This window comes from Oceanisphaera avium (assembly GCF_002157875.1).
GTDB classification, from domain to species: domain Bacteria; phylum Pseudomonadota; class Gammaproteobacteria; order Enterobacterales; family Aeromonadaceae; genus Oceanimonas; species Oceanimonas avium.
Map to the genome: position 1 here is coordinate 115,343 of NZ_CP021376.1, position 230,686 is coordinate 346,028.

General features: G+C 45.9%; 203 protein-coding genes, 17 tRNA genes, 1 other RNA gene and 4 pseudogenes (2 of these 225 cut by a window edge). 146 read left to right on the top strand and 79 right to left on the bottom strand.

Annotated features, from left to right (window positions below; translation table 11 throughout):
* The 10 genes and pseudogenes from CBP12_RS00535 to galE form a co-directional block, all read left to right on the top strand.
* Positions 1–144, top strand: the final stretch of a protein-coding gene (locus CBP12_RS00535; RefSeq protein ID WP_086961950.1) for a glycosyltransferase. It extends 753 nt beyond the left edge of the window; only the last 144 of its 897 coding nucleotides appear in the window; its start codon lies off the left edge, out of view; its stop codon occupies positions 142–144.
* Between the two features lie 46 nt (positions 145–190).
* A complete protein-coding gene (locus CBP12_RS00540) occupies positions 191–928 on the top strand; it encodes a glycosyltransferase family 2 protein (RefSeq protein ID WP_086961952.1) in 738 nt (245 codons plus the stop codon).
* Positions 929–2,155: an O-antigen polymerase gene (locus CBP12_RS00545; protein ID WP_086961954.1), complete on the top strand. Its 1,227-nt coding sequence runs from the start codon at positions 929–931 to the stop codon at positions 2,153–2,155.
* 46 nt (positions 2,156–2,201) lie between these two features.
* Entirely contained in the window at positions 2,202–2,993 is a 792-nt protein-coding gene (locus CBP12_RS00550) for a glycosyltransferase family 2 protein (RefSeq protein ID WP_086961956.1), read from the top strand.
* 22 nt (positions 2,994–3,015) lie between these two features.
* Positions 3,016–4,215: a nucleotide sugar dehydrogenase gene (locus tag CBP12_RS00555; RefSeq protein ID WP_086961958.1), complete on the top strand. Its 1,200-nt coding sequence runs from the start codon at positions 3,016–3,018 to the stop codon at positions 4,213–4,215.
* A 56-nt stretch (positions 4,216–4,271) separates the two neighbouring features.
* Positions 4,272–5,228: a UDP-glucose 4-epimerase family protein gene (locus tag CBP12_RS00560; protein ID WP_086961960.1), complete on the top strand. Its 957-nt coding sequence runs from the start codon at positions 4,272–4,274 to the stop codon at positions 5,226–5,228.
* Between the two features lie 3 nt (positions 5,229–5,231).
* Positions 5,232–5,780: a sugar transferase gene (locus CBP12_RS00565; protein WP_086961962.1), complete on the top strand. Its 549-nt coding sequence runs from the start codon at positions 5,232–5,234 to the stop codon at positions 5,778–5,780.
* A 184-nt stretch (positions 5,781–5,964) separates the two neighbouring features.
* On the top strand, positions 5,965–6,348 hold the full coding sequence (locus tag CBP12_RS00570; protein ID WP_198341825.1) for a four helix bundle protein: 384 nt from the start codon (positions 5,965–5,967) through the stop codon (positions 6,346–6,348).
* Between the two features lie 102 nt (positions 6,349–6,450).
* A complete protein-coding gene (locus tag CBP12_RS00575; RefSeq protein ID WP_086961966.1) occupies positions 6,451–8,361 on the top strand; it encodes a polysaccharide biosynthesis protein in 1,911 nt (636 codons plus the stop codon).
* 1,111 nt (positions 8,362–9,472) lie between these two features.
* Positions 9,473–10,491 (top strand): annotated as a pseudogene (gene galE, locus CBP12_RS00580) (UDP-glucose 4-epimerase GalE).
* 184 nt (positions 10,492–10,675) lie between these two features.
* On the opposite strand, the gene CBP12_RS00585 reads toward galE, so the two are convergent.
* Entirely contained in the window at positions 10,676–11,038 is a 363-nt protein-coding gene (locus CBP12_RS00585) for a GxxExxY protein (RefSeq protein WP_086961968.1), read from the bottom strand.
* A 190-nt stretch (positions 11,039–11,228) separates the two neighbouring features.
* Here CBP12_RS00585 and pgi point away from each other — a divergent pair, with 190 nt between their 5' ends.
* Positions 11,229–12,869 (top strand): glucose-6-phosphate isomerase, encoded by a 1,641-nt coding sequence (gene pgi / locus CBP12_RS00590; protein WP_086961970.1) that lies wholly within the window; start codon positions 11,229–11,231, stop codon positions 12,867–12,869.
* 1,488 nt (positions 12,870–14,357) lie between these two features.
* On the opposite strand, the gene CBP12_RS13425 is transcribed toward pgi, so the two are convergent.
* The 3 genes from CBP12_RS13425 to map form a co-directional block, all read right to left on the bottom strand.
* Positions 14,358–15,080, bottom strand: coding sequence for an O-antigen ligase family protein (locus CBP12_RS13425; protein WP_157420017.1), 723 nt, complete (start codon positions 15,078–15,080; stop codon positions 14,358–14,360).
* Between the two features lie 515 nt (positions 15,081–15,595).
* Entirely contained in the window at positions 15,596–16,345 is a 750-nt protein-coding gene (locus CBP12_RS00600; RefSeq protein WP_198341826.1) for a glycosyltransferase family 25 protein, read from the bottom strand.
* 113 nt (positions 16,346–16,458) lie between these two features.
* Positions 16,459–17,259, bottom strand: coding sequence for a type I methionyl aminopeptidase (gene map / locus CBP12_RS00605; RefSeq protein WP_086961974.1), 801 nt, complete (start codon positions 17,257–17,259; stop codon positions 16,459–16,461).
* Positions 17,260–18,161: 902 nt separating this feature from the next.
* Between map and rpsB the strand changes: the two genes are divergently transcribed.
* The 21 genes from rpsB (at position 18,162) to tilS (ending at position 48,068) form a co-directional block, all read left to right on the top strand.
* Positions 18,162–18,890 carry a 30S ribosomal protein S2 gene (rpsB, locus tag CBP12_RS00610; protein ID WP_086961976.1) on the top strand — a complete coding sequence of 243 codons (729 nt, stop codon included), beginning with the start codon at positions 18,162–18,164 and terminating at the stop codon, positions 18,888–18,890.
* 107 nt (positions 18,891–18,997) lie between these two features.
* Positions 18,998–19,879: a translation elongation factor Ts gene (gene tsf / locus CBP12_RS00615; RefSeq protein ID WP_086961978.1), complete on the top strand. Its 882-nt coding sequence runs from the start codon at positions 18,998–19,000 to the stop codon at positions 19,877–19,879.
* 69 nt (positions 19,880–19,948) lie between these two features.
* Positions 19,949–20,680 (top strand): UMP kinase, encoded by a 732-nt coding sequence (gene pyrH / locus CBP12_RS00620; RefSeq protein WP_086961981.1) that lies wholly within the window; start codon positions 19,949–19,951, stop codon positions 20,678–20,680.
* Between the two features lie 770 nt (positions 20,681–21,450).
* Entirely contained in the window at positions 21,451–22,008 is a 558-nt protein-coding gene (gene frr / locus CBP12_RS00625; RefSeq protein ID WP_086961984.1) for a ribosome recycling factor, read from the top strand.
* A 91-nt stretch (positions 22,009–22,099) separates the two neighbouring features.
* Complete coding sequence (gene uppS / locus CBP12_RS00630) at positions 22,100–22,858, top strand: polyprenyl diphosphate synthase (protein ID WP_086965249.1); 759 nt, start codon at positions 22,100–22,102, stop codon at positions 22,856–22,858.
* 390 nt (positions 22,859–23,248) lie between these two features.
* Positions 23,249–24,124 carry a phosphatidate cytidylyltransferase gene (locus tag CBP12_RS00635; RefSeq protein WP_086961986.1) on the top strand — a complete coding sequence of 292 codons (876 nt, stop codon included), beginning with the start codon at positions 23,249–23,251 and terminating at the stop codon, positions 24,122–24,124.
* Positions 24,124–25,314 (top strand): 1-deoxy-D-xylulose-5-phosphate reductoisomerase, encoded by a 1,191-nt coding sequence (ispC, locus tag CBP12_RS00640; RefSeq protein WP_086961988.1) that lies wholly within the window; start codon positions 24,124–24,126, stop codon positions 25,312–25,314. Before CBP12_RS00635 ends, ispC begins: the two co-directional genes overlap by 1 nt.
* Positions 25,314–26,663 carry a sigma E protease regulator RseP gene (rseP, locus tag CBP12_RS00645; protein ID WP_086961990.1) on the top strand — a complete coding sequence of 450 codons (1,350 nt, stop codon included), beginning with the start codon at positions 25,314–25,316 and terminating at the stop codon, positions 26,661–26,663. Before ispC ends, rseP begins: the two co-directional genes overlap by 1 nt.
* A 906-nt stretch (positions 26,664–27,569) precedes the next feature.
* On the top strand, positions 27,570–30,023 hold the full coding sequence (gene bamA, locus CBP12_RS00650) for an outer membrane protein assembly factor BamA (protein ID WP_086961992.1): 2,454 nt from the start codon (positions 27,570–27,572) through the stop codon (positions 30,021–30,023).
* A 79-nt stretch (positions 30,024–30,102) separates the two neighbouring features.
* Positions 30,103–30,603 (top strand): OmpH family outer membrane protein, encoded by a 501-nt coding sequence (locus CBP12_RS00655; protein ID WP_086961994.1) that lies wholly within the window; start codon positions 30,103–30,105, stop codon positions 30,601–30,603.
* A gap of 13 nt (positions 30,604–30,616) precedes the next feature.
* Positions 30,617–31,639, top strand: a complete 1,023-nt coding sequence (gene lpxD / locus CBP12_RS00660) for a UDP-3-O-(3-hydroxymyristoyl)glucosamine N-acyltransferase (protein ID WP_086961996.1) — start codon at positions 30,617–30,619, stop codon at positions 31,637–31,639.
* 35 nt (positions 31,640–31,674) lie between these two features.
* Complete coding sequence (fabZ, locus tag CBP12_RS00665; protein ID WP_086965252.1) at positions 31,675–32,136, top strand: 3-hydroxyacyl-ACP dehydratase FabZ; 462 nt, start codon at positions 31,675–31,677, stop codon at positions 32,134–32,136.
* 2 nt (positions 32,137–32,138) lie between these two features.
* Positions 32,139–32,930: an acyl-ACP--UDP-N-acetylglucosamine O-acyltransferase gene (gene lpxA / locus CBP12_RS00670; RefSeq protein WP_086961998.1), complete on the top strand. Its 792-nt coding sequence runs from the start codon at positions 32,139–32,141 to the stop codon at positions 32,928–32,930.
* Positions 32,905–34,122, top strand: coding sequence for a lipid-A-disaccharide synthase (gene lpxB, locus CBP12_RS00675; RefSeq protein WP_086962001.1), 1,218 nt, complete (start codon positions 32,905–32,907; stop codon positions 34,120–34,122). Before lpxA ends, lpxB begins: the two co-directional genes overlap by 26 nt.
* Positions 34,122–34,733 carry a ribonuclease HII gene (gene rnhB / locus CBP12_RS00680; RefSeq protein WP_086962003.1) on the top strand — a complete coding sequence of 204 codons (612 nt, stop codon included), beginning with the start codon at positions 34,122–34,124 and terminating at the stop codon, positions 34,731–34,733. Before lpxB ends, rnhB begins: the two co-directional genes overlap by 1 nt.
* On the top strand, positions 34,730–38,236 hold the full coding sequence (gene dnaE, locus CBP12_RS00685) for a DNA polymerase III subunit alpha (protein WP_086962005.1): 3,507 nt from the start codon (positions 34,730–34,732) through the stop codon (positions 38,234–38,236). The genes rnhB and dnaE overlap by 4 nt, the downstream gene beginning before the upstream one ends.
* An 8-nt stretch (positions 38,237–38,244) precedes the next feature.
* Positions 38,245–39,195: an acetyl-CoA carboxylase carboxyl transferase subunit alpha gene (gene accA / locus CBP12_RS00690; RefSeq protein WP_086962007.1), complete on the top strand. Its 951-nt coding sequence runs from the start codon at positions 38,245–38,247 to the stop codon at positions 39,193–39,195.
* A gap of 442 nt (positions 39,196–39,637) precedes the next feature.
* Positions 39,638–42,571 (top strand): ligand-binding sensor domain-containing diguanylate cyclase, encoded by a 2,934-nt coding sequence (locus CBP12_RS00695; protein WP_086962009.1) that lies wholly within the window; start codon positions 39,638–39,640, stop codon positions 42,569–42,571.
* A gap of 338 nt (positions 42,572–42,909) precedes the next feature.
* The gene (locus tag CBP12_RS00700) at positions 42,910–45,807 is read left to right on the top strand and encodes a ligand-binding sensor domain-containing diguanylate cyclase (protein WP_198341827.1); all 2,898 of its coding nucleotides are present in this window, start codon (positions 42,910–42,912) and stop codon (positions 45,805–45,807) included.
* Between the two features lie 59 nt (positions 45,808–45,866).
* On the top strand, positions 45,867–46,616 hold the full coding sequence (locus tag CBP12_RS00705; RefSeq protein WP_086962013.1) for a M48 family metalloprotease: 750 nt from the start codon (positions 45,867–45,869) through the stop codon (positions 46,614–46,616).
* Positions 46,617–46,727: 111 nt separating this feature from the next.
* Entirely contained in the window at positions 46,728–48,068 is a 1,341-nt protein-coding gene (tilS, locus tag CBP12_RS00710; RefSeq protein WP_086962015.1) for a tRNA lysidine(34) synthetase TilS, read from the top strand.
* 755 nt (positions 48,069–48,823) lie between these two features.
* Here tilS and xthA read toward each other — a convergent pair.
* Positions 48,824–49,630, bottom strand: coding sequence for an exodeoxyribonuclease III (gene xthA / locus CBP12_RS00715; protein WP_086962017.1), 807 nt, complete (start codon positions 49,628–49,630; stop codon positions 48,824–48,826).
* A 279-nt stretch (positions 49,631–49,909) separates the two neighbouring features.
* Here xthA and CBP12_RS00720 point away from each other — a divergent pair, with 279 nt between their 5' ends.
* Both CBP12_RS00720 and CBP12_RS00725 read left to right on the top strand, forming a co-directional pair.
* A complete protein-coding gene (locus CBP12_RS00720) occupies positions 49,910–50,968 on the top strand; it encodes an efflux RND transporter periplasmic adaptor subunit (protein WP_086962019.1) in 1,059 nt (352 codons plus the stop codon).
* The gene (locus CBP12_RS00725) at positions 50,955–54,053 is read left to right on the top strand and encodes an efflux RND transporter permease subunit (protein ID WP_086962021.1); all 3,099 of its coding nucleotides are present in this window, start codon (positions 50,955–50,957) and stop codon (positions 54,051–54,053) included. Before CBP12_RS00720 ends, CBP12_RS00725 begins: the two co-directional genes overlap by 14 nt.
* 368 nt (positions 54,054–54,421) lie before the next feature.
* Here CBP12_RS00725 and CBP12_RS00730 read toward each other — a convergent pair whose 3' ends face one another.
* Entirely contained in the window at positions 54,422–54,901 is a 480-nt protein-coding gene (locus CBP12_RS00730; protein ID WP_086962023.1) for a VC2046/SO_2500 family protein, read from the bottom strand.
* A 123-nt stretch (positions 54,902–55,024) separates the two neighbouring features.
* Here CBP12_RS00730 and CBP12_RS00735 point away from each other — a divergent pair.
* Positions 55,025–55,109 (top strand) — tRNA-Tyr (locus CBP12_RS00735).
* Between the two features lie 121 nt (positions 55,110–55,230).
* Positions 55,231–55,315: transfer RNA gene (locus CBP12_RS00740), tRNA-Tyr, on the top strand.
* Between the two features lie 138 nt (positions 55,316–55,453).
* On the opposite strand, the gene CBP12_RS00745 is transcribed toward CBP12_RS00740, so the two are convergent.
* From CBP12_RS00745 to CBP12_RS00765, 5 genes are all read right to left on the bottom strand, one after another.
* Complete coding sequence (locus CBP12_RS00745; RefSeq protein WP_086962025.1) at positions 55,454–56,539, bottom strand: ketoacyl-ACP synthase III; 1,086 nt, start codon at positions 56,537–56,539, stop codon at positions 55,454–55,456.
* Between the two features lie 109 nt (positions 56,540–56,648).
* Positions 56,649–57,026, bottom strand: coding sequence for a thiol-disulfide oxidoreductase DCC family protein (locus tag CBP12_RS00750; RefSeq protein WP_086962027.1), 378 nt, complete (start codon positions 57,024–57,026; stop codon positions 56,649–56,651).
* A 101-nt stretch (positions 57,027–57,127) separates the two neighbouring features.
* On the bottom strand, positions 57,128–58,606 hold the full coding sequence (locus CBP12_RS00755; RefSeq protein WP_086965254.1) for a carboxypeptidase M32: 1,479 nt from the start codon (positions 58,604–58,606) through the stop codon (positions 57,128–57,130).
* Between the two features lie 372 nt (positions 58,607–58,978).
* Positions 58,979–59,128: a DUF3149 domain-containing protein gene (locus CBP12_RS00760; RefSeq protein ID WP_086962030.1), complete on the bottom strand. Its 150-nt coding sequence runs from the start codon at positions 59,126–59,128 to the stop codon at positions 58,979–58,981.
* 258 nt (positions 59,129–59,386) lie between these two features.
* On the bottom strand, positions 59,387–60,253 hold the full coding sequence (locus CBP12_RS00765) for a TraB/GumN family protein (RefSeq protein ID WP_086962032.1): 867 nt from the start codon (positions 60,251–60,253) through the stop codon (positions 59,387–59,389).
* A gap of 73 nt (positions 60,254–60,326) precedes the next feature.
* Here CBP12_RS00765 and CBP12_RS00770 point away from each other — a divergent pair, with 73 nt between their 5' ends.
* Positions 60,327–60,662 carry a DUF1904 family protein gene (locus CBP12_RS00770; RefSeq protein ID WP_086962034.1) on the top strand — a complete coding sequence of 112 codons (336 nt, stop codon included), beginning with the start codon at positions 60,327–60,329 and terminating at the stop codon, positions 60,660–60,662.
* 8 nt (positions 60,663–60,670) lie between these two features.
* On the opposite strand, the gene CBP12_RS00775 is transcribed toward CBP12_RS00770, so the two are convergent.
* Positions 60,671–61,513, bottom strand: a complete 843-nt coding sequence (locus CBP12_RS00775; RefSeq protein WP_086962036.1) for an SDR family oxidoreductase — start codon at positions 61,511–61,513, stop codon at positions 60,671–60,673.
* Between the two features lie 154 nt (positions 61,514–61,667).
* Here CBP12_RS00775 and CBP12_RS00780 point away from each other — a divergent pair, with 154 nt between their 5' ends.
* Positions 61,668–62,366, top strand: a complete 699-nt coding sequence (locus CBP12_RS00780) for a Crp/Fnr family transcriptional regulator (RefSeq protein WP_157420019.1) — start codon at positions 61,668–61,670, stop codon at positions 62,364–62,366.
* Positions 62,367–62,504: 138 nt separating this feature from the next.
* Here CBP12_RS00780 and CBP12_RS13430 read toward each other — a convergent pair whose 3' ends face one another.
* Positions 62,505–62,648 (bottom strand): hypothetical protein, encoded by a 144-nt coding sequence (locus tag CBP12_RS13430; protein WP_157420021.1) that lies wholly within the window; start codon positions 62,646–62,648, stop codon positions 62,505–62,507.
* Between the two features lie 212 nt (positions 62,649–62,860).
* Between CBP12_RS13430 and CBP12_RS00785 the strand changes: the two genes are divergently transcribed.
* Both CBP12_RS00785 and CBP12_RS00790 read left to right on the top strand, forming a co-directional pair.
* On the top strand, positions 62,861–63,127 hold the full coding sequence (locus CBP12_RS00785) for a hypothetical protein (RefSeq protein ID WP_086962040.1): 267 nt from the start codon (positions 62,861–62,863) through the stop codon (positions 63,125–63,127).
* A 48-nt stretch (positions 63,128–63,175) separates the two neighbouring features.
* Positions 63,176–63,670: an MgtC/SapB family protein gene (locus CBP12_RS00790; RefSeq protein WP_086962042.1), complete on the top strand. Its 495-nt coding sequence runs from the start codon at positions 63,176–63,178 to the stop codon at positions 63,668–63,670.
* A 240-nt stretch (positions 63,671–63,910) separates the two neighbouring features.
* Here the strand turns inward: CBP12_RS00790 and CBP12_RS00795 are convergent, their stop codons facing one another.
* The 10 genes and pseudogenes from CBP12_RS00795 to CBP12_RS00835 form a co-directional block, all read right to left on the bottom strand.
* Positions 63,911–64,348 carry a PRC-barrel domain-containing protein gene (locus CBP12_RS00795; protein ID WP_086962045.1) on the bottom strand — a complete coding sequence of 146 codons (438 nt, stop codon included), beginning with the start codon at positions 64,346–64,348 and terminating at the stop codon, positions 63,911–63,913.
* 301 nt (positions 64,349–64,649) lie between these two features.
* A complete protein-coding gene (locus CBP12_RS00800; protein WP_086962047.1) occupies positions 64,650–65,051 on the bottom strand; it encodes a YidH family protein in 402 nt (133 codons plus the stop codon).
* Positions 65,052–65,221: 170 nt separating this feature from the next.
* A complete protein-coding gene (gene leuA / locus CBP12_RS00805; protein WP_086962049.1) occupies positions 65,222–66,886 on the bottom strand; it encodes a 2-isopropylmalate synthase in 1,665 nt (554 codons plus the stop codon).
* Positions 66,887–67,306: 420 nt separating this feature from the next.
* Positions 67,307–67,381 (bottom strand) — tRNA-Arg (locus CBP12_RS00810).
* Between the two features lie 578 nt (positions 67,382–67,959).
* A complete protein-coding gene (trpA, locus tag CBP12_RS00815) occupies positions 67,960–68,766 on the bottom strand; it encodes a tryptophan synthase subunit alpha (protein WP_086962051.1) in 807 nt (268 codons plus the stop codon).
* Positions 68,766–69,956: a tryptophan synthase subunit beta gene (gene trpB / locus CBP12_RS00820; protein WP_086962052.1), complete on the bottom strand. Its 1,191-nt coding sequence runs from the start codon at positions 69,954–69,956 to the stop codon at positions 68,766–68,768. Before trpB ends, trpA begins: the two co-directional genes overlap by 1 nt.
* A complete protein-coding gene (gene trpCF / locus CBP12_RS00825) occupies positions 69,956–71,362 on the bottom strand; it encodes a bifunctional indole-3-glycerol-phosphate synthase TrpC/phosphoribosylanthranilate isomerase TrpF (RefSeq protein WP_086962054.1) in 1,407 nt (468 codons plus the stop codon). Before trpCF ends, trpB begins: the two co-directional genes overlap by 1 nt.
* Positions 71,356–72,351, bottom strand: a complete 996-nt coding sequence (gene trpD, locus CBP12_RS13620) for an anthranilate phosphoribosyltransferase (protein WP_232455207.1) — start codon at positions 72,349–72,351, stop codon at positions 71,356–71,358. Before trpD ends, trpCF begins: the two co-directional genes overlap by 7 nt.
* A 9-nt stretch (positions 72,352–72,360) precedes the next feature.
* A pseudogene (locus CBP12_RS13625) lies at positions 72,361–72,957 on the bottom strand (aminodeoxychorismate/anthranilate synthase component II); the annotation flags it as partial.
* Positions 72,950–74,506, bottom strand: a complete 1,557-nt coding sequence (locus CBP12_RS00835; RefSeq protein WP_086962058.1) for an anthranilate synthase component 1 — start codon at positions 74,504–74,506, stop codon at positions 72,950–72,952. The pseudogene CBP12_RS13625 and the gene CBP12_RS00835, both read right to left, overlap by 8 nt.
* A gap of 402 nt (positions 74,507–74,908) precedes the next feature.
* Between CBP12_RS00835 and rnm the strand changes: the two genes are divergently transcribed.
* The 3 genes from rnm to rluB are packed head-to-tail and all read left to right on the top strand — an operon-like array spanning position 74,909 to position 77,327.
* Positions 74,909–75,733 (top strand): RNase RNM, encoded by an 825-nt coding sequence (rnm, locus tag CBP12_RS00840; RefSeq protein ID WP_086962060.1) that lies wholly within the window; start codon positions 74,909–74,911, stop codon positions 75,731–75,733.
* An 18-nt stretch (positions 75,734–75,751) separates the two neighbouring features.
* A complete protein-coding gene (locus tag CBP12_RS00845) occupies positions 75,752–76,372 on the top strand; it encodes an L-threonylcarbamoyladenylate synthase (protein ID WP_086962062.1) in 621 nt (206 codons plus the stop codon).
* Positions 76,373–76,394: 22 nt separating this feature from the next.
* The gene (gene rluB / locus CBP12_RS00850) at positions 76,395–77,327 is read left to right on the top strand and encodes a 23S rRNA pseudouridine(2605) synthase RluB (RefSeq protein WP_086962064.1); all 933 of its coding nucleotides are present in this window, start codon (positions 76,395–76,397) and stop codon (positions 77,325–77,327) included.
* Between the two features lie 370 nt (positions 77,328–77,697).
* Here rluB and CBP12_RS00855 read toward each other — a convergent pair whose 3' ends face one another.
* The 6 genes from CBP12_RS00855 to CBP12_RS00880 all read right to left on the bottom strand — a co-directional run bounded on the left by CBP12_RS00855 (position 77,698) and on the right by CBP12_RS00880 (position 83,915).
* Positions 77,698–78,711 carry an alpha-L-glutamate ligase-like protein gene (locus CBP12_RS00855; protein ID WP_086962066.1) on the bottom strand — a complete coding sequence of 338 codons (1,014 nt, stop codon included), beginning with the start codon at positions 78,709–78,711 and terminating at the stop codon, positions 77,698–77,700.
* Positions 78,704–80,233, bottom strand: coding sequence for an inactive transglutaminase family protein (locus CBP12_RS00860; protein WP_086962069.1), 1,530 nt, complete (start codon positions 80,231–80,233; stop codon positions 78,704–78,706). Before CBP12_RS00860 ends, CBP12_RS00855 begins: the two co-directional genes overlap by 8 nt.
* Positions 80,234–80,240: 7 nt before the next feature.
* The gene (locus CBP12_RS00865; protein WP_086962071.1) at positions 80,241–81,014 is read right to left on the bottom strand and encodes an ATP-dependent zinc protease family protein; all 774 of its coding nucleotides are present in this window, start codon (positions 81,012–81,014) and stop codon (positions 80,241–80,243) included.
* On the bottom strand, positions 81,007–82,014 hold the full coding sequence (cmoB, locus tag CBP12_RS00870; RefSeq protein ID WP_086962073.1) for a tRNA 5-methoxyuridine(34)/uridine 5-oxyacetic acid(34) synthase CmoB: 1,008 nt from the start codon (positions 82,012–82,014) through the stop codon (positions 81,007–81,009). Before cmoB ends, CBP12_RS00865 begins: the two co-directional genes overlap by 8 nt.
* 62 nt (positions 82,015–82,076) lie before the next feature.
* Complete coding sequence (cmoA, locus tag CBP12_RS00875) at positions 82,077–82,805, bottom strand: carboxy-S-adenosyl-L-methionine synthase CmoA (protein WP_086965256.1); 729 nt, start codon at positions 82,803–82,805, stop codon at positions 82,077–82,079.
* Positions 82,806–83,069: 264 nt separating this feature from the next.
* Positions 83,070–83,915: a DUF72 domain-containing protein gene (locus CBP12_RS00880; RefSeq protein WP_086962075.1), complete on the bottom strand. Its 846-nt coding sequence runs from the start codon at positions 83,913–83,915 to the stop codon at positions 83,070–83,072.
* A 154-nt stretch (positions 83,916–84,069) separates the two neighbouring features.
* Here CBP12_RS00880 and CBP12_RS00885 point away from each other — a divergent pair, with 154 nt between their 5' ends.
* The 33 genes from CBP12_RS00885 (at position 84,070) to phoU (ending at position 108,422) form a co-directional block, all read left to right on the top strand.
* Positions 84,070–85,443, top strand: a complete 1,374-nt coding sequence (locus CBP12_RS00885; RefSeq protein ID WP_086962077.1) for an MATE family efflux transporter — start codon at positions 84,070–84,072, stop codon at positions 85,441–85,443.
* 442 nt (positions 85,444–85,885) lie between these two features.
* Positions 85,886–87,688, top strand: a complete 1,803-nt coding sequence (gene aspS, locus CBP12_RS00890; RefSeq protein ID WP_086962079.1) for an aspartate--tRNA ligase — start codon at positions 85,886–85,888, stop codon at positions 87,686–87,688.
* Between the two features lie 2 nt (positions 87,689–87,690).
* The gene (gene nudB / locus CBP12_RS00895) at positions 87,691–88,128 is read left to right on the top strand and encodes a dihydroneopterin triphosphate diphosphatase (protein ID WP_086962081.1); all 438 of its coding nucleotides are present in this window, start codon (positions 87,691–87,693) and stop codon (positions 88,126–88,128) included.
* Positions 88,129–88,193: 65 nt separating this feature from the next.
* A complete protein-coding gene (locus CBP12_RS00900) occupies positions 88,194–88,934 on the top strand; it encodes a YebC/PmpR family DNA-binding transcriptional regulator (protein WP_086962083.1) in 741 nt (246 codons plus the stop codon).
* A 124-nt stretch (positions 88,935–89,058) separates the two neighbouring features.
* On the top strand, positions 89,059–89,580 hold the full coding sequence (gene ruvC / locus CBP12_RS00905) for a crossover junction endodeoxyribonuclease RuvC (RefSeq protein WP_086962085.1): 522 nt from the start codon (positions 89,059–89,061) through the stop codon (positions 89,578–89,580).
* Between the two features lie 156 nt (positions 89,581–89,736).
* Positions 89,737–90,342 (top strand): Holliday junction branch migration protein RuvA, encoded by a 606-nt coding sequence (ruvA, locus tag CBP12_RS00910; protein ID WP_086962087.1) that lies wholly within the window; start codon positions 89,737–89,739, stop codon positions 90,340–90,342.
* A 2-nt stretch (positions 90,343–90,344) separates the two neighbouring features.
* Positions 90,345–91,379, top strand: a complete 1,035-nt coding sequence (ruvB, locus tag CBP12_RS00915) for a Holliday junction branch migration DNA helicase RuvB (protein ID WP_086962089.1) — start codon at positions 90,345–90,347, stop codon at positions 91,377–91,379.
* 179 nt (positions 91,380–91,558) lie between these two features.
* Entirely contained in the window at positions 91,559–91,969 is a 411-nt protein-coding gene (ybgC, locus tag CBP12_RS00920) for a tol-pal system-associated acyl-CoA thioesterase (RefSeq protein ID WP_086962091.1), read from the top strand.
* The gene (tolQ, locus tag CBP12_RS00925; protein WP_086962093.1) at positions 91,959–92,639 is read left to right on the top strand and encodes a protein TolQ; all 681 of its coding nucleotides are present in this window, start codon (positions 91,959–91,961) and stop codon (positions 92,637–92,639) included. The genes ybgC and tolQ overlap by 11 nt, the downstream gene beginning before the upstream one ends.
* Positions 92,639–93,064: a protein TolR gene (gene tolR, locus CBP12_RS00930; protein ID WP_086962095.1), complete on the top strand. Its 426-nt coding sequence runs from the start codon at positions 92,639–92,641 to the stop codon at positions 93,062–93,064. Before tolQ ends, tolR begins: the two co-directional genes overlap by 1 nt.
* Positions 93,065–93,071: 7 nt before the next feature.
* On the top strand, positions 93,072–94,235 hold the full coding sequence (gene tolA, locus CBP12_RS00935; protein ID WP_086962097.1) for a cell envelope integrity protein TolA: 1,164 nt from the start codon (positions 93,072–93,074) through the stop codon (positions 94,233–94,235).
* A 2-nt stretch (positions 94,236–94,237) separates the two neighbouring features.
* A complete protein-coding gene (tolB, locus tag CBP12_RS00940) occupies positions 94,238–95,536 on the top strand; it encodes a Tol-Pal system beta propeller repeat protein TolB (protein WP_198341828.1) in 1,299 nt (432 codons plus the stop codon).
* A gap of 27 nt (positions 95,537–95,563) precedes the next feature.
* Positions 95,564–96,097 (top strand): peptidoglycan-associated lipoprotein Pal, encoded by a 534-nt coding sequence (gene pal, locus CBP12_RS00945; protein WP_086962102.1) that lies wholly within the window; start codon positions 95,564–95,566, stop codon positions 96,095–96,097.
* A 15-nt stretch (positions 96,098–96,112) separates the two neighbouring features.
* Entirely contained in the window at positions 96,113–96,907 is a 795-nt protein-coding gene (gene ybgF, locus CBP12_RS00950) for a tol-pal system protein YbgF (protein ID WP_086962104.1), read from the top strand.
* A 162-nt stretch (positions 96,908–97,069) separates the two neighbouring features.
* Positions 97,070–97,145 (top strand) — tRNA-Lys (locus tag CBP12_RS00955).
* A gap of 17 nt (positions 97,146–97,162) precedes the next feature.
* Positions 97,163–97,238: transfer RNA gene (locus CBP12_RS00960), tRNA-Val, on the top strand.
* A gap of 52 nt (positions 97,239–97,290) precedes the next feature.
* Positions 97,291–97,366, top strand: a tRNA-Val gene (locus tag CBP12_RS00965).
* Between the two features lie 52 nt (positions 97,367–97,418).
* Positions 97,419–97,494 (top strand) — tRNA-Val (locus CBP12_RS00970).
* A gap of 29 nt (positions 97,495–97,523) precedes the next feature.
* Positions 97,524–97,599: transfer RNA gene (locus tag CBP12_RS00975), tRNA-Lys, on the top strand.
* A gap of 17 nt (positions 97,600–97,616) precedes the next feature.
* A tRNA-Val gene (locus CBP12_RS00980) sits at positions 97,617–97,692 on the top strand.
* A gap of 29 nt (positions 97,693–97,721) precedes the next feature.
* Positions 97,722–97,797: transfer RNA gene (locus CBP12_RS00985), tRNA-Lys, on the top strand.
* A gap of 17 nt (positions 97,798–97,814) precedes the next feature.
* Positions 97,815–97,890 (top strand) — tRNA-Val (locus CBP12_RS00990).
* Between the two features lie 29 nt (positions 97,891–97,919).
* Positions 97,920–97,995 (top strand) — tRNA-Lys (locus tag CBP12_RS00995).
* Between the two features lie 17 nt (positions 97,996–98,012).
* Positions 98,013–98,088, top strand: a tRNA-Val gene (locus CBP12_RS01000).
* Positions 98,089–98,117: 29 nt separating this feature from the next.
* Positions 98,118–98,193, top strand: a tRNA-Lys gene (locus CBP12_RS01005).
* A gap of 194 nt (positions 98,194–98,387) precedes the next feature.
* Positions 98,388–99,449 carry a quinolinate synthase NadA gene (gene nadA / locus CBP12_RS01010; protein ID WP_086962106.1) on the top strand — a complete coding sequence of 354 codons (1,062 nt, stop codon included), beginning with the start codon at positions 98,388–98,390 and terminating at the stop codon, positions 99,447–99,449.
* A gap of 202 nt (positions 99,450–99,651) precedes the next feature.
* Complete coding sequence (gene phoB, locus CBP12_RS01015; RefSeq protein WP_086962108.1) at positions 99,652–100,341, top strand: phosphate regulon transcriptional regulator PhoB; 690 nt, start codon at positions 99,652–99,654, stop codon at positions 100,339–100,341.
* A 13-nt stretch (positions 100,342–100,354) separates the two neighbouring features.
* Positions 100,355–101,668, top strand: a complete 1,314-nt coding sequence (gene phoR, locus CBP12_RS01020) for a phosphate regulon sensor histidine kinase PhoR (RefSeq protein WP_086962110.1) — start codon at positions 100,355–100,357, stop codon at positions 101,666–101,668.
* Between the two features lie 145 nt (positions 101,669–101,813).
* Complete coding sequence (locus tag CBP12_RS01025; protein WP_086962112.1) at positions 101,814–102,782, top strand: PstS family phosphate ABC transporter substrate-binding protein; 969 nt, start codon at positions 101,814–101,816, stop codon at positions 102,780–102,782.
* Positions 102,783–102,934: 152 nt separating this feature from the next.
* On the top strand, positions 102,935–105,172 hold the full coding sequence (locus tag CBP12_RS01030) for an ABC transporter permease subunit (RefSeq protein WP_086962114.1): 2,238 nt from the start codon (positions 102,935–102,937) through the stop codon (positions 105,170–105,172).
* Between the two features lie 10 nt (positions 105,173–105,182).
* Positions 105,183–106,832: a phosphate ABC transporter permease PstA gene (pstA, locus tag CBP12_RS01035; RefSeq protein WP_086962116.1), complete on the top strand. Its 1,650-nt coding sequence runs from the start codon at positions 105,183–105,185 to the stop codon at positions 106,830–106,832.
* Positions 106,833–106,887: 55 nt separating this feature from the next.
* Complete coding sequence (gene pstB, locus CBP12_RS01040; protein ID WP_086962118.1) at positions 106,888–107,706, top strand: phosphate ABC transporter ATP-binding protein PstB; 819 nt, start codon at positions 106,888–106,890, stop codon at positions 107,704–107,706.
* Between the two features lie 8 nt (positions 107,707–107,714).
* A complete protein-coding gene (gene phoU / locus CBP12_RS01045; RefSeq protein WP_086962120.1) occupies positions 107,715–108,422 on the top strand; it encodes a phosphate signaling complex protein PhoU in 708 nt (235 codons plus the stop codon).
* 116 nt (positions 108,423–108,538) lie between these two features.
* Here the strand turns inward: phoU and rdgC are convergent, their stop codons facing one another.
* Complete coding sequence (gene rdgC, locus CBP12_RS01050; RefSeq protein ID WP_086965259.1) at positions 108,539–109,447, bottom strand: recombination-associated protein RdgC; 909 nt, start codon at positions 109,445–109,447, stop codon at positions 108,539–108,541.
* Positions 109,448–109,636: 189 nt separating this feature from the next.
* Between rdgC and CBP12_RS01055 the strand changes: the two genes are divergently transcribed.
* From CBP12_RS01055 to CBP12_RS01065, 3 genes are all read left to right on the top strand, one after another.
* Positions 109,637–110,074 (top strand): GNAT family N-acetyltransferase, encoded by a 438-nt coding sequence (locus tag CBP12_RS01055; RefSeq protein ID WP_086962122.1) that lies wholly within the window; start codon positions 109,637–109,639, stop codon positions 110,072–110,074.
* A 276-nt stretch (positions 110,075–110,350) separates the two neighbouring features.
* A complete protein-coding gene (locus tag CBP12_RS01060) occupies positions 110,351–110,812 on the top strand; it encodes a GNAT family N-acetyltransferase (RefSeq protein WP_086962124.1) in 462 nt (153 codons plus the stop codon).
* Positions 110,813–111,169: 357 nt separating this feature from the next.
* Positions 111,170–112,492 carry a tyrosine-type recombinase/integrase gene (locus CBP12_RS01065; protein ID WP_086962127.1) on the top strand — a complete coding sequence of 441 codons (1,323 nt, stop codon included), beginning with the start codon at positions 111,170–111,172 and terminating at the stop codon, positions 112,490–112,492.
* A 359-nt stretch (positions 112,493–112,851) separates the two neighbouring features.
* Here the strand turns inward: CBP12_RS01065 and CBP12_RS01075 are convergent, their stop codons facing one another.
* On the bottom strand, positions 112,852–113,769 hold the full coding sequence (locus CBP12_RS01075; RefSeq protein WP_086962131.1) for a hypothetical protein: 918 nt from the start codon (positions 113,767–113,769) through the stop codon (positions 112,852–112,854).
* A 491-nt stretch (positions 113,770–114,260) separates the two neighbouring features.
* Between CBP12_RS01075 and CBP12_RS01080 the strand changes: the two genes are divergently transcribed.
* The 8 genes and pseudogenes from CBP12_RS01080 (at position 114,261) to radC (ending at position 119,323) form a co-directional block, all read left to right on the top strand.
* Positions 114,261–114,911: an inovirus Gp2 family protein gene (locus CBP12_RS01080; RefSeq protein ID WP_086962133.1), complete on the top strand. Its 651-nt coding sequence runs from the start codon at positions 114,261–114,263 to the stop codon at positions 114,909–114,911.
* Between the two features lie 39 nt (positions 114,912–114,950).
* Positions 114,951–115,139 carry a helix-turn-helix transcriptional regulator gene (locus CBP12_RS01085; RefSeq protein ID WP_086962135.1) on the top strand — a complete coding sequence of 63 codons (189 nt, stop codon included), beginning with the start codon at positions 114,951–114,953 and terminating at the stop codon, positions 115,137–115,139.
* Positions 115,140–115,290: 151 nt separating this feature from the next.
* Complete coding sequence (locus tag CBP12_RS13920) at positions 115,291–115,458, top strand: hypothetical protein (protein ID WP_332454890.1); 168 nt, start codon at positions 115,291–115,293, stop codon at positions 115,456–115,458.
* Between the two features lie 102 nt (positions 115,459–115,560).
* Positions 115,561–116,244: pseudogene (locus CBP12_RS01090) on the top strand (DUF932 domain-containing protein).
* Positions 116,245–116,319: 75 nt separating this feature from the next.
* Entirely contained in the window at positions 116,320–117,282 is a 963-nt protein-coding gene (locus tag CBP12_RS01095) for a YqaJ viral recombinase family nuclease (RefSeq protein ID WP_086962137.1), read from the top strand.
* Positions 117,283–117,299: 17 nt separating this feature from the next.
* On the top strand, positions 117,300–118,196 hold the full coding sequence (locus tag CBP12_RS01100; protein WP_232455101.1) for a recombination directionality factor: 897 nt from the start codon (positions 117,300–117,302) through the stop codon (positions 118,194–118,196).
* Between the two features lie 54 nt (positions 118,197–118,250).
* Positions 118,251–118,775, top strand: coding sequence for a lecithin retinol acyltransferase family protein (locus tag CBP12_RS01105; protein ID WP_086962139.1), 525 nt, complete (start codon positions 118,251–118,253; stop codon positions 118,773–118,775).
* Positions 118,776–118,825: 50 nt separating this feature from the next.
* Positions 118,826–119,323: a RadC family protein gene (gene radC, locus CBP12_RS01110; protein WP_086962141.1), complete on the top strand. Its 498-nt coding sequence runs from the start codon at positions 118,826–118,828 to the stop codon at positions 119,321–119,323.
* A 301-nt stretch (positions 119,324–119,624) separates the two neighbouring features.
* Here radC and CBP12_RS01115 read toward each other — a convergent pair whose 3' ends face one another.
* From CBP12_RS01115 to CBP12_RS01135, 5 genes are all read right to left on the bottom strand, one after another.
* A complete protein-coding gene (locus tag CBP12_RS01115) occupies positions 119,625–120,026 on the bottom strand; it encodes a hypothetical protein (RefSeq protein WP_086962144.1) in 402 nt (133 codons plus the stop codon).
* Positions 120,027–120,229: 203 nt separating this feature from the next.
* Positions 120,230–120,436 carry a hypothetical protein gene (locus CBP12_RS01120; protein WP_086962146.1) on the bottom strand — a complete coding sequence of 69 codons (207 nt, stop codon included), beginning with the start codon at positions 120,434–120,436 and terminating at the stop codon, positions 120,230–120,232.
* Positions 120,437–120,719: 283 nt separating this feature from the next.
* The gene (locus CBP12_RS01125; RefSeq protein ID WP_086962148.1) at positions 120,720–121,178 is read right to left on the bottom strand and encodes a preprotein translocase subunit SecB; all 459 of its coding nucleotides are present in this window, start codon (positions 121,176–121,178) and stop codon (positions 120,720–120,722) included.
* A complete protein-coding gene (locus CBP12_RS01130; RefSeq protein ID WP_086962150.1) occupies positions 121,171–121,698 on the bottom strand; it encodes a type II toxin-antitoxin system MqsA family antitoxin in 528 nt (175 codons plus the stop codon). The genes CBP12_RS01125 and CBP12_RS01130 overlap by 8 nt, the downstream gene beginning before the upstream one ends.
* Before the next feature lie 12 nt (positions 121,699–121,710).
* Complete coding sequence (locus tag CBP12_RS01135; RefSeq protein WP_086962153.1) at positions 121,711–122,148, bottom strand: hypothetical protein; 438 nt, start codon at positions 122,146–122,148, stop codon at positions 121,711–121,713.
* 157 nt (positions 122,149–122,305) lie between these two features.
* Between CBP12_RS01135 and mads1 the strand changes: the two genes are divergently transcribed.
* From mads1 to CBP12_RS01165, 6 genes are all read left to right on the top strand, one after another.
* Entirely contained in the window at positions 122,306–122,506 is a 201-nt protein-coding gene (gene mads1, locus CBP12_RS01140) for a methylation-associated defense system helix-turn-helix domain-containing protein MAD1 (protein WP_086962155.1), read from the top strand.
* Entirely contained in the window at positions 122,493–125,387 is a 2,895-nt protein-coding gene (locus CBP12_RS01145; RefSeq protein WP_086962157.1) for an SNF2-related protein, read from the top strand. The genes mads1 and CBP12_RS01145 overlap by 14 nt, the downstream gene beginning before the upstream one ends.
* A gap of 157 nt (positions 125,388–125,544) precedes the next feature.
* Positions 125,545–126,474, top strand: coding sequence for an Abi family protein (locus CBP12_RS01150; RefSeq protein ID WP_086962159.1), 930 nt, complete (start codon positions 125,545–125,547; stop codon positions 126,472–126,474).
* Positions 126,475–126,491: 17 nt separating this feature from the next.
* Positions 126,492–128,330 (top strand): AIPR family protein, encoded by a 1,839-nt coding sequence (locus CBP12_RS01155; RefSeq protein WP_086962161.1) that lies wholly within the window; start codon positions 126,492–126,494, stop codon positions 128,328–128,330.
* 52 nt (positions 128,331–128,382) lie between these two features.
* Positions 128,383–130,038 (top strand): site-specific DNA-methyltransferase, encoded by a 1,656-nt coding sequence (locus CBP12_RS01160; RefSeq protein WP_086962163.1) that lies wholly within the window; start codon positions 128,383–128,385, stop codon positions 130,036–130,038.
* Between the two features lie 20 nt (positions 130,039–130,058).
* Positions 130,059–132,797: a DEAD/DEAH box helicase gene (locus CBP12_RS01165; protein WP_232455102.1), complete on the top strand. Its 2,739-nt coding sequence runs from the start codon at positions 130,059–130,061 to the stop codon at positions 132,795–132,797.
* A gap of 98 nt (positions 132,798–132,895) precedes the next feature.
* Here CBP12_RS01165 and darG read toward each other — a convergent pair whose 3' ends face one another.
* From darG to CBP12_RS01195, 5 genes are all read right to left on the bottom strand, one after another.
* On the bottom strand, positions 132,896–133,933 hold the full coding sequence (darG, locus tag CBP12_RS01170; protein WP_086962166.1) for a type II toxin-antitoxin system antitoxin DNA ADP-ribosyl glycohydrolase DarG: 1,038 nt from the start codon (positions 133,931–133,933) through the stop codon (positions 132,896–132,898).
* Positions 133,934–133,947: 14 nt separating this feature from the next.
* Complete coding sequence (darT, locus tag CBP12_RS01175; RefSeq protein ID WP_086962168.1) at positions 133,948–134,607, bottom strand: type II toxin-antitoxin system toxin DNA ADP-ribosyl transferase DarT; 660 nt, start codon at positions 134,605–134,607, stop codon at positions 133,948–133,950.
* Positions 134,608–134,776: 169 nt separating this feature from the next.
* Positions 134,777–135,955, bottom strand: a complete 1,179-nt coding sequence (locus tag CBP12_RS01180; RefSeq protein WP_086962171.1) for an AAA family ATPase — start codon at positions 135,953–135,955, stop codon at positions 134,777–134,779.
* Positions 135,952–137,132, bottom strand: a protein-coding gene (locus CBP12_RS01185) for an IS3 family transposase (RefSeq protein ID WP_086962173.1) whose coding sequence is annotated in 2 segments (ribosomal slippage) — positions 135,952–136,874 and positions 136,874–137,132 — 1,182 coding nt in all. Because the reading frame shifts where the segments join, the coding sequence is not laid out codon by codon here. The genes CBP12_RS01180 and CBP12_RS01185 overlap by 4 nt, the downstream gene beginning before the upstream one ends.
* A 680-nt stretch (positions 137,133–137,812) precedes the next feature.
* Positions 137,813–137,889, bottom strand: a tRNA-Pro gene (locus CBP12_RS01195).
* A gap of 298 nt (positions 137,890–138,187) precedes the next feature.
* Here CBP12_RS01195 and tadA point away from each other — a divergent pair.
* From tadA to serA, 17 genes are all read left to right on the top strand, one after another.
* Entirely contained in the window at positions 138,188–138,706 is a 519-nt protein-coding gene (tadA, locus tag CBP12_RS01200; RefSeq protein ID WP_086962177.1) for a tRNA adenosine(34) deaminase TadA, read from the top strand.
* A 683-nt stretch (positions 138,707–139,389) separates the two neighbouring features.
* Complete coding sequence (locus CBP12_RS01205; RefSeq protein ID WP_086962179.1) at positions 139,390–141,570, top strand: malate synthase G; 2,181 nt, start codon at positions 139,390–139,392, stop codon at positions 141,568–141,570.
* Positions 141,571–141,852: 282 nt separating this feature from the next.
* The gene (locus tag CBP12_RS01210; protein ID WP_086962181.1) at positions 141,853–143,226 is read left to right on the top strand and encodes an MFS transporter; all 1,374 of its coding nucleotides are present in this window, start codon (positions 141,853–141,855) and stop codon (positions 143,224–143,226) included.
* Positions 143,227–143,446: 220 nt separating this feature from the next.
* The gene (locus tag CBP12_RS01215; RefSeq protein ID WP_157420023.1) at positions 143,447–143,650 is read left to right on the top strand and encodes a hypothetical protein; all 204 of its coding nucleotides are present in this window, start codon (positions 143,447–143,449) and stop codon (positions 143,648–143,650) included.
* A 167-nt stretch (positions 143,651–143,817) separates the two neighbouring features.
* Entirely contained in the window at positions 143,818–144,837 is a 1,020-nt protein-coding gene (epd, locus tag CBP12_RS01220) for an erythrose-4-phosphate dehydrogenase (RefSeq protein WP_086962185.1), read from the top strand.
* A 45-nt stretch (positions 144,838–144,882) separates the two neighbouring features.
* Positions 144,883–146,046 carry a phosphoglycerate kinase gene (locus CBP12_RS01225; RefSeq protein WP_086962187.1) on the top strand — a complete coding sequence of 388 codons (1,164 nt, stop codon included), beginning with the start codon at positions 144,883–144,885 and terminating at the stop codon, positions 146,044–146,046.
* Positions 146,047–146,106: 60 nt separating this feature from the next.
* A complete protein-coding gene (gene fbaA / locus CBP12_RS01230; RefSeq protein WP_086962189.1) occupies positions 146,107–147,186 on the top strand; it encodes a class II fructose-bisphosphate aldolase in 1,080 nt (359 codons plus the stop codon).
* A gap of 202 nt (positions 147,187–147,388) precedes the next feature.
* Positions 147,389–151,228 (top strand): retention module-containing protein, encoded by a 3,840-nt coding sequence (locus tag CBP12_RS01235; RefSeq protein WP_198341829.1) that lies wholly within the window; start codon positions 147,389–147,391, stop codon positions 151,226–151,228.
* 301 nt (positions 151,229–151,529) lie between these two features.
* Positions 151,530–153,674, top strand: a complete 2,145-nt coding sequence (locus CBP12_RS01240; RefSeq protein ID WP_086962194.1) for a type I secretion system permease/ATPase — start codon at positions 151,530–151,532, stop codon at positions 153,672–153,674.
* Positions 153,667–155,052: an HlyD family type I secretion periplasmic adaptor subunit gene (locus tag CBP12_RS01245; protein ID WP_086962196.1), complete on the top strand. Its 1,386-nt coding sequence runs from the start codon at positions 153,667–153,669 to the stop codon at positions 155,050–155,052. The genes CBP12_RS01240 and CBP12_RS01245 overlap by 8 nt, the downstream gene beginning before the upstream one ends.
* Positions 155,053–155,071: 19 nt before the next feature.
* A complete protein-coding gene (locus CBP12_RS01250; RefSeq protein ID WP_086962198.1) occupies positions 155,072–156,370 on the top strand; it encodes a TolC family outer membrane protein in 1,299 nt (432 codons plus the stop codon).
* 28 nt (positions 156,371–156,398) lie between these two features.
* Positions 156,399–156,995, top strand: a complete 597-nt coding sequence (locus CBP12_RS01255; protein ID WP_086962200.1) for an OmpA family protein — start codon at positions 156,399–156,401, stop codon at positions 156,993–156,995.
* Positions 156,995–157,681, top strand: a complete 687-nt coding sequence (locus CBP12_RS01260; RefSeq protein ID WP_232455103.1) for a transglutaminase-like cysteine peptidase — start codon at positions 156,995–156,997, stop codon at positions 157,679–157,681. The genes CBP12_RS01255 and CBP12_RS01260 overlap by 1 nt, the downstream gene beginning before the upstream one ends.
* A 2-nt stretch (positions 157,682–157,683) precedes the next feature.
* The gene (locus CBP12_RS01265) at positions 157,684–159,591 is read left to right on the top strand and encodes an EAL domain-containing protein (RefSeq protein WP_086962202.1); all 1,908 of its coding nucleotides are present in this window, start codon (positions 157,684–157,686) and stop codon (positions 159,589–159,591) included.
* A 12-nt stretch (positions 159,592–159,603) separates the two neighbouring features.
* Entirely contained in the window at positions 159,604–159,732 is a 129-nt protein-coding gene (locus CBP12_RS13805; RefSeq protein ID WP_269765820.1) for a hypothetical protein, read from the top strand.
* 49 nt (positions 159,733–159,781) lie between these two features.
* Positions 159,782–160,492 carry an SIMPL domain-containing protein gene (locus tag CBP12_RS01270; RefSeq protein ID WP_086962205.1) on the top strand — a complete coding sequence of 237 codons (711 nt, stop codon included), beginning with the start codon at positions 159,782–159,784 and terminating at the stop codon, positions 160,490–160,492.
* Positions 160,493–160,710: 218 nt separating this feature from the next.
* A complete protein-coding gene (gene serA, locus CBP12_RS01275; RefSeq protein ID WP_086962207.1) occupies positions 160,711–161,940 on the top strand; it encodes a phosphoglycerate dehydrogenase in 1,230 nt (409 codons plus the stop codon).
* 62 nt (positions 161,941–162,002) lie between these two features.
* Here serA and CBP12_RS01280 read toward each other — a convergent pair whose 3' ends face one another.
* Together CBP12_RS01280 and rimK are read right to left on the bottom strand one after the other, a co-directional pair.
* Positions 162,003–163,025, bottom strand: coding sequence for a succinylglutamate desuccinylase/aspartoacylase family protein (locus CBP12_RS01280; protein WP_086962209.1), 1,023 nt, complete (start codon positions 163,023–163,025; stop codon positions 162,003–162,005).
* Positions 163,025–163,927 carry a 30S ribosomal protein S6--L-glutamate ligase gene (gene rimK, locus CBP12_RS01285; RefSeq protein ID WP_086962211.1) on the bottom strand — a complete coding sequence of 301 codons (903 nt, stop codon included), beginning with the start codon at positions 163,925–163,927 and terminating at the stop codon, positions 163,025–163,027. The genes CBP12_RS01280 and rimK overlap by 1 nt, the downstream gene beginning before the upstream one ends.
* A 386-nt stretch (positions 163,928–164,313) precedes the next feature.
* Here rimK and acnA point away from each other — a divergent pair, with 386 nt between their 5' ends.
* On the top strand, positions 164,314–167,040 hold the full coding sequence (gene acnA, locus CBP12_RS01290) for an aconitate hydratase AcnA (RefSeq protein ID WP_269765821.1): 2,727 nt from the start codon (positions 164,314–164,316) through the stop codon (positions 167,038–167,040).
* A gap of 72 nt (positions 167,041–167,112) precedes the next feature.
* Here acnA and CBP12_RS01295 read toward each other — a convergent pair whose 3' ends face one another.
* A complete protein-coding gene (locus CBP12_RS01295; protein WP_232455104.1) occupies positions 167,113–167,916 on the bottom strand; it encodes a TOBE domain-containing protein in 804 nt (267 codons plus the stop codon).
* A 148-nt stretch (positions 167,917–168,064) separates the two neighbouring features.
* On the opposite strand from CBP12_RS01295, the gene modA reads away from it, so the two are divergent.
* The 4 genes from modA to CBP12_RS01315 all read left to right on the top strand — a co-directional run bounded on the left by modA (position 168,065) and on the right by CBP12_RS01315 (position 171,942).
* On the top strand, positions 168,065–168,820 hold the full coding sequence (gene modA / locus CBP12_RS01300) for a molybdate ABC transporter substrate-binding protein (RefSeq protein ID WP_086962215.1): 756 nt from the start codon (positions 168,065–168,067) through the stop codon (positions 168,818–168,820).
* Between the two features lie 191 nt (positions 168,821–169,011).
* Positions 169,012–169,695: a molybdate ABC transporter permease subunit gene (modB, locus tag CBP12_RS01305; RefSeq protein WP_198341830.1), complete on the top strand. Its 684-nt coding sequence runs from the start codon at positions 169,012–169,014 to the stop codon at positions 169,693–169,695.
* Positions 169,692–170,771 carry a molybdenum ABC transporter ATP-binding protein gene (gene modC / locus CBP12_RS01310; RefSeq protein ID WP_086962217.1) on the top strand — a complete coding sequence of 360 codons (1,080 nt, stop codon included), beginning with the start codon at positions 169,692–169,694 and terminating at the stop codon, positions 170,769–170,771. Before modB ends, modC begins: the two co-directional genes overlap by 4 nt.
* A 355-nt stretch (positions 170,772–171,126) precedes the next feature.
* On the top strand, positions 171,127–171,942 hold the full coding sequence (locus CBP12_RS01315; protein WP_086962220.1) for an MBL fold metallo-hydrolase: 816 nt from the start codon (positions 171,127–171,129) through the stop codon (positions 171,940–171,942).
* Positions 171,943–172,000: 58 nt separating this feature from the next.
* On the opposite strand, the gene rpiA is transcribed toward CBP12_RS01315, so the two are convergent.
* From rpiA to zapA, 5 genes and pseudogenes are all read right to left on the bottom strand, one after another.
* Positions 172,001–172,660 (bottom strand): ribose-5-phosphate isomerase RpiA, encoded by a 660-nt coding sequence (rpiA, locus tag CBP12_RS13485; RefSeq protein WP_198341877.1) that lies wholly within the window; start codon positions 172,658–172,660, stop codon positions 172,001–172,003.
* Between the two features lie 150 nt (positions 172,661–172,810).
* Positions 172,811–173,401: pseudogene (locus CBP12_RS13490) on the bottom strand (5-formyltetrahydrofolate cyclo-ligase); the annotation flags it as partial.
* Positions 173,402–173,438: 37 nt separating this feature from the next.
* Positions 173,439–173,669 carry a VF530 family protein gene (locus CBP12_RS01325; RefSeq protein ID WP_086962224.1) on the bottom strand — a complete coding sequence of 77 codons (231 nt, stop codon included), beginning with the start codon at positions 173,667–173,669 and terminating at the stop codon, positions 173,439–173,441.
* A 107-nt stretch (positions 173,670–173,776) separates the two neighbouring features.
* Positions 173,777–173,959: non-coding RNA, 6S RNA (ssrS, locus tag CBP12_RS01330), on the bottom strand.
* Between the two features lie 65 nt (positions 173,960–174,024).
* Positions 174,025–174,324, bottom strand: coding sequence for a cell division protein ZapA (gene zapA / locus CBP12_RS01335; RefSeq protein ID WP_086962226.1), 300 nt, complete (start codon positions 174,322–174,324; stop codon positions 174,025–174,027).
* 148 nt (positions 174,325–174,472) lie between these two features.
* Here zapA and CBP12_RS01340 point away from each other — a divergent pair, with 148 nt between their 5' ends.
* From CBP12_RS01340 to CBP12_RS01370, 7 genes are all read left to right on the top strand, one after another.
* On the top strand, positions 174,473–175,042 hold the full coding sequence (locus CBP12_RS01340) for a UPF0149 family protein (protein ID WP_198341831.1): 570 nt from the start codon (positions 174,473–174,475) through the stop codon (positions 175,040–175,042).
* A 19-nt stretch (positions 175,043–175,061) separates the two neighbouring features.
* Complete coding sequence (ubiH, locus tag CBP12_RS01345; protein ID WP_086962230.1) at positions 175,062–176,282, top strand: 2-octaprenyl-6-methoxyphenyl hydroxylase; 1,221 nt, start codon at positions 175,062–175,064, stop codon at positions 176,280–176,282.
* A gap of 4 nt (positions 176,283–176,286) precedes the next feature.
* On the top strand, positions 176,287–177,522 hold the full coding sequence (locus CBP12_RS01350; RefSeq protein ID WP_086962232.1) for an FAD-dependent oxidoreductase: 1,236 nt from the start codon (positions 176,287–176,289) through the stop codon (positions 177,520–177,522).
* A gap of 190 nt (positions 177,523–177,712) precedes the next feature.
* The gene (gene gcvH / locus CBP12_RS01355) at positions 177,713–178,102 is read left to right on the top strand and encodes a glycine cleavage system protein GcvH (protein ID WP_086962234.1); all 390 of its coding nucleotides are present in this window, start codon (positions 177,713–177,715) and stop codon (positions 178,100–178,102) included.
* Between the two features lie 239 nt (positions 178,103–178,341).
* On the top strand, positions 178,342–178,659 hold the full coding sequence (locus tag CBP12_RS01360; protein ID WP_086962236.1) for a DUF883 family protein: 318 nt from the start codon (positions 178,342–178,344) through the stop codon (positions 178,657–178,659).
* Between the two features lie 126 nt (positions 178,660–178,785).
* Positions 178,786–179,181 carry a phage holin family protein gene (locus tag CBP12_RS01365; RefSeq protein ID WP_086962238.1) on the top strand — a complete coding sequence of 132 codons (396 nt, stop codon included), beginning with the start codon at positions 178,786–178,788 and terminating at the stop codon, positions 179,179–179,181.
* 3 nt (positions 179,182–179,184) lie between these two features.
* Positions 179,185–179,427: a hypothetical protein gene (locus CBP12_RS01370; protein ID WP_086962240.1), complete on the top strand. Its 243-nt coding sequence runs from the start codon at positions 179,185–179,187 to the stop codon at positions 179,425–179,427.
* 61 nt (positions 179,428–179,488) lie between these two features.
* Here the strand turns inward: CBP12_RS01370 and CBP12_RS01375 are convergent, their stop codons facing one another.
* From CBP12_RS01375 to CBP12_RS01400, 6 genes are all read right to left on the bottom strand, one after another.
* Positions 179,489–180,334 carry a DnaA ATPase domain-containing protein gene (locus tag CBP12_RS01375; RefSeq protein ID WP_086962242.1) on the bottom strand — a complete coding sequence of 282 codons (846 nt, stop codon included), beginning with the start codon at positions 180,332–180,334 and terminating at the stop codon, positions 179,489–179,491.
* A complete protein-coding gene (locus CBP12_RS01380; RefSeq protein ID WP_086962244.1) occupies positions 180,318–181,007 on the bottom strand; it encodes a DnaT-like ssDNA-binding domain-containing protein in 690 nt (229 codons plus the stop codon). Before CBP12_RS01380 ends, CBP12_RS01375 begins: the two co-directional genes overlap by 17 nt.
* 404 nt (positions 181,008–181,411) lie before the next feature.
* Positions 181,412–182,365, bottom strand: a complete 954-nt coding sequence (gene galU, locus CBP12_RS01385) for a UTP--glucose-1-phosphate uridylyltransferase GalU (RefSeq protein ID WP_086962246.1) — start codon at positions 182,363–182,365, stop codon at positions 181,412–181,414.
* Between the two features lie 116 nt (positions 182,366–182,481).
* On the bottom strand, positions 182,482–182,820 hold the full coding sequence (locus tag CBP12_RS13845) for a ComEA family DNA-binding protein (protein WP_086962248.1): 339 nt from the start codon (positions 182,818–182,820) through the stop codon (positions 182,482–182,484).
* 154 nt (positions 182,821–182,974) lie between these two features.
* Positions 182,975–183,274, bottom strand: a complete 300-nt coding sequence (locus CBP12_RS01395; protein ID WP_086962250.1) for a YciI family protein — start codon at positions 183,272–183,274, stop codon at positions 182,975–182,977.
* A gap of 56 nt (positions 183,275–183,330) precedes the next feature.
* Positions 183,331–183,870, bottom strand: a complete 540-nt coding sequence (locus tag CBP12_RS01400) for a septation protein A (protein WP_086962252.1) — start codon at positions 183,868–183,870, stop codon at positions 183,331–183,333.
* Between the two features lie 166 nt (positions 183,871–184,036).
* On the opposite strand from CBP12_RS01400, the gene miaE reads away from it, so the two are divergent.
* Positions 184,037–184,822: a tRNA isopentenyl-2-thiomethyl-A-37 hydroxylase MiaE gene (gene miaE / locus CBP12_RS01405; RefSeq protein WP_198341832.1), complete on the top strand. Its 786-nt coding sequence runs from the start codon at positions 184,037–184,039 to the stop codon at positions 184,820–184,822.
* A 17-nt stretch (positions 184,823–184,839) separates the two neighbouring features.
* On the opposite strand, the gene CBP12_RS01410 is transcribed toward miaE, so the two are convergent.
* Genes CBP12_RS01410 through pspF form a run of 6 tightly spaced genes read right to left on the bottom strand, consistent with a single transcriptional unit; the run spans position 184,840 to position 191,253 of the window.
* Positions 184,840–185,670, bottom strand: a complete 831-nt coding sequence (locus tag CBP12_RS01410) for a peptide ABC transporter ATP-binding protein (RefSeq protein ID WP_086965271.1) — start codon at positions 185,668–185,670, stop codon at positions 184,840–184,842.
* 56 nt (positions 185,671–185,726) lie between these two features.
* Positions 185,727–186,731 (bottom strand): peptide ABC transporter ATP-binding protein, encoded by a 1,005-nt coding sequence (locus tag CBP12_RS01415; protein WP_086962254.1) that lies wholly within the window; start codon positions 186,729–186,731, stop codon positions 185,727–185,729.
* Complete coding sequence (locus tag CBP12_RS01420) at positions 186,731–187,624, bottom strand: ABC transporter permease subunit (RefSeq protein ID WP_086962256.1); 894 nt, start codon at positions 187,622–187,624, stop codon at positions 186,731–186,733. Before CBP12_RS01420 ends, CBP12_RS01415 begins: the two co-directional genes overlap by 1 nt.
* A complete protein-coding gene (locus tag CBP12_RS01425; protein WP_086962258.1) occupies positions 187,608–188,570 on the bottom strand; it encodes an ABC transporter permease in 963 nt (320 codons plus the stop codon). The genes CBP12_RS01420 and CBP12_RS01425 overlap by 17 nt, the downstream gene beginning before the upstream one ends.
* A 2-nt stretch (positions 188,571–188,572) precedes the next feature.
* Positions 188,573–190,222, bottom strand: a complete 1,650-nt coding sequence (locus CBP12_RS01430) for an ABC transporter substrate-binding protein (protein ID WP_086962260.1) — start codon at positions 190,220–190,222, stop codon at positions 188,573–188,575.
* A gap of 14 nt (positions 190,223–190,236) precedes the next feature.
* Positions 190,237–191,253 carry a phage shock protein operon transcriptional activator gene (gene pspF / locus CBP12_RS01435; RefSeq protein WP_086962262.1) on the bottom strand — a complete coding sequence of 339 codons (1,017 nt, stop codon included), beginning with the start codon at positions 191,251–191,253 and terminating at the stop codon, positions 190,237–190,239.
* Between the two features lie 219 nt (positions 191,254–191,472).
* Here pspF and pspA point away from each other — a divergent pair, with 219 nt between their 5' ends.
* From pspA to pspC, 3 genes are read left to right on the top strand one after another with little or no spacing between them, the layout of a single operon-like run.
* Positions 191,473–192,159 (top strand): phage shock protein PspA, encoded by a 687-nt coding sequence (pspA, locus tag CBP12_RS01440; protein WP_086962264.1) that lies wholly within the window; start codon positions 191,473–191,475, stop codon positions 192,157–192,159.
* Between the two features lie 2 nt (positions 192,160–192,161).
* Positions 192,162–192,395 carry an envelope stress response membrane protein PspB gene (pspB, locus tag CBP12_RS01445; RefSeq protein ID WP_086962266.1) on the top strand — a complete coding sequence of 78 codons (234 nt, stop codon included), beginning with the start codon at positions 192,162–192,164 and terminating at the stop codon, positions 192,393–192,395.
* The gene (gene pspC, locus CBP12_RS01450) at positions 192,380–192,763 is read left to right on the top strand and encodes an envelope stress response membrane protein PspC (RefSeq protein ID WP_086962268.1); all 384 of its coding nucleotides are present in this window, start codon (positions 192,380–192,382) and stop codon (positions 192,761–192,763) included. Before pspB ends, pspC begins: the two co-directional genes overlap by 16 nt.
* A 28-nt stretch (positions 192,764–192,791) precedes the next feature.
* On the opposite strand, the gene CBP12_RS01455 is transcribed toward pspC, so the two are convergent.
* Positions 192,792–192,867, bottom strand: a tRNA-His gene (locus CBP12_RS01455).
* A 6-nt stretch (positions 192,868–192,873) separates the two neighbouring features.
* Positions 192,874–192,950 (bottom strand) — tRNA-Arg (locus tag CBP12_RS01460).
* A gap of 252 nt (positions 192,951–193,202) precedes the next feature.
* Here CBP12_RS01460 and folD point away from each other — a divergent pair.
* Both folD and CBP12_RS01470 read left to right on the top strand, forming a co-directional pair.
* Entirely contained in the window at positions 193,203–194,060 is an 858-nt protein-coding gene (gene folD, locus CBP12_RS01465) for a bifunctional methylenetetrahydrofolate dehydrogenase/methenyltetrahydrofolate cyclohydrolase FolD (protein ID WP_086962270.1), read from the top strand.
* Positions 194,061–194,121: 61 nt separating this feature from the next.
* Positions 194,122–194,943 (top strand): ion transporter, encoded by an 822-nt coding sequence (locus CBP12_RS01470; RefSeq protein ID WP_086962272.1) that lies wholly within the window; start codon positions 194,122–194,124, stop codon positions 194,941–194,943.
* A gap of 67 nt (positions 194,944–195,010) precedes the next feature.
* On the opposite strand, the gene CBP12_RS01475 is transcribed toward CBP12_RS01470, so the two are convergent.
* The 3 genes from CBP12_RS01475 to cysS all read right to left on the bottom strand — a co-directional run bounded on the left by CBP12_RS01475 (position 195,011) and on the right by cysS (position 197,459).
* The gene (locus CBP12_RS01475; protein ID WP_086962274.1) at positions 195,011–195,355 is read right to left on the bottom strand and encodes a hypothetical protein; all 345 of its coding nucleotides are present in this window, start codon (positions 195,353–195,355) and stop codon (positions 195,011–195,013) included.
* 311 nt (positions 195,356–195,666) lie between these two features.
* Positions 195,667–195,975, bottom strand: coding sequence for a hypothetical protein (locus tag CBP12_RS01480; protein ID WP_086962276.1), 309 nt, complete (start codon positions 195,973–195,975; stop codon positions 195,667–195,669).
* Between the two features lie 104 nt (positions 195,976–196,079).
* Positions 196,080–197,459, bottom strand: coding sequence for a cysteine--tRNA ligase (cysS, locus tag CBP12_RS01485; protein ID WP_086962278.1), 1,380 nt, complete (start codon positions 197,457–197,459; stop codon positions 196,080–196,082).
* A gap of 160 nt (positions 197,460–197,619) precedes the next feature.
* Here cysS and CBP12_RS01490 point away from each other — a divergent pair, with 160 nt between their 5' ends.
* Positions 197,620–198,117, top strand: a complete 498-nt coding sequence (locus CBP12_RS01490; RefSeq protein ID WP_086962280.1) for a peptidylprolyl isomerase — start codon at positions 197,620–197,622, stop codon at positions 198,115–198,117.
* A gap of 214 nt (positions 198,118–198,331) precedes the next feature.
* The gene (lpxH, locus tag CBP12_RS01495; protein WP_232455177.1) at positions 198,332–199,012 is read left to right on the top strand and encodes a UDP-2,3-diacylglucosamine diphosphatase; all 681 of its coding nucleotides are present in this window, start codon (positions 198,332–198,334) and stop codon (positions 199,010–199,012) included.
* A gap of 72 nt (positions 199,013–199,084) precedes the next feature.
* On the opposite strand, the gene CBP12_RS01500 is transcribed toward lpxH, so the two are convergent.
* Together CBP12_RS01500 and CBP12_RS01505 are read right to left on the bottom strand one after the other, a co-directional pair.
* Positions 199,085–200,473 carry a DEAD/DEAH box helicase gene (locus CBP12_RS01500; protein WP_086962284.1) on the bottom strand — a complete coding sequence of 463 codons (1,389 nt, stop codon included), beginning with the start codon at positions 200,471–200,473 and terminating at the stop codon, positions 199,085–199,087.
* A gap of 224 nt (positions 200,474–200,697) precedes the next feature.
* Positions 200,698–200,964, bottom strand: coding sequence for a DksA/TraR family C4-type zinc finger protein (locus tag CBP12_RS01505; RefSeq protein ID WP_086962286.1), 267 nt, complete (start codon positions 200,962–200,964; stop codon positions 200,698–200,700).
* Positions 200,965–201,149: 185 nt separating this feature from the next.
* Between CBP12_RS01505 and CBP12_RS01510 the strand changes: the two genes are divergently transcribed.
* Complete coding sequence (locus CBP12_RS01510; protein ID WP_086962288.1) at positions 201,150–201,575, top strand: TOBE domain-containing protein; 426 nt, start codon at positions 201,150–201,152, stop codon at positions 201,573–201,575.
* Positions 201,576–201,639: 64 nt separating this feature from the next.
* Here the strand turns inward: CBP12_RS01510 and CBP12_RS01515 are convergent, their stop codons facing one another.
* Together CBP12_RS01515 and CBP12_RS01520 are read right to left on the bottom strand one after the other, a co-directional pair.
* Positions 201,640–202,779, bottom strand: coding sequence for an AI-2E family transporter (locus CBP12_RS01515; RefSeq protein ID WP_086962290.1), 1,140 nt, complete (start codon positions 202,777–202,779; stop codon positions 201,640–201,642).
* 255 nt (positions 202,780–203,034) lie between these two features.
* Positions 203,035–203,784 carry a hypothetical protein gene (locus tag CBP12_RS01520; RefSeq protein ID WP_086962293.1) on the bottom strand — a complete coding sequence of 250 codons (750 nt, stop codon included), beginning with the start codon at positions 203,782–203,784 and terminating at the stop codon, positions 203,035–203,037.
* Between the two features lie 499 nt (positions 203,785–204,283).
* On the opposite strand from CBP12_RS01520, the gene CBP12_RS01525 reads away from it, so the two are divergent.
* The 3 genes from CBP12_RS01525 (at position 204,284) to CBP12_RS01535 (ending at position 205,674) form a co-directional block, all read left to right on the top strand.
* Positions 204,284–204,868 carry an acyl-CoA thioesterase gene (locus CBP12_RS01525; protein ID WP_086962296.1) on the top strand — a complete coding sequence of 195 codons (585 nt, stop codon included), beginning with the start codon at positions 204,284–204,286 and terminating at the stop codon, positions 204,866–204,868.
* A gap of 16 nt (positions 204,869–204,884) precedes the next feature.
* Entirely contained in the window at positions 204,885–205,211 is a 327-nt protein-coding gene (locus CBP12_RS01530) for a DUF4144 family protein (RefSeq protein WP_157420025.1), read from the top strand.
* Positions 205,212–205,275: 64 nt separating this feature from the next.
* The gene (locus CBP12_RS01535; RefSeq protein WP_086962300.1) at positions 205,276–205,674 is read left to right on the top strand and encodes a septal ring lytic transglycosylase RlpA family protein; all 399 of its coding nucleotides are present in this window, start codon (positions 205,276–205,278) and stop codon (positions 205,672–205,674) included.
* Positions 205,675–205,725: 51 nt separating this feature from the next.
* On the opposite strand, the gene CBP12_RS01540 is transcribed toward CBP12_RS01535, so the two are convergent.
* The gene (locus CBP12_RS01540) at positions 205,726–208,881 is read right to left on the bottom strand and encodes a transglycosylase domain-containing protein (RefSeq protein WP_086962302.1); all 3,156 of its coding nucleotides are present in this window, start codon (positions 208,879–208,881) and stop codon (positions 205,726–205,728) included.
* A 377-nt stretch (positions 208,882–209,258) separates the two neighbouring features.
* Here CBP12_RS01540 and CBP12_RS01545 point away from each other — a divergent pair, with 377 nt between their 5' ends.
* Positions 209,259–209,891 carry a peptide-methionine (S)-S-oxide reductase gene (locus CBP12_RS01545; protein ID WP_232455105.1) on the top strand — a complete coding sequence of 211 codons (633 nt, stop codon included), beginning with the start codon at positions 209,259–209,261 and terminating at the stop codon, positions 209,889–209,891.
* On the opposite strand, the gene mobB is transcribed toward CBP12_RS01545, so the two are convergent.
* A complete protein-coding gene (mobB, locus tag CBP12_RS01550; RefSeq protein WP_086962304.1) occupies positions 209,779–210,327 on the bottom strand; it encodes a molybdopterin-guanine dinucleotide biosynthesis protein B in 549 nt (182 codons plus the stop codon). The two genes, CBP12_RS01545 and mobB, sit on opposite strands and share 113 nt — an antisense overlap.
* Positions 210,328–210,449: 122 nt before the next feature.
* Here mobB and tamA point away from each other — a divergent pair, with 122 nt between their 5' ends.
* The 3 genes from tamA (at position 210,450) to CBP12_RS01565 (ending at position 217,975) form a co-directional block, all read left to right on the top strand.
* On the top strand, positions 210,450–212,165 hold the full coding sequence (tamA, locus tag CBP12_RS01555; protein ID WP_232455106.1) for an autotransporter assembly complex protein TamA: 1,716 nt from the start codon (positions 210,450–210,452) through the stop codon (positions 212,163–212,165).
* Complete coding sequence (tamB, locus tag CBP12_RS01560) at positions 212,162–215,911, top strand: autotransporter assembly complex protein TamB (protein WP_086962308.1); 3,750 nt, start codon at positions 212,162–212,164, stop codon at positions 215,909–215,911. Before tamA ends, tamB begins: the two co-directional genes overlap by 4 nt.
* Positions 215,912–216,157: 246 nt before the next feature.
* Positions 216,158–217,975, top strand: coding sequence for a PglL family O-oligosaccharyltransferase (locus CBP12_RS01565; RefSeq protein ID WP_086962310.1), 1,818 nt, complete (start codon positions 216,158–216,160; stop codon positions 217,973–217,975).
* 22 nt (positions 217,976–217,997) lie between these two features.
* On the opposite strand, the gene CBP12_RS01570 is transcribed toward CBP12_RS01565, so the two are convergent.
* Positions 217,998–218,390: a hypothetical protein gene (locus CBP12_RS01570; protein WP_086962312.1), complete on the bottom strand. Its 393-nt coding sequence runs from the start codon at positions 218,388–218,390 to the stop codon at positions 217,998–218,000.
* A gap of 286 nt (positions 218,391–218,676) precedes the next feature.
* On the opposite strand from CBP12_RS01570, the gene hinT reads away from it, so the two are divergent.
* From hinT to CBP12_RS01595, 5 genes are all read left to right on the top strand, one after another.
* The gene (gene hinT, locus CBP12_RS01575) at positions 218,677–219,027 is read left to right on the top strand and encodes a purine nucleoside phosphoramidase (RefSeq protein WP_086962314.1); all 351 of its coding nucleotides are present in this window, start codon (positions 218,677–218,679) and stop codon (positions 219,025–219,027) included.
* A 40-nt stretch (positions 219,028–219,067) separates the two neighbouring features.
* Complete coding sequence (locus CBP12_RS01580) at positions 219,068–219,667, top strand: penicillin-binding protein activator LpoB (protein ID WP_086962316.1); 600 nt, start codon at positions 219,068–219,070, stop codon at positions 219,665–219,667.
* Positions 219,657–220,508 carry a choline kinase family protein gene (locus tag CBP12_RS01585; protein ID WP_086962318.1) on the top strand — a complete coding sequence of 284 codons (852 nt, stop codon included), beginning with the start codon at positions 219,657–219,659 and terminating at the stop codon, positions 220,506–220,508. Before CBP12_RS01580 ends, CBP12_RS01585 begins: the two co-directional genes overlap by 11 nt.
* A gap of 57 nt (positions 220,509–220,565) precedes the next feature.
* A complete protein-coding gene (nagZ, locus tag CBP12_RS01590) occupies positions 220,566–221,582 on the top strand; it encodes a beta-N-acetylhexosaminidase (RefSeq protein ID WP_086962320.1) in 1,017 nt (338 codons plus the stop codon).
* A 208-nt stretch (positions 221,583–221,790) separates the two neighbouring features.
* Complete coding sequence (locus tag CBP12_RS01595) at positions 221,791–223,083, top strand: NAD(P)/FAD-dependent oxidoreductase (protein ID WP_086962322.1); 1,293 nt, start codon at positions 221,791–221,793, stop codon at positions 223,081–223,083.
* A 130-nt stretch (positions 223,084–223,213) separates the two neighbouring features.
* On the opposite strand, the gene CBP12_RS01600 is transcribed toward CBP12_RS01595, so the two are convergent.
* The 6 genes from CBP12_RS01600 to CBP12_RS01625 form a co-directional block, all read right to left on the bottom strand.
* Positions 223,214–223,495 (bottom strand): hypothetical protein, encoded by a 282-nt coding sequence (locus CBP12_RS01600; protein WP_086962324.1) that lies wholly within the window; start codon positions 223,493–223,495, stop codon positions 223,214–223,216.
* Between the two features lie 110 nt (positions 223,496–223,605).
* The gene (locus CBP12_RS01605) at positions 223,606–224,052 is read right to left on the bottom strand and encodes a GNAT family N-acetyltransferase (protein ID WP_198341833.1); all 447 of its coding nucleotides are present in this window, start codon (positions 224,050–224,052) and stop codon (positions 223,606–223,608) included.
* Between the two features lie 177 nt (positions 224,053–224,229).
* The gene (locus CBP12_RS01610) at positions 224,230–225,348 is read right to left on the bottom strand and encodes a baeRF11 domain-containing protein (protein WP_086962327.1); all 1,119 of its coding nucleotides are present in this window, start codon (positions 225,346–225,348) and stop codon (positions 224,230–224,232) included.
* Positions 225,349–225,489: 141 nt separating this feature from the next.
* Positions 225,490–226,422: a hypothetical protein gene (locus tag CBP12_RS01615; RefSeq protein WP_086962330.1), complete on the bottom strand. Its 933-nt coding sequence runs from the start codon at positions 226,420–226,422 to the stop codon at positions 225,490–225,492.
* Positions 226,413–226,754 (bottom strand): esterase/lipase family protein, encoded by a 342-nt coding sequence (locus tag CBP12_RS01620; protein ID WP_086962332.1) that lies wholly within the window; start codon positions 226,752–226,754, stop codon positions 226,413–226,415. The genes CBP12_RS01615 and CBP12_RS01620 overlap by 10 nt, the downstream gene beginning before the upstream one ends.
* Positions 226,755–226,789: 35 nt before the next feature.
* The gene (locus CBP12_RS01625; RefSeq protein ID WP_086962334.1) at positions 226,790–227,032 is read right to left on the bottom strand and encodes a hypothetical protein; all 243 of its coding nucleotides are present in this window, start codon (positions 227,030–227,032) and stop codon (positions 226,790–226,792) included.
* Between the two features lie 474 nt (positions 227,033–227,506).
* Here CBP12_RS01625 and cls point away from each other — a divergent pair, with 474 nt between their 5' ends.
* The 3 genes from cls to CBP12_RS01640 all read left to right on the top strand — a co-directional run.
* A complete protein-coding gene (gene cls / locus CBP12_RS01630) occupies positions 227,507–228,949 on the top strand; it encodes a cardiolipin synthase (protein WP_086962337.1) in 1,443 nt (480 codons plus the stop codon).
* Between the two features lie 170 nt (positions 228,950–229,119).
* Entirely contained in the window at positions 229,120–230,553 is a 1,434-nt protein-coding gene (locus CBP12_RS01635) for an MBL fold metallo-hydrolase (RefSeq protein ID WP_198341834.1), read from the top strand.
* A 118-nt stretch (positions 230,554–230,671) separates the two neighbouring features.
* Positions 230,672–230,686, top strand: partial view of an OsmC family protein gene (locus CBP12_RS01640; protein ID WP_086962339.1) — the 5' portion only. Its footprint extends 411 nt past the window's final position; the window shows 15 of its 426 coding nt (coding positions 1–15); the start codon lies at positions 230,672–230,674; its stop codon lies off the right edge, out of view.

The following is a 230,686-nucleotide window of genomic DNA, read 5'->3' on the forward strand; positions in this document are numbered from 1 at the left end:
AATTTTTTTGAAAAGCGTTACTTTCATTTTCAGCGTTGTTTACCTGTGACCGAAAAAGTAAGAGTTAAAAATATAGTACTCTATCCAGAACAGTTGGCTTTATGGGTGTTGAGAAATGTTAAGAAATTAATTTGGAGAAAATGAATTGAATGTTCTTGTTATTCCTATATATAACAATATAGAAACATGCATGGTTTTTTTAGACCGTCATTATGAGTTTTTTATAAAGTATAATGTCAGGCTAATATTTTGTAATAATGATAACACATCAATTACAGAACTAAATAAGGATTACGCCCAATTAATAATTAAAATAATTAATAACAATAAGAACCATGGTTATTTTGGATCAGCAAGAGAGGCATTAATTTACTTAAAAAATATCGAATACAATTATGTTATTTTATCTAATGTAGATCTATGCCTTGATGAATCTTATTTTAAAGGGCTAGCGGATAATATAAGTGACGAGCCATTAATCTTAGCTCCCAGTATTATTTCAAATTTGACTAGACGGCAGCAAAATCCACTATATAGAGAGAAACCACGGAAAATCAAGATGCGATTTCTTTATTTTTTGCTTTTAAATAGATATTTTTATGCTTTTTATAAGGCTTTAAGTTCAGTTTTCTCTAGAGAGAGTACAAAACAAAGTGATTTAAGGATATACGCCGTACACGGAGCTAATGTTATTGTTAATTATAAAGCCATACAACGCGGTATTGATTTTTCTCATTGTGGATTTTTATTTGGTGAAGAGATTTCATTAGCTGAAAGAGTAGCAGAGCTTGATGTTGAAGTTAGATTTATAAAGACTATGAAAGTAGTTCATTATGAGCATGATTCGACAGGTAATTATTTGCGGAGCAAGCTAATTACTTGTTACCACAGGCGTTCAATTGGTAATATTATAAGAAAGTTTTTTTAAATGTTTATTTATGATTTTATTAATAGTGTTAATATAGAGCTGTATTTTTTAACAATATTTTTTTTAATTACCGTCATGATTTCAATAGCATACTTTTTAAAACAAAAAATATTGCACCCCATTTTCCTTGGCGATTTATTTTTTTTTCAAAGTGCTCTTGTTTATGTATTTCATGAAAATAATAATTATTTAATGTATTCTTTGCTTATAATTTTTGTCTATATTTTGTCAAGAACTATTGGAATGTATCTTAACAATAAATTGTTTTTTTTTAGTTGTGCAAGAGCGTCTAGAGCTCATTTATCCCGTAAATTATTCTTAATGATAGTCATATTATGTTCGGTTTTTAGTATTCTTACATTTTTTTATTTAGATTCTTTGAGTCAGATTAATACATCATTTAAAATAACTTGGGTTTTAGAGAAGCCAATTCTAAGTTTCTTCTATTCATTTTCACTTATCGCCAGTCTTGTTTTTATACCCTTATATTTTGTTAAGCAAAAACGTAGTGTTTTGGATAAACTATTAGCTTTGTTAGTTTTGTTTATTTTTTCATATAATTCTGTAATGTTTCATATGAAAGGATACTTCATATTTGTATTGCTATCTTTATTTTTTTATTTTGACTGCAAAGGTAAGAAAATAAATCTTAAAGTAATTATTTTAGTGTTGTTAATTGCTTTGTTTTACTTATCTTTATTTTATAATTTAGATAGTTATATTAAATTAATCGATAGGATTATTAAAAATGCAGATGGGAGTTTCATTTTTTTAGAATATAATTTAGGTGATGGTCGTATATTTTTATTTTATAATGCATATATTTACTTTATGAAATTCATCTTTTTTAAATTTCTCCCTTCGCATGAACTTGGCCAAGCCATCTCAAGTTTTGCCCCTTACGTTTATGCTGAAGGCGGAGGAGTAAACGATCATTTCATTATCTATCTTTTTTTGAGCACAGATCAGCAAAGCTTTCAGTTGATAATGTTTATGGCTTTTATAAATGTAATTATTCTACCATTGCTCAGCTATTTGAAATCTTCAAAAAATTTATTTCTATTCGGCCTTGGAGGCTGGCTGTATATAAATAGCTTTCTTGTTTTTCAGATGCCAAGTGGTTTTTTTCTTTCCTTATCTAAATACTTAAGTTGCTTGATTTTAATATCCTTAATTATTTTGTTGTACAAGATGCTTATTATAAAGAACAAGGCGCATAGTAAGTAATCATTATTTTTATATGTTGATTTATAGTTTATCTAAGGAGTAAGTAGTGGAGGAGCTTTGCAATAAAGTTACTGTTGTTACTGCGGTTTATAACTCTGAAAAATACATAACAAAAAGTATTGATTCTGTGTTAGATCAATCCTATGTTAATTGGGAGTTGATACTAGTGGATGATAAATCCAATGATTTATCTGTAGAAATTATAAGGTCATACGTAGAATTAGACCCTAGAATTAAATTAATTGAATTAACTGAAAACTTGGGAGCTGCGGTAGTTCGCAACAAGGCTATAGAGAGGGCACAAGGTCGCTATATTGCATTTTTAGATAGTGATGATGTCTGGTTACCTAATAAACTTGAAAAACAAATCTCCTTTATGCAGAAAAATAATTACCCGTTTACGTTTGGTGCTTATGACAAAATTAATGAGAGTGATGAAATATTTGGTCATTTGGGAGTGCCAAGTAAAGTTAGTTACTATGACCTGTTGAAATCATCTTCAATTGGTTGCTTGACTGCTATTTACGATACAGAATATTTTGGAAAAGTTTATATGCCTTTAATACGTAAGCGTCAAGATTTAGGGTTATGGTTGAAGTTACTAAAAAAAACGGATTTCGCTTATGGTCTCAACGAGACGTTAGGTATATATAAGGTACGCCAAGACTCAATTTCAGCTAGTAAAAAAAATGCGGCTCTCTTCACTTGGCGTTTATATCGAGATGTTGAAAAATTAAATTTAATAAAAGCTAGTTATTATTTTTCTCAATATGCTATCCGTGGACTGTTACGAACAAAACATCCAGATTTAGCTAGGTTTTTGGGGTTCCTCAAATGAACCTTAATAAAGTGGAGTTAGCATGAAAATTTCCATTGCTGGAACAGGTTACGTCGGTTTATCCAATGCCATGCTACTAGCTCAACACAACCAAGTGTGTGCTATCGACATAGTGCCGGAAAAAGTTGCGCTACTAAACAATAAGCAGTCACCCATCGCTGATATTGAAATTGAGGAGTTTTTAGCTAATAAAACGCTAAATTTTACTGCAACTTTAGATAAGCAAGAGGCGTATCAAAACGCTGATTATGTAATAATTGCTACCCCTACAAACTATGATCCTAAAACCAATTATTTTGATACTAGTAGTGTAGAGGCTGTGGTCAGTGATGTTGCGGAAGTTAACCCTAACGCAACGATTATTATTAAGTCCACAGTGCCGGTAGGTTTTACAGAGCAACTCAACATTAAATACTCAACACTTGACATTATTTTCTCACCTGAATTCTTACGTGAGGGTAAGGCGCTGTACGATAACCTTTATCCTTCACGCATTATTGTGGGTGGGCAAAGCGAACAGGCTAAAACCTTTGTCAGTCTTTTACAGCAGGGTGCAATTAAACAAGATGTAACGGTACTCTTTACTAATAATACTGAAGCTGAAGCGGTGAAGCTGTTTTCTAATACTTATCTGGCTATGCGTGTGGCGTATTTTAATGAGCTAGACAGCTATGCTGAAGCGCAGGGTTTAAATTCTCAGCAGATTATTCAAGGCGTTGGTTTAGATCCTCGTATTGGCGATCACTACAACAACCCTAGCTTTGGCTATGGCGGTTATTGCTTGCCTAAAGACACCAAACAGCTGCTAGCGAACTACGATCAAGTACCTAATAACATTATCCAAGCCATTGTTGAAGCCAACCGCACTCGTAAAGATTTTATTGCCGAGACGGTGATCAAGAAGCTCAATGCGCTACCAAAATCGCATTCAGGAGCACAAACTGTGGTGGGTATCTACCGTTTGGTGATGAAGGAAGGTTCTGATAATTTCCGGGCTTCTGCGATTCAGGGCATTATGAAACGCATTAAAGCTAAAGGTATTGAAGTGGTGGTGTATGAGCCTGTACTGCAAGAAGAATATTTCTATAACTCGCGGGTTGTCAGTGATTTAAATGAATTTAAAAGATTAAGCACCGTGATTGTCGCCAATCGCTTAAATGAAGACTTAATCGACGTAAAAAGCAAAGTTTATACTAGAGATCTGTTTGGTTCTGATTCTTGAACGCTTGGGTATTATCTAAATTTTTATAAAACAGTCATAGCTGTAAAGAGTGAAATATGAACTTAAAGAAACAACGGGTCTTATTAACCGGCGCTACTGGCTTTGTGGGTAATGCTTTGCAGCAACGCTTATTCGTTGATGAAGTTTATGATTTAACCATTGCTGTACGACGGGCGTCAACAACGCCAAGCGCTGGTTCTGTAGTGCAAGTACCTGCCTTAGGAGTAGAGACGAATTGGAAGAGTGCTTTACAAGATGTAGATTTTGTAATCCACGCTGCTGCTCGTGCACATGCCATAAAAGATAAAGCTGCAGAACCCGCGGCGGAATACCGCCAGGTAAACGTTGATGGCACGCTTAATCTTGCCCGACAAGCAGCTGACGCAGGTGTAAAACGATTTGTATTTATTAGCTCTATTGGTGTTAACGGTAATATAAGTAGTAAGCCTTTTATGACTGATGACGAAGCTAATCCAGCAGAAATGTATGCTCAATCCAAGTGGGAAGCCGAGCAAGGGCTGTGGAAAATTCATGAAGAAACTGGGATGGCGTTGGTTATTATTCGTCCGCCTTTAGTGTATGGACCTGATGCGCCTGGCAATTTTGGAAGTTTGGTACGCTGGATTGAAAAAGGTTTACCCTTACCTTTAGGTGCTATACACAATAAGCGCTCGCTAGTGGCCTTAGATAATTTGGTGGATTTAATTATTACCTGCATTGATCATCCTGCCGCGGCCAATCAAGTGTTTTTAGCGGGTGATGGTGAAGATATATCTACTTCTGAATTGTTACGTGGTGTAGCCAAGGCTATGGGAAAACCAGCACGGCTTATTCCTGTACCTGCAAGCATGTTGCAGTTAGGCGCTAACCTGTTGGGTAAAAAAGCCATGGCGCAACGCTTGCTAGGCTCGTTACAGGTAGATATTAGCAAAACTCAACATCTTTTAGGTTGGACTCCACCGCTAACGGTTGAGCAAGGGCTGAAGCGCTGTTTTGAAACTAAAAAGGATTAATGTGTGATCCGGTTATTTGATATTGTATTTTCTTTAATGGGCTTAGTAGTTGGCTTTCCGGTATTGGTAATACTAACTATTATCGGCTACTTTGATACTCGCTCGCCTATTTTTCGCCAAGTTAGGGTAGGGCGTAACCAGCAGCCGTTTACGCTAATTAAATTTCGCACCATGAAGGTTGATACCGCCTCTGTGGCTTCGCATTTAGCTAGTGCTTCTTCCATCACGCGTTTTGGTCATTTTTTACGCCGTACTAAACTGGATGAATTACCACAATTATGGAATGTGCTGATTGGTGACATGAGCTTAGTGGGGCCACGCCCTGGGTTATTTAACCAAGAAGAGCTAACTGTAGAACGGGCTAAGCGTGGAGTTTACGATGTGCGGCCCGGCATTACTGGTCTTGCTCAAGTGAATGAGATTGATATGTCTACGCCGCAGCTGTTAGCGGAAACTGATCAAAAGATGATCAGCAGCCTAACGGTGGGCGATTATTTTCGTTATATATTGATGACGGTTGCAGGCAAAGGAGCGGGAGACCGGGTCTCTTGAGTGTTGAATTTTTAGTTGTGAGTGTTGAGGTTCACTAGTGTTGAGCTTTATTAGTGTTTAGTGTTTAGTGTTGAATGTTTAGTGCCAAAACTCAAAACTCAAAACTCAACACTCAACACTCAACACTCAACACTCAACACTCAAAACTCACCACTCAAAAAGCCGTTTCATCACAGGGAGAGGGATGATGGCTCACGAAAATAATGTGCAGAGTAAGTCGTTCAAGTTCGCTGTACGTATAGTGAAGTTGTATCAGCATTTGTCTAAAGAGCAGAGAGAATATGTGCTTTCTAAGCAGCTGCTGCGCTCTGGCACCTCCATCGGTGCGAATGTTAATGAGGCTCAGGCTGGGCAGTCTAAGGCTGACTTTACTGCCAAAATGAGCATCGCTAGCAAGGAAGCGCGCGAAACAAAGTACTGGTTAGAATTGCTGTGTGAAACTGACTACTTAGATAAATCGCAGCCGCATGTTTTAAGCCTACTGGAGCAAAGCGAAGAGTTGATAAAAATACTAACTGCGATAGTAAAAGTTTCACAACAGAATTTAAAAGCGAACTCAAAGAAATGATTTCACTCACCCCTAAAAATTCAATACTAAATACTATGTGTCACCACTCACCACTCCACACTAAAAGCTCAGCACTAAACACTAACGAGGTGCGAGTAAGGTATGAATAATATAATTAGGTGGCTTTTTCAGCAGCCTAGGCCAGTAAAACGCCTTATTAGTGTATCGCTTGATGTGGTGTTTATTACGATCGCGTTTTGGGCGGCATTTATTTTACGCCTAGATACATCTTCTATCCTTCATTCCTACAAGCAATGGTTAGTGCTGGCTGCTATGTTGCCAGTTACGTTATTGTATTTTATACGCATGGGCTTATATAGGGCGGTGTTACGCTATATGGGATACCACGCCACTGTGATTATGGTCGGTGGCATTGCTGTATCTGCCGCCGCTATGGTGGTAGCGGCTTACTTTTTTGAGGCAAAGGTACCGCGTACTGTGCCTGTTATTTATGCCGCCCTTGCCTTGTTACTTTGTGGGGGGGCTCGCACCTTAGCGCGTGCGCTTTATAACCAAAGTATTAAAAAACTTAAAACACCGGTGATTATTTACGGTGCAGGTTCCTCGGGTCGTCAATTAAATACTTCATTACTACATGGCAGTGAATATAGAGCGGTAGCCTTTGTGGATGATAATCCAGACTTACAAAAAGCGCTACTGCAAGGGTTAGTCGTGCATAAAGCGGAGGCTCTCCCCTCTCTTATTGAGCGCTATGGGGCAGAAAAGCTATTACTGGCCATGCCGGTGATTAGTCGCCAACGGCGGCGCGAAATTGTCGATGAGCTGGCCAACTTATCTATCGACATTCTTACTATTCCTGGCATGGCAGATTTAGTAAGCGGTAAGTCTAAGGTAAGTGAACTAAAAGAAGTGAGTATTGAAGATTTATTAGGCCGAGATCCGGTAGCGCCTTTCCCTGAGTTAATTAGTGCCAATATTAAAGATAAAGTAGTGATGGTGACAGGTGCCGGTGGCTCTATTGGTTCTGAATTATGCAGGCAAATTATTACCCAACAGCCTACTAGCTTAGTACTGTTTGAAACCTCCGAATTTGCACTTTATCAAATTGATCAAGAGCTCACTAATTTATGTGCGGACAAAGATTACAAGGTGCGCATAGTCCCTATTATGGCCTCGGTGCAGCGGCAAAATCGGTTAGAAGCCGTGATGAGCGCTTTTGCTGTGCAAACGCTTTATCACGCCGCAGCGTGCAAACACGTACCGTTGGTTGAATACAACGTAGTAGAGGGCGTGCGTAATAATGTATTTGGTACTTGGCGCGCAGCAGAAGCGGCGATTAACTGTGGTGTTGAAACTTTCGTGTTAATTTCTACTGATAAAGCGGTACGCCCCACGAATGTAATGGGTACCAGCAAACGCTTAGCAGAGTTAGTGCTGCAAGGCTTAGCTTTGCGCCAGAGTAAAACGCGGTTTTGTATGGTGCGTTTTGGTAATGTGTTGGGGTCATCAGGTTCGGTAGTGCCGCTATTTAAAAAGCAAATTCGCGCCGGTGGCCCGCTTACGCTGACCCATGAAGATATTACCCGTTATTTTATGACTATACCCGAAGCAGCACAGTTAGTTATTCAAGCGGGTGCCATGGGTAAAGGCGGCGATGTATTTGTGCTGGATATGGGTGAGCCGATACGTATTGTCGATCTTGCACGCAAGATGATCCGCTTAATGGGATTTGAAGAAAAAACACCAGCCAATCCTGCTGGCGAGATAGAGATTCAGGTGAGTGGCCTAAGGCCCGGTGAAAAGCTATATGAAGAGTTGCTAATTGGTGGTGATGAAGCGCCAACTCAGCACCCGCGTATTCGCACTGCCAATGAAATATCACTTTCTTGGCAAGAAATGCACCAGCTATTGGATGAGTTAAATGAAGCTTGTGAGCAGTATAATCAAGCTAAAATCCGTGAGTTGTTACTTAGTGCGCCCACTGCGTTTAACCCCCAAAGTGGTATTTGTGACTTAGTGTGGGCGGAGAATAAGCATCAAGCTAAAGGCTAAATGCTAAATGCTTTTTGCCACGGAATACACGGAAGAACACGGAAAAATTGAAATAAGAAATGTTATTGGTAACAGAGCGAGATACCGCGTCAAGCGCGGTATGACGAGATGTAGATACCGCGTCAAGCGCGGTATGACGAGATGTAAATACCGGAGCAAGCGCGGTATGACGATATAAGGTTCGTCATCCTGACGCACGTCAGGATCTTAATCTCTGCCGTCATCCTGGTGTACATCAGGATCTGGGTTTGGTTTTAGAAACCAGAGCGAGATACCGCGTCAAGCGCGGTATGACGATACAAGGTTCGTCATCCTGGTGTACATCAGGATCTCGTTTTTAAGTAAGTGATTAAAGATTTTTTGCCACGGAATACACGGACTAACACGGAAAACTGACTAAGAAACTTTTTTGGTAATGGAAAGGGAATGGTATTTTCAGTTGTAGCGTCACCCTAATAAAGAGTCGTCATCCTGACGCACGTCAGGATCTTGTTTTTAAGTAAAGAGATTAAAGATTTTTTGCCACGGAATACACTGAAATACGCGGACAAAGAGTAAAGGCTGAGGAGATGTTGTTGTAAAACTTACCAATATAAATCTTTTTTACTTTCCGTGTCCTTCTGTGTATTCCGTGGCAGAAGCGCTGTCATCCTGAGAAAAGTCAGGATCTTGGTTAGGTTTATAAACAAAGAGCGAGATACCGGAGTAAATCCGGTATGACAATATGGCAGATACCGCGTCAAGCGCGGTATGACGATACAAGGATCGTCATCCTGACGACCGTCAGGATCTCGTTTAGTTTCCTCGTTTTACCTATTAAGAAAATGCATGGAAATATTTAGACATACATTTTTAAACATAATAAAAGCTTGCTTTAATTAATATACTATATTTTTATATTCTTCTTAGTTTTATTAAGTTAAATGATTATTAAATTTTTATTATAATTAGTGTAATTAAAAAATTTATAGTACTCTTTAAACCCTTATTTCATATTAATTGAAGTAAGGGTTTTTTATTACGTCATATTTAGACGGTTAAACAGGTTTTGGTAATGTACATTGGTGGCTACTTTGCGTAACCTCGTTTTTTTTAGTCATGGTAGGCCTATATGAGTGTTTTAGTTACGGGTGGCGCAGGCTATATTGGCTCACATACCTTAGTGGAACTGCTAAATAGTGGTCAAGATGTCATCGTTTTAGATAATTTATGTAATGCATCTAAAGAGTCGCTTAATCGCGTTGCTACCATCACGGGTAAGCAACCCATCTTTATAGAAGGCGATATTCGCGATGCTGCGTTATTAGATAAGTTATTTAGCGAGCATGTCATTGAAAATGTTATTCATTTTGCGGGCTTAAAAGCCGTGGGTGAGAGTGTGCAGCAACCACTGCGTTATTACGATAATAACGTTAATGGCACCTTGGTATTAGTGAATGCGATGCAAAAGGCTGAGGTGTTTAAGCTAGTATTTAGTTCCTCGGCTACGGTATATGGCAGCGATGCCCCTGTGCCTTATTTAGAAACCATGCCACGCGGTAAAACCTCTAATCCTTATGGCACTTCTAAAGCCATGGTTGAACAAATATTAAGTGATTTAATTATTGCCGATGCCCGCTGGTCTATCGCTTTATTACGTTACTTTAATCCAGTAGGCGCGCATGAGTCTGGCTTGATGGGGAAGATCCCTTTGGCTTGCCGAATAACTTAATGCCTTTTATTACCCAAGTTGCCGTGGGCCGTCGCGAAAAGTTATCGGTTTTTGGTAACGATTACGCCACCGCTGATGGCACCTGTGAGCGCGATTATTTACACGTAGTGGATTTGGCGATAGGCCATGTAAAAGCGTTGCAGTATTTAAACCAGCACAATGGCGTACATGCCTTTAATTTAGGCACCGGCGCTGGGGTATCAGTGTTAGCCATGATCTCTGCTTTTGAAAAAGCCAGCAAGGTGCAAATCCCTTATGAGTTTTCACCTCGTCGTGCAGGCGATTTGGCGGCATTTTGGGCAGATGCGACTAAGGCTAAACAAGAACTAGGCTGGGTTGCAGAGCGAAACCTTGAACAGATGATGGTCGATTCTTGGCGCTGGCAGTCTCAGAATCCTTCGGGATACACTGAAAAATAACTACCTTGGCCACGGAATACACGGACCTGCACGGAAAAGTAATAAAGCTTTTATTGATATGAGTTAAACAGATAAATTTATAGGAGTTATTAAGTTACTCCTTTGCTTTTAATGGTTTTATATAGCTTTAATCTTTATTTTTCCATGGGTTCATTACCTTTCGGGGCAGAGCTATGTTTTAGGATTAAAGAACGAGACGTTTTATGGTTGCCTTAGGGTGAGTGAAGTTAACTAGTAAGCCAATTTTAAGGCCGGTTGCTTTTAGATAATTGACAAGCTGTGCATCAGCTGTGGTGTGTAGGACTTTTTGAGCCTTAAGCTCGAGCAGTACTTTATTCTCAACTACAAGGTCTGCTCGGTATACACCGACTATGTGCTGTTTGTAGGTAACAGATAAAGGCACTTCTGATTCTACAAAAAGCCCGAGATTGCTAAATTCGTAGTAAAGAGCGTTTTGGTAAACTGCTTCTAAAAAGCCGTGTCCTAGTTGACGGTAGACCTCAAATACTGCACCACGTATTTTATATGTTAACTGTTTCTCATACATAAATATCTCTTTGGTGATAATGCTAGAAACCGCTCATTTGGCTTATATCAACCTAAAGTTAAAGTGCGAATGCTCCTTTATTTTGAAGATATTTTTATTAAAACTCTATTAGTCTAGCTTACTTTCGTCCGTGTTATTCTGTGTATTCCGTGGCGAAAATATTTTTATAATTTAAAAAAGAGTATTACGGATGAATTTTTCTGAACAACCGGCCTTTGCCGCTTTACTGGATTGTAAGGCTCAAGAGCAAGCAATAACATTAAGTGAGCGCTTTGTACAAGATAAAGAGCGCTTTGCTAATTTTGAATTACCTTTTGGTGAGCATGTTAAGGTCGATTTTTCTCGCCAGCTTTGGTCAAACGAAGTTAAAGATTTATTGTGTGAATTAGCGGAGCAAATGAATTTAAAGCCGGCGATTGAGCAGTTATTTGGTGAGAATTTATTTAATCATACCGAGGGCCGCGCCGCGCTGCATACGGCACTGCGCATGCCTAAAACTGAGCGCGTTTATTTAAATAATACCGATGTAGTGCCGTTAGTGCATGAGCAGCTAGAACGGGTTAAGGATTTTTGCCAACAAATCCATAGCGGGCAGTGGTTAGGCTATAATGGCATGTCCATTACCGATATTGTCAATATTGGTATTGGCGGCTCGGATTTAGGGCCTGCGGTAGTCACAGAAGCGCTGCATTGTTATCAAGACCAAGGTATTCGTGCCCATTTTGTGTCTAATATGGATGGCGCGCAATTAGCTCAAGTGTTAGAGCAAGTTAATGCTGAGCGTACCTTATTTATTGTGTCATCTAAAACCTTTACTACAGATGAAACCATGACCAATGCCAAAGCGGCGCGTGCTTGGTTTTTAAGTCACTGTGCAGATGAGCACCATATTAAGAAGCACTTTGTGGCGGTGTCGACGAATAGTGAAGCGGTACAGGCTTTTGGTATTGATACCGAGCAGATGTTTGAGTTTTGGGACTGGGTAGGCGGGCGTTTTTCGCTGTGGTCTGCTATTGGCTTGCCGATTGCCCTTACCTTAGGTTTTGAGCGTTTTGAGCAACTGCTTAATGGTGCTCATGCTATGGATCAGCACTTACGCCACACGCCATTTGAGCAGAATATTCCTGTATTAATGGCGCTATTGAGTATTTGGAATATTAATGTGTTGGGCTACCGTAGTGAAGGGGTTTTTCCTTATTGCCAAGATTTAAAGCGCTTTCCTAGCTTTTTGCAGCAATTGAATATGGAGTCTAACGGCAAGAGTGTCAATAACCAAGGTGAAGTAGTTAGCCATAATACGGGACCCATTGTCTGGGGGGAAGTAGGCACTAATGGCCAACATGCTTTCTTTCAGTTATTACACCAAGGTAGCCAAGTGGTGCCTGGCGATTTTATTGGTTTTGCCCGTACTTGCTATGACTACCCCGAGCATCACCGTAAGTTATTAGCGAATATGTTGGCTCAAGCAGAAGCCATGGCCTTTGGTAAAAATTATGAGCAAGTAGCACAAGAGCTAGCTGTTGAAGGTTTAACTGCCGATGAAATCACTAAACTCGCGCCTTATAAAGTCATGCCAGGTAATCGGCCCAGTACCACTATTTTATGCGATGAATTAACGCCTTATAACTTAGGCTCATTAATTGCAATGTATGAGCATAAAACTTTTGTGCAGGGCATATTGTGGAATATCAATAGCTTTGATCAGTGGGGCGTGGAGTTAGGTAAAAAGCTGGCCTCGCGCTTGATTGATGATTTAGCCGATACCGGTACTACCACGGCACACGATAGCGCAACCAATGGTTTGATTGCACAGATTAAGAAGTGGGGCTAAAGGTTGATTGGGAATTGGGACTAGGGATTTGGGAATGGTTAAAATCAGTGCTTAGCGTTGTGACTAGTCCCCAGTCCCAGGTCCCTATTCACTTATTTTAAGCCGTCATCCTGACGAAGGTCAGGATCTTGTTTAGGTTTTGTAGGCGAACGTTTGCTCTCGCATTTCGACGCACTCAAAACCTTAAGCGACAAAGCTTTTTGCCACGGAATGCACGGACTAACACGGAAGTAGATATAAGAGCGAGATACCGGAGCAAGTCCGGTATGACGGCATAGAGTAGCTATTTCGTCATCCTGACGCACGTCAGGATTTCGACAAGACCGCTTACGCCTTACGCTAACCGCGTTACGAAAAAGCTAAACTCGTGTCTGCTTTGACTTATGGCGTTAAACGTATCGCCTTGTTGTAGCCGTCATCCTGACGAAGGTCAGGATCTTGTTTAGATTTTGTAGGCGAACGTTTGCTCTCGCATTTCGACGCACTCAAAACCTTAAGCGACAAAGCTTTTTGCCACGGAATGCACGGACTAACACGGAAGTAGATATAAGAGCGAGATACCGGAGCAAGTCCGGTATGACGGCATAGAGTAGCTATTTCGTCTTCCTGACGCACGTCAGGATCTCGACAAGACCGCTATACGCCTTGCGCTAACCGCGTTACGAAAAAGCTAAACTCGCGTCTGCTTTGACTTATGGCGTATGGCGTTAAACGTATCGCCTTGTTGTAGCCGTCATCCTGACGAAGGTCAGGATCTTGTTTAGGTTTTGTAGGCGAACGTTTGCTCTCGCATTTCGGCGCACTCAAAACCTTAAGCGACAAAGCTTTTTGCCACGGAATGCACGGACTAACACGGAAGTAGATATAAGAGCGAGATACCGGAGCAAGTCCGGTATGACGGCATAGAGTAGCTACTTCGTCTTCCTGACGCACGTCAGGATCTCGACAAGACCGCTTACGCCTTACGCTAACCGCGTTACGAAAAAGCTAAACTCGTGTCTGCTTTGACTTATGGCGTTAAACGTATCGCCTTGTTGTAGCCGTCATCCTGACGAAGGTCAGGATCTTGTTTAGGTTTTGTAGGCGAACGTTTGCTCTCGCATTTCGACGCACTCAAAACCTTAAGCGACAAAGCTTTTTGCCACGGAATGCACGGACTAACACGGAAGTAGATATAAGAGCGAGATACCGGAGCAAGTCCGGTATGACGGCATAGAGTAGCTATTTCGTCTTCCTGACGCACGTCAGGATCTGGTTTGGTTTTAGAAACTAGAGCGAGATACCGGAGCAAGTCCGGTATGACGGCCAATAACTAAGAACAGCGCCGAGCCTTGAGTGTTGCTGTTTAACGAGTCCCCAGTCCCTGAGTCCCTGATCCCTGCTGTGTCACGTCATCCTGACGCACGTCAGGATCTTGGTTTGGGGTTTGGGAGACGTTATTCTTCCCCAATCCCCAATCCCCAATCCCCAATCCCCAATCCCCAATCCCTATTCTTTACTCTTCACTGAGGTCATTAATATTGCGCCCATTAGCATGCTATAAAAATACACTAAATGAGTATGGTGGAAGGGGACGTCGGTTAAGCCGCCAATTAGCATAACGATGCCACAGGCTAGTGCCCAGTTTCGTTGTGGATACTGTTGCTGTTTATGTAAAGTCCAAGCAGGAATAAACATCCAAGCCAACAATAGTAATAATCCTAAGGCACCAGTTCTAACCAAAGTATCTATAAACTGATTATGAAAATGCGCGTTGGCGAGGGGAGCTGCAATGGGGCTTATTAGCCCTGCTTGTTTATCTTGCTCTATGTTTACTAAGTACTGTTCGGTACCGGTACCCAATAAAGGATTTTGCTTAATATAACTTAGTCCACGCTGCCAAAGTTGTAAGCGAATGCCTATTGAGGTATCCATATCTTTGTGAGCCATGTGGTTATATTCAGCAACAGTTTGTTGATAACGCTGAGTAAGCGTGTCACTAACTGCAGTTAAGCTAATACCTATCGCAACCGTACTAATAATAGCGATGCCTAATACTTTTTTAATACTTGCTTGGCGTAGTAGTTGTACCCCGAGCATGATCACAATAACAATCAACGCCAGCCAAATACCTCGGGTGCCACTTAGTATAATAGCGGTGGTGGCACCTGCGGCTCCTAATAGGCTCGCCACTATCCATAATAAGTTACTGCGCAAGATTAACGGTAACATCAGGCAGCTCAAACAGAGAACCGCTGCATAAGTAGCATAAGGAATGGGATTGAATGCAAGACTTCCTGCTCTTGGTATATTTAGCGCTAATACTTCATATAGAGCACTGATGCCAACAACGACTCCAGCTAGGATCAATAACGCCCATAAATGACGTGCAGTTATGCGCTGCCAGGGTAAGACGGTTAAGTAAAGTTGTACTGTGAATAAAGTACGAGCAAAGCTAAAGTCTTCACTACCTAAAAGATGGTTTAATACCACAAAAATGAATATTATCGTGTTGCTTATACTAAATATTTTAAAAGCAGGGTTGTTTAAGTTCTTACGCCATTGCCCCTTAAAACGGATAAAGCAATATGCGGCGACAATAGGGATGATTTTACTAAGTACTGATTTTCCGTCCGGTACACTGAACACGCCAGAGAGAAGCCATATGAAAGGGCTTAGTATGAATATATACTCTATAGATAAAAGAAAATTAATTATTAAATATTTTGTTTTTGATTGTGACATTTCTAACCTTTATATGTTAATTTTTTCTTTGTTTTTTTATAATGTAAGTAATGTCTCAATTGTGTATAGGCTGTGTAGATCTCTCTGCTTAACTTTCGATAATAAGGTACTTTTATTTCGTCATAAAATTGTATTGTAGTTTCAAAGGAACGAGTATCTTTAGCAAGCTCTGGCCATAAATAATATGATTCGACTTTATGTATGTACGGGAAGCCAACATAGTTATCTACAGCAAATGACCACGATTTAGAAGAGTTTACTAACTTGTTAGCTGCCCATGGTGCTACCGCATATGCTCTTAAACCACCGAAGTTATCACTCATATGATAAATCTGATGGCTATCTTTGCTTTCTATTAGTGTTGTCTCACCACGGATTACACTTTCTAATCTTAAAAAACCATACTCTTGAATTTTATCGGCTACCAATTCTTGTATTTGCTTGGCATTAGGGCAGATATGCGCATCATCTTCTATAACGATTATTGGCTGTTTTAAGTCAGCGCATTGTTGCCATAAAGTGTAATGACTTGCGTAGCAGCCTATTTCGCCATTGGTTGGCATTTTTCCGCTAGTTAACCATAAACGTTTCGCGTAATTATAACGTTTTAATAAAGGGTTATTTTTATCGGCTCCGTCTATGGCATCGAAGAAAGTAAAGTCGATGTTTTGTGCTTGTAACTGAGCTGCAATGCAATCTCTGCGATCTTGGCTTCTTTTAAGACTAATAACAAAAACAGCAATGGAGGACATTGGTTGTACTCTTAGGCAGAATTTCGCGTGATAGTAACAAAATAAGTGGGCGGGCTGTAGTTTGAAATGAAACAAGCACTAATAAGCCTGCTAAGCGCAGGCTTATTGTTATGTTACAAGGCGTTTTCGGGGGTAATAAAACGCGGTAGGGTATCGTCTTTACGCAGTGTTAAGATCTCACAACCGTCTTCTGTTACTAGCAAGGTGTGCTCGTATTGCGCGGATAAACTGCGGTCTTTAGTCAGTACGGTCCAGCCGTCTGCTAATAGTTTGCTGTGGCGCTTACCGGCGTTGATCATAGGCTCTATAGTAAAGCACATGCCAGCGGCTAGTGTTTCACCGGTGCCGGGTGTGCCGTAATGCACTACTTGAGGCTCTTCGTGAAAGTCTGCACCTATGCCATGGCCGCAATATTCACGCACTACTGAATAGTTATGGGCTTCGGCGTGTTGTTGAATGGCGTGACCAATATCACCGAGCTGCATACCAGGGCGTACCATCTTAATGCCAATTTCTAAGCACTCTAGTGTGACGCGACACAGGCGCTCGGCCAAGATACTAGGTTTACCAACAAAGAACATCTTTGAAGAGTCACCGTGGTAGCCGTTTTTAATCACCGTAATATCGATATTAATAATATCGCCATCTTTGAGCTTTTTATCTGCCGGAATGCCATGACAAATCACATGGTTAACAGAGGTGCAAATGGACTTGGGAAAGCCGTGATAATTAAGTGGAGCAGGGATTGCGCCTTGTACATTGACGATAAAATCATGACAAATAGTATTAAGCTCGTCAGTGGTTACACCTACTTGAATGTGCTCTTCAATCATTTCTAATACGTCGGCGGCTAATTGGCCAGCCACGCGCATTTTTTCCATTTCTTCGGGGGTTTTAATAACGATATTGCTCATTAAATTAGCTTCTCTATTGAGTTGGCGCCCAAGGAGGTTAATGCGGGGCACGATAGAATAGGGATGATAGCGGGCTGCTATCAGGCTTAAAATTGTAACGCTTAGCGACAGATAAAACAAAGGGCAATGAGAGAGCAGTACTGAGTACTCTGCGCCCAGCATCAGAGAAGAGCAGGAGCTAAAAAATAATTGCCACGGAATACATGGAAGAACACGGAAATCGACTAAGAAATTTTTTGGTAGCAAAAAGGTAACGATGTTTTCTGTAGTGCCGTCATCCTGACGCAGGACAGGATCTCGAATTGACCGTTATACGCCTTACGCTAACCGCGGTACGAAAAAGTTAACCCCATGTCTGCTTTAACTTATGGCGTTAGATGTATCGCCTTGTTTTAGCAGTCACTCTGACGAACGTCAGCAACGCCTAAAGTACTGAGTCATTTGCATGAGATACCGGGGTAAGCCCGGTATGACGAAGTAAGTATGTACGCACTCAGTATCGGAGAAGGGCAGAAGCTAAAAAATAATTGCCACGGAATACACGGAAAAGACAATAATAAAATTTTATTTTTTAAGGTATTACACAGACTTTTGTGGTTTGTGTCTGTGTCCTGCTGTGTATTTTGTGGCCAAGAGTCTTTAGGGGCTTTGTCTCTGTTACCTTAAATATCACTGGCGTTTAGAACCTCTTTTGTGGTATAAAACGCGCCGCAGTGCTAGGTATTTAACTTTATTGCTGGTGGTTGTTGTTAACAGCTTCTAGCTTAAGGCTTATCGCTATCACTTCGACCATTCACCTTTTTTAACACACACACACATCGGCACATGCTCTAGGGTGCTCTTTTGAGTTGGAGACATGGGATGTGTGGAGGCCTAACCCAATACACTTATTTGAGGAAATCATGGCACAAGTATCTATGCGCGACATGCTAAAAGCCGGCGTTCACTTTGGTCACCAGACTCGTTACTGGAACCCAAAAATGAAGCCGTTTATCTTTGGCGCCAGCAACCGAGTTCACATTATCAACTTAGAAAAAACCGTTCCTATGTTCAACGATGCGTTGAATTACATTGGTAGCGTGGCTTCTAAGAAAGGTAAAATCCTGTTTGTTGGTACTAAGCGCGCAGCCTCTGAAGCCGTTAAAGAAGCCGCAACTAACTGCGATCAGTTCTATGTGAACCATCGCTGGTTAGGTGGCATGCTGACTAACTGGAAAACTGTTCGCCAGTCAATCAGCCGTTTAAAAGAGTTAGAAGTACAAGCTGAAGACGGTACTTTTGAAAAGCTGACCAAAAAAGAAGCGCTAATGCGTACTCGTGAAATGGACAAGCTTGAGAAGTCTTTGGGTGGTATTAAAAACATGGGCGGTCTGCCAGACGTATTGTTTGTAGTAGATGCCGACCATGAGCACATTGCCATTAAAGAAGCCAATAACTTGGGCATTCCTGTGGTATCTGTGGTGGACACTAACTCTAACCCAGACAACATCGATTACATCATTCCGGGTAACGATGACGCGATCCGCGCCGTTCAATTATACTTGAACGCTGCCGCTAGCGCCGTTACTGCTGCTCGTGCACAAGATGCAGCCGTGCAACAAGCGGAAGACAACTACGTCGTAGAAGAGTAATAAAGCAAAAGCTTAGGCTTCTGCCGTTATTAACCATACGAAAGTAATGTGTTAACAGGGGCCTAGTGCCCCTGTTTTCTTGTGTATTAGATTGAGGATTTTAAAAGATGACTACTGTTACCGCAGCCATGGTAAAAGAACTGCGCGAGCGCACTGGCGCTGGCATGATGGATTGTAAAAAAGCCCTGACCGAAGCCAATGGCGACATTGAGCTGGCCATTGAAGAAATGCGCAAGTCTGGTCAAGCTAAGGCTGCTAAAAAAGCTGGCCGTATTGCGGCTGAAGGCGTTATCTTAATGCGCCAATCTGGCAACACCGCTGTAATGGTTGAGCTAAACAGTGAAACTGACTTTGTAGCAAAAGACGCCAGCTTCTGCGCCTTTGGCGATAAAGTGGTTGAAATCGCCTTGGCTAACAAAATTGACAACTTAGACGCCTTAAAAGCGGCTGAGTACGAAAACGGCGAAACCGTTGAAGTCGCGCTGACTAACCTTATCGCAAAAATCGGTGAAAACATGAGCCTGCGCCGTGTTGAGCTGGTTGAAGGCGAAAACGTCACTACTTACTTACACGGCACCCGCATTGGCGTTATCGTTAATCTGCAAGGCGGTGATGAAGAAGTAGCGAAAGACGTCGCCATGCACGTTGCCGCTTCTAGCCCACAGTTTGTTAAGCCAGAAGATGTGTCTGCAGATGTGGTAGCGAAAGAACGTGAAATTCAAGTGGACATCGCTGTTAACTCCGGCAAGACCAAAGAAATTGCGGAGAAAATGGTTGAAGGTCGCATGAAGAAATTTACCGGTGAAATTTCTTTAACCGGTCAGCCTTTTGTTAAAGATCCTGCGATTACCGTAGCCGATCGCTTAAAGCAAGCTAACGCCGATGTGATTAGCTTTGTACGCTACGAAGTAGGTGAAGGCATTGAGCGTGCAGAAGAAGATTTTGCTGCCGAAGTTCAAGCACAAATCGCCGCTTCTTCAAAAGCGTAATTGTTGCTGATTTAATACTATTTAAACCGCGACTTGTGTCGCGGTTTTTCTATAAGTAGGAATAGAAGCATGAGTACCAATCCTAAACCCGCATACAGACGCATCCTTTTAAAACTAAGCGGCGAAGCGCTGCAAGGTGAAGAGGGCTTTGGTATTGATCCGGCCGTGTTAGAGCGCATGGCGCAAGAAATTAAAGAATTAGTTGAGTTAGGTGTACAAGTTGGCTTAGTCATAGGTGGCGGTAACTTGTTTCGTGGTGCGGGCTTAGCTCAAGCGGGCATGAACCGCGTAGTGGGCGACCACATGGGCATGTTGGCGACCGTGATGAACGGCTTGGCGATGCGCGATGCCTTGCACCGTGCTTATGTGAATGCTCGTCTAATGTCTGCCATTACGCTTGAGGGCGTATGCGACCCTTATAACTGGGCGGATGCGATTAGTTTATTACGTAAAGGCCGAGTGGTGATTTTTTCTGCCGGTACCGGTAATCCTTTCTTTACCACCGACTCAGCAGCCTGTTTACGGGGCATAGAAATAGAAGCCGATGTGGTATTAAAAGCCACTAAGGTAGATGGCGTATACAGCGAAGATCCGGTGAAAAACCCCGATGCCGAGTTGTATAATCACCTAGGCTATGACGATGTATTAGCAAAAGAGCTGCAAGTTATGGACTTAGCTGCCTTTACCTTGGCGCGCGATCATAATATGCCGATTCGCATTTTTAATATGAACAAGCCAGGCGCACTACGCCGTGCCGTAATGGGCGAAAGCGAAGGCACTCTGATCAGCCGTAAGCTGTAATAAAGCCGTCATCCTGACGAAAGTCAGGATCTTGGTTTAGTTTTAAAAACCAAAGCGAGATACCGGAGCAAGTCCGGTATGACGAAGTTATTAGATACCGGGTCAAGCCCGGTATGACAGTACTAAGGTCGTCATCCTGACGAAAGTCAGGATCTTGGTTTAGTTTTTAGAAACCAAAGCGAGATACCGAAGCAAGTCCGGTATGACGAGATAGCAGATACCGGGTCAAGCCCGGTATGACAGTACTAAGGTCGTCATCCTGACGAAAGTCAGGATCTTGGTTTAGTTTTAAAAACCAAAGCGAGATACCGGAGCAAGTCCGGTATGACGAAGTTATTAGATACCGGGTCAAGCCCGGTATGACAGTACTAAGGTCGTCATCCTGACGAAAGTCAGGATCTTGGTTTAGTTTTTAAAAACCAAAGCGAGATACCGGAGCAAGTCCGGTATGACGAAGTTATTAGATACTGGAGCAAGTCCGGTATGACGAAGTTATTAGATACCGGGTCAAGCCCGGTATGACAGTCCTAAAGCCGTCATCCTGATGCACATCAGGATCTCGCTTTGAGATTAAGTAATTAAAAATCTTTTTCCACACAATACACAGACATGCACGGACGAAGAGTAACAGCTGAAAAGATTTTGTTGTAAGACCTTACCAATAAATTTCCGTGTTGTTCTGTGTATTGCGTGGCAGATATAGGTTTTGTGTTTAGATTTTACTTTGCTTGGTGCCAGACGCTGGGCGCTGTTAACTTAAGGAATAAACCGTGATTAATGATATTGTAAAAGACGCTCAAGAGCGCATGGAAAAAAGCCTAGAGTCATTAAAAGGACAAATGAATAAGGTGCGTACCGGCCGTGCCCACCCAAGCCTGTTAGACACTATTTATGTGGATTACTACGGCTCGGCTACCCCCATTAAGCAAGTGGGTAATATTACCACCGAAGACTCACGCACTTTAGCCATTACTGTATTTGATAGCAGCATGCTAAAAGCGGTAGAAAAAGCCATTATGAGCTCTGATTTAGGCTTAAACCCACAAAGCACCGGTACGGTGATTCGTATTCCGCTGCCTTCGTTAACCGAAGAGCGTCGTAAAGACTTAATTAAAGTGGTGCGCAATGAAGCCGAGCTTGGCCGAGTGGCAATCCGCAATATTCGTCGCGATGCGAACAACGATTTTAAGTCATTGTTAAAAGACAAAGAAATCTCAGAAGACGATGATCGCCGCGCCCACGATGAGATTCAAAAAATTACCGATGCTTGTATCAAGTTAGTAGACGAAGCACTGGTAGTTAAAGAGAAAGAGTTAATGGAAATCTGATCCGTACATCGGGTATAGTGACAACGCCGCGCAGCTGCCTGCTCGGCGTTTTTTTTTGCGCAGGAGCGATATAATGCCAACCACTGAACCTATGGCTGCTTTAGAACACACTCAAGAACTGCCCCGCCATGTGGCCATTATTATGGATGGCAATGGTCGCTGGGCGCAATTGCGTGGCAAGTTTCGGGTGAGTGGCCATAAGGCAGGGGTAAAGTCGGTTCGGGCAGCGGTGAGCTTTGCGCATCGCCTTAATTTAAATGCGCTTACTTTATTTGCTTTTTCTAGTGAAAACTGGCGCCGTCCCGAAGATGAAGTCAGTGCTTTAATGAGTTTATTTATTGCGGTACTGGGCTCAGAAGTTAAAAAGCTGCATCGCAATAATATTCGCTTAAAAGTGATTGGCGAGCACGGTGGCTTTAGCGCCCACTTGCAGCGTAAAATTGCCGATGCTGAGGCACTAACGGCGAATAATACCGGCCTTACCCTTAATATTGCCGCCAATTACGGGGGCCGCTGGGATATCGTTCAAGCCAGCCGACGCGTTGCCGAGCAAGTGGCGGCGGGTAAACTATTGCCAGATGATATTACAGAAGACACGCTCAATGAGCTGATGAGCATGAGTGACTTAAGCCCAGTGGACTTATTGATCCGCACTGGCGGCGAACAACGTATTAGTAATTTTTTACTCTGGCAACTGGCTTATGCCGAGCTGCATTTTACCGATGTATTATGGCCCGATTTTGATGATAATGCCTTTAGTGAAGCCATTGCCGCCTTTGTCAGCCGCGAGCGACGTTTTGGCTGTACCGGCGAGCAAATACGGGCTTTGTTAGAGAAAAATGAAGATTAAAGATTTCTCGCCACACAAATAGCGAGATACCGCGTCAGGCTCGGAGTTTGTTGTTTTGCCGTCATCCTGACGAACGTCAGGATCTTTTAAAGTATTGAGGTTTATGTATGAGATACCGCGTTAAGCGCGGTATGACGAGCTGTTAGATACTGGGTCAGGCTCGGCATGGCGAGACAAAGGTCGTCATCCTGACGAACGTCAGGATCTTGAAAAGACCGCTATACGCCTTACGCTAACCGCGGTACGAAAAAGCCGAACTCGTGTCTGCTTTGACGTATGGCGTTAAACGTATCGCCTTTTTTAGTCGTCATCCTGATGCACATCAGGATCTAGATTTTTTATGTTTTAGCTAGGCGCTGGGCGCCAGGTGCTTTTTTAAAGGATATTGCTTTGTTAAAACTACGAGTGATTACGGCGCTGTGCTTGGTGCCGTTAGTACTGGCGGCGTTATTTTTACTGCCTTATCCCTATTTTATCGCCTTTGTGGGTGGCATTTTTTTAATCGCGGCGCGTGAGTGGAGCAATTTTATTGATCCCGATAAAGCCTTAGTGCTGACCATCGGCTTAGTGTTGATGATGTATGGTATTACCGCCTTTGTGCCTTTTGATAATTTATGGGTAAGCCCTGCCTCAGTAGCAACGCTGGCGGTAGGCTTGCACGAAGCAGCAGCTTGGCTATTGGTGGCCACCGGTGTGTGGTGGCTTATTGCCTTAATAATGGTATTTACCTATCCCAGCAGCGCCAAAACTTGGCGTGAGAAACACAATATAAAAACCGTGTTTGCCATGTTTACCTTGTTGCCATTTATGGTGGCGGTATTAGCGCTGCGCAGCTTTGCCTATCAAGATAATCCTCAAGCGGGTGCGTGGTTGCTGTTATTTGTCATGGGGCTGGTGTGGGCAGCAGATACCGGCGCCTACTTTGTTGGCAAAGCCATCGGTAAGCGTAAATTGTGTCCTAATGTGAGCCCAGGTAAAACCCTAGAGGGCATGATAGGTGGCGTGGTGGCGGCGGCTATTTTAGCGCTAGTGGTAGTGCTTAATTTAGAGTTAGCAGCTGCGCAAACTCAAGTCATATTAATTGCCTCGATTGCGGCGGCGTTTGCGTCTGTTTTAGGTGACTTAACCGAAAGCATGTTTAAACGCGAAGCGGGCTTAAAAGACTCAGGAAATATTTTGCCCGGGCATGGCGGTATTATGGACCGTATTGATGGCTTAACCGCGGCATTGCCGGTGTTTGTGCTGGTTGTGTGGTTATTAAGCTAATGGAAACACTTGCCATATTAGGCGCCACTGGCTCTATCGGCCAAAGTACTTTAAGTGTGGTACGCCAACACCCTGAGCGCTTTTCGGTATTTGCACTTAGTGCAAATCACAACGTGCGTGTGATGCTTAAAGACTGTTTAGAGTTTGCACCGCGCTATGCGGTAATGGTGGATGAGCACGCCGCGCAGCAGCTAAAAGCTGAGCTTAAGCATCATAATAGCGCTACTTGCGTACTCAGTGGCAGCCACGCCTTATGTGACGTCGCTAAAGAGCCCGAGGTGACGAGCGTGATGGCGGCCATTGTGGGCGCCGCCGGCCTGCTTTCTACGCTTGCTGCAGTGCAGGCGGGTAAGCGCGTGCTATTGGCTAATAAAGAAGCGCTGGTGATGAGTGGCGAGTTGTTTATTGATGCCGTACATCAATATGGTGCTGAATTGCTGCCTATTGATAGCGAGCACAATGCTATTTTTCAATGTTTGCCTCATGAGCTTCAGCAAAACCCCGGCCGTGGCAGCTTAAGTGCCGCGGGCGTGAGTAAGATATTACTTACCGGCTCCGGTGGCCCGTTTCGCTATACCCCCATTAGTGACTTACAAGCCGTTACCCCGGCCCAAGCCATTGATCATCCCAACTGGAGCATGGGACCTAAAATCTCTGTCGACTCCGCCACCATGATGAATAAAGGGCTGGAATACATAGAAGCGCGCTGGTTATTTAATGCCGCCCCTGAGCAATTACAAGTATTAGTGCATCCGCAGTCGGTGATCCATTCCATGGTTCAGTATTCAGATGGATCCGTATTGGCGCAGCTTGGTCAGCCAGATATGATGACGCCCATTGCCCATGCGCTGGCTTATCCGGCGCGCATTGCCTCGGGCGTGGCGCCGTTGGATTTTTGTACCTTAGGGGATCTGAGTTTTATGGCGCCAGATATGGCGCGCTACCCTTGCTTACAGCTGGCGATGGATGCTTGTGCGAGCGGCCAAGGCGCGACTACGGCCTTAAACGCCGCTAATGAAATTACCGTGGCTGCCTTTTTAGCGGGGCAACTAAATTTTATGGGCATAGCCGAAGTAAACGATGCGGTAATGCAAACGCTGGGCGCCCACTCTGTAAACAGTATTGATGAAATTATTGCGCTTGATAATCAAGCACGCACTTGTGCTAGCGCACTAATAAGGACCTATTAATGGGCAGTTTTTTTTGGAATTTGGGTGCCTTTATTGTCGCCTTAGGCGTATTAGTAGCGGTACATGAGTTTGGCCATTTTTGGGTCGCAAGACGCAATGGCGTAAAAGTAGAGCGCTTTTCTATTGGTTTTGGTAAGCCACTGTGGCGGCGCACCGCCAAAGATGGCACTGAATATGTCTTAGCCATGATACCGCTAGGCGGCTATGTAAAGATGCTCGATAGCCGAGTAGAAGCCGTACCTGCTGAGCTAGAAACCCAAGCCTTTAATCATAAGTCGGTGTGGGCACGCATGGCCATTGTGCTAGCAGGGCCCATGGCAAATTTTGTGTTTGCTATTTTTGCTTGCTGGTTAATGTTTTTAATTGGCATTCCCTCGGTAAAGCCGGTATTAAATGCAGTAACGCCCTCGTCGGTAGCCGCCCAAGGTGGGCTAAATGCCGGCATGGAGCTTAAGGCCATTGACGGTAAAAAAGTGCGTACCTGGGAAGAGGTGAACTTTGCGCTTTTAGGCCGCTTGGGTGAGGATGAAACCGTCTTTACGGTACAAGATGCCCAAGGCCAAACAAAAAATGCCGCGCTGCAATTAGCCAACTGGCAATTTAATCCTGAGCTTGAATCGCCCATTACGGCGCTGGGCTTAATTCCCGAAGGACCCAGCTTAACGTTAGAAGTCGCTAACGTGGTAGCAGAGGGGCCGGCGGCCGTGGCTGGGGTGCAACAAGGCGATAAGCTGGTGGCTATTAATGGTGAGCCGCTTGCGGATTGGCAGCAGTTAGTGAGCAAGGTTCAAGCATCACCTGAGATAACATTGGAACTTGAAGTCACTCGCCAAGGTCAGACTCAGCAGCTTAGCCTAACGCCAAAGCGCGTAGAAACTGCAGAGCGCGTGATAGGCTATGCCGGTTTGGCTCCCACCGTCGTTCCCGTAGCTGAGCATTATCGCTTTGATTTGCGCTATGGACCTTTCGCCGCCATAGGTGAGGGCGTAGGGCGCACTTGGGATTTAACGGTACTGACTTTTCAAATGTTAGGTAAGTTAGTGACGGGCGTGGTATCGGTAGATAATTTAAGTGGCCCGATTTCGATTGCTAAAGGTGCCGGTGCTACCGCTGAGTATGGCTTAGTGTACTTTTTAGGCTTTATGGCTTTAGTGAGTGTGAACTTAGGCATTATTAACTTATTGCCCTTGCCGGTATTAGATGGTGGTCACTTATTATTTTATGTTATTGAAGCCGTGACTGGGCGACCGGTACCGGAGAAAATACAGGAAATTGGATTTAAAATTGGCGCCGCCTTGTTATTTATGCTGATGGGCTTAGCACTCTTTAACGACTTTGCACGGTTGTAGGGCGGTGAAGCGAGAACCTAAAGAGCGTTTGCCACGGCATACACGGAACTCCACGGACGAAGATCAAAGGCTTAAGAGATTTTATGGGTAAGACAGCCGTCATCCTGGCGAAAGTCAGGATCTTTTAAAGTGCTGAGTTGTTAGTATGAGATACCGCGTCAAGCGCGGTATGACGAGGTGACAGATACCAAGGCGAGTCCGATATGACGATACAAGTGCCGTCATCCTGACGAACGTCAGGATCTTGAATTGACAGCTATACGCCTTACGCTAACTGCGGTACGAAAAAGCTAAAGCCGTGTCTGTTTTAACTTATGGCGTATGGCGTTAAACGTATCGCCTTGTTTTAGCCGTCATCTTGTCGAACGTCAGGATCTTTTAAGTGCAAAGGCGTATGTATGAGATACCGCGTCAAGCGCGGTATGACGAGCTGGCAGATACCGAGGCGAGCGCGGTATGACGAGACAAATGTCGTCATCTTGGCGAACGTCAGGATCTTGAATTGACAGCTATACGCCTTACGCTAACTGCGGTACGAAAAAGCTAAAGCCGTGTCTGTTTTAACTTATGGCGTATGGCGTTAAACGTATCGCCTTGTTTTTGCCGTCATCCTGATGCACATCAGGATCTCGGTTTTAGGTAAGATGATTAAAGATTTTTTGCCACACCATATACGGAAACGAACGGGCAAAGAACAACAGCGGAAGAGATTTTGTTATAAGACCTTACCAATAAGATTTTTTTGTACTTTCCGTGTTCTTGTGTGTATTGCGTGGCGGATACAAGTTTTTGAGTTATCAACTAACAGTGGGTTTTGGTGAGGTGTGAAACGTAAGACTTGAGCTTTACGCTTCACTCTTTACCAGATTAAGTGTACGAAATTATTCACAAGGATTATGTCAGACTATGTCAGTGAAAAAACAGACAGCTAACCCGAGACGAGCCCAACAAACGCTCATAAGCAAAACGCTAATTGCTAGCTGCTTACTGGGCGCGAGCTTAGCAGCACAGGCACAGAGTACAGAAAGCTTTGTGGTGAAAGACATTCAAGTGAATGGTTTGCAGCGTGTCACGCTGGGTGCCACCTTGTTAAGCTTGCCAGTGCGCGTGGGGGAAGAGATGGACGCCGCCCGTACTGCTGAAGCCATTAAGAGCTTATATGCCTCGGGTAACTTTGAAGATGTGCAGTTATTGCGTGATAACGGCATTTTAGTGGTGCAAGTGGTAGAGCGCCCCACCATAGCGGGCATTAGCTTTAGTGGTAATAAAGAAATTAAAGAAGAGCAACTGCATAAAAGCTTAGAAGGGGCGGGCGTGCGCGTCGGTGAGCCGCTAGATAGAACCACTCTTAGCTCACTGGAAAAAGGCCTAGAGGATTTTTACTATGGCGTGGGTAAATACTCAGCCAAAGTAAAAGCGGTGTTAACGCCGCTGCCGCGCAACCGCGTGGATCTTAAGTTTGAGTTTGTAGAAGGGCCGGCCGCTGAAATTAAGCAAATTAATATTGTGGGTAATAAGGCGTTTAGCGAAAAGCAATTACTTAGTCAGTTGGCGCTATCAGATAGCGTGCCTTGGTGGAATTTCTTAGGCGATAAGCGCTATCAAAAGCAAAAGCTGGCCGGTGATATTGAAACCCTGGGCTCTTATTATCGCGACCGTGGCTATTTAAAAGCAGAAATCACCTCCACGCAGGTGTCGATGTCGCCAGATAAAGAGGGCGTTTATATTACGCTTAACATCAATGAAGGCGAGCGCTACACCGTATCCAATGTAAATTTACGCGGTAATTTAGTGGATCGTCAATCTGAGCTGCAAGCCTTAATTCCCATTGAGCAAGGCGACCTTTATTCCGCTGCTGATGTCTCGCACATGGAAGAAGTGTTAGCGAAGTTTTTAGGTCGCTTTGGTTATGCCTACCCTAAAATCACTACCTTTCCGCAAGTAAATGAAGACACTAAAAAAGTAGAGTTAGTGGTCAATGTAGACCCGGGCAGCCGTGTGTATGTGCGTCGAGTTAACTTTAGCGGCAATATTATTACTAAAGATGAAGTATTACGCCGTGAAATGCGCCAAATGGAAGGTGCGAGCTTATCTAGTGAAGATATTGAACAGTCTCGTACCCGTTTAAACCGCTTAGGTTATTTTGAAAACGTGGAAGTGGAAACCCGCCGCATAGACGGTGAGTCCGATCTTGTGGACTTAGATGTTAATGTAAAAGAGCAGCCAGCAGGCTCCATTAACTTTGGCGTGGGCTTTGGTACCGACTCCGGTTTTAGTATTCAAGCCGGCCTACAGCAAGAAAACTTCTTAGGTACGGGTAATCGGGTGGGTATTAACTCACAAATGAACGATTACTCAAAAGACGTTTCGCTAGATTTTACCGATCCCTACTTTACGGTCGATGGCGTAAGTCTAGGCGGGCGTGTTTATTATCGTAAGTTTGAAGCGCGTAACGCCAACCTTGCTGATTATGACAGTACCTTATATGGCGTGCGGGCGTTAAGTGGCTTCCCCATTAACGAAGATAACAGCTTAAACTTTAGTGTGGGTTATGAGCACAACACCTTGGGTAAGCCAAGTGCCAATAATACCTATGATCAGTTAAATGATTTTTGGGCCTTGCACAGTGATCAGCAATCTGGCAATGATTTAAGTTTTGATACCTTTGATGTGACGGCCGGTTGGACCCGTAATACCTTAAATAAAGGTTATTTCCCTACCGCGGGTAATCGCCAAAATCTATCACTGAAAGTAACCACCCCTGGCTCTGATTTGTTGTATTACAAGACCAGCTTTGATGATGCTCATTATTTCCCACTGGATCGTGAGCACAACTGGGTATTAGCGGGTAAGTTTCGCGCTTCCTTTGGTGATGGCTATGGCGATGCCAGTGGCGGCGACCAACGGCTACCGTTTTTTGAAAACTACTACGGCGGTGGTTTTAGTACCTTGCGTGGCTTTAAGAGCAACTCGGTAGGACCGCGCGCGGTTTATAAAAATCCAGATGGTACTTATCGCAGCGATAACAGCAGTATAGGCGGTAACGCCTTACTGGCGGCATCAGTTGAAATGATAGTGCCCACTCCCTTTGCTGGCGAAGACTTACAGCGCTCCTTGCGCACCAGTGTGTTTATGGATGTAGGTACAGTGTGGGATACCCATTACGATGGCAAGTACGGCACTGATTGCACGGGCTGTTATGACTTTGGCGATCCTGCTAACTTCCGTGCCTCGGCAGGTGTGAGCATGCAGTGGTTATCGCCACTTGGCCCCTTAGTATTCTCCCTCGCCATGCCAGTGAAAGAAGTTGAGGGCGATCGCACCGAGGTGTTTAACTTCAACATTGGTAGAACCTTCTAATTTCATAAAGCGAACAGTGTGAGGCGTTACACCACTCGTCTCACTCTTTATCTCTCACATTTACTTAAAGGAAATTGCTTTGAAACAAATTGTTAAAGTATTAGGCGTAGTTGCCGTTTTGTTTAGTGCGACTGCCGCTCAGGCACAAAACACTAAGCTTGCGGTCGTGGATACCGCAAAGGTTTTTCAAACAATGCCGCAGCGCGAAGCCGTAGCGAATAAGTTGAAAAATGAATTTAGTGGTCGCGTTAAAGAAGTACAAAAAATGGAAGCCGATGGTCGCAGCTTTATTGAAAAGCAGCAAAAAGACATGGCGTTTATGAATGATCAGCAAAAGAAAGAAGCCAGTAAAAAGCTCAACGAGATGCAAAGCGCCTATGTGCAAAAGCGCAGTAAGCTTGAAGAAGATCAAGCCCGTCGTGAACATGAAGAGCGCCAAGCCATGCTTAAGCGTATTCAAGGTGCGATTGAAGAGATCACTCGCAGCCAAGGTATTGATTTAGTTATTGAGCGCGGCGCCGTGATCCACGTGGCACCTAGCCTAGATATTACCGACCAAGTTATTAGCCGCGTGAAATAAGTAGAGTTTTGTTATGACGATTACCTTACAAGAGCTGGCTCGCCAGCTCGGGGCCCAGTTTAACGGCGATCCTAACGTAGTTATTCGCCGCGTGAACACCCTTGATAAAGCCGGCCCTGATGACGTGGCTTTTTTATCAGATAAACACTATCGCCACTTATTAGCCAACACTAAAGCGGCGGCGGTGATTGTTACCGCTGCCGATCAAGCCTTATGCGCGGTGCCAAGCTTAGTGATGGACAACCCTTACCTAGGCTTTGCTTTAGCGGCGCAAGCACTCGATATCACACCGCAGCCGGCTGCGGATATTCATCCTACTGCCGTAATAGGTGACAATGTCACGCTGGGGAAAGGGGTGGCGATTGGCGCTAATGCAGTGCTTGAGTCAGGGGTGACCCTAGGCGATAACGTAGTGATAGGTGCGGGCTGCTTTATAGGTAAACAAGCCTCCCTTGGCGCGGGTACTCGCCTATGGGCCAATGTAGTTATTTATCACCAAGTGGTACTGGGTGACGATTGTTTAGTTCAAGCGGGAGCGGTGATCGGCGGCGATGGCTTTGGTTATGCCAATAATAAAGGCGAGTGGATAAAAATTCCTCAGCTAGGCACAGTGCTTATTGGCAACCGAGTGGAAATTGGTGCCGGTACTACCATTGATCGCGGCGCCTTAAGCGATACTGTGATTGCTGATAACGTGATTATCGATAATCTTTGCCAAATCGCCCATAACGTTAAGATAGGCTACGGAAGTGCCATAGCCGGTGGTACCATAATGGCCGGTAGTCTCACTGTCGGTAAATACTGTATTATTGGCGGTGGCACCGTTATTAATGGCCACATTGAATTGTGTGACGGCGTAACCATTACTGGCATGAGTATGGTAATGCGCGGTATTAGTGAGCCTGGCGTCTATTCTTCTGGCGTGCCGCTGCAGCCAAATAAACAATGGCGTAAAACCGCGGCTCGGGTCATGCGCATCGATGATTTGCACAAGCGAGTAAAAACGCTTGAAAAAAAATCAAACAATAAAAATTAAGCATCAATTGGTAGGGTTACATTTTGACTAACGAACTGAACACCGAAAAAAATCAGTTAGATATCCAGGAAATTCTGGAACTCTTGCCACATCGCTACCCGTTTTTAATGGTAGACAAAGTGGACCATTATGAAATTAGCCCTGAGCGCAAAACCCTGAGAGGCATTAAGAACGTGTCTTTCAACGAGCCCATGTTCACTGGTCATTTCCCTGGTAAGCCAGTTTTTCCTGGGGTGCTTATTTTAGAAGCCATGGCGCAAGCCACCGGTATTTTGGCTTTTAAAATGGTAGGTAAGCCACAACCTGGCGAGCTTTACTATTTCGCATCTATTGATAATGCCCGCTTTAAGCGCCCCGTGGTGCCAGGCGACCAGTTAGTATTAGACGTGGTCTATTTGAAAGAGCGTCGTGGTATTGCCAAATTTACCGGTGTGGCCACAGTAGACGGTGAAGTGGTGTGTAGCGCCGAATTAATGTGTGCCAAACGCGGAGGTTAAGTGTGACTAAAGCAAGTGCAAGCATTCACGAAACAGCCATCATCCACCCCAGTGCCATAATCGGCCAAGGCGTTGAAATTGGTCCTTGGACCTTGATCGGTGCCGATGTTGAGATTGGCGACGATTGCTGGATTGGCTCTCATGTGGTGATTAAAGGGCCGACTCGCATTGGCCAGCGTAATCGCATCTTTCAATTTTGCTCGATTGGTGAAGACTGCCAAGATAAAAAATACGCCGGAGAGTTAACTCGTCTAGAGATTGGCGATGATAATGTGATTCGTGAGTCTTGCACTTTTCACCGTGGCACCAGTCAAGACGAAAGCTTAACCCGAGTGGGTAGCCGTAATTTATTTATGGTGAACGTGCACGTCGCCCACGATTGTCGTATTGGTGATGATTGTATTTTCGCTAATAACGCTACCCTTGCCGGACATGTCCACATTGGTAGCCATGTGATTTTTGGCGGTCATGCCGCGATTCATCAATTTGGTCGAGTAGGCAGCCACGCCTTTATTGCCGGCTGTGCCGCCCTTAATAAAGATGTGCCGCCTTATGTTATGGCTGCCGGTCTGTATGCTAAGCCTTTTGGTGTGAACTCGGAGGGGCTACGTCGACGTGGATTTTCTCCTGAGGCTATTTCTGCCATTAAAAAAGCCTATAAGATTATCTTTAGAAGCGGCAAAACCGTGAGCGAAGTGATCCCAGAGCTTGAAACACTTAATGCTGAGCAGCCAGCAGTGGGCACCATGATTGAATTTTTACAGCAAAATGAGCGCGGTATTATTCGTGCCTGAGCAAAATAACGGCTCGTTAACGTCTGCCGCCAAAGTATTGCGCATTGGCTTAGTGGCCGGTGAAGTATCAGGCGATACTTTAGGTGCTGGGCTTATTCGCGAACTGCGCACCCGTTATCCCAACGCTATTTTTGAGGGCATTGCTGGCCCGCAAATGGTGAATGAGGGCTGTAAAGCCCTTTTTGATATGGAAGCGCTGGCGGTGATGGGCTTAGTAGAAGTACTCGGTCGGCTGCCACAAATTTTATCCATTAGAAGACAGATTACCCGCCATTTTTTGGCAAATCCGCCGGATGTGTTTGTGGGTATTGATGCACCTGATTTTAATATTGACCTTGAACTTAAGCTACGTAACGCTGGTATTCCTACTGTGCATTATGTTAGCCCCTCAGTATGGGCGTGGCGACAAAATCGCATTCATAAAATAAAGCGCGCTACCGACATGGTGCTGGCTTTCTTGCCGTTTGAAAAAGCCTTTTACGATAGATTTGATGCACCCTGTCGCTTTATTGGGCACACTCTTGCCGATCAAATGCCCTTGGTGCCCGACACTCAAGCGGCGCGCGCCCGCTTAGGCTTAAAAGCACAAGGGCGCTATTTAGCGTTGTTGCCAGGCAGTCGCTTTGCTGAGGTCAATTTACTTACCCCTGTCTACTTACAAGCCTGCCAGCAACTTAAAGTCCGCTTTCCTGAGCTTGAATTTATTGTGCCTTTAGTCAGTGCTAAACGCCGCGCCGAGTTTTTAGCCATTAAAGAAAAGGTGGCGCCCAGCTTAGAGGTTATTTTAATTGAAGGGCGAGGGCGCGAGGTGATGACGGCGGCCGATATTATTTTGCTCGCCTCTGGCACTGCCACCCTTGAGGCGATGTTGGCCAAAAAACCCATGGTCGTAGGTTATAAATTTAAACCGCTAAGCTATTGGTTAGCCAATAAGCTAGTTCACACCGCTTATGCTTCTTTACCTAATTTATTAGCCGAGCATATGTTAGTGCCAGAGCTTATCCAGCAAGCCTGTACCGCTGATAATATTGTGAATGAGCTCACTAAATTGCTAAATAATGATCCTCAGCCTTTAATCGCTAAATTTACTGAGTTACATAGAAAAATCCGCTGTAATGCCGATGAGCAAGCGGCATTAGCGGTATTAGAATTAGCTAAGCTTCCCTCTTCTTTATGTTCTGCAGTTAAGTAATGTTAGAGATTGTCTATCCTACAGGCGTGATAGTCGCGGGCGTGGATGAAGTGGGTCGCGGCCCTTTAGTGGGCGATGTGGTGACGGCTGCGGTGATCCTTGACCCTGCTCGCCCCATTATTGGCTTAAATGACTCTAAAGCCCTCAGCGATAACAAGCGCCAGCGCTTAGCCCCCCTTATTCGCGAGCAAGCGCTAGCTTGGGCCATTGGCCGTTGCAGCCCCGCAGAAATCGATGAACTTAATATCTTACACGCCACTATGCTGGCCATGAGCCGTGCCGTGTCGGCATTAAGTATGCAACCGGGCTTTGTCTTTATTGATGGTAATCGTTGTCCTAACTTAGCCATGCCTTGTCAGGCGGTAGTGAAAGGAGATAGTCGGGTGGCAGAAATTAGTGCGGCCTCCATTTTGGCCAAAGTCGTGCGCGACCAAGACATGATAGCGCTGGATGCCCGTTATCCTGAATACGGCTTTGCCAAACATAAAGGCTACCCGACTAAAGCCCATTTAGCAGCATTAGCAGAGCATGGCGTGCTCAAGGAATATCGTCATAGCTTTAAACCGGTCGCCAGCGCATTAGCGTTAACTGGCGGAGTGATACGTTCATGAGTGAGGAAAGCTCCTTGCTAAAGCCATCAGCTGCGCCCGTTTCTTTTGTGCACCTTAGGGTACATTCTGATTTTTCTATGGTCGATGGCGTGGCAAAAATTGCCCCTATTAACCAACGCGCCCAAGCGTTGGGCTATCCTGCCATTGCGCTCACCGATCAAATGAATATGTGTGGGCTAGTGCGCTTTTATGGTGATAGCCACCGTAAAGGCCTTAAGCCCATTATTGGCGTGGATATTTGGCTACAAAGCGAGGAGCTAGGTGAGCAAATTTTTCGCTTAACCTTGCTGGCCATGAATAATACCGGCTATCAAAACATTACCCGTATTATTTCAGCCGCTTTTGAACGTGGTCATATTCAGCATAAGCCGGTAGTGGATAAAGCGTGGCTGGCACAATATAACGAAGGGGTCATTGTCCTTTCTGGCGCTCGTGAAGGCGATGTAGGCAGCAGCTTGCTAAAAGGCAATGAGGCGCTTGCACTAGAGTGTCTTGCTTTTTATCAGCGCTATTTTAAAGACCGATTTTATCTAGAATTACAGCGCACTCAGCGTAGCGATGAAGAAACTTATCTGCACCTGGCCGTTGCGCTTGCCAGCGAAGCTAACTTACCGGTGGTGGCCACTAATGAAGTGGTGTTTCTTGATAAAAGTGACTTTGACGCCCATGAAATACGGGTCGCTATTCATGATGGCTTTACATTAGATGATAAACGCCGCCCTCGACACTATAGCGCCGAGCAATATCTAAAAAGCCCCAGTGAGATGGCGGCACTGTTTGCCGACATTCCTGAGGCACTGGCTAATAGCGTAGAAATTGCTAAGCGCTGTAATGTGACGGTGCGCTTGGGCGAGTATTTCTTACCGGATTTTCCTACCGGTGAGATGAGCATTGAAGATTATTTAGTGAAATGCTCTGAGCAAGGTTTAGAAGAGCGGCTTAATTTTTTATTTCCCGATAATGCGGTGCGCGAGGCTAAACGCGGCGAATATGACGCACGTTTAAAAATTGAGCTTGATGTAATTAACCAAATGGGCTTTCCCGGTTATTTCTTGATTGTCATGGAGTTTATCCAGTGGTCAAAAGATAACGGTATCCCGGTGGGGCCAGGGCGTGGCTCAGGTGCCGGCTCTTTAGTAGCTTATGCCTTAAAGATCACCGATCTTGACCCTCTGGAATTTGACTTATTATTTGAGCGCTTCTTAAACCCAGAGCGAGTGTCGATGCCGGACTTCGACATCGACTTTTGCATGGACAGGCGTGATGAGGTGATCGATCACGTAGCCGAGCTCTATGGTCGTGATGCCGTTAGCCAAATTATTACCTTTGGTACTATGGCCGCTAAAGCGGTGATCCGCGATGTGGGGCGGGTGCTGGGTCATCCTTATGGCTTTGTGGAGCGGATCTCAAAGTTGATCCCCGCCGATCCTGGCATGACGCTCACTAAGGCGTTTGAAGTTGAGCCCAAACTGAATGAGATCTATGAGCAAGATGAAGAAGTAAAAGCGCTCATTGATATGGCGCGCCGCCTAGAGGGCACCATACGCAACGCCGGCAAACACGCAGGTGGAGTGGTGATAGCGCCGACCCGCATTACCGACTTTGCTCCTTTGTATTGTGATGAGCATGGTCAAAACCCGGTCACCCAATTTGATAAAGACGATGTGGAGTCAGCCGGCTTAGTTAAGTTTGACTTCTTAGGGCTGCGAACCCTGACCATCATCGATTGGGCCTTAGCGATGATTAATCCTAAGCTCGAGGCTCAAGGTAAAGCACCCGTCGATATCGCTGCCATCCCCATGGACGATCCTGCTTGTTTTAAAGTATTAAAGCGCCATGAAACCACGGCCGTGTTCCAGCTAGAGTCGCGGGGCATGAAAGACCTGGTTAAGCGCCTACAACCCGACTGCTTTGAAGATATGATTGCGCTGGTGGCGCTGTTTCGCCCAGGTCCGCTGCAATCGGGCATGGTAGATAACTTTATTGATCGTAAACACGGTCGCGAAGCCGTGTCTTATCCGGATGCAACTTGGCAGCACGAGTCACTTAAAGCCACGCTTGAGCCTACCTACGGCATTATTTTGTATCAAGAGCAGGTGATGCAAATTGCCCAAGTCTTGGCGGGTTACTCTTTAGGCGGTGCAGACTTATTACGCCGCGCCATGGGTAAGAAAAAACCGGAAGAAATGGCTAAGCAGCGTGCGGGCTTTGAAGCCGGTGCTATTGCTAATGGCATTGATGGCGAGCTGGCGGTTAAAATTTTCGACTTAGTTGAAAAGTTTGCCGGCTATGGCTTTAACAAGTCACACTCTGCCGCCTATGCCTTAGTGTCTTATCAAACGTTGTGGCTAAAAACCCATTATCCGGCGGAGTTTATGGCAGCGGTGATGACCGCTGATATGGATAATACCGATAAAGTGGTGACGCAAGTTGATGAATGTCAGCGCATGGGTTTAACCTTGCTGCCGCCCGATGTCAATTCGGGTCGCTATCGCTTTACGGTGAATGAGCAAGGCGCCATCGTTTATGGCATAGGGGCGATTAAAGGCGTGGGCGAGGGCCCCATTGACTCAATTTTAGCGGCGCGTGAAGCAGGGCCCTTTCGTGACTTATTTGATTTTTGTAATAGGGTCGACTTAAAAAAGCTCAATAAACGGGTGATGGAAAAACTAGTGCTCTCGGGCGCTATGGATCAACTGGGTCCGCACCGCGCTTCATTAATGGCCACCTTGCCAGAAGCCATGAAGGCCGCCGAGCAGCATGCGAAAGCCGAGGCACTTGGACAAAGTGATATGTTTGGCGTGCTGGTAGAAGAAGCCCATACTAAACACGCTTTTGTGGATGTCGCACCTTGGCCAGATAAAACTTGGCTCGATGGCGAGCGGGATACGCTTGGCTTATATTTAACGGGCCATCCCATTAATCAATATGCCAAAGAGTTACGTCGCTACACCACTGGGCGCTTATGTGACTTACAAGCTACCAGTCGTGATAAAACCACCACCGCCGCCGGCCTTGTTATTGCCGCGCGAGTCATGACCACTAAGCGTGGTAATCGGATGGGCATTTTAACGTTGGATGATAAATCGGCTCGATTAGACGTTACTTTGTTCTCTGAAGCACTTGAGCGCTATGAGTCTTTGCTAGAAAAGGATAAAATCCTCGTTATTAGCGGCCAAGTGAGTTTTGATGACTTTAATGGCGGCCTTAAAATGTCGGCACGAGAAGTGCTGCAAATGAGTGAAGCGCGCGAGCGTTTTGCGCGTGGCTTAGCACTCACGATTAATCACCGACAAATTGATAACCAATTTTTCAGTCAATTACTGGACATACTCAACCCTGTGCGGGGCGGTGTGTGTCCGGTACGAGTTACTTATTATCGACCTGGAGCACGAGCGCAATTAATGCTTGGCACCGAGTGGCGGGTCACTCCCACCGACGAGATGTTAACATCATTGAAGCAGCTAGTAGGTCCGGAACAAGTCGAACTACTTTTTGAATAGAGGGTTTTATGAACCAGCATTTTTTGGATTTTGAACAGCCGATAGCCGAGCTGCAAGCTCAGATTGAAGAGTTGCGTCATGTCAATGAAGGCGATGCCGTAGATCTGGACGAAGAAGTTAACCGCTTAGAAGCGAAGCGCGTTGAACTGACCAAAAAAGTGTTTAGCAATTTAGGCCCTTGGCAAGTGTCCCAGTTGGCGCGCCATCCTGCGCGGCCTCATACGCTGGATTATTTTGAACACATTTTTGATGAGTTTGATGAATTAGCCGGTGATCGTGCTTATGCCGATGATAAAGCCATGGTGGGCGGTATTGCGCGCATTGATGGTCGTCCTGTTATGGTGATTGGCCAGCAAAAAGGCCGAGAAACCAAAGAAAAAATCCGCCGCAACTTTGGTATGCCTCGCCCAGAAGGCTACCGCAAGGCCTTGCGCCTAATGGAAATGGCCGAGCGCTTTAATATGCCTATTCTCACTTTTATTGACACGCCCGGCGCCTATCCAGGGGTAGGCGCAGAAGAGCGCGGCCAAAGTGAAGCCATTGCCCGTAACTTAAAGGTGATGTCGGGCTTAAAAGTGCCCATTATCTGCACTGTGATAGGTGAGGGTGGCTCAGGTGGCGCGCTAGCTATTGGGGTGGGTGATCGCGTTAACATGTTGCAATACTCAACCTACTCAGTTATTTCTCCAGAAGGCTGTGCGTCTATCTTATGGAAAAGCGCTGAAAAAGCCTCGCTTGCGGCCGAAGCCATGGGGATTACCGCCCAGCGTATTCATGAGCTAAAACTCATTGATAATATAGTAGAAGAGCCGGTGGGCGGCGCGCACGGTAACCCAGCGCTCGCTGCTCAGTCTTTAAAATCGCGTCTACTTGCTGATTTAGCTGAGCTTGACAGCCTAGACCAAGAGACATTACTCGAGCAACGCTATCAGCGGTTGATGAGTTACGGTTATTGCTAATTTGTAATTATTACTATTAAGATTTCCCATAAAAGCACCCAGCTTAGCGGCTGGGTGCTTTTTTATGTTCACTCGTTATCGTGTTTATAAAATTGAGTAATGGAAAATTTACCTACTGATTTTGAGCAATGCTTAGTCATATTGTTTAAAGTTTAATTGATTTAATCGTTAAATAGACAATATTATTTTTTAAATAGATTCATTTGTATCTGTAAATAATAATATTAAAGAGTAAAAGTTGACTAAGTGCTTAAATTGCAGGCTATTTTTTCCTCGCTCCCTATTAAATGTTAATAGGCTAGCTAAGGCTTATTGGTATTTAATAATAATAGAGACTTAGCTCTAATAAATAAATTAAGCATTACGCTTTATTAAAATTTAATTTCTGTCATATTATATGTCACTTAATTTTGCCCCTCCTTTTTATTAGGTTGATTCACGGATGAATACTCTCATAAAAAAGATTTATGGCAGCATCTACCTGTTATATGCATTGATATGTAGTGTGTTGCTGTGCTCCTTTTCCTTGGCCAGTGCGCCGCTGTCGCTCAGCCAATATTATCAAGACCACTTAACAACCCGTGATGGTTTACCTAATAATACGATTCATGCTATTAATCAAAGTAGCGATGGTTATTTATGGTTTGCCACTTGGGAGGGCTTAGCCCGCTATAATGGCCATGAATTTAAAAACTATACTCGAAGTGTTGACACCGGTTTAAGGGGGGCGGCGCAAATAACATTAGCGCCAACTGAAAGAGGATTATGGATTGGTGGTGCTAAAGGCAGCTTAAGTTATTATCAAGATAATGTGTGGCACCCCCAACCTAAAGTAAGTGCTTATATTAATCATTTATTAGTGGATAAGAGCGGCTTCTTATGGCTGGCCACTGATGGTGACGGAATTTATGTCCGTCAAGGTAAAAAAACCATTGCGCACTTTAATAATAAAGACGGTTTACCCAGTAATAATGTTTATCAATTAGCACAAGACGCCGAGGGTCGAGTGTGGGCGGGAACAGCTAAAGGATTAGCTTATATTCAGGATAATACGCTTTATGCCATACCGGAGCTTGCAGGAATTAAAGTCCAAGCGCTATTAATGACTCAACAGCAGCAGTTATTAATTGGCAGTGCAGCAGGCTTATATCAAGCACAACAAGCCCAGGTACATACCCATAAAGCAAAGCTGGGTAATTATTCTATTCGCTCTTTATTAGAAGATCATAGAGGTGACTTATGGATAGGAACCATGGCGCAGGGCTTGTTACGTCTTAGTGGGGAAAATATTGAACAATTGAGTGTGAAAGATGGCTTGCTTGACTCGCAAATTATCTCTCTTTACCAAGATACAGAGGACAGTATTTGGCTGGGCACGAATGTTGGGCTGACTCGCTTGCGCGAAGTGCCCTTTAAAAGTTTTACCGAGCGCGTGGGCTTAGCCAATAATTATATCCGCACTGTGCTCGCTCACTCTGATGGTTCAATATGGGCAGGCAGTAGTACGGGCTTAACTCGTATTGAGCATGGCCAGCTGCAAGTGGTAGAGCCTATTATGAGTGATGGTTCGCCTCCTTCTATCACCAGCTTAGTAGAAGCACCCAATGGCGAGGTGTGGGCGGGCACGCAAATTCACGGTTTACTGCGTATTGATAAACACCATCACGTGCATCGCTATCGCCACTGTGCACAACTTATAGAGCCGGAAATCCGTGCCCTTGCCGTCGGTAAAGAAGGCCAGCTATGGGCAGGGACCGCTTCTGGCTTAACTCACTTTAAAAATGGCTGCTTAAAGCGCTATATCGCGCCAAATGAGTTACTGAGCAGTGCCGTGCTGAGTTTGCATAGTGCTCGTAATGGTAGCTTATGGGTAGGGCAACATGGCGGTGTGTCCATTATCCATCCTGATCATGTTACCTATCTTAGCTTTAAATCTTTATTAGATGCCGAGTATGTCTTTGGTATCTATGCCGAGCCTAATAATCAGTATTTATGGTTAACCACAGATATGGGGCTAGTACGCTATAGCCATAAAGACCAAACACTGCGCTTAGTAGGCAAGCAGCATGGTTTACCCGTGGATAAGTACTTTGAGGTACTGAGTGTGGATAACACTCACCTCTGGCTCACCAGTAATATTGGCATGACGCGCATTTTATTAGCCGATGCTCATCAAGTGGCAGACGGCCAGCTGGCGTTATTAAAGTTTGAGCAGTTTGATGAAAGCGATGGTATGGGCAGTGGCCAAACTCATGGCAGCACCAACCCAGGGATGGTGCAAGATAAGCAAGGCCAAATTTGGGTAGCCACCACCTTAGGCATTACTTATATCGATCCTAAGCGTTTAAGTCAGTTTAAGCATACTAATTTACCGGTGGTGATTGAAGAGGTAAAGGTAGCGGGAGAGCGGGTACCTTTAGAGAAAGACATTATCATCCCCCCGGGCAGTGTCCGTATTCAGTTTGATTTTGCAGGATTGGGCTTTGTTATGCCCAAACGCATTCATTATCGCACTAAGTTAGAGGGCTTTGATAAAGAGTGGGTGGCGCGCGGTGCACAAAATACCGCTGAATATACTAATTTAGCGCCAGGGAACTATCAGTTTCGCGTAGCCGCTGCCTATTCTTATAAAGACTGGAATGAACAAGAAGTGAGCCTGCACTTTAAGGTGTTGCCCTTTATTTGGCAACGGCCCGTATTCTGGATAATAGTAGGAATAGGGACACTGGTGCTATTTTGGCTATTGATGCGCTTGCGTCTGCGGTTTTTGCTGGCACGTACCCAAGAGTTGGCAAAAAAAGTCGATGAAAAAACCCATGAGTTACAACAACAAGCTCAAGAATTTGGCCGTCAAGCGCGCATAGATAGTTTAACGGGCTTACCTAATAGGCGCGCCTTTGATGAAGTATTAACTCATACTTTTTTACGTGCAAAACGTAATAGTGCGCCTCTAACGTTAGTGGTAATAGATATTGATTACTTTAAACATGTTAATGATACCTGGTCCCATGCAGTTGGCGATCAGGTGTTAAAAATCGTCGCCGACATTATTGTTAAAGAAATCAGAGAAGTCGATATACCGGCGCGCTGGGGTGGAGAAGAGTTTACCGTATTATTAGCAGATACTGATATTAGTGAAGCGCTGCCTATTTGTGAGCGCGTGCGCTTGGCAGTCATGAATTACGATTACAGTTTAATTGATGAAAAGTTTAAACTCACGATTAGCTTAGGAGTGGCGCAAGGTCCGCTAAATCAGGCGGGCACGGCTTACCTTGAAACCAGTGAGTTATTGGCTCAGGCAGATCAGGCGCTGTATCAAGCTAAACACTATGGTCGCAATCAAGTAGTGGTGTTTAATACTAAAAACGCCTGGTAGCTCACCTATATGCGCTAGAAGTTGATAGGTGAGCGGTGCTAGCTATTGTGAATGCAGTCGGTATTTTAAAGAAGAGTTTATTCTGAGCCTTGTATTTTTTATGCTTAATATATGGCAATATCTAGCGCCTAAGAACATCGGAATTGTTTCATGGGTTTTCTAGTGCCAAGCGTGCTTTGTTAAATAATGAAATAACGCCGTAATATATTGAGCTTTTTCTATTTATGAGACTGTCGTTAATTAGTAAGCGTTCGCTTTTAGCTGGGCCAGATAAAAGCGCCGTCCTGCGATTGTCTGACGCTCAGCGATTAATATTATCCATAGCTAGCAGCTGGCTATTGATAATTGCCAGTCTCTTTTACTCCACCTATGCCTTAGCTTTTACCTCTTCAACACCCATCCCGCTCTCTCGTTATTATCAAGACCATTGGACGACCCAAGAGGGGTTGCCGCAAAATACCATTAATGATATTGCACAAACCCCCGAGGGATATTTATGGATAGCGACTTGGGAGGGGGTGGCGCGCTATAACGGCCGTGAATTCAAAGTTTTTTCTCGGGCTACCGACAGCGGCTTACCCGACTCTGGCATTCGTGATTTAGTCGTCAGTGATGAGGGCCTGCTAGCGCTCGACTCCCGTGGCGGTATCAGTCGCTATCAACAACAACATTTTATTCCTCAAGCCGATGTGGGCGTGATGATTAATGATGTATTGCACGATAGCCAAGGGTTAACCTGGCTGGCAACCGAAGGCGATGGTTTGTATTTGCGCAAGGATGATAGCACTGAGTTACACATTAAAAGTGAAGACGGATTAGCAAGCAATTATGTGTATCGCTTAGTCGAAGATGAGCGGGGCCATATTTGGGTAGCCACTGCTAAAGGGTTAGCTAAAGTGGTAGGCCGCCAGCTTAAACCGGTAGCGCAAGTGCCTAACGTGTCCATTGGTGCCTTATTAAAAGATAACCAAGGCCGCATACTGATTGGCTCTGAGCAAGGAGTGTATATTGCCGATGACCAAGATATTACGCCCTTTCACCCCGCAGCCATTCCCGACTCTATTATTAGTATGCTACAAGACAACAGCGGCGCTTTATGGCTCGGCACCGTTGATAGTGGGCTAATTCGGGTCAGTGAATTAGGTATTGAACGGCTCGATGTTGCTCAAGGACTACCAGAGCAATATGTACCCTCTTTATTGCAAGATAAAGAGGGCAGTATTTGGGTGGGCACCAATGGCGGTTTAATGCGCCTTCGTGAAGTGTCGTTTATTAATATTAATGAACAAGATGGCTTGGCTGGAAACTATGCCCGTACCTTATTAGCTCATAGCGATGGCTCCGTGTGGGTAGGCAGTAGTACCGGATTAAGTCGTATTAGCTCAAGTGGTATTGAAGCGTTAGCACTCACTATTCCTGATAGCACAGCGCCCTCGGTATTAAGCTTGGCCCAAGGGCCAGAGGATGAGCTATGGGTGGGCACCTTTTCTCATGGTTTATTGCACGTAAAAGATAAGCAGGTTATTGCGGTATATGGTCAAGAACAGGGCTTGCCAGCTAATAAAATACGGGCGATTTTGCCGGCTGCCGATGGCAGTTTATGGTTAGGCACCAGTCTTGGTTTAAGTCAGTTTAAAAACGGGACTTTTACCAATTTTACCACCGCTAATGGCTTGCCCAATGATGTTATTATGAGCTTACATCAAGCCGATAATGGCGATATTTGGGTAGGCACCCCCTTAGGTGCGGCCATTATACGCAACCAAACTATTACTGAAGTTGATTTATCGGCTCAAGAAAAAGCGGAGTTTGTTTTTGGCTTCTATTCTGAACCTGGTAGCGAGTATTTGTGGTTAGGCACAGACCGCGGGTTAGTGCGTTATCGCACCCAGGATAACAGTGTGGCGTTAGTAGGCATTGCTCAAGGCTTACCGTTAGAAAAAATATTTCAACCGGTAGCTGATGGTAAAGGCAGTTTATGGCTGCCAACCAATAAGGGCGTCACGCGCGTTTCTCTAGCCGAGGCACATCGAGTGGCGGATGGTAAGAAAAAAGCCATTAAATTTACTCATTATGGTGAAAAAGATGGGCTAACTAGTAGCCAAACCTACAGTGGCGCCAGTAATAATGCCGTTATGGATAACGCGGGCAATATTTGGCTTACTACCGCTTTGGGTATGATGTATACCCAGCCTAATTGGCACACCTTAACTTCCTCTAGCGACTTACCCGTAGTGTTAGAAACCTTTATGGTGGGCGGTGAGGCGCAAGTCATAAAAGACAAAACCGTATTAGATGCGGGCACTTCACGTATTCAGTTTAATTATGCAGGCTTAGGCTATGTGGTACCGGAGCGTATCCAATACCGCACTTTGTTAGTCGGTTTTGATAAAGACTGGGTAAATCGCGGGCAGCAAGCGATTGCAGAATATACCAATTTAGCGCCTGGGCATTATGTCTTTAAGGTGGCCGCTCGCTATTCCTATCAAGACTGGGGGCCGCCGACTCAAGTTTCTTTTACTATTTTACCCTTTATTTGGCAACTGCCCTTTTTTTGGTCCATTTTAGCCTGTTTATTAGTGATCTCTTTATGGCTACTAATGCGGATGCGGCTGCGTTTTATTCGCTACCATGCCCAAGAGTTAGAGCGACAAGTGGCAGATAAAACTCAAGAGTTAAAACACCAAGCCCAAGCTTTTGCCCGCCAAGCCAGAGCCGATAGCTTAACAGGACTGCCTAATAGGCGAGCCTTTGATGAAGCTATGGCCAGTGCCTTTAGTCGGGCCGAGCGTACCCCTCTGCCTATCACGTTGGTGGTGTTAGATATTGATCACTTTAAGTTAGTCAATGATACTTGGTCTCATGAAGTAGGTGATCAAGTGCTTAAAGTTGTCGCTGAGCTTATTCGTAATGAAATTAGAGAAGTGGACTTTCCTGCGCGTTGGGGCGGTGAAGAATTTACTATTTTATTGCCTAACACAGATTTAATGACCAGTGTGTTAGTCGCCGAGCGATTGCGCGAATCCGTGATGGAGCATGACTTTGGCTACCTAGCAGCAGATTTTAAGCTTACAGTGAGCATTGGCTTAGCCGAAGCCGCGCCTGGCATGGATGCAGTGCAATTACTGGCGAATGCGGATGTAGCGCTTTACCAAGCTAAGGGGCAAGGTCGCAATCGAGTCGTTACATTTATGACAGAGCCCACTACTATGAGCCAAAGCTCGGTTAATGAGTAATTGACTTGGCTAATTTTTTACTCTTTGATACAAGACCCGCATAGGTAAAGGTTTATAAAATGAAAAAAACATTGCTTACTGCCAGCATTCTCACCTTAAGCTTAAGTGGTTGCGTGGCCGATGATGGCGGCCAATTACTGGGCGCCGGTCTTACCGCATTTCAAGGCATGACCATTAGTAAAGCCGAGCTTCAGACTCAAGCTAGCTTAGCGGCACAAAAAATGGATGCACAAAGTAAATTAGCGCCTGCCAATAATGCGTATAGCCAGCGCCTCGCGAAAGTGACGCGCGGTTTAACCCAAATTGATGGCACGCCACTTAATTTCAGAGTCTACTTAGATAAAGAAATTAACGCCTTTGCGATGCCAGATGGCACGGTGCGCGTTTATTCTGGCCTGATGGATGTGATGAAAGATGATGAACTTATGGCAGTGATTGGTCATGAGATTGGTCATATTAAATATGAACATACCTTAGGACAGTTTAAAAATGCCTACTTAACGGCCGCCGCTCGCCAAGCGGCATCGGCAGCAGGTGGCACCATAGGTGCGCTAGCGTCCTCAGATTATGCCGAGCTAGGTAGCCAGTTTTTAAGTGCGCAGTTTTCGCAAAAAGATGAATTGCAAGCGGATGTCTACGGCGTAGAAGTGCTCTGCCAGCAAGGCATGGACCCTTATGCCGCCATGCGCTCCCAACAAGTGTTAATGCAACACTCAGGTAATGGCGGGGGCTTGTTCTCCAGTCACCCGGCTACGGGTAAGCGTATTGAATTAGTACGCGACGCCGCCGCCAATGCTAGCTGTGGCTAAAATAGCGTAAAGCGTTAAGTGATGAAATAAACACCGGATCAATTGATGCGGTGTTTTTGTATTAGAGCTCTAGCTTTTGGCTTCAAGCTTCTCGCTTTTTAAAGGTGTGTTATGTCTTTATATTCCACTTTTTGTCGGCACATGCAGGGGCTTACCGCACAACACACTTTGTTGGTGGCTTTTAGTGGCGGGCTAGACTCCACAGTATTGCTGGCGCTAGCGGCACGCTTTGCCAAAGAGCGCGGCATTGCTATTAGAGCTTTGCATATCGCTCATGGCTTACAAGATGCCGCTAAAGCGTGGCCTCAGCATTGTAAGAATGTGGCCGCTTTGCTTGATGTTGAATGTGTGATGAAAGAGGTACACATAACCTTGGGGCCGAGAATTAGCCTAGAGGCTGCCGCCAGAGACGCGCGCTATCAAGCCCTTGAACAGCTAATGAGCGAACATGATATTTTACTCACCGGCCATCACTTAGACGACCAAGCAGAAACCTTATTATTGGCGCTAAAACGGGGCGCGGGTATCGCTGGCTTGGCGGCCATGCCTGAGCGAAAACCCTTTGGGTCTCAGTCTCAATACCAGCACTGGCGCCCCTTACTTGGCTGCTCTCGCCAAAGCTTAGAAATTTATGCCAAAGAGCAGGGCTTAAACTGGGTAGAGGATCCCAGTAATAGGAATGATGAATTTGATCGTAATTTTTTACGTAATCAAATTCTGCCCCGCTTGCTTAAGCAATGGCCGTCTTTTAATCATACTGTGGCGCGCAGTGCTGAGCTGTGCGGTGAACAATTGCAGCTGGCGCAAGAGCTAGCCGAGCTAGACTTTCCAAGTGTGAAAAATAATAGTGGCGGCCTTAAAATTGCCGGCTTACAGGCTTTAAGTGTCGCGCGGCGCCATAATGTGCTGCGCCATTGGCTGCAGCTACACAATGTGTACCCTAGTCGCACTCAACTAGACGCTATCTGGCAACAAGTAGCCTTGGCACGACGAGACGCTACACCGCAGGTGAGATTGGGCGCGGCTAGTATTTTGCGTTATCAAGGTGCACTTTATATACCCAATGCCACAGGCAAGACGCAGGTATTACAGGAGTTAATACCAGAGCGTTGGTTAGACGCGGGAGTAGGGCGGCTGCGCTTAAGCTGGGTTGAGCAAGGCGCAGATCTTGATGGCGAGCTGAGTTTGAGCCAGTTGCAGCTGAGCTTTAATATTCACGGCTTACGCGCCCAACCCCAAGGACGAGCGAGCTCACGGGCGTTAAAAAAACTTTGGCAAGAATATGCAGTACCAACTTGGTTGCGCGCTCACATGCCGCTATTGCTTATCGGTAATGAGCAGCTGGTTGCGGTACCAGGCTTGTTTGTTAGCCAAGACTATGCAGCCAAGCCAAACCAAGCAGGCTGGCGCTTAGAGTGGCGTGCAGCAGATACCGAGGCGAACTTGGTATGAGGAGAGATGTTCGTTATGCTGGCGAAAGTCAGGATCTTAAGCTCCGTCGTCATCCTGAGGCACATCAGGATCTGGTTTAGTTTTTAGGGTCTAAGAACGAGATACCGGAGCCAGTCCGGTATGACGGTGTGTTTTTGGTGTATGCTGTCATCCTGGCGAAAGTCAGGATCTTAAGCTCCGTCGTCATCCTGATGGCCATCAGGCTCTGGTCTAGTTTTAGTACCTAAGAGTGAGATACCGGAGCAAGTCCGGTATGACGCTAATATTTGTCATCCTGAGGCACATCAGGATCTGGTTTAGTTTTTAGGGTCTAAGAACGAGATACCGGAGCCAGTCCGGTATGACGGTGTGTTTTTGGTGTATGCTGTCATCCTGGCGAAAGTCAGGATCTTAAGCTCTGCCGTCATCCTGATGGCCATCAGGCTCTGGTTTAGTTTTAGTATCTAAGAGTGAGATATCGGAGCCAGTCCGGTATGACGGTAATATTTGTCATCCTGACGAAAGTCAGGATCTTAAGCTCCGTCGTCATCCTGATGCACATCAGGATCTGGTCTAGTTTTAGTATCTAAGAGCGAGATACCGGATCAAGCCCGGTATGACGCTAATATTCGTTATCCTGACGCACATCAGGATCTGGTCTAGTTTTAGTATCTAAGAGCGAGATACCGAGGCAAGCTCGGTATGACGAGAGGTGTGCAGGAGATACCGAGGCCAGCTCGGTATGACGGTAGGTTTTGGCTTATAGCGGCCAGCTTTTACTTAAAGCTTGCCCAAATTGGCGCGTGATCGGAGGGTGTTTCGATGCCGCGCAGCTCGTAATCGATACCCGTCTCCACTAGCTGCTCGATTAAGGGCGCTGTGGCTAATACCAAATCGATACGCAGCCCACGATTATCATCAAAGCCGCGGCTGCGATAATCAAACCAAGAGTATTGCTCAGTTTGCTGAGGGTTTTGTAAGCGCCAAGTGTCCGTTAAGCCCCAGCTTAATAAACGCTCCATCCATTCGCGCTCCTCGGGTAAAAATGAGCACTTACCCTCACGTAGCCAGCGCTTACGGTTAGGCTCACCAATACCAATATCTAAGTCAGTATGAGAGATATTTACATCGCCCATCACAATCACCGCCTCATCTGGACTGTGATATTGGTTGAGATAGGCCTGTAAGTCTTCATAAAACTTCGCCTTGGCCGGAAACTTAGTTTCGTGTTTGCGGTTTTCGCCTTGTGGGAAATAACCATTTAAAATTGTCACTTCACTGCCATCGGGGCGTGCAAAGCGGGCCATGATCATTCTGCGCTGGGCATCTTCATCATCACCGGGAAAACCTTTTCGCACCTCAAGTGGCGCTTGCTTACTTAGCATGGCGACGCCGTAGTGGGCTTTTTGGCCATGAAAGTGTACGTGATAACCCATGGCTTCTACGGCTGCCACCGGAAACACCTCATCATGTACTTTGATTTCTTGTAAGCCAATGACATCGGGCTGGTGTTTATCGATAATGGCTTGCAGTTGGTGCAAACGCGCTCTAAGTCCGTTGATATTAAAAGAGATCACTTTCATTGCGAATATATGCCTAATCTAAAAACCAGTCATTAACTGAGATGGAAGAGCCCCTAGGCTAACAAAAAACACGGACCACGGCATTAAAAGCGAAGCTTTAAACAAAATGTGGATCCGCTGATCCCAATCCTAACTCCAGAGCTCGCTTTTGTCTGGCTAGGCGCTGAGTACCGAGCGCAGTGTTAAGTTACATTTTGTTACAAAATGCAGAGCAATAGACATAGTTTAGGCAAGCGAACGCGCTACACTAGGGCGAGCTTGGATAAGGAACACAAAAGCATGGAATTTAAGACAATAAATAGGGGCTATTTGGGTGCTTTGTTGGCGCTCATCCTCAGCGTGGCTCCTATGGCGCAGGCGCAATATAAGGCTGTAGTGACTACGGCCACAGTGAGCGAGCAGCCGGTGACGTCGAGCGTTGAGCTTATGGGTACCTTGAGTGCTAAGCAACGCGTAGCCATTGCGCCCCAAGTGAGTGCTCGGGTGACTAAAGTACACTTTGTCTCAGGCCAAGAGGTTAAAAAAGGCGATATTTTACTGAGCTTAGATGACAGAGCCGCTAACGCTCAAGTCAGTGAAGCAAAAGCGGCATTAATGGATGCGCAGCGCATCTATAAAAATTTTCGTACCTTATTTAGTCGAAAAGCCGTGACCCAAACCGAATTAGATGGCCAGCAAGCTGCGGTTGCCATGGCACAAGCTAAGCTGGCTGCCGCTCAAGTACAAGCTTCTTACTTAACGCTACGCGCGCCTTTTAGTGGCGTTATTGGGCTTACGGATGTAGCACCTGGGACGCTGCTAAATGCGAATGAGCCGGTAGCCGAGCTCTCGGATCTCAGTGAAGTGAAACTGGATGTAGCGTTAGCGGAAAAATACCTTAATAAAGTAACTCAAGGCCAAACGCTTACCGCTTATAGTGACGCTTTTGGCGATAGAGCCTTTACGGGGAAATTAGCAGTAATAGCGCCCAGTGTGGATAGCGAAACCTTAACTGCCAAGGTGCGCCTCGTCTTTGATAACCCGCAACTCGACCCCGATGCCAAGCCAGAGGCGGCGCTATTAGTGCCAGGCATGTTAATGCGGGTAACACTTAATGTGGATAATCGGGTACAGCTCGCCATTCCGGTGCAAAGCTTGCTCTATGCTGGCCAGCAGCGCTATGTCTATGTGGTGGATGATGAAAATAAGGTGAGCCGCCGCGATGTGACCATAGGTCGTAATTTAGGCGAGCAAGTCACCATTGTTGAAGGGCTGAGTGCGGGTGAGCAAGTTATTAGTGCCGGTACGGTAAAAGTACGGGAAGGCAGTGTGGTTGAGGTATTAGATGAAGATCTCTGATCTCTCCATTGCCAGACCCGTGCTGGCGACGGTAGTAAGCTTAATGCTGTGCGTATTTGGCTTAATTTCATTTTTAGAACTGCCGCTTCGTGAGATGCCAGATACTACCTCGCCGGTAGTAACGGTGCGCACCAGCTATACCGGCGCCAGTGCTGCCGTGCTAGAAGTGCAAGTGACCAAGCGCTTAGAAGATGAGTTATCCGGCATTAGTGATGTGAAATATATTAGCTCGAGTACCAGTGATGGTAGCTCGAGCATTACCATTGAGTTTGACCCTAACCGTGATCTTGATAGTGCGGCCAGTGATGTGCGAGAAGCCGTGGCTCGCGCTTCTCGAAAGCTGCCTGATGACGCAGATGCCCCCATTGTCACTAAAGATACGGGGCGCAACGATGTTATTTTGTGGATAACGCTACGCTCCACTGGCATGTCGCCGTTGGCCATGGGCGATTATGCAGAAAATGTATTAGCGGATCGCTTTAGCTTGCTCGATGGTGTGAGCTCAGTGGTGGTAGGCGGGCGAAAAGAGCGGGTAATGAATGTGCGCCTCGACCCCATCGCTATGGCGGCGCGCGGGGTGACGGTCAGTGATATTCGCGCCGCACTGCGCTCGCAAAACGTCGAGCTGCCAGCGGGTATGTTAGAAAATAGCCAGCAAAATTACGCCACTCGTATTCAGCGCAGCTATGAAGAAGCCATTAATTTTCAACACTTAACCATACGAAGCATCGATAGTCATAGTCGCGTTTATTTATCGGATGTGGCTCAAGTGTGGGAGGGAGAAAAGCCCGAAAACACCCTGTTTCGCTCTAACGGTCAAAATGTGGTGGGACTTGGCATCGTTAAGCAAAGCCAAGCGAATACCTTAGATGTGGTTAATGAAGTTAAAAAGGCGATTAGCGCCCAACAACCCTTCTTACCAGAGGGCACTGAGCTCACTTGGACCTTTGATAGCTCGGTATTTATCGACAGCGCCATTAGTGAGGTATACCAAACGCTGTTGATCACCGTCAGCTTAGTCGTGTTAGTGATTTATATATTCTTAGGCCAAGTGCGCGCCACGCTTATTCCTGCGATTACGGTGCCGGTGTCTTTGATCAGTGCTTTTATTGCCGCTTATGCGCTGGGTTATTCGGTGAATCTTATTACGCTGATGGCGTTGATTATGGCCATTGGTTTGGTGGTGGACGATGCCATTGTGGTGTTAGAAAATATTTATCACCATCTGGAGCGGGGGCGCTCGCCACTGGCCGCCGCCTATTATGGCACCCGTGAGGTAGGGTTTGCGGTCATTGCCACCACCCTCACTTTAGTGGCGGTATTTGTGCCCATCGTCTTTATGGGCGGCATTATCGGACGAATTTTTACCGAGTTTGCGGTGTTATTGTCGGCTGCGGTGGTGTTTTCTTCCATAGTGGCGCTGACGTTAAGCCCAGTGATGAGCGCTAAAATATTAAAAGCCCACCAAATGCCTAGCTCCTTAACGCGATATTTTAATACAGGCTTTGTTAAGTTAGAGCGTGGTTATCAGCGCTTGCTAAGTAAAGGGCGAGGTCGTCCTTGGTGGGCGCCAATAGTCATGGTAATAGCGGTGGGGCTGACCACTTGGTTACTAACGCAAATACCCCAAAGCTTAACGCCTAAAGAAGACCGAGGCTCGGTATTTATCATGGTGCGCGGCGCTGAAGGAGCCAGCTTCGATCGCATGAGCTTGGCCATGGGCGAAATTGAGCAACGATTAAATCCCTTACTGGAAGAGGGCATTGCTACTAATTTAACGGTGCGTACCCCAGGCTTTGGTGGTGGGGTAAACAGCGGCATGGTGATTATGAGCTTAGAAAGTTGGAGCCAACGTAGCGTACCCGCCGAGCAGATAGTCAATCGGATTCGCGGGCTAACGGCGGAGGTAGCAGATGTGTTGGTGATCCCTATTTTACCCTCATCAATTCGAGGCGGCTCTAGCACGCCGGTGGAGTTTGTACTTACTGGTAGCGATTATGAGGAGCTGTATAGCTGGGCGGAGCAGCTGCGTGCTTTGGCGCGAGATAATCCAGGTTTAAGCGATTTAGAGCTCGATTATGCCCAAACTAAACCCGAGCTATTAGTGGACGTGGATCAAGTACGCGCCGCTAAGCTGGGAATTTCAGTCACCGACGTGGCCGATAGTTTAAATGTGATGTTAGCCGGGCAAGCCATTACCACCTATGAGCGCCAAGGTGAAGAATACGATGTGTTCTTAAAAGGCCAGCAAGATGGCTTCAAGCAACTGAGTGACTTGGGCGGCATTTATTTGCGCAGTGGCCAAGGAGAGGTGATCGCCCTAGATAATTTAGTGAGCTTAAATGAGCAAGGCACGTCAGCGTCACTTAACCATTACAATCGTAAAAAAGCCATCACGCTGAGTGCCAACTTAGTCGGTAATTATAGCTTAGGTGAGGCGCTGGATTACTTAGATAAGCTGGTGCGTGAGCATTTGCCCGATAATGCAGTGGCCGATTATAAAGGCGAGTCATTAGAATATAAAAATAACCAAAGTGATGTGGCTTTTGTGTTTGGCTTGGCACTGGTCGTGGTGTTCTTAATTTTAGCGGCGCAATTTGAAAGCTTTATTCATCCCTTTATTGTGTTGCTAACAGTACCACTTGGCTTAGTAGGCGGCTTATTAGGCTTATATCTGGCTGGTATGAGCTTAAATGCCTATAGCCAAATTGCCATGGTGATGTTGATAGGCTTAGTGACTAAAAACGGCATCTTAATAGTGGAGTTTGCTAACCAATTGCGCGATCGCGGAGTGGCTTTTGATGACGCCATTGTGGAAGCGTCGGTGCGTCGGTTACGCCCTATTTTAATGACCGCTTTCACCACTATTATTGGGGCTATTCCGCTTATTTTAGCCAGTGGCGCTGGCGCAGAAAGCCGCCAAACTATTGGTGTGGTAGTGTTTGCCGGTGTGTCTTTAGCGACCTTACTCACCTTATTTATTGTCCCTGCTATGTATCGCTTATTAGCACGCGGCACGCAATCGCCAGAGCATCAAGCACGCTTGCTCTCTGTGGCACTTAAGGAGGCGGGGACGGACGAATAGTGCATAGGGAATAGGGGATAGTGAGTCGGGGATAGGGAATAGTGGCTCGGTGTGGGGAGCGGTGAGGGGGAAAATCCGCACACTGTACCAAGCTTAAAACTAGGTCCTGACATGCGTCGTGATGACGGCCGTTTTCACCAAAGTGGCACGCATTTCTTGTCATACCGGTACTGAAACAAGTTCAGCATGACGGCCCCGGTATCTCGCCCATGGGTGGAGAACCTAAATCAGATCCTGGCTTTCGTCAGGATGACGGCCTCGGTATCTCATCCTTGGGTGTAGAGCTTAAAGCAGATCCTGACTTTCGTCAGGATGACGGCCACTGCTCGATATTCACCAATCTCCAACCCCCAATCCCTCTTCACTCACTAGGCCATCGCTTTCACTGACTCTATGATGTCTAGCATGCGGCTGGCGTCTTGGGGGAGGGCGCGGTTAAGTTGTTCACCGGCAAAGCGAGCTTGAGTGCGAGGGCTTAAGTTGCTGTTTACTTCATAAGGCAGCGCAGCGTGATCGACGCGCAGCGGCTCGGCGCGCATCGCTAGCATTAAGCGCAGGCTGTCTTGTTGCAGCTCATTGGCAAGCGCCGATAATTGCGGCGCTCTAATAGTGTCTTGTTCTTCGGCATAAAGAGGCTCAGCGTTAGGCAGCTCAAAATACTGGCGCCAATTAATTTGGCCTTGTTCATCTTTATCCGCTTCAATGCGAGGTAAGTCGCGCGCATCATCTGACAGCATGGCCAATAACAAGCCAAAATCGCTACGACGGCCATCGGCAACCGCATGGTTAAGGCGGTCTCCGAGTTGACTGTCGTTAACGAGTAGCGAGTTATGGGTTTCTGTCAGCATAGTTAAGTGTAAAAAATAGGCATTTGGTTAGTTATCGGCAGCAAAGTCGATTTAATTAGTAAAAACTTGGGCTTAGGGGTTCACAAAGCTAATTCTTTTGGTAAGATGCGCAGCACAAAGTGTGGAGGAGTTCCCGAGTGGCTAAAGGGATCAGACTGTAAATCTGACGGCTCCGCCTTCGCTGGTTCGAATCCAGCCTCCTCCACCATTTATTAATAATGGCGTGAGTTAACCCACACTGTTTAATTAAGTTAAAAATTAATCGCAGTCAATAATAAAAAATTTTGCTAAAGGTAAATTAGCCATCCCATTTTAAAAAGTTTTAATGTGGAGGAGTTCCCGAGTGGCTAAAGGGATCAGACTGTAAATCTGACGGCTCCGCCTTCGCTGGTTCGAATCCAGCCTCCTCCACCACCTTTTAAAAAGCCAGTGCTTAGCACTGGCTTTTTTATGTGTTTTTTATGAACATCACGACATACGTTTTACGCCGTACGTTGCGAGTTAAAAACAGCGGGAGTGTCTTTTACGTATAGCGTACGGCGTATGACTTTTTTAGCTGTTATTTTTAGCTGCTCGGCAGCCTTTAATAGCTGGCGCTAACAACTCGAGCGCGGTTTGCGTACAAGGCGGCAGTTGTGCCTCTGAAGTCGCGACTGGCGTGGTGCGCTCGCCCCAGCGGATCACGCCCGCACCCCAAGTTAAGCCGGCACCAAAGGCGGCAGTGAGTAGCAGTGCACCTGGCTTAATACGCTCTTGCTCTAGGGCATCGCATAAGGCGATGGGAACTGTGGCTGCCGAAGTATTGCCGTATTGCTCAAGATTAACCATGATCTTTTCGCTAGGCAGGTTCATCTTCTTAGCTAGGGTGTCGATAATGCGCACATTCGCTTGGTGTGGGAGTAATAAATCAATATCTTCCCCGTTTAAACCGGCCTGTGTTAATACTTCAGCGGCAGCCTCGCCCATGCCTTTTACGGCTCGCTTAAAAATTTCCTTGCCCTCAAAGTTAACTGAAAATAAGCCATCGGTTTGCGCAAATCGCTCTCTGGCTGTGCCTGAGTTAGGAATGGCCAAAATATCATTAGCTTCGGCATCGCAGCCTAACTTATCAGCAATTAAGCCAAGCGGTTGCTCACAGGCTTCGATGATGACAGCCCCCGCGCCATCGCCAAATAACACCGCAGTATCACGCTGAGTCCAGTCTAAATAATGAGTTAAACGCTCGGCACCGATGACGAGTACGCGCTCCATGGTACCGGCCTTAATCAGTGCGCTGCCGACACTTAAGCCATAAATAAAGCCGGTGCAGGCGGCATTAATATCAAACACTGCCGCTTTAGTCGCGCCAAGGTTGCGTTGCACACTTGAGGCGGCGCTGGGCACTAAGGTATCGGGGCTGGCGGTAGCTAAAATAATACCATCGAGTTGGTCGGGTGTTAATCCCGCAGCGGCTAGCGCATGGTGCGCTGCCACCGTGGCTAAGTCTGAGGTATTTACATGAGCGATACGGCGCGAGCGAATGCCGGTGCGACTATAAATCCAGTCATCTGAGGTATCGAGAAAAGTACTTAAGTCATCGTTGCTAAGAGCCGCAGGAGGAAGACATTTCCCCCAGCCGGTAATATTGGCGTAGCGCATAATAGACCTGTAAAAAGAGTGGTGGTGCTTTTGTTATGCCTGAGCCAGCTTAGGCTGTCAAATTTGGTAGGCGCTGGTGTGACTGAGTAATGTTACTGCTAGCTAAGCGCTAAATTCGTCCTTGGCGGCGCAACCGTTTTTCTACCCAAGTGCGATATAACCAAGACAGACAAGGACGAATAATCGGTAAGCCAATAAACCATGCGAGTAGCTTTAAGCGCGGCACTCTTTGCATTAATAAGATGTAAGCATCGATTTCGGTAAGTATTTTGCCATCTTCAGTTTGTACGTGTAGCTCACGCATCACCTTGCCAGGATCTAATCCTAGACTTAGTAACACCTCTTCACGGTCGGTAATATCAAACCAATAAATATCCTGGCCGCCATCTCCCGCCCAGCGTTCATAATTGGCTCTGTCTTTGATACAGCCCTCACAACTGCCATCGTAAAATACCACTAATTTATGATGAGACTGTTTGCTATCCATTAAAACCCCCTTAGTAGTAGTGAATGGGGAACAGGGAATAGCAACCACCTTAAGTGCAAAGCTCCCAATCCCTAGTCCCAAGTCCCTCGTTCTTTTTCTACCTAGGCGCCTAAGTAACGCTGTTCTAAATGTAGCTTAAAAGCACAGGCGTTAAGTGGTTGCCCACAGGCTTGAGTGATTAAGGCGTCAGTCTCTAATAGGCTGGCATGTTGCCAAATATTGCGTTGTAGCCAGCTAAAAATACTCGATAAGTCGGTGCTAATTAAATGGTCAAAGGTGCCTAATTCTGTTTGTATCGCTTTAGCTTGTTGCGCGGCATACAGGGCGCCTAAGGTATAACTTGGAAAATAGCCAAAGCTGCCATCGGTCCAGTGAATATCTTGCATGCAGCCATCTTTATAATTGCCTTTAGTGCTTAAGCCTAAATATTGCTGCATTAAATTATCCCAGCGCTCGGGCAAGTCTTTAGCTTGTAGTTTACCTTCAATTAAGTCGCGCTCAATTTCATAGCGCAGCATTACATGAGCCGGATAGGTGAGCTCATCTGCATCTACCCGAATGAGCCCAGGCTGAACGCGGGTATAAAGCTTTGCTAAATTATCGCTACTAAAGGCGGTTTGCTCACCAAAGTGATGACTTAATAACGGAGCCAGCTTAGCAATAAAAGCGGGGTGGCGAGCCAATTGCATTTCAAAGAATAAACTTTGTGACTCATGAATACCCATAGAACGCGCTTGGCCTACGGGTAAACTACGCCACTGTGCTGGTAAGCTTTGCTCATAGCGAGCATGTCCCGTTTCATGGATCACACCCATTAGCGCTTGAGCTACGTCGTTTTCATCATAACGAGTAGTGAGGCGCACATCTTCGCTAACGCCGCCACAAAAAGGATGCACGCTAACATCTAAGCGACCATGGTTAAAATCAAAGCCTAGCAGCTTCATTACTTCAAGGCCCAGCGCTTTTTGGTGACTAGTAGCAAAAGGGCCCTGAGGTAATTGAACTTGCTCAGCACTTTGCTTGGCTTGTACTTGAGTAATTAAGCCTGGCAACCACTGTTTAACGTCATTAAAGAGTGGGTCTAGAGTGGCGCTGCGCATGCCGGGCTCAAATTGCTCTAATAAGCTGTCGTAATAAGACAGACCTAGCGCTTCACTGCGTGCCGCGGCCACTTGGCGAGATAAGTTTAAGACTTCTTCGAATAAGGGTAAAAAACCCGCCCAGTCATTGGCAGGTCGCAGACTGCGCCAAGCATGTTCACAGCGCGAACCTGCTAAAGAAAAAGCTCCCACTAAATCACTGGGCAACATAGTGGCATCGCGCCATTGGCGCTGCATGACCGCTAAACTTACTTGTTGTTCAGGCGTTAGTGACTCAGCTTGAGCCGCTGAAAACCACTGTGCTAATTGAGGTGCTTGCAGTTGTTGATGACTAAGTACGGCAAGCGTACTCATGGCCTCAGAGCGCGCTTGGTTGCCGCCGGCTGGCATCATAGTTGCCTGATCCCAGCCACACATAGCTGCAATATGTTGCAAATGATATTGTTGTTGAAAGTGCTGAGTAAGGGCTGAGTAAGACATGCGGGCTCCAAAAAACATAAAAACAAAGCCGAAGTTAACCATAAAGCGCCCAGCCTGCCAAATAACAGGCGCTATTTAGCGAGCAGATTAAAATGAGGAAAGTGCTAACAGAGAAAGAAACCTTTAAAGGTGCGGGCAACCATAATGAAAAAACGACAAGTCCCGAGGAGGAGGGACTTGCCGTTATTAAAATAAGTTAGATAACTAACTCAGTACTTAGGTCGTTTATTATTAAGTGTTTAAGCAGTCTTAAATGTCACTCTCAAGTAACACATTTAAATTAAAATTTAAGTAATAAAGTTAATTATTAACATTAGTACTCTATTTAATTTAGCAAATCGTCTTATTTAGTAAAAAGGTAAAAAAGTTAGATTACATTTCTTCTTCTGGTTGCACCGAGGTGCGTACCTTATAAACAAAGTAGCAGCAGATAGAGCTAACGATAACGGTAGTTACTATGATAGTCATCATAGACATAAAGCCAATGTCACTGCCAAACATTAAATCAAGCCAAAAAGCCATAGTCGTCTCCCTTCGTGTGCGCTATGAAGATATCTTAGCGATTGCTTGTAAAGGAATGCTGATCTTGATCAATAAAAGTGACTATCGCGAATTTATCGGTAAAAGAGGCTAAATTTAGCGAAATTCGTACAACAGCCGCTAACTTCTGCTATTGATGAAAAGTGCTTACAGATAAATTATCCATAAAAAATGCCGACATCGTCATTAAATAGAAAACCCACCGAGCTGTTAAGATGAATAATAACGTTAATAGTCATACTATTGTGGCGTTAATACTTTATGTAAGTCATAACCGTCTTTGTTAAGTAATTTAATTAAACCTTGTTCTCCATATAGGTGAAGCGCCCCCACCACTATTAGTGCCTGCTTGGGCGCTTGCTGCTTAAGAGTGCTCAGCCATAAATGGTTGCGGGCAATAAGCAGCTCTTGGCGAATAAAATCGCTTAATCTAGGCGAACCTTGGTCGTCTAATAAGGCGAATAAGATCGCTTCGTCACCCCTTTGCCACGCACTAAATAAAGCTTCTAAATGCTCGGCAAGCTGGGCTTGTTCTTCTAAGCTGTGCCGCACAAAGTCAGCTTCTAAATTTTGCTCCACAAGGTTGGCCATTAATTCAAACACTAAGGTGGGCGGCTCTAAACTAGAAATGGTTAATTGTTGTTGCTCGGCAGCGCGTAGTAATTGTAAGTCCACACCTTGTTCGCTTGAAAAGCCTAAGCGTTGGGCATGAGCTTGGCTTAATTGCATTACGGCCAGCCAGGGCGGCAGTTGGGTTAATGGCGTCAAGTTTTGCTCGATAATATCTTGGCGCAGTTGCTGACTTAAGGCTTTCCCTAAACGGCTATCCCAGTGTTGCAAAGGCGAGCCATTTGCCGAGTCTAAAGTCATAAAAGGGGCGAGTACTTGAGGAGTGATGTCGCGCGGATCCACTTCTAAATATAGATGTTGGCTGTGTTGTAAACTGGCGAGCAGCTCCTTAGGCAGTGTGGCCAAACGCTCATCGGCTAAATGAATGGAGCCAAATAACCACAGCTGCTGTGAACCTTTAGTGGCTGACCATAAGGCCGGGGCGGCCACACTGTAACCTGTGCATAACCACAGTAATAAAAAAGACACTATTTTCATTTAACATCCTATTTTGCACCGCTAATTTTGCTTACACTGCAGATCATTATGTTACTTATATTAGGAATAGATTATGCCTCATTTGCGCTTTCGTGGTTTGTCTCGCGTTATTGTTAAAGAAATTAGTAAAACTTTAGTGACCACTCTCGCGCCCGTGGTTGATAGCCCAGAAAATCACTTTGTATTGGAGTTTATTCCTGCCGAGTTTGTATATGACGGCCTTAATGTTGCAGGCCAGCCACTGGTGGAGGTGCTGTGGTTTTCTCGCCCCCAAGCACTGCAAGACCAAGTGGCTGAGCTGATCACTCAAGCACTGCGCGCGCACCTTGAGCCAGAGCAAAATATTTGTGTCATTTTTACTCCACTGACCGGCCAGCAATATTATGAAAATGGCCAGCATTATGGCTAGCCCTCAGCTTAGCCGCCAGCCTTGAGTAATAAACGATCCAGTGCGCGAGCGCTAAGGATACGACGTAGCCAACTCATCATGTGAGTAGGGCGAGTGATGGGATAGCGGATTTTAGCCCGCTTGCTGGTAAGCGCGTGTAACAAAGGTGCCATACAAGCCTCGGGCGCTAAGCTGAACTTAGAACTCGGGCCGGGGCGTTGTAAACGCGCCAGTGTTTGCTGATACGCTTGGCGATGGCGACCTGGCTCGCTAGCAATATATTTATCAAACGCGGCTTTTGAGTTTGCTCTAAATTGAGTTTCTATGGGGCCCGGTTCAATTAAGCTAATTTGTACCCCAGTGCCCGCAAGCTCTAAACGTAAGGTGTCGGTATAGCCCTCTAGCGCAAACTTAGAGGCATTATAAGCACCCCGAAAAGGCAGTGCGATAATGCCTAAAATAGAGCTATTTTGAATAACACGTCCCTCTCCCGCGGCCAACATAATGGGCAATACTAACCGTGTAAGATGATGAGTACCAAAGAGGTTAGTATTAAATTGCTCACGCAGCGCCGCTGTGGGTAAGTCTTCTAGCGCGCCCGGTTGACCGTAGGCGCCATTATTAAACAAGCCATATAAGCGGCCACCGGTTAGTTGCAAGGTGGCCGCTACGCCAGCCTCAATACTGGCTTCATCACTTAAGTCTAATTGTACCGCCGTCAGCCCCGCTGCGGTTAATGCCGCTACATCTTCGCGACTGCGCGCTGAGGCGATAACTTGAAAACCCTGAGCCGTTAAAAAATGCGCCGCACATAAACCGATACCAGATGAGCAGCCAGTAATTAGCACGCTTTTTTGATTATTAGTTATCATATATTCTCTATTAAATTTTGCGCCGTCCTTGTGGCTCTGTACTGTGCGGTAAATAACTAAGAGCTGCAATAGTAGCCGCAACAGCCTTAAGACATTCTCTCCTCCCTCGTCATGATCAACTAAAATAAAAGGCTATTAAGCGAGGAATATGGATATGCCCAACTTAAATAGTGAGCCTAAACTTATCGCTAACCAGTTGTGGGGAGCCATGCCCCATAGGGTACGCCAGCGTTTAGCGCCTTTTTTAAAACGAGTGCCTTTAACAAGTGGTACTGAGTTAACTGAAGCTGGAAAAAAATGTTGCTTTGTCTACTTTCCTACTCACGGCCAAGTGACTATTTTTTATGTGATGAGTCCCAAATATGAAGTCGTTATCGCGAGTGTAGGAAAAGAGGGGATAGTGGGAGCCTGTACTTTAGTAGAGGGACCTGTGTTTAAATTGCGCAGTTTAGTCAATGTATCGGGTAGTGCTTATCGCTTACCCAGCTCGCTTTTAAAGACGGAGCTGGTGCAAAACACGCAATTGCAATCCGTATTTTTGAGCTATCTTCATCAGCGGATGCTAGATGCCAGTCAAATGGCGTTATGTAATCGCTTTCATACCATTGAACAACAATTATCTCGTTTTTTATTAAGCGTGTCGACGGCCGCTCCAGCCCAGCATATTTTTCTTACTCAAGAGCTGATTGCAAAAAATTTAGGAGTACGTCGTGAAGGAGTTACGCTCGCCGCAAGCAAGTTACAGCGCTTAGGCGTGATCTGTTATCACAGAGGTCATATTCATATTTTAAATCGCGAACATCTTAGTCAATGTGCTTGCGAGTGCGACTTTGACGCATCGCTCCCTATTTAGTGTTTACTAATGAAAATAGCGCCGCTTAGGCTGAGTTGCTTAAGCGGCGTAACATAAGAAACCTCATTATTAGTGAGCTCTAATTAAATGAAGTGTTTACTATAGATATAGTGAGCGACTAATAAAGTTAGCTGTTTATTATTTAGTAGTTTTTTTACTGGATGATTTATCTTGAGATTTAGATTTATCTCCTTCTTTATGCTCGCCAGTTTTGGATTTATGACTAGGGTCATTATGGGGCGCGTTTTTATCAGTTTGGTTAGAAACGTTAGCTGTTTTCATGGCTCACCTCTAATAACCTAAGCACGAAATTGTGCTTAGACATTAAAATAATGGCAGCATAAAATAAAAGTTCTGTATGACATCACACATAACTAGCTATATTTTTAAGCGTAAGAAGACTAATTACTAAATATTCGATAAAAATGAATTACATCTTAGAGTCTTACGCTTTTTTATAACACTTTAACTGTCGCTAATATGGAATAAAGACCATGATATTTATCGAGACTGGCTTATATGTGCGAATTGAAGAAATGGAAGGCGATCGTGCTCCTATGCCTAAACCTTTAGCGAGTGGTTTTATTAAAGAGCATGCATATCGTGTTTTGGGTGTTCATAGCCCAGCAGAAACTTCAGATGCTTATTTAATACTCAGTAATGAACGAGATGAACTATGGTTTATCTGTAATCGCCATTTGCGCACCGTGGTGGTAAAAGAAAAAGGTCCCTTTAGATTAGCGTTGACTGCTTTACTCTAAGTTTCTGTTAAGTCTAAGGGTACGTAATAGCCTCATGCTGAGAAAAATATGGATTATCTTTGGGAAGCGTTGGCTTATGGTATTCCTGATACCCGGGAGCTAACCCATTTTACTTTTCGCTTATTGGGCGCCTCTTTTTGTGGCGCTCTAATTGGTCTACAACGAGAGCGGGCGGGTAAGCCGGCGGGAGTACGTACTCATATTTTAGTGTGTTTAGGGACGGCCACTTTTATCTTAGGCTGCTCGAGTATTGGCATGACGCTAGACGGCTTGTCGCGGGTTATTCAAGGCATAGTTACTGGCATTGGCTTTATAGGTGCTGGCACCATTTTAAAGTTAAACGATGAGCAAAACATTAAAGGCTTAACCACGGCAGCGGGATTATGGATGACGGCAGGCATTGGAGTAGCCGCTGGCGTGGGCAGCTTAGGTGTGGCCTTGTTAGGCACCGTGATCACTTTAATTACCTTGGCGCTAGTGCGCCCGCTTGAGCTAACTAAAGAGCAACTTGCGATTAAAAATGGCACTGATAAAGAACAATAAAAAACAGTAAAATTAACGGATTAACTCTGTACCGCAGCCATCTCTGTAACTCCGTCATCCTGACGAAAATCAGGATCTAGCTTTACTAAGATACAGCGACCGCACCATATGATAATGGATAAGCAGGTCTTGTTATTCGAGCAACTAATTATCCAGATAGGTATAAACAACTGTGCAAGGCAGGCATTAAAAAGGCACCCTAAGGTGCCTTTTAATTCATTATTAAGATTTATAAAGCGATTATAGTGGGCGCTGATAAGGCTTAGTACCATAGAAGTCGTGAACGCTTTGTTCCCACATTGGGTCTGCCATATCGGGCCAGTCATCTTTTTCAAAGCCCGGAGCATTTTCTAGCTGCTCTTTACTCACATTCATCACAAAGCGCTTGGCAACTGTGTCTAGCGTGAGTGCTCCCCAGGGTACGGCAAACAGTTTAGAGCCTAAACCAAGAAATCCGCCAAATTCTAGCACCGCATAGCTCACACCACCGGAGCGCATGTCTAGCATGATCTCTTTAATATCGCCCAAGTTTAACCCTTCATGATTAAACACATTATTTCCAATTAAGGTTTCTGCACCCATTAAATGGGGGCCTGGGCCGTCCTCGCTGCTTAGTGCGGCAGGATTATTTTGAAATGGACGATACATACCCATGGAATCGCGATTTTCGTAGTTCATGTTAGATCTCCATAATTAATGTGATTATCTATACAAACTCAGGTGTTCGCACCCTTGATATTTAAGGTAGTAGATATATTTCTGCTTGTATATGCCTGTAACCAAATTGTAAAATACACCACGCCTGTTTTTGACGTTACTACATTAAGTATTGCTTAATCGCTATGTAAAAAGAGTGTGTATATAAGCTATTTTAAATTAATAATTTAGTAAGTACTTAACCAAAGATGTTATTACTAGCGGCTAGCTAATAGGTATTTATTAAGTGAGTTATAAAATCTAGCTACATAGACTTCTCGCCTTATAATAACCATAAAATCGCACCGGTAAATAATGCGGCCACCGTTAACACACTGGCCAGCTGTCGCATTCGCCTATGAGACTGAGCGGCAATATCATGACACTTCATACGATGTTGTGCCTTGCGAGACTTAGCCACCGCCGACCAAAAAATTAAAATCGCTACCAACACAAACATTTCTGCCGCAGCTTTAGCTACTAGTAAATGCTCGGTATCTTTAAACACCGCCTTTAGTCCTAGGGCCAGCGCAATGGCCGCCATTCCGGTTCTCATCCAGCCAGCAAATGTGCGTTCATTAGCAAGCATGGTTCTGTCTTCTGCCCATTGGGTGCGTGTGTGCGCCAAATCGTTAGGGTGAGTAGTAGTGTGCGGGCTGGACTGCACATTTTCTTGTTCCGCCATTAGTGTCACGTTCTCGTCTGTCATTGATAAAAGTGAGCAGTTAGTTATTAGTTTCTTTTAAAAAGATAGAAGAGAATTTAACAAGCAGGGTGCTCTAGCGCTGTGATCAATAAAAAAAGCAGCCCGTAGGCTGCTGATTAGTGTGGTAAAATAGTATATTAATGTGCCAATTAAGATGAAGTATTAGGCTCTACTTGTTGCGCCACGGCGGATAATAGCGCTTGCAAGGTGGCAGAGGTGGTATCTTCTGCCAAGGCGGCTGCGCTAGAGTGCACCTCATTAATACGCAACCGAATACAGGCCAGAGCATTGGCCGTGGTGCCTTCACCTAGCGCAAACTCATCATAGGCTTCTACGGAAATATTAATGCCATAATGGCTATTTAGCGCCTCTGCTACCGCTTCCACTGCGCCAGCGCCATGGTTTTTAAGCTGAATAGGCTGAGTCTCGGGGCCAAAGCTAATTTGTGCTTGCACGCCTGCTTGGTCGCGCTGTAAATCATAAGAGACCAGCGCCCAGTTGGGATTAACCTTAAGGTATTTTTCTTCAAACAAACGATGAATGGTCAGCGAGTCAATTTCGCCGCCATTGGTTTCTGCCTCGGTTTGTACCACCTTGCTAAATTCAATCTGCAACCAGCGGGGCAAGCTAATGGCATAGTCGCGCTCTAAGATATAAGCCACGCCACCTTTACCCGATTGGCTGTTAATACGCACGACCTCATCGTAGTGGCGGCCAAGATCTGCAGGATCAATAGGCAAGTAGGCTACATTCCATATATCTTCTGGTTTGCGCAGCGCCAAGCATTTACGAATGGCGTCTTGGTGGCTACCAGAAAACGCAGTAAATACTAAATCGCCTGCATAAGGATGGCGCGGGTGAGTAGCAATATCGGTGCAGGCTTCTACGGTTTCCACAATTTCTGCCATGCCCGATAAGTCCAATTTCGGATCTATGCCTTGAGAATAGAGATTCATGGCTACGGTCACTAAGTCCATATTACCGGTGCGCTCGCCATTACCCATTAAGGTACCCTCAACGCGGTCGGCGCCGGCTAATATCGCCAATTCCGCCGCCGCTACTCCACAACCCCGATCGTTATGGGTATGCACACTAATACTAAAGTGCTCGCGATTTGCCACATGATCACAGACCCACTCAATTTGATCGGCAAACACATTGGGAGTAGACATTTCCACGGTAGCCGGCAAATTAATTATCACCGCTTGTCCTAAATCAGGACGCCATACACTATTCACGCTATTAATCACTTCTACTGCAAAATCCAGCTCGGTACCGGTGAAACTCTCGGGTGAGTATTGAAAAGTCCATTGGGTTTCGGGTGCTTGTTGTGCATGCTCTTTCACCCAGCGCGCGCCATTCACCGCAATCTGGCAAATGCCGGCTTTATCTAAACCAAATACTTGCTCGCGCTGCACGGTAGAGGTGGAGTTATAAACATGCACTATGGCTTGCTCTGCCCCTTTTAAAGCGTCAAAGGTGCGAGCAATAAGCTCAGGTCTTGCCTGAGTTAATACTTGTATACGGACATCGTGCGGGATGCGATTTTCTTCAATTAATTTACGGCAAAAATCAAAATCTGGTTGGCTAGCAGCCGGAAAGCCAATCTCAATTTCTTTAAAGCCAAGCTTTACCAACAAATCAAACAGCCGCTGCTTTTGCGCCACACTCATCGGCTTAATCAAGGCCTGATTACCATCACGCAAGTCCACCGCACACCAACGGGGTGCTTGCTCAATGACTCGATCGGGCCAACGACGATTAGGTTTATTAATCGGCTTAAATGCTACGTATTTTTTATGATCAAAGCTCATGTGCCGCACCTTAGAATTTGTTCAACGAGATATGCTAATAGCATAACGCACCTTGCCCGGTGATAAATTGCGTTATTGCCCGGCAGGGCTATTTTTTAGCAATATTATTGCGTTTAAAGGTATTTATGGGGTGAGGTTAGCCAATTTACTTTAAGTGATAAGTGCTTGATGGCTTAGTCCTACTAAGGAAGAGTCTTGAAGAAGATAACGTTAAGCTAAAGGGCAGACACAAGCGTCGCGTATATGCCCATTGGGACGATCCAGTGCTCGATAGCGAACGGCTTTGAACACCTTGTCATGTGATTTTTTTAAGGCAACGTATCGTATTGCATCAAGCTTACTCGTTGCCAAGTGTAATGTGTCATGGGTTTTGCTCAAGAATACTTGGATTATTAGTCACTATGGGTTTGAAGCAGTTGATGGCGCCCCCAGCAGGAATCGAACCTACAACTAAGTCTTAGGAGGACCTTGTTATATCCATTTAACTATGGGGGCGGCGCAGGCTGTTATAGTAGCGTTTTTGGGGTGAGTAGCACAATACGCAGCCGGTTAAGTGGCGGTTTATCCAACTGAAAATATCGTTTAGCGCATTACGCTATACGCTTTCAGTTAAAGGCACACTTTGCCTCTGCAATCGGGCATGAAGCTATAAGGGATAAAAAATTTAAGAGCGAGATACCGAACCAAGTTCGGTACGACGGCTAGTAACAGTTATCCGCAGTAAGCTGCTTGGCAGATCTGTTCAGAATTTTTTGCTCTTTGTTTAACTTATCGCTTATGGCTTTAAGCTTAGGGCTCCCCGAATGGGGAGAGATCCTGAAGCGAGTTCAGGACGACGATTCAAAATAAGATCCTGACGTTCGTCAGGATGACGGCTTAAAGCGAGACTCTGATAGTCATCAGGATGACGGCATAAAACTGTCAGAATGGCGGAGTAAAACTGTCACGAGGAGGGGATAAAGCAGTCAGGAGAGCGGCGTAAAGCTAACAGGCGTAAAGCTAACAATAGGCAAAAAAATACCGAGCTCAGGCTCGGTATTTTTATTTAGTTCAGTTTAGTTTAGTGCTGAGCGCTATTTGTTTGTCGCCGCTTTCATGTCTTTAACAAATGCCGTTAAGGCGTGAGTCAAGGCATTAATGTCATCTTGATGTTGCTCGATGATTTTCACAATGGCAGAGCCCGAGATGGCGCCGGCAGCACCGGCGTTAATAGCCTCGCGCACTTGCTCAGGGGTTGAAATACCAAAACCAAGGAGCGAGGGCGGGGCATTATATTTAGTTAGCGTGGCCAGCAAGGTATCTACCGGCTGGCCAGCTTTAGTTTCGGTTCCCGTCACACCGGCACGGCTTAACAGATAAGTATAACCGCTACCCGCTTCGGCAATGGCTTTTAGGGTGGCTTCATCACCATTAGGTGGGGCGATAAAAATGGTATCTATCCCGGCTTTGCTGGCGGCGGCTTTAAAAGGGGCCGACATTTCTAAGGGCGCATCGGCTACTAATACCGAGTCTACACCGGCGGCGGCAGCGCGGCTGTAAAAGCTGTCTAAGCCTGGCGCATACACTAGGTTGGCGTACACTAATAAACCCATGGGAATATCTGGGTATTTAGCACGCACTTTTTCTAGCATATCAAAGCAAGTTTGAGTGCGCGTACCGGCGGTTAAGGCGCGAATGCTGGCCGCTTGAATAGTAGGGCCATCGGCAACGGGATCAGAAAAAGGAATACCAAGCTCTAGCGCATCGGCGCCACCGGCAATTAAGGCATCGATCACTTTAAGTGAGTCTGCAGGATTAGGGTCGCCTAAGGTAATAAAGGGCACAAAGGCGCCTTGTTTAGCTTGTGCTAACCGGTCAAATAAGCGTTGATAACGGCTCATTATTTCTCTCCCTTATGCGCTAAAATGTCGGCTACAGTAAAGATATCTTTATCGCCACGACCCGATAAGTTAACCACTAATACTTGCTCTTTTTCTGGCTCCGCTTCGGCCATTTTTAAGGCGTAGGCCAACGCATGAGAGGACTCAAGGGCAGGGATAATGCCTTCATTGCGTGCCAGTGCTTGGAAGGCATCCAGTGCTTCGTCGTCGGTGACAGAGACATATTCGGCGCGCCCAGTGGTGGCTAAATAGGCGTGCTGTGGGCCTACAGACGGGAAGTCTAGGCCGGCGGACACAGAGTAGGACTCGGACACTTGGCCATCTTCGTTATGCATCATTAAAGACAACATGCCAAAGAAGATACCTTTAGTGCCCTCGCCTAAGGTAGCGCCATGCTCGCCGGTACTAATGCCCTTGCCTGCAGGCTCTACGCCAATTAAGCGTACCTTTTCTTCTTCAATAAAATCGGCAAATAAGCCAATGGCGTTGGAGCCACCGCCCACACAGGCGATGACGGCATCGGGTAACTGAGCTTCATGCTCCATGATCTGTACTTTGGCTTCCTCACCAATCATGCGCTGAAATTCGCGCACTATGGTCGGGAAGGGATGCGGGCCGGCGGCGGTGCCTAGCATATAGTGCGCCGTTTCATAGTTAGCAGCCCAATCGCGCAGCGCTTCATTACAGGCATCTTTTAGGGTAGAAGAGCCGGCATGCACGGGTATGACTTCGGCGCCCATTAATTCCATACGAAACACGTTGGGCTTTTGGCGCTCACAGTCTTTAGCGCCCATATAAATGCGACATTTTAAACCCATTAAGGCACAGGCGAGAGCGGTGGCCACACCATGTTGGCCGGCACCGGTTTCGGCAATAATTTCGGTTTTACCCATGCGTTTTGCCAGTAAAGCTTGGCCCAATACTTGGTTCGTTTTATGGGCGCCACCGTGGAGCAAGTCTTCACGCTTTAAGTAAATACGGGTCTTGGTATGAGAGGCGAGGTTGCGTACCCGCGTCAGTGGCGTGGGGCGCCCGGCATATTCACTTAATAATTCATGAAATTCGCGCTCAAACTCCGGGTCTTGCTGGGCATCAACAAAGGCCTTTTCTAATTGCAGTAAGGCCGGCATTAAAATTTGCGGCACATACATGCCACCAAAATCTCCAAAGAAGGGATCGAGTAAGCTCATTATTTAGTTTCCTTGCGGTCTACTTGGCGACCATAACTGCGAAGCGTGCTGAAGGCGGCGTTTAGCTTGTGAGCAGCTTTTTTACCGGGCGCACTTTCCACACCTGAATTAAAATCTAAACCGGTACAACCTTGGCTCGCTGCGGCTTTGGCGTTCTCGGGATTTAAACCACCGGCTAATAACGCTTGGGTGCGATGGGCAGGCTCGACCTTATCAAGCAAAGCCCAGTCAAAGGCTTGGCCGGTGCCACCGCTTTTGCCGCCCGCTTGAGTGTCAAACAATAAACGGTCTGCGTGTTGTGGTAAGTTTGGAAGCTGCTCGTTAATGGCAACAGACTTCCAAACTTGTAACTCAGGGTTGGCATCTTTGAGGGCGCTAATAAAAGCGTCGTCTTCATCGCCGTGTAATTGCACCGCATGCAGCCCTAATTCTTTAGCGGTACTGCTCACTTGATGTAAGTCGTGGTTTTGAAACACGCCCACATACTCTAACGGTGCGGCGGCCATAATGCTTCTGGCTGTGGTGCTATCTACGTAGCGCGGGCTTTGGCTAACAAAGATCAAGCCACCATGAACGGCTCCGGCGGCATAAGCATTGGCGGCATCTTGCGGGCGGGTTAAGCCACACACTTTATTGCTGCCAAGAATAAGTTTGCGTACTGCCAACTCAATATCTGTTTGCGCCATCAGTGAGCTGCCCACTAAAAAACCATCGGCATAGGCGGCAAGCTGTTTTACTTGGCCATGATCATAAATGCCGGACTCAGAGATAACGATGCGATCGGCTGGGAACAGCGTTGATAAGCGCTGGGTGCGAGCAAGATCTATGGTTAAATCACGCAAGTCTCGATTATTAATGCCAATCACTTTGGCATTCAGTGCAATGGCGCGCGCCACTTCCTCTTCGCAGATCACTTCCGTCAGCACGCCCATATTAAGTGACTCAGCCACGGCATTGAGTGCCTTATATTCTTCATCACTTAATACCGACAGCATCAGTAATATGGCATCGGCTTGATAAAGGCGCGCGAGCTTAATTTGATAGGCATCGATAATAAAATCTTTGCAGATCACAGGCTGAGTAACTTGGTTGCGTACTTGAGTAACGAAGTCGAATTGCCCTTGAAAGTACTTTTCATCGGTTAACACTGAAATTGCCGAGGCGTGACGACCATAGACTTGGGCGATGGCGTCTAAGTCAAAGTGTTCACGAATTAAGCCCTTAGAGGGCGAGGCTTTCTTACACTCTAAAATAAAGGCTGGGCTTTTGGCCTTAAGCGCCGCCACAAACGGGCGATCACTGGGGATTAACTTAGCTTCAAAGCTAGTTAGGGGCTGGCTGGCTTTTCGTGCCTCAACCCAAATCTTTTTATCGGCAACAATTTTGCCTAATACGGTACTTAACATTGACTCAACTCCGCCAGTTTATGGGCCACATCCATGGCTTTGCCCGATTTTAACACAGTCAGCACTTGGGCTACGGCTTCTTTTAAGGTCTCGGCCTTGCCGCTCATCACCAATAAAGGCGCCACATTAAGCGCAATGACATTTTGTTGTGCCGGTGTGCCTCTGCCTTGTAACAGCTCAAGGGTAATGGCTTTGTTTTCGCTGGGCTCACCGCCGGCAATGGCACTAATGTCATAGCGCTCAAGGCCGAGCTCTTCGGGGGTAATAATGTACTCGCTAATTTCACCGTCTAAAATTTCCGCCACCGAAGTGGGGCCATGTACGGCAATTTCATCTAAACCACTGCCATGCACTACCATGCCGCGCTTTAGCCCCATGGCTAATAAAGTATCGGCAATGGGGCGCACCAGCGCTTCAGAATACACACCCAACAGCATAAAGTCTGGGCGGGCGGGGTTAATTAAAGGCCCGAGCACATTAAAAATGGTACGGGTTTTTAGAGCCTTGCGCACCGGCTGGGCGTGGCGAATACCGCCATGATAATTGGGCGCGAATAAAAAGCAGACGTTAGTTTCATCGAGGCAACGCCGAGCTTGCTCAGCGCTCATATTAAGATCAATGCCTAACTGCTCTAATAAATCTGAAGAGCCCGACTTAGAAGACACGCCACGGTTACCGTGCTTGGCCACTTTAATGCCGCAGGCAGCGGCCACGAGTGCGGAGGTAGTGGAGACGTTAATAGTATTCATGCCATCGCCACCGGTGCCCACAATATCGCAAAAGGCATAGTCTGGGCGCGGGAAGGGCGAGGCTGCATCTAAAAGGGCTTGGGCAGCGCCGGCGATTTCATCGGGCGTTTCGCCTTTCATTTTTAGCACAGTTAACAAGGAGGCCATGGTCATTTGATCCATGTCACCGCTGAGTAGCTCGCTAAATAAGCCATGAGACTGAGCGCGGCTAATGTGCTCACCACGAAACAGTTGGTCCATGGCTTTGCCTTCTGGCGCGCTTAAGAATGCCAAGCTTTGGGCTAGCAGCTGTTCGCCTTCGGTAGTCATAATCGACTCAGGATGAAACTGAAAACCCAACACTCGCTTGGCTGTATCTTGCACCGCCATGGTCATGCCTTGGTAGTCGGCAATCACGCTTAAGCTGCTAGGAATATGCGTGCCCACTAAGGAATGATAACGGGCCACCGGCAAGGGATTGGATAAATGAGCAAACACGCCTTGGCCGTTATGGCTAATCGCTGAGCTTTTACCGTGTTTAATTTCACCGGCACTTTCCACCACGCCCCCATAGTGCTCAACTAAGGCTTGGTGGCCTAAGCAAATTCCTAGAATAGGAAAGCGGCCGAGGCTGCTGGCAATCAATGCTGGCATATTACCGGCAAGGCTTGGAATGCCAGGCCCAGGGGAGAGCACTAAAATTGGGCGCTCATCGGCTTGTTCTGCTTGCTCCATGGCAGCCAGTATTTGAGCGACGGGAATGGTATTGCGATAAATTTTAACGTTCGCGCCTAAGCTTCTAAATTGATCTACCAAGTTGTAGGTAAAAGAGTCGTAGTTATCGAGTAAGAAAATGGTATTAGTCATGGCTCACCTCCGCCAATGTGCTGCCGTGAGCCAGTGCAATGGCGTTAAGTACTGCTGCCGCCTTGTTGCGGGTTTCATCTGCTTCGGCTTGCGGATCTGAGTCATAGACCACTCCCGCCCCCGCTTGTACATGGGCCACGCCATTGGCGACGAACGCAGAGCGAATCACAATACAGGTATCCATATCGCCATTGCCGTTCACATAGCCCACGGCACCGCCATAGCTGCCACGGCGCTCTTGCTCTGTGTCTCTGATCAACTGACTGGCGCGAATTTTGGGGGCACCGGTGAGCGTGCCCATGTTCATGCAGGCTTGATACCCGTGCAGCGCATCCAGATCCGCACGCAAAGTACCTACGACCCGCGACACTAAGTGCATCACATGGCTGTAGCGATCCACACTGAGTAGGTCTTTCACATAGCGACTGCCTGGCTCACTGATGCGTGCAATGTCGTTTCGCGCTAAGTCCACCAGCATTAAATGCTCGGCGGTTTCTTTAGCGTCTTGGCGCAGCTCTAATTCAATGCGTCCATCGAGATCTAAGTTAATGCTGCCATCTTTATTTAAGCCGCGCTTGCGAGTACCGGCGATGGGGTACATTTCTACTTGGCGAGAGGCATGATCAAATTTCACTGAGCTTTCGGGGCTGGCACCAAATAGCGTAAAATCTTGATCGTTTACATAAAACAAATAGGGACTGGGATTAGTTTGCTTAAGCTTGCGATAAGCGGCCAAGGGGCGCGGGCAAGGTAGGCTAAAGCTGCGCGAAGGTACCACTTGGAAAATATCGCCATCTTTAATGTGCTCTTTTAGATTAAGCACATCTTGTTTAAATTCAGCATCGCTTTTAGAGGCACTAATCTTACCGTGCAACTGGGTATCGGCGCCCGGCTGGGGATGGCGCTTGGCACACGCTTTGGCCAAGGTATCAAGGCGTACTTGTAAGCGGGGCTGTTCAGCTCTATCAAATACGCAAGCCGAAAGTTGGGCGCTTTCTTGTTTATGATCTAAGGTGATTAAGGTTTCAGCTAAATAAAAGCAAAAATCAGGGCACGCATTAATCCCAGGTGCTACCGCGCTTAGCTCTTCAAATGAAGCAATTAAGTCATAGGCGAAGGTGCCGGCCATAAAGAGGTGCTGCTGGCCTAAGTCGGCATGAAAGCGCGTTAAAATCAGGCGCAGTGTTTCTAGTACCGACGGCGCTTTTAAGCGATTGTCTTCATCCAAGGTGTCGTCGGCGGGGGTAAAGGTTACCTGTAATTGATTGCCGTCGGCGGAGCGTTTGCCATTTAACGCCTGTTCGATTAGATCGAGTGCCGGTACGCCATTGGCATTTAAGGCACTAAGGGTCACGGTGCGACCTTGGCAGACCAAACGCACACAGGCGTCAAGCATTAATAGGCTTTGAGTACCGGCTTTAGTATCAATTTCTGCGGACTCTAACAGCATGCTGTTATCGCCACTTTGGCTGAGTGCGGCAAACAATGCCAGCGGGTCATCGTTATAGGGGGCATCTTGTAATAAGACGTGGAGCGAACCATGCGCCATGGGGTATTCCTTATGAGTTAATCACGGTCATCAGGGATTTGTCTGATCACCTGGCTGGCAATGTCTTCATCTATGATGGTAACGAATGCCGTTTTGATGGGCGTGTGCTGAGTTATGGGCTGCCATCGCCAAAATTTAAGCTGCTTAGGTTTCATCGCGTCACCTTTTACTGGATAATAAAAAAGCCCGCACGGGGGCGGGCTTTTATGTTCGCTGAGATTTTGAGACGAAAACAGCAAATCACACCCGCAATTAAGGCGTGTGCCACCACCAAGTAATGCCTTGTTGAAAAGACGGTGTGGGTATTTGCTGAACCATGTTGCTCTTCTCAGTAAACTAAAACTGTATACAGTTAAACGATATTAGGGGTATTAAGTCAACCCTGAGGATAGGATTATTTTCATGCGCATCGATTTGCACAGTCATTCCACCGCTTCCGATGGTCAATTAACGCCCACCGAGTTGATGGCGCGCGCCGCTGAAAAAGAGGTGGATGTGTTAGCGCTTACCGATCACGACACCCTAGGCGGTTTGGCAGAAGCGAGTGCAGCGGCTAAGTTACATGGCGTGCGTTTAATTAATGGTGTGGAAATATCTTGTTTATGGCAAGCGCTAGAAGTGCATGTAGTCGGGCTTAATATCGCCACCGACCACGAAGCGCTAAATCACTTGTTAATAGCGCAACAAGCTAGGCGCGAGCGGCGCGCCAAGCTTATGGCTACGCGCTTAGAAAAAGCAAAATTTCCCGGTGCCTATGAAGGCGCGCGGGCGTTAGCCGGGGAGGCGCCCATTACGCGCACCCACATGGCTAAATGGTTATTGAGCCAAGGTGCAGCTGAGTCTATACCTAAGGTGTTTAAAAAATATATTAGCCGCGGTAATACCGGCTATGCGCCGCCCGATTGGTGCTCGCTGGAAGAGGCCATTGGCGCTATTCACCAAGCGGGCGGCGTGACGGTGTTAGCTCATCCCACTCGCTATGACTTATCTAATAAGTGGGTGCGAAAAATGATTATCGCTTTTGCCGAAGCTGGCGGAGATGCCATGGAGGTGTCTATGGCTCAGCAAAGCCCGCAAGAGCGCGCCACCTTAGGTGAGTGGAGTAAAGAATATAATTTAGCGGCGTCTGTGGGCTCGGATTTTCATTTTCCGAGTCAATGGCGAGAGCTGGGACGCCAGCTCTGGTTACCTAAAGAAGCGACGCCCGTGTGGACACGTTTTATCTAAATCATTCCGGGAGGAATCATGAGTCAATATTTTGAATTGCACGCCGAAAACCCGCAGCCACGTCTGATCAATCAGGCGGTGGCCATTATACGCCAAGGCGGCGTGCTGGTTTATCCCACCGACTCTGGCTATGCCATTGGCTGTTTGGTGGGTGATAAAAACGCCATGGAGCGTATTTGTCGTATTCGTAAGCTAGAAAAAGATCATAACTTTACCTTAGTGTGTCGAGATCTCTCTGAGTTGTCTTTTTACGCACGCGTCGATAATGGCGCCTTTAGGTTAATGAAAAATAATACCCCAGGTGCGTATACCTTTATTTTGCGTGCTACTAAAGAAGTCCCTAAGCGCTTGCAAAACCCAAAGCGAAAAACCATTGGCCTGCGAGTACCTAATAACCCCATTACTTTGGCGTTATTAGAAGCGCTTGGTGAGCCATTAATGTCGGGCAGTTTAATTATGCCTAACGAAACAGAAGCAGAATACGATCCGCAAACCATTCGTGAGTTGCTAGAAAAACAAGTCGACTTAATTATTGATGGCGGTGTACTCGACTCTAAACCCACCACTGTTATTGAGCTCTATGACGATACCCCTGTGATTGCCCGCGCTGGCGCTGGCGACACCACTCCTTTTGAATAAGTCTGTTGGTAAAAGTGAAAATATGACTGAAAAATTACAAAAAGTGCTAGCGCGAGCCGGTAAAGGCTCGCGCCGTGAAATTGAAGCGCTGATTAGCCAAGGACGAGTGAGTGTCGATGGCAAGGTGGCCGCGCTTGGCGATCGAGTGACGGGTAAAGAGCAAATTCGCTTAGATGGCCATCAGGTAGAAACCCAAGCGCAGGCCGATGTTTTGTGCCGGGTGTTGGTCTATCACAAGCCAGAAGGCGAAATGAGTACTCGCAAAGATCCCGAAGGCCGGCCCACGGTCTTTGATCGCTTGCCCAAGTTACAAGGGGCACGTTGGGTGTCGGTAGGGCGCTTAGATGTGAATACCTCAGGCTTATTGCTGTTTACCACCGATGGCGAGCTCGCTAATCGCTTGATGCACCCGCGTCATGAAATTGATCGTGAGTATGCGGTGCGTGTGTTTGGTGAAGTGGATGAAGCCATGCTGCAGCGCTTGCGCAAAGGGGTCTTGCTAGAAGATGGTATGGGTCGCTTTGATACCATTAAATACAGCGGTGGTGAGGGCATGAACCATTGGTTTCATGTGACCCTTAAAGAAGGTCGTAACCGTGAAGTACGCCGCATGTGGGAGTCTCAAGGCATGCAGGTGAGCCGCTTAATTCGGGTGCGCTATGGCAAGATTGAGTTGCAGCGCAACTTACCACGGGGCGGCTGGGCAGAAATGCCATTGGATCAGCTAAATTATTTGCGCACTCAAGTGGGCTTAGCCCCGGAAGTAGAAAGCAAAGTGGATGTGGATGCGCCTAAGCGCTATAAGCAAGTCGCGCAAATTCGCAAAGCTGTGCGCCGCCATAACTCGCGCACTAAAGCCGGTGGAGCTAGCACAGGCCCAAGTGCCGCTGCCAAGAAAAAGCCCGCCGCTGGGCGGGCGCGCAACCCACGCCAAAAGCAAAAAACGCGGATTTAAATAAAAAACTAGCGCTAAGCTCTCAGCTAAGTAAAAAAAACCTAAAGCACCGAGTCTACTCAGACTCGGTGCTTTTTTGTGCTTGAAAGACTAATAACTGCAACGCTTGGCAACGAAACCCACTAAACCTATGCGAGGCAGGTCGGCGAAGTCCTGTTAGCTAAAGAGCACAGGCTACAAGATCTAGATTTGTAGTGAGCCCGCCTCTGCAGCGAAGAGAGCTTCGGCACGGTTTTATGTTGTGGTTTAGCGCAGCGCTGATTTATGTCTAACGCAAGGCGGGTAACGGAAAGCGTACCGCTGTCTTTTACAGGAAATTCAAATAATCAGCACCCAGCCTAGGCTGGGTGCTGATTATTACTTCTAACTGCTAACTGTCTTGGGGTAAAGGCGGTTCAATTTTCATCGATAGTTGCACTTCGGCGGCAAACTCACGACGAGAAAAGGCCACCCGCTCTTCGGCACTAAAAGTAGCATGGCGGCCAAGCTTTTCAATTTTTTGCAGCCGTGGCACTAAGCCCGCGCCATTGGCAGTTTGAATAGCCAACCCTGGGCGAGCGTTAAGCTCCAGTAACATAGGGCCTTTAAACTTATCTAATACCATGTCGGTGCCAATATAGCCTAAGCCTGACATTTCATAGCAAGACGCGGATAAGCTTAAAATCTGCTCCCAGTTCGGTACTTTTAGCTCCAGTAAATCGCGTCCCGTGTCGGGATGATAGCGAATGGGCAAATTGTATTGCACGGCGCGAATGGCTTTGCCGCTATTAATATCCAGCCCCACACCTACCGCCCCTTGGTGGAGGTTGGCTTTACCGTCGGAAGCTTCGGTAGATAAGCGCATCATCGCCATCACCGGAAAGCCCTTAAACACAATGACTCGAGTGTCGGGTACGCCTTCATAAGAAAAGCCATCAAACACATCATCAAAGTTAATCAGTGCTTCAATTAAGGCCACATCGGGTTTACCGCCTAAAGAGAATAAGCCGGCCAAAATATTAGACACATGACGCTCGAGATCGTTGATGCTTTCTGGCTTACCGCTTGGTTTAAGGAAATTGGTGCCATCTTGACTAACGATAACCACAATGCCTTTACCGCCAGAGCCTTTGGCCGGTTTAATACAAAAACCTGGCCAGTCTTTAATTTTCTCTAATAAGCCCGCTACTTGGTGTTGGTATTCAATCACTCCAATTAAGTCTGGCACCGTCACCTGCGCATCTAGGGCAATGCGCTTGGTTTCTAATTTATCATCTACCAAGGGGTAGAGACGGCGCGGATTATAGCGGCTGATATAGGAAATATTACGCTGGTTCATGCCCATAATACCCATGTCGCCCAGCGCAAACGGAGAAGCATACTTGGCAAGCCAGCGTTTAATCATGCTTTTTGTCCTCGGTATTGTATTCATCTACCAAAGGTTTAAAGCGCTTGAGCTCGGTTAAGCGATAGCCGGTGTAGTTACCTAATAGTAATACTACGGCCATAACGATTAGCTGCAGGCCTAAGAAGTTAAAGGTAATGTGGCGCACCACTTCACTGTTCATGGCTAAAAAGGCCATCACTGCCACTATGAGTGAGCCGCCCCCTTGTTTAACTACTTCTTTAGGACCTTCTTCTTCCCAAAGAATAGACATGCGCTCTATGGTCCATGCCAAGATAATCATAGGGAAGAAGGTGATCTTCATACCCTCGGTTAAGCCGAGTTGATAGGCAATAATGCTAAAGAAGCCAATAATGCCGATCACCATGATGATCACCGCCGATATTCGCGCCACTAACAGTAAATTTAGGTGTGAAAGGTAGGAGCGCAGTATTAAGCCGGTGCCGACAATAATTAAAAAGCCCACCAGACCGGTAATCAAACTAGTTTGAATAAAGGCCATGGCAATCAGTACTGGCATAAAGGTGCCTGAGGTTTTCACGCCAATAATAATGCGCAAAAATACCACCACTAATACGCCAATCGGCACTAATAAAATGCCTTTAAATAATGCCTGCTCTTCTAGAGGCAGGTTATAGAGTGAGACGTTAATCCAATGGGGTTGATCAAACTTTTTAGCCAACGCCACATTCACCGGTTGCTCTTGTTCTAGCATGGTGAAGGTGACGCGAGAGTTACTGCCACCCACTAAGTCCAGCACCGGCGAAGAATGATACTCCCATAATAAGAGCTGCTCAGCCGTGCCTTGTTCACCGGTTTGTGGGTTAAAAATTTCGTATTGCTCGCCTTCATAAACTTGCACTAAGTTAATGAGCGGCTGGCGACGGCGACCATCTTCAAGCTTTAACCCTTGTAGCATACGGGCAGGCACGGCGGCGCGGTGCAACATTTCCAGCAATAGCGGCCCTGGCGCTTGATACTGCGCCAATAACACGGCGTTTTGGCCACGGTTGTTGAGCTCTTTTAACAGCTCCCGAGTTAAGGTTATGCCATCTGCCGAGCGCTCTTGCGCATGAGATAACACTTGGTCCATCGCAGTGGCGTAGGGCTCGGGGACCTCAGTGGTTTTAATACGCGGCACGTCCGTGGGCAGCGGCGCTTTTGCAAAGGGATCATGCATCATGTCCACTTTGTAGTAGAGCTCTTGAGGGCCGGAAGCATTGCGAATGGTCCACTCGGCGCGGCTGCTGCCTTTGGCTTCTACAAACGATAAGCCATAGCCTGGAGAGGCAGCAGACTCATTCATCAGCGTAAAGCCTGGCTGGCTGCCAGGAATGGCTAGCGAGGCCTTAATGGGTTTGCCTTTAGCTTCAAATTCTACCTTGGCTTCAATAGACCAAATTTGGCGTTTTTCACCGGGTAACCAAGGCACTTCATAGACAAAGTGACGATACAGCATTAATGCCAGGCCGATTAAAAACAGCGCGGCAACGATCAGATAAAAGGGTTTACGAGAATACATAATTTACTTACTCGCTTTTAACAGGAGTGGGACGTGAAGGCTTGCCTTGCACGTTTTGGCGAGCAATATCCACCACGGCAATGTCTTTTAAGAACTCGCGGCCTAACAGCACTGAGTAGGTCATTTGGCTACGGTCAGTGAGGGTAAATTCGGTTTTTTCAGTAAAGCTACCAATGCGCATAGTGAGCTCTACCACAGGGCGGCGATCGGCATCATCGGCAGAAGCTTGGCGGATCCGCACATAGCGCACCAGCGGCGTTTCTACTTGTAGCTTTTCATCTACACCTTCGTGCGCCATGTTAAAGCTCACCCAAGGTTTACCATCACGCTCAAACACAGTGATATCTTGCGCACTTAATGATGAGGTAGTAGCACCGGTATCAATACGAGCGGCAAAGTCATCGTTTACAATATCCAACCACACTTGTTCGGTTTCACCCACCACTAACTTACCGTCTAGGGTTTCTTCTTTATTGCGCTGCTGAGACTCTTTTTCTGCGCTGGGTGTAGGTTGGGGGGCGACTACGGGGCGATTAATCTGTTTTTTCAAGTTTCTAATATCCTGTTGCAATGCAGACATAAAGGCATGGTGATTATTGCTTAGCTGTTGATTATGCTCTGACATATTGGCTAAGAGCCGAGTTTCAAGACCGGACAGTCCGGCCTTGAGTTCGGGCTCAGTGATAGGTTGAGGCTGAGGTTGTGCGTCCACCGGAGAAGTCTGGCTAACACACGCCGTTAGCAACAGGGGGATAAGTAGGGATGCCGCAACTTTATTCATAGGAAGCCTCTTGGTGATGTTGGGGGTCAAAGGGTTTATTGGCGATGATAATGGTGCGTTTAGGTGCCGGATAACCCTCTATAGTTTTGCTGGCATCTTCTGGATCTAAAAAGTCTGCCAACGATTCATTACGCATCCAATCGGTGCGTCTTTGTTCGCCTAATTGAGTGGTGTTTTCATCCACTATTTTAATATTTTCAAAGCCACATTTTTGTAGCCAACCGACTAAGGCTTGAGAGCTTGGAATAAACCAGACGTTGCGCATTTTGGCATAGCGCTCACCGGGCACTAATACTTGCTGATCATCGCCATCGATCACTAAGGTTTCTAATACCAGTTCTCCGCCGTCACACAGTTGGGCTTTTAACTGCAATAAATGATCGATAGGGGATTTTCGGTGATAGAGCACGCCCATGGAAAATACCGTATCAAAGGCGCGCAGTTCCGGTAATTCTTCAATACCTAGTGGCAATAGCTGTATGCCTTTATAGCCATTAGTGAAATGCTTAATGGCTTCAAATTGACATAAAAACAGGGGTGAAGGATCTATGCCTACCGCCATCTTGGCACCCGCACCGCGCATGCGCCACAGGTGATAACCACTACCACAGCCTACATCTAGCACATATCGGTGTTTTAGCGGGCTAATATGAGGAAGCAGCCGTTGCCATTTCCAATCAGAACGCCACTCGGTATCTATGTGTACGCCATGGACTTCAAAGGGCCCTTTGCGCCACGGATGAAACTGATCCAATAAGCTGGTTATCTTTTTTTGCTCGCCCAAGCTTATCTCGCCTGGGCGTCCAATGCTGACGCTATCAAGCAGTTCAATACGCTCGGTGGGTAAATAGGGCAGCTTATGCAAAGCCCGCACCCAGCGCGCTAAGTCGCCATGTAAGTGGCTTTTTTGCCAATCATGGAGCTGAGCGGGCAAAACATGTAGCCAGTGCGCGAGCCGACACTTGGCAATTTGTTGGTAAAAGTCACTAAAATCAATCATGAAAGCTAACCATTTATCTTAAATTCGCAGACTACACCGAATACACTACGCAAATAGCGTAGTTATTTAATGGCGACCATAGAGCCAAAGTTAAAGCACTGAAACCACATATCAACATGGCTAAAGCCTACTTCGTGTAAGCGAGCTTTATGTAACTCTGGCGTATCGGGGCGTAATACATTTTCTAAAGCGGTGCGTTTTTGGCTAACTTCTAATTCGCTATAGCCATTAGCGCGTTTAAAATCATGATGTAGCTCGATTAATAACTCATTAACGGTGTCGTCTTGGCTAATAAATTTTTCACTTAAAATTAATATGCCGCCTTTATTTACCCCCTCATATATGCGCGTTAATAATGGGAGTCGTTGCTGAGGGGCAATAAATTGCAGCGTAAAATTTAAAACCACCACCGAGGCGTTACTAATGTCTAACTCGCATATATCGGCTTCACGTAGCTCCACTGCTACCTCTGACTTAAAAGAGGCCAAATGATTAGCGGCTCTTTCTAACATGGCGGCTGAATTATCGACCGCCACTATAGTACAGCCTGGCTGATTAACATTACGGCGCATCTCTTGAGTGGCGGCACCCAAAGAACAACCTAAGTCATATAACTGAGTGTTAGGCTTGGCATAGCGCGCCGTCATCATGCCAATCGCAGAAATAATATTGGAGTAGCCCGGCACCGAGCGCTTGATCATGTCGGGAAAGACTTCTGCTACTTTTTGGTCAAAGTTAAAGTCGCCAAGCTCAGCAATAGGAGCGGCAAAAATGTGATCTGTGTGTGACATAGCCAGCGTTTTATAACCTGTAATGTATGACAGCCTCAGCTGCATTTAATGGTCGTCATTGTAAAAGAAGCGTTGTGGCTTGTCTTGCTGAACCTAAGTGAAAATAGCGCAATTTAGCGGTTGTTTTTATTAAAATTACTTGAGTTGAATTAATCATTAGCGTGGCAAATTAAAAATTGCTGGGATTTTAGGCAACGCCCATGCCATCAGGGATAGCGCGGCTTTAAAAGATTTTTTATTAAGCAATAAAAATCATCTTAACGTTTAAAATAATTGTCCTTGAGGACTAGGTGCTTGGCCAGGAAAAGGCGGCAATGGATGATTAAGCGCTGCGGCAATCTGTGCCGCCAACTGCGGCGAGAATTCAATATCGGCAGTATGCACAAACACATACACCGACTTACCCTCTTTAAGCCAATCTTGAATACGGGCTAGCCAAGGTTGCCAAAAAGGAAAATTATAATCAGGGACGGGGTGGCCAATAAAACGCACTAGCGGAGAGTGGCCGGTACTAATGATATGCACCGGCACCTGCGGCTTTTTTTGCTGCGCATCCGCTAATGCTGCGCTGGTGGGCGGGCAGGAAAATACCGGCCTTGAGTCCATGATAATACGATTAACTTTATGCTCTATTAACAAGCGATTAAGGGCGCGCTCCGCTTCTTGCTTAGCAAAAAAGGCAGGATGGCGCACTTCAACGCCATATTCTAAGTCGCTGGGCAGTGCCCTAAGTAGTTGTGCTAAGCCCGCTAACTGCTCAGGGCCACAAGCGGCGGGAAGTTGTAGCATCAGCATGCCCAGCTTTTCACGAAGCGGCGCAAGCTGCTCTATAAAGGAGAGGGCGGGGGTAATATTATCTGCTAATTGCCCCTGATGACTCACAGTGGCGGGGAATTTAAAGGTAAAGCGAAAATTGGCAGGCGTTTGCGCGTCCCAGCGCAATAAACTGGCCGTGTCAGGCACGCCATAAAAGCTAGTGTTACCCTCTACGGCATTAAACACCTTGGCGTAGTCGAGTAAATACTCGGTGTTTTTACGATGACTGCTTATTAATTGCCCGGGCCAAGTAGGATGAGACCACTGACTTAAGCCAATATATAACGACGACATAGACATCCTTAACAACCGCCAAGCTAAATTAAGGGAGTAAAGATATTTTTGCTAAGCGCTGCGTGCTCAGCACGGCGCTTTAAGAGCATCACATAAAGCAGTAATGAGTGCTACCATAGGCGGCCATTTCTAGCAGTCGTAGCCCGCAATCGTTATGTCACTCGCCTCCCATAAAGTCCAACAGCCCTATTTAGCTGACCAGTCATTGCCGCGTGCTTTATTTAGCATGACTTGGCCGATGCTGTTTGGCGTGGTGGCGCTAATGAGCTTTCAGCTAGTCGATAGTGTATTTATTAGTATGTTGGGCATGGAGCCTTTAGCGGCACTGGGCTTTACCTTGCCTATGCAGCAATTATTGGTGGGCGTACAAATTGGAATTGGTATTGCTTCCACAGCCTTGATTTCTCGCGCCTTGGGGGCGGGAGAAACCTCACGCGCGACCCAACTGGCCGGCTTAGTGGTGCTTACAGGATGTTGTGTTTCTTTGTTGTTATGTGTCGTTATTGGTGTATGGCGCGTCCCGCTGCTTACTGCTTTAGGTGCCAACGCACAGTTGTTGCCCTATACCGAGTCTTACTGGTGGCCGTGGTTAACCAGTGCTTGGTTGGGGGCGTTCTTATATTTTGCCAGCAGCATTGCTAGAGCCAATGGCGATACGCGCTTGCCGGGGCTGATGATGGTGATCACTAGCCTAGTGAATATGCTGCTTGATCCGCTGTTTATTTTTACCTTTGGTTGGGGTTTACCTGGTGCCGCTTATGCCACTATCGTGGCCTGCTTAATTGGCTCGGCCATTATGTATTCACGTATTTTAAAGCGCCATTGGCTGGACTTTACGCTCAGCCAATGGCCCATTAAGCAGGCGCTGGCGCAAATATTTAATACCAGCGTGCCGGCCATGCTTAGCCAGTTGATGCCGGGACTGGCCTCCTTATTGGCCACTCGCTTAGTGGCAGGCTTTGGCGGAGCAGCCATTGCGGCGTGGACGCTGGGTAGTCGTTTAGAGTTATTCTCTATTGTGATTGTACTGGCGCTGACCATGGCGCTACCGCCTATGGTAGGGCGTTTATTGGGCTCTCAACAACTGACCCGCGTTCACAGCTTAGTGCTCACGGCGGTGCGCTTTGTTATTGGTTTGCAAGTTATTATCGCCTTAGTTTGGATAATGAGCCGCAGCTGGCTGGCCCCTTGGCTGGCGCCAGATCTTGATAGTGAACGCTATCTTATGAGCTATATGCTGTGGGTGCCGGTGAGTTATGCCGCACTAGGGGTGTGCATGTTAATGGTCTCGGTGTGTAATGCGCTGGGATTGCCGATGCGCGCAGTATGGATTTCGATATTGCGCTTGTTCGTCTGTTATCTCCCCGCTCTTTGGCTGGGTGCTACTTTAGCTGGCATGAGCGGCTTATATATAGGGGTGTTGCTGGGTAATGTGGCGGCGGGACTGATGTCATGGCAATGTTATCAACGGGGTTTAAGCCAACTTAACCACAGCGTTGGGCTAAATAAGTGTATTCCCGAGTTATAAAAAAGCGGTATTATCTTTATGCCAACATACTTATGTACAGCAAGAGCTGGTTTTCTGCTGAGATTTTAAAAAGCGAGATACCGGAGCAAGCCCGATAAGACGGTAGGAGGTGGTGTTTATCTTTATACCGTCATCCTGATGCACATCAGGATCTGGTTTTTCTGCTGAGATTTTAAAAAGCGAGATACCGGAGCAAGCCCGGTAAGACGGCAGAAGGAGAGAGCCAAGCCTCTTTCCTATGGTAAAAATAACTCTGGCGCTAGATTTTAGTGTTTGTTTTGAGCTTACCCCGCTCCTTTTAGCTTAGCGTTGGGTGCTGGGCGCTGAGTGCTGGCCTTTAAGATTTTACCAAGCTTGCCGCTTTCCCTTATACTAGCGCGCTATATCATCAGAAATTCATGCGGTGCGCTTAAATGTGCACCACAAACAATAGGAAAACTCCATGCGCACTCATTATTGCGGGCACGTTGACGCAGCTTTGGTCGGCCAGAGCGTGACTCTTAGCGGCTGGGTAAATCGCCGTCGTGATTTAGGCGGTTTGATTTTTATCGATATGCGCGACCGCGAAGGGGTAGTGCAGGTGTTTTTCGATCCAGATAAGGCTGAAGCTTACGAATTAGCCTCTACTTTACGTGCCGAGTTTTGTATTCAAATGACTGGCATAGTGCGTGCTCGACCCGAGTCTCAAGTAAATAAAGACATGGCGACCGGTGCCATTGAAATTTTTGCTCATGAGCTGACTATTATTAACCGTGCCGAAGCCTTGCCGCTGGATTTTAATCAAAATAACTCAGAAGAGCAGCGCCTTAAATATCGTTATTTAGACTTGCGCCGGCCTGAGCAAGCCAAGTATTTAATGACGCGCGCTAAGGTGTCGAGCTTAGTGCGCCGCTTTATGGATGAACACGGCTTTTTAGATATAGAAACGCCGATGTTAACTAAAGCGACACCAGAGGGAGCACGAGATTACTTGGTGCCCAGTCGCGTGCATAAAGGCTATTTTTATGCCTTGCCGCAATCGCCGCAGTTATTTAAACAGTTATTAATGATGAGTGGCTTTGATCGCTACTATCAAATTGTAAAGTGCTTTCGTGATGAAGACTTGCGCGCCGACCGCCAGCCTGAATTTACTCAAATTGATGTTGAAACCTCCTTTATGAGCGCCGAGCAAGTGCGCGACATTATGGAGCAGTTAGTGACCGGCTTATGGAAAGAAGTACTAGGCGTAGACTTAGGTACTTTCCCTATTATGAGCTTTGAAGAAGCGATGCGTCGTTTTGGCTCTGACAAGCCAGACTTGCGCATTGCTACTGAGTTAGTGGATATTGCCGACTTAGTGAAAGACATAGACTTTCAAGTGTTTGCCGGTCCGGCTAACGATGCTAAAGGGCGAGTGGCAGCACTTAAAGTGCCCGGTGGCGCGGCTTTGTCGCGTAAGCAAATTGATGAATATGGTAAGTTTGTCACTATTTATGGTGCCAAAGGCTTGGCATGGATGAAGGTCAATGATGCAGCTCAAGGTCTTGAGGGCGTGCAATCGCCGATTGCTAAGTTCTTAAACGCCGATATCGTGAGCGAATTATTAGCGCGCACCGATGCCCAAGATGGTGATGCTATTTTCTTTGGCGCCGACTCAGCAAAAATTGTAAGCGATGCCATGGGTGCACTGCGCTTAAAACTGGGTAAAGATTTAGACTTATTTGAAGATAGCTGGCGCCCATTGTGGGTGGTGGATTTTCCCATGTTTGAACAAGAAGCCGGGGACGATCGTCTCTACGCCATGCACCACCCCTTTACTGCCCCTAAAGAATTAAATGCCGAACAATTAAGCGCCGCGCCTCTTAGCGCGTTAGCCAACGCCTATGACATGGTCATTAACGGCTACGAAGTGGGCGGTGGCTCGGTACGTATTCATCACAGCGAGATGCAGCAAACCGTGTTCCGCTTACTGGGTATTAATGCCAACGAGCAACAAGAAAAATTTGGCTTCTTGCTTGAAGCTCTAAAGTACGGTACGCCGCCTCATGCTGGCTTAGCCTTTGGTTTAGATCGCTTAGTGATGCTGTTAACGGGTACCGATAATATTCGTGATGTGATTGCCTTTCCCAAAACGACCACCGCCTCTTGTTTGTTAACCGATGCGCCTAGTCTTGCTAATCCCGACTCCTTAACTGAGTTGGCGCTAAAAGTGCAGTTGCCGCTAAAAACCGAAGAAGCTAACGATAGCGATAAGGCAAACCACTAGTTATGGCCTATAAGCACCCAGAGTCGGTGTTGGTATTGATCCACACCGATAGTCACGTCTTGCTGTTGCAACGCTTAGATAATCCTGACTTTTGGCAGTCGGTGACCGGTAGCCTAGAAGTGGGTGAAACTCGCTGGCAAGCCGCCGTTCGTGAATTAGTTGAAGAAACTGGGTTGCAAGTGGGCATAGATGGTGAGCTGTCTGAAACTGGGCGGCGGGTGCGCTTTGAAATTTATCCACGCTGGCGGCATCGTTATCGCCCCGGCGTGACTCATAACTGGGAATATGAGTTTTATTTTCGTCTACCCCATCAACAAGCGGTAACGCTTAGTGAGCATCAGGCTCAATGTTGGCAGCCCTTAGCTCAGGCGCGAGAGCAAGCCAGCTCTTGGACCAATAAGTTGGCTATCGAGCGGCTAATCCAAGCTCAGTTAGACTAAATAATTTTTATGCTACATAAGCTAAGCCGGTAACAGGGGGCTTAGCCCATTAAGGGAGAAATCTGATGGCAGGTCATAGTAAATGGTCGAATATCAAACACCGCAAAGCGGCAAAAGATGCCCAGCGCGGTAAAATCTTCACTAAATTAATTCGTGAGCTCACTACAGCTGCGCGCGAGGGTGGCTCAGATGCCAGCACTAACCCTCGCTTGCGGGCAGCCATTGATAAAGCGCTGTCTAATAATATGACCCGCGATACGGTCGATCGCGCCGTAAAACGTGGCGCCGGTGAGCAAGACGGTGCAGCATTAGAAACCGTCATTTATGAAGGATATGGGCCTGCTGGTACCGCTGTGATGGTGGAGTGCATGACCGATAACCGTAACCGCACCGTGGCTGAAGTGCGCCATGCGTTTTCTAAAAATGGCGGCAACTTAGGCACCGATGGCTCGGTGGCCTATTTGTTTGAGAAAAAAGGCGTCATTAGCTATCAAGATCTCGATGAAGATACGGTAATGGAAGCCGCCCTGGAAGCGGGCGCCGATGATGTAGAAGTGAATGACGATGGCTCTATTGATGTTTACACCCAGTGGGAAGCCTTTGGCCAAGTAAAAGATGCGCTCGATGCAGCGGGATTAGAAGCGGTGAATGCCGAAGTGACCATGATCCCTACTACCAGTGCTCCACTGGATGAAGACACGGCACCTAAGTTTATGAAACTAGTAGATATGCTAGAAGACGCCGATGATGTGCAAGAGGTGTATCACAACGCCGATATTTCCGACGAGTTGGCCGCCTTGCTGTAAGTTTGAGCTGAGCCTGAAGTTAGCAGCCAGAAAGGCTAAGCGAGAAGCTCGCTTGCATGAGTTTTTTTACTTTTTTCTGGCTGTTCGCCGATGGCTTAACGCTTAACGCTTATCGCTTTAACTCATGGCCATTATCTTAGGCATAGATCCGGGCTCACGGATCACCGGCTACGGTGTCGTTCGCCAAGAGGGCAATAAAATGACCTATCTTGGCTCGGGCTGCATTCGTATGACAGATACTGAACTGGCACCGCGGCTAAAGAAAATTTATGACGGTGTCAGTGAGATTATTTTGCAATTTCAACCGGACTTATTCGCTATAGAGCAAGTCTTTATGGCGAAAAACCCTGACTCTGCTTTAAAGCTTGGCCAAGCGCGAGGTGCCGCCATTGTGGCTGCGGCCAATGCGGGGCTCACAGTCGCGGAATATTCAGCGCGCCAAATTAAGCAAGCGGTAGTAGGACAAGGCGGGGCGGCCAAAGCTCAAGTACAACACATGGTGGTGCGGATCTTAAGCTTACCGGGGACTCCTCAAGAAGATGCCGCTGATGGCTTAGCAGTGGCCTTGTGTCATGGTCATACTTATCAAAGTTTGATCAGCATGGCGGGTCACGTTAAAAGTACGGTGCGCGGCAGGCTACGCTGAACACAGCGCCGTACGTGCTACGCCGTACGTTTAGGGCAGACAAGGATGTTTATCTTTCACTTACGGCTTGCAGCGTAAGGCATCTAGCTTTGTTTACTGGATATTCATCCAGTTATTGATTATTCTTCGGCCATTACCAAGTGTGAGGAGAAGGGTGTGATTGGTCGCTTAAAAGGCATCATTGTTGAAAAACAAGCGCCTGAGATCTTAATTGATATTAACGGCGTGGGTTATGAAGTGACCTTGCCCATGAGTTGTTTTTACGACTTACCTAAGGTAGGCGAGAGCGCTACTGTGCTTATTCACTTTGTGGTACGTGAAGATGCACAGCTATTATTTGGTTTTAATACTAAGACCGAGCGTGCCTTATTTCGTGAGTTAATTAAAACCAATGGTGTGGGCCCTAAGCTGGCGCTCGGTATTATGTCGGGTATGACCGCCGACGAATTTATTTATCATATTGATCAAGGCGATATAAAAGCCTTAGTGAAATTGCCTGGAGTGGGTAAAAAAACCGCCGAGCGCTTGATTGTAGAAATGCGCGATCGCCTTAAAAACTTTGGTGGCTATGATCTCTTTAATCCTGCACCCGACACCGTAACTCAAGCTGGCCAAATAGATGGCGCAAAAAATGAAGCCATTGCTGCCTTGCAGGCCTTGGGTTATAAGCCTGCTGCCGCTGAAGCCATGATCCTTAAGATTGCCAAGCCCGAGCTCGACGTGGAGCAGTTGATCCGCGAAGCGCTCCGTAATCAGGTATAAGCATGATAGAAGCCGACCGTTTTATTGATCCCGCCCCGCTTGTGGAAGAAGAGTTAGTGGATCGCGCCATTCGCCCACGCAGTCTTTCTGAGTATCGAGGGCAAGATCATGTGCGCAGCCAAATGGAAATTTTTATTGAAGCGGCACGCCGTCGAGAAGAAGCGCTCGATCACTTATTGATCTTTGGCCCACCGGGTTTAGGTAAAACTACCTTGGCAAATATAGTGGCGCTGGAGATGGGGGTGAGCATTAAAACCACCTCGGGGCCAGTGCTAGAAAAAGCCGGTGATTTGGCGGCCATGCTTACCAATTTAGAGGCCGGCGATGTCTTGTTTATTGATGAGATCCACCGCTTAAGTCCGGTTGTGGAAGAAATTCTGTATCCCGCGATGGAAGATTATCAGCTCGATATTATGATAGGTGAGGGGCCAGCGGCGCGCTCTATTAAATTAGAGCTACCGCCTTTTACCCTAGTGGGTGCCACCACTCGCGCCGGCTCACTTACTTCACCGCTGCGCGATCGGTTTGGCATAGTACAACGACTGGAGTTTTATCAAGTGGCCGATTTGGCCCACATTGTAAGTCGTAGCGCTAATAAGCTTGGCTTAGTCATTGATGATGACGGCGCTTATGAAATGGCACGTCGGGCGCGCGGAACACCGCGTATTGCTAATCGCTTATTGCGCCGCGTACGTGACTTTGCCGAAGTTAAAGGCAGTGGCGAGATTAATGTCGATATTGCCGCTCAAGCGCTCGATATGCTGGATGTAGATAAACAAGGCTTCGATTATATGGATCGTAAGCTGTTAATCGCACTGCTTGATAAATTTATGGGCGGCCCGGTGGGCTTAGATAACTTAGCCGCTGCCATTGGGGAAGAAAAAGAAACCATTGAGGATGTCATAGAGCCATTTTTGATCCAACAAGGTTTCTTACAGCGCACTCCTCGTGGGCGCATGGCGACCCCGCGTGCTTATTTACACTTTGGCTTTGAATTACCTGAAGGGCGCTTGGCAGCGCCGCCCTTACCCCGCTAACCGACCCACCTTGTACGCCTTACGTTAAATAAAATAAGCTTTCTGCTGTTAACGTAAGGCGTACTGCCTAAAGTGTACCCTGCCGAGAATTGTCGTCGTTCTTGTTGCTTGTCTTCTCACCTAAATTTCTGTCAGGTATAGTAACTTATCCTTTTTGGCCCCACATGGCTGAACGAATCATGTCTAATACAGTCTTTACTTGGCCGGTGCGTATTTATTACGAAGATACGGATGCCGGTGGTATTGTTTATAATGCTAATTATTTGAAATATATGGAAAGAGCGCGTACCGAATGGTTACGCGCGCTCGATATAGAGCAAGACACCTTACTTGCCCAAGGCGTAGCATTTGTGGTGCGTAAGGTGGAACTGGATATGTTAAAGCCAGCACGCTTTAATGATGCACTAACCGTCACCGTGACGGTGAAAAAGCTTAAACGTGCCTCTATTGTGTTTGAGCAAGAAATTCTGGATGATGCGGGCCTTTCTCTGGTGCGGGGAACCGTGCTGATTGCATGTGTTCAAATTGCTCAAATGAAACCCTTTGCCATTCCTGAGCCGCTGATGGGAGTAATATCAGGTGCATGCTGAAATATCGTTTTTAGGTCTGTTTTTACAGGCCAGCTTATTAGTTAAATTTGTCATGCTGTTGTTGCTTGGCATGTCGGTATTATCGTGGGCGATGATCTTTAATCGCCGCAAAATATTGACCACTGCTCAGCAAGACTCAGTGAGCTTTGAAGATAAATTTTGGTCAGGCTCAGACTTAAGTCGGCTTTATCATGAAAGTAATGCTCGCCGCGATGACTTAGCAGGCATGGAGCAAATATTTTATGCCGGCTTTAAAGAGTTTATTCGCTTACAAAAACAAGGTCGTTCTCAAGAGAGCTTGTTAGATGGCACTTATCGCACCATGCGAGTGGCGTTATCGCGAGAAGTAGACCGGCTAGAAACCAACTTATCAATGCTGGCTACCATTGGCTCTATCAGCCCCTATATCGGCTTGTTTGGTACTGTGTGGGGCATAATGAATGCGTTTATTGCGCTGGCTGAAGTGCAACAAGCCACGCTCTCTATGGTGGCCCCAGGGATTGCGGAAGCCTTAATCGCCACTGCACTGGGCTTATTTGCTGCTATACCGGCGGTTATTGCCTATAACCGTTTTAGTTATCAAGTTGAGCGTCAAGAGAATCATCTGGCCAATTTTATGGATGAGTTTTCCACTATCTTAAACCGCCAAGTGGCGGCAGGTAAGGCATGATGCAAGGATATAAACGCAGACGACGTAAGAGTGTTGCCGAAATAAACGTAGTGCCCTACATAGACGTTATGTTGGTGCTATTAATTATTTTTATGGCCACCGCGCCCATTATCACCCAAGGGGTGAATGTGGACTTACCTCAAGCTGAAGCAGAAATGATGCCCGAGGACAGTGATAAGCCCTTGGTAGCCTCGGTGGATGCAGATGGCGTTTATTATTTGGATATTGGCGACAATAACAATCAAGCCATGGACTTGTTAGCCTTGGCTGACATGGTCATGAGCCAACTGCAGATCACGCCTAAATCCCCAGTGGTGGTAAAAGGCGACGCTCAGGTGCCCTATGACGCTGTAATCAAATTAATGGCAACCTTAAAAGCGGCCGGTGTACCCAGTGTGGGTTTGATGACGCAGCCGGAGTCATAAAGCGGTGATGACTCAGCAAGGCGGTATTAAAAAAGCCATTATTATTTCATTTGCACTGCATGTGATAGTGGGTTTGGTGTTGTTGGTGGGCTTGGACTTTAAAGCACCGCAGCGACCCTCACAGCCCGCCTCCATTATTGAAGCCACTATGATTGACAGTGGCATGATGGCTCAGCAGGCCAAACAGTTAGAAGCGATGCGCGCCGAGCGTGCCCAAAACCAAGCCGCGGAAGCGGCGGCACAAGCTAAGGCCGAAGCTCAAGCCGCTGCACAGGCGAAAGCGCAGGCAGAGGCGGAAAAAGCCGCGCAAGAACAAGCGGTCGCAGCAGCTAAGTCGGCTGCTCAAGCAGAACAACAAAAAATAGCCGAGCAGCGACAAGCCGCTCAAGAAAAGCAAGCTGCTGAAGAAAAAGCGGCGGCACAGGCAAAAGCGGCCGCCGAAGCGAAGGCGGCACAAGCGAAAGCCGATGAAGCTAAAGCATTAGCGGCAAAAAAACTGGCTGAAGAAAAGGCAGCAGCTGAGGCCAAAGCACAAGCAGAAGCGAAAGCTAAGGTAGAAGCCGAGGCCAAAGCCAAAGCCGCGGCCGATGCGAAAGCTAAAGCAGAGGCTGAGGCTAAAGCCAAGGCGGCTGATGCGAAAGCTAAGGCAGAAGCTGAGGCTAAGGCCAAAGCGGCGGCTGATGCGAAAGCTAAGGCAGACGCCGAGGCTAAGGCCAAAGCGGCGGCTGATGCGAAAGCTAAGGCAGACGCCGAGGCTAAAGCCAAAGCGGCGGCCGATGCGAAAGCCAAAGCAGAGGCTCAAGCGAAGAAAGCCGCCAGTGATCAAGCACTCAAAGACCTAGAAGCTATGATGGGAGATGACTTGGGTAAGAGCAGCGCACCTGTTGCTCCTTCTCAAGGTGAGATTGATCAAGCCAGAGCCATGATCCAGCAAGCGGTTGAACGCCACTTTCAAGTGAGTTCCACCATGCAAGGCAAACAATGTGTGGTTAATGTGCGCTTAGCCGCCGATGGCTTAGTGTTACAAGTGGGTGAGGGCAGTGGCGATAGGGCCGTATGTCAGGCAGGCATTGTGGCAATTCGTAAAGCCAGCCCCTTGCCGATGCCCAAAAACGCTGAACTCATTAAGCAAATACAGAACTTAAACTTAACTCTGAAACCGAGGCTATAGTGATGAGAAAACGATGGATGTGGTTATGGATACCGCTGTTATTGTTAACGGCACAGGCTAATGCAGCCTTTGATATTGAGATAACAGGCGGCACCGACAGTGCTCGCCCGGTAGCCGTCGTACCCTTTAAGTGGACGGGCGGCGGACAAATGCCTCAAGACTTAGCCGAGGTGGTGGCTAATGACTTTAGAAACAGTGGTATGTTTCGTCCACTCGATCGCAATCGCTTGCCGCAAAATGTGGCCAGTGCGAATGAATTAGATCCTAACCTATGGCGTGCTCACCAAGTGGATGCGGTCATGGTAGGCACCATAGAGCCGGCGGGTAATAATCAATATCGCATTAGCTTTGAGTTAGCCGATGTGTTGGGTCAAGACGGCGCTGAGCTTATGGAAAGTCGCACCGCCACTGTACCCGCTAACCAATTACGCCAATATGCGCATCGCATGGCGGATATTGCCTTTGAAAAACTCACCGGCATTAAAGGGGCGTTTTTAACTCGCATTGCTTATGTGAATGTTCAGCATGGGGCTGACTTTCCGTATCAGCTAAAAATTGCCGACTACGATGGTTTTAATGAGCAGTTATTACTGCGCTCTCGCGAGCCGTTAATGTCACCTGCTTGGTCACCTGATGGCCGCAAATTGGCGTATGTGTCTTTTGAAAATAAGAAAGCTGAAATTGTGGTACAAGATATTTATAGCCAGCAGCGCCAAGTAGTGAGTTCTGAGCGGGGCATTAATGGTGCGCCCCAGTTTTCACCGGATGGCAGCAAATTAGCCTTGGTATTATCTCGTGATGGCCAGCCAGAAGTGTATGTGCTCAATTTAGCGAATAAACAATATAAGCGTATTACTAATAACCGCAGTATCGATACCGAGCCCACCTGGGCGGCCGATGGTCAGTCTATTTACTTTGTGTCTGAGCGCGGTGGTAAACCACAAGTTTACCAAGCCAATGTGAACTCCGGTGATACTCGCCGCGTTACCTTTCAAGGTGACACTAATTTAGGCCCACGTGTTACGGGCGATGGCAAAAGCTTAGTGCTAGTTAGCCGCGCACAAGGGAAATACCGTATTGCTCGTCAAGATTTGGATGGAGGACAGTTGCAAGTGTTAACCGAAACACAACTCGATGAGTCGCCCAGCCCAGCTCCAAACGGCACTATGATTATCTATAGTACCACCTATCAAGGCCGCCAAGTGCTGTCTTTGGTGTCTATGGATGGTCGCTTTAAGGCCAGGCTTCCAGCACGAAATGGTGATGTTCGTGCACCGGCATGGTCACCGTACCTTAACTAAACTAAAAACAAACGAAAGGAAATCAAAATGCAAATGAAGAAATTGCTGCAGAGTCTGGCCATTGCCCTGCCGATGTTAACGCTTGCCGCATGTAGCTCCACTTCTGACTCAGACGGTGTGGGTGGCATGGATGACAGCTATCAAGAAGGGGGTAGCGGTATCCAAACGGGTGGCATGCAAAATGGCGGCGCTATGTCTGCTGAAGAGCAAATGCGTGAGCAGTATGAGCAATTACGTCGTGAAAATGTCATCTACTTTGAATTTGACCAAGACGAAGTGAGCGGCCATTATGCGCAAGTACTAGAAGCACACGCTAATTACTTGCGTGCTAACTCATCTGTGAGTATTTTAGTGGAAGGCCATGCAGATGAGCGTGGCACACCAGAATACAACATTGCTTTAGGTGAGCGTCGTGCTAAAGCAGTGACCAGTTACTTGCAGAGCTTAGGTGTGAGCGGTGCTCAGTTGGCTATCGTTAGCTACGGTGAAGAAAAGCCAGTGGATGCCTCACATACCGAGTCTGCGTTCTCTAAGAACCGTCGTGCGGTTCTGGTTTATTAAGGTTTAATTACTTTTATGACCTATAAATTAGCGGCCATAGTGATGGCCGCTGTTTTATCCACCGCCTGCTTGGCGCAAGCGCCAGTAGGCAGTGTGGGTGGCAGCGGCTCTGTAAATGAACGATTAGCAGAATTAGAGCGGGCTTTTAATGCTCGTAGCCAATCTCAAATAACCCAACACAATCAGCTTAACTCGCTACAGCGAGAAGTTAACGAGCTGCGCGGTAATCTAGAAGAGCAAGGTCATCGGCTTGAGCAAGTAATTGATCGCCAGCGCGATATTTTATTACAGCTTCAAGACTTGGCAGACAGTGCGCAAAAGCGTACTGCTGAGCCTGAAAAAAAAACCAGCCAGACTAAAACTCAGGCCGCACCCGAGCAAGCCGCTCCTGAGCAAGCTAAGGCGCAAGACAGTGAAAGCTCCATTACCAGCCATGGTAATGAGCAGGCCGCTTACGATCACGCAGTGAATTTAGTGTTACAAGATAAAGACTATGCGGCGGCCATTCCGGCGTTTGCCCGATTTATTACCCAATATCCAGAGTCGAACTATGTTCCTAACTCTCATTATTGGTTAGGGCAGCTACTATTTGCCCAAAAGCGTTACGATCAAGCTAAGTCGCAGTTTGCTCGGGTAGTAGAAGCGTATCCACAGTCCACAAAGCGCGCCGAGTCGTTATTAAAGCTTGGGCTGATTGCCCAGCAACAAAATGATAATGCCAAAGCAAAATTATATTTAGAACAAGTATTAAGTGAGTATGGCAGTAGTAGCTCCGCAGGCTCCGCTAAGCAAGCTTTAGAAAAGTTATAGCGCCTATTTAGCGAAGTTTGGCAGTAGTAGTGCTCACTCCTTAAGCAAACAGTATTAAATGATGATTTAGCGGTTGCACCGAAAAATAAAATCCGTAATATAGGCCGCCGTTGGCAGGGGAGCTTTATAAGTGTACTTGCTGGCTAAAAAGTAACAAAAATTGGGGCATTAGCTCAGTTGGTAGAGCAGTTGACTTTTAATCAATTGGTCGCAGGTTCGAATCCCGCATGCCCCACCAGATTTAAGATAGTCCCAGGGTGATTAGCTCAGCTGGGAGAGCACCTCCCTTACAAGGAGGGGGTCACTGGTTCGAGCCCAGTATCACCCACCAAATTAAATAAAGTTAGGGTTTAGCCAACTGCGAAACGTTAACTGAAATCCCAGGGTGATTAGCTCAGCTGGGAGAGCACCTCCCTTACAAGGAGGGGGTCACTGGTTCGAGCCCAGTATCACCCACCAAATTAAGTAAAGTTAGGGTTTAGCCCACCGCGAAACGCTAACTGAAAGCCCAGGGTGATTAGCTCAGCTGGGAGAGCACCTCCCTTACAAGGAGGGGGTCACTGGTTCGAGCCCAGTATCACCCACCATATTTAGTAGTAAGTAATACCGATTTATCGGGGCATTAGCTCAGTTGGTAGAGCAGTTGACTTTTAATCAATTGGTCGCAGGTTCGAATCCCGCATGCCCCACCAGATTTAAGACAGTCCCAGGGTGATTAGCTCAGCTGGGAGAGCACCTCCCTTACAAGGAGGGGGTCACTGGTTCGAGCCCAGTATCACCCACCATATTTAGTAGTAAGTAATACCGATTTATCGGGGCATTAGCTCAGTTGGTAGAGCAGTTGACTTTTAATCAATTGGTCGCAGGTTCGAATCCCGCATGCCCCACCAGATTTAAGATAGTCCCAGGGTGATTAGCTCAGCTGGGAGAGCACCTCCCTTACAAGGAGGGGGTCACTGGTTCGAGCCCAGTATCACCCACCATATTTAGCAGTAAGCAATACCGATTTATCGGGGCATTAGCTCAGTTGGTAGAGCAGTTGACTTTTAATCAATTGGTCGCAGGTTCGAATCCCGCATGCCCCACCAGATTTAAGACAGTCCCAGGGTGATTAGCTCAGCTGGGAGAGCACCTCCCTTACAAGGAGGGGGTCACTGGTTCGAGCCCAGTATCACCCACCATATTTAGCAGTAAATAATACCGATTTATCGGGGCATTAGCTCAGTTGGTAGAGCAGTTGACTTTTAATCAATTGGTCGCAGGTTCGAATCCCGCATGCCCCACCATCCCCTTATTACTCCTCCCCATCTTGCAATTTATTTTCCAAAACCATTTCATCCCCCTGTATGTATTAAAAATTAGCAAAATGGTGCTTGTTCCCTGCCAACTTATGCTTAATGGTCACAAGATTTGGGTTACTTGGTCAGTAGCGTTATAATGCTGGCTCTTGAGCAATCCGGATGGAACACGGGAACTTGTTATGACTGAAGCTGTTGATATTTACGAATTTGATTATCCATTTCCCGCCAAGCCGGCTGCGCTGACGGTTGATCAGCAGCGGGAATTGACAGCAGAAATTAAAGAACTGCTTATTGCGCGTAATGCGGTATTAGTAGCGCATTATTATACAGATCCTATTATTCAAGCACTTGCCGAAGAAACCGGAGGTTGTGTTTCCGACTCTTTAGAGATGGCGCGCTTTGGTAAAGAGCATAGCGCTAAAACGCTGATCGTGGCCGGGGTGCGCTTTATGGGCGAAACCTCTAAGATCTTAAGTCCTGAAAAAACCGTGCTGATGCCTACTCTTGAAGCTGAGTGCTCGCTAGATTTGGGCTGCCCGGCAGATGAGTTTACTGAATTTTGTGATAATCACCCTGATCATACGGTGGTGGTGTACGCCAATACCTCGGCCGCCGTTAAAGCGCGCGCCGACTGGGTGGTGACCTCTAGCATAGCGCTAGAAATTGTTGAGCACTTAGACAGCGAAGGCCACAAAATTATTTGGGCGCCCGATCGCCATTTAGGTGCCTACATTGAAAAAGAAACCGGTACCGAAATGCTCCGTTGGCAAGCGGCTTGCATTGTGCACGATGAGTTTCGAGCTAAAGCGCTAAAAGAGCTTAAGGCACAATATCCCGAAGCGGCGGTATTAGTCCACCCAGAGTCTCCGGCGTCGGTCATTGCGCTGGCCGATGCGGTAGGCTCTACCAGTCAGTTGATTAAAGCGGCGCAAAGCTTACCTAATAACAAACTGATTGTGGCCACCGATCAGGGTATCTTCTACAAGATGCAACAAGCCTGCCCTGATAAAGAGCTAGTGGCTGCCCCCACTGGGGGAAATGGTGGGACCTGTCGAAGCTGTGCTAATTGCCCGTGGATGGCGATGAATGGCTTAGAGTCGATTCGTGATGCGCTGCGCGATGGCGGCAGCAGTCATGAAATTCACGTTGATGAAGCCACGCGTATTAAAGCCATGATCCCACTGGAGCGCATGCTTAACTTTGCCGCACAGCTGCGCCTAAAAGTGCAGAGCAATATATAGCACTTTGCTAAGGAGCGCTGCTGCTTGGTATCAGCTAAATAACCTAGCTGGCCAATAACGTTAAAAAACCGGCGTCGAGTGCTCTCACGCCGGTTTTTTAGTGGCTGCTCGCCGTAAATAATATTCAAATGACGCTAATTCATAAAACTGTCACACTGATTGCTAATAATGGTCATACACAAGTCAGATTAAGGATAGTGAGATGACGCGAAAAATTCTCGTGGTAGAAGATGAAGTCGCCATTCGTGATATGTTGTGTTTGATGTTAGAACAAAAAGGCTTTATCCCTGAGCCCGCAGGCGATTACCAGCAAGCGCTGAGTCTGCTTACAGAGCCCTACCCTGAGCTTATTTTATTAGATTGGATGCTACCTGGTGGCAGCGGCATCAAGTTAATTAAGCAGCTGAAAGAAAATGAGCATACTCGCCACATACCGATTGTGATGTTGACCGCGCGCGCCGAAGAAGAAGATAAAATAAAAGGCCTAGATGTGGGCGCCGATGATTACATTACCAAACCCTTTTCCGTAAAAGAGCTGACTTCGCGTTTAAATGCGGTATTACGCCGCGTGGCGCCCACGGCCGTTGACGACATTATCGAAGTACAAGGACTGAAGTTAGATCCGGTGAGTCATAGAGTCAGTGCTCATGATCAACAACTTGAGTTAGGCCCTACCGAGTTTCGATTACTCCATTTTTTTATGACGCACCCCGAGCGAGTTTATAGCCGCGAGCAGTTATTAAATAATGTGTGGGGCACCAATGTCTATGTGGAAGACAGAACCGTAGATGTGCACATTAGACGCCTGCGCAAAGCCATTTCTCACTCGCAGCACCATTTGTTTATTCAAACGGTGCGCGGCGCCGGTTATCGTTTTTCCACTCGCCTTTGAGGCTAAGCTAACTATGCAGTTACATGAGTCCAGTCGTGGTTTATGGGCGCGGTTAGTCTTTTTTTATGGCGCTTTCTTGGTGCTGAGCTTAGTGATAGAAAGAGTGGCGCTGGGGCTGTTGTGTGCCACAGTGCTACATTTGTTATGGCACTATCGCTTTCAACACAAATTAAAAGTGTGGCTATGGCGAGACCGCAGCTTAATTCCGCCTCATGGCAAGGGCAGTTGGGAGTCTATTTTTAACGGGCTTTATCGACAGCAACAACGCCAGCGCGCCCGCCGTCGTGAATTAGCACGCCTTATCCGCCGTTTTCGCCAAGGCGCAGAAGCGCTACCCGATGCCGCCGTGGTAATTGGCCACGATGGCAATATTATTTGGTGCAATAAGCTTGCCCAGCAATTACTGGGCTTTCGCTGGCCAGATGACGCTGGCCAGCATATTGGCAACTTGATCCGCGCGCCTTTATTTATCGCCTATATGGAGCGCGGAGAGTTTCAAGAGCCATTGGAGCTTAGTGCGCCGCAACGCGAACAAACGCTGCTTGAGTTTCGAGTGATGGATTATATTGAAGACCAGCTGTTATTAGTGGTGCGCGATATCACTCGTTTGCGCAGCCTTGAGCAAATGCGTAAAAATTTTGTAGCCAATGTGTCCCATGAATTACGCACTCCGCTAACGGTGCTCAAGGGCTATCTGGAATTATTAGAAGAACCTCCAGCAACTGACATGTGGCAAAAGACGCAGGCTGTAATGTTAGAGCAAACGCTACGCATGGAAGCACTGGTGCAACAGTTAATGACACTGAGCCGCATTGAAGCATCAAGCCCTGAAGATGCGCAGCAAGTGGTGGATGTGCCTAGTATGCTTTCTATGCTGGAGCATGAGGCGCATGCCTTAAGTGGTGAAAAAAAGCATGATGTTTATTTTGAAGTAGATGACCAATTACAGGTGTTGGGGTGTGCTGAGCAGCTGCGCAGTATTGTATCTAATTTGGTTTATAACGCCATTCGCCATACCGCCCACGGTTGTGCCATTAAGGTGCAATGGTGCCGGGTAGGGCAACAGGCTTACTTTGCGGTTATTGACAAGGGTGAGGGGATACCGGCGGCGCATTTAGCTCGCCTCACTGAGCGTTTTTATCGCGTGGATAAAGCGCGCAGTCGCCAAACCGGCGGTTCGGGGTTGGGCTTGGCCATCGTTAAGCACGCACTGGCCCACCATGAATCTCAATTAACGATGACTAGCGAGCCCAATAAAGGCAGCTGCTTTAGTTTTATGTTACCTGAGCACCGAGTGTTTAAGCCCAAGCGTGATCTGTTTGAGTAAGTAGCAATTATTTGCTTAGTCACACTAATTAATGGCTAGTTTAAAGTGATCTTTCATCGGTTGGTCACGATTATTTCATCTGTCTGTCATCTAAGCCGGTGATACTGGCCTTATCTAAATGGAAGCGACTCAGATGGAGAAAGTGATGAAAGGCAATACCTTAGTAATGGCGCTGGGTTTAACGGCGATGCTGGCTTCAGCGTCGACACTGGCAAGCCAAGACCGCTTAGCTGACTATGAGAAAGTGGGGGGCATTTCTGGGAATTTATCGTCGGTGGGCTCAGACACCTTAGCCAATATGGCCACGCTATGGGGCGAGGCGTTCACCCGTTATTACCCTAACGTAAATATTCAAATTCAAGCGGCCGGCTCCTCTACCGCCCCCGCCGCACTTACCGAAGGTACGGCGCAATTTGGCCCCATGAGTCGCGCCATGAAAAGTAACGAAATTGAAGCCTTTGAAAAGCGCTATGGCTATAAACCCACGCCGGTGCGCGTGGCCATTGATGCGCTAGCGGTGTTTGTGCACAAAGATAACCCGATTGAAGGTTTAAGTTTGGATCAAGTAGACGCTATTTTTTCTAGTACTCTGGCTTGTGGCCGCTCAGAAAAAATTACTCAATGGGGTAAGACGGGCTTAACGGGTAACTGGAGCCAGCGTGATATTCAGCTCTATGGTCGTAATTCGGTGTCTGGTACTTATGGTTACTTTAAAGATCAGGCGCTGTGTAAAGGTGATTTTAAAAATAATGTCAACGAGCAACCTGGCTCTGCTTCTGTGGTGCAGTCGGTGTCGTCTTCATTAAACGCCATTGGTTACTCGGGCTTAGGTTATAGCACTTCGAGTGTACGAGCCGTCCCGTTAGCGAAGGTTGGCTCAACAGACTATATCGCGGCTAATTCAGAAAATGCCATTAGCGGTGATTATCCTTTATCGCGCTTTTTATATGTCTATGTCAATAAGCACCCTAATAAGCCATTAGGGCCAATGGAAGCCGAATTCGTTAAGTTAATGCTCTCTCAACAAGGCCAAGACATAGTGAGTCAAGATGGTTATGTCTCAGTGCCCGCCAGTGTGGCCGCCACTGATTTGAAAAAGTTAGGATTAGAGTAGGCCTTGTATTAACTCAACCTTACCTTCTGCCTCGAGCTGCATACTCGGGGCTTTTTTATGTCTGAATGAGCAGGGCAATGTTTTGCCTTTGTCACAAAGTTGTCATCTGGAGCCTTTATTATAGGCGCACTGGATATTTATTGAGGTGAACCATGTCAACAGCGAGCAAACAAGCCCTCACCTTAGCGGGTAATCGTAAGCGTTGGCTAACCGATCGAATAGCACAAATTGGCGTCACTGCCGGTGGTATTTTGGTATTGGTCATGCTGTTGCTGATCTTCTTTTATTTACTCTATGTGGTTAAACCTATCTTCGATAGTGCCCGCGTTGAACCGGGCCACGAATTTAGCCTACAGCTTAATGCTGGCGATGACGTAGGTAAGACGCTGCTGTTAGGAGTAGAGGAACAAAACGAGCTGGTGTATCGCTTTAGTGACAGCGGTGACGTGAGCTTTTACTCTTTGCCTGAGCAAGGTAAGCGAATTTATGACTTTAAACTCGATGAGCCAGTTAGTATCAGTGCTCGCAGCCTGAGTCAAAATATGGTGGCCTATGGCATTGCGGGGGGCGCGATTAAGGTATTAGCGCCCACATTTAATGTTAGCTACCCTGAAAATACGCGCGTTATTCAACCTGAGGTAGCTTTTCCGTTTGGCCAAGCGCCGTTAGTGGTAGATAAACAGCAGCGCACCCTCGCTCAGCTAAGCATCGCCGCTAAGGAAAACGACTTAGCAGTGGCAGCCATCACCGAATCTGGCGCAGGTGTGTTGACCCGCTTTAGCGCTAAACAAAACTTGATGACGGGCGAGCTAACCTTGAGCTCTACTCAAGTACAGCTCTCAGGCTTACCCACTGACGTGGAACAGTTATTGCTAACGCCTAATTTGCGCTTCTTATTTGCGCGCAGCGCCAATGAGGTGTGGGTGTATGATGTGCGCAATATCAATAAGGTAGTGCTGCGCAACGTGCTCACCATGAATGCACCCGGCGCTAATATTACCTCGCTTAGCTTATTATCTGGTGGTCATTCCCTATTAGTGGCCAACGATAACGGCATCATATCTCAGTGGTTTGAAGTGGCGCGCGCGGGTAAGCGTGAATTTACTTTTATTCGTGATTTTGCCACTGACGGTGCGGTCGCTAATATCACCTCAGAGGTCAATCGTAAGGGCTTTGTTACCACCTCCAGTAGCGGTAATTTAGATATATTTCATACCACAGGCGGTGTGCGATTATTTTCTGCCCCCCTAGCGAAAGGCGAGGTATCGGCACTTGCCATATCGCCGCGTAATTCCCTATTGCTGCTACAAAACAAAGATAAAATATCTACTTTCTATGTTGAAAACGAACACCCCGAAGTCACCATGAAAGCGCTCTGGACTAAGGTGTGGTATGAGGGATATTCCGAGCCGCAATATGTGTGGCAGTCTACCTCGGGTAGCAGTGATTTTGAGTCAAAATTAAGCTTAATTCCTATCTCCTTTGGCACGCTTAAAGCCGCTTTTTATGCGCTGTTATTTGCTATTCCCATTGCCATCGCCGGCGCCGTTTATACCGCTTACTTTATGTCTCCAGGACTTAGAAAGGTAATAAAGCCCACGGTGGAAATTATGGAAGCACTGCCGACGGTGATTTTAGGCTTTTTAGCTGGACTATGGCTGGCGCCATTAATTGAAAGCCATTTGCCTGGCATGGTGCTTTTACTAGTGCTGCTGCCGATGTCGATGCTATTGATGGCCTTTGGTTGGCAGCTTTTACCGGCCTATTTGCGCAATCGGGTACCCGAAGGCTGGCAGGCTATTTTATTACTGCCGCTGGTGGTGTTGGTAGGTTGGTTGTCATTTGCGCTGAGTCCTTGGCTTGAAACCTGGTTATTTAATGGCAATGCCCGCGGCTTTTTAACCAATGAACTGGGCATTGGCTTTGATCAGCGCAATTCTTTGGTGGTAGGCATTGCCATGGGCTTTGCGGTGATCCCCACTATCTTCTCCATTGCCGAAGATGCGGTATTTTCAGTGCCGCGCCATCTTTCTCATGGCTCCTTAGCCTTAGGTGCCACTACGTGGCAAACCTTAACCCGAGTGGTGATGCTCACCGCTAGCCCTGGAATTTTCTCGGCGGTGATGATGGGGCTGGGCCGAGCAGTCGGTGAAACTATGATAGTGCTGATGGCCACAGGAAATACTCCGGTGATGGACTTAAGCATCTTTAGTGGTATGCGTACCTTAGCCGCTAATATTGCGGTGGAAATGCCGGAGGCAGAAGTCAATAGCTCCCATTATCGGGTGCTATTTTTAGCCGCATTCTTGCTTTTTGTTTTCACCTTCTTATTTAACACGGTTGCCGAGTTTGTTCGCCAGCGACTGCGTGACAAATACAGTTCAATGTAGAGGCAACTTAATGAATAAATGGTTTAAGTCTGGCACGCCTTGGATTTGGATGACCGGCGGGGCCGTCAGTATTAGCTTGGTGGCAGTATTAGGATTATTACTGCTAATAGGTTGGCGCGGTTTAACCTTTTTCTGGCCACACAGTATCTATGAATGGCAGGTAAGCACCCCACAAGGTGAGCAATATAGAGTGATTGGTGAAATTCATGACTGCGAGCAAGTGCCAGTAGCTCAACTGCGCGGTGCCGGTTTAGCGCTTGAAGATGTAAATAGCGAAACGCTGAATCGTTATTTAATTAAAACTGGTAATCGTGAATTTGTGCCACTCGATTTTCGCTGGTTATTAGAAACCAACATTCTAGCACGTCAACAACCCACTAATTTAGTGGTATTGGAGCGTGCTACCCACGGTAATTTTTATGGGGTGGTAGAGCAAATACAGCAAGCAGATACCGTATTAGATGGCGATGTGCGTGAGCAATTAAAAGCTCGAATAGCGCGGGTACGCACGCTTAATAGTGAGATTAAGTCGCTGCAAAATGGCGAGATTGGCACCATTAACTATCAACTAGAAAAACTACGCCTTAAACAGCGCCGCTTAGAGCTAGATGGACAGATAAGTGAGGCGACGCTGGCTGATATCCATGCCCAAGAGCGCCAATTAAGAGCCGATTATCAGGTGTTGGAAAAACAGCTCTTTGCGCTGCGAGAGCAGGCCGCAAGGGACAGCGTGGTAGTGCGTGATATGCGCGGCGAACCGGTTACTATCTCATTGGGCAATGTGCTAGATGCCACTTGGCCCAATGACATGAGTCTGTTGGCCAAAACAGGGCATTGGTTTTTACAAATCGGTAAATTTGTCAGTGGTGAACCCCGAGAGGCGAATACCGAGGGCGGCGTATTTCCTGCTATTTTCGGTACTGTGTTTATGGTGATCTTAATGGCGATTATTGTCACGCCACTAGGAGTAGTAGCAGCGATTTATCTGCATGAATACGCAGGGAAAAATAATCTCACTAAGATGATCCGCATTGCGGTGATTAACTTAGCAGGCGTGCCCTCCATTGTGTATGGTGTATTTGGCTTGGGCTTTTTCGTGTACATGGTAGGGGGCTCAATAGATCAGTTGTTTTATCCTGAATCACTCCCTACGCCCACCTTTGGCTCGCCCGGTGTTTTATGGTCGGCGCTCACTTTGGCCATTTTGACCTTGCCGGTGGTGATTGTTTCTACCGAAGAAGGCTTAGCGCGCATTCCAAGTGCAGTACGCCAAGGCTCACTGGCGTTAGGGGCCACGAAAGCTGAAACGCTGTGGCGGATTGTTATTCCTATGGCGAGCCCAGCCATTATGACGGGGCTTATTTTAGCCATCGCCCGCGCTGCCGGTGAAGTGGCGCCTTTAATGTTGGTGGGGGTGGTGAAATTGGCACCCAGCTTACCTGTGGACGCTAACTTTCCGTATTTACATTTAGAGCGAAAATTTATGCACTTGGGCTTTCATATTTATGACGTGGGTTTTCAAAGTCCTAACGTAGAGGCGGCACGGCCGCTCGTGTATGCCACCTCTTTTTTATTGGTGACGGTGATCATAGGCTTAAATTTAACCGCCATCGGTATTCGTAATCATCTTCGGGAAAAATTTCGCGCACTCGATCAATAAACGTCTCAGTGTCTCTAGTTATTGGTGAATTTAACGAACAGTTTAAGGTAGTCAGATGATGAAGTTAGCCATGAGTCACAATACCGCTCAAACACTGGATCCGCAGCAATTAACGGCTGAGCAAACGGCGCTGCAAATTCGTGAGCTTAATTTATTTTATGGCGCTAAACAGGCGCTATTTAATGTAGACATGAATATTGCTAAAGGCCAAGTCACGGCTTTTATTGGGCCCTCGGGATGTGGTAAGTCGTCGTTACTGCGCTGTATTAATCGCATGAATGATTTAGTAGAAAACTGTCGAATTGAAGGTGAAATTCGCTTACAAGAGCACAATATTTATGCAAAAGGTGTGGATGTAGCGGCACTACGTCGCCAAGTAGGTATGGTATTTCAGCGGCCTAACCCGTTTCCCAAGTCCATTTATGAAAATGTGGTGTATGGCCTGCGTCTGCAAGGCATTAACGATAGACGCCGCCTCGATGACGCTGTAGAGCGCTCACTACGAGCGGCTGCGTTGTGGGATGAAGCGAAAGACCGCTTGCAAGAAAATGCCTTTGGCTTATCAGGCGGGCAACAACAGCGACTAGTGATAGCGCGCGCCATTGCCATTGAGCCCGAAGTCTTATTACTCGATGAGCCCACTTCGGCCCTAGATCCTATTTCTACATTAGTGATTGAGGAGCTGATTAATACCCTAAAGCAACAATTTAGTGTGGTGATCGTTACCCATAATATGCAGCAAGCGGCACGGGTATCGGATCACACCGCCTTTATGTACATGGGCGAGCTGATTGAATATACCGACACCAACACCTTGTTTACCACACCAAGTCAGAAAAAAACCGAAGATTACATTACCGGCCGCTACGGTTAAGGATACCTATGAATAATCTTAATTTAAAAAAGCATATTTCTGGCCAGTTTAATACTGAGCTAGAAGAGGTTGTTAATCAGGTGCTGGTCATGGGTGGTTTAGTAGAGCAGCAGTTAATTGATGCCATTAGTGCCATTCATACTCAAGACTTAGATTTAGCACGCCTAATTGTGACAAAAGATCAGCAAGTGAATCTGCTTGAAGTCGACATAGATGAAGACTGCACCCGTATTATTGCTAAGCGCCAACCGGCAGCGTCGGACTTACGCTTGGTATTAGCCATTATTAAGACCATTACCGACTTAGAGCGTATTGGCGATGTGGCAAAACGCATTGGCATGATGGTGATAGATAATGCTAATAAGAAACAGCCACCTTTAGTGTCGATGGAGAATATGGGACTGCGCACCGTAAAAATGCTACATGAGGTGTTGGATGCCTTTGCCCGCATGGATGTAGTAGCGGCCATTGAAGTGCATAAAGAAGATGCCAAAGTGGATCGCGAGTACGAGTCTATTATTCGTGAGCTAATGACCTTTATGATGGAAGATCCGCGCTCCATCCCCCAAGTATTAAATGTATTGTGGTGTGCCCGCTCCTTAGAGCGGGTGGGTGATCGAGTGCAAAATATTGCCGAATACATTATTTATTTCGTTAAAGGAAAAGATGTACGCCACCGCAGTGATGAAGATATTTACACTCTTTTAGACTCTTAAGCTTTAGTCATATCACAAAGAGAGTCCTTTGTACCTTCTTTTGAGAAGTGATTAAAGTGAAGGCTAAAAAAAACGGCATCAAGCACCAGCTTTGCCGTTTTTCTAAGTCAATAAAATTAGCGCTGTTCTTCGCCCCCTAAGGCGGCGATAAGATCGGGAATAAAACGCGATAATTCACCGGTAACTAAGGCAAAATCGGCATCAAAGCGGGCGACGGCGTCTTCACTGGTGACATCGTCGTTTTCTTCGCGCAACTCTTCTGAGAATTTTAAGCGTTTAATACTCATATCATCGCTTAAAATAAAGCTCACCGTTTCTGCCCAATTAAGGGCTAACTTAGTCACCAGTTTATCGGCTTCTAAATGCACCTTAATTTCTTCACTTAATAAGTCATGCTGCTTGGCGCGAATAATACCGCCATGCTCTAGTGCCGAGCGCAGCTCTACTTCATCTTCTAGAGCAAAGCCGGCCGGTGCCGTGCCATCTTTTAGCCACTCGGTCAGGGTGAGCTCAGGTGGCGTAGTCATGGCTAAGGGGACGACGGGCAGTGAGCCAATGCTTTTGCGTAATAAAGCCAATAAGTCTTCGGCGCGTTTCGCCGAGCTAGCATCCACGGCAATAAAACCATCTTGAGGATTGATCCAGGCAAATGTTTGTTGAAAACGGCTAAAGGCGCGGGGTAATAAGTCGACAATAATCTCTTCTTTAATGGCGTCTTTTTCTTTCTTTTTTAGCGCGCGGCCTTGTTCAAGCTCAATGGTTTCTACTTTTTCAGCCACCATGTCATTGATGACTGAGCCTGGTAGCATCTTATCTTCTTTTTTCGCACACAATAAAATTTGCTCACCGGCAACGTGAGTAATGGCCTGGCCTTGTTTACCCAAAGGCGCTACCCAACCAAATTTAGACTGCTCTTGGCTACCACAAGGGGTAAAGGGCAGGGCTTCGAGCTGCTTTTCCAGATCTTCCACTGACACATCAAACGGGCGGGTAAAACGATAAATCTGCAGGTTCTTAAACCACATAGCATCCTCGATAGCGAGCCACAAAAAAGGCATTGTACTGCAAACTGGCTTTGTGATCAGGCAGTCATTATCAAAGAGCCGTGACTGATCTGGCTCACAGTGCCTAATAAAATGCCGCGCCGACTCCTAGATGATAGATACACTCATTTAACTTAGTCTCCACCCTTATTCTTCCACTGGAGTGCTTTGATGATACGAGCTGCTAGGCCAACAGATGAGCAAGCCATTCATGACATTTGGTTATTAGCTTCTTTGCAAGCGCACGACTTTATTCCTGCGGCTTTTTGGTGGCAGCAACAAGAAGCGCTGCGCGCGCGTTATTTACCCGAGGCAGAAATTTGGCTATGGGATCAAGCAGGAGATATACAGGGCTTTGTCGCGTTACTTGATGATTATGTGGCGGCCTTGTTCGTGCGCCCCGATTGCCAACAACAAGGGATAGGCCGCCAGTTGTTGAACAACGTAAAAAATAAACGCCGCCAATTATTAATGCGTGTTTATTGTGAAAACGACATTGCGATGAATTTTTATTTAAGCCAAGGCTTTACGGTCGTAAAAGAAGAAATAGATACCGCCAGTGGCCAGCCGATATTATTTTTAAGATACCTTCCTGCTAACAGCCATTAAGGCTGGGTCATCTCCTGTCCTTAATAATGCTTATTTTTCGTCTTTTGCATTTTGCTATTTAAGTGCGTGTTATGCGTGGCATTTTGGCTGAATAAAAAGCGCTAATTCAAAGGCTTTCTTATTCATAAATCGGTCATTTAGTAGCTAAATCAAGCCAAAATCGGCGAAAAAACGAAGAAATAGTAGAAAATGACTCTATGATGTCTTTTTTATTAATTATAAGTGTGGCTATATAGAGACTATGTTTAGACGCACTAATTCGTGGCAGGAGTCGATATGGAAATTAGAAAAATCCGCAGTGGCGAAGCGGGCAGTATTTGGCGTTTGCTCCACGATACCGTGCACCGCATCAATGACGCGGATTATAGTCAAGATGAGCTTGTAGTATGGGCACCCGATGAATATGACGCGCCCCATTGGGTGAGTCGTTTTATTCGCACTCATCCAATAGTAGCGACCGAGGGGCGGGCCTTATTAGGGTTTGCCGAGTTAGCTGAAGACGGTCGCATCGACTTATTCTACGTTCATCATGCACACCAAGGGCAAGGGGTAGGGCGCGCCTTAATGCAGCGTCTTAAGGCCGAAGCGGGTGCTCGTGGCTTAAAGCGACTCTATTGCGAAGCCAGTATTACCGCTAAGCCCTTTTTTGAGCGAATGGGCTTTACCTTTGTTGAGCAAAAAGAGTTAGCGCGCAAGGGTGAGCGAGTGCAGGTGTTATTAATGGAAAGTCGAGTTTAAGAGGGTGCTGTATGACCCACTCATATCGCAAGGCAGTCTAGACTCTGCGGTCGATGAGCATTGAGATTATAAAAACAAACGCCAGAAAAAAGACGGCAAAAAGCCACTTCTTAGAAGTGGCTTTTTTGATTTGGTCGGCGTGAGAGGATTCGAACCTCCGACCCCTAACACCCCATAAGGGTTGGGTAGTGTCTATCTTAGTCTATTACTGTCTCTCATTGTCTACGAGTTTTTTGTAAGCTTTTGTAATACAATGTTTTATTGTTATCCCTCTTCCATTCCCGTCTACAGATGTTTATTATTAGCCACGTCCAATTCACTACCAATTCACTACCAGGATCTAGGTGGTTATAATTTATGGCTAATATCACTGATAAATCATTACGAGCAAAAGCAACTTCCAAAAGCCAGTGGCTACGTGAGTCGATGATCTGGGGCCATGGTTCTCTTCTTGCAAGAATAACTCCTGCCGGTGAGAGACTCTTCTATTTTGAGTATACCAACTCCAACAAAAAAAGAGTGACACTGCCTATTGGTACATTTGGAGCTAAAGAAGGCCTGATTAGTTTGGCGGTTGCCAGGCAGAAAGCCATGCAGTTGGCATCGTTACACAAAGAGGGGTACGTCGACCTAAAAGAGCACCTTGAGCAGGAAGAGCAGCTTCAAGCTATTGCTCGAGAGTCACAACTTGCTAAAGATAGGGCAGAGCGAGCTGCTGTAGAGGCTCAAGTTACGGTACGTGAGCTATTCGAGCACTGGGCTCAGGTTGTTTTAGTTAATCGTAAAGATGGTGGCGCAGAAATACGTCGGATGTTTAATAAGGATGTGCTGCCTATCATCGGCGACATATATGTTGCTGACGTGAAAAAGGGCCATATCACCTTAGTAACCGATAAACTTCTTGCTCGGCAAGTAAACAATACTGCTAAGAGAGCTTTGGCATTAATGCGGCAAATGTTTAGGTTTGCGGTTGATCGAGATATTATTGAGCACGATCCCACCGCTAGTCTTCGTAAAGCGAGTATTGGCGGCAAGACGGTAGAGCGAGACCGTATATTAAGTGAAGATGAGATCCAGCTCTTAGCTATGAAGCTACCCAAAGCTAACCTATTACTGACTTCTCAGATTGCAGTCTGGCTTAGCTTATCTACTTGCTGCCGGATAGGGGAGTTACTATCAGCGAAGTGGAAGCATCTAGACTTTGATAAGGGTATCTGGACCATCCCTCCGGAGAATAGTAAAAACGGTAAGCTGCACACCGTTTATTTGTCAGAATTCAGTAAGCAGAAGTTTCTAGAGTTAAAGCGCATCAATGGCGACTTTGTTTACTGCTATCCAAACCGTGCTGGTGATAACCATATCTGCACTAAGACGGTGACTAGGCAGTTAAGTGATAGACAAAAACAAGGTGAGCAGGAAGCTTATTCCAATCGTAGTAAGCATAAAGAAGCCTTGGTGCTATCACATGGCGGCAAGTGGACACCGCACGATCTAAGGCGTACAGGTGCGACTCTAATGACCGCTTTAGGGGTATTACCTGAAGTAGCAGAGCGCTGCCTTAACCATACGGATGACAACAAAGTTAGACGCATTTACCAGCGCTACAGCTACCAAGACGAGATGGCTGATGCCTGGCGTTTGCTGGGTGAGCATATTAGTAAATTAACTTCTATAAATTAAATTTAAGTAGCGAGAGATATTGTAATAAATAGTTTTTTTTTGACAATGACTTAGTAGTTGATTAAGTAGTGTGGCTATCAAGTGCCTAGGTTTCAGAAACCAAGGGTGGTTTATAGTTGCAGTGGTGGTTATGAATAAACAAAATAACTTATGTGAGTTTTTAATTAGACTAACATGGTAATCTGGACGCGAGGCGTTTTTATAAAAACATGATGGTTGCTTGGTTTTTACTTTATAAGGTAGCGTTTTAATTAATAATAAAAAAATCTGATGCGAGGTTGTAATCTTAATGTCTGGTTTTTGTAAGGTGGATAGATGCAAGGTAATTGCCATCTCGCATCTGTCTTTATCCATTCATTTTATTTTTTATTGAAAAATTTATTGTACTCACTCCTTATTGCCCACTCTAACACCTTCTTCATTGTCACCTCTTTTTTGTCCATAAGCTCACCCAGCATATGTTTAGACTCTTTGCTAATATATGTATTAATTAGCTTGTTATTTTTGTTATCCATTCTAAGTTTTTTTTGTCGCCAGGCACCTTTCATTTTTAGTAGAAATAGTTCTTTTTTACTATCTTCTACATCCCACAGGGCAATAAAAGAAAATACAGAGTGAAATTTAAGATAGTTATTTAAAGGTCGAATGAAATCTAAAGATAAGTCGTTGTCAGCAATATAGTTCCATGACCACTCTACACATACAGTGTCGTCTTCATTAATGAAATTTAGCTTTTTTAAAAAACAAGCACCATTAGTTATTAATTCTTTTATGCTTTCTATTATCTGTCGCTTTTCACTCAGTTGGTAATTGCAAAAGTCCATGAAGTACACGATGAAATTAAATGCTTCCTCATGAGTAGTTGGGTTATCCGTTATATTTAGAAAACTGTACTGATCATTAACGCCAATTATATCAATCATATTATTATTGTTGGCTTTAAGTTTAGAGTATCTTCTAATGAAGGCCCATGCAATGAAGCAGTTTTTATCGCTCCCATTAAGCCATTCAATGGCGCTATCATTTAAGAAGTTTTTCTTTATATCGGAACGCATTGTTGTTACTAAACCATCAGCCTCCTTGCTAGTTTTGCATCTTTTTATTAGTGCGCTGTTGATTGCTTTGCAATGAGTATTAACCCCATGTGAATGTTCATAGTTAATCTCAAATCCCTTTTCTTGTAAGTAGTTAATGTACAACCTGCAAAGCCTAACGCTATCAGTGATAACAGGATTATTAAGAACTATACCATCTACATTAAGCTCTGGTCTTGCCATGCCAACCTCTGTGCACTACGTAACAGTACGGTAACTATACCATAGTAAAATTAGATAAAACCTTCTTCATCTCATATTTATACACAAGTGTTCATGTTATGTTCCTAAAGTTGCTTTGAACTTATGGGGCTACGTGAACCTGGTTTTTTCATAATAAAATAGCAAGGAATGGACTTTGTATCTTTTCCTATAACCATAGCTAGCCACCATGCTCACCTTCTCGACTCATTAATGCCTAAAGTCATGCAGTACTCACTATCTACTTCTACTAGTAACTTTACTGGTCTAACTCCAGAGTGAAATACCCATCTTAAATTCACTGCAAACCAGATGCAGCCTGCCTTTCTCTATCTCTCTCCCTGTCTGTTTAATTAATATATAGAGCTATCTATAAGCAGTAGTATCAGTAAGTCATCAATCAAAACAATAATAGATATTATTTATTACCAAGAGATACCTCTTATGAGAGCAACCACATAAGAGACCGAGTAATGACTACATATAGTAAACGTAAATGTGTTAGTAAGAGGCGGTATAAGAAGAGCTACAAGAACAAGATAAAAGTAACTTTGGATAGAGCCTTAAGCGAGCATCCTAGAACCTTTTCTATAAGGTTCGATTTGAGGTTTCCCAAACCGGTCACAGATGAAGATAGTAAGAAAGTAATTTGGTATCAAATTAATAATGATAGAGGTGTCATTTCTAGATTCTTTGATTCTTTTAAAGAGATGGTGAAAGCTGATATGAATAAAAGAATTAAGTCGGGGGTGAGGGTTCATAAAACTTCTGTTAGATATGTGTGGGCAAGAGAAAAAGATACTTCAGTTAATGTTCATTATCATGTTCATGTTTTTGTGAATAAAGATACTTACTTTAAGTTTGTAAGCTCTAAAGAAAACAAACCTGTATTGCGTTCTCTTGCTATAAGAGCATGGGCAAGTGCTTTGGGTATAGAGCCTGACATTGCTGTTCCTTTAGTTTACGTTCCTGATAATTCAACGTGCTCCCTAAATAAAAATGAGCTAGCCCATATCTTTGAAGAGCAATACAACACGCTTCTTAACAGGATTTACTATCTAGCTAAAGAAGAGACTAAGTACACCGAAGACGGTGGGCGTTCTTTTGGCTGTAGCTCGAAGTAAACATTTTCAAGTGAAACTTATTGATTAAGGCATGAGCAGATGAGACTAATTAAAATTAAAGAAGTAATGGACTGTACTGGTTTGGCTCGCTCTACTATTTACAAATACATTGCAAGTGAGACGTTTCCTAAGCCGGTATGTTTAGGTTCTCGTGCTGTGGCTTGGGTAGAAGATGAGATACACGACTGGATACTTGAGAAAATAGAATCTCGTGATAATGTACATTAAGCCTATTAAGAAAGTTAGTTAAAGCCGTCGTTAAAACAACGCTCACTTCAATAAATTTCAGATATATATCATCTCTTGATACAGGCTGAGCATGGTTATTGCCAGCCTTCACTTCCCTCTGTCTAATACAGATGTATCAGGAGTAATTGCTGTGTCTCACTTAATTGAATCTATGGCTTATATGGGGCAAACGCCTTGGCATGGCCTAGGAAACCAACTAACGAGTAAACAACCATTATCAGTCTGGCTTAAAGAAGCAGGCGGGGACTGGTCTATTAAACAAGGTGATGTGATGATTAATATCACTGAAGAAGGTTAGTATTTACGCAACCATGATAGCGCTCAAGCGTTGTGTCGCTCACATACCTTAGCGCCGCTCTCGGTTGTGTCTAATCGGTACAAAGTAGTGTAGCCAAAAGAGATGCTGCACTTTTACAAAGACTTGGTAGAAGTAGGAGACTTCGAATTAGAAGCGGCAGGCGTATTGAAAGGAGGTAAGAAGCTCTGGGCGCTCGCTAAGACAGGCCAGAGCATGATGCTGAAGGGAAATGATAATGTGTAAGGGTATCTACTGCTAGCAACCAGCTGTGACTGTACCCTATGTACAACGGCTCAGTTCACCTCTGTACGAGTGGTGTGTAACAACACACTAAGAATTGCTGTCAATAATAAAACAGGAGCTATCAAAGTGCCACACTCTACTGTGTTTGACCCTAAGCAAGTAAAAGAGGCATTGGGGTTAAGCTTGTCTAGTTGGGACGACTTCATACATGACATCAAAGAACTTTCTAAGCGGCCTGTAAGCCCCGAAGAGGCCCATCGCTTCTTTGCTGAGGTGTTGGACGACCCTTGCATGAAACAGACTGATCTCACGCCCTCTAAGCCGATGAGACAGTTGCTGCAGTTGTATCACGGCGCAGGCTTAGGCTCAGAACTCGCATCCAGTAAAAATACCGCCTGGGGACTCGTAAATTCAATGACTGAGTTCGTGGACCATCACCGCCGAGCTCGCAACCAAGACTATCGTCTTGATTCTGCCTGGTTTGGCAACGGAGCCCACCTTAAGCAGAAAGCCTTTAGTCAGGCTCTTACCTTACTTAACTAACCCTTACCAACAAACATATCAAAGAGCCCTGCTGGTTTACGCCAGCAGGGCTTTTATGCGTCTAGGAGATTCATCATGAAAATACGTTACGGTAATGCCTTTCGTCTCGCTGATACGAAAGCTCTCACACATGAACAATGGCTGAAGATACGCCAATCCGGTATCGCATCTTCTGATGCCGCCGTTGCATTGGGATTATCTCGTTATAAAAGTCCGCTATCGCTGTGGCTAGAGAAGACAGAGCGTCATCCTGCCGCTGACCTGTCCGATAACGAGGCAGTATTCTGGGGCTCAACTCTAGAACCGGTGCTGGCTTATGTATACGCAAAGCGCACAGGACTAAAGGTACGCAGAGTTAATGCGGTGCTTCAACACTCCGAACATCCTTTTATGCTGGCTAACTTGGATCGCGAGGTATTAGGTCATGCAGATGGGATAGGTACCCTAGAAATAAAGACGGCAGGTTATCACTCAGCTCAACATTGGGAAGAAGGCATTCCCCTAGCTTATCAATGCCAAGTGCTACACCAGTTAGCCGTAACAGGTCACGCCTGGGCTGATGTAGCCGTTCTAATTGCTGGCCAAGACTTTCGTATTTATCGTGTAACACGAGACGAAGATAAGATTGCCGATCTTATTGCTCGTGAGCGCGCATTCTGGCAACACGTGACTAATGACACACAACCAGAGCCTGATGGCTCCGAAGACGCTGCAAAGGCCTTACAGGCGCTTTATCCCACCGATGATAGCCAAACCCTAGATTTATCTGACTCATCTGAAATGAATACTCTGTTTGATCATTTTCTTAACGCTCGCCAACAGAAAGAAGAGGCTGAAGCCCGTGAGTCTCAACTCAAGCAACAGCTGCAAGCTTCTCTTGGCCCAGCTAGCACCGCTGTTTTTCAAGAAGGGAAAGTCAGCTGGAAGAAAACAAAAGATCGAGTCATGCCTGATGTAGAAAAACTTACGACTCAGCATCCTGAGTGGCTACAGCAATGCAGTAAAACCATTCCTGGTAGTCGTCGCTTTATGGTGTAAACCCAAAGGAGTTCATCATGATCAAAGGCCTCGCTATTACTCCGCCCATTATTGGCCGGATCAGTATCGGTAAAATGATCAGTAAAAATGATAAGTGGCTACCGGAGAAAGATGACAGCTTCACCCTCACCACTCAGATCCAAAATCGTAATGGTTGGATGCTGCACCCTTTGCACCAACAGTATTCTGAAAGCGCTGCCAATGGGAAGATCCGTGCTATTCCGGCCCAGGTTATGTTTAACGACAGTGATTTAAACTTGCGTGCGGAATACAGCGCCTTCGACCGCAGCACTGGCCGTCCACTTTGTGTTGGTAATGGAGAAATAGCTAAGCGCGTCTGCGAACAGGGAATAGAGGAGGTGGCTTGCCCGAGTCCAGAACGTTGCCGCTTTGCTTACGAGCAAGGCTGCAAACTCTACGGCCGACTAAACGTGCAAATTGAAGGTCAGAACGATGAGTTAGGAAGTTTTATCTTTCGAACCACTGGCTACAACTCAGTACGGACCCTTTACGCCAGACTGCGTTATTTCGAAGCTGTGAGTGCCGGTGCTACTCGACACCTGCCATTGTTACTTAAGCTAAGGGCCAAAAGTACCACACAGTCTTATCGAACCCCTGTGTACTACGTTGATCTGACCCTGCGGGACGAAGAGACACTGATCAGTGCAGTACGCAACGCTCAACTCGAGGCTGAAAATTACCGTCAAGCTGGCGTTGATAGTGAAAGCTTAGAAAAGACTGCACGACTGTTACTGCAAAATGGACAGTTTGAAGACAGCGCCGAAGAAGTGCCGTTGCTACTGGAAGAGTTCTATCCCGCGACAGACAGTAACGAAGAAGACACGGCTACCTTTCCACCCCCATACGTACCGCCAGCTTTAGTGACAAGCTTGGGCAATCACATTAAACACTAATTCAAAGGCCTCTAGCAGGCCTTTTTGCTATCTGCCATTTAAGGATTGTTAAATATGAATACAGGCACCCATCTTATTTCGTACCGATTTGGTTATAGCCATCACGGGCTTTACGTAGGAGATAACCAAGTGATCCACTATGCAGGCTCTTTGTCAGGTGAAGAAACCGGCAGAATAGAGCTAAGCACACTAGAAGATTTTACCCAAGGCAATGGCTTTCATATCAAACACCATCCAGTTCGTTATTACGATGATCATGAAAGCGTAGACAGAGCTTATGCCAGGCTGGGGGAAGAGAATTATCACGTATTACTAAATAACTGCGAACACTTTGTTATTTGGTGTATTCAGGGCTTTTCCTACAGCCATCAAGTCACCCGAGCCATCAATTCGGGTATGTCACTTCAGAGGCTGATTGCTGGCGCGCCAACTACCGCTCAAAAATTACCATCACCATTTCTAATAGGTCAGCAATTACCTCTATCCAGTCATATGTTGCAAGGCACATCAGTCACGATTGTCGACACACTAATTAATTACGGAATCAACCAGCTATTCCGCTGGCTAAAGCATAGATAGATAGTGGCTGGCACTCGCTCTATACAACTTAATTTAATAGGAGATCTAATATGCGCTACCACAAACTAAAATCAGGTGAGCTACCTGGTACCTATGTCGTGCAAGAAGCAGTGACTGAAGCAGATATCTTACTAATGGCACAACAGCTATCCAGAAAACGTTTAGCCAAGGGCCGTAAAATTGAGCGTCCCGAGATCGTATTTGAATATTTACAAACGTTACTACAAAGCTACGAGTATGAAGTTTTCGCTGCGATATTTCTTGATAACCAACATCGAATCCTAGGTTTTGAGGAGTTGTTTAAAGGCACCATAGATGCGGCTAGCGTCTACCCACGTGAAGTAGTAAAAAGAGCACTACAACTGAATGCTGCTGCTCTGATCTTCGTGCATAATCATCCATCTGGCGATCCTGAACCCAGCAGAGCCGATATCGCTATCACTCTGCGTCTACGCGATGCGCTCAACACGGTCGATATCCGTACCTTGGATCATGTGGTCCTAGGGTTAGAAGGCTGTGTGTCACTGGCCGGAAGAGGGGAGATATAAAAATGTCAGATTACAATGGCTGGCGCAACTGGGAAACCTGGAATCTTTATAACTGGCTTTCTAATGAGGAAAGTTCTTGGGGTATTGGGAACAAGCTGCAAGGTATGAAGATACAGATACATTGGCAGGCTCTTTACGCGACGCTATGGAACAGCCGATAGACTTAATGGTTCATGGCTGGCACCGGGATCTAGTAACTAATAGTTCAGCGCGTGTTGATTGGGAGCAGTTGGCCAAAGCACTTAAAGAGTAAAAAGACGGGCCTATCATTTGGTAGGCCCTCTGGTCAGTAGCTAGATGTTTAACCTGCGCACTCGCCTTCCCATTCTTCAATCATGTCATAACGTACAACAGCGTCTTGGCCAACTTCATCACGATACGCTTCTATTTTTTTATCTAAGCATGCGTCCGCACCGCCGTCGTTACACTCGCCTTCCCATTCTTCAATCATGTCGTGACGCACGATAGCGTCTGGACCAACTTCGTCACGATACGCATCTATTTTTTTATCTAAGCATGCGTCCGCAACGCCACCGTTACATTCACCTTCCCACTCTTCAAGCATGTCATAACGGACAACAGCTTCTTGACCCACTTCCGCACGGTAGGCGTTTACCTTATCTTCGACGCACGCATCTACATTAGCCATGGCATTCGATGTGAGAAAAAACAGCGTCATAGCTAGTAGTGATTTTAACTTCATTTTTTGTTCTCTTTTATTAAGTAGTTGTTATAGAGCCTATCGCCGGAAAGTGGAGGCAGTAAATCAGTTTCATCTCTGCGTTCTAGGTTTAGGCTGTAACTCTGTTCCCTATTGCTCCAACTGTTTAAAAGCAATCATGGCTCGCTTGTTAAGAGCCGCGTAAGTGGTTCCAGCTTGTACGCGAACGGCTAAGTGCATAGGCCTTATTTTTTTGCATCATGGCCTTCAGCGTCATGCTGCTCAACATCGACTTTACTCATGCTCTGTGCTTTAGCAATCAGTTTGCGTTCTTCTTCAATGGCGGCTTGTGCAACCTTAGTAAAAAACTCACTTTTTTTCTGATCAGATGCATTGCGCATAAAGTTACTAAAGGCTGATAATTTAATTTTTTCACGTTTAGAGGCGTTCATAGCTTTCCTTCTGCCTTAAGTCGGGGAGACTTCTAGCGGTTAACGGTTGTATTTTTTAGCTGAGCAAAGCTCTACAGATGGGAGTTAAAAAGCTCAATTATGAATGCTCTCAACTAATAGCTAAGCTGATAACGTCTGAAGCTGATGTTATACCGATTTACATCTTGAGTCAGATAGTCGTCAATTTAGATGGAGAATGAGGTAGTAGGGGAGGGAAATATCATTTAGTTACATTTTTGGTGCTGTAAAGCCTGACCTATGAGCAATAGGCCAAGCTTATTCATCACTGCTTACTAAACTGTACCGTAGGCAGTACTACTCTTGGCAAGCGTAAACGTTCGCATTGGGAGCTTAAAAATTCACGCCAATACGGCCACACATGGAAACTGGCGTTTTTTAATGCAAACTCATCAATCGCATCTTGCTCAAGTTCAGCAGTTAACTGATATTCAGCAATGAAGTCAGCTTCAATATGAGCTTTGATATCTGATTCTTCACTGTCTATTTGGCTGACCCATCGAGTACCCATGCGAACATAAATACGTACCAGCTGACCATCGTCATTTATCTGAACAAGCTCACTACGGTGTACCACATGCATTTGTTGCACTAGCAAAGAATCAAGCTCAGTCGACTTTGGGTCAAAGCCTTCGGCACAATGGGCTTTGCTGGACTTTAGATACACATCTTGGATTACCAAGCCGTCAATGGCCTGTTGTAGCTTTTCACTTACCTTAGCCATAACAGGCCTCACGTTCGAGCTCGTGCGATTTAATTACCTTAGTCTTACGCTTATGCGCACTAAAATTCACCACGGCGACGTTTTCCCAGTTAACCTCGATTTTACGAGCAACTCCAACCTTCGCTAGCAGTTTGTCTAACGCTGCCGGCATCTCGGCCGCTAGGCGTAGTAATTTGTCCATTGCATCAGACTGCATCACATCGTCAGCTTCATACTTTGAAAAAGCCACTGGACCGCCGCCAAACACTTTGGCTGCATCGACTTGATTTAAACCCCAGTGTTTACGTAGTTCTTTTACCTCTGCACCGGTAAGTAAGCCTTGCACCTGTTTTTTAAATGCAATCATGGCTCGCTTGTTAAAGCGCGCTTCAACGGTTCCTGCTTGTTCACTGCCGCAGTAGTCACACTCAGCATAACGGCTTTCAATTTGGCCTTGTTGGCCTAGATGCTCAACAGTCACAAACTCACTGTGAGCGTGTAACTGCCCCATTTCACAAATTGGACAAGTTTGATTATTCATCACACATCCTCATCACGACAAATGGCAAGAAACCAATAGCAGAAGCTTACCGGTCTTGCCTATCGCAAATTTTACATAATATTCAATACGCATCTCTTTATGCGCGTGTTCTACCCACTCATCACGAAGCAAGCGGTAACCATCACAAGCCGCCCAAGACCTAGCACTATCTGTTTGGCCCACTAAGCACCATTCTGATTTTAAGTATTTGCCCGTGTTCAAAGCGGTATCAACTAGCTGCCTTACGTCCGCAATATCAAACCCCATTACTTGAACATCTTTCCGGCACTTTGTTGTGACTAGCTTAGTGCTTTCGTCTCCAAGATCGAGTAAGGCCAGTACATCTCTTGGCAGGTAAAGCGGGCCATCTTGGATGTAAATTCGACCACCCTGCACGTTGGTAGGGGGCTGACCTTGGTAGGCACTTACGTTGATTGTATTATTTACCATTATGGTAAGATTATCCAATTTTTATTGATTTCAATCCAGTATCAGAGAGCCTAACAAAGCCTCCACCCGAAACCTAGCCTAATACATTGACACAGCTAGCCACTAGCATAAACTGCACTTAAATGTACTTTTTCGACAAAACAAGAGTCTGTTCGTCATGAGTGATGAAGTGTTAACCATCAAAGAAGTGGCTGAATACCTAAAAGTGAATGAGCGTACTATTTATCGGCTTGCAGCCAGTGGCGAATTGCCGGGCTTTCGGGTTGGTAATGCGTGGCGTTTTAAAAAATCTGACCTGGAAGAATGGATTAGCTCACAGGCAGCCCAAAGTAAAGGAACAGGTAATGGTAATAACTGATTATCAAGCCAAGTACTTCGCGCAAGAGTTAACCATTCGTCATGCTGAAAACGGCGTTGATAAGCTGTCGCAATCACTTTTCGATGCGAGTGTCGATCTCAATCCACATCAAATTCATGCCGCTCTTTTTGCTTTAAACAACCCGTTAAGCAAAGGGGTTGTGTTAGCTGATGAAGTTGGGTTGGGTAAAACCATTGAAGCTGGCCTTGTACTGTCACAGTACTGGGCAGAGCGTAAACGCCAAATTCTAATCATCTGTCCGGCCTCATTACGACGTCAGTGGGCACAAGAACTAGGTGAGAAGTTTAATCTGCCGACGCAAATTTTAGACGCAAAAACTTGGCGCACCAGCATCAATAATGGGCAAGGAAATCCGCTCGCCAACCAGTGCATTTCTATTATGTCCTATCACTATGCGGCGCGTATGGAAACACAGCTAATGTTGGAGCCATGGGACATTGTGGTTATCGACGAAGCACACAAGTTGCGTAATGCGCACCGTAGTAGCAACAGAATGGGTCAAACTTTACGCCGAGCTTTGGAAGGCAGTAAAAAGTTATTACTCACCGCCACACCGTTACAAAATTCACTGATGGAGTTGTATGGTTTATCAACCATAATCGACGACCAAATTTTTGGTGATGAAAGAAGCTTCAAACAACAATTTGTAAACAACGAAAGTGCACTAGGGCATTTAAAGAAACGACTTACCGGGTTTATTCAGCGTACTTTGCGAAAGGATGTACTCGAATACGTCCGTTATACCCAACGCCAAACACTCACCATACCGTTTAAACCTTCAAGTGCTGAAATGGCGCTTTACGAGGGCATTAGTGCCTTGTTGGAAAAAGAAGAAAGCTATGCGCTGCCTAAAAGCCAGCGTCATTTAACAGGGTTAATACTTAGAAAGCTGCTAGCGTCTAGCTCTCACGCTGTACTCAATACACTCGAAACGATTAAACGCCGACTAGTTGACCTTAAAGTGCAAACAAAATCCGACCTCGATCTAATCAGTGAGCTTGTTGAAAGTGATGATTTAGGAGAAGAGTACAGCGAGTATGTTGAAGAAACACAAAGCAATACCCCTGAGAGTGACATTGACTTTGAGTTACTCAATGCTGAGATAGCCGAGCTTGAGCATTATATCGAGCAGGCTAAATCCATCACCACCGACAGTAAAACCCAAGCCTTGCTAACAGCGCTTAATCAGGGGTTTGCCAAAATGGAGGAGATGGGTGCATCACGTAAAGTCATTATTTTTACTGAGTCTAAGCGCACGCAAGAATACCTAGCTCGTTTCCTCGAAGCGAATGGCTTTGCTGATAAATTAGTCACCTTTAATGGCAGCAACAACCATCCAGAAGCAACCAAAGTTTATCAGCAGTGGTTAGCTGAAAACCAAGGTAGTGATAAGGTTAGTGGTTCACCGCAAATTGACCGCCGTACCGCCCTAATTGATTACTTCCGCCATCATGCCGAAGTTATGATCGCAACCGAAGCGGCTGCAGAAGGAGTTAACTTACAGTTCTGTTCGTTACTGATTAACTATGACTTGCCATGGAACCCACAACGGGTAGAGCAACGCATTGGCCGTTGTCATCGCTATGGGCAGCAATTCGATGTTGTAGTGATTAACTTTCTTAACGAGGAAAACAAAGCCGATCAGCGCGTTTTAGAGTTACTGACTGAAAAATTTCATCTGTTCGATGGCGTGTTTGGTGCATCGGACGATGTGCTAGGCAGTATTGAATCTGGCATTGATTTTGAAAAACGCATCCAAAATATATACGAGACTTGTCGGCAACCGGCAGAAATAGAAGCAGCTTTTGATCAGCTACAAAAAGAGCTAGAAGCCGACATTAACCAAAAAGTGCGCGAGACCCAGCAGCTCCTGCTGGAAAATTTCGATGAAGATATTCACGACTTACTGAAAATTCAGCTTGATGCCGCGCAGCAACGCCTCGATAAAGTAGGCCGCTGGTTCTGGCAACTCAGTACCCATGAGCTTGCTGCTATCGCAGATATCAACCCAAGCAACCATAGCTTTACGCTTAATCAAAGTATCAATCAGGCTCCTGCAGGTTGCTACCAACTTGTACGCCGAGGACAACAAAGGGCCAGCAATGAAAATGGCAAATTAGCCAATGCCCACGTTTACCGTATCACCCACCCATTAGGAGAATGGGTGATCAGCAACGCGCTTCAACGTGAATTACCTATTGCCAGCGTAATTTTTGATTACAGCAACCACCAAACAAAAATCAGTATGCTAGAACCCTTAGTGGGTTCGTCAGGTGTACTAAGCTTACAAAAATTCAGTGTCGAATCATTGGGGCGTAGCGAAGACCATTTATTGTTCGTTGCGCAAGACGAGCATGGCAACCAGCTACCAAGTGAAGTAGTGCAAAAGCTGATGCAGCTCAGTACCTGTGTGCAAAGTGAAGTCAGTGAGCAAGAACTTGCCGCCTTATATCCGAGCTATCAAAATGCGCTACAGCAAGCGTTACAGCAATCGAGGCTTGGCATCGAAAAGCAAGTCAACGATCGCAATCTTAGCTTCTTCGAACAAGAGGTTAACAAGTTAGATTCTTGGGCAGACGATTTAAAAGAAGGGCTTGAACAATCTATAAAAGAGCTCGATAAGCAAATCAAACAAGTGCGCCGTGAAGCAAAAATTGCCCCCACACTTGAAGAAAAGCTCGCTCTGCAAAAGCAGCAGCGCCAATTAGAAAGTCAGCGTAATAAAAGCCGTCGTGAATTGTTTGATAAACAAGACGAAGTAGATGAAAAGCGCGAACAGCTTATTGAAAGCTTAGAAGGCAAACTGAATAAAAAAACCAGCCAACAGACCCTATTTACCATTGGGTGGAGGGTTCAATGATGACAATCAATTTCAACACCAGCATTGACTTTTTTCAGTTTGGGGCTATGATCACTGCAACAACACCCCTCCCGCTACCCGTCAGATCAGCGCCCTGTGAGGGGTTACTCGTTTCTGGGGCCTGCAAAACACTATTTCCTGCTGTATTGGTGGTCAAATGAGCCGCAAATCGCCCCCTAAAGTCGCGTTTACCAAACCACCTACAAGCTTTACCGAGCAAGTCCGCTTGCTCCAACAACGTGGCCTAGTGATCAGTGATGTCCCTAAAGCCGAGTTTTATCTCGCACAGCTGAACTACTATCGTTTTGCGGCTTATTGTTTGCCCTATGAGCAAGATCACGCCAGCCATACCTTTATAGCTGGCACTCAGTTTGAGCAAATTCTAAACCTATACGTGTTTGACCGTGAACTACGTTTGTTAGTGCTAGACGCCATCGAACGTTTTGAAGTATCACTGCGCACCCAAATCGCGTATCAGTTGAGCCAAAAATACCAAACGGCGCATCCTCATTTAAAGCCAGAACTCTTTGGTGATTTATTAGAGTATGCCAGCAGTCTTGGTAAGCTCACAAGTGAGGTAAAGCGCAGTCGCGAGGAGTTTATTAAACACCTGACGCAAAAGTACCAAGAACCACTACCACCTATTTGGACTTGTGTTGAATTGTTAACCATGGGGCAGCTTTCTCGTTGGTATAGCAATATAAAGCTGCGTGCCGACCGCCAAGTAATAAGCAAAAGCTACGGACTAGATGAAAAAACCATTACCTCATTCTGTGAACATTTGTCGCTAGTGCGCAATGTAAGTGCCCATCATTCTAGGCTGTGGAACCGTGACTTTACCAAAACCACTATAATACCACGCAATGGCGAACCAGCACTGATTCAAAGCTTGCAGAATCTGCCCGATAGCGACCGGCGTTTACGAAAAATTTATAACACCTTGGTGATGTTGGGCTACCTCATGGATGTGATCAGTGGTGAACACCATTGGAAGCAACGTCTCATTCAATTGATTAATCATCATCAAATAGACATTGGCCGCATGGGCTTTCCTGCCGACTGGCAAGCGCGGCCAATTTGGCAATAAAAATAAGGACAACTCACTTGGCAGCATTACAAGCACAATTTATTGTCCCATTAAAAGACTTGCTTCAGCAGCGTTTTGTGCCGCATTTACCGTCATTGCTTGGGCAAGGTGGAAGGGAAGATAAACCTAAAAAACAAATTTCTAGGGCTTTTAGTGCTTTCGTACTTCAGCAAAAATTCGATTTAGACGTAGTGACTGCGGCAAAAGCCGTGGTGGACGACTATGCAGATTATGGTATCGATGCCATCTATTATCACGAAGCTGATCAAACTCTATATTTGGTTCAGTCAAAAATGAAGGAAGATGCGCAATTCCAATTGGGCGAAGCGCAGGCATTTATTGAAGGCGTAAAATTACTTTTAAACAAGCAATTTCAACGTTTTAATCAAAATGTACAAAACCTTCAAACAGAAATAGAAGCCGCATTAGATGAGTGCGAACACATTCAATTGCTTGTCGCATACACAGGTAATGGCATTACTATTCAGGCTCAAAACTACCTGAAGCCAGCGATACAAGAGCTGATTGAAGAAGGTGAAGAGCAAATCGCACCAGATTATCAAGAGTACACCGCTACCGAAGTTGAACAGGCACTTCGCAGTGAACATGCGGTCGATGCTGTAAACGAGCGTGTCGCGGTTTACAAATTTCGCGTGCAAGAGCAACCGCGAAAAGTGGTGTTTGGTATCGCTAAGTTAACCGACCTTATAGCATTGCACACCACCTACGACCGTAAACTTTACGAAAAAAACATTCGCTACTTTATTGGTGCTGGCAGACGAGGGGTGAACAAGGCTATTAAAGATACGCTTTTACATGAGCCGGAGAACTTTATTTATCTTAATAACGGCATCACTCTGATTGGTAACACAGTCAAGCCAAAAGGCAATATTAGAGGGCACACAGGCAGCAAGCATGTTGCAGTCGATGGCCTATCAGTCGTTAATGGCGCACAAACTATTGCCAGTGCTGCGCAGTTTATGCGTGAAAATCCAGAGGCCGATATTAGCCAAGCCCAAGTGATGGTAACTATTATCAACACGGGTAACGACGCTTTTCACAAGCAAGTAACCAAAGCGCGTAACTTACAAAATCCAGTCGATTTAGGCAATTTTGCTGCGCTGGATGATACCCAAGAACGCTTGCGCCAAGAGATCAAAATGTTCGGTGTCGAATATCTCTACCGCCCACAACAAACCCCAGCAGCGGGTATTCGCAGTATCACTATCGACACCTTGGCAAAAGCGTTAGCCTGTATGCAAGTTGATGTACGCATGCCTTATCAGCTAAAAGTAGAGCCAAGCAAATTTACTAACCAAGAAAGCACAGAATACCAAGCCATTTTTAGTGCAGATTTACAGGGTGCCGTCGCCATTAACGCAGTGAACTGTTGCTTGGCGATACAAGGCTTATGCACTGCCGCGGAGCGCAGTAATCCAAGCCCCGAAAAACTGATCTATCGCCATTTTACTTACTGCATAACCACGCTATTAATGGCGCAGTTTAAAGGCGCTATTACTGCCCCCGAGATTACTGAACAAACAGAATTTAAAGGGTTAATTAGTCGCGCCTTTGATGAACTTCGTCAGCAATTTTTTGATAGTTTTACAGTATTAGCATTAGGCAGTGCGCCGCACGCGTATTTCAAACGCCTTGGCGATACCGCACTCTTAATGAAAACGGTGTGGATAAATCATTTAAACTTGGCAGAGCACCCTGCTGTGATAGCAAAACAAGAGCGCCTTCAGGCGAACGACCCACACAACCAGAATTTATTCAGTTATTTAGCTGAACAAGCACAACGCCGGCAAGGGAAAAACGCACAAGCTGCTAATCGGCAAACACAACCAGCGTAGCGTGTATAACAAATAAGCTAAGTAATGAACACAAAATAAGAGCACAGAAATTATGAGCAAAACCAAATTAGAACTGACCTGGATAGGCAAAAACGAGCGTAAAAAGCTAGAGCCGCGCATTTTATTGGAAGACCCTAGTAAGTCTTACCATGCAAGCCAAAAAGTCACCGATAACGATATTTTTGATAATAAGCTGATTTTTGGCGATAACTTATTGGCGTTGAAGGCGTTAGAGCAAGAGTATGCAGGGCAAGTGAAATGTATTTTTATCGATCCTCCGTATAACACTGGCAGCGCTTTTGAACACTACGACGATGGTATTGAGCATTCGGTCTGGCTTTCCCTTATGAGTGAACGCTTGAGACTACTGCAAAGACTTTTAAGGCAAGACGGGATCATCTTTATTCAAATAGATGATCGAGAGCATGCGTATTTAAAAGTTTTATGTGACGAGATTTTCGAAAGAAGGAACTTTATAACATCAGTGACTGTTCAAATGAGTCATTTGAGTGGTGTAAAAATGAGCCACGTAGAGAAAAATATCCCTAAGATCAAGGAGCATATACTTGTATATTCGAACTCCCCAGATTTTAAGTTTAATAAAGTCTTCGTTAAAGCTGACTGGGATTCAACATTTTCACGTTATCGCAGTTTTCTATCTTGTGAGCCCTCGGAACCAATTGAAACTTGGACTGTAGAACCTTTAGGTGCTGTGATCAAAAGTAAGAATTTGTCAGGTGACTCACTAGAGAAGTTTTTATTAAAAAATGCGCATCGTATTTTCAGGACTGCGAGGAACCGTTCCGAAGTATTTATGACTTTACCGAAAGATGAACAATTTAGAGCTATTAAAACCTCATCAGGATTAGATAAGTATGCATATAAGGGGGAAGAGGTTTTATTTTGCTCTGAAAAGTTAGTCGATATTGATGGTGAAAATGTACCAGCTAAACCATTAGGTGATATTTGGCTCGATATAGGTATCAACAATTTGCATAACGAAGGCTCTGTGGATTTTAGGAACGGAAAAAAACCAGAGAAGCTAGTAAAGCGTTGCATAGACCTGAGCACAAATCCTGGCGATCTTGTGCTTGATTCTTTCGGTGGCTCAGGCACAACAGGTGCAGTTGCACACAAGATGGGACGTCGCTGGATTATGGTTGAATTGGGCGAACATTGTCATACCCATATCATTCCGCGTTTACAAAAAGTCATAGATGGCGAAGAACAAGGCGGCATTTCTAAAGCCGTTAACTGGCAAGGTGGTGGTGGCTTCCGTTATTACAAACTTGCTCCCTCGTTGATTGTTAAAGATAAGTTTGGCTTGGAAGTGATCAACAAAGAGTACAACCCAGAAATGCTTGCTGAAGCCGTTTGTAAATTGGAAGGCTTTACCTATGCGCCATCGGTAGTTGATTGGTGGGATCATGGTTACTCAACCGAAACTGACCATATTTACGTTACCACGCAAAGCTTGTCGGTCGAAAAACTAGAAGCATTGTCTGAAGAAGTAGGCAGTGACCGAACCTTATTGGTGATGTGTGGCGCATTTCGCTGTGAAGTGAGTCGCTTTGCCAATTTAACTCTGAAAAAACTACCTAAAGCTATCTTAGATAAGTGCCAATTTGGCCAGGACGATTATTCGTTAAATGTGGCCAATTTAACGGATGATGCTTCTGACGAGAGCGACGCACAGCAAGATGATTAACGGTTAAAAGGATAATTATAATGACCATGGATTTATCAAGCCTAAAACCTGAACAGTTACGCGCCATTAATAACGTAATTGGCCGTTTAAGTTTGCGCCAGCCGCAGCAAGACTCGCTACGTGCTTTGGCAGTGGCGATTAGCGCCTCAGAGCATAAACTGCTTAATCCAAAACGCGATGTACCAGAATTATTAGAAACCCTAAAAACGCAGTTCCCTAAGCTCAGTGATTTTGAGCGTGACTTTCCATCACTCTGTTTTGCCTTGGCAACGGGTGTAGGTAAAACTCGTTTGATGGGCGCATTTATTACCTATTTGTATCAGGTGCACGGCATTCGTAATTATTTTGTGTTGGCACCTAATCTAACCATTTATGAAAAATTGATTAGTGATTTCTCACCAGCTTCGCCTAAATATGTGTTAAAAGGCATTACCGATTTTGTGCTGGCACCGCCAGAAGTGATCACCGGTGATAACTATGAAAGCCGTGGCGCACAGATACAAAGTGACCTATTCGGCTCAGTGCGTATTAATGTATTCAACATCGCCAAAATTAATACCGAAGTGCGTGGTGGCAAAGCCCCGCGTATTAAGCGTTTAGCGGAAACCCTAGGCGAGAGTTACTTTGAGTATTTATCGAACTTACCTGATTTAGTGCTATTAATGGACGAATCGCACCGCTACCGTGCCGATGCCGGTATGCGTGCGCTCAATGAGCTCAACCCCTTGTTTGCTTTAGAGCTAACGGCAACGCCATTTACAGAGTCAAGCCGCGGTCCGGTACACTTTAAAAACGTGGTGATTGATTATCCTCTAGCCTGCGCTATGGATGATGGTTTTGTAAAAGAGCCTGCGGTAGTGACTCAGCGTAACTTTGATGCCAGCCAGTATGACAAAGATGAGCTCGAAACCATTAAGTTAATGGATGGTATTCGTCTACATGAGCAAACCAAGGTGGATTTAACCACTTATGCACACGAAAACGATGCGAAGTTGGTTAAGCCCTTTATGTTGGTGATTGCCCGTGATACCACCCATGCCGCAGAGCTGCTAACTAAGCTTGAAAGTGTATTTGAAGGGCGCTACCGCGGCAAAGTGATTCAGGTTGATAGTAGCAAAAAAGAAGAAGAAACCATTCAGGCACTGCTAAACGTTGAGCATGTGGATGAGCCCACCGAGATTGTGATCCACGTAAACATGCTTAAAGAAGGGTGGGACGTAACTAACCTGTACACCATCGTACCGCTGCGTGCCGCCAACGCTAGAACTCTAATTGAACAGTCGATTGGCCGTGGTTTACGTTTACCTTATGGCAAACGTACTGGTGTGGAAGCTGTCGACACACTAAGTATTGTCGCCCATGATAAATTCCAGGAAATTGTTGATGAGGCCAACGATCCAAACAATCCACTGCGCCTGAAAACGCGAGTATTAGATCGCCCAGAAGATGATGTAACCAAACAAAGTGTGCAGATTAAATCGAATCTAGAGCAGCAACTTACTGGCTCAGGTATTACTGCGACCGGCGCCGATGGCACTCGTGTGGTACAAGCGTCTAAAGCGACTTACACCACGCAAAATCAACAAACCGTTGCCCGCGCCGCCCTGGATGTCATCAAGCAATATCAAAGCCGACCAAGTGATGCGCCAACCAGTAGAGCTTTGTTAAATAACGAAGTGAAAGCTCAGATTACTGAGCAGGTTAAAGCTCAGCTAACCCAAGAACAGCACAAATTGTTTACCAATGAGTCTGTAGATATTGCTGCAATTGTTGAGCAAGTGACGCAGCTAACGGTAGATAACACCATCGATATTCCACGGATTATCGTATCGCCATCGGGCGAAGTATGCACAGGCTATCATCCGTTTGATTTGGATATTGCCGCCATTAAAGGCTTAAGGCCAATGGACCGCACTCTCATACAACAAAGTTTACAAGACAATCACCAAACCATTCGTGGCGAAGGGGATTCGGGCAACAACGAGCCGGTGAAGCAGAACTACATTTTGAAAAAACTGTTCGATTACGACGATATTCCTTACGACGAGCAAGCTGAGCTTTTGTTTGATCTAGCTACTCAAGCAGTCAATACACTGGCGGCTGAAAACGAGGAAGATGTGGTTGAGGACATTCTGCAAAACCAAAGTGATGCTATTGCGAAGTTAATTCATGCGCAACTAAACAACCACTTCTTTGAAGAAGCAACCGAGTACGTCGTCGATGTACGTAGTGGCTTTAGCACCCTACGTGAATGTGCCTATACCATAGCCCAAGATCAGCCGGTGCAAAATTACCGTGATACCGTACGCGATGTCAGTCGCATCAAACAAATGCTCTTTGGCGGTTTTAGCCGTTGTTTATACCCGCTGCAAAAGTTTGACTCAGACACTGAACGCCGTTTTGCGGTGATCTTGGAGCGTGATTGCGAGAAGTGGTTTAAGCCTGCCAAAGGCCAATTCAAGATGTACTACAAACGCGGTAGTGAGCACCCTGAGTACGTACCGGACTTTGTGGTCGAAACCGCAGACTATGTTTTGATGATTGAAACCAAAAGTACACAACATCAGAACCAAGATGGCAGTTGGAGTGAAGAAGTAACAGAAAAATCGCGCAGCGGTGTGAAGTGGTGTAATCAAGCCAGTGAATACCTAGCCCAATACGACGGTAAGCCTTGGAAGTACTTATTGATCCCGCATGATGCTGTGAAAGAAGCCAACTCGTTGGATTATTTTGTACAGCAGTTTACTCAAGCGGATTAAACTACAGTTATATTGGTAATGTAGGCTCGGCAGTTTAACAACACTAATTCGTTAAACTGCTGAGCTTTATTTAAATTATTTTTAAAAAACACTGATTTTTATGTTATCCATCCTTTATTACTTAGTACTTTTACAGCAAGTGAGATTTGACGAGGGGTAAATTGCCGTTTGCGCTCATTCCAAGCATAAGTGTGATTCATAACATCATCTATGGAGCTCACTGGATGGTTTTTCATTACCCAGTGGACCGTTGCAAGCAACTCTAAGCCGAATGGAGATTCAAAGCCTTCAACTAACTCGGCTACCTTATCAAAGCGTGCGCTTGTTTCAGGAGAACGCTCCAAAAAATCAGAAGCTTGTTTGGTAGCTCCTTCTATTAGCATCAATTGTTTAGCTGGTGCATCACCACCATCGGCATAGCCGGATACAAAGTGCCCCTCGATCACATTTAAAACATGGCGTAGATTTTCTGCATAAGGTCCATAAGGTGCCTGCTTGTACCTTAAACGTAACGGCTCACCCGCTTCTTGCATAAAATACATCAACTTATGCACTTCCAGCAGGGTAACAAATGGGTCAAGTAAACCTCCAAGGTAGCGTCGCATCAACTCTACTAAAGCCGCACGACCAGCAGTCATCTTTGGTACCTCACGCTTATGGACCATTTTTTCTGCACTTGGAGCACCTATCGGTTCGTAAATTGTGATATCAACGTCAGTAAGTGAGCACAAAGCGACTTCTATTCGAGCCTTAACCTCTGACCACTCTAGACCACCTAAGCCGCTACCAAGTGGAGGGATGGCAATAGATGAAAGATTGTAATGGCGAATAGTTTCTACTAGTGCTTGAAGGCCCGTTTCTATGTCTTCTATTCGACTATTACTACGCCAATGGCGCTTGGTTGGGAAGTTGATTATGTAGCGTGGGTTAGTTAACTGACCACTATCAAATACAAACATTTTACCAGGTAGCACTTCGTCTCGTTTGCAGGCAGCAGCATAGGCTTTAAAATTATCAGGAAAAGCATTTTTAAACTGAAGTGCCAAGCCACGCCCCATGATTCCAACACAGTTTACAGTGTTGATAAGTGCATCGGCATCTGATTGAAAAATATCACCTTTTTTATATTTAATCATACTTTCAAACCTCCTCAATAATACCAGTCAGTTTTAATTTCAACTTTAGACTGATGCCCGCCAGCTGCCAGCGCTTGCAACACTTGTTGTTGAACGGCATGAGATTGTACGCCAATACGTTCGATCAGTTGCCATGGGAAGCTTTTTTCCATTAAGAATTCAGCTTGCTTTCCCTCTTTAACTCTTGCCGCTACTCCATTCCCACTCCAGCGATGAGTTTGTATCGCTTCCCAGTTCAGCTCATTTAATTGCGCTACGCTAGCTCGGTCTTCGAAGTAGTAGGCCCCTGCATTTGATAATGTAAAAGCCCAACGAGTATTGTGATTTTCAGCCCAATCAATAGCGTCGTATAAATCAGCTTCAAGGTGAATTATTGGCTCCTGCCCACTGCGGTAGCTAAGTTCAGAGTGATTACTTTGGTAGAGTAGATAAAGCATTATGGATCTTGGGCAAAAGTAAAATGGTACGCAGCCACCCACATAGAGATCAGGATAATTAGTCAACGTTAAGTCATTCAACCGGCGTTGTTTGATGCTGCTCATACCTATGTTGGTTCCACTTGGAGCAAGGCTAGTGATTGTTGCATCACACCATAAGTACTGATCAGCAAGGATCGAGCATAAGCGATCAATGTGCACGATATGATATATTTTTGGCCTATGCGGTACAGTCACGCCTACCTCTACTATGAATTATGCATTACTTGCAGTCTGAGCTTAGCTAGCTTAAATCTTTCTGGTTAGTCTACCACGCGGATGAATACGATGATCTATCGTGGTGACATAGCTGTATGTTTCATGACGTAGCTATCTACAGCTAAATTTAATCTGAGTGGTAATCAATCTAATCAACCAAGCGGTCCAGATCTTTTCGCTCAGCGATAGGCGGGTTGGGATCAACCAACATGATAGTTTCTAGTACATCACTGCTTATCTCACCATAGCTACGTACCAAAGGAATTTCAGCCACAAATCTACCTTCAGCATTACGGCCAACGGTACGAATGTTTTCTTTATGAACTGATGACAAAACCTGGGGGCTATGTGTACTCACAATAAACTGAATATTTGGGAAAGCACTGCGTAAAGAAGAGAGCACCCGTTGCTGCCAGGCTGGATGTAAGTGCAGGTCGACTTCATCAATAGCAACAATGCCTTTGGTGAGCTCTGGTGCACGCTCTTGCAAGTGACCATTTAAACGAGCACACCTAAAAGCAATATCTGCTACCAAGGAGATCATGGCTCGCACGCCATCACTCAATAAGCTTACTGGTAGCAGCCCATGATCAGCATGCCACATCACTAGCTCTTGATGCGCAAAGCTATAATGAAACTCGCTCCAGCCTTCTTCGTTCATGGCTTGGTTTACTGCATTTTGAATACCCTCTAACCGGGGTTTTAAATTAGATTGTTCATAACCTTTAAACTCTTTTTCTTGTTGAGCTGAGCCTGTGGCGTCTTTTAGCCATCGTTGCATCTGTCTAAAGCTAGAAGAGGAAGACAGACAATCTTCGTAGCCCAAAGTGCGGCTACCACTGATCACAGCCTTACCTGACGCTTCTTTATGGTTTACCCATAGCCTGCTTGACGGATAGTAGCTAACCATAGGCAGTTCAACATTTGCTTCAGTTCTTAAACTTACCTGAAGCTCCTTACCCCAGTCAGCAAGTGGTGTAGCGTCTTTAATCGTTGTGCGACCCTTAGGGCTATTAAGAGCACGTTGCCACTGTATGGCTGGCGCGCTCATGGCAGCATCAATAATTACAGGAAAGTTCTGCTCATTTTCAAAGCCGTTGCCTATTGCACTATAACGCGCATCAGTACGAGCTATGTTCTCAGACTTACCCATATCAAAAGCACCGACAAACGGGCCTAGGGCAGCAGCGATGGCTTCTAGCACTGTCGTTTTACCCTGACCATTACGTGCAGCAATGACAGTCAGCTCAGGATGAAAGTCGATTTCAAAGTCTTCAAATCGTCGATAGTTTTGCAGATGCAGTTTAGCTAACTTTGTAGTGGTCAAGTAAAAGTGGCCACCGATTTATAGTTAATCCAATAATCTGCTTCAGCCTGATTTGGACTGATACCACCATTGTGCTGATGGGGTCTCAATTGACTGTAATAACCGATTAAATATTTCACGATGTGATGCTGTGCTTCAGATAATGACTGATAGCCATAAGTGGGCACCCATTCAACTTTTAAGCTTCTAAAGAAACGCTCCATGGGAGCATTGTCCCAGCAGTTTCCACGTCGACTCATGCTCGGTTTTATTTGGCACTGCCACAACGTCTGCCGAAACTGTCGGCTTGTGTAATGACAGCCCTGATCACTATGAAACATCACACCTTTAGGCCGCCCCCGACTTTCATAGGCCATTTTCAATGCGCTACTGGTCAGCTTGCTATCCGGCGAGAGCGATATCGCCCAGCCAATAGGTTTACGAGCAAATAGGTCCAGCACCACGGCTAAATAAGCCCAGCGATTGCCCGACCAGATATAAGTCACGTCACCGCACCAGACACCATTAGGAGCTTCAACATTAAACTGCCGATCTAGCTCATTAGGGGTCTCAACATGTTCATTGCTCGCTTTCTTATATCTGTGTTCTCGGGTCTGACAACTCACCAGCCCGAGCTTTTTCATCAGACGACCTGCGCGATAGCGGCTGAGAGGGACATCTTGGGTCGTGGCCATTTGGGCAATACTTCGTGCGCCGGCTGAACTTTCACTTTCCCGAAAGAGTTCTTTGACCTTCGCTACTTCTTCAATGTGTTTGGCGCATACTGGCTTCTGTGAACGTTGTTGCCAGTACTTAACGCTGCTGCGATGGACACCAAACGCCTGGCATAGCCTGCTGACTGGATAGCTCGTCTTAAGTTTCTCGATTAGCGAGAACTGTTCAGGGAGTCGGACATCAAGAGAGCGGTAGCCTTTTTTAGGATGTCTTTTTCCATCTCAATTTCACGAATACGCTTTTCCAGTTCACGAATTCTGAGTTGATCGGGCGTCATGGGGGTGGCTTTTGAAGTCTCACCGTTGCGCTCTTTACGCAACTGACGGACCCAAGTATCCATCGTTGAATAGCCGACACTCATCGCCTCAGCCGCCTGACGAACCGTATAGTTCTGGTCGATCACTAACTGTGCCGCTTCGAGTCGGAATTCAGGAGTAAAATTACGTTTTGGTCTTGTTGTCATAGTGTCACCTAGTAGCTTCTTGATGCATGATAGCACCTCTAATTAGGTGGCCAAATTCACTATGCCACTACACTTCATACTTCTCCCGCTGACATGCTGCGTGAAGGCAGGCCGTCTGAATGTTCAATCGTTACTAAGAATTTAGGCGGTTAGTCTAGTATATTGTTGAAAACAAAAAATTCAGTCAAGGCGACTCGTCTATGGCTCAGGTAGCAGTAAACTCTAAGTATCTGACTGCCACATTAAAGAGTGCCGTTCTAAGATTGTTAGTTAACCTTGAAAGGGTATATCCAGTTTGAGCTATGATAGCCAACGAACACGAACACGAACACGAACACGAACACGAACACGAGCACGAGCACGAACACGATTGAGAGCTACTCAAGGTTAAAGCTGCCAGAAACTTTCTTTATATAGTTAGAGTCAGTTAGATGAGTTGAGTGTATGACGAAAAGAGTTTTGAAGTAGTTATGCAGATGAGAGAATGAATGTGTGAGTTGTGTTGCTACTAATCGAAGCTATGTCATTAGAAATGCAACCGTCGACTTGCTCAATGCTAAAAGGTGGCTAGCTAAGATTTAAGCCTTGGCCATTTCACTGCCAATTCACTACCAAAAATGACTGAACGCTAGATATGAAAAAGCCTACTTTAATAAAGTAGGCTAAGTCATTGTTTTGATTGGTCGGCGTGAGAGGATTCGAACCTCCGACCCCTAACACCCCATGCTAGTGCGCTACCAAGCTGCGCTACACGCCGAATCGACGTCACTATATAAGCCCAGCTGAGAGGGCGCAAGCTGAATTTGTAATTTTAGGTTTGTTTGCTGCTTTGTTATTCATTATGGGCTCTTTTCGTGCATCTTAGCGGCCAGTCACTCATTATTAATAGGGTAGAGATCTGGTTGGTTAGGGCAATAGGTAAGGACAAAGCCAAATTGTTAACTAAACAACGGCTATTTGTGGTCGCCCCTAATTTTGGCATACTCAATACTCTATTAAGGAGAGCTTATTGGCATCGCTCCTGTTAAGGGCTGTTTAATCTTACTGAGTTTATTATGAGTCAAGACCAACAAGATCAATATTGGATGCGCCACGCTATAGCCTTAGCAGCAAAAGCCGAAGCGGAAAACGAAGTGCCTGTTGGCGCCGTCGTGGTTTATCAAAACCGCTGTATAGGAGAGGGCTGGAACCGAGCTATTGGTCACCATGATGCCACCGCCCATGCTGAAATTATGGCGCTGCGCCAAGCAGGATTAACACTGAGTAATTATCGTCTATTAGACTGTACTCTTTATGTCACATTAGAGCCGTGTATTATGTGCAGTGGTGCGTTAATTCATAGTCGTATTGCGCGTCTGGTATATGGCGCTGCTGATGCAAAAACCGGTGCGGTGGACTCAAATTTGCAAGTATTGGCGCTACCCAGTATTAACCATAAAATACACTGGCAGGCAGGCGTGCTTAATAGTGTATGCAGTGAGCAGCTCAGTAATTTTTTTAAGCGCCGACGTGCTGAGCATAAAGCCGCCCGTTTATTAGCTAAAGCTGGGCCAGTTTCGCCCCATTCAAACTAGATAAGGCTAAAAGATTGAGTTAAGTAAACACTACTCACCTTAATCCCTAGGCCGGCTCCTTATAAAAACCCTTTAATGTTCACTTGCTTATTTATTACACATACTAGATATTGCTGATGTTGCGTTGCACAATTTTGCACATATAGGCTGTTTGCGATTGGCTTTCTTAGCTAGGCTTTAGTTTTTTTTGCAGCGCAAGGCAATCTTAGCAGCATTCGCTGTGGTTGGAATAAGCGAGATTAAGCTGTAAATAAGTAGCTGAGAGGATATTGGTGCCCTTAACAGCGATGTCCTAAGAGAAGCTAAGCGCTGACTTAGTTATTAAGGATAGCCGCGAGTGTGGGCTACTAAATTAGCTAAGGTATTACTTTATAAGGTAAATAGCCCTGCTCTTACTAGGTGTATTTAGCAGCGGTATGTTAGAAACTGTCTCACCGAATTGACAATCTTGAGTTTGTAGTCAAATTGTTTTTTATTTTTTAATTTTTACATGTAGCTGATTTTTATAGGTTTTATCATAGTTTATGAGTATTTGTGCATATTTCTTATAAATTGCCTCACCCCTAATAGCAATTCATTTTTGCCTCTGACTACTCACAAGGGGTAAACTATGTAACCAAGCGATTAGGGTTAGTGATCGGTCTTAAACACACTACTGACAACTAGAATAGAAGAAGAAACATATGACGGAACGTACTCACCTCGGCACTCTACAAGTTGCTACCGTTCTTCATGATCTGGTAGTAAATGAAATTATCCCCGGCACTGGTGTTGAGCCAGCAGCATTTTGGTCAGGTATGGAACAAATCGTGAACGATTTAGCTCCTAAAAACCGCGCCTTGCTAGAAAAACGGGAATCGTTACAACATCAAATCGACCAATGGCACCACGCGAATGCGGGTGATGCATTTGATGCGGCCAAATATAAGCAGTTTTTAACCGATATCGGTTATTTATTACCTGCTGTAGAAGATTTTTCGGTATCCACCTCCAATGTTGACGCTGAATTAGCCACCCTTGCCGGTCCACAGTTAGTGGTACCAGTAAATAATGCTCGTTTCGCGCTTAACGCTGCAAATGCTCGTTGGGGCAGCTTGTATGATGCGCTTTATGGCAGCGATGCAATTGCTGAAACTGGCGGTGCTGAAAAAACTAAAGAATTTAATCCCATCCGTGCCGCTAAAGTGATTGCTTGGGGGCGTAACTTGCTCGACCAAGCCGCACCTTTAGCCAGCGGCAGTCACGCTGATGCCACTGCTTATAAAGTGGTTGATGGCGCGCTGCAAATTACTCTTGAAAACGGTGATGTTACTCACCTCGCTGATACCAGCAAATTTGTGGGCTATAAAGGCGACACCGCCGCACCAAGCTCAGTGCTACTGCGCAACAACGGCATTCACATTGAGCTGCAGTTTGATCCTAATAACCAAGTAGGAAAAACCGATAAAGCGGGCATTAAAGATTTAGTATTAGAAGCCGCCTTGTCCACCATTATGGACTGCGAAGACTCTATCGCTGCAGTAGATGCAGAAGATAAAGTGGGCGTATATCGCAACTGGCTAGGCCTAATGAAAGGGGATCTGACTGAGAAGATTCAAAAAGGCGGCAAGGAAATGGTTCGTAGTATGAACCCTGACCGCGAATATCTAAATCCTCAGGGCGAAGCCTTTAGCTTGCATGGTCGTAGCTTGTTATTTGTGCGCAACGTCGGTCACTTAATGACTAACGAAGCGGTGCTAGATAAAGATGGCAACGAAATACCAGAAGGTATTCTTGATGCCTTAGTGACTAGCTTAATCGCCATTCATGACTTAAAAGGTAACGGTAAATATCGCAACTCCCGTACAGGCAGTGTGTATATCGTTAAGCCTAAGATGCATGGACCTGAAGAGATCGCTTTTGCCTGTGAGCTGTTTGAGCGCACCGAGCAAGTGTTGGGCTTAGCCAAAAATACCTTGAAAGTGGGTATTATGGATGAAGAGCGCCGCACCAGTGCCAACTTAAAAGCCTGTATCGCACAAGCGAAAGAGCGTGCAGTCTTTATTAACACCGGTTTCCTTGACCGTACGGGTGATGAAATCCACACCAGTATGGAAGCAGGCCCCGTGGTTCGTAAAGGCAATATGCGCAAGCAACCTTGGATCAGCGCCTACGAAAATAATAACGTAGATGTGGGTCTGGCTGCCGGTCTGCAAGGCAAGGCACAAATTGGTAAAGGCATGTGGGCGATTCCAGATAAAATGGCTGAAATGCTAGAAACCAAGATAGTGCATCCGTTAGCCGGTGCTAATACTGCTTGGGTACCTTCACCTACTGCTGCTACTTTGCACGCTACGCATTATCACCAAGTTAACGTGCGTGAGCGGCAAGATGAGCTAAAGTCTCGTCAAACTGCCAGCTTAGATGCGTTGTTAACTATTCCTTTGTTGACCAAGGAAGAAAGAGCTAAGTTGACTGACGCAGAAATCCAAAATGAATTGGATAACAACGCGCAAGGCATCTTAGGCTATGTGGTGCGCTGGATTGACCAAGGTGTAGGTTGTTCTAAAGTGCCTGATATCAATGATGTAGGCCTAATGGAAGACCGTGCTACCTTGCGTATTTCCGCTCAGCATATTGCTAACTGGTTGCGCCATGGCATTTTAACTGATGAGCAAGTAATGGAGTCCATGAAACGCATGGCTGCTATTGTGGATCAGCAAAACGCCGGCGACCCTTTATATATTAATATGGCGCCTAACTTTGATGGCATTGCCTTCAAAGCTGCCTGTGATTTAGTATTTGAAGGACGTACTCAGCCAAGTGGTTATACTGAGCCGTTGCTACACGCCTATCGTCGCAAGCTAAAAGCCCAACAGGCCTAAACACTTGTTATAAGCAATAAGCGTGACGATAAAATCCCCAGCCTAGCTGGGGATTTTTTTTCACTGGCGTTTTACTGGCGCTCTGCGAGACACAAGTGATTAAAAACGCTTTATTTAATAGTGACCTTAGTCTCATGGGGCGCGGTTAAGGCTGATAATGTGGTACTGGCTCTGTTTTGTCGGAGTGATTACTGTCACTCTATTACTGGCACTTTCAAGTAGGGCGTTTTATTGACTGCGTAGACCATCACCCCTCCACTCATTGACTCGAATAGGGCTGGCATGCTTACACGTTTAGTTATCTCTCTTTCTGCACTCATTTTCAGTGTGTTCTTGATCATGGGTGGCAATACCTTTGTGATGACGCTGCTCGGCGTTAATTTAGGCTTAAAGGGCGTGGAGCCAACGCTCATTGGTAGCATTATGGTCTGCTACTCAGTGGGATTTGTCTTGGGCTCTCTCTATGGCCCAAAAGTGATCAAGCGGGTAGGCCATATCCGCGCCTTTGCCGTATTTAGCGCTTTTTTAGCCGGCTCTACTTTAATTTTCCCGCTGACGGACAGTATTTTACTGTGGGCCTTACTGCGAGCCTTTGGTGGCATAGCGGTAGCGGGGTGTTTTATTGTTATTGAGAGCTGGTTTAGTGCGGTAGCCAGTAATGATAATCGCGCCACTTTGTTTTTTTCTTATCAAATTTGCACTTACTTAGCGGCGACGGCTGGCCAGCTATTAATTGGCTTTATCGACCCGGTCGCTTTTATTCCCTTTACCTTAGGCGCGATTGTTTTGATTGCCGCCTTGATCCCTTTATCGTTAAGCCGCATGGATGCGCCTACCATAGAACATACGGAGCGCATTAGTGTAAAAGCGATTGTTAAAGAAGCACCGGTGGGACTGTTCGCCGCTTTGTGTAGTGGCTTATTAATTAGTAGTTTTTATGCCATGGCCCCTGTGTATGCTATTCATGTGGGTTTGGCTGTGGATCAGCTGTCTTATTTCATGGCTGCCTCTGTGTTTGCTTTTATTATCTTTGCCCTACCGCTGGGGCGCTTATGCGATCGTCTCGACCGCAGTAAGATAATGGTGGCATTAAATATCTTAGTATTACTCAGTGCCTTAGGTGTAGTCTTTGTTGGCCCTTATCACTTAGGCTTTCTAATTGGTTTCTCAGCACTTTATATGGGCATGGTGGCGTCTATCTATCCTGTCGCTGTGGCCATTACTAATGACCGTATTGATGCTCAGCACATAGTGGCTGCCAGTACCACATTATTACTCAGCTACGGCTTAGGCAGTACTTTAGGGCCGCTTTACAGCTCCAGCATGATGAGTTGGTTTGGTGCACAAGGCCTATATTATGGTTGTGGTGGTATTGCTCTATTACTGGGTGTTTATACTTGGTTTTGGCGCTTGCGCTCGAAAGTGGTGGAAGTGGAAGATCAAGCCGAATATGTGCCTAGCTTAACGGAGACGGTGGGGGTGATCACCGAGCTAGATCCACGTAACGAAGAGTTTGTGGATGTACCACTAGAAGATATTTATCCTCATTTGGAGGCGGAAGAAATCGCCGAAGCACAAGCTAGTCAAATGGAGTTGGACTTACCCGAGCCAGAGCTTGAAGAGCATGAAGAAGAGTCCATTTTAGTACCTCATTGATTATTGACTTGAGCTAGCGCACAACTTTGGCTGTGACTCTGGCGCGCTAAGCTAAGTTTATCTATTGTTAGATAGCAACATAATTAAAGATACAGTACTGGCTTACTTTAAGTGCGAGTTACAAAGCAAAACGAGTGCGTTATTTTGAATATTAGTATCAAAAAAGTGCCCAATGACAGGCGCTAAATATGCTTTTATTTGTAATGAGGAGGCGAATATAATGGAATATAATGCAGTTGCACGCCCAGTTGCGCCACAGGTTGGCGCCCATCTTTCACCTCTTAGCTCCAGAGTGCTTACGGCTGAACCTTGTATGTGGAGTGCGGATGATACGTATCCAGCTGAGCTCCTTAACCAGTTACAACAACATGGTGAGCCGCTTGCAACGCCCATGTCCTTGGGCTTTGAGCAACGAATAATCTAGCTTTTTATAGACCTAAACCCAGCTGCTAATGTAGCTGGGTGGCGGTTTTTAGTGTCTGCCTTTTGTTACAGCCATTCCCCTTATCTTCAATCCCCGTTAAACTTGAGTCCTAAATCTGACACCCGTCATTGATTTGTCGCACTTTAGCTCAGCAGGAATCCGATGACATGATCCGAGTTGCCATTAATGGCTATGGTCGTATTGGCCGCAGTATATTGCGGGCTTATTATGAGCGTGGCCTTCAGTCACACATAAAAATCGTGGCGATTAACGAGTTAGCACAACCCGACGCTATGGCTCACTTAACTCGCTATGACTCCAGTCATGGGCGCTTTGGTGAGCAGGTTACTTTATTACCGGATGCCTTAGAAATAGCGGGTGATGTGATTCGCCTATGCCATGAAGCCGATCCTGCCAATCTGCCTTGGCGTGAGCTGGACGTAGACTTAGTGCTAGAGTGCACGGGGGTATTATCAAGTCGCGTCGATGCACAGCGCCATTTAGATGCCGGTGCAAAAAAGGTGCTATTTTCTCATCCCGGTGATAATGACTTGGATGCCACCATCGTTTATGGCGTTAACCATCAGCAGTTAACAGGCCAAGAGACCATGGTGTCTAATGCTTCTTGTACCACCAACTGTGTGGTGCCGGTGATAGAAACCTTGCATCGCGTGTTTAATATTAAATGTGGCAATATCACTACCATTCACTCGGCGATGAATGATCAGCAGGTGATTGACGCTTATCATCCGGATCTGCGCCGAACTCGCGCGGCCAGCCAATCGATTATCCCCGTAGATACCAAGCTTGCCAAAGGCGTGGAGCGAATTTTGCCGCATTTTGCCGGAAAATTTGAGGCCATTGCGGTGCGCGTTCCCACTATTAATGTCACCGCTATGGATTTAAGTATCTTGGTAGAGCACAAGGCTACGGTAGAGGCGGTTAACCAAGTTTTGCGCGACGCCGCTCATGGCTCATTAGCCGGTATTTTAGGTTATACCGAAGAGCCCTTGGTCTCGGTCGATTTTAATCATGACGCCCATTCCTCAATTATCGATGGGACTCAAACTCGTGTCAGTGACGCTAACTTAATCAAGATGTTGATGTGGTGCGATAATGAATGGGGTTTTGCTAATCGTATGCTAGATACTTCTTTGGCTTGGTTTCAGCCCGCAACCCGCGCCTAATTTCTTAACTCATTTAAACCTTAACTGCTTAATAAGGACGCTTTGATGTCTGTAAAAAATATGACTGAGCTCGACTTGGCTAACCAACGAGTATTGATCCGTGCTGACTTAAATGTGCCAGTGAAAGAGGGCAAAGTAACCTCAGATGCACGAATTTTAGCTTCTTTACCCACCATTAAGATGGCACTCGCCCAAGGGGCCAAGGTCATGGTGACTTCACATTTAGGTCGCCCCACTGAAGGTGAGTACGATGCTGAGTTTTCATTACAACCGGTGGTGGATTACTTACAAAAAGCACTCACGGTGCCGGTGCGCTTAGCCACTGATTACCTCGATGGCTTAGCGCTGGCTGAAAATGAAGTAGTAGTATTAGAAAACGTGCGTTTTAACGTCGGTGAGAAACAAGACGATGAGACATTGGCGCGCCAATACGCCAATTTATGCGATGTGTTTGTAATGGACGCCTTTGGCACGGCACACCGTGCTCAAGCCTCTACCCACGGCGTGGCTAAATTTGCTGCTACTGCTTGTGCGGGGCCTTTATTATCGGCTGAGCTTTCGGCGCTGGCTAAGGCATTAGACAACCCAGCGCGCCCGTTAGTGGCCGTGGTAGGGGGCTCTAAAGTCTCAACTAAGCTGACTGTGTTAGAATCACTGTCTAACATTGCCGATCACTTAATTGTAGGTGGCGGCATTTCTAACACTTTTGTGGCGGCAGCTGGGCATAATGTGGGTAAGTCTTTACATGAACAAGACCTAATACCCGAAGCACAGCGCTTAATGGCAAAGTGTGCCATTGCCCTGCCTAGCGATGTACGCACCGCGACCGAATTTTCTGACAGCGCGCAAGCCACAGTTAAAAATGTGTCTGAAGTACAAGATAACGAACAAATTTTAGACTTAGGTGATGAGTCAGCCTATGCCTTGGCAGAAGTATTAAAAAATGCCAAAACCATTATTTGGAATGGTCCGGTAGGGGTATTTGAATTTGAAAACTTTCGCCGTGGTACCGAAATCATTGCCCAGGCGATTGCTGATAGTGATGCCTTTTCTATTGCCGGCGGTGGCGATACCTTAGCGGCCATTGACTTATTCGGTATTAAAGAAAAAATCTCTTATATTTCTACCGGTGGCGGCGCCTTTTTAGAATTTGTTGAAGGTAAAACTCTGCCAGCGGTCGCCATGCTAGAGCAAAGAGCAAACGGTTAATCTTATAAAAATTTATTTCGGTGGCATCGCCACCGTTGGTGTTTTAGAGAGGAGCAAGTAATGTCTCAGAAAATATTAGATGTAGTTAAACCTGGTGTCGTGTGCGGCCATGATATGCAAAAAATCTTTGCCATTGCTAAAGAGCAAGAGTTTGCTTTGCCTGCAGTAAACGTAGTGGGCAGTGACTCGGTAAACGCCGTATTAGAAGCTGCGGCTAAAGTCAAAGCGCCGGTAGTTATCCAATTTTCTAATGGCGGTGCTGCTTTTTTTGCGGGTAAAGGCTTAAAGCTAGAAGGTCAAGAGGCGGCGATTTTAGGCGCTATTTCAGGTGCCCATCATGTTCATGCGGTAGCTGAAGCTTATGGCATCCCCGTTATTTTGCACACCGATCACGCGGCTAAAAAGTTGCTGCCTTGGATTGATGGCTTATTAGAGGCAGGTGAAAAGCATTATGCCCAAACGGGTAAACCTTTATTTAGCTCACACATGATCGATCTTTCTGAAGAGAGCTTAGAAGAAAATATCGAAATTTGTGGCCAGTATTTAGCGCGCATGAGCAAAATCGGTATGACGCTCGAAATTGAGCTAGGTTGTACGGGTGGCGAAGAAGACGGCGTAGACAACACCGGCATGGACAGCTCTTTATTGTATACCCAGCCTGAAGATGTGGCGTATGCCTATGAGAAGCTGAGCGCTATTAGCGATATGTTTACCATAGCGGCCTCTTTTGGCAACGTACACGGTGTTTATAAGCCGGGTAACGTGAAGCTAACGCCTAAAATTTTAGATAATTCACAAAAGTATGTGTCTGAAAAATTTGGCTTACCTGCTAAGTCTCTAGACTTTGTATTTCACGGCGGCTCAGGCTCGTCAGCTGAGGAAATTAAAGAGTCTATTGGCTATGGCGTGATCAAAATGAACATTGATACTGACACCCAATGGGCCACTTGGGTGGGAGTGATGGATTACTACAAAGCTAAGCAAGATTATTTGCAAGCGCAAATTGGTAACCCAGAAGGCGACGATAAGCCGAATAAAAAATACTATGATCCACGCGTTTGGTTACGCGAAGGGCAAAACAAGATGATAGCGCGCTTAGAGCAGGCATTTAGTGAATTAAATGCGATTAATGTACTTTAATTAACTTTTATGATTAAAAATACCGGCGTTAAGCCGGTATTTTTTTATCTAAAATAAATAGAACGTTTCTATTAAATAGAATGATCGCGGCTGTTAAGGGTGGCGTACTGTCGATTAATGCTAATAGATGTCCTTGAGTCTTACCGTTATTATAATAGTGAGCGATAAAAAATTAATAATAATAGTGACGGGAGAAAAAGCCATGGAACAAGTACGAGCAACGGTAACCGAGCTAACAGGTAATGCCTACCTAATACGTGAAGATGGTGAGAAAGTAGCCTTGCAAGAAGGTGATGAGCTTTTATCCGGCACTATTATTATGACTGAGGCTAACTCGCAAGTAATAGCAGAAGGTCCTGATTTTCGCTTAACCTTGCCTGAAGACAGCATGACAGAAATCCCGAGCGAGCCTTTAACGGAGTCTGCTGATAATGCGCCTGCGGTGCTCGATGCCGGTGGTGATGAAATTGCTGCGCTGCAAGCGGCCATTTTAGAAGGTCTTGACCCGACCCAAGCGTTTGAAGCGGCTGCCGCAGGTATTCCGGGAGCGGGCGCCTTGCCAGCAGGCCCTGATGGTGAGGGCAGTGGCAATGGCGGTTTTGTTACCATTGCCAGAATAGGCGATGAGAGAATTGCCGAAGCGGGCTTTGATACCGCTGTTACACCCTTAGCTTTTGATGACGTTCCGCAAATCCCGGGCGATATCTTATTAGCAGCTAATGCCCCTAGTGAAGATGGCTCACTACCTACACCCACACCCACACCTGATACAGGCGAACCTGCGCCAAATCCAGTTACTTTAACGCCCAATGTGACGATTAAGATTGGCTCAGCCACGCGTGGCGTGGCCAAGATTAATCATCAGTCAGTGGTTGAAGATAATGATGGCACTATTAGGGATACTGACGCGGGTTTTACTATTACGGGACGCAATAAAGAAAAAACCTCTTTTGAGCCTAATGATAGGCCTTCTATCTCGGTGGTATCACCCGGAGAAGCTACAGGCGTAGGCTATCCTACCGTGAGTGGTTTTGGCGTATCGGGTCAACCACTAGGTAAAGCAGATGCTGGGAAATCTGACACTTCTAGCCCAGAAGAAATAACGCCTGATCAAACATTAACTGTGACTTTTGATAATCCTGTCAGTGAGATGACGGCGCAATTTTCTTGGTTACGAGATTTCGAGTATGCAAAATATACCATCACCAAGGCGGATGGCAGCAAAGAAAAAGGCATGCTTCATGGTATTACCGATGTTGTTGATCCTCGTTTTACCATTAAAGCGGCAGATGGTTCGGCGATTAAAAGCATAGATTTTACGCCAGCAATACCGGGCGATACCTATGATGGTAAAACCGTTAAACAAATCGAAGATTACCGCAGTGATTTTTTAATTCATGAAATCACTTTTAAAACTGCCGACTATGACTATGAACTTAATATTAGTGCGGCACCTGGCCAAACTGATGGTTCAGAATCGATTACTAGTGTCGTACTTGCCGTGCCCGCTGGCGCTAGTTTATCTCATGGCACAAACATTCCAGGTACCGATAACTGGACGCTTCCATTAGTCAATGACGGTGATTATCAAGTTAATATCGGCGCCGATGGTAGTGTCACGATAACCGGTATCACCCTTACCATGCCTAACGATAACCCGCCTACCGTGGTAGTAACTGCGGTGGCGCAAGGGCAAGCAGTGAATGGCATTACGCCTCCTCCAGCATCTGCTACCAGTGATGATACAGCAGCAGCACTAGATAAAACCGTTGAAACCGGATTAACAATTACAAATTCTGCTATTGCATTAGAAGGCGATAATCTTGAGTTTGCGGTGGCGCTCGATGCTGCTGTCGATAGTGATACTGTTTTACACTTTAACTTTGTGAATGGCCAAAGCGAGGGCAAAGCAGGGTTAGCGGATATCGATACTCCGAGTATTACTATTAATGGTGTGGCTCATGGCCCGATAGTGGTACACGCCGATGGTAGCTATAGTGTCACCATACCTAAGGGGGTTACTGACGGTATTATTATCTCAGTGCCTACTATTAAAGATGGAATTTACGAAGGCGTAGAAGAATTAACGCTCAATGCCACTTTGAGTGGTGAGAATGCCAATGGCGCACAGCTGACGGGAAATCTAGATGCTACTAGTGCTGGCAATATTGTTGATGAGAAACAAGCCAGTATTAGCATAGATGTTATTGCCGGTGATGACGTAGTGAATTCTGTCGAAGCCGGTGCTGAGGTCATGATAACCGGGACTGTTGGCAAGGACGTTGAAGCGGGTGACACCGTGACCGTGGTAGTGGGCGGTACAACATATACTACTAAAGTGGAAAATGATGGTGTGACTTGGGGGGTAAGCGTATCAGGTACTGACTTGATGGAAGATTCTAAGGTTAATGCCACCGTGACTACTACTGACTATTTCGGTTCTAAAGAAGCCACGGCTGAACGCGTTTATACCGTAGACACAGAATCGCCCATCATTCAGAGTAAAGCTGCCAGTGGTTATGAGGATTTAGTCTCAGATATCACTAACCCTAATGAAACAAGTGAGATAGTTATTAATTTAGCAGCCTCTGATGCGGGAACGGGTCTAAAACATATTCTGATCACGAGTCTGCCCGACAATGGTGTGCTAGTTGTTAATGGTGAGCCTGTTAATCAAATTGAGGCTGGCGGTCTTATCGTTGGTCCTAACAGTCTAATCACCTTCGAGCCTAAGGAAGACTGGAGCGGCAATACTTCTTTTAATTATCAAGCGGTAGACAATGCAGGGAATACATCAGAGGCAACACAAGCTATTGATGTGTTACCAGTAACAGATAAGCCGGTGGTTGAAGTAACTTTAAACTCTTGGACCTTAACCCCTCAAACACAAACTATTGATATTAATAACGCTGTTAAAACTGGGCTAGGCTTTACAGTTAAGGCATACAATTCGGACGGAGTAGTCGGAGACATATCTCAGGTTGATTATGGCAGCGCTGCTAAAGGTGTTAATGGTTTTGGTGTTGCAGGTAAAGCCAAAGGTAATACGGGTGATGAAAGAGAAATTGCGTTTGGCGAAAGAATAGAAATCCTATTTAAGGAGCCAGTAACCAATTTGGCAATAAGGTTGTCTTGGTTACATAAAGTAGAGAAGGCAGAATATACGACCTACGATACCTCAGGTAATAAATTAAACACCTATACCGTGATAGGCAAAACCGATGTTATTGATGATGCGATAGTGATTGCTGCTGAGGGTGAGAATTATATTGGCCGAATAGACTTTACTTCTCCAAAAGAAAATATTTCTGGCGGTGATAATGACTATCTGATCCATGATATAGAATTTAGTACCTTAGGAAATAAAGTTTATCCTTTAGATATTGCAGCCTATCCTACAGACACAGATGGCTCAGAGAAGATTACTTCTATCGTCGTTAAGCTTGAAGAGGGCGTGCAACTTTCTCATGGTACACCAAGTGATACAGCGGACGATGAAGGTTTTTACAGTTGGGAACTGCCGCTTGCAGATAATAAGGACTACAAAGTAACGGTTGACGGACAAGGTAAAGTTAATATTGTAGGCGTCACTGTTATTACCACTGAAGTTAAGGGTGAGCCGACGGTTAAAGTCAGTGCAACGGTCCAAGATAGTGCTGGTGATAATTTGGGCGAGATAGTGACTTCTGACGAAGTAATTATTTCTTCAAATACTCAACCCGCGCCAGTGTCACTCTTGTTTGATGAAGATGAAATGCTTTTTACTCACTCCATCGATGAGGAGTCTGCTTCTCAGCCAGAAGCGGTAAGTTTTATTAATAATGTTGAGTTTAATGAAATTGATTTCAGTGATATTTGGCTTGACGTAAATGATGTTCTAGATGAGTACTTACCGGCTGCAGAGCAAGCGCAGAACAATTCGTTGTTAGTCGCAAGCAGTAATGGTAGTGCTGAGTTGAGCGCTCCTATGGCAGAGATGAACCACAGTGCAGACATCTTGGAGCAAATATTAACAGCAGAGTTACTTAATCCCACACCTTAATGGTTAGTTTGTCGCGTAAAGAGTATTTAAGCTTTTAAATACAGCAAAAAGCACTGTTAATTGCTAGCAGTGCTTTTTTAATAGCTGATGTTTAATATAAAATGCTAAAAATATAAATTTAAGTAGCTTATTGCGACACAAAAGCGAGTTGGGGTTGTAAGTGTGGCTAATACAGCCTAATTTTGCAGATGCTGTAATAAAATATCGCTATGCCATGATATATCGCTACTTAATTAGTGACTATTAGGTACAATGTGGTTAAAGGAATAGCTTCATTTGATACTAACAAGGGCAGACGCACATGAAGGAAGCACAGTCGGGGCTAGATCCCTTGCTGCAAAGCTTGGTTTTTTTAACTAAATTTTACGGTCATCCCTATCAAGGTGAAGCCTTAATTAATGGCTTGCCTTTAGCTGACGGTAAATTAACGCCATTATTATTTTCTCGCGCTGCCGAGCGTGCCGAGCTTTCTGCTCATCATGCTGATTATGCCCTAGCAGATATTTCAGACTTATTACTACCTTGCATATTATTATTTAATGATGGCAGTGCAGGTGTGTTATTAGAAATAGATGCTAAGCAACAACGTGCTCGCCTGCTATTGCCCACCACAGGTGAGGGTGAGCAATGGTTAGCGCTAGATAAATTAGCGCCCAGCTTTAGCGGCCATGTTATTTTTACTAAGCCTAAATTTCGCTACGATGCCCGCTCGCCTAAGGTATTAAAAACTCAGGAAGGGCATTGGTTTTGGGGCACCTTGCGTGGCTCTACCTACATCTATCGCGACGTCTTAATTGGCTCTTTGCTAATTAACTTATTTGCGCTCACCACCCCGCTATTTACGATGAACGTCTATGACAAAATCGTCCCCAATTTAGCTTTTGACTCCTTATGGGTGCTGGCCATTGGCGCCACTATCGTTTTTATTTTTGACTTTATATTACGCATGCTCCGCAGTCATTTTATTGATATAGCGGGTAAAAAAGCCGATGTATTATTATCGGCACAAATATTTTCTAAAGTCATGGGCATGCGCATGGAAGCGCGTCCACCCTCGACCGGAGCCTTTGCTAAACATTTACAAGAATTTGAGTCAGTCAGAGATTTTCTTACTTCTGCAACTGTGACCACGTTAGTGGATATCCCCTTTGCCATCCTGTTTCTGTTTATTATTTGGGTATTTGCGGGCGCCATGGTGTGGGTGCCAATTATGGCTATTTTGTTATTACTACTAGTGAGCCTAGCGGTACAAGGGCAATTGAGACGCAGTATTGAAGAGGGCTCACGATTAGCCTCCCAAAAAAATGCCAATTTAGTAGAAGGAATCGCCGGATTAGAAACCATTAAGTTATTTGGTGCACAAGGCACCTTTCAGCATCGGTGGGAGCAAGCGGTTAGTCATATCGCGCAGTGGGGCATGAAGACGCGCCGTATTACCAATTCCGTATCAACGCTTGCAGCGGTCACCATGCAGTTTTCTACGATCGCGTTAATTATTCTCGGTGTCTATTTAATTGCTGCCGGAGACTTATCGATGGGCGGCTTAATTGCGGCGGTCATGTTAAGTGGTCGCGCGATTAGCCCCATAGTGCAAGTCGCTGTGTTATCCACCCGTTATAATCAAGCGCGCTCGGCCATGACTATTTTAGAAGAAATTATGGCTTCTCCTGAAGAGCACGCCGTGGGGCGGCGCTTTGTGCATCACCCTCACTTTAAAGGCGATATTTTATTTACCGACTTAAGTTTTCGCTACCCCCATACCGAACATGATGTGCTAACGAATATTAACCTTAATATTAAAGCCGGTGAAAAAGTCGCCATTATTGGCCGTATTGGCTCAGGGAAAACTACCCTAGAGCGATTAATGGTGGGTTTATATCGGCCCACAGGTGGCAGCTTGCGCATTGATGGCATCGATATCGAACAATTACAGCCAGCCGCACTGCGCGCTAATATTGGCTGTGTGCCACAAGATGTAACGCTTTTTTATGGCTCTATTCGCGATAATATCGTTATTGCTAATCCACTCGCAGATGAAAACCAAGTATTAAGAGCGGCACAACGCGCTGGAGTCACTTTATTCACTAACCAAGATCCAAATGGCTTAGATAAACAAGTGGGTGAAGGAGGGCGACAATTATCGGGCGGACAGCGCCAAGCCATTGCCATTGCTAGGGCGCTGCTTAATGAACCCGCAGTCTTGATGTTTGATGAGCCCACTTCCAATATGGATAACCGCTCTGAGCTTTATATTAAAGAAGAGTTACTGAAATTATCGGCTAAACAAACCTTATTATTAGTAACTCATCGCACTTCCATGTTGGAGGTGGTAGATAGAGTTATTGTACTAGAGCAAGGGAAAATAGTGGCCGATGGCCCTAAAGGCCAAGTATTACAACAATTAAAAGTAGGTAAAGTGCGGGTTCAGGAGGCATCTAATGGCTAAAAAAAAGGTAGCGCCTGAATTAATTGATTACACTAACGATACCGCCGCCGCCGTGTTGTTAACTACGCCTAAAGCCGGCAAAGCGCTGTTATGGGCCATTTTTGTGTTTGTGTTGGTGGCGATCATTTGGGCTTGGTTTGCTGAATTAGAAGAAGTCACCTCTGGCATGGGTAAAGTTATTCCCTCTAGCCAAATACAAGTGGTTTCTAACTTAGAAGGTGGCATTGTTCGCAGTCTCTATGTGCGTGAAGGTCAGCATGTTGAAAAAGGCCAAGAGTTATTATTAATTGATGACACGCGGTTTTTATCAGACTTACGCGAGCGAGAGCAAGAAATAGCGGGCTTACAAGGGGATGTGCGCCGCTTAAAAACAGAAGTAGCCTCTATAACTATTAGTGATGAGCCTAATTTAGCGTGGCGAGAAAGAGTAAAAGTAACCTTAGGTATCTTAGACTTTCCGGAAGGCTTTCAAGAAAAATATCCAGGCCAGCCGGAATTTCAAAGCTCATTGTATGCGGAGCGTATTAGTTTTATTAATAACCAATTAGCGATATTTGGTAATCAGATAGAACAACGTGAACAAGAAATTATTGAAACCAATTCTAAAATAAAAACCTTACAACGTGGTACGGCGTTGGCGGCACAAGAAGTGAATATGAGCCGTCCTTTAGCCAAAGAGGGCATAGTGCCGCAAGTGGAGATATTGCGACTTGAGCGTCAATTAAACCAAATGCAAGGCGAATTAGAGTCTACTCGGCTAATGTTACCTAAGCTGGATGCCTCATTAAGAGAAAATATTTTTAAACGTAAAGAAGTTGCCCTCACCTTTCGCTCCGATGCCCAGCGCGAGCTTAATGAAAAGCGAAATCGCTTGATGCAATTACAACAAGGTGAAGTAGGATTACAAGATAAAGTAAGACGAACCTCGGTTATTTCTCCGGTTAAAGGGATTATTAAAACACTGAGTGTTAATACGGTAGGCGGTATAGTTCAGCCAGGAATGGACTTAGTAGAAATTGTTCCCCTAGAAGATACGTTATTGATTGAAGCGCGGGTGGAGCCAAAAGACATTGGCTTTTTGCGTCCCGGCTTACCGGCATTAGTTAAATTTACCGCTTATGACTTTACTATTTATGGTGGTCTGGTGGGAGAAGTAGAAAAGATCAGTGCTGACTCGATTCAAGATGATAAAGGCAATACTTTTTTTATTGCCACTGTGCGAACTCAGGAAAGCTTTTTAGGCAGTGAAGACGCCCCTTTGCGAATAATGTCAGGGATGCAAGCGGGAGTAGATGTTATTACGGGTAAAAAAACTGTATTAGATTATCTTCTTAAGCCGTTATTAAGAGCAAAACAAGGCGCTTTACGAGAGCGTTAATTAAACAGGGAGTATAACAATGAAAAAAAGCACAATTTCAATACTAATTGGGGCGGCACTGATATTACCAGTACAGGCTCAAACGCTAGAAGAAGCGGTAACTAAAACCTTAATGACCCATCCTAAGGTAAAAGAAGCGTTTCATTTGTACCAAGTTCGCCAATATGAAAACGATGAGGCGCGCGCGGGTTATTATCCTACCTTAGATGCCAATGCGGGTATTGGTTATGAATATACCAGTAGCCCCTCTACACGAGTACCAAATGGTGACTCAGAAGAGTTAACGCGTCGTGAGTTAGGTTTATCTTTGCGCCAGCTTATTTTTGATGGTTTTAAAACCTCGAGTAATGTTGCTCGTACCGATGCCGAAGCGCAGGCGCAGCGTTTTGCGTTGTTATCTAACGCGGAAAACATTGCGCTAAGAGTGGCGGAAGTTTATTTAAATGTGTTGCGTAATGATGAAATTGTGGAGTTATCTCGGCGTAATCTAGAAACCCATGAGCAAATATCCTCCGATATTCGCCGGCGCACCGACTCGGGCGTAGGTTCAACGGCCGACTTTAACCAAATACAAGGCCGAGTGGCTCGTGCATATTCTAATATGACGGCGGCTGAAAATAATTTACGTGATGCTCAAAGCCAATTTATTACGTTGGTGAACGAAGTGCCGAGCGATTTGCGCCAACCCAAAGCCGATGCCAATTTTATTCCTGCCACCTTAGATGATGCTCTGGCTAAGGCAAATGAAAACCACCCTATTTTAACCTCTGCCGCTTTTGATGTAGATGCTGCTCATCAGCAGCACAGAGATGCAAAGTCGGGCTTCTACCCTAAAGTGCATGTAGAGCTTGGCAGCAACTGGGACGATAATATTGATGGCGTGCGCGGCCATAATAATGATTATTCGGCCATGGTTCGTATGCGTTATAACTTATTTAGTGGTGGGGCAGATGTGGCACGCAGTCGCTCAACTTCGGCACTAGAGATGCAAGCTAAAGATATTAATATGAATGCCTATCGTGAAGTCGATGAAGGAATGCGCTTAGCATGGGCCGCCTATGAATCCTTAGGTAAGCAAAAAGACTTTCTGCGCGAGCACGTAGAGTCGAGCTTTAGCACAGTAGATGCCTATAAGAAGCAGTTTTCTTTAGGGGATCGTACTTTATTGGACGTGCTAAATACCGAAAATGAATTATTTGAAGCTCGTCGTTCTTATATTGATGCAGAATATGATCAACTGGCCGCCGAATACCGAATTATGAATGCCTCCGGTCAATTGCTGGATGCACTGCGTTTCACACGTCCTGAACAGTGGTAAATAATTGCTTTATTAATGGAGAGATAAAATGAAAATATGGATGATGTTGGCTTTATTATTACCACTGACGGCCTGTAGCTTAACCAGTGAGTCATTTAAAGAAACGCCGGCCGCTTATGATCTAACGGATCAAGACAGAGATGGGGTGATCACGGCGCGAGATAATTGCCTAGACTCAGTTGCGAATGCTGAAGTTGATAATGACGGTTGTGGTGATGCGTCAACCGTTACGCTAAATCAAGATATCATCGTATTATTTGCTCATGATAGCGCGGTGATCTCTGCTCAGTATCAAAGCGAGATCTCGCACATGGCAAACTTTATGAACGACAACCCTAAGCTAAAGCTTTTGTTAGAAGGACATGCTAGCCAAGTGGGGACTCAAGAATATAACTTAGCTTTGTCTAAGCGCCGCGCTGAAGCAGTTAAAAATGCTTTAATAAAAGCGGGAGTCAGTGAAGCGCGTTTAGAAGTCATTGGCTATGGCAGCACACAACCGGTATTGATGGCAGCTGGTGAAAATGCGGCTGCAGCCAATCGTCGGGTAGTGGGCGCTTTGGCGACCCAACAGCATTCGGTGGGCTTGCGCTGGAATGTGTATGACATGGGACAGACTAAAGACTAATGAAAAAAATCTTATCTTTTGTTAGCGGTATTTTGCTGGCGGCCTTAGTACTGGGCGTAGCAGCACAATCTTTGCTAGAAGAAGATAAGCGCATGATAGCAGCGGTGCAGCAATATTATGGTGCTACCGCTGCTAAACGTACGCAAAGCTGGCGCTCTATGGTGAATAACATTCAGTCTCAGACCGTCAGTGAGCGTGAGATTTTATCGCGAGTAAATATTTTTTTTAATCGACTACGATTTATTGATGACATTAAATTGTGGGGAAAAGAAGATTACTGGGCGACGCCGTTAGAGTTTTTAGGCGCCGGCGGCGGCGATTGCGAAGACTTTAGCTTAGCCAAATATTTTACTTTACGTGAATTGGGCATTGCAGATGACAAGTTACGTATGGTGTATGTTAAAGCACTGACTTTAAACCAATTTCATATGGTAGTGGCGTATTACCCAACACCCGCTGCAGTCCCTTATATTTTAGATAATTTAGAAGGCTCGATTCGCCTAGCAACAGAGCGCAGCGATTTGGCGCCAATTTACAGTTTCAATGGCCAACATCTTTGGCTAATGCGCGAACGAGGTCGAGGTGAGCTGGCAGGGAAAGCATCTCGGTTGTCACTTTGGAATGATTTACGTGGTCGTTGGGATGTTAATCGACTACAGAAACCTCGCATCAACTTGGATCGTTAATTATGACTCTATACCGACAACTCGTCGTTACCATGTTGTTATTGTTTGTGCTGTTATTTGTCACCGCCTATTCGGTGCAATTTAGCTCCACGAGAAGCTATTTGGCTCAGCAACAAGAAACCACTGTCATTAATACGGTGACCTCTTTGGGCTTGGCGCTAACGCCGTATTTAGAAACGAGCGATATTGTCGGCGCAGAGTCGGTGATTAATGCGGTATTTGATGGTGGGTTTTATCGCAAAGTCGATCTTAAGCTATTAGCGGTAGATAAAGAGATCAGCCGTGAACATGAAATTTTTCTGCCGAGCGTGCCGCAATGGTTTATTGATTTAGACTTATTTGAAGGTGCGAAAAGTGAAGTGGTGCTCACGTCGGGTTGGCTGCAGTTAGGTGAGTTGTCAGTTGAAGGACACCCCAGCCAAGCGTATTACCAGTTATGGCAAGGCATGAGCCAGTTAGCATTTTGGTTTGTGATGTGTTTTGTACTGGTGTGGGCGCTATTAGTACTAGCAATGCGCTATTTACTAAAGCCACTGCATGATATTGAACATCATGCCCGAGAGATTGAACAGCATCATTTTGGTAAAGCAATAGCGCTACCCAGCACTCGCGAGCTAAGAGAAGTGGTGAAAGCCATTAACTCGATGAGCCAAAAACTTGAGCTGCAATTTAAAGAACAAGCCGATGAAGCCGAACGCTTACGCCATAAAACTTTTATCGATGAAGTGTCGGGATTAGGAAACAGAGAGTATTTTTTATCGCAAAGCCAGTCTTGGCTTAGTGAGCATCGCCAAGGCACCATAATGTTGGTGGCCGTGGATATGTTAGAGCAATTGTATCTAGAAGAAGGTTTTGCGGCGCGTGATAGCTTGGTCAAAGCCATAGCTTTGAATTTACGCCAACTTTGCCAGCGTTATAACGATTTTGCCTTATCTCGGATTTCTACTAACGAGTTTGCGCTTTTGCTTCCTGAGTTTGAGCCCACCGTGTTAACTGCGTTAGGCGAGGAGATAAATCGCTTTATTGCGGGGCTGGTGATTAACCCAGTCAGCCCGCACAATATATCCATTATTGGTGCTGGTGTATTACAACAGCAAGACACGATTGGCCAAGTGCTTACGCGCGCCGATAATGCGCTTAACCAAGCTCGCATGAATGCTGAAGGGGCGGTGGTAATTAAGCATCAGCCACAAAAGAACGACTTAGGCAGACTGGCGTGGAAGAAGCTGGTTGAGCACGCATTAGTAGAAGATAATTTTAAGCTAAGCAGTCAAGCGGTAATGGATTTTGCCGGTCATGTGCAGCATGAAGAGCTCTATATTGCAATTAATCAAGAAGATGCGGTGCATGGTGCTGGCAGTTTCTTATCGGTGGTTGAACAATTTAAGTTAGGTGAAAAACTCGACTTACATATTATTGAGCGCGCACTTCGCTATCTTAGTGACAACAGCCAAGTAAAATTAGCCGTGAACCTCACCGCTTATAGTTGTGGGCAAGCCAGCTTTTGGCATCAGCTAGACTTATTGCTGGCCAAGTACGCGTCAGCGGCTTCGCAGTTGCTATTAGAGCTACCCGAAAGTGCTTTTGTCAGTAATAAACGAGCATTAATGACCCCGCTCAGTCAGCTTAGGGTAGGGTGGGGCATTGATCATTTTGGACGTCACTTTGATCTCTTAACTCAGTTTGGCGATCTGCGCCCCCATTACGTTAAGCTCGATCACGGCTACACTAGCCAAGTGGCGCTGCCTGATTATAACGATGCCTTCTTAGCGGCTGTGTGTCGTGCAGCACACAGCATGGGCGCACAAACCATTGCCACCCGAGTAGAAACCAAAGAACAAGTTAATGTGCTTAAAACGCTGTATGTTGATGCTTATCAAGGCTATATCAGCCCGCCTCATCGGCTTTAAAGGAACACAACTGTGATGCGTCTGCTTAATGAAGTTTATCAAGCAGGCGCTTATCGATGTGAGTTATTAAGCGACAATGGCTTTTTAGCTATTAAACATGAGTCGCTCTCTGTTTCGGGTTACTACATTGATTTAAACTAGACGAATAGAGTCTTCGCCTCTTACTTAAGATTTTCATATTAAGGTTTTTATGCGCATTATTACTGTTAGCTCTTTGTTAGTACCCTTGCTGTTTAGTAGCAGTGTGTGGGCGCTTGCTCTTCCTGATAAGCCTCATTTAGTCATTCAAGGACAATCAGAGATTAAGGTCGCGCCCGACATGGCCACTATTCGCTTAATGGTCACGGCGCTTAAGCCAGAAGCGCTCGCCGCTAAAGAAGAGGTAGATACTAAAGTTGCGGCTTTATTTAGCCAGCTGGCGGCGCTGGGCTTGACTAAAAAAGACATTGATAGTGCCAGTGTAATAACGCGGCCTGAATATCAATATAATAAGGATCAAGAAAGTCCAACTTTGGTCGGTTATCATGGCGAGCGCCATATTACGCTGCGCCTCTATGACCTCGATAAATTAAGCGCCACCCTCAACACCGTGTTAGAGCAAGGCATTCAGAATATTCAGCAAGTCAGCTATGACAGTCAGCAAGCGTCTGAGCTACAAAAGCAAGCGCGCAGCGCCGCCGTAATGAATGCCCGAACACAGGCTGAAGAATTAGCAGACGCCGCTCAACGCAAGCTGGGTGAAGTGTATAGCATTGATTATCAGCCCCAACGTCTCTCTTCTCCTCGCCCTTATGGCTTAATGAATGCAAAAATGGCCGATAGCGAACAACGAGATGCCAGTTATGTGCAAAATGACATTGAGTTTAGCGATCAAGTACAAATGGTATTTTTGCTCAATTAAACCTCTGGCATTTATCGCTAATCGCTAGCGCTGGCTGTCTTAAAAAGCCACGTGCGTTGAGTTTTTCTTGCAGGATGTGAGAGCGAGAAAAGAGGAGCGGGATTTTTAAAAATATGGATAGCAGAAAAAAGTGTGACTTTGCTAACATAAATTCCCACAGCCCCATGTTTTTGGTACTTTAAGTAGATACCCACGCAGCAGTTATAAAGGAATAGGTCATGGCTCACTACTCTTTAGATAAAGATAAAATCAAAATTCTATTGCTTGAAGGCGTGCACAAAGGTGCCGTTGAGATGTTTAAAAATGCCGGTTATAGCAACATCGACTATTTAAAGACCTCATTAACCGATGAAGAACTAAAAGAGCGCATTAAAGATGTGCATTTTGTTGGTTTACGCTCTCGTACTCAAATTACCGAGTCGGTATTAGATGTGGCAGAGAAGCTGGTCGCCATTGGTTGCTTTTGCATAGGCACCAACCAAGTTGACTTAGATGCAGCGGCTATTCGCGGTATCCCCGTGTTTAATGCGCCTTTCTCTAACACCCGTAGTGTAGCGGAGTTGGTGCTGGGTGAGATTTTATTATTATTCCGTGGTATTCCGGAGCGTAACGCGAAAGCGCACCGCGGTGAGTGGCAAAAAACGGCAACCCATGCTTTTGAAGCTCGTGGTAAACGCTTAGGTATTATCGGCTATGGCCATATTGGTATTCAGTTAAGCATTATTGCCGAAAGCATCGGTATGCAAGTGTCTTATTACGACATTGAAGCTAAATTATCCTTAGGTAATGCCACGCAGGTTTATAACTTGGAAGAGCTGCTAAGCCAGTCTGATGTTGTGTCTTTGCATGTGCCTGAAACGCCAGAAACTCAAAATATGTTTGGCGCCGCTGAGCTTGCCATGATGAAGCCTGGCTCTATTTTAATTAATGCTTCTCGCGGTACTGTGGTTGATATTGAAGCGTTAGCTGAGTCATTGCGCACTAAGCACTTAGCAGGCGCGGCCATTGACGTATTCCCAGTAGAGCCTAAGTCAAATGATGAAGAGTTTGTGTCACCCCTGCGCAACTTTGACAACGTGATCTTAACGCCACACATTGGCGGCTCTACTCAAGAAGCGCAAGAAAATATTGGCTATGAAGTGGCAGGCAAGCTGATTAAATACTCAGACAATGGCTCTACTTTATCTGCTGTTAACTTCCCAGAAGTGACGTTGCCAGAACATCCTGATACCAGCCGTTTGCTGCATATTCACCACAACAAGCCCGGTATTTTAAGCCAAATAGTGCAGGCATTCTCGGCCGAAAATATCAATATTGCCTCTCAGTATCTGCAAACGACTCCCACTATTGGTTATGTGGTTATTGAGGTGGAAACTGCACAAAGTGAGCAAGCACTTACTAAGCTTAAGAGCATTGAAGGTACCATTCGTGCTCGTATCGTGCATTAATAACTCAGCTTATTAAAAAGGGGCCTGTTGGCCCTTTTTTTATTGCCGATATGCAAGTGCGCTTAAAAGCTGGTGGCTTGAATATCCATTTCATCAACGAAGCGCTCAAGATTGATTTCTGCTTGTTTAACTTCATCAAAGCTTGCGATATGAAAGACTGCATCTCCTTCGTTCACTAATGGCATGGTAAGACACCCGATCACAATGCCGCTTTTAGGTGTGATCACTTCTCTGGCTTGAGCCCCAAGAGGCGCGGTAATCGTCCCTAAGCATTGGCCTTTAGTGACTCTATCCCCAAGGCGCGTATTAAGGTGAAGAAGACCATCTTGCTCGGCACGGATCCAAGTGCTGGACTTAGCTATCATGGGGGTGGTGGTTTGCGTTTTTTTGACGCTGGGTTTTAGCATCCCTAAGGTGCGCATCACATTCAGCACCCCACGGGTGCCGGCTTTAATAGCGACGGAGTCAAAGCGCAGTGCTTCTCCTGCTTCATATAAAATGACTGGGAGATCACGACTCTCGGCGACCGCGCGCAAAGAGCCGTCTCGAATGCTGGCATCTAATATCACGGGCGCGCCAAAGCTTGCTGCCATTTGCCGAGTAATACTGCAGTCTAATTTGGCGCGGATTTGCGGTAAGTTAGAGCGGTGAATAGCGCCGGTATGCAGATCAATAATATGGGAGCAATGATCTACGATTTTATCGACAAAAAAATGCGCGACTCGTGAGCCTAATGAGCCCTTTTCTGAGCCAGGAAAGCAACGATTAAGATCACGACGATCCGGTAAGTAGCGTGATTTATTAATAAAACCAAATACATTCACCACCGGCACCGCCACCAGCGTGCCTTTAAGGCGAGCAGGGTTAATACGACTTAATACTTGGTTTACTATCTCAATGCCATTGAGCTCGTCACCGTGAATGGCTGCACAAATTAATAATACGGGACCCGGCTGTTTGCCGTGCACTATCTCTAGCGGTACCGTTAACGGCGACTGGGTATAGAGCTGCGCGAGGGCTAATTGCAATACTTTACGACTGCCCGGCGCCACCTCTATGCCGGCTAAAGAAAAGGGGGCTGTCATTAGCCGCGCTCACGGGTTTTAGATTTTTTATGACAATGCTTTTCAATGTACTCGATCATCATAGTCGCCACATCTTTGCCGGTGGCTTCTTCTATGCCTTGCAAGCCTGGTGATGAATTCACTTCCATAACTAACGGGCCTCGCTTAGAGCGTAGTAAATCCACGCCAGCTACACTTAATCCCATGGCTTTAGCAGATAGAATGGCCGTTTTGCGCTCTTCTGGTGTAATTCGGATAAGCTCAGCCGCACCGCCGCGGTGTAAGTTTGAGCGAAACTCCCCCTCTTTAGCTTGGCGTTTCATCGCGGCAATAACTTTATCACCCAGCACAAAGCAGCGAATATCGGCGCCACCGGCTTCTTCAATAAACTCCTGCACCATTATATTGGCTTTTAAGCCCATAAAAGCTTCTAACACGCTCTCTGCTGCTTTTCGTGTTTCCGCTAATACCACGCCTATACCTTGCGTGCCCTCGAGTAGCTTGATGACCAGAGGTGCACCGCCCACCATATCAATTAAGTCGGGTACATCATCAGGTTTACAAGCAAATCCGGTGACCGGCATGCCTACGCCTTGCCCAGAGAGCAATTGCAAAGAACGTAATTTGTCACGAGAGCGGCCAATGGCTGCTGAATGATTAAGAGAGTAGCAATTCATCATTTCAAATTGGCGTAATACTGCACTGCCATAAAAGGTCACACTGGCCCCAATACGAGGAATAATAGCATCAAATTGCTCTAGCTCTTTACCGTGATAATGAATAGAGGGCTTATTATCATTGATATTCATATAGCATTTTAGCGCATCAATAACGCGTACTTCATGGCCTCGTGCTTGGGCAGCCTCAACTAAGCGGCGAGTGGAATACAGGGCGGCATTACGAGAAAGAATGGCAATTTTCATGGATAAAGTGAGGCTCTCTAAAGATAGATATTAATAAAGGTGTCAGGCGGTTGCTGAGTTCAACAGGGCACTGTTTACGCTATCAAGCTCTTAGGCGCCAACAAAAAAAACCGTGCTTGAGCACAAATAATTTTGAAGTTCTCCTAAGTTAGCAGAAATGGCCTACTTTTAGGTAAGGGTGTTAAATTTTAATGGGTTATTCGTATTATTTTTAGCGCTAACTCACGTTGTTTTAAACGTAAATGATTGCGCCTACAGACTTTCGACCCTACTCACAATAATAAAAGGAGTGGGGGCTTAGCACTTTCAATGTGCCAGCGTCTATGTCTAAATGGGTCATGTGGTGCTGATTTTCAGTTACTAGCGTTTCCATCGCCAAGGGGGAAATGATGTCAATTCCTGTTAATAAATCTTATATCGATACCTTAAAAGTAGGCCAAAAATCCTATCTTTATTACAGTTTAGCTAAGCTTGCTGATGCAAAAAATATGGCTAACTTGCCTAAGTCGCTTAAGGTATTAACTGAAAATTTACTCCGTAATCTTGACGACGATACTGTTACTGCGCCAGATATTAGCGCCATGAATGATTGGTTAGACACGGCCGCTTCTTCTCGTGAAATTGCCTTTCGCCCAGTGCGAGTGTTAATGCAAGACTTTACTGGGGTACCAGCGGTAGTGGACTTAGCTGCTATGCGTGATGCAGTGCAGCGCTTAGGAGGGAAAGCCGAACAAGTTAACCCTTTATCTGCAGTAGATTTAGTCATAGACCACTCGGTGATGGTAGATGACTTTGCCAATGGTCATGCCTTTGAAGTCAACGTGGATATGGAAATGCAAAGGAATGGCGAGCGCTATGCCTTTTTACGGTGGGGGCAGCAAACCTTTGATAACTTTAGGGTCGTTCCACCAGGGACCGGGATTTGTCATCAGGTTAACCTAGAGTACTTAGGTCAAACTGTGTGGCAGCAAGCCCAAGGCGACGACATTATGGTTTGCCCCGACACCTTAGTGGGCACCGACTCTCATACCACCATGATTAATGCGCTCGGCGTATTAGGTTGGGGGGTAGGTGGCATTGAGGCAGAAGCGGCCATGTTGGGCCAGCCCATTTCTATGCTTATTCCTGAAGTAGTGGGCTTTAAACTAACGGGGCAGTTGCGTGAGGGCATTACCGCGACCGACTTAGTACTCACTGTGGTGAAAATGCTACGTGATCGCGGTGTGGTGGGTAAATTTGTCGAGTTCTATGGGGATGGTCTAGCATCTCTGCCCCTAGCCGATCGCGCTACCATTGCCAATATGGCGCCTGAATATGGGGCGACCTGTGGCTTTTTCCCCGTTGATGAAGAAACCCTTCGTTATTTAACACTCACTGGGCGCAGCACTGAGCAAGTGGATCTGGTGGAAGCCTACAGTAAAGCCCAAGGCTTATGGCGTAACAGTGGAGATGAACCCACATTTAGTGACACACTAAGCTTAGACATGGGCACGGTAGTGGCCTGCTTAGCCGGCCCTAAGCGCCCTCAAGATAGAGTTGAATTATCGCAAGTACCGAGTGCTTATAACTTAAGCCGCCAACTGCATATAGAGCCTACCGAACGTTCTCAAGAGCGCTTAGAAAATGAAGGTGGACAGACGGCGGTAGCGGTTAAAAAATCGCTCACCAGTACAGAGTTTTGTATGAATGGTGAGAATTACCACCTCGATGATGGTGATGTCGTCATCGCTGCCATTACTTCTTGTACTAATACCTCCAATCCTAGCGTGTTAATGGCCGCAGGATTATTAGCAAAAGCGGCAGTAGAAAAAGGACTGAGTTCAGCCCCTTGGGTTAAAACGTCGTTAGCGCCTGGCTCAAAAGTGGTGACTGATTATTTAATTAAAGCCGGTTTAATGCCTTACCTGGAAAAACTGGGCTTTTATTTAGTGGGCTATGGTTGTACTACTTGTATTGGTAACTCGGGGCCGCTACCTGATCCTATCGCTGAAGCGGTGCGTGAAAATGATATGTCAGTTGCAGCGGTATTATCGGGGAATCGAAACTTTGAAGGGCGTATTCACCCGCTGGTGAAGTCCAACTGGTTGGCGTCGCCCCCCTTGGTAGTGGCGTATGCGCTTTCTGGCAGTATGAATAGAGATCTGACCTCAGAGCCTATCGGTAAAGATAAGCAGGGGCAGCCAGTTTATCTGGCAGATATTTGGCCAAGTCAGCAGGCGGTAGCCGAAGCGGTGCAGCTGGTCACGCAAGATATGTTCCATAAAGAATATGCCGCGGTATTTGATGGTGATGAGCACTGGCAAGCAATTGAAGTGGAACAGACCGCGACCTTTAATTGGCAAGATGACTCTAGCTATATTCAACATCCGCCGTTTTTCCAGACCATGGGTAAAACCCCAGAGCCGGTGGCGGACATTGAAGGGGCACGTTTGCTAGCTATTTTGGGAGACTCTGTCACTACCGACCATATTTCGCCAGCGGGTAGTATCAAAGCTGATAGCCCTGCGGGGGATTACCTGCGCTCCCTTGGCATTGAAGAAAAAGACTTTAACTCTTATGGCTCTCGCCGAGGCAATCATGAAGTGATGATGCGCGGTACCTTTGCCAACATTCGTATTCGCAATAAAATGCTAGAAAATGTCGAAGGTGGAGAGACACGCCATTACCCAAGTGGCGAGCAATGCTCTATTTACGATGCAGCGATGCGCTACCAAGCAGAAGGCGTGCCATTGGTCGTGGTGGCGGGTAAAGAATATGGCACTGGCTCTAGTCGGGACTGGGCAGCAAAAGGCACCATATTACTGGGCGTGCGCGCTGTTATTGCTGAGTCTTATGAGCGTATTCATCGCTCTAACTTAATTGGCATGGGCGTAGTACCCTTAGAGTTTATAAGTGACACTCCAGACAGCTTAGCTCTTAAAGGCAATGAACGGCTCAGTATTAAAGGCTTAAATAATTTAAGCCCAGGCAAAACGCTAACAGTAGTGATTGAGCGAGAAGATGGCACTGAGCAAGAGGTAAAAGTGAAGTGTCGAATCGATACCAGTAATGAGCTAACTTACTATCAGCATGGCGGTATTTTACATTATGTTATTCGCCATATGCTGGAGTAAAATTAAATAAAAGCTAACACCTAGTGTAAGCACCGCCTTTACAGGCGGTGCTTTTTTTATTTTTTAAATTAATTAGCCGAGGGTGGCTAAAATAACCTGCGAGGGAGAAAAATGCGCATACGCGCTATCTCCTTGCTGCCAAGAACACTCGTTAGTTTCTTTCGCTAATAAGGCACACAGTGTTTCGCCTATTTCTAGCGCGAGTATCACCTCAATGTACTCATCTCCTATTTCTATGCTCTCCACTTTGCCCATTAACATATTGTCGGTAACGGGAATATTAGCCTTATCGCTGGCCAGTCTTATCCACGGCGCTTTAATAAGCGCTAATACTTCTTTTGTTAAGTGTAAATCTAAGCGCGCTACGCTAGAGGCGGTAATATCGGCATAAATAAGCTGGTGGCTTGGCAAGGCTAGACCGACTTTTCGACTGATATCATTAGGGTCAAATGACGCTACGGTGGCAAAAAATTGATTACGTGCACTGGTTTGTAATGAAAATCGTGCCACGACTGAAAGTAAGCTATCAAGCGAGGTATGTTCATCTTGCAGTGCACTGACTGCCATCTGCTCTATTTGTGCCAATAAATGATAAATTTTTAAAAGGCGAGTGCCATAGGCGGTGAGCGAGGCGCCCCCTCCGCCTTTACCGCCTGTTTCGCTACTTAATACCGGCCGTTCGGCTAGCGCATTCATCTCTTTAATCGCATCCCAAGCTGATTTATAACTAATACCTGCCGCTTTAGCACCTTGGCTAATAGAGCCGTGTTCACGGATCTGCTCAAGTAACTGGATGCGCCTAGGATTAACAAACAACCGTTGCTGGCTATGCAGACTTAATAGTATTTCCAGATCCATACATTCACCCTCAACCATACTAAGCTCCATTGTGGCTAAGCCTTAGCGCCTCGGCAAATGATAATCTTGACTTAGGAGTTGAAGTTTAGCGTTGTATTTTTAATTACATAACGATATGGTGCTAACGTTATATATTATTTTATACAACCCTTTGGATGACATAAAAATGAAAAAAACACTGAGCTTATCGCTCCTAGTAATGGCGCTGGGTTATTCAGCAACCGCGACGGCGGATGAAATCCGTGTTGCCGTGGCCGCCAACTTCACAGATGTAATTAAGCAATTAGGTGAAGAATTTAGTAAGCAAAGTGGCCATCAAGTTTCTGTCTCCTCAGGGGCAACTGGTAAGCTATACGCACAAATTAAAAATGGCGCGCCCTACGATGTTTTTCTGGCCGCTGATGAGCAAACGCCCACCAAGCTCGATGACGAAGGGGTAGCCATTGCAGGCAGTCGCTTTACTTATGCGCTGGGCAGCTTAGTGTTGTGGAGCGCTAATGATAACTTGATTGACGATGAGCAAAGTGTACTGAAAAACCAAGATTTTAAGCATATTTCTATCGCTAATCCTAAAACGGCTCCGTATGGTCGTGCCGCTCAGCAAACGCTAGAAAAATTGGGGTTTTGGGACGAGTTCCAACCTAAAATGGTACGCGGCGAAAATATCGGTCAAGCTTATCAGTACGTTTATAGTGAAAATGCACAACTTGGTTTTGTAGCAAAATCCCAAGTGTTTAAAGACGATGCGTTTACCGGCGGCTCTTACTGGGAAGTGCCTACCGACATGTATGATCCTATCGTCCAACAGGCCGTTTTATTAAAAGACAATGCGCCCGCTCGCGACTTACTTGACTATTTGCGCTCTGATGAAGCCAGTGCCGTTATTAAGTCTTACGGTTATAGCGTGAGCGAAGACCAATAGTAAGCCTGATATTAAAGGCAGTCTTAGCTACCTAAACGTTTTAAAAAAGTAATGAGTCGGCGTCTAATAGGCGCCGACTTTATTTATAAAGCCGCGCGCCTGAGCCTGCGGGTTCGTTAGACCAGATGTGAGCTTCTTTCTTTACTCGCACCAAGCATCAGTAGCTCACCTTCTATGCAAAAAGGAACATCATGCTGTTAACTCCTGATGACATGACGGCCTTAATGGTCACCTTGCGTCTTGCGGGCATTACTGTATTGGTACTGCTTATTATTGGTATGCCGTTAGCTTGGTGGCTTAGCCAAACGCAAAGTCGTTTTAAGACCGTTATTGAAGCTATGGTGGCGCTCCCCTTAGTGCTTCCTCCTGTGGTATTAGGCTTTTATTTGCTGCTAGCGCTCGGACCCAATGGTATTTTTGGTAAAGCTTCAATAGCGCTTGGCGGCAGCACCTTAGCGTTTAGCTTTACCGGCTTAGTGATTGGCTCGGCTTTTTACTCACTTCCTTTTGTGGTGCAACCCTTACAAGGCGCCTTTACTAGCATAGGCAGACGCCCCTTAGAGGTAGCCGCAACTTTGGGAGCATCTCCTTTGGATCGTTTTTTTACTGTGGTGATCCCGCTGGCGCGTAATGGTTTTTTAACCGCTACTGTTTTAGGGTTTGCTCATACCTTAGGCGAGTTTGGGGTAGTGTTAATGATAGGCGGTAATCTGCCAGGGGTGACTCAAGTGGTATCGATTGCTATTTACGATCATGTAGAGACCATGCAATACGGCCAAGCTCATGTGCTTTCCGGCTTATTATTGGCACTGTCTTTCACTATTTTATTGGTGGTCTATGCCCTTAATCGACGTTTTTCGGTGGTACGCATATGACGATTAAAGCCGCTTTTAAGGTACAAAGAGCGAATTTTTCCCTGGATGTCGATTTTGAACTTCCTGCTCATGGCGTGACCGCTTTGTTTGGTCCCTCTGGTTGTGGCAAGACCACCTTGTTACGTGCTATGGCAGGTCTTGAGCGATGTGTTGGGCACTTTTGGCTAGGTGAGCTATGTTGGCAACAACACAAATTATTTGTCCCGACTCATAAACGGCGTTTAGGTTATGTGTTTCAAGAAGCTAGCTTATTTGCCCATCTGTCTGTTAAGGGCAACTTAGAGTATGGCTGGCGGCGCTTGCCCCACGCTCAGCGTCGAACTGATAAAGAGCAGATCATTGATTGGTTGGGCTTAACGCCAATGTTGGCTCAAGGGGCCAGTGAATTATCAGGAGGCCAGCGCCAACGAGTTGCTATTGGTCGAGCCTTATTAAGCAGTCCTGAACTACTGTTATTAGATGAGCCTTTGTCGGCGTTAGACGCTAAAGCCAAGCGGGAGATCTTACCTTTATTAGAGCACCTATCGGCTCAAGCTAAGGTACCCGTATTTTATGTCACCCATGCACCACAAGAGGTGGAGCGTTTAGCGGATCGGGTGCTATTAATGGAGCAGGGGCGCATCTTGCATAACGACCACTTGCAGCAAGCCTTAGCGCGACCCAATAGCCTATTATATCGAGATGAGGAAGTAGCAGGCATTATTAGTGGGCAGTTGCAGAGCAGCTTGCCAGATGGCCGAGTGCCTTTCCTTTACGGAGCTGAAAACGCGCCAGCTGGGTGTATTTGGTTAACCGGTCAGGAGGGCTTAACTTTTGGCGCGGCACGGCTGCGTATTCTTGCCAGCGATGTCAGTATTGCTTTAGCACCCGTTATTGATATTTCTATCGTTAATCAGTTACCCGCTCAGGTGCTGAGTATGACAGATATTGGCCAAGGCCGTGTATTGTTACGTTTAGCTTTAGCGCAAGGCGAGCAAATACCGGCGCAGCTATCAGCCTATTCGGTTGCTCAGTTGGACTTAAAAGTGGGCTGCGATTGTTATGCTTTAATCAAGGCGGCGGCGCTGTTGGTTTAGTTATGCTGTGAGCTAGCGGGGGTGAGATTACTCTACTGATTAAAAAGCTTATTTTTTTAATCAGTTCTCCTAAAAAACTGAGCAGGTTACTACTCAAGATAAGACGCTCTATTAGCCAAAGAGAGAATTTAGCAAACGTGAGTAGCAAGCCATTGAGAACGACTCACGTTTATTTACTAGTAAATTGACGACGCGTAAAGGGGCTAGCATTATTTTGCTATCAACCCTCTCTGCTTAAGTCTAGGGGCGAAGATTATCAATTATTCCATTAGGATGCACTGTGGCTTAAACCACACTAGAATAACAGAGTCGTTCGCTATCCTTAAAGCATTGTAAAAACGTAACAGGCGCTAATATGTCTATTTACCTTTGCAGTACCTGTGGTACCTCTTATCCAAAAAGCGAGCAACCGCCAGCGTGTTGTCCTATTTGTGTTGATGAGCGCCAATATGTGCCATCAAGTGGTCAAGAATGGACGACGATAGATAAATTGTTGGCCTCCCATACTAATTGCTGGAAGCTCCACGAACCTCATTTATTTGAAATTAAAACCTCTCCTTCTTTTGCCATCGCTCAGCGCGCATTTTTAATCCAAACCCCCAGCGGTAATATTCTTTGGGATTGTATTTCGCTACTTGATCCTGCCACCGAACATATTATCCAGGCATTGGGTGGTCTAAAAGCCATTGCCATCTCACACCCTCACTATTACACCACTATGCAAGAGTGGGCACAGGCGTTTGACGCACCGGTTTATTTGCATGAATACGATAAAGAGTGGGTGATGAGAGAAGATAAACATCTAACCTTTTGGCAAGGAGACACACTTGATCTAGGTGATGGGCTCACACTGCTTCGTTTAGGTGGGCACTTTCCAGGAGGGACGGTATTACACTGGCCACAGGGTGCTGCCCATAAAGGAGTGTTAATGAGTGGCGATATTATTCAAGTGGCGCCAGATACTCGTCGCGTCTCTTTTATGTGGAGTTACCCCAATATGCTGCCGCTCTCTGGCGCCACAGTTGAGCGCATGGCTGATACCCTAATCCCTTGGAAATTTGATCGAATTTACGGTGCCTTTGATGGTAAAGCGGTACTCTGTGATGCTAAAGGGGTGATAGAGCGAAGCGTAAAGCGCTATGTGGAGCTGTTAAAAGGTTACCAAGATTAAAAATGGCTCATGGAATAAGAGCCATTAATAGCCTATTAGGATGATTGCGCGGCTGCGTTTAGGCTGTGTATTTTTTTACGCCATCAGGAATGCCAATCACTAATATATCAGCACTGCGCGCGGCAAATAAACCGTTAGTGACGACACCAACGATGGCATTGATGCGTGCTTCTAGCTCTTTAGGAGCGTGGATGGTTAAGCCGTGCACATCTAAAATATGATTGCCATTATCGGTGATTACCCCCTCGCGATAAATCGGCGTGCCGCCCAGTTTTGTTAACTCTCGAGCCACATAGGCGCGTGCCATGGGGATCACTTCCACGGGCAGCGCAAAATCGCCGAGCACGGCTACCGTTTTTGACTCATCAACGATACACACAAAACGTTTAGCGACCGCCGCTACAATTTTTTCGCGGGTAAGGGCAGCGCCGCCGCCTTTGATCATGGCCATATTGCCATCAATTTCATCGGCGCCGTCCACATACACATCAAACTCATCGAGCTCATTAAGATCAAAAATCTTAATGCCCAGTGCCGATAAGCGCGCGCTGGATACTTGTGAGCTCGACACCGCCCCCTTGATGGTCTCTTTAATGGTGCCTAGGGCATCAATAAAGTGATTGACGGTAGAGCCGGTGCCCACACCCACAATACTATTGGGCGTTACATAATCCAGTGCGGCCCAAGCGGCTGCTTTTTTCATTTCATCTTGTGTCATGGCTTTTATTTCTTCTAAGTTTAAAACTGAGCGCCGCACCAAAAAACCGTTAGTCACTGAGCGCTTATCTAGTAAGCCTAATGATAGCAAACCCACTTGTGCTTGCCTTGTGCTTTTCACGTTAATAAGGGGGGAAGGGGGCGACCATTTAAAATGTCGGGTGGGCGTGAGCAACTCCATTAACGGCACATCCCACTCCGCCACCGGCAACTTGGCCACTTGTTGGCAATCATGGGCTAAGCCCACTACCTTGGGTCTTAATGAAGAAGTAGAAGGGCGCAAATAAGCGCTTAAAGTACGGTCATAAAACCCGCCGCCCATGCCTAATCGGTGCCCTAACTCGTCAAAGGCGACTAGAGGGGTATAAATAATATCTAACTCCTGGCTAAGTGCTAGTGAGCGAATATCAAGTTTTGGCTCGACAATGCCTAAGTGGTTCTTATGCATGGGAGTCGCACTATGGTAGTGCAGAAAAATTAAATGCCCTTTACAAAAAGGATGTAATACTGGCAAATACACCTTACAGCCTCGTGCCCAATACCAATTAATTAAGGGCTGAGTGTCTAGCTCACCATCGTTTGCTAAATAAAGCGCTACCGATGTAGCACTGGCTAAGTGTGCTACTTTGCTTACTTGGTTAACCATACTTTGGGCTGCACATTGTTGTGCTGCTGGGGAGAGTTGGCGCCGTGCATGGCGAGTGAGTTGGCGCAGTTGATTACGAGAAGTAAGCCTAGGCATGATTTATCCTTTGCTAGCAGCGCGATATTGGAGAGTGTTACTTGCCCCAGGGACCAGAAATAAGTTCAAGATAGAGAGCTTCGACTTCAGTTCTCGCCCACGGCGTACGGCGTAAAAAAGTGAGGCTAGATTTAATACTAGGATCATTTTTAAAGCAGTTAATATTGATGCGCGCGGCCATTTCTTGCCAGCCTAAACGCTCAACTAATTCAGTCACCATGGCTTTTAGGGTAATGCCATGTAATGGATTATTGAGTTGTTCAGACATTTTTAAAAACCTGTAAATTTAGGGCTAGGAAACTAAGATAATATCACAGAAGGTGAAATAGGCAGAAGAGTGAGGAGTATGTGGCTAACAAAGAGGGTTTAGGTAAAAGGATCCCCAGGATGCCGGTGTGGGTGTGAGTCCTTGAACCGTACGGTTCAAGGCGGAACTCCGGTATCTACCGCAGGCTTCTCGGTCGGGCCGAGCATGCACAATAGTAAACAACACGGCTTTCCTTTGCTGTTGATATCGGCTCAGGGACGTCACCCTACTATCGAACACCCCAGGGAAAGCGAAACTATTACTCACACAAGAGCCTTAAAAAGGCTATTGTGTTTTATTACTTATATCTTTGATCTTAGCCTACTTTATTGGCTAAGGCTTCTTCTATAGTATGTTGCAACATTTTAATGCGCTTATCCATAGCATCAGCATATTGGTGGTTTTTTTCTTTTTCAAGCTCAAGTTCATGACTGATATTTAAGGCCAGCATAATAGCGATTTGCTCATTAGAGCCCGCCTTACCACTTTGCTTAAAATTACGAATGCGCTCGTTGAGCGTCTCTGCTGCCCGCTGCAATGCAACTTCTTGCCCAGCAGGACAAGCAACCTTATAAGGTCGCCCCAGAATAACAATATCTATTGCCGCTGTGGTCATGTAATCCTCAGATGGCTATTTGCAGTAGGCGATGAAATTCTGGCGACTATATAGCGCCCCATCGGAAGTTTCAAGGGGCGGCTGGCTTGAGAGAGGTCAGAATGCTAGGATCTGGCTAATATTTCACACTTTTTCACCAATCGAGTAAATGATGAACGACAACCCCCGTCTTAACTACGACGCTTTTACTGCTCTGTTAGAGCAGCACAATATGGTAGTGACTGCTGCTGAAGTCCATGGTGTGGTGTGTGGCTTGATTTGCGGTGGCTTGGCGCAAAATGATATTCGCTGGCAGCAGCATTTTAATGCCCTACTCAATGATGATTTTGTCCTTCCTGAGGAGGTACAAAAAGCGGTCAATTTACTTTTTTCTCGCGTTAATGAAGCGCTACAAAATCAAAATCAGTTTGAGTTGCTACTACCTCATGACGATGAGCCATTAGAAGAGCGTTTAGATGCCATGATGGAATGGTCGGCGGCGTTTTTGGCAGGGTTTGGCGTAGTGCAACAAGAGCTGAATAAAGCCTCGAGTGAATTACAGGAAATGATCCAAGATATTAGTAGTATTACTCAAGTATCTAGCGATTTTGACCAAGAAGACGAAGAAAGCGAAACCGCGTTCGTGGTGTTATACGAGCATTTAAAACTCGGGGTCATTTTAGCTTTTGAAGAGTTTGGCGCTGGGCAAACCAGTGCCAAGCGTCCTACTCTCCACTAATCAACCATAGACTAGTCTAATGAGCCATTATGATGTGGTAATTAATGGCGGCGGTATGGCCGGTGCTGTACTGGCGCTAGGATTAAGCCAGCTCAAACACAAAAACGGACAGCCACTGCGAATTTGTGTCATTGAGCACGCCAGTCCTAATTTAAGTGATCACCCAGGATTTGATGCCAGAAGCATCGCCTTATCTGCCGACAGTCATCAGGCTCTTGTTAAGTTAGATCTGTGGGAGTTAATAGCAGACTTAGTCTCGCCAATTCATGCTATTCAAGTGACCGATCAAGGGCACCTAGGGCAAGTTAATATGTACGCCCATGATTATGCGCTGGCGGCACTGGGCTATGTGGTAGAGCTACACCCCGTGGGGTTGCGCTTTTATCAGCAGTTACAACAGATCCCAAATATTGACTTATTGTGCCCAGCGACGCTTTCTAGCTGGCAGCAATACCCGGATAAGGTAGAGCTGCAATGTGCGAATGGGCAACGATTGTCTTGCCAATTATTAGTGGGCGCCGATGGCAGTCATTCGATGATTGCGCAGCAACTTAATCTTGAGCGCCGTGCGCTTGATTATCAACAGAACGCCATTATTGCTAATGTGCAAACTCAACTTGCGCATCAAGGTCGTGCCTATGAGCGCTTTACCTCTCAAGGCCCGCTAGCCTTATTACCCATGAGCCAGCAACGTAGCGCTCTAGTATGGTGTGTAAGTCCTAAGCAATCAAAAGTATTGATGGACATGAACGAGAGGGATTTTCTTGATGCGCTACAGCGTGAATTTGGTTATCGCTTAGGAAAAATTACTCGCACTGGACTACGTACCTGTTATCCGCTGCATTTAAACGAAGTCGTGCGTCCTTGGCATCATAGAGTAGTGCTAATAGGTAATGCCGCTCATTTACTACACCCTATTGCTGGGCAAGGATTTAACCTCGGACTTAGAGATGTGGTCGCGTTAATCGAGACATTAAAAGAGGCGCTAATGACACCGCAGGTTAATGACGGCCAAAGAGAAAATACCTCTGATCTTGGTGCTTATTCCTTACTTAGTCGTTATGGTCAATCTCGCGTCGATGATCAGCGCGAATTAGTCGCTATTACGTCAGGATTAGCATTATTATTCTCCAATTCAGATCCGCTATTAAGTATGAGTCGTAATGCAGGCTTAATGACAGTGGCTGCTTGTCGTTCCTTAAAAAGTAAACTGGCCTGGCGGGCCATGGGCAAGAGGTGAGTTTATGCAAGCAACAGATGTGATCATTATTGGTGGCGGCATGGTGGGCTTAACGCTGGCACTGGCTTTAGAAGACAGTGGGTTACGCGTGGCTGTAATAGAAAGTCAACTGCCAGACGCGACGTTAGCTGATATTCCTGAAAATAGAGTGAGTGCCATTAATCTTGCTTCACAGACCTTGCTAACTCGCTTAGGAGCTTGGCCAGACACGGTATCGCGCTTAGGTCCTTACACTCATATGCAAGTATGGGAAGCAGATAGCAGTGCTAACATTGAATTTTCTGCCAACTTAGTTCATCAAGCGCACTTAGGGCACATTGTTGAAAATAAAGTTCTACAGTTGAGCTTATTGGAGCGTGCCCGTTTAAGCCCGCACATTGAACTCCATATGCCGGCTAAAGCACACACCATCTCGGTGAGTGAACAAGGCGCTTTTGTACTACTTGAAAATGGTATTCCGCTCACCGGGCGCATCGTGGTTGGCGCTGATGGTGCGCGCTCTTGGCTGCGGGCGCAGCTTAAACCCAATATGGTGCAATGGGACTATGATCACCATGCCTTAGTGGCGACGCTGCGCATCACCGAGCCTCATCAACAAACGGCGCGGCAAATTTTTCGAGGCGACGATATTATTGCCTTTTTACCCTTAGCGGACCCTTATCAGTGTTCGTTAGTGTGGTCTTGTCCGCCGCAACAGGCTAAGCAGCGATTGGCATTATCAGAACAAGACTTTAATAACGCCCTAGCACATGCCTTTGATTTTCGCCTCGGCCCCTGCCAAGTATTAGGGCCGCGCATGACTATTCCTTTAACCGCTCGTTATAGCCAACAGTTTTGTGGCGCGCGCTGGGCCTTAATTGGTGATGCTGCTCATACTGTTCATCCGTTAGCGGGGCAGGGGGTGAATCTTGGCTTGCAAGACGCTGCGGCGCTTGCGCAAACTTTAAGTCAGCTTCACCAACAAGGAAAAGACATTGGCACTCATGCTCATTTACGCGCTTTTGAACGATGGCGTAAAGCAGAAGCCATGACTTTATTGGCAGCAATGGAGGGGCTTAAGCGCTTATTTGGGCACTCCCATCCTCTATTACGCGGTTTGCGTGGCTTAGGGCTTAGTGCCACGAATAAAATTACGCCTCTTAAGCGTCAACTTGCAGAGCATGCGCTAGGCACTGCTGGCTTACAACCTGAGCTGTCCAAACTCAGCCCCCAGCCGCGCTTAGCCAAAGCGACGACTTAATCTCCAATAATTTATTATTTAGTGCTGTAAGCCGATGTTCGTATCGGCTTTATCGGCTAAAAGTTGCGTATTTTTGAGCTAACGGCTAAAGCCGCTAGCTTATAGCTAAAAGCGGTAAAAGCTGCCTAGTCATTAACTAACTGCTAAATTAAACTTTCTTAAAAAACGCGCCGCCAGAGAGGAAACGACGATGAGCAATATTCCTAATGAATTAAAGTATGCCACTACTCACGAGTGGGTGTGGGTAGAGGGTAATGGAGAAGTCAGAGTCGGGATTTCAGAGCATGCACAAGACTTATTAGGGGATATGGTGTTTGTTGAGCTCCCTAAACTAGGGCGCTTAGTTGAAGCTAATGAAGAATGCGCCATCGTAGAGTCCGTCAAAGCGGCGTCGGATATTTACGCGCCCGTGAGTGGGGAAGTAGTGGCCGTTAACTTAGCATTAACCGATAGTCCTGAGTTGGTGAATTCAGACCCCTATGGTGATGGCTGGCTATTTCGCATTAAGGTTGCTGATGAAACTGAGCTAAATGAGCTGTTAAGTGCACAGCAATATCAAGACGCTATTGATGAAGAGTAGCCAAGGGCGCTAGCTAATATGCAACTTTAGTAATATTAATAATTAATGTTTTTAAGGTATTAATTGCCAGTTTTGATTTTTTGGTCTAGCAAGATCCTTATTTAGTGCATATGACAGAAATAGACATAACAATAATAATTTTTTACTAATGGGGCTGGCTAATAAGCAGGTTAGTGGATAAGGTAAATATGCGGCACTCGATATTAACCTGATTTTTACTTTTCACATTAGGAGGCACTATGAGCCAGAAATATGAAGCAAAAAGAGCAGTGTTATTGGATGACGTAAAGCAAGTGCTAAAAGATGCCGAAGCTTTATATAAAGCCGCTGTGGATGATGGTACTCAAGAGGGTAAAGCCTTAAAAGAAAAGCTCAAAGCCCAATTGACCAAAGCCCAAGAGCAGTATGCAGAGCTTGAAGGTAGCGTACTTGAGCGCACTCGCGAAGCGGCTGCCCACACCAATGATCTTGTCTATGAGAAGCCCTATCACGCTATGGGTGTGGCGGCATTAGTGGGTTTGGTTTTAGGCGCATTTTTAAGCCGTTGTGGCAGATAAGTCCTATGTCTTATAAAGAGCAGCCCGTTAATAGGTGCTCTTTATAGTGATAACCCTATTAAGAACTTACATGTGCTTGGATAATTTAATTAATCAAGCACATGTTTTCCATAGGACGGTATATTAATGACAGGCCAAATTAATGCGTTAAAAGAGCTCTTTCACGCCATTATTGAACTCTTATTTGTGCGTTTTAATTTAGCGCGTATCGAATTTGTGGCACAAAAAGAGCGTATGGTAAAATTAGGCATACTGGCTTTAATGGCGGGTATGCTTTTTTTCATGTCTTATATTAGTTTAATGTTTGGCTTAAACGCGGTTTTAAGTCCTGAAGCTAAAATTTGGGTGTTTTTTGGTATGGCGGGCGGATTATTTCTTATTATGATCGGTATATTTTGGTCTATAGGACGTAACCTTGCTGGGCAGCGCCGCTTTTTAGCGGACACGCTTCATGAGCTACAAGAAGACATGGCGTATGTGCAAGGTAAAAAGACCATGGCTGATTGGTCTTTAAAGGAGTAGACCATGCATCAATCTTTGCAAGATGAGCGCAAACTATTAAAGCTTAAAGCAGAAGCGCTACGCTTAAAAATATTAAGCAACCAAATGCGCCGCCAACAAAGCCAATCAGGCTCTGAGATGTTAGGGCTGCTAAGCCAACTGCCTAAAGCAGGCTTAGTTTGGCGGTTAGCGAATTTGCCACGAAAGACGCGCAATAAAGCGTTATTAGGCGCAGGGCTATTGGCATTGTTGTATCTGCGCCTTTAGCTGTTTTTTTATCCTACTCTATAAAAACCAGCCCATAAAATAATGGGCGGTTTTTAATCAGCTAGCTGCGATAATCGCCAATGTCTGGCCGCCTACTAGGGCCATGCAGTGCCACGTCCACCGGATGAAACGCTTTAATGGCTTCAAAACAAAAATCACCCACGGCTTTATGTAGGGCTTGGGGATCATGATTGGTAATAATAATCACACTCTTCCCTAAGTTACGGCGTCTGCGCAGTAAATGACCCAAAAAGCTGGATTGGCTTTCTGCAAGGCGCGCTCTATTAGCGGCGACTTCATCTAGGATCAATAAGTCGACCTCTTCTAATGCGCGGCGATACTGATTACGGCCTTCTTGGTCTTCAATCACCCCAAAAAAAAGTCGGTCGACGACCGATGCCCACTGCTGAAAAATCACCGATTTTTGATGTTGATAAATCAGCTCATGAGCAATAGAGCCCGCTAAAGTGGATTTTCCGGTCCCAAAGTCACCGTAAATTAAAATGGCGACCCCACCTTTTGCTTCCCAGTGATCAAAGGCATTAATAAAATGATGCGCCATGTCGATATGAGGCCCCAGTATGGGGTCTTGGCTGTCCATTTTATCAAACACCCAATCACTATTCAGATCTGCCTGAGCTAATAAACGCTCGGTGCGTTTTTGTTTAGCTTGGGCTTGGGCAAGTTTAATGTCTTTATTGGCTTGTTCTTCATATTGGCGTTTTAGCGCTAAATAATCATATTCAGGCAAGTTTCCATCCGCTCGTAGTTGTTGTAAGCGACGTAATACCTGCTTAGTCTGTCCAGCCCCTGCTATTGGCGATAAATCAGGAGTAGGAGCGGTTTTTCTGCGCCGGCGTGCAATATCGTTCAGGTCGGCTGCAATTTCTTTAGCGGTTTTCTTCATCAGACTCGCCATCTCCCTGAGTAAAAGTATGTAAACGTTGGGCCTCAGCCATCATTTGCTGAGCCCGTTTGCTAGGGCCGGTTTCTTGTTTAGCGCTAGGTAGTTGTTGATACTCTTGATTTAATACTGGCGCAGGTGCGCGCTTAATACTTCGCTGTTGCTTGAGTTTTCGAACCAATTTAAGCATCCATTGATGTTGATTTTCAAATACTTCCGGGCGCCCCAGCCAATAGGCGATAAATTCCCCTAACTCAGTTTCATCTATGGTGCTATCCAGTAGGCCGCACAGGCGAGCTAATCCCGCAAATTGTTCATCGGGGCGCCACTGTGCATGCATGGCAAACTGGCGAGAAGGAAGAGGGGCGAGTCCTGGTAAATGCTTTAGCGGTAGCGTAAAGACAGCACCATGAAAATGCACGGGATGAGGGTTGTGATAAAGATTAAGCAAGCCTACCGCCAGTAGCTCTTCTACTAGCGCACTAAGGGTATTAGCCGTCACCCGATAATGCTGGGCACTTTTACCTTGTACCGTTAGCGCTTTGCCAAGCAGAGGATAGTCGAGGGGTTGTGACTTATCACCTAGCGCATGATGGCGTATATAAAGCTGATACAAGCTGCGCGCTGCATGGGATAAGCTAGGAGAAGTCAGCGCTTGGTATTCTGCCGGTGTCATGGTGCCTTCAATCTTTACTAATATAAGTGAAATAGGGCAGGGGTAAGCAAGTTGAGCTAGGCCCTAAAACCTAGAGTATACCTGATAACGACCTGACAAAAATTGAAGTTTGGCGCCAATGTTGGATTGTCCTTACGTCTCCTCAGGCTAAGTTGTGCAAGGTTTGCTATACGCGCTAAATAGTAGGCAAGTCATTTGTTCAATTAAGACATGGCTGTAGTGGCAGTAGTTTAATGATTAATAATACCAAGAGAAAGGCGAGCTAAATTAAGAGGGCTGAGTGCAGTTGCGTAACTACTAGATAATAGTATATTCAAAAAATAAAGGGGTGCGACAAGTGTAATAAAAAAGGCAGTGATATTGCTATCACTGCCCAGTATAACGAATACTTTTAATGGGTTATTTTACAGCTTCATTTTTTTCATATAGCGAGTCAATTCTTTTCCTAACTCGGGATGGCGCATGCCATATTCTATATTAGCGATCATTAATCCCATCTTATTACCGCAGTCATGGCTCTTGCCCGTAATATGGTGTGCGGCAACGGGTTTTCTTTCCATCAGCATGGCAATGGTATCGGTAAGCTGTATTTCATCACCTTTGCCTTGTGGCGTTTTACTTAATAACGGCCAAATATCAGCAGACAATACATAGCGACCCACCACGGCCAAATTAGAAGGCGCTTCATTACGGTTAGGTTTTTCTACCATGGCGTTAATAACCGCTGACTGGCCTTCTTTAATTACGCTTTCGCCAATATCAACAATACCGAATTGCTCAACTTGCTCTTCGCTCACCGGCTCGACCAAAATTTGGCTTTCTCCGGTTTCGTCATAGGCTTTGAGCATGGCAGATAAGTTATCTTTAGATAAATCGCAGCTAGCGTCATCGATAAGCACATCTGGCAATAAAATAGCGAAAGGGGCATCGCCCACTAATGGGCGAGCACATAAAATTGCGTGACCTAGGCCTTTAGCTTCACCTTGGCGCACTTGCATAATAGTCACATCGGGTGGACAAATACGTTTTACTTCTGCCAGTAATTGACGTTTAACGCGTTTTTCTAGCGTTGCTTCTAATTCAAAACTCGTATCAAAGTGGTTTTCAATGGAGTTTTTACTGGCGTGAGTGACTAAAATAATTTCTTTTATACCGGCATTGACCGCTTCATTAACCACGTATTGAATTAATGGCTTATCCACCACTGGCAACATTTCTTTAGGAATGGCCTTAGTGGCAGGCAGCATGCGTGTACCTAGGCCTGCTACGGGGATCACGGCTTTGCGGATTTTACCGGCTGGAATAAGTGGGGTTGTCTTATGAACGTAAGGGGTAGTTTCTGATTTATTAGTTGGCATTGGATTCATTAAAAATAAAATAAAGGTGATATATAGTAACTAATTTTAGCCCTCTTCACCATATCAGAGGGCTAAAGATAACCTTGATGGTTTTTTATTCTCTTCGCGTTTATTATTTATTTCGTTAATAAATGGCGATTTTTTTCTACGGTGCGCTCACCGATACCGCTAACCTTACTAAGATCATCCACGCTATTAAAAGGACCATTCTGCTCTCTATAATCAATAATAGCGGCGGCCTTAGCTGAACCTATGCCACTTAATAATGACAGTTGCTCGGCGGTAGCGCTGTTAATATTAATACTCGTTATTACTGCATTAGAAGAATCGCTAGGCGTTTGTACAGCGTTATTATTCTCTTTAGCGTCTGAAGCTGGCGTAGATTGTTGTGCGTAGCCAAGTGGGGATAAACTTAATAAAGTGCTTAGTAATATGCTGGTTATTAGTTTGTTCATAATCATCACTCCTTGATGAAATTGCTTTTATGTGTCCCTATGACACTTTCAAGCTTTATCCATAAAGTCGTATTTGGCCAATAAATCTACAAAATAATTTTAGGCGCTCATATAAAAAACCGGCCGCAGCCGGTTTTTTTATATAGGTTAGTCGTTAAGGTAGTACTTTTTTAAATGGCTTTACCACTACTTTGGCATAGATACCCGCAGCAACATAAGGATCGGCGTCAGCCCACGCTTGTGCTGCTTCTAATGAGCTAAATTCAGCGATGACGGTACTGCCGGTAAATCCTGCCTCGCCAGGGTCTTGGGCATCGATGGCTGGATTAGGACCGGCCACTAATAAGCGCCCCTCAGCTGCTAGCGCTTGCAGTCGTCCAAGGTGTGCCGGACGAGCACTTTGGCGCAGCGCTAAGCTATTAGGGTTATCTTCTGCAAAAATTACATACCACATACATTATCCTTACTCATTAATAAAATGAGGCTTAACTCTTTGACTAAATAAATAAGTTATTTATTTTCAATAGCTTGCTGCTGGCGATACAAGTAAATGGCGGTAGCAAAAGTAAATAATAAGGTCATGCCCAGTAAGCCGAATACTTTAAAGTTTACCCACACTTCTTGGGACATATTAAAGGCGACATAGACATTTAGCGCACCACAGATAGCGAAAAATGCAGCCCATGCTAAATTTGCTTTATCCCAAATTGCATTTGGTACTGTCATTTCTTTACCGAGCATTTGTTTAATTAAGTTTTTATTAAAGCCATAACGGCTGACCAATAGACCGATAGCAAATAGGGCGTTAACGGCAGTGACTTTCCATTTAATAAAGGCATCGTCTTGAAAGAACATGGTTAAACCACCAAAAAATAACACCAGTACCAGTGTGACTAAGTGCATTTTTTCTAATTTTTTATGCTTTAACCAAAAAACCAACATTTGAATACAGGTGGCGGCCATCAAGGCCCCTGTCGCTGCATAAATGTCGACGGTTTTATACACCACAAAGAAGATGATAAGTGGAAAAAATTCAGCGAGCTGTTTCATACATGGCTAATCCAAACAACAAATATAGTCATAGTTTACCCACAGCCGGCCCAGCTGGCAAAGCATTGCGCGTTTAAGGGCAGGATTAGAGCTGAGCGCCAGCTCAAAGTTAGTGGTAAAATAGCGCTCACTTTTTTCTTATTTCTTTGAACAATAAAGGTTTCTTATGCCGCTACCTATGCAACTTGATGGTGAATTTGGTGATTTGTTGGCGCCAATTTATGGCTTTTTACAATGTGAAACGCCGGCTGCGTGGTTGGAGCGTGCACAACAACCCGCAAGCTTGCCCATTATTTTACGAGATCATTTGTTATGTGAGTTAAAAGCGGCGCAAAGTGCCATGTTTTTGCTAAAACGCTATGCCTTAACAGAAGAAGGTATTAGTGACATCTCAAAGATGATTGAGCCCTATGAGCAATTTGCTTATACCCGAGAGGGCAGTCTTGAGAGCTTAAAGGGGAAAAACACCTTATCTAAGACCATAAAAGCCCGCCCAGACTGTGCTTATAGCCAAGATATGATTGATAAAATGGTGTTGTTGATCCGAGAAGAGCTGCATCACTTTTATCAAGTATTAGAAATACTCGAAGACAACCATATCGCTTACGATCCTATCCCCGCTTCACGTTATGCCAAAATGCTACTAAAAAAAGTACGCACCTATGAGCCAGAAGCCTTGGTCGACAAACTGATTATTTGTGCTTTTATTGAGGCGCGCTCTTGTGAGCGCTTTGCTAAATTAGCGCCGCTGTTGGATGCTAAAATTGGTAAATTTTATATTTCTTTATTGCGCTCTGAAGCCCGTCATTATCAAGATTACTTAGCGCTGGCACAACAAATTAGTGAGCAAGATATTACCCAGAGAGTGGCATTATTTCGCGAGCTGGAAGCTGAGCTAATTCTCTCGCCTGATGCTGATTTTAAGTTTCACTCCGGTACTCCTATTAATTAGTAAGCCAATGCGACTGGTTAGCTTTCATTAGGGCGCCAGCGATACTCGTTATTATAGTTTTGTAAGAGCCGTAAGCCTTGCTCGCTTTGAGGGTTAGCTAACACTTTTTGGGTAGGGCCGGCTTCCACTACATGACCTTCATGCAATAAAATAACATGATCGCTAATGTGGCGTACCACTCCGAGATCATTGGCTACCAAGACGTAGGATAAACCGAGGCGCGATTGTAAGCTAAGTAAGAGATTAATAATTTGCGAGCGCACTGAAATGTCCAAATTCGAAATGGCTTCATCGGCGACTATGATATTAGGTGACAAAATTAAGGCGCGCGCTAAGGCGACTCGTTGCTTTTGCCCTGTGGAGATCATTTGTGGGTAAAAGTGATAATGATCGGGAAGTAAGCCCACCATACGCAAGGTATCTAACACTAGCTCGTGGCGTTGGCCTGCATCGAGGCGCGTATTTAAGCTCAAAGGCATTTCTAATATTTGACCAATATGACTGCGCGGGTTGAGCGAGGTATTAGGGTCTTGAAAAATCATGCGCATCAGTTGGCAACGTTTTTTATCATCTCCTGGTTCAATTTTTTCGCCATCAATATAAATATTCCCCTGCGAGGGCGGCATCACCCCCGCTAATACCTTAGCGAGGGTGCTTTTTCCTGAGCCAGAGTCACCCATAATGGCTAAAGTTTGACCACGGTCTAAGGTAAAGGACAGCGGGTGAAAAGCGGTTTTACTCACTTTTTTAAACAGCCGGCTATGGGTGATAAAACTGCGGCTTAAATTATCCACTTTAAGCAAAGGAACTTGGCTGGCGCCGCTTGGTTTAGCTTGTACCTGATCCATCCAACTTTGACTGATGGGTGCGCGCTCTAAAGGGCTCATATTATCCGTGGAGGTGGTCATTTAGACTTAGTCTCCGGCATATTAAGTGGAAAATGGCAGTAGTAACTGTGTCCTTTATAGATAGCTAAAGGAGGCGTTTGTACGCATTTTTTTTGCGCTCTAGGACAACGCGGGCCTAAGCGACAACCAATAGGCAAGCTTTGCAAGGGCGGAATTGAGCCTGGCAGAGTATTTAAACGAGACTTATGCGCTAAGCCGCCATCTAGGTCTGGCATCATCTGTAGCAGTGCCGCGGTATAGGGATGATGGGCTTGGGTTAAAATTTGCTCTCGACTCCCAGACTCCACCGCTTGGCCACAATACATCACAGTAATATTGTCGGTGAGTTGGGCAAATGTGGTGAGATCGTTACTGATCAATAAAATAGTAGTGCCAGAAAGCTTATTAACCCGCTCTAATAAGCGCAAAATTTGCGCTTGGTTGGAGGCTTCTAAGGCATTGGTCGGCTCATCGGCAATTAACAGTCTAGGTTGATTGGCAATGGCCATGGCGATCATGACCTTTTGACACTCTCCTTCAGATAACTCAAAAGGATAAGAGTTAATCACTTCACGAGAGTCGCGAATGCCTACTCGGTGTAGTAAAGAAAGCGCTTCTTTATAGCGCCAGTTCCAATTTCGCCATCCTCTACTTTTATTGGCGGCTGAGTCTGGCATGGCTTCTTTTAGTTGGGCACCAATTTTTTCTGCCGGATCCAAGCAACTAGAGGGCTCTTGAAAAACCATTGCGATATCTCGCCCCATAATGCGCCGGCGCTCATTAGGCGATAAACTTAACAAGTCTATATTGTCAAAATGCAGTCGGTCAGCGCTCACATGCCACGTATCTTTAGCAATCCCTACTATGGTCTCTGCGACTAGACTTTTCCCTGAGCCAGACTCGCCCACCAGACCGCGAATTTCACCCTCGTTTAAGGTTAAGTTAAATTTATCCACCGCCTTAACCCAGCCTTGAGGGGTTTCAATTTCAATGGTGAGGTTTCGTATATCTAATAATGGCATTAGTCCATCACCTCATTTATCGCTTGGCGCAAGCCTTCACCGACCATATTAACCACTAATACCGAGAGCAATATTGCCAGCCCAGGTAGTGCTACCGTCCAAGGTGCGAGATAGACTAGCTCCATCGCATCAGCCAGCATGGTCCCCCATTCTGGTTTAGGTGCTTGGGCGCCTAAACCTAAAAAGCCCACCGCAGTAATGTCTAATATTGCCACTGATAAGCCGCGGGTGGTTTGACTGACTATGGTGTCACTTAGATTAGGTAACACCCCATAGCGCAGCATATGCCAACGGCTGCCCCCATCTAAGCGCAGCGCTGTTAAATACTCTTTTTGCATCTCATTGGCCACGGCAATATAAATGGCGCGGGTAAATTGAGGTGTGAGTGCGAGCGTGATGGCGATTAAGGTATGAAGCAGACTAGGTCCTAAGATAGCCACTAAAATAATGGCTAATAACAAGGAGGGAATAGCGAGTAAAGTATCAAGAAAGTGATTAAGAATACTGGCTTGATAGCCCTTACTCATGCCAGCGACTATACCTAAGCTGCCTCCTACTAGAAGTGCAATTAGTACCGTTAACACGCCATTACCAAACGTAAGACGCGCTCCAAAAATAAGGCGAGATAATAAGTCTCTGCCTAAATCGTCCGTGCCTAAGAAGAAGTCAATATTGCCATGATTTTCCCAAGAAGGGGGCATCAGTAGAGCATCACTAAATTGAGCGCTGGCCGAGTAGGGAGCCAGCCAGGGAGCGAGAATAGTCAGCACCGATAATAGGGCGAGTCCCCATAGGCCGGTCATGGCAAGAGTATTGCGACGAAATACCCGCCACGTTTGCTCTTTAGGTGAGCGGACATGTACCTCGGGGTAGATATTACCCTTGGCTGGCATAAATGGCTTTCCTTCTTACGGGGTAAATCAAGGTAGATAATACCTCCACCACAGCACTGGCCACGATAGTAAAACTTGCAATCGCCAAGGTGCCGCCTTTAATAGCGGCGTAGTCTTGCAAAGCAATACTGGTAATGAGCCATCGCCCTAGGCCAGGCCAGTCAAATACAATCTCTGTCATGATAGCGGAGGTTAATACAGTACCAAACTGTAAGCCCAGTGTGGGCAGCGCCATGGGAAAGGCATTGCGCAAACCATGGCGCAAAATTACGTAGTTTTCACTTAGGCCTTTAGTTAGTGCTGCGCGAATATAGTTTTGCTTTAATACTTCTAATAAGGCACTGCGAATTTGGCGAATCACTTCGGTGGTGGGCACGATAGCTAACACTAGGGAGGGCAAGATTAAATGGCGCAGTGCATCAAAAAAAGCCGGCCAACGATAGGCTGAGTCATTAAGTAAGGTATCTATAGTCATAATGCCGGTCACCTGCTTAATATCATAAAGTAAGCTTAATTGTCCCGACACCGGCAGCCAGCCGAGATTTAATGAGAAAAACATGACCAGTAATAAGCCCAGCCAAAACACCGGTAAGGCGTAACCAACTAAGGTACTGGTTAAAATAACCCCATCTTGCCAGCGATTTAAATGCAGCGCCGCCCATGTACCTGCAGGCACACCAAGTAATAATGAGATAATAAAAGCGGCTAAGCATAATTCTAAGGTGGCTGGGAAATATTGGCTAAGTGCGCCTAAAATGGGTAAGCCTGACACACTAGAAACGCCAAAATCCCCCTCTGTTAGTTGGCGCAAAAACTGAATATAGCCGGAGAAAAAGGGCTCACTAATTTGGCTTAACAACTGAAATTCTAAGGTGTAAGCGATGAGCGTCAGCATCAACAAGGTACTGATCAATAAAATAAGCCGGCGCAATAAATAAACGAGCATAGTTAATCCTTTGCCACTTGCTGAAAGTTAACGCCGCCATAGGGCAGAGGCTGTAGTCCGCTAACAGATTGATGAAAGGCTAAGTGACGCTGGCTGTGAATGAGCGGGATCAGCGCCACATCAAGCTCGGCTAAATACTGAGCAGCCTGATAATAAGCGTGGCGATACTCAGGCGTGGCTTGATTCATGCTCAAGTTCAGCTCAGCCTCAAAAGCAGGGTTGCACCAGCGACTGGCATTAGTGCCACTGCTAATTGCTGTACAGCTCAGTAAATTTCGCAATAAATTTGTGGGGCTAGGTAAGTCGGCAGACCAGCCGGTGAGCACGGCATCATGCTCGCCTTTAATTAAATATTGACGTAAAACTTGTTCATCTAAGGCACGTAATTTTAAGGTGATCCCCAGAGGAGCTAGTTGTTGTTGTAATAGTTGACCGGTTTTAATGCTATCAGGATTATAGGCTCGCGCACCTGAAGCGGTAAGCAGCGTTAGCGTAAAGCCCTCGCTTACACCGGCGTCAGCAAGGAGCGCACGCGCTTTAGTTAATGTCGGATTATTTTGTTTAGGCAGCATTGGTGTAAGGGGGGTAAGAGCGCGCAAAGAGGCGGAGGGGGTTAAAGGATCCCGCGCCCAGCTCGTAGGAGTTAATAAATGCTTGGCTATCTGTGCGTGACCAAAATAAACGGCTTGTAAGATATCCTCGCGATTAAGCATTAAGCTGATGGCTTTACGGACTCTAAGATCAGTAAGCGGTGGCTTTTGCGTATTGAGCGCTAATACGGCCACATTCATGCCCACCGGTTCGCTTAGGGCAAGGTCGGGGTGGTTGGCTATCACCTCGAGTTGGCTGGCTGCTGGGTTGGCCATGGCATCGCATTCACCTGAGAGTAATTTAGCGAGCCGTTTAGAAGACTTAGGTGTGATATCAAATACCAGTTGCTGAAAGCTCGGCTGAGCTTGCCAATAATTAGGGTGGCGCTGATAACGAATAAATTCATCGGGGCGATACAGCGCTAATAAAAAGGGGCCCGTGCCTACGGGCTGGCGATCTAATAATTGCGGCGTACCGAGGGCGAGTAAATGCGCGCCATATTGAGCAGATAAAATAACTGCATAATCACTGGCCAAATAAGATAAGAAGTCTGCATCGGGATAATTGAGCACAAATTCTACTTCATGCTCATTAACAGCATGCACATTATTGACTAATTTTTGCCAATGAATGGCATTAAAAAACGGATACTTACCGCCACTGACATTATGGTAAGCATGTTGCGTATCACTTAGGCGCGTGAAGCTAAAAACCACATCGTCGGCGTTGAAGGGGCGGCTGGGTACAAACCATGCCGTATGGTGAAACGCCACCTCTTTACGCAGCGTTAGCCGATAACGCAGGCCATCTTCACTGCGTTGCCAATTAACAGCAAGCCCTGGACTGACGTCTTGACCGTGTGACTCAAAGGTGAGTAATCGGTCGTATAATTGATGAGCCGTTGCATCTAAGGTTTCCGTAGTGATCACCAACTGAGGATTAAAACTCACGGGGCCGCTGGCGCTACAATATAAAAAACTGTTTTTAACCAGTTGTGGGTCTTTTTCCTTACAGCCTGCTACTAGCGATGCCATGAGTAAAGCCCAAAGCCATAAACGCATATTTAATCCTTATTTTATGGCGCCGAATTGGCAGGCAGATGGGCGGCGTGCTTGCGCAGTAACCCTCGTAGCTGATGATAACTTAACCCCAACAATTGGGCAGCTTGTCCTTGATGGTGCTGACTTTGTGTTAAGGCGGCCAAGAGTAACCTTAACTCTTGCTCAGCCAAATGGGTTTTTAGATCAAGCGGTAAGTCTAGTTCAGGCAGCGGTGAGCTAAGGCGCTGCGCGCTAGCCTCACTCTTAGGTTGAGTAATAGGGCGCCAAGGAGAGGCAAAGGGATCAATATAGAGCTTAGTGAGAGGTTGTTCAGCCTGATTATGGCGAAATAGACTGCGCTCAATGACATTTTTTAGCTCGCGCACATTACCCCGCCAAGGTAACTCGAGTAATTGCTGGCGTACCTGAGGGCTAAAGCCACAAAAGTAAGACCAGCCTAATTCCATACAAAAATTAATGGCGAAATGCTCTGCTAATTGAATTATATCTTGGCCACGGGCGCGTAATGGCGGCAAGGTAATCACATCAAACGCCAACCTATCCAATAAGTCGGCTCTAAATTTTCCTTCGCTCACTAACGCCGGTAAGTCTTGGTTGGTTGCGCATACCAAACGCACATTGACCGCTATCGTATGCGTGCCTCCTACTCGTTCAAACTCACCGTATTCTATTACTCGTAATAGCTTTTCCTGGACTCGCAAGCTGGTGTTGGCAAGTTCATCTAAGAAGAGGGTGCCTCCTTGAGCGCGTTCAAAACGACCTAAATGGCGCTTATTAGCGCCGGTAAAGGCGCCGATTTCATGGCCAAAGAGTTCACTCTCTAATAACGACTCGGCAAGCGTTGCACAATTAAGAGACAGCATGGGGTGCTGCCAGCGAGGGGACAAATAATGTAAGCGGTGAGCAATCAGCTCCTTGCCTGTGCCGCGCTCGCCGACCACTAATATCGGCTTAACCAGTTGCGCTAAGCGATAGGTGTGCTCTAACACTTCTAACAAGGCATTAGATTGACCGATTAATTCTTCTTGCATGGCGAAATAACTTGGTAAACTTTCACAAATAATAGTTAATTTGACTAACTTAGCAAATTTTACTTTTTGATTTTTTATAAAAACATTTAATAATCAAAGGATTATAAACAATAAAGAGTTGGCACAGTCCTTGTATTAAGCTAATGACCGCCGCTTACTTTAGCTGCTTGCGAGTATCTTGGGCTAGTTAGAGCGCCATTTTATAAAAGGATAAGCATAATGAGTATTTTTTCACGGTTAGCCGACATCGTTAACGCCAATCTTAATTCTATTTTGGATAAGGCTGAAGATCCCGCCAAAATGGTACGGTTAATTATTCAAGAAATGGAAGATGAATTAGTACGAGAGCGTTCTAATTTAGCGCGCTTTTTAGCTGAAAAAAAAGACATGCAACGCCATGCGCAACGCCATCAAACACGTATTGATGAGTGGCAAAGTAAAGCTGAGTTGGCTTTAAGCCGAGAGCGCGAAGACTTAGCACGCGCGGCCTTGTTGGAAAAAAATAAACAGCAAGACCTACTCAATGCCATGCAAAATGAGCAGCAGCTGGTAAATGAAAGTATCGATAAGCTCAGTCAAGCCATCAGTGCGCTAGAGGCTAAGCTTCTTGATGCGCGTGCCCGCCAACAAGCGATGCAGCTGCGAGAGCGCAGTGCGCAAAGTCGGATTAATGTGCAAGAAAGAGCAAGATACAGCACTACCAGTGCCTCGCTAGATAAGTTTGCACGATTTGAGCGGAAAATAGATGAACTAGAAGCGAAAGCAGACATTGATAGTCATAGCAAAGGGCTGGAGCAATCGTTTGCTGAATTAGCCGTTGATGATGAAATTGGCCAAGAACTAGAAAAGCTAAAAGCCAATATGAAGGCGCGTTCAACCGCTGATGTCACACCGCCTAAGGAGTAATAATGTCAGAGCTTGCTTGGGCCTTGGTGGGGCCGTTAAAAATATTTTTAATGCTAGTGGTGCCTATTTGGTTAGTGCTGCATTATCGCGCTAAACGCCACCTCGATAACACGCTCAGCGAACAGGCACGCCTAAGGCTAGAGCAGAGTTTAGCGCAGGCCGAGCAGCTCAGTGCGCGCCTGGATACACTGGAGCAATTATTAGATCAAGAGGTGCCCAAATGGCGTCAACCATAATTAATATGTATCGAGATAAGCGTCGTGGCAAGTTAGGCGGCGTGTGTGCAGGAATTGCCCATAAATTAGGCGTTGAGCCTTGGCTGGTGCGCATTATAGCGGTAACTTGCTTACTCTTTACCAGCTTTTTAACGCTTATTTTTTATATTGCCGCTTGGCTAATGCTCGATGATAAACCTTCATTATCTGAGGCCGCGTCAGATCATATAAAATCGACCAGTTGGGAAGCGGGACTTTCTAGCGATGAAGCACTAACGCGCCTAGATCAGCGGTTACAGGGTATTAATAGCAGGATTAGTACGCTTGAGCGTTTATTGACCTCAGAAGAGTTTAGATTGCGTCGTGAGTTTAACGATCTAAATAAATAGTTGAGGGCAGGGAGGAGATTAAAGAATTTGGGGTGACCGACGGGGCTCGAACCCGCGACAACCGGAATCACAATCCGGGACTCTACCAACTGAGCTACGATCACCATAAATGGCGCGCCCTGCAGGATTCGAACCTGCGACCACCCGCTTAGAAGGCGGGTGCTCTATCCAACTGAGCTAAGGGCGCAACTACGCTTAATATCATGCCACAGCCTTAACGTTTTGATATATAACGTCAAGGTGTAACGGGGCGGGATATTACCTATTTGCGCCAGCGAGGTCAACGGCTTTATGTGTTTAGCCCAAGAGTGCGCTTTTAATCACCAAATTGCAGACTTAACTTGCGTTAAATACGCCTTATTGAAGCTGCGCCTTGCTTACTATAGCGAATAAAAAATGCGACAATGGCGCAGGTTTATCAAGGTGAGAATCAACGCAGATGTCAGCTCAAATAATCGATGGAAAAGCGATAGCCCAGGCAGTACGAAATCAAGTAGCAGAACAAGTGATGGAACGCACTCGCAGCGGCAAGCGCGCCCCAGGTCTGGCAGTCATTTTGGTTGGCGCTAACCCAGCCTCTCAAGTGTATGTCGGGAGTAAACGCCGCGCCTGTGAAGAAGTGGGCTTTATTTCAAAATCTTATGACTTGCCAAAAGACACCACAGAGCAGGATCTATTAGCCTTAATTGATAAGCTAAATAGCGACGCTACGATAGATGGTATTTTAGTCCAGCTCCCGCTCCCCCATCATATTGATAGCACGCCGGTTATCGAGCGTATCCACCCTCATAAAGATGTAGATGGCTTTCATCCTTATAATATTGGTCGTTTAGCACAGCGCATCCCTGCACTGCGTCCTTGTACTCCTAAAGGCATTATGACGCTCATTGAGCGTAGCCACATTAAAACTCACGGTCTTAATGCGGTAGTGGTAGGTGCGTCCAATATTGTAGGGCGCCCCATGACCTTAGAGTTATTGCTAGCGGGTTGTACCACTACTACCTGTCATCGCTTTACTGAAGATTTACAAACTAAAGTGGGTGAGGCCGATTTATTAGTGGTAGCAGTAGGTAAGCCTGGATTTATTCCAGGCAGCTGGATTAAGCCGGGGGCTGTGGTTATTGATGTGGGGATTAATCGCCTAGAAGACGGTCGCTTAGTGGGGGATGTGGAATATGAGCCCGCTGCCGAGCGCGCCGCTTATATAACGCCCGTGCCCGGTGGGGTAGGTCCTATGACAGTGGCGTCATTAATGGAGAATACCTTAATTGCCTGTGAGCGCTATCACGACCAATAGGCTTAAATTAATGACGCTTTAGCTCTATCCTTTATAAATCATTATTTTATAAGGAATAGCGATGCGCTGGCTTAGCAAAGAACAGCTGTATACGGTTATCTTTGGTACTGAAACCCCTGCGGGCCGGCGCTTCGACTTACTGCTGATCGCGGCTATTTTATTATCAATACTGGTGTTGTTTCTCGACTCCATGAGCTCAGTACGTGCTCATATTGGTAATGTGCTCTACCTCATGGAATGGCTATTTACGCTGCTTTTCACCCTTGAATATGCTGTGCGTATTTATTGTGCACAAAATCGTTTTGCCTATATACGCAGCTTTTATGGCCTTATTGATTTACTGGCCATCGTTCCTACCTATTTAGCCATATTTATTCCCGGTGCTAGTTTTTTATTAATAGTGCGCTTATTACGGGTATTTCGGATCTTTCGTATCTTAAAACTGATGCGCTATGTCAATGAAGCCAATGTGTTATGGCGCTCGCTAAAGCAAAGTCGGCGCAAAATACTGGTTTTTTTTAGTAGCTTGTTCATTTTAGTGACGCTGTTTGGTTCATTATTATATGTAGTGGAAGGCCCAGAGCATGGTTTTACTAGTATTCCGGTCAGCATGTATTGGGCAGTGGTGACTATTACTACGGTAGGCTTTGGAGATATCACGCCTCATACCCCATTGGGTCAAGCGATTGCCTCTATTACTATGCTGATGGGCTACGCTATTATTGCGGTGCCTACCGGGATTATTACTGCTGAACTGGGTCAAGAAATGCGCCGTGAATACGATGACCGCCGGTGCCCGCAGTGTGAAAAAGGCGGCCATGACAGTGACGCGCTTTTTTGTAAGTTCTGTGGTGGGGAAATGGAAGAGCCTCAGTCAAAATAGCCGGGCGTTTTGCCATAAAAAAGGGAGCCTAAGCTCCCTTTTAAAATACAGCCAACAAAAGCGTGTATTAGTTATTATCTTCAGCTTTTAGCTCTTCTAATTTTCTGTCAGCGGCATCGGCTGCATCAGACATGGCATCGCGCGCTTTATCTGCCTGCTCAGCGGCACCGGCTTTAAGATCAGCCGCACTTTCTTTCAAATCTGCTGAGGTTTCATCCAGTTGCTCACCGGCTTTTTCCAAGGTGCCTTTTTCTTTTAGGCCCAACGTCTCTTTGCTTTTGTCTTGCAGCTGCTCAACAGAGTTGTCTAATTGTTCGCCGGCTTTTTCGGCGGGGCCTTGATTGTCACAGGCAGCTAAGCCAAAAGCGGTAACAGAAGTTAATAGCAAAATATTAAGTAAAGACTTTTTCATGTTGTGCTCCTAGCAAGGGTTAGTGTGACGTAAGTCACCTTATGTTGTTAACGCCTTATTAATAGCGTACTTATTAACAGAACAACAGCGTCTAAAAAAATAAATCACGGCGTTTTTAAAATAAAATGCATTAAAATCATATGCTTAATTTAAGTTGCGAGCTGAGTTGTCGCACCTAATAGGGTCATATTATGCTTAGATATGACAAATCTTGTCTAAGACGGGGCTAAATCGCTATCGTATTTAAGTCGTTATTTAAAAAATAAGACCGCCAAGGCAGTCTTATTAAACACTCACTCGCCATAACTTGCTTAGGGCTCGTCAATAGTCTCTTCTAATATTTCATTTAAGCGCTCTTCTGCTTCAACAGACGCCTCTTTGTTGGCTTGATCTATTTGCTCTTTTTGCTCAGTAATCACTTCAGGCTCAGGTGCATTTTTTTGCACCTCGTTATTAGTATCATTAACCGCAGCTGGCGCGCTCGGTTCGCTCGCGTTATTTTGCTGCGTGTCTGCCACTTGGTCTATATTGTCGCCAATATCTGCAGCAGGACCTGAAGGTTCACAAGCGGTCAGGCCCAGCAGGGCGCTTAACACTAAGCCAGTGGTGAGTAGGCGCATATCTAACTCCTTATGAGTGCGAGCCAGAAAAACTGGCAAACAAGGCAAATTAAAGACTCAAGGCGCCAATTATGGCGCCTTGAGTTATTTTTTCAATATCTTGGTTATTTACGACGCCAGCGTGTACCTTGGGCGCTGTCTTCAAGCTCTATTCCCATTTGCGTCAGTTTATCGCGCGCAGCATCGGCTGCAGCCCAGTCTTTATGGCTGCGGGCATCAAGGCGCGCTTGAATTAAGCGCTCTATCTCTGCTACATCATTTTGACTACCCGCAGCTCCTCGTAAAAAGGAGTCGGGATCTTGCTCTAATAAGCCTAAGATATTACCTAAGTGGCGTAACTGCGCGCCTAACTCAGCGGCCGCTGTTTTATCTGTGCTTTTTAAGCGATTAATTTCGCGAGCTAAGTCAAATAAAGCAGAATAGGCTTCGGGAGTATTAAAGTCATCGTTCATGGCATGAGTAAAGCGCGCCACATATTCCTCACCGCCTTTAGGCTCGGCATCAGGTAAATCCCGCAGTGCGGTATACAGACGCTCCAATGCACTGTGGGCTTTATTGAGATTATCGTCTGAATAATTGAGTTGGCTGCGATAGTGGCCAGAGAGCAAGAAGTAGCGCACGGTTTCACCATCGTAATGGGCGAGTACATCACGAATAGTAAAAAAATTACCTAGCGACTTAGACATCTTTTCTTGGTCAACCATCACCATGCCAGAGTGCATCCAGGTATTGACATAGGGCGTCTGATTAGCACAGCAGCTTTGAGCAATTTCATTTTCATGATGAGGAAATTGTAAGTCGGAGCCGCCGCCATGAATATCAAAATGCTTACCAAGATGTTTGCCATTCATGGCCGAGCATTCAATATGCCAGCCTGGACGTCCTAAGCCCCACGGCGAGGGCCAGCTTGGCTCATCTGGTTTAGATTGCTTCCACAGTACAAAATCCAGAGGATTGCGCTTGGTGTGCTCCACTTCTACCCGTGCGCCTGCTTGGAGCTGCTCAAGGTTTTGACCAGACAGCTTGCCATAGTCGGCAAAGCTATTAACGGCGAATAGCACATCCCCGTTCTCTGCCACATAGGCATGCTCATCGGCTAACAACTGCTCCACCATCTGAATGATGTCAGGAATATGCTCGGTGGCTTTAGGCTCTATATCGGGGCGGGCTAAATTTAGGGCCGCAAAGTCTTGATGCATCTCTTGGGTAAGACGCTCGGTTAGCACTTCACAACGTTCGCCATTTTCTAGCGCACGTTTAATAATTTTATCGTCAATATCGGTAATATTGCGCACATAGGTGAGGTCGTAACCTAAATAACGTAAATACCGAGTGACTACATCAAATGCCACGAAGGTACGGCCATGACCAATATGGCATAAGTCATAAATGGTGACACCACAGACATACATGCCGACCTTGCCAGGCACTAAAGGGGTAAATTCTTCTTTTTGTCGGGTCAGGGTATTGTAGATTTTCAGCATGATTCCACGTCTTGATGAGGGTATTAGGGAGTAAAGCGCCACTATTGAACCTTTAATGGCTAATAGGTGCAAGTCTTGCGCGTGCTTGGGGTTCGCTATCGGGCGAGTATGCGCTAAAATCGAGCGCTGAACCTCTTACCTCTAATATTGGAATTTGATTATGGTCACATTACATACTAACCATGGCGACATCACTTTAAATTTATTTGCCGATAAGGCGCCAGCCACAGTGGCTAACTTCTTACAATATTGCCGCGATGGCCATTATGACGGTGTCTTATTTCACCGAGTGATTGATGGCTTTATGATCCAAGGTGGCGGTTTTGACACTGATTTTAAAGAAAAAGCCACACGTGAGTCGATCAAAAACGAAGCGGATAATGGTTTATCTAATAAAATTGGCACTGTGGCTATGGCGCGTACGTCTGAGCCTCATTCGGCCTCGGCGCAGTTTTTTATTAACGTAGGCGACAATGACTTCTTAAACTTTAAATCTGCTACTACCCAAGGCTATGGCTACTGCGTATTTGGGGAAGTGGTTGAGGGAATGGACGTAGTTAATCGCATTAAAGACGTCGCTACTGGCAACCGTGGCTATGTGCACCAAGATGTGCCTGTAGAAGATGTGGTCATCAACAGTGTGACGGTTAGCGAGTAAGCTAGACTCGTCCCTGTAGTCTGGATATTTTACTGCTATTTAATGGCAGCGTTGGCTGCCATTGTTCATCATTCCCTTAGCCTCCTTAGCTTAGCTATTAATGCCGTGAAAAATAACTAAGTTAAGGGTGTTTGCTAATAATTAAAAAGAGCGAGCTGTGAATCACCGCACCCTGTTTATTGCCGACTTACATTTAAGTGCCGATCGCCCCGATATGACGGCGGCTTTTTTGCGCTTTATGCGTGAAGATGCCCTTAATGCCGATGCATTATATGTGTTGGGTGACTTATTTGAGTTTTCTATTGGCGATGATGAAGTCAGTGCGCTAAATGGTGAAGTAGCGGCGGCGTTTTTAGCTTGTAGTCAGCAAGGAACACCGGTCTATTTTATTCACGGTAATCGAGATTTCATGGTGGGGCGGCGCTTTGCTCGTGCCGCTGGCATGACTTTGTTGCCAGAGCACACTCTTATCGATCTCTATGGTGAACCCACGCTCATTATGCATGGCGATACCTTATGCATTGATGATGCGGGCTATCAGCGATATCGGCGAATTACCCGCTGGGGTTGGCTACAGTGGTTATTTATGCGTTTGCCTTTGAGCTTTCGCTTAAATATCGCCGATGGTATTCGTAGCAAAAGTGCTGCCGCTAAAGAGGGTAAAGTCATGCAGGTGATGGATGTTAACCAAGCAGAAGTAGAGCGCCAAATGCAGCGTTATAACGTTCGCACCTTGATCCACGGTCATACTCATAGGCCCAATATTCATCACTTACAGATTAATGAACAAGCGGCGCGGCGTATTGTTCTGGGCGATTGGTACAGCCAAGGCAGTGTATTAGTAGTGGACACTGGCGGCGTGGAACTACAAAACCGACCCTTAACTCTTGCTTAAGCCGCGCTAAGTAACAATAAAGCCAGTTATAACTGGCTTTATTTGCTTTGAACATTTAATTACTTATTAATGCTAGTGCTCATCAGTAGAAGGCGTGGGCTTTTTACGCTTTAAGGGCGCCATGCCATCATTGGAGCCTAAGCCTTGATTAGGCGCTAATCGATCGCTGCGATCTTTAAAGGCTTTTTCTGGTTTTTTCTTCTTCACTGGCTGGTAAGCGTTCGGCCCGCCTTTACCTTGATAACCCTTCCCTCTGGTTACTGCTTGCTTTTGCGCCTTGGGCGCTTTAGGACGAATACCTTTAAATTTACCTGCAAGCCCCTCAATCACCTCAAAGCTAATCTCTTGTTGTAAGAAGCGCTCTACGCGTTTAAAAGACTCCCAGTCATTGGGGCCGACTAAGGAGATGGCCAGCCCTTTAGCGCCTGCTCGGCCGGTGCGACCAATGCGGTGGACATATTCTTCAGCTTGTTTTGGCATATCAAAATTGATGACCAAAGACACCTGTAATAAGTCTAAACCGCGCGAAGCTACATCCGTAGTGATCAGTACTTTAAATTGCCCACGGCTAAAGCTGTCCATAATCCGATTACGCTCAGCTTGGCTCATGTCGCCACTGAGTGCTTCGGCACTTAAGCCTTGTGCTTTTAGCAAGTTTGCTAAGCGCTCAGTATCGGGGCGGGTAGCGGTAAAAATAATGGCTTGGTTATAATGTTGCTCGGTTAAAATATGCTGTAACAGCGCTTGCTTGTGATCTAGGTGATCACACAGATGAAAGCGCTTTTCTATATCCCCATGCTCAGCATTGGCTGCGCCCACCGCGATGCGCTTAGGAGCGCGTAATAGTTTATCTGCCATGTCGTTAACTTGGGCATGGTCGAGAGTGGCAGAGAACATCAGAGTTTGACGGCGGCGATGATCAGCGGCGTCATTGATTTGATTTAGCTCATTAACAAAACCTAAGTCTAACATGCGATCCGCTTCATCCATGATTAATAGCTCAAGGCCATTAAGCATAAGGGAGCGTTCTGATAAATGATTGGCTAAGCGCCCTGGGGTGGCCACAATAATATGCGGTTGCCTGCGTAATAACTTAATTTGATCGTTAAAGTTTTCACCGCCTAATAACAGCGCAATATTAAAAGATGTGCCGCTTGTCAGTGAGCGAAGCTGTTCATACACTTGTTTGGCAAGCTCGCGGGTAGGCGCTAAAATCAGCGCCCTAGGATCACGTTTACTTAACGCTTTGGTCTTCATTAACTTATGCAAAGAGGGCAATAAAAAGGCGAGTGTTTTACCAGAACCCGTTTTAGAAGAGGCAATCAGATCCTGACCATTAAGGATAACGGGAATGGCCTGATCTTGAATTTCTGTAGGCGTATGCAGCCCTTGGTGCTCTAAGGCACTTAAGAGTCGAGAGTCTAGGCCCAGATCTTTAAACGGTTCTATGGGGTTTGCCAACGTGATGCTCCTAACAACATAAAATAATAATGATCTGCATTCACCCGTGTGCTGAGAGAGGTAACTGGAAGGTGTCACTAGGGAGTAGTATTCACCAGTGTTGCAGAAAATTTCAGTATAGAAAATGGCGACTATTGTATAAGAATTTTAAATATAAGTATGCTTAGTAACAGAGCATCACCTAAAGATACAGTAGGGTGTAAAAGGGATGCTCTCAAGGGGTGTTAGCGCAGCTGACTATCTTTACTGGCGCGTCGATTAACGCCACCGCTGGCTGCTTGATGTTTTTCTTGCTTAGCCTGACAAGCAATACATAATTTGACGCCCGGCACCGCATGGCGGCGAGCCTCTGGAATAGGCGCATCACACTCTTCGCAGTGGTGTAAACTATCGCCCACTTTTAAATGGCTGCGTGCTTCATTAACCGCATCCGCCACACTTGCATCAATTTGTTCTTGTACGGCGCCATCTTTTGCCCAACCCACCGCCATATCCGCTCCTTATCCCACTCATTTATTAATTTAGTATAGCCATAGCATTATATTGCGAAAATAAAAGTTCATTTATCACTCTTCCTTCACACTTTAGTGTGATAGACAGCAGCAAATATTGGGTAAATTAGCTAATACTGGTTGAATGGTTTGCTTCATTTGAAGCGAATAGAAAAGGAATCGTGATGAAAATCAGTGCGCGTAACCAGCTCCCCGGTATTATTACTGAGATCACTGCAGGAGCAGTTAATAGCGAAGTAAGTTTGCGTCTTGCCAATGATCAAGTGCTGACCGCTATTATTACTGCTGCCAGTGTAGAAAAGTTGGACCTGCAAGTCGGTAAAGCCGCTTATGCCATTATTAAGGCCTCGAGCGTCATGTTAGTGACAGGAACGGCGGTAACCACTTCTGCACGTAATCAATTAGCTGGCGCCGTTAGTCAAGTAACACAGGGCGCGGTAAATAGTGAAGTGATACTCGATATGGGCGCTAATATAAGCATTGCTGCTATTATCACCAAAGATAGCTGTGAGCGGTTAGAGTTAGATAAAGGTCAATCTGCTCATGCGCTAATTAAAGCGTCTTGCATTATGCTAGCCGTAGACGCTTAGCTTCTAAAGAAATACCGCTCTTTCTTATTAATAAAGGGACTAAGCGCTATTAGGATAGGTCCCTTTACTTACCTAACAATTCCCCCAGTGGTCGCAGATTTTCTACATGATCACACAATGATTTAATCACCATCAAAATGGGTGTGGCGATCACTAAGCCGATTGGCCCCCAGATCCAGCCCCAAAATAGCAAGCCAACAAAAATAGCTACGGGATTTAAGCTAGATAAATGACTGGTAAGCCAAGGTGTTAATAAATTGCCTTGGATACTGGTCACCACCAGTGAGGCTCCCGCCACTAATAGTGCCATATCAAAGGTGCCAAATTGGACAAAGGCGGCAATGCCTGAGCCAATAAAAATGAGTACCGGCCCTACATAGGGAATACCACTGGCAATGCCTGCCATGAGTCCCCATAGACCTGGTTGCTCTACCTCTAATAACCAAAAGGTTAGCCAAGTAAACACACCTACAAAGACGGAGCTTAACAACATAACAAATAAGAAGCGCCGCACTTGATGGTGAAAATCATCCATGATGTGCGTAGCTTTGCGCATTCGTTCAAAAGAGGGGCCTGAAATACGGATCACTTTGCGTCGATATAATTTACCGACCGCTAATAAAAAATAAACCAATAACAATGATGAAAATACTTGGGACACCATCACTAAAGCTGCGGAAGCTCCGCCCATAATAAACGCTTGCACATTGAAGGGTTTCTCTACAATTCGTACCGGTGTAATGCCTGGCGTGCGCTTTTTTTTATCGCTGGTACTGTCTTCAATTTCTTTGGCGGCTTTTTGCGCCTTTTCTATAATACTGGCTTCTTTAGCAGGCGCTTGTGCGGAGGTTTGTTTAAATTTGCTAACGGCGATAGGTATTTTATCAAGCATGGCCACCGCTTCTCGCTGTAGCGGGATACTGGCGCTGAGCATCAGTGCAATTACTAGGCTGACAATAATGGCAGCACTAATAGGGCGAGGGACTTTAAATTTATCGAAGGGAAATAATAATGGGTCTAGCGCATAACTGAGAAAAACCGCCACAATTAAGGGCAATAAAATGGCTTGGGCCCAATCAATAAAAAAAACGCCGGCTAAAGTAGCCAAAATAATAAGCGAAGCATTACGGGCATTAAAGGCATCCAATAATGCCGGTCCCGAGGAAGAGGGCGATGTCTCAGGTGTATCATGAGAGTCTAACATTAGCGTATTCCTTAATAAGCGTCAGATGAGTGTAACCCCACTTATCAATTGATGCGCCTATATTAAACAAAGTGGGTTATTTTAGCGCAGATTAAGAAAGAATGTATTTGATATTCCAAGTGGTCTTTGTTGAGCACTTATACAGCTTAGTAGAGGAAAAGTTTTAAAAAAACCGTTAACAAGAGTCCTACTTAAGAGTAAAAATGAGCCTAGCAAGGCTAGGCTCAGATAAAAGCACGGCTAGGTGGAAGTAACTTACTTATTACCGAGGGCTTTTTCAGTTTCTTCAGAATGCCAAATATTATTAGTGACTTTAACTTCATCTACGACTTTAGAGTCATCATCTCGCTCTAGGTTAACCTCAAAGCTATGATCACCTTTAACGATTTCAAATTCTATTTCATCATCATCTTGATCGTTAATCGAGGTAATTTGATAGCCCTTGTCTTCTAATATTTTTTTATAGTCTTCAAATTTTTTGCCAACGGGCATGGCCTCAACCAATGCCGCTTTTTCTTGAGTCCACGTGTCTGCAAATTGGGCGTCACTGTAGCGACCGGGATTATCTTTATCAAACTTCACATCACTGGCATCGTAATCAGCATCTTTTAACGCAGCTTTAGTCGAGTCGGCACGCCAAATATTATTAGTGACTTCGGCATCCTCTTTAAATTTGCCATCGGATATTTCAGCTTTTACCTCAAAGGTGTGATCCCCTTTAACGATTTCATATTCTACATCGCTGTCTGTTTCTTGGTTAATAGAGGTAATTTTGTAGCCGGCGTCGTTAAGACTACTACGCAGATCATTAACGTTATGAGCACCGCTTAAGGACTTTTCCAACGCCATTCTTTGTTGCTCATAATCTTCAAGATTCATCCGGTCTTGCCACGTATGTTTTTGCGGATCGGCATCGGCTGCTACGCTCACATTGGCGTAAGACAGACTAAGAGCGGCGAGAATGGCCGTGAGCACTAATGTCTTTTGGCCGTTAACTGTTTTCATGATAGTTGCTCCTTTACTAAAAAAAACAATATCTCCCACAGGAAGACCTTAAGTGTTTACCTGCTCGTTCACTGCCACAGGACACTGAACACATTAAGCGTGAGACAAAAAATCGGTTTTCGCCACTTCAAAATAAAATCCTTCTGACAAAAACTGACCATGAGTCAATAGGTATCATTGTTTCTACTCGAGCAATGCAGCAATCAACCTTAAGGTACAGCGCGCTTAATGTAGCCAACCCGCAGCATCATGGGCTTAGGATCAAGGCGCCCTTGTCTCAATCTATGAGGAAGGGAGTAAAAAATGCCCCTCAATATCGCTTTTTAAATGTGCTTTACGCTAAGCTCAAGCGCGCAAATGGCAAATAAATACCCAATATAAGTAAAAAATTGAGGTAGGATGCGCAACAGACCAAGATTTACACTGGGTAAATGGACGATTAACTGCATATATAATCGCCAGTGAAGATTAATAATTAAGCTAATGATTAGGTGAAGTAATGAATGAAGCGGGATTTAGAACGGTTAAATCATCACAGGTTATCCTTAAAGAGTTAATGGTGCCTTCCTATGCCAATTTTGGTGGCAAAGTGCATGGCGGGGTTATTTTAGGCTTAATGGATAAGATCGCCTATACCTGTGCCGCCTCTCACTGCAAAGGCTATTGTGTGACCGCCTCTGTTGACTCAGTCGATTTTATGAATCCAGTTGAAGTAGGTGACTTACTTACTTTGTATGCCTCAGTAAATTATGTCGGTACTAGCTCTATGGAAGTAGGGATTAAAGTAGAGTCTGAAAACTTTCGTGAGGGCATCATAAAGCACACCAATACTTCCTATTTTACTATGGTGGCCTTAAGTGAAGAGACGCGCCAACCTACTCGAGTTGCAGGGTTACTGCTGGAAGATGAGGAAGAAATTCGCCGCTTTGTGATGGGAAAGCTGCGCAAAAAGCTACGACGCGCTCATCAACAAGAGATTAGCGACATAGGTGAAGCACTTAATCTTAGACAGGCCATGATTGAGTTACAGGGTGAAAATTGTGACTTATCTTTGTTGGTCACCCAAGAGACCGTTAAGGTCTAGTGTGAAAGTGGCAAATTTGACGTTTGAACCGCAATGGCCAGTGTTATTGTCGGATAGCCAAGGGGGTGATTTCTCTTTAATTAACAACCTATTAGAGCTTGAGGAACATACTTTATGGCTAGGCTGTCGCTTGATAGATAGTCTAGGGCGAGTCTCAATTTTGTCGCAGACAAACGCCACTCCTCTGTACTGGCACCTAGCGGACGAGCTAATATCTGTCTCAGTATTAAACAACGAGCTTAAAGCGTTTGCTGCCACGCTTGGCCTGTGTTGCACCAGTAAGTTAGTGATACGCAGTGTAAGCGATGCCCAACACTTAGTGTTATGGCTAGAGCAGCAATAATATATCTAAGGCAAATGATTGGCTTAGTTTTCTGGCTAAGAGATAGCTTGGTAAGAGATAACGCATGACAATGAATATTCGCAAACTCAGCGGATTATTATTGCTTTTCCTGTTGCAGTCTTGTGGTAGTGCGCCCTCGGCATCATTGCCGATAAGCGGTCCTGCAGTAGTGAGTATGCAACAAGGCAAAGCATCCTATTACGGCACTCGCCATCATGGGCGAAAAACCGCCAGTGGCGAGCGCTTTAATAAAAATGCCTTAACAGCTGCCCATCGTACTTTGCCTTTTGGTAGCTTAGTGCGAGTGACGAACTTAGCTAATCAGCAGTCGATAGTAGTACGCATTAACGATCGAGGGCCGTATGCCAAAGGGCGTATTATTGACTTATCTGAACAAGCCGCCCGTGAGCTTAATATGATCAGAGCGGGTGTGGGTAACGTAAAAATTGAGCAGTTAAAGTAATTATTTTTAACTATCTAGCCATTATCCCAAGGTGAAGGCTATTGCCCGCCTTTAGTGATGCACAAGCTGCGCTAAATTATCCTGTGATTTAAACTCTAGCGCTTTTAGCTCAAGGGGTGCTTCATCAATGGCTACGGACTCAGAGAGTGCAGGAGCGTGACAGCCTGAGTGTTGATTAGGATTAAGATACTCGCGTAAAATAGGCTCCATGCCTTTTAGCACTTGTACCGGAAGGGCAGAGGTAAAATTAAACTTATCAGAGGCTTGGCCCGGCACATAGGCCGTGAGCGTGCCAAAGTGCTGCTCACCTAAATAAAACACAAAAGTAGCCGTGCGATTGCGTGCTTGTGAAGTCAGCACTTGCCCATGACGGTTAACGGTTTGAATACGATTATCCCCGGTTCCCGTTTTGCCTCCTAATATTAATTGGGTACCGTTTTCGCTGCTAAATCCTCCTTGTAAGCGGCGCGCCGTCCCGCCCTCCACCACTTGAGATAGCGCGTCTTTTAATACCGCGGCTACTTCTTTATTCATTACTCGCTTAGCTTGTTGCAGCTCGGGTGCTAAGTGGGTTTCATAAGGAGTCGCGGTGGCAAAGTGTAATTCATCCATGCGCACTGTGGGTAAGCGAATCCCCTCATTTAAGATAATACCAACTAACTCTGCTAGCGCCACTGGCTTGTCGCCGGAGCTGCCAATCGCGGTCGCTAAAGAAGGCACTAGGCTGTCAAAGGGAAAGCCTAAGCGCTCCCAACGCTGATGGATATCACTAAAGGCTTCAATTTCTAACATAGTGCGGATCCGGGAGTCACGCGCACTACGGTGGCGAGTTTTAAAAAGCCAGCCATACACTTCTTGGCGTTGTTGTTCACTCGCTTTTGCCGCGTCACTAAAGCGAGCCTGTGGCTCTTCTTGTAAATAACTTAATAACCACAGCTCCAGTGGATGCACTCGGGCAATATAGCCTTGATCGGGCAGGTTATAAGCACCAGGCCCATAATTATCAAACAGCTGCTCAAGCCGACTCTCACTTAAGGAGGCATTAGGTAAGCGCTCATTAATAAACGCATCAAACTCTTGGCGACTAGCATCAGGTAATAAGTAGCGATGAACGGCAGCTAAGCGCGTAGCTGTGGGCCTAAGTCCATCAAAGAAGTGAGTGAGACGTTCAGCGGTGGTTTTATTTTGATATTTGCGCCAAAACCGTAATAAAAACACTCGGCCTTCACGGTCGGCAAATCGACTTAAATATTCTTGGCGACGGGGATCTTTGTCATTTGCTAATAGCTGTGCTCTGTCTTCGTTTTGGTAAATGCTATAGCGCACAATATCGCGCATTAAGCGAATAAAGGGTAAGTTAATTGACTCTCTTAGCGCTTCAATCATGGTGGGATTGCGTGAATTATCTTGGCGGCGAAAGTTATGAAAAGTATGTAAGCCGCCGCCGGTAAAAAAACGCTCGCCGGTACTGGCGGAGTAACGTCGTGCTAAGGCCGCATTTAACATAGGTGTTAGGGCATGATCGGCGTTTTGCAGCAGATAGCTAATCGCCCAGCGGCTTAAATAATCTTGAGGAGCAGGCGTGAGGGCACGTAGTTTTTGCGGTGAGTATCCCGCATATTGCTGATGTAACTCAGCAATAATTTCTAAATAAGTGGCTATGGCTCTTAACTTCGCCGTAGAGCCGAGCTCAAGTTTACTGCCTTCATTAATATCAAAAGGTTGTAAAGTATTATCAGTTTGTACCCGCACATAAAAAGCCTGTGCCGCCCGTTCAAAAAGCGTAAAGCTATAACGTACCTCAGCGGTTTTTTCTGGAGAGAGCAGGCGCTCACCATATAAGCCAATAGCACGAGCGACATCGGGATCGGCGAGCTGTTGTAAATAATGGGTCACTTTTTCCTGCAACTGAGCATTGAGCGTGGTACTAGCCGATAAGTCTAGGCGATCAAGCTCGTAAAAAGACATGCCTAATAAATTAGCTAGTCGCCCACGAGTCACTAATAAGGTTTTACTATTTTCAACATATTGCGTGACTGGCTGTTCGTTAAAATTACGAAACACTAACCGCTGAGCAAGTGCTGCATCGCGAAGTGTGGGAGTTATCATCTCGGCTTGAGCTTGTAAACGCAGGTAACTGTCGGTTAATTGTTCAAGATCGCCGCGCCCAGCATGTAAGTAATAGGAGGGGCGGCGCTGAGCAATCATGAGCGCAATAACTTGGCGCAGTGCTAAGCCTTGGGCATCAATTTCTTGCGCCGGATGAGGGCTGGGATCGAGTAAACGGTTAACGTCTTCAAGCTCGGCGCCAAACCACAGCCAAAGCCCATCGCCAATACCATGAATTTCACCGTGCCCAGGTGCCGCTGCCAGCGGTACCGAGTTTAAATAAGCGAGGGCAATAGTTTGACGCGCCGCTAAGGTGTCTGGTCCGTTTTGATAGGCGCGCACACTTGCAGAAATCATTTGGCGCAACTTTTCTTTTGCACCTGGGGTGCGCCCGCCTGGGGAGTGGCGAAATTTTTCAATTTGAGTGGCCAGCGTACTACCGCCTGCAGAATCATCTTGCAAATCAAGTGCTCGGCCCAATTGTGATAGTGCCGCTTTAGTAAAGCGCGGCCAATCTACGGCGGGGTTAATTTCTGGGTAGTCTTGGCTGAGTAAGTCGCGGTTTTCAATAAAAAGTAGCGTATTGACCACTAAGGGCGCCACACTGGAAAAGTCACTATAGTGGCGCTGGGGATAGGCATAGTCATAAATGGCTTCTTCACGACAGTCGCCAATAAAAAGACCCGCTTGGGTTTTTTCTAAATAAGGTGGAAACAAACCATGGCTAGTATATTCTTGCAAAGCAGGGGAGAATTGCACTTGCTGAGTAACACTAAATTGTTGATTTTTAAGACGAGATAGCATATCCGGCAAGCGCGAATAACCTAAGCGATAATCAAATGGCCCTTGACTGGGAAACTGTAAAGCTTCACTTGGGCCTGCTTCCAAGGAATAGCTTAAGGTATTGGCATAGCGCGGTAATTGTTTTGCTTGTAGCCAAGAGGTGCGCATTTCAAAGGCCACTAAAATAGCGGCGCCAATGAGCACGAATAATAAAAATAGCCAAAAAAACCAACGTAAATAGCGTCTCCGAGTGACGGTTGGCGTCGGCTCGGTATCGGGGATGGCGGCATGTTCAACGTTTGGTACAGTTCCCATCTATGACCCCTTAGCGCCATATCGGTATGAGGGCTTCTTATAGTAAAAGCTTAGCTTGTTGCCCAGCTTCAGTACTGATAACGAAGAATTTTAAGTTTTTTTGAACTTATTGCGTATGTGGTAAGTTTACTATCGCCTCAGTAATAAAGCATCTCCTACTCGCGATTCTTAAAACTAAGTTAACAAAATGTGACAAGGTACTAAATTCACGGGATTGCGGCACTTTTATTGGCTAAAAATAGCGCACTCGCAATGACATTTTTTAGGTAAATGTAAGCACTAACTCGCTAGACTTGGAGTGGCTGTGCAAGAGGCATGAAATACTCACAGTGAATTAATTGCTGTGGCTAGTGCTTGGGTATTTGAAAGGAAAAATAGTGGTTAAAAATGGCTTAATAGCGCTAATAGTAGCCAGTGCAAGCGTGGAGGCAGCGGCGGGTGAGGCTATTTTTGCAGGTGGCAGTTTTTGGGTCATGGAGGCATTATTTGCCGAGCGCACAGGAGTTTCTCAAGTTGAGGTGGGCTGGATCCAAGCAAGTCGTACCCAAACTCGCCGCCAAGTGGTGCGGATTCAGTATGATGCGAAACAGATTAATTATGGTGACTTACTGGGAGTGTACTGGGCGGCCATTGATGCAACTGATCGCCAAGGACAATACTGCGATCGCGGAGTAGAGTTTAGCCCCGCGCTCTATGTACGCACCCCCTTGCAACAACGCTGGGCTCAGCAAAGCCGTACTACGCAAGCACTAGCACTAAATAAAGCTCAGCTCGCAGTACGGATTTTGCCGCCCGGACAATTTGTAAAGGCGCCGGCTAGCCAGCAGCAATATTATCAAAAGCACCCTTGGTTATATGCTAACTATCGCTGGCGTTGTGGTTATCCTAGCGAAAAAGTTAGCGGGCAGGTCCAACAGTCAAGTGCCCCGCTTGCCACCACAGCATTATTTGAGTCGCAATTTCAGCTGCCGAATTTAAATTTAGTACCGGCACCGGACACTGCGCGATAGCCTCGTCGCTGGCTACTGCTAAAATATGCTTATCTTGTAAACTCAGCAGCGGTTTATTAATGCTAGGCCTGTGGATTTCAATTTTATGAATGGGCGCAAGTCGAAAGCCCTCTACTAATATCAGATCCAGTTGTGATTTTTTTAGTTGTGAAAGAGACTCATACAAATCAGGTTCTTGTATAGTAGGATGTTCAAAGGTCACAATAGTGCGCTTAGGGCCTGCCAGTAAACATTGTGTGGCACCGGCGTGGCGTAACTCAAAGCTATCTTTACCGGGTGTGTCTTGTTCCACATCATGATGAGTGTGCTTGATAAGACCAATCCGTAAGCCTTGCTGGCTGAGGATAGTCACTAATTGACGTAAGAGTGTGGTTTTTCCACTGCCACTAAAGCCGGCAAAACCCAGTAGCGAATAAGAACAATGAGATCCAGTCATAACAAAGCACCTGAGAGAGTTGCATTTGTAAATGAGTGTGACACGGTAGCGAGAGTAAGCGAAGCGTAATGCTGTCACGGATGATTCACTTATCTTAATGATTAACGATAACAGGGCAGTTAATGAGTAAAAGTATGTGGGGGCTACTGGCCATCTGGTTAATCAGCGCCAATGTAAGCGCTGAAGAAGTTAACTTTCGCCTTAAAGGCTTAAAAGGTGAGCTAAAAGATAATACTCAGGTGTATCTGGATCATCTTCCCCCCATTGAAGCCGAGCAATTGCCGCGTTTTCGAAAAGATATTCAACAAGCGGTGATCAACAGCTTGCAAGCCTTAGGCTATTACGAGCCCGACATTGAAATTATTGCCAGCAAAAAAAATCCAGCCCGCGTCACGGTAAAAGTCGCCCCAGGCCAACCGGTACGTATTCGTACGCTCAACATTCAGCTCGCGGGTGAAGCGAGTCAAGACCCACAATTTGAGAAACTACTGAGTCAGCTTAAATTACATGAAAGCCAGGTTTTTCAACATGATATCTATGAAAAGACGAAAGCTAGCTTATTGAGCTTAGGGCTGTCTCGTGGTTATTTTGATGCGCAATATAAGATGCACCAAGTATTAGTGCATCCTGAAGAGCATGCCGCAGATGTTAATTTATTATTTGACTCTGGCGCACGTTATCATTTTGGTGAGCTGATTGTTGACTCCGACCGGCCAGTAGCGCGCATCTTAGACCCCTTAGTGGATATCAAACCAGGCGATGCTTTTTTGTCCAGTGATGTCACCGCTCTTAGCCGCTCACTTTCAACAACCGGATATTTTAAACGCGTTTCAGTACAACCTAACGTCAGTGAAGCTGATGAAAACCATCAAATTCCTTTGTATGTCACGCTGCGCGCTAAAGCTGATAACGAAGTAGAAGTGGGGGTAGGCTTTTCTACCGATGAAGGGCCGCGCTTTTCCAGCAGCTGGGATAAACCTTGGATCAACAGTTTAGGTCATAGCCTACAAACCAATTTAAAAGTCTCAGAGCCCAAGCAAGACATTACGGTTATTTATAAAATACCGCGTGGTAATCCCTTGAATCATTATTATACGGTGCAAGGCGGCTATCAGATGCTTAATCAAGATGATACCGAAAGTGATCGCATAGTGGCTTCAGTCCACCGCTTTGATAAAGATCCCGATGGCTGGACGCGCGATGTTTTCTTGCGCTCAGAATATGAAACCTATACCCAAGGTCAACAAGAAGATGACAGCTTCTTAGTGATCCCAGGCGTGTCTTATAACCGGACTCGAGTAAAAGGGGGCCTAGACGCCTATTGGGGTGATAGCCAAGTGGGTACACTTGAATTATCAGAGCCTTGGTGGGGCTCAGATACTCGCTTTATTCGAGTGTTTGGCCGGACTAAATGGTTGCGCACCGTCGCCAAAAAGCAGCGCGTGATAGCTCGTGCAGAGCAGGGGGCGGTATGGGTAGATGATGTAGAAAAGCTGCCGCCTTCGCTGCGCTTTTTTACCGGTGGTGACTTAACGGTGCGTGGCTTTAGTTATCAGTCGATTACGCCGGTAGATGATAATGGTGATCGCTTAGGTGCCAAATATGCCACGGCACTCAGTCTTGAATACGATTATAAAATCGCAGAAAAATGGCGGCTTGCGACTTTTGTCGATACAGGAACAGCGACCAATGATTATCGTGAAGATTGGAAAGTGGGCACCGGACTTGGGGTGCGCTGGCAAACTCCAGTAGGGCCGGTGCGGGTTGATTTAGCGTTTGGGGTTTCTGAAGATCAGGTGCCGATGCGAATTCACTTTACTTTGGGGCCTGAGTTATGACATTTGCGCGTATTATCACCAGTTTCATCGTCGGCCTTTGCGTGCTATTGATGCTGGTCTTTAGCTTGTTATTTACTCAAGTGGGTAATCAGTGGCTGTGGAGCTTAGCGACCCACCAAATTGCCGGATTAAAGGGCACGCTGGAGTCTGGCCAATTAGGCGAAGGCTGGCATTTTACTGAGCTCAGTTATGAGCAAGACTCACTTAAATTTAGTGCTCGCGATATTAATTTTGGCTGGCAGCTGGGGAAGTTATTAAAAAAACGACTGTGGCTACAAGAGCTAACTGCAGAAGATATTGAAGTTACAATTAAGTATTTCCCTGAGAGTGCTGATGAGCCTAAAGAGCCATTAGCAGAAATTAGCCCGCCGCTTCGTATCGACTTGGATAAGGTGCGCGCCGATCGGGTGACCATTAATATGCCTGGGCAAAGTATTGCATGGCAAAGCCTAGAAGTGGGAGTGCACTGGGATCAAGAGGGCATGGTCATTACTGGGCCTAATATGAATGGCCTGCGCCTATCGCTTGATGAGCCTACCGCTGCCGAGGCCAGTTTAGAAGACCAACCATTAGCACAGAAAAAAGCCCAAGCCAATAAACAAGCAGCAGCGGCCAATGAAGCGAGCGCTAAAGAGGCAGCCATTATCTTGCCAGAGATAATGTTACCCTTTCCCATTAAATTACAAGCATTCCATTTAACAGACAGTCAGCTGGTATTAAATGGCCAAACCCAAGCTTTGCATAGCTTAGACCTTGAGCTTGAAGGGCGCGGCAGTGACATTACTATTATTAATGCCCAATTAGATCATGAGTTAGCCACTGCCCAGTTAGGCGGTAAAATAACGCTCACCGAGGAATATCCCCTTAACTTAGCATTGACCGCTACCCTTAAAAAACCCTTATTAGAGGGGCAGTTAAAGGGGCAAACCATAGCTGCTACCTTAAATGACAGTTTGGCTAATTTAACCGGTGACTTGGTATTAGGCGGTGTATTAAGCGCCCAAGCTACATTAAGTGCTGAGCCACTAAATCCTGAACTGCCTTTTGATGTTGCCCTTAATTGGCAAGAGCTAGGCTGGCCTTTTACTGATCCCGACTGGAAATTAGAACAGGGAAAGTTACGCCTGAAAGGGCGCTTAGAAGATTATCAATTAACGCTAACGAGCCAAGCACAAGGGCCAGAACTGCCCGCTATCGGCATTGATCTTAAGGCTAGCGGAAATCTAAATGGAGCCGAATTACAACCGCTTAAATTAACGCTACCAAAAGGTGAAGCTAAAGTAGCAGGTAAATTGAGCTGGGCAGATAATATTGAGTGGCAAGGCGAATTAGCGCTGGATGATGTGGATCCTAGCGCTTTTATAGCCGACATGGAGGGCAAATTAAATGGCCAACTGGACACCGAATTTAAGCTCGCCGGTGAGCACTGGACGCTCAATGCTGAGCCCGATATTCACGGTTTTTTACGTGACTATCCACTGGCTTTAAAAGGACAAGTCTCACTCAATGACGCCTTGCAGGGCAGTGTTAAGCAGTTACAGCTTACCAATGGCGATAATAAGCTGGTCGTTAATGGCGATATTACCGAACGCTGGCACTTAAATGGCGTGTTGTCGGCGCCTAATTTAGCTGTGTATGCGCCTGGTTTATATGGTGATTTAGCTGGCGATATTAAAGTGCGTGGCGCGCTTAAGACCCCTGAGCTGCAATTAGCGCTAATGGGTAAAAAAGCGGGCTTTAATGATACCGAAGCGCGAGATATTAAATTAACCGCTCACGGGCGCTGGGGTGATAAAGACCAAGGTCAGCAAACATCCGGGGATTTGAACTTTAGTATTGATAGAATTCGTGCTGGTGAGATGCAAATTAACCAGTTGCAGCTGCAAGGTTCGGGTAATGAAGCTGCACATCGGTTATCGCTAAACTTCAAAGGTGATCCGCTGGGCGCTGAGATTAATCTTGAGGGCAGCTTAGGATCTCAGGGGTGGCGCGCTCAACTTAATAAAGGGGTGTTAGATACGCCCTTAGAAACGTGGCGTTTACAACAAAATGCCCAATTGGCGTATCAAAAGGATACCGTTAGCGTGCAGGCTCATTGTTGGCAGTCAGCCGAGGCGGCATTGTGCTTTGATACCATCAACGCCAATGCTGAGCGTGGTCATGCAGGACTAAGCATTCGTGACTTAGACTTAGCTCGCCTAGCGCCCTTTTTTCCTGAAGGGTTTTCTTGGGAAGCCATACTCAATGGCAAAGCCGCGCTGCAATGGAGCGCTAAGCAAACCAAGCTTAATGCGGATATCAATACCACCCCTGGTGCTTTTATTAGCAACGGCACTCGCTTGAGTTACCAAACCTTATCGTTAGTCAGTGAGATGTCTGATAACCGCTTGCGCTCCACACTGGATTTTAAGTCCGAACAATTAGGGCGCATGGCAGTGCGTGCCAATGTTAGCGATTTAAACGCTAAGCGTACCTTAAGCGGCAATGTGAACATTGAGCAATTAAAGCTAGATTGGCTGGCGCCATTATTGCCGGAAGTCGCCCGCTTACAAGGAGTGTTAGCTGGGCAAGGTCGGTTTGAAGGCACCTTAGATGCGCCATTGCTATTTGGTAATATTAGCTTGACGGGTGGAGAAGTAGACACTTACTCCGATATGGTTCAAGTGCGAGACTTTACTACTCGTCTCGATATTCGTGGCACCCAAGCTCATATTGATGGCCAGTTAAAAGTAGGCGGCGGCCCTTTATATATCACAGGGGATCTAGATTGGCGCCAACTGCCAGTGAGCGGAGAAATTCGCTTGCAAGGTCACGACCTAGAAGCGGGCTACCCGGGAATGGGCCGAGTGCGGGTTAACCCTGATATGTCGATAAGTCTTGGTGAAACAGCCAAGATCCGCGGGCGTATTATCATCCCTTGGTCACGCATTGAAGTAAAAGAATTGCCAGACTCGGCGGTGTCTCTCTCTTCTGATGTGATAGTGGTACAACCCTCAGGCATGATCCCAGATACCACACCAAAACTACCGGTGGACATTCGTATTCAAGTGCAGTTGCTAGACGATGTGCGACTCGATGCCTTGGGCTTAAAAACTCGCCTTGAGGGGCAGCTTAATATTGTACAAAATCCTAATAAAGCGATGCGTGCTAACGGTGAAATTCGCTTAGAAGACGGTAAGTTTAAAGCCTATGGGCAAAACTTATTAATTCGTGAGGGCAGTATTTTATTCAGTGGTCCGCTAGATATTCCTAACCTTAAAGTGGTGGCGATTCGTAACCCCTCTACTATGTCAGATAGCAGTATTACTGTAGGGGTGCGAGTCAGTGGCAATGCCAAGCAACCTGAGCTAGTGGTGTTTTCTGAACCCGATATGCCTCAAGCCGAGCAGCTGTCTTATTTATTGCGCGGACGAGGGCTAGATGGCGAGGGCGATACCGACGGCAACGCGCTCGTACAATCGATGTTATTGGGCGCCGGTGTGGGTAAAGTGGGCGGAGTGGTGACCGATATTGGTGAAGCCTTGGGCTTAAAAGATGTGTCGCTAGATACGGATGGCAGTGGCGATGATACCGAGGTTAATATCAGCGCTTATTTATTGCCGGGGCTACAAATAGGGTATGGCGTAGGCGTATTCTCCTCTATTGGTGAAGTCCGTTTGCGCTATGAGCTTCTCCCTCGTCTCTACCTACAAGCCGCCAGCGGGCTTAACCAAGCGATTGATTTGTTTTATCGTTTCGAATTTTAAGATAACAGCCCCTTAGTCTCATAAGTTTAAGGGGCTGTTGTTATCACCTAATCACTCAAGCGCTGTGTTTTGCTTTTGTAGTGAACCAAACTGACATCTTAAACTCTCTTTAATAGTCTTAGGAAAAGCCCAAGTTAGCTGTGGCAGAACCTGGCTTTAGGCGTAGGCTTAAGTCATGATTTTTTTCTGGCTCTTGGGTAAAGTAATAAATTGTAAATCAGCAACTTGCCGAGTAAATCGCCCGCTATGATGTCTTCACCTTTATTACAACAGGAACGCCTCGCTCGCACTATGCTGGTGTGCATGGCCGCGTATGCGCTGTTGGGGATGCATCTCTACTTACCCCATCTTTCGGGTATTGGTTTACAGCTGCCTTTTAATTTAATGGGCTGGTTGTGGATGGGGGTGATGACCACACTTGGATTATGGCACTGGCAACGCCGGCGTTTGTTAACTAGCCGTTTTTGGCTCGCTATGATGGCCGCCAGTGTTTTGTTGTGGCTGCCTTTTTTCTATATACAAAATAATACTGTTGCTGGGCATGCACTGCCGAGAATGTTGGCGCTGATGGGGGGCTTGTTTTTTTATTTGGCGCTACAACAATGTCGCTTTAGTGAGCGAGGGCGTCGTTATCTGCTGTATTGTTTACTGGCTGCGGTGAGTGTAGAAATAATAGTGGGCTTGCTGCAATTTTTTGTATTAGCCCCCGATAATTGGTTTGGTTATAACACCGAAGTTCGCTCTCCTTATGGCATATTTCAACATCGTAACGTGATGGCAAGCTTTGTGGCTACTGGCATGGTGCTCGCGCTTTATTTATGGCTGCACGAAGCTAAATCGCCGTGGCGTGTCTTTATGCTTAAGTCAGCTTGGTATGCCGGAGTGTTGGCAGCGGGTGGCGTATTAATTGTGCTATTGCAATCACGCGCCGGCCAATTGGGCCTGTTGCTAGGGGTGGTATTAGTATTACCACTTATTTGGCAGGTGCTAGTTAAAACGCGCTCTAAGCGCTTATTGCTCAGTTTATTGTTGCTCCCTATCGGCTTATTGCTGGGAGTATTCGGCTTAGAAGCCTTTGAAATGAGCAAGCGCAGCTTTAGCATTTATACCGATGCGGATGGGCGCTTCGATATTTATGCTCATGGTCTGCGGATGTGGTTAGAAAAACCGTGGTTTGGTTATGGTTATGGCAGCTTTGAGTCCTCATTTTACAGTACTTACGCCACTTGGCGCGAGCTTACTCCCGGCGCTGAACCGTTATTTACCGAAATGGGCCATCCTCATAACGAATTTTTACTGTGGGCGATAGAAGGGGGAATCGTTCCTTTATTAGGCTTAGTGCTGATGACCCTATTGGTGTTACAGCTATTGTATCGCGTGCCACTGGCGCAAAGTTTGGCGTGGCTTGGTGTACTCACTCCTATTTTTATTCATAGCCTCACAGAGTTTCCTTTTTATCATTCTCAGCCGCATTGGCTAATGATGTTAGTGATTATCTATGTCATCGATGCTCAATATGGTCAACGCCGACTCTTAGCGCCTCCACCACCTTGGACCCGTTGGCCGGTGCGTGCTTGGGGGCTTGGGTTAACTTTATTTATGGCCACCGGCCTCATTGCCAGCCAACAAATGACGCGCTATGCCAAAGATGATAACCATCGCCAATCTCAACTGACTCATTTAGCTAACCCCTTAGTGTGGTATGACAGAACGGCGTTTTATAAACATCATTGGCAGTTAACTCAGGCGTTATTAAGCCAAGATAAGCAGCAGTTATTAGATTATGCCGATTGGGCTCGCCATTTTGTGTTGCATACCCCAAGAGCGGGCGTGTATTACAATGCTTACTTAGCACTGGCTGCGGCTGGTGAAGAAGACCAAGCTCAGCGCTGGCTAAATGAGGCCAGACGCTTATATCCCAATGTGCAATTGCTCCGCACAGCCAGCATTCAACGTGCGCGAGAGCATTTAGCTAGCCTTGAGCCTAATTTAACGACCGCCCAACTTAACGATAAAATCCCGCTTTATGATCACTTGCGCCCCGCCATTGGGGGCGCTTACTAGTTAAAGCGGGGATGAAAATAAGCTATTTTTGAAACTGAGCAAGTTGCCACTGTGCCATTTCAACAGAGTTAAGCTGTGAGATGTGTAGTTTTTTATGTTGCCAATCTAGGCGCTGGCCGGTGCTAGCATATAGCTGCTCATTGATGCCATCAGGCGTAAGCTCGCCCTCCAGCTTTGCTTGTTTACCATCGGGTAAATAGATAGCGCCATTGCTAAAGTCTATCGCAAAGGCCAAGACGCCCGGTAAAATAAAAAATAATAAGCCAACGCCATTCGCTATGGCCACCACGGGATCAATACTGCCGCTTTGCTGACCTTTGCGCTCTGGATAAAAGACGGTGCCACAGCCCACTAACTGGCTAGTTAAGGCGGCGGCAAGTATTAACGACAGCGATTTTTTTTTAACGTTTTGCATTTTAATTCCTTATTAGAGCGTGCCCTAAGGCGGGAGTAAGCGATACCTTAAAGCGACATAAAAAAGCGAGCTATTTTGGCCTTGGATAGTAAGGCGGGCAAGTAAGCTGGATCTTGGGCACAATTTTAACATTTAGCACAGAAAATATTAGCCTTACTTTTAATAATCAAAGGCTTATTAAGGAATTACCATTTCATTGTGGTTTAACAAAGCTATAATAACCGCTCTCACTGTGGCTTATATGTGCACAAGAGTGGGGTTGGTTTTTAATTCAAGGAGAGCTGCTATGGCAGAAGAAACGATTTTCAGTAAAATTATCCGCAAAGAAATTCCCGCTGAAATCTTATATCAGGATGACTTAGTAACGGCGTTTACAGATATTGCGCCCCAAGCTCCCACTCATGTGTTAATTATTCCCAATGTATTAATACCGACGGTTAATGATGTAAGCGCAGAACATGAACCCGCCTTGGGGCGGATGTTTACGGTGGCCAGACAATTAGCCAAGAAAGCAGGCATAGATGAAAGTGGTTATCGCTTAATCATGAATTGTAATGCTGATAGCGGCCAAGAGGTCTACCATATTCATATGCATTTATTGGGTGGGCGCCCACTTGGCCCCTTGCTTGCTACATAATTCCCCTTGCCATTCATCTATTGCTTATTTAAGGAACATCATGAAGCCACTTCGCCTTACTATTATGTTAGCCAGCTCGCTAACATTAGCCGCTTGTTCGATGCCAAATCCGTATTCTTCTACCCCAGCTCCGGTAAAAACAACGCGCCCCGCGCCCAGTAAGGCCTTGCCTACGCCTCCTCCTGCGCCGCCAGTGATTGATATGCCAAGCGCGCCCCCAAGCCCAGTGGAAGAGGTGCGCAGTGAAAATCTTGCCAGCTTAGTCGATGGCTTAGCGAATAAACTGAAATCAAGCTCGGCAATTAATGAAGTTCAAGGCCCGGTGTTGCTTAATAACATTAGTAATCAAGCCGGTGGCCCTATAGACACGAATGGCTTAACGGCACGTTTGCAAAACAATCTACAAGGCAAACTTAACTTTGCCGATGGTGCTAAAGTCAGTCGTTTGCGAGAGCAGCTGGCTTATCAAGGCGGACGGGCCGATATGGCTTCTTTAGTGCGCCTAGGTAAACAAAGTGGTGCCGATTACTTATTGTCTACCACTTTGAGTCGCAGTGGCGCTAACCTCAACTTAAAAGGACAGTTAATGGAACTGGCTAGTGGCGAGTTGCTGTGGTCTGACAGTGTGAGTGGACGCTAAGCAACTGCTCTCTCAGCTGCCCAGCCAGTTTCAAGGGCAGCTTTCTCCTTTAACGAGTGGATTAACCAATCAAAGTTGGCGATTAACCACGCCTCACGCCCGCTTTTGGTTGCGCTTAGGCCATGTTGCTAGTGAAAGCTTAGGCATTGATCGCCAGCAAGAACTGCTGGCTCATCAGGCTGCGGCGCAGGCCGGTCTTTCGCCCAAGGTGCGTTATGCACAGCCCTCACAGGGGATTTTAATTCTCGATTGGCTCAGTGAGCCTCACTGGCAAGCCCCTTTCTTTTCGCTAACAAAGACTCATCTTGCGCGACTGGCCACTCAGGTGGCTAAGCTTCATCAACTGGCTCCCGCGGTAACCTCGATTAACTTAATGGCGCGCGCTGAGTTTTATCTGTGCCAACTTAGCGACTTATCGGCTGACCTTTTGCACCTTGCGCGCTCTTTTGAGCAGTCTTCACTTAATCTGGATTATGTCCCGGTGTTTTGTCATCACGATCTCAATGCCGCCAATATCATGGGTGCGCGCCCTTGGTTATTAGACTGGGAATATGCCGGTTTGGGCGATGCCGCCTTTGAACTTGCGGTGATAGCAGATAGCTTTAAGCTCACAGAGCAAGGCGAGCAGCACTTATTAGCGAGTTATAAAAATAGCGGCGCCCCTATGAGTGAACGGCGTTTTCAGGCACGCAAGCCTTGGGTACAATGGCTAAGCCTGTTATGGGCAAAGGTGCAATACCAGCACACGGCACAGGCAACTTACCAAACGATAGAGCACCAAGCGCGTTCGCAGCTGCGTTCGCAGCTGAAGCGCTACTTTCAACAGCCACTCGCTGATTAACCAGCGTCTTATTTTCTTACCTAGTAGATGCATACTATAGGCACACGCGGAGTTGTAATGGGTCCCTTTATTCTTGATTTACACACCTTTGAGCTAGATGCAGAAGAGCGAGAGTTGCTCGCGCACCCCACTGTGGGAGGGGTGATATTTTTTAGCCGTAATTATCATGATAAAGCACAGCTTAGGGCCTTGGTTAAATCGATTCGCGCCATTAATCCCCAGCTGTTATTAACGGTGGATCATGAAGGAGGGCGCGTACAGCGCTTTCGTGAGCAATTCTTTCCGCTTCCCGCGCCTGGTGCCTTAGCTCACTATCAAGGCGAGGATAAATTATCGCTAATCCAAGACGCAGCTTGGTTAATGGCAGCAGAATTATTGGCGCTTGATATTGACTTAAGCTTTGCCCCTGTCTTGGATCTAGCACGCGGTTCAGAGGTAATAGGGGATCGCAGTTTTGGAGAAAATCCCGCTGAGGTGATCACTCATGCGGGTGCCTATATTAAAGGCTTGCATCTGGCAGGCATGGCCAGTGTGGCTAAGCATTTTCCAGGACACGGCAGTGTGCGCGCCGACTCCCACAAAGAAAGCCCAGTGGATAATAGAGATTTTAAGACGATTACCGAACTGGATATGGTGCCCTTTAAAGAGCTGATTGCTAAGGGGGTTGTGCAAGGCGTTATGCCGGCCCATGTCATTTATTCTCACGTCGATGAAAAGCCAGCCGGTTTTTCACCACTGTGGCTTAAACAAATTTTGCGCCAGCAACTGGGTTTTACTGGGCTGATATTTAGTGATGATTTAACCATGGAAGGTGCGGCAGTGGTGGGTGGGTATGCAGCGCGTGCTTACAGCGCGCTACAAGCAGGCTGTGAAGTATTGCTTGCTTGTAACCACAGAGCGGGTGCTGTGGAGATTATTGATGCACTCCCTCATCATTTGCAGTGCGACTTAGCCCCCTTGCGGGCACAGCGCCAGACAAGTGCCACTAGCATCCAAGCGGATATGCCACTTGAGTCGCACCCGCACTGGCAGGCGGCGAGTCGGCGAATGCAAGATTTTTTAGCGCGCGAATAAAGTTAACGTAGAGGAAAGCGTGAAAGCACATGATTGTTGGCGCTTTTTATGTGAAAATAAAGATGTGATCTAGATCACATTTCCTCTCCTTTATTAAAGGGCGAATTTATCCTTAGAATCTAGCGCTATCATCATAGAGTAGTGGGGTACCAAGTAAGTTGTGAGTATAGCCCTAGGTTTTACTATCTTGTTTTTAAGGAACAGATAAATGACAAAGATTATCGTAGTGGGCGGCGGTGCGGGTGGCCTAGAGCTAGTGACTAAATTGGGTCAAAAGCTGGGGCGTCCCGGTAAAGCTGAAGTGGTATTAGTCGATAGAAACCGCACCCACTTATGGAAGCCGCTACTGCATGAAGTGGCTGCCGGTGCCATGGACTCTGGTATAGATGGCTTAAGTTATCGCTCTCATGCCCATAATCATGGCTTTCGTTTTCACTTAGGTGCCTTAAGTGACATTAATCGAGAGCAAAAAACCATTACTTTGTCGGCCATGAATGATGAACATAATAAGCCGATGTTAGCTGAGCGCACTTTATCTTACGATATTCTGGTGTTAGCCATTGGCTCTGTGTCTAATGACTTTGGCACTAAAGGAGTGAGCGAGCACTGTATTTTTCTTGACCGCCCTCAGCAAGCCGAGCACTTTCATGACGAGCTGATGAATCGCTTTATGCAACATACTGAGGGCGAGTTGGGTAGCGAAAGTGTGAATATTGCCATTGTGGGTGGCGGAGCTACTGGTGTTGAGCTCTCAGCTGAATTATATAATGCGGTAGAGCACTTAAGCGCCTATGGCTTTGAAAATTTAAGCCCAGAGTGTTTGCGTTTAACCTTGGTCGAAGCAGGTCCGCGGGTATTGCCGGCGCTACCAGAGCGCATTGCCGGCATGGCGCATCAAGAGTTACGCGAGTTAGGCGTCGATGTGCGAGTAAATACCCGAGTGGTGGAGGCCACAGCACAAGGCTTAATCACCCAAGACGAGGAGCTGATCCCTGCCAGTCTTATGGTGTGGGCGGCGGGGATTAAAGCGCCTGATTTTTTAAAAGACATTGGCGGTCTAGAAAACAATCGTAATAACCAATTGACGGTGAAGCCCACTTTACAAACCACTCGTGATGACAGCATCTTTGTTATTGGCGATTGTGCGCATTGTATGCAAGATAATGGTGAAGCCGTGCCGCCTCGTGCGCAGTCCGCCCATCAAATGGCGGCTATGGTTTATCGCAATATTCGCGCAACTCTTGCCAATAAAGAGCTTAAGCCCTACGTCTATAAAGACTATGGCTCTTTAGTTAATTTAAGCCGTTATACTACGGTGGGCTCGTTAATGGGCAATTTAATGCGCGGCAGTATGATGGTGGAGGGGATTATTGCGCGCTTAGTCTATATGTCTTTATACCGCATGCACCAAGTCGCATTACACGGTTACTTTCGCACCGGATTGATGATGTTAGTCGGGCGCATTAATCGCTTATTACGCCCTAAGCTCAAACTACATTAATAGCGCGCGGCGCATTGCTAAATAAAAACCCCAACCTTAACCGTTTTGGGTTTTTATTTTGTGCTCTTCATTATTTTAAATAATGTGCTGACTGAGAACGCGCCATTTTGACGCCGACTTGCCCCTAATATTAGGATCTCGTTTTCGCTTTTTCTTCTCGCTCGGCGCTAGAGGCTAAGCGTCGGGCGCTGCTCTTATCATTCTCGCGATTCATAAAAACGAAGGTTAAATACATCTTGGTCGGGAGTGACAATACCATGCCCACAGCAACACAGCCGGCGCTGAGTAATATGCCTTGTACACCCATGGCCTTGGTATAATCACTCAGATGTAAGTATGCGCCTAAGATGATTAATGCAAACCCAAATATCATGAGTATTTTGAGCCAACGAATTACTTTTTTATCGGTCATTTAAGCCTCCTAACGTTAGGCTTACTGCATAATCTACAGCTTAACCTCCTAGTACCCAGCATAATGTGACACTAATCATGACGCCATAAAAATATGCATTATAAATGCATTTAATTGGTCTGACCATCAGGTAAAGCACAACCCATTTTCACGTAAGCCACCGCGCTTTTATAAAAACGCTCGCTTTCTACCTGCATGCCAAATCGTTGATAAAAGCCAATAGCAGACTCGCGCGCATCACACCAAAAGTAGCTGACGGGATAGCGTTTTAATTCAGCAAAAATAGCATTAAGCACTTGGCTGCCGATACCTTGGCCTTGAAAGTCGCTGAGGGTGGCATATTTTCTTAAGCGCGCGCGATGGCCCTCAATAAATACCGAGGCCACACCCACTAATGTCTCTCCAATAAATGCACCAAAATGAAGCCCTTGTTCATCATTATCCACTTTAGAAAAAGCAGGCGCTTTATGAGGCCACAGCACTTGGTGGCGAATGGCGATAGTGTCTTGCCAATCAATAAGACGAATACACAGTGTTGAGGAAGTATAAACAGTCATGGCTTACCTTCTTTATAGGCTGAGTAAAAGTGAGCACCAGTGACAATAAAGTCACTCGATGAGTGGTTGATTATAACCCAAGGGAAGGGACGTTATTGCGGTAGCGAGCAGGGAGTGGAAGATGTAATAAAGTCATGGCTCCCACAGCCAGTGGCTGTGGGAGCTAAGGGTAGGGCGTTAAACGGGATAGCGGGTAATGGCGGCTAAGTCATGGCCACCAGGGATGTCGGATTTTCGCACCGCCATCACTTTAGCGCCGGTGCGCAAAGCCCGACAACTAATTTCATCGACGATGCCATATTGCACGGCATCATTTTCACCAGCAAAACTCACTTCCCCTGTATCCTCATCTACGGTACCTACTACGACTCCCTCTATATCCACCAGCAAACGCTCAATACCGCCAAACGTCGCTAAGCGAGCCGCATCTGAGATATCGGTGGTGGTGCGTTTTTGCCCCGTACGTTCAATAAACAATTGTTTAAAGTCATCAATTTGGCATTGATAATGTTTATCTAAGATGGGACGTGCAGCACTGGCTAAATCGGCGGCGGTCACTTTATCTGGGTTGCCATTAATACTCTCCGCTAACACTTTTAAGCGAGTAAGTGAGCGAAAGATGCCATCGATCGGTTGGGTGGCAGCTAAAATAAGCGGGCTATTACTGTGCAACAATACCGGCTTAAGAGCAGTATTAATCTTGCGTACATAGTTAGCTAAGTAGGTATTGTGCGCTTGTCCACTCGGTCTATTGCCGGTGCCAGTATGATCTTTATCGATGAGTTTATTGGTGGCATCGGCGGCATCCTCGGGCAAATTAGGCACTGCTACTTCTTTAGCCGGTAAGTCTGGGGAGACTTGTACTAAGCGTACCGCATTTTCTGAGAGTGCCAAGATATAGGCAGAGTGAGGGAAGGTGAGGGCTCTTAATAAGGGTTTAAGATGAAAGCGGTCCGCTACTTCTACCGAGCTTTGTAATTTGTTCGCTAAGCGGTAGGTACGCAGGGAGTCGGGGTTCGCTAAAATGGCCAAACTGTTTGCTTGAAAATCCCAAAACTCTTTATCGGCCAAGAGTTCATCAAATTGCTGTTGTAATAACTGGATGCGCGCTTTATCTATGCCCGCAGCAGTTAATTGCTTAACGGCAGCTTTTACCAAATTATTCAGCGTCACTCGGCTTTGCTCGGTCTCACGACTAAGTGGCGTGGTGGCTAAATAAATAGACACGCTCGCATCTGAGCGAACTAGGTTTAGGTTGCCGATTTCTTCGACGCTCGGTAGGTCTAAGTAATACATCAACAAAACTCCAGCAAGTGGTGGAGATTTAACCATAGCATAGGCTAGACATAACAAAACCCTTGTCTAACAAACTAACAAAGAGCACGAACAAAGTTGTCGTGATAGGGCATGCCAACAGCCATGCCACACCCTGTTTAGCTAGCCCCAAGGCGCTACGGTTAGCACTAGCTCTCCTTGAAAGCCGGGCCGTGCCTTGGCTGCCGTGCCAAGCGGGATACGAACTATTCTTTTATCATTTTCTAGGTCAATGGGCGCACTATGAGGCGCATTGCCAATTCCGTCTTTAAGAGAAAAGCCATAGCGAATGGTGTTAGTGCGAATGGCTAGGGTAATTTGTTCTTGGTACATAAAGCCTTCAAAGTGTTCTGCGAACCAAAACTTACGATCCACTTCAAACAGCGGAATCCGCACCCCCATATCTATCATAAACATTAAGGCACTATCGTGAGCATCCCTTGCTAAGGGCGTGAGATAACCCGTAAATAAATAAACGGGCTGCTTATTTTTGATCAGCTCGTCATAACTACGCACCAAAGCAGACTCTTGCTCATATCGGCGCTCATGCAACACATAATTTGGGCCTGCACGCACTCCCGTAACCGTGTCAAAGTAATAAGAGCCGCGGACTTGCGCATTATTATCGTATTTTTCTTGTACGCCTTTAGGCAGTGTTAATGTGTGAACCTGTAATTTGGCATTAATGTGTAGCGTGCCAAATAAAAACCGCCGCAAGTTTTGATAACCCGTTTCGGAGTTCACTAAGCCAAAATGGCCAGAGTGGCTGCGATAGGCCACCGCCCGCGGCGCATCTTGAATATACGCATTCGCCATCATCACTAAGCCATCACTACTGGGGCCATTCACTCGCCGAGCTAGATTAAAAAAGGCGTCATAATCTTTGTAATTAGCGCCGATAAAGCAAAAACATTTATTGGTCGCCAGTGCACCGTCTAAGGAATTAACTGGGACTGTCTTATCGCTGATTTTTAAGTAGTCTCGCATTCGGTTTTGTGAAAAATTAGCTAAGTGAAACTTATCAAGCGCGCCTAAATTAGGCACATTTATTCCCATGATATCCACGCCATTATGGGGGTACCATAGGTAAAGAGTTTTTCTACATAATGGGGGTTATCTCCTTTATAGGAGAGCTCAAGCTCTGCGTTTTCATGAGCGGTAGGCGCACCATAACGGCAAATATTTTGTAAATAACAACGCGCAATTAAGCCGCCCATAGAGTGCGCCACTAAATGCACTTTAAAAGCGGCTTGGCGTGCCTTATCTTGACCGCAGGTGGCCTCTCTTACTTGTAATATAAAACGGCGCAAATCCAGAGCAAATTGTTCTATGGTGACGCGCTCGCCACTGCCTAATAAGCGAGAGGCTTGCTCATAATAACGAAACACCCATACCGACTTAGCATCGACTTGCCCCGGGGTGTCTAAGTAACCTCCCCTTGAAAAGCATCGATATAGCCGTGGTCTTTCATCAGGCGCAGCAAGGGGGACTCAAAAATAAAAGAAATGGCTTGGCGCTGGTAATTTTGGCGTAACACACTTGAGCCTCTGTTAAAGCCCATATAAGGATCGGCGGTGGCCTCATCTATTTCAGCCAAAGTGGCAGCAAAACCGCGGATATAAATAATCGGGTAATTGGGTGCTTGCATGACGGCCGTTGTTGGCATTGCTGTCTCCTTAGGTCGAAAGTAAGTCAACTCCTTACCTACTAAGTTGACACATATTTAGCGCGGTGAACATGACTAACGCCGTCATAATTTAAACATCTATATTATTTTTATTAGCAGAGATTGCCGGTGATATATGTAATAAACGCGCTTATTTACATGAAATTATCAAAGATAGTTTTTACTAGCGAAAATATTTAAACAATACGACGTATTATTAATAATATCTTGCTTAGCGAGCAGTGGTTTATTTAATATTTTTATATTACTTGTTTTTTATGACTCATAGCTGCTTACATGGCGCCACCTTAAGCTAAGTGGTTTTGTGCGGTGTTAAGGAAGCTAAGCGCCAATGCTGATTGCGGTTCAGTTCCATGTTATTGTTTAAATAGTGAGAAGACGCCAATAAAGGCGGCTTAAAGACAGTAAGCTAAGCGCTGGGTTTAGCATTAAATAAACATGGATAACACATCAATGAGCTTGGTTGTACTACTGCACTTTTTGTTAGTGCTCACCTTTACCGGGCGCATTCTATTGCGAGATGATTTATCTCCTCCTGGACGATTGGCATGGTTTATCGTGCTAAACGTTTTGCCTTATTTTGGCATTGCAGCCTATTTTTTATTTGGCGAAATTGATATCGGTAAGCGGGCCGTTAAGCGCCATGATCAAGTATTTGATGAAATCAGAACCCAGGCTCAAGATTTCTTGGGTAAAAAAGATCAAGTCGAACACTTAATAAAAGCCATTTATCGTCCCGCATTTCGCTATGCCGGCTCTATTAATGGCTTTCATACCCTAGCGGGAAACACCGCTAAGCTAATGGCGGATGGGGATGACACCCTTAATCACCTAATAGCAGACATAGATGGGGCCACCGAGCATGTCCATGTTTTATATTATATTTGGCTGAATGATGACACGGGCAACGCACTGGCAGCGGCACTGATCCGCGCCGCACAGCGGGGTGTCATTTGTCGAGCCATGGCAGATGGCTTAGGCTCGCGAGCCTTAATTAAGTCGGCGCTATGGCAACAGATGCATCAAGCTGGTGTGGAGTTGGCGGTGGCGCTTTCTTTTAAAAACTTACTGCGCACGCTATTTTTAAGCCGCTTCGATCTGCGTAATCACCGAAAAATCACCGTGATTGATGGGCGTATTACCTATTGTGGTAGTCGTAACTCAGCGGATCCCGAATTTCTACCTAAAGCAAAATACGGGCCTTGGATTGATATTATGCTGCGCTTTAAAGGCCCTGTGGTGGCGCAAAATCAACTGCTCTTCATTAGCGATTGGATGCAGGCTACTGGCCAATCTCTTGAATATTTTAACCTCACTAGCAAGCTAACTGCCCAACCCAATCCTCAAGGATTTGCTGCACAAGTCATGGGAGTTGGGCCTACAGAGCGTCGCGGCGCTACCCCACAACTGTTTGCCAACCTTATTGCTAGCGCCGAATCGGAGCTGATTATTTCTACTCCTTACTTTGTGCCAAATGCTGCGTTGTTAGAGTCATTGTGCGCAGCTGCCCATCGGGGAGTGGCCGTCACTTTAATTTACCCTAAAATCAATGACAGCTGGGTGGTGTCAGCGGCCAGTCGCAGTTATTACCATCAGCTCCTTGATGCAGGTTGTATTATCTATGAGTTTAAAGGAGGGTTGTTGCATGCAAAAACCTTAACCATGGATGGCTGTGTCAGCTTAATCGGCTCTTCAAATCTGGACTTACGCAGTTTTGATTTAAATTACGAAAATAATATTTTGCTGCAAGACTTAGCTACCACGCAAGCGATTCGAGCGCGCCAATACACCTATATTGATCAGTCAGAGCAAGTAGCTTTAAGTACCGTGTTAGCTTGGCCTTATTCGCGACGCATTTGGAATAATGTGATTGCCACCATAGGCCCTATTTTGTAGCTAAACAAACGCTAATCGTAAGCGTCGAGCTAGGCGTGTAGTGAGCTGCGAGGGCGCGTATCTCTTTGTGACTGATATCAACAAGATTAGTGATCACCGCGCACTTAATGGGCAACTATTCTTGCTAAGCTTGTTTTTGTTGAGTACTTCTTGAGTGCGAGGGCGTCATTATGACCATGTCGAGCGAAAGCAGCCTGTCTATCAAGCACCACGGCGGCGTACTGGGGGTAACCGGCTCTTGCCATGAGGTGCGGGTAGGGGACTCAGGCATTTTAATTGATTGTGGCTTATTTCAAGGCACGGATTTTCGTGAAGATCTAGATATTGATTTTGAAATTGAGCATATTCGCGCCTTGGTAGTGACTCATGTGCATGCGGATCATATTGGGCGCATTCCTTATCTCTTAATGGCGGGTTTTAAAGGCCCCATTTTTTGTACCCCAGCGTCGGCGGTCTTGCTGCCCGCCATGTTGGAAGATGCGCTTAAATTTAGCACTCGCCATACTAAAGCGCTGAGCAAGCAAATATTAAAACACCTTGAGCGCCAACTGCGTACGCTGGCCATCGATCAGTGGCAACCGCTACTCGGAACCGATATTAAATTTAGATTTCAACATGCGGGGCATATATTGGGTGCTGCTTATGTTGAAGTTGACGCTAACGGTCAGCGGGCAGTTTTTAGTGGCGACTTAGGGGCGCCGCATTCCCCCTTGGTTGTTGATAGCACGCCACCCCATAAAGGCGAAATATTAGTGCTAGAAAGTACCTATGGCGATAAAGATCATGAGAGTCGCATCGATCGCCGTTTGCGCTTAAAAGCGGCGGTTGAGCAAGGGCTGAGTGGCGGTGGGTTGGTGATTATTCCGGCTTTTAGCTTAGGCCGTACTCAAGAGTTACTCTATGAGTTTGAAAGTCTGTTGCACGACTTTGCTAATGAGAGATTAGTCGCTGATTATGCCTGGAAAAATCTTGAAGTTATTTTAGACTCGCCGCTGGCGGCTAAAATTACCGAACTTTATCGCCACTTATCTCCTTATTGGCGCCAAGAGGCCCGCGATTTGCTTAAACAAGGGCGCCAGCCCCTAAGCTTTGAGCAACTTACCATTATCGACGGTCATGACGATCATCTGTTGTGTCTTGAGAATTTACTTAAGTCGAATAAGCCTGCGGTAGTGATTGCCGGCTCCGGTATGTGTGCCGGTGGGCGGGTAGTTAACTATCTTAAAGAGTTTTTACCCCAAGCCAGTAGTCATATTATTTTTGTGGGTTTTCAAGCACAAGACACGCCAGGCAGAGTGATAGTAGAACAAGGCTCTCAAGCGGGAGAAGGCGCAAATAGCCTTGAGTCTTTAACACATCAGGCGTGGGTAGAGCTAGATAATGAGCGTTTTGAGATCAATGCGCACATTCATAATCTCAACGGTTACTCCGCACACGGTGGTCAAAGTGATTTAATTAACTTTGCCTTAAGCCTCGAACCTGCGCCTAAACAAATTCGCCTAGTTCACGGTGAAATCTATGCTAAGCAAGTGCTACAGGCTAAGTTGCAAGCTTTACTACCCGACACGGAAGTGGTGATCCCACTTAGTGAAGACCTGACTTAAAGAAAAGCGAACGTTATTAACGTAAGTAACTGAACCTACATCACTCATGTATTGTCCAATTCTATTCTTGGGGTCGGCGATAGCCGACTTTATTTCGTAGTCTAAGAGGGAAAAGCTCATGAATAAAACAGCA

Coding starts and splice junctions, on each gene's coding strand:
- CBP12_RS00585 (WP_086961968.1), bottom strand. CDS start 11,038: ATGTATGAGAAACAGTTAACATATAAAATACGTGGTGCAGTATTTGAG.
- CBP12_RS00845 (WP_086962062.1), top strand. CDS start 75,752: ATGAGTCAATATTTTGAATTGCACGCCGAAAACCCGCAGCCACGTCTG.
- rdgC (WP_086965259.1), bottom strand. CDS start 109,447: ATGTGGTTTAAGAACCTGCAGATTTATCGTTTTACCCGCCCGTTTGAT.
- CBP12_RS01255 (WP_086962200.1), top strand. CDS start 156,399: ATGAAAATATGGATGATGTTGGCTTTATTATTACCACTGACGGCCTGT.
- pal (WP_086962102.1), top strand. CDS start 95,564: ATGCAAATGAAGAAATTGCTGCAGAGTCTGGCCATTGCCCTGCCGATG.
- CBP12_RS01400 (WP_086962252.1), bottom strand. CDS start 183,870: ATGAAACAGCTCGCTGAATTTTTTCCACTTATCATCTTCTTTGTGGTG.
- CBP12_RS01540 (WP_086962302.1), bottom strand. CDS start 208,881: ATGGGAACTGTACCAAACGTTGAACATGCCGCCATCCCCGATACCGAG.
- CBP12_RS01225 (WP_086962187.1), top strand. CDS start 144,883: ATGTCTGTAAAAAATATGACTGAGCTCGACTTGGCTAACCAACGAGTA.
- miaE (WP_198341832.1), top strand. CDS start 184,037: ATGCCGCTACCTATGCAACTTGATGGTGAATTTGGTGATTTGTTGGCG.
- rimK (WP_086962211.1), bottom strand. CDS start 163,927: ATGAAAATTGCCATTCTTTCTCGTAATGCCGCCCTGTATTCCACTCGC.
- phoU (WP_086962120.1), top strand. CDS start 107,715: ATGAATAATCTTAATTTAAAAAAGCATATTTCTGGCCAGTTTAATACT.
- ruvB (WP_086962089.1), top strand. CDS start 90,345: ATGATAGAAGCCGACCGTTTTATTGATCCCGCCCCGCTTGTGGAAGAA.
- lpxD (WP_086961996.1), top strand. CDS start 30,617: ATGACGATTACCTTACAAGAGCTGGCTCGCCAGCTCGGGGCCCAGTTT.
- CBP12_RS01205 (WP_086962179.1), top strand. CDS start 139,390: ATGACGGAACGTACTCACCTCGGCACTCTACAAGTTGCTACCGTTCTT.
- CBP12_RS01100 (WP_232455101.1), top strand. CDS start 117,300: ATGATCAAAGGCCTCGCTATTACTCCGCCCATTATTGGCCGGATCAGT.
- accA (WP_086962007.1), top strand. CDS start 38,245: ATGAACCAGCATTTTTTGGATTTTGAACAGCCGATAGCCGAGCTGCAA.
- CBP12_RS00835 (WP_086962058.1), bottom strand. CDS start 74,506: ATGGCGCATGGTTCGCTCCACGTCTTATTACAAGATGCCCCCTATAAC.
- CBP12_RS01130 (WP_086962150.1), bottom strand. CDS start 121,698: ATGAATAATCAAACTTGTCCAATTTGTGAAATGGGGCAGTTACACGCT.
- CBP12_RS00760 (WP_086962030.1), bottom strand. CDS start 59,128: ATGGCTTTTTGGCTTGATTTAATGTTTGGCAGTGACATTGGCTTTATG.
- CBP12_RS01410 (WP_086965271.1), bottom strand. CDS start 185,670: ATGGATCAGGTACAAGCTAAACCAAGCGGCGCCAGCCAAGTTCCTTTG.
- CBP12_RS01065 (WP_086962127.1), top strand. CDS start 111,170: ATGGCTAATATCACTGATAAATCATTACGAGCAAAAGCAACTTCCAAA.
- CBP12_RS01060 (WP_086962124.1), top strand. CDS start 110,351: ATGGAAATTAGAAAAATCCGCAGTGGCGAAGCGGGCAGTATTTGGCGT.
- pspF (WP_086962262.1), bottom strand. CDS start 191,253: ATGCAAGAAGAATTAATCGGTCAATCTAATGCCTTGTTAGAAGTGTTA.
- CBP12_RS01470 (WP_086962272.1), top strand. CDS start 194,122: ATGCGCTGGCTTAGCAAAGAACAGCTGTATACGGTTATCTTTGGTACT.
- darG (WP_086962166.1), bottom strand. CDS start 133,933: ATGATTAAATATAAAAAAGGTGATATTTTTCAATCAGATGCCGATGCA.
- modC (WP_086962217.1), top strand. CDS start 169,692: ATGACGATTAAAGCCGCTTTTAAGGTACAAAGAGCGAATTTTTCCCTG.
- fbaA (WP_086962189.1), top strand. CDS start 146,107: ATGTCTCAGAAAATATTAGATGTAGTTAAACCTGGTGTCGTGTGCGGC.
- CBP12_RS01025 (WP_086962112.1), top strand. CDS start 101,814: ATGAAAGGCAATACCTTAGTAATGGCGCTGGGTTTAACGGCGATGCTG.
- CBP12_RS01215 (WP_157420023.1), top strand. CDS start 143,447: ATGGAATATAATGCAGTTGCACGCCCAGTTGCGCCACAGGTTGGCGCC.
- CBP12_RS01395 (WP_086962250.1), bottom strand. CDS start 183,274: ATGTGGTATGTAATTTTTGCAGAAGATAACCCTAATAGCTTAGCGCTG.
- trpCF (WP_086962054.1), bottom strand. CDS start 71,362: ATGTTAAGTACCGTATTAGGCAAAATTGTTGCCGATAAAAAGATTTGG.
- CBP12_RS01270 (WP_086962205.1), top strand. CDS start 159,782: ATGCGCATTATTACTGTTAGCTCTTTGTTAGTACCCTTGCTGTTTAGT.
- CBP12_RS01425 (WP_086962258.1), bottom strand. CDS start 188,570: ATGCTCGTTTATTTATTGCGCCGGCTTATTTTATTGATCAGTACCTTG.
- ruvC (WP_086962085.1), top strand. CDS start 89,059: ATGGCCATTATCTTAGGCATAGATCCGGGCTCACGGATCACCGGCTAC.
- modB (WP_198341830.1), top strand. CDS start 169,012: ATGCTGTTAACTCCTGATGACATGACGGCCTTAATGGTCACCTTGCGT.
- CBP12_RS01135 (WP_086962153.1), bottom strand. CDS start 122,148: ATGGTAAATAATACAATCAACGTAAGTGCCTACCAAGGTCAGCCCCCT.
- CBP12_RS13430 (WP_157420021.1), bottom strand. CDS start 62,648: ATGAAAACAGCTAACGTTTCTAACCAAACTGATAAAAACGCGCCCCAT.
- pyrH (WP_086961981.1), top strand. CDS start 19,949: ATGAGTACCAATCCTAAACCCGCATACAGACGCATCCTTTTAAAACTA.
- CBP12_RS01375 (WP_086962242.1), bottom strand. CDS start 180,334: ATGAAGAAAACCGCTAAAGAAATTGCAGCCGACCTGAACGATATTGCA.
- CBP12_RS01420 (WP_086962256.1), bottom strand. CDS start 187,624: ATGCCAGCCAAGGGTAATATCTACCCCGAGGTACATGTCCGCTCACCT.
- ispC (WP_086961988.1), top strand. CDS start 24,124: ATGGAAACACTTGCCATATTAGGCGCCACTGGCTCTATCGGCCAAAGT.
- CBP12_RS00600 (WP_198341826.1), bottom strand. CDS start 16,345: ATGTCCTCCATTGCTGTTTTTGTTATTAGTCTTAAAAGAAGCCAAGAT.
- CBP12_RS00750 (WP_086962027.1), bottom strand. CDS start 57,026: ATGGATAGCAAACAGTCTCATCATAAATTAGTGGTATTTTACGATGGC.
- nagZ (WP_086962320.1), top strand. CDS start 220,566: ATGGGTCCCTTTATTCTTGATTTACACACCTTTGAGCTAGATGCAGAA.
- trpB (WP_086962052.1), bottom strand. CDS start 69,956: ATGAGCTTACTCGATCCCTTCTTTGGAGATTTTGGTGGCATGTATGTG.
- CBP12_RS01370 (WP_086962240.1), top strand. CDS start 179,185: ATGCATCAATCTTTGCAAGATGAGCGCAAACTATTAAAGCTTAAAGCA.
- CBP12_RS00555 (WP_086961958.1), top strand. CDS start 3,016: ATGAAAATTTCCATTGCTGGAACAGGTTACGTCGGTTTATCCAATGCC.
- zapA (WP_086962226.1), bottom strand. CDS start 174,324: ATGACCACAGCGGCAATAGATATTGTTATTCTGGGGCGACCTTATAAG.
- uppS (WP_086965249.1), top strand. CDS start 22,100: ATGGCTGCTTTAGAACACACTCAAGAACTGCCCCGCCATGTGGCCATT.
- cmoB (WP_086962073.1), bottom strand. CDS start 82,014: ATGATTGATTTTAGTGACTTTTACCAACAAATTGCCAAGTGTCGGCTC.
- tolB (WP_198341828.1), top strand. CDS start 94,238: ATGAGAAAACGATGGATGTGGTTATGGATACCGCTGTTATTGTTAACG.
- tamA (WP_232455106.1), top strand. CDS start 210,450: ATGAGTAAAAGTATGTGGGGGCTACTGGCCATCTGGTTAATCAGCGCC.
- lpxH (WP_232455177.1), top strand. CDS start 198,332: ATGACGGCGGCTTTTTTGCGCTTTATGCGTGAAGATGCCCTTAATGCC.
- CBP12_RS01080 (WP_086962133.1), top strand. CDS start 114,261: ATGACTACATATAGTAAACGTAAATGTGTTAGTAAGAGGCGGTATAAG.
- CBP12_RS01145 (WP_086962157.1), top strand. CDS start 122,493: ATGGTAATAACTGATTATCAAGCCAAGTACTTCGCGCAAGAGTTAACC.
- CBP12_RS00545 (WP_086961954.1), top strand. CDS start 929: ATGTTTATTTATGATTTTATTAATAGTGTTAATATAGAGCTGTATTTT.
- CBP12_RS01315 (WP_086962220.1), top strand. CDS start 171,127: ATGTCTATTTACCTTTGCAGTACCTGTGGTACCTCTTATCCAAAAAGC.
- CBP12_RS01115 (WP_086962144.1), bottom strand. CDS start 120,026: ATGAAGTTAAAATCACTACTAGCTATGACGCTGTTTTTTCTCACATCG.
- CBP12_RS01125 (WP_086962148.1), bottom strand. CDS start 121,178: ATGGCTAAGGTAAGTGAAAAGCTACAACAGGCCATTGACGGCTTGGTA.
- CBP12_RS01535 (WP_086962300.1), top strand. CDS start 205,276: ATGACAATGAATATTCGCAAACTCAGCGGATTATTATTGCTTTTCCTG.
- CBP12_RS00860 (WP_086962069.1), bottom strand. CDS start 80,233: ATGTATTCTCGTAAACCCTTTTATCTGATCGTTGCCGCGCTGTTTTTA.
- CBP12_RS13845 (WP_086962248.1), bottom strand. CDS start 182,820: ATGAACAAACTAATAACCAGCATATTACTAAGCACTTTATTAAGTTTA.
- CBP12_RS00745 (WP_086962025.1), bottom strand. CDS start 56,539: ATGCGCTACGCCAATATTACCGGCTGGGGGAAATGTCTTCCTCCTGCG.
- pspA (WP_086962264.1), top strand. CDS start 191,473: ATGAGTATTTTTTCACGGTTAGCCGACATCGTTAACGCCAATCTTAAT.
- CBP12_RS01120 (WP_086962146.1), bottom strand. CDS start 120,436: ATGAACGCCTCTAAACGTGAAAAAATTAAATTATCAGCCTTTAGTAAC.
- CBP12_RS01565 (WP_086962310.1), top strand. CDS start 216,158: ATGATGTCTTCACCTTTATTACAACAGGAACGCCTCGCTCGCACTATG.
- aspS (WP_086962079.1), top strand. CDS start 85,886: ATGCGCACTCATTATTGCGGGCACGTTGACGCAGCTTTGGTCGGCCAG.
- CBP12_RS00730 (WP_086962023.1), bottom strand. CDS start 54,901: ATGCTGACAGAAACCCATAACTCGCTACTCGTTAACGACAGTCAACTC.
- rnhB (WP_086962003.1), top strand. CDS start 34,122: ATGTTAGAGATTGTCTATCCTACAGGCGTGATAGTCGCGGGCGTGGAT.
- CBP12_RS01600 (WP_086962324.1), bottom strand. CDS start 223,495: ATGACCGATAAAAAAGTAATTCGTTGGCTCAAAATACTCATGATATTT.
- CBP12_RS01235 (WP_198341829.1), top strand. CDS start 147,389: ATGGAACAAGTACGAGCAACGGTAACCGAGCTAACAGGTAATGCCTAC.
- CBP12_RS00755 (WP_086965254.1), bottom strand. CDS start 58,606: ATGTCTTACTCAGCCCTTACTCAGCACTTTCAACAACAATATCATTTG.
- CBP12_RS01475 (WP_086962274.1), bottom strand. CDS start 195,355: ATGAAAAAGTCTTTACTTAATATTTTGCTATTAACTTCTGTTACCGCT.
- CBP12_RS01615 (WP_086962330.1), bottom strand. CDS start 226,422: ATGGGAATAAATGTGCCTAATTTAGGCGCGCTTGATAAGTTTCACTTA.
- CBP12_RS00765 (WP_086962032.1), bottom strand. CDS start 60,253: ATGAAAATAGTGTCTTTTTTATTACTGTGGTTATGCACAGGTTACAGT.
- CBP12_RS01380 (WP_086962244.1), bottom strand. CDS start 181,007: ATGACACCGGCAGAATACCAAGCGCTGACTTCTCCTAGCTTATCCCAT.
- rseP (WP_086961990.1), top strand. CDS start 25,314: ATGGGCAGTTTTTTTTGGAATTTGGGTGCCTTTATTGTCGCCTTAGGC.
- CBP12_RS01030 (WP_086962114.1), top strand. CDS start 102,935: ATGTCAACAGCGAGCAAACAAGCCCTCACCTTAGCGGGTAATCGTAAG.
- CBP12_RS01490 (WP_086962280.1), top strand. CDS start 197,620: ATGGTCACATTACATACTAACCATGGCGACATCACTTTAAATTTATTT.
- CBP12_RS01150 (WP_086962159.1), top strand. CDS start 125,545: ATGAGCCGCAAATCGCCCCCTAAAGTCGCGTTTACCAAACCACCTACA.
- CBP12_RS00800 (WP_086962047.1), bottom strand. CDS start 65,051: ATGGCGGAACAAGAAAATGTGCAGTCCAGCCCGCACACTACTACTCAC.
- CBP12_RS01635 (WP_198341834.1), top strand. CDS start 229,120: ATGACCATGTCGAGCGAAAGCAGCCTGTCTATCAAGCACCACGGCGGC.
- CBP12_RS00775 (WP_086962036.1), bottom strand. CDS start 61,513: ATGATAACTAATAATCAAAAAAGCGTGCTAATTACTGGCTGCTCATCT.
- CBP12_RS01340 (WP_198341831.1), top strand. CDS start 174,473: ATGATGAACGACAACCCCCGTCTTAACTACGACGCTTTTACTGCTCTG.
- CBP12_RS00540 (WP_086961952.1), top strand. CDS start 191: ATGGTTTTTTTAGACCGTCATTATGAGTTTTTTATAAAGTATAATGTC.
- CBP12_RS01595 (WP_086962322.1), top strand. CDS start 221,791: ATGACAAAGATTATCGTAGTGGGCGGCGGTGCGGGTGGCCTAGAGCTA.
- CBP12_RS01245 (WP_086962196.1), top strand. CDS start 153,667: ATGGCTAAAAAAAAGGTAGCGCCTGAATTAATTGATTACACTAACGAT.
- CBP12_RS00790 (WP_086962042.1), top strand. CDS start 63,176: ATGGATTATCTTTGGGAAGCGTTGGCTTATGGTATTCCTGATACCCGG.
- CBP12_RS01055 (WP_086962122.1), top strand. CDS start 109,637: ATGATACGAGCTGCTAGGCCAACAGATGAGCAAGCCATTCATGACATT.
- CBP12_RS01625 (WP_086962334.1), bottom strand. CDS start 227,032: ATGCCAACAACGGCCGTCATGCAAGCACCCAATTACCCGATTATTTAT.
- pspB (WP_086962266.1), top strand. CDS start 192,162: ATGTCAGAGCTTGCTTGGGCCTTGGTGGGGCCGTTAAAAATATTTTTA.
- rnm (WP_086962060.1), top strand. CDS start 74,909: ATGCGCATCGATTTGCACAGTCATTCCACCGCTTCCGATGGTCAATTA.
- ybgC (WP_086962091.1), top strand. CDS start 91,559: ATGTCTAATACAGTCTTTACTTGGCCGGTGCGTATTTATTACGAAGAT.
- CBP12_RS01265 (WP_086962202.1), top strand. CDS start 157,684: ATGACTCTATACCGACAACTCGTCGTTACCATGTTGTTATTGTTTGTG.
- CBP12_RS01610 (WP_086962327.1), bottom strand. CDS start 225,348: ATGTATTACTTAGACCTACCGAGCGTCGAAGAAATCGGCAACCTAAAC.
- CBP12_RS01325 (WP_086962224.1), bottom strand. CDS start 173,669: ATGTCTGAACAACTCAATAATCCATTACATGGCATTACCCTAAAAGCC.
- modA (WP_086962215.1), top strand. CDS start 168,065: ATGAAAAAAACACTGAGCTTATCGCTCCTAGTAATGGCGCTGGGTTAT.
- CBP12_RS01295 (WP_232455104.1), bottom strand. CDS start 167,916: ATGGTTGAGGGTGAATGTATGGATCTGGAAATACTATTAAGTCTGCAT.
- tilS (WP_086962015.1), top strand. CDS start 46,728: ATGTCTTTATATTCCACTTTTTGTCGGCACATGCAGGGGCTTACCGCA.
- lpxB (WP_086962001.1), top strand. CDS start 32,905: ATGAGCGCGGTATTATTCGTGCCTGAGCAAAATAACGGCTCGTTAACG.
- nadA (WP_086962106.1), top strand. CDS start 98,388: ATGACTGAAGCTGTTGATATTTACGAATTTGATTATCCATTTCCCGCC.
- folD (WP_086962270.1), top strand. CDS start 193,203: ATGTCAGCTCAAATAATCGATGGAAAAGCGATAGCCCAGGCAGTACGA.
- CBP12_RS01075 (WP_086962131.1), bottom strand. CDS start 113,769: ATGGCAAGACCAGAGCTTAATGTAGATGGTATAGTTCTTAATAATCCT.
- CBP12_RS00880 (WP_086962075.1), bottom strand. CDS start 83,915: ATGTCGTCGTTATATATTGGCTTAAGTCAGTGGTCTCATCCTACTTGG.
- CBP12_RS00570 (WP_198341825.1), top strand. CDS start 5,965: ATGATGGCTCACGAAAATAATGTGCAGAGTAAGTCGTTCAAGTTCGCT.
- rpsB (WP_086961976.1), top strand. CDS start 18,162: ATGGCACAAGTATCTATGCGCGACATGCTAAAAGCCGGCGTTCACTTT.
- leuA (WP_086962049.1), bottom strand. CDS start 66,886: ATGAGCTTTGATCATAAAAAATACGTAGCATTTAAGCCGATTAATAAA.
- CBP12_RS00785 (WP_086962040.1), top strand. CDS start 62,861: ATGATATTTATCGAGACTGGCTTATATGTGCGAATTGAAGAAATGGAA.
- ybgF (WP_086962104.1), top strand. CDS start 96,113: ATGACCTATAAATTAGCGGCCATAGTGATGGCCGCTGTTTTATCCACC.
- rluB (WP_086962064.1), top strand. CDS start 76,395: ATGACTGAAAAATTACAAAAAGTGCTAGCGCGAGCCGGTAAAGGCTCG.
- tamB (WP_086962308.1), top strand. CDS start 212,162: ATGACATTTGCGCGTATTATCACCAGTTTCATCGTCGGCCTTTGCGTG.
- CBP12_RS00695 (WP_086962009.1), top strand. CDS start 39,638: ATGAATACTCTCATAAAAAAGATTTATGGCAGCATCTACCTGTTATAT.
- CBP12_RS01240 (WP_086962194.1), top strand. CDS start 151,530: ATGAAGGAAGCACAGTCGGGGCTAGATCCCTTGCTGCAAAGCTTGGTT.
- radC (WP_086962141.1), top strand. CDS start 118,826: ATGCGCTACCACAAACTAAAATCAGGTGAGCTACCTGGTACCTATGTC.
- cysS (WP_086962278.1), bottom strand. CDS start 197,459: ATGCTGAAAATCTACAATACCCTGACCCGACAAAAAGAAGAATTTACC.
- galU (WP_086962246.1), bottom strand. CDS start 182,365: ATGCCAACTAATAAATCAGAAACTACCCCTTACGTTCATAAGACAACC.
- hinT (WP_086962314.1), top strand. CDS start 218,677: ATGGCAGAAGAAACGATTTTCAGTAAAATTATCCGCAAAGAAATTCCC.
- CBP12_RS01280 (WP_086962209.1), bottom strand. CDS start 163,025: ATGACAGCCCCCTTTTCTTTAGCCGGCATAGAGGTGGCGCCGGGCAGT.
- acnA (WP_269765821.1), top strand. CDS start 164,314: ATGATGTCAATTCCTGTTAATAAATCTTATATCGATACCTTAAAAGTA.
- tadA (WP_086962177.1), top strand. CDS start 138,188: ATGAGTCAAGACCAACAAGATCAATATTGGATGCGCCACGCTATAGCC.
- nudB (WP_086962081.1), top strand. CDS start 87,691: ATGGCCTATAAGCACCCAGAGTCGGTGTTGGTATTGATCCACACCGAT.
- CBP12_RS01260 (WP_232455103.1), top strand. CDS start 156,995: ATGAAAAAAATCTTATCTTTTGTTAGCGGTATTTTGCTGGCGGCCTTA.
- phoR (WP_086962110.1), top strand. CDS start 100,355: ATGCAGTTACATGAGTCCAGTCGTGGTTTATGGGCGCGGTTAGTCTTT.
- CBP12_RS01505 (WP_086962286.1), bottom strand. CDS start 200,964: ATGGCGGTGGGTTGGGCAAAAGATGGCGCCGTACAAGAACAAATTGAT.
- tolR (WP_086962095.1), top strand. CDS start 92,639: ATGCAAGGATATAAACGCAGACGACGTAAGAGTGTTGCCGAAATAAAC.
- CBP12_RS01165 (WP_232455102.1), top strand. CDS start 130,059: ATGACCATGGATTTATCAAGCCTAAAACCTGAACAGTTACGCGCCATT.
- CBP12_RS01085 (WP_086962135.1), top strand. CDS start 114,951: ATGAGACTAATTAAAATTAAAGAAGTAATGGACTGTACTGGTTTGGCT.
- CBP12_RS01160 (WP_086962163.1), top strand. CDS start 128,383: ATGAGCAAAACCAAATTAGAACTGACCTGGATAGGCAAAAACGAGCGT.
- pgi (WP_086961970.1), top strand. CDS start 11,229: ATGAATTTTTCTGAACAACCGGCCTTTGCCGCTTTACTGGATTGTAAG.
- CBP12_RS01250 (WP_086962198.1), top strand. CDS start 155,072: ATGAAAAAAAGCACAATTTCAATACTAATTGGGGCGGCACTGATATTA.
- serA (WP_086962207.1), top strand. CDS start 160,711: ATGGCTCACTACTCTTTAGATAAAGATAAAATCAAAATTCTATTGCTT.
- CBP12_RS01570 (WP_086962312.1), bottom strand. CDS start 218,390: ATGCAAAACGTTAAAAAAAAATCGCTGTCGTTAATACTTGCCGCCGCC.
- CBP12_RS01365 (WP_086962238.1), top strand. CDS start 178,786: ATGACAGGCCAAATTAATGCGTTAAAAGAGCTCTTTCACGCCATTATT.
- CBP12_RS00575 (WP_086961966.1), top strand. CDS start 6,451: ATGAATAATATAATTAGGTGGCTTTTTCAGCAGCCTAGGCCAGTAAAA.
- mobB (WP_086962304.1), bottom strand. CDS start 210,327: ATGACTGGATCTCATTGTTCTTATTCGCTACTGGGTTTTGCCGGCTTT.
- phoB (WP_086962108.1), top strand. CDS start 99,652: ATGACGCGAAAAATTCTCGTGGTAGAAGATGAAGTCGCCATTCGTGAT.
- gcvH (WP_086962234.1), top strand. CDS start 177,713: ATGAGCAATATTCCTAATGAATTAAAGTATGCCACTACTCACGAGTGG.
- CBP12_RS00560 (WP_086961960.1), top strand. CDS start 4,272: ATGAACTTAAAGAAACAACGGGTCTTATTAACCGGCGCTACTGGCTTT.
- cls (WP_086962337.1), top strand. CDS start 227,507: ATGAGCTTGGTTGTACTACTGCACTTTTTGTTAGTGCTCACCTTTACC.
- tsf (WP_086961978.1), top strand. CDS start 18,998: ATGACTACTGTTACCGCAGCCATGGTAAAAGAACTGCGCGAGCGCACT.
- rpiA (WP_198341877.1), bottom strand. CDS start 172,660: ATGACACAAGATGAAATGAAAAAAGCAGCCGCTTGGGCCGCACTGGAT.
- CBP12_RS01360 (WP_086962236.1), top strand. CDS start 178,342: ATGAGCCAGAAATATGAAGCAAAAAGAGCAGTGTTATTGGATGACGTA.
- pstB (WP_086962118.1), top strand. CDS start 106,888: ATGATGAAGTTAGCCATGAGTCACAATACCGCTCAAACACTGGATCCG.
- cmoA (WP_086965256.1), bottom strand. CDS start 82,805: ATGTCACACACAGATCACATTTTTGCCGCTCCTATTGCTGAGCTTGGC.
- CBP12_RS01430 (WP_086962260.1), bottom strand. CDS start 190,222: ATGCGTTTATGGCTTTGGGCTTTACTCATGGCATCGCTAGTAGCAGGC.
- CBP12_RS00865 (WP_086962071.1), bottom strand. CDS start 81,014: ATGAATAAAGTTGCGGCATCCCTACTTATCCCCCTGTTGCTAACGGCG.
- CBP12_RS00770 (WP_086962034.1), top strand. CDS start 60,327: ATGCCTCATTTGCGCTTTCGTGGTTTGTCTCGCGTTATTGTTAAAGAA.
- CBP12_RS01105 (WP_086962139.1), top strand. CDS start 118,251: ATGAATACAGGCACCCATCTTATTTCGTACCGATTTGGTTATAGCCAT.
- CBP12_RS00720 (WP_086962019.1), top strand. CDS start 49,910: ATGGAATTTAAGACAATAAATAGGGGCTATTTGGGTGCTTTGTTGGCG.
- CBP12_RS00725 (WP_086962021.1), top strand. CDS start 50,955: ATGAAGATCTCTGATCTCTCCATTGCCAGACCCGTGCTGGCGACGGTA.
- CBP12_RS00900 (WP_086962083.1), top strand. CDS start 88,194: ATGGCAGGTCATAGTAAATGGTCGAATATCAAACACCGCAAAGCGGCA.
- CBP12_RS01605 (WP_198341833.1), bottom strand. CDS start 224,052: ATGACTGTTTATACTTCCTCAACACTGTGTATTCGTCTTATTGATTGG.
- CBP12_RS01515 (WP_086962290.1), bottom strand. CDS start 202,779: ATGTTAGACTCTCATGATACACCTGAGACATCGCCCTCTTCCTCGGGA.
- CBP12_RS00855 (WP_086962066.1), bottom strand. CDS start 78,711: ATGATTAAACGCTGGCTTGCCAAGTATGCTTCTCCGTTTGCGCTGGGC.
- CBP12_RS00885 (WP_086962077.1), top strand. CDS start 84,070: ATGTCACTCGCCTCCCATAAAGTCCAACAGCCCTATTTAGCTGACCAG.
- xthA (WP_086962017.1), bottom strand. CDS start 49,630: ATGAAAGTGATCTCTTTTAATATCAACGGACTTAGAGCGCGTTTGCAC.
- CBP12_RS00705 (WP_086962013.1), top strand. CDS start 45,867: ATGAAAAAAACATTGCTTACTGCCAGCATTCTCACCTTAAGCTTAAGT.
- CBP12_RS01415 (WP_086962254.1), bottom strand. CDS start 186,731: ATGCCATTATTAGATATACGAAACCTCACCATTGAAATTGAAACCCCT.
- CBP12_RS01520 (WP_086962293.1), bottom strand. CDS start 203,784: ATGAAAACAGTTAACGGCCAAAAGACATTAGTGCTCACGGCCATTCTC.
- CBP12_RS01580 (WP_086962316.1), top strand. CDS start 219,068: ATGAAGCCACTTCGCCTTACTATTATGTTAGCCAGCTCGCTAACATTA.
- CBP12_RS01525 (WP_086962296.1), top strand. CDS start 204,284: ATGAATGAAGCGGGATTTAGAACGGTTAAATCATCACAGGTTATCCTT.
- mads1 (WP_086962155.1), top strand. CDS start 122,306: ATGAGTGATGAAGTGTTAACCATCAAAGAAGTGGCTGAATACCTAAAA.
- bamA (WP_086961992.1), top strand. CDS start 27,570: ATGTCAGTGAAAAAACAGACAGCTAACCCGAGACGAGCCCAACAAACG.
- CBP12_RS01480 (WP_086962276.1), bottom strand. CDS start 195,975: ATGCGCCTACTCACCACTGGCTTAGTGTTAAGCGCCCTGCTGGGCCTG.
- CBP12_RS01350 (WP_086962232.1), top strand. CDS start 176,287: ATGCAAGCAACAGATGTGATCATTATTGGTGGCGGCATGGTGGGCTTA.
- CBP12_RS01095 (WP_086962137.1), top strand. CDS start 116,320: ATGAAAATACGTTACGGTAATGCCTTTCGTCTCGCTGATACGAAAGCT.
- pstA (WP_086962116.1), top strand. CDS start 105,183: ATGAATAAATGGTTTAAGTCTGGCACGCCTTGGATTTGGATGACCGGC.
- CBP12_RS00795 (WP_086962045.1), bottom strand. CDS start 64,348: ATGAACTACGAAAATCGCGATTCCATGGGTATGTATCGTCCATTTCAA.
- tolA (WP_086962097.1), top strand. CDS start 93,072: ATGACTCAGCAAGGCGGTATTAAAAAAGCCATTATTATTTCATTTGCA.
- CBP12_RS01210 (WP_086962181.1), top strand. CDS start 141,853: ATGCTTACACGTTTAGTTATCTCTCTTTCTGCACTCATTTTCAGTGTG.
- epd (WP_086962185.1), top strand. CDS start 143,818: ATGATCCGAGTTGCCATTAATGGCTATGGTCGTATTGGCCGCAGTATA.
- map (WP_086961974.1), bottom strand. CDS start 17,259: ATGAGCAATATCGTTATTAAAACCCCCGAAGAAATGGAAAAAATGCGC.
- pspC (WP_086962268.1), top strand. CDS start 192,380: ATGGCGTCAACCATAATTAATATGTATCGAGATAAGCGTCGTGGCAAG.
- trpD (WP_232455207.1), bottom strand. CDS start 72,351: ATGGACCAACTGTTTCGTGGTGAGCACATTAGCCGCGCTCAGTCTCAT.
- CBP12_RS13425 (WP_157420017.1), bottom strand. CDS start 15,080: ATGTTACCGTTAATCTTGCGCAGTAACTTATTATGGATAGTGGCGAGC.
- CBP12_RS01510 (WP_086962288.1), top strand. CDS start 201,150: ATGAAAATCAGTGCGCGTAACCAGCTCCCCGGTATTATTACTGAGATC.
- trpA (WP_086962051.1), bottom strand. CDS start 68,766: ATGAGCCGTTATCAACGCTTATTTGACCGGTTAGCACAAGCTAAACAA.
- CBP12_RS00780 (WP_157420019.1), top strand. CDS start 61,668: ATGCCCAACTTAAATAGTGAGCCTAAACTTATCGCTAACCAGTTGTGG.
- dnaE (WP_086962005.1), top strand. CDS start 34,730: ATGAGTGAGGAAAGCTCCTTGCTAAAGCCATCAGCTGCGCCCGTTTCT.
- ubiH (WP_086962230.1), top strand. CDS start 175,062: ATGAGCCATTATGATGTGGTAATTAATGGCGGCGGTATGGCCGGTGCT.